Genomic DNA, 230,686 nt, shown 5'->3' on the forward strand with positions numbered 1-230,686 from the left:
TACCGGCAAAGCTTCTGTCTGCCTCTTTTGCGTTGTAGGACTGAAGGGCCTTCATCGGTTGGGCACCAGCCCTGCGGCTACATTGGCAGCAGGACAAGACCTTCAGAAACCGACCTGTTGCTCGTTCTTCCACGCGACAAATGGAAACCTTTTGGCCGATATACGGATGCCAACGATAAAGAACCTCAACTTCATCGTCGACATGGGCAGAATGAACGGGGCATGGGCATTACGAGAAAGAACTCACTCTTCGCCGGCAGCGACGGCAGGGGACGGACCTGGGCAACCATCGCGACGCTGCTGCAGACAGCGAAGATGAACAATATCGATCCGCTTGCCTGGCTCACTCAGACCCTCGAGCGCATTGCCAACGGCTGGCCGAGCAGCGAAATCGACGCGCTCATGCCGTGGAACTACGCCCGCTGAATGGCCTCAGCTTGCCGCTTACATCATCCGAGCCACCCTTTGAGGTTCTCGGCCGTGAATACCGGATCGGGGCCGGACACACTGACGCGGCCGGTTTCGGATGGTGCCGGCGCCGGATCATCGCCGCCGATCGGCAGATCGATCACGCCCCGCGCGATCCTTCAGCGCCGAAAGAGCATCCTTGTAGTCGCGGACGACGTAGTCTGTAAGCGGTGTCCCGTCCCCATCTTGAACGTCTGCATTGGGGAGGCTGGTGTCGCGTTACATGCCGCCGTCCATCCAGTTATTGCGCTGGCGGTAAAAGCCTCTAGTGTTCGACCGTCACGCCGCAAAGGGATACCCTTCCATGCCTACAATTGACGTCTTGATCGCATTTGCGGTCACCACAGCGCTGTTCGCCTTCATACCAGGACCTGCGATGCTATACGCGGCAGCACGTACTATGGCAGGCGGTCGACGTGCTGGCTTGATGGCAGTTTTGGGCATCAACATCGGGGCCTATGTGCATGTCATTGCCGCCGCTGCAGGATTGTCCGCGTTGTTCAACGCAGTCCCAGTGGCTTACACGATAGTCAAGCTGGTCGGCGCACTCTATCTTGTCTGGCTGGGTATCTCGCTCTTCCGCAGCAGAGAAACTGGCCCCGAACCTTCGACTGTCGCCATGCCGAAGTCGGCAAGAAAGGCTTTTTTCGAGAGCGTGGCAGTCGAGGTGTTAAATCCGAAGACCGCCATTTTCTTTCTGGCGTTTCTCCCCCAGTTCGTTGACGCCAATGCGAGCCTGCCGCTGTGGGCACAGCTCGCAATCTTGGGGGCAATCGTGAACACCATATTCACGTTCGCTGACGTTGTTTGCGTGTTCCTCGCTGGGCTGATCATAGAGAAGGTTAAGCAGTCGAGCCGTACACAGAAGCTGGTCCAGCGACTGGGTGGTACCATCCTTGTTGGCCTTGGTTTGCATGTCGCGTTGCAAAGAACCTGACGACCGTTCGCAGCATCCCATAGCTCGAAAGATTCCTGCGAGCACTTATTTGTGCAACGGGAAATTCCAAGGCAAGAGCTCATCGATCCGGCTCTGCTTGTGGCCATTTATGATAGCGGTGAGCGTCGTGGTCAAATAGGCCAGCGGATCGACAGCATTGAGTTTGCAAGTCTCGATGTGTTCCGGCGTGCAAACTTGACCCCCTTGGCGGGGTAATTGGAGTGAACCCCTCGGGCTGGACCTCGGGACTTCATGAGCCTTCTCCGATCGAGGCCCGTAGAGTGTATCAGTTTGTCCGTGTCCCGTGGTCCAGCCCGAGGGGTTCACTCCATAACCGGCTCATGTATGGATGCCCCCGTTCATGCAAGTTTTTCTTTGAGCGGTTTGAACGTGTGATTGGATGCGGTCATGTATCAGGCCTTTGATGCAGTCTGGAATTTACTGCTGGCCGGTATGGAGCTAAGCGGGGCTGGCGCAAATCAGTTCTACGAGCTCGTGGCTCACTGAGCCGGGTGCATTTCCAGCCCCTCTTTCCAATCTTTTGTCCTTACCATTCGCTGATCTCCTCACACGCCGACGATCCGATCTCGCTATATCGCTAGCTTTGCTTACGCGGTTGCGAGACCGGAATCTTTGTAATTCTCCTTCTTCGTCATCATCGCCCAGACGGATCGCGCCATCTTGTTGGCTAACGCAATAGCGACGAGCATACGTGGCTTGCGCGTCAACATACGTCCCAGCCATGAGCTCCCGGAGGGGGGCTTTCGGCATGCCCATCGGATCACCGTCATTGCGCCGATAATCAAAAGCCGTCGGATATCGCGCTGTCCCATCTTCGACGTCCGGCCAAGCACCTGCTTTCCACCGCTCGAATGTTGTTTAGGTACAAGCCCGAGCCATGCTGCAAAATCGCGCCCCTTCTGAAACGTCGTCATAGTTGGAGCAAAGGCCTCGATCGCTATGGCCGTGATCGGTCCTACGCCGGGCATTGACATCAGCCGAGCGGTATTATCCGATTGCTGAGCTTCAGATTTGAGTACCTTCTCCAAGTTGGAGATACGGGCAGTTAGAAGATCAATCTGCTCCAAATAAATCCGGGCAGTTTCCACAACCAGGAGCTCAAGGCCGCTATCATCGTCTTCTACGATCCCCCTCAACGCGGCCAAGCTTGCAAGCCCCTGCGGTGCGACGACCCCATGTTCTGCCAAGTGAGCACGAAGGGCGTTAATCAACTGCGTCCGCTGACGCACAAATAGATCGCGCGTCCGAAAGATCATGGAAGAAGCTTGCTGCTTCTCCGTCTTCGGCACGACAAACCTCATCGAGGGGCGGATGGCGGCCTCTACGATGGCTTCAGCATCTGCCGCGTCATTCTTCTGCCGTTTGACGAAAGGCTTCACATAAGCGGGTGGTAACAATCGAACTTCATGGCCAAGCTTCCCGATCTCACGAGCCCAGTAATGCGCAGTCGCACATGCTTCCATCGCAACGACACACCTCGGCAATTCCGAGAAGAAAGCCAAGACATGAACGCGAGATAGCTTCCTACGAAATACCAAACCGCCATCGGCGCTGGCAGCATGGAGCTGGAATACCCGCTTTGCAAGGTCAAGGCCTACAATGCTAACTTCCTTCATGGATGCTCTCTCCTCTGAGTGACGTTGTTGCAAACATCACTTTGGCACATCGCGATGCCATCGGGAGGGGGCATCCACTCCATCAGTTCTGCGTGGAAACCAACACACCAGGGGTTTCCCCTGGCGCACCTGCCGGTTTTCTCCGGACGCCGTGCGGCCGGCCAGAAAACCGCGCAGCGCATCGCCCATAGCTCTTGCGTACGCGTTGGGTGATGCGTAGGTGCGCTGTAAGCGTTGATACACGCTTGCGTTGATCGATTAAAAGGTCGTGTGGCGGAAGCTTGGGTCGGCTGTGAGCTATAGAACGGGATTCTGTAACTCACGGCTCTGGGGTCGCGGCCTTACTGTGTGATGAATATTGACAATATTTATCACGCTTCCCATAATTGAAGAGAGACGAAAGGATAGGCCCATGCCGTCAGGCAGCATTCACGTTAAGGTCAGCGGCGCGCTGCAAAACCACATCCAGCAACAGATCGGCGACGATGGCCTCTATGAGAATGCCAGCGAATACATCCGCGCGTTGATCCGCCGCGATTTACAGACCCGTGATGAGGCGTGGGAGGCGCTCCAGCGGGAACTCGCACCCGCCATGCGCGCCGATGACAGCGAATTCATCGCCGTTACCGCCGACGATGTAATCCGCCGCAACAAGCGCCGCTGAGCATGGCCGGATATCGCTTTTATCCGCGTGCCGACGCCGCACAGGACAGGATCTGGCGCGACACTTTGGCCGAATGGGGCGAGGCGCAGGCCGATACCTATATCCGGGGCCTGCATGCTCACTTGCAGCGCCTGTGCGACAACCGTCTTATCTGGCGACGGCTCCCGCAAAGGCTGGCGGTTCCCGCCGATGTGAAGCTCATGGCGTATTTCAGCCGCTACGAGCATCACTACGTCTTCTTCCGTGAACTTGGGAACGGCGACCTTGGTGTCATGAGCATCCTGCATGAAAGGATGGACATGGCGGTACGCCTAAAGGAAGACTTGGCGGCCCTGCATGCCAAGGGTAAAGATCAAGAATAACCGTCAAACCCATTCACTCCACAAGTGAGCGGGCTTACTTGGCCACCTTCTTCACTCGCCGCACGTTGATGGCCTTGGCACCCAGTGTGTTCTTGAGATGCACGGCGTAGTGCTTCTCGATCATTTCGACGCTCGTCCGGCAGTTCTTGGCGATCTGGTAGATATCCGCGCCTTCCAGCAGGCGCAGGCAGCTATAGGTGTGGCGAAGGCTGTAGGCCGAACGACGGTTGCCCTGGCGGTCGAATTTCAGCTCGCAATCAGCCAGCACCCGGTTGAACTGCTCCTTGTGATCCTGCGGGAAGACGAAAAGACCAAATCCTTGGTGCCGTGTCCGGCATCCGCGACGACGTGCGACACCTCGCCGCCCGCATCGACACCATGCACGAGTCCCAAACAAAGCAACGACCTTCTAGACGGGCGGCGGACCAACCACAAGTTGCCGCAAGACCGGCAAAGCAATCTATGTCGTCACCAATGAAGTTGATAGTATCCGCCTGAGCGTCGCCTGTGTACTTTGAGCGCGGCGGCCGTACCTCACTGCAACAGGGTCGGCGCATCCATAGACAAACTGTTCCTCACGGCTAGAGCCATTAACGGATCGTCATCGATCGGCGTTCGGGGTGCTACGCCGGCAAACCAGAAAGGTATCGACGACACTGTCGCCGGCGTCTGCGGTTCACTCGTCTGGACGCAGGCCTAATGCCTGGCTCACGATCAGAAGACTGTGGGACTGAGACAATCCACCTCAGGTACCCAGCACGCCCGGCGACGCCGGTCTACCACTACCGTTCATCAGTGAAAGTAACCCTCCCTTTCGAGCCAATCTTCGACGATCCATTCAATGACAGTCTCTGGCTTCGCCGGAGGATTTTGGTCGAGACAGAAATCTTCTATGGCGTCTCTGGCTCTTGGCGACAGCGAGATGTTGACCGTGCTTGCTAAAAGGGGCGCAGCCGCGTCGGGAGCTTCCTCCATGGGAAGCAAGCCCGCATCCATGCGTCCCGGTCCATGGCCGATCGGGATGCTCCACACATACCTAGCAAGTGTCTCTACAGCGGCGGCAGATCATGGAGTGGAGGATACCGTGCAATTGACCATAATTGAAACCACCAAGGACTTTCATGCCGATGACTATGGTCCTTGACGGGGAGGCTGTCGTGCTCGACGAGCAGGGGCGGTCTGACTTCGGCCTGTTGCAGAACTCACTTGGCGCCAGTGGAAAGCAAGGCGGCAAGCTTCCTTCGCGAAACTCGCTCCTCGATGCCTTCGATCTGCTTTACCTCGATGGACACGATCTACGGAACACGGAATACCGGGTGCGCCGGCATCTCCTGGAAGATGTCATTCCGCGAGAGGAGGGCGCGATCCGACTTTCGGAAGAGTTCGAAGAGGATCCGGATGCCCTGCTGGAGCACGCCTGCCGGCTTGGGCTGGAAGGCATCATGGCCAAGCATCTAGACAGGCCACATCGTTCCGGTCGCACTGGCGATTGGCTGAAGATCAAATGCGTTTAGAGCGACAGCTTTGTGATCATCGGCTATGAGCCATCGACGGCTTTACCTGGTGCTATCGCCAGTCTTCTCCTCGCGGCTCGGCACCGAGATGGCTACAAATACGTCGGCACCGTCGGGACCTGCTTCAAGCATGATCAGGCGAGAGCACTGAAGAAGCAACTCGACAAGGTCAAGACGCGCGTGCCGGTCGATCGCGTCCCGGGCAAGAACCTCGTCATGACCGGGCCTTCATATGTCGCGGAGATCGAATACCGAGCGTGGACGAATGATGGGAAGCTGCGGCATCCTTCGTTCAAGGGGCTGCGCGATCCCGACGATGCGGACAAACTTTACCGACTGCCGGACTTCGCCCCACAGGTTCTAGCATTTTCGCTGCGGCTGCTGTTCTTGCTGATTGGATGTAGCTGGGCGCTCACCCGAAACCGTATTCGCCATCTTCTGGCAATTCTGTCCGGCTTTGCCGACCGAGTTAGTTGTCGCATTCTTCGGCCGTTCGATCGCTTGCGAGCCCACTGGCCCACCTGAATTGGTTCCAGGCGTGTTCGTGGTGTCTGGCGTAAAAGTTCCGCCTTGCTGGGCTACAGCGGGAAGAGCAAGCCCAAGGCTCAACATCAAAGCAGTGATTATTCGGCTGGTCATTTTCCTCTCCTTTTGGCTCATCCAACCAAACGCATCGAGGAAGGTTCCCGCCGCTAATCCAGGCCACGCTTCAGCGCCTTCAGCATTGCAGCGAGCTCTGCATTCGCCCCATGGGCCAGCATTAGGTTATCGGCGACCTCGATAACCGCGCCGAGTACCTCGGTCTCGTTCCAGCCGGCCTTCATCGCAGCATCGACGAGCTCCTGAAGTGACAGCTCGATTGCCATCTGGCACAGAATCGGGCGGTTGTCGTCGCGAAGCGGAACCGTGGGAGGAGGGATGTCGAACATCACCTCGAAATAGAGTCGGTGAGACGGGAGGCAAGGACTGAGGGGCCACTTCCACTTAAGGATGAATCATGATTATCTCTGCCCGGGCATATTAGGGGGTAATCTTGAGAAATATTGTTGTACCGCTGGCGCTCGCGCTGGCTCTTTCGGCGTGTGCCAAACGGCCGGATGCGATCGTTCCCACTGACATTCCGATGGCGGCATACACGAACTATTCCTGCGAGCAACTCGCTCAGGAACTAATCAAGGAGCAGGCGACGCTATCAGCGGTTTCCAAGCAACAACACGATGCTGCCACTGGTGATGCGTTCGGCGTCTTCCTCATCGGCGTTCCGATGTCGTCCACCTTTGGCGGCGACAAGGAAGGTCAGGTATCGGTATCTAAGGGCAAGGTCCAGGCGATCCAGTCGGCCATGATGTCGAAGGGCTGCAATGCGCCCGCGCCGGCAAAGACGACTGGAAAATCCAAGCCTTGAATTGAAGGGCGTCGCGAGGGTGCTCGTAGGGCACAAGCTTAAACCTTAAGGGGACGGGGGACGGGTTCGCCCTCGCGACAGCCTATCAAACTGCTAAGCGACCGGTTCGTTCCTTTGGGGGGCAGCCGCCCGAACAAATCGGAGGGGGCAAGCTCCTTCCGATACTACGCTTTCTGAGCTGGTGTCGGCTCAGGGCACTCAAACCAGAACTCATACACAGGCTTGTGGAGGAGGTAGCCGCGCGTGATCTTGCAATTCGCGCGTCCGGTGTCATCCAAGTGCTTCCGCGCCGCGGCTTCAAGCTTTTGTTCCGGCGTCATCTGCCCTGCCATACCCATTGTGAAGCTCTGGGCCGTCCCCATGCCCAGGACGGTACCCATGCTGGGTGCCCACCTTCAGGGACTTGTCGGACGGATGATCATAGACGAGTGCGGCCCTTTTATTCGAAGTCACCACAGGCCAGCGCGATCACCACCGTCGTCCACACCAGACGCGCGCTGGCCGTTCATTACCCGACAACCCGCATGCCCATCGGCTCATACGGCACTTGAAAAAGCTTGGAACTTATCGGTCGTCCGCGTGTTCATCCGCCGCAATAGGAGTACCATAATGAAAAAGATCATCATCGCCACAGCCTTCGTTCTTGCAGCGTCAACCGCCGCCTTTGCGCAGTCGACCGCGGAAAAGACCGGTGCAAATTCGCTTATCGGCAGGGCGCCGTCGACAGAGGATTTCGTCATGCAGGTATCCGCCAGCGACATGTTCGAAATCGAGTCTAGCAAGCTTGCGGTGCAGAAAGGTGACGAGGCGACGAAGGCCTTTGCGCAGCAAATGATTACTGATCACGAAAAGACGAGCGCTGAGCTGAAGGCGCTGCTTTCCGGCGGCAAGGTAAAGGGAACTCCCGTCACAGCTCTGACTGAGGACCACAAGGAAGAGGTTGACGGCCTCGCCAAACTATCCGGCGCTGAGTTCAAGGAAGAGTATTTCGACGACCAAGTGGACGCCCACGAAGATGCTGTGGATCTGTTCAAGCGTTACGCTGAAGGTGGTGACAATGCCGAGCTGAAGGCGTGGGCCGCGAAAACCCTTCCGGCGCTCGAGCACCACTATAAGATGGCGCAGGACCTGGACAAGTAAACGTTGGCGCCCTTGTAGCTGCCAAAGGCGATTCTACATTCTAGACACGCTTTGCCAACGGTGACCACGGATGTACTGGCACTGGTGAGGTCGAGCGACGTGAGAAGGTCGGGGCGAAGAAAACGCGCCGACCTTTTGCTTTTCCAGAAGGATTTGCGCTTCGCGCTACCATCGCCCGCACCAGCGCGCTGGCCGTTTGGCTTAAAAAATTGGTTTTGCCTTCTTTCTGATACCGCGCGGAGGTAGGTGTTCTTGTTATCCCAAGAATTAGCGCTCGTTTGGTGCCGCGCACCACTTGCGCCGAGTAGCGGGTATCTTCAATATCAGCCAATTCGGGATGTCTTGCTGGGTTTTGCTATTGTTTTTATCGCTGCGTCGGAGACGTAAGGCCTGGAGGCGAGACACATGAGATATCGACGCTTGTAGCAAATTTTGTCTGGGGTAACATGAAAAGCGATCTCGAGGGTGAGTGGCCAAAGCGGTACAGCCTGTTGGATCGCGCTGCCCTGACATTTAAATCTTTCCTTGTCCGCGATTTTGGAACTAGGTTATACCAAGGGAAGTTCCTCGATGGCATAGCCGCACAACGCTTTGAGATATCAAATCGTGTCAGCAGAGCGGCGAGTCGTCATTCGTCTTAACAACCATACTGGCGTTCTTCGACCAGGTGACGGGGACGATTTCCTTCTCCGGGCTGACGATCAAGGTGAGCGAAGACCTCGTGCCAATCGTTGCCTTCTTGACGTCTGCTAGCGTTCTCGCCGCATCAAAATGGCTTCTGTAGATGATCTTCTAATCCAGCGGTACATTGCGACGCTCGGGCGACACTTGGGCATCCATAGCTTCCCAACTATGCTGATTGACAAGATGTCGGTAAATCTCTGGGGCGACGCATGATCCCCAAGTTTTTCGGAGAGCGGTCTCGTTGGGTCACAAGGCGACTATGGTGGGGCTTGTACTGCTGTGTTTCTTCATGATGGTTATCCTCTTATTTTATCCTTTTTTTTTGTGGGGAAGAGCATTTTCGATGTTTGGGCGAATCCAGTTAGCAGGGTTGCGAACCCGTTCCTGTCTATAGCATCGGGGACGCTGTTGCTCTTTTCGCTGAGCCTACCTGCACGCCAACAGAATTAGCATCAGCCCCAACATCTTCATGTAGAGCCCCGTCCGGCGATGCTGTTCTAATTGTTTCCGCACGATAAATACAAACCTGGAAGGATGTCGGGACCTTTGGCACGAAATGCGACAGCTCCTACGGCGGTATCTGGGCACGTTAAGTCCTGTTAACATATCCCAGATTCAATTGCGTGTAGTGGCGCCTGTAATAAAGCTTTCACTTGCGTGCATCTGACGGACATGTATCCCTAAAGGTGTAGGGTTGGAAGTGAAGGTCTGAGTCGGCTGGTGAAGCCTTTGGCGCCGGCAAATGTGTATGTCCTTCGGTGACCCCCCATAGATGGGTCTTTATCAGGCCATGGTACGGAAAGGCCTAGCTTTGTCGCGTAAGAAGGTCGCCCTGTTGTGGTCCCTCCCGTTCCTCATCTTCATTGCGGTGTGGATTACGCGTGGCTACCAAACATCCCCCGTGTACTTCCGACTGACAATCGAGGCGGAACAGGATGGTCGAGCCTTCACTTCGTCAGTGCTCTGGGGCGCGAAGTATTTCCTGAACTGCGAAGGGCCGCTGCCCCCGTGTTCGAGGGGTTGGCTTGATGCGAAGTTCGCCGGTGAAGCTTTGCGGGTAGGGACCGGGGCTGACGCGCTTTGGATTACGGTTTCAGAAAATATCAAACTCTGGGAGCCGGCTCGCTTCAGAAACCCCTCGCGACCACCAATGCTGCCGGTGACGGCATGGGGGCTCGATGAAGTGAATCCGAAGGCAGCAATTGAGCAGATTTCCAGAATCGCTCACGATCAAGCGCCCCGGCCGCTTGATGTACGCTTTCTTCCCAAGATCATTCGATTCAGAGACCGCCAAGATCCGCTGAGCGCTGAATCTGTTCCTGTGCCACCGCAGGGAGAGGTGAAGATCTTGGATGCCTCAATCAGTTTCACTGACGGTCCGATAACCTCCGGCATTTCCACTCAGCTTCCCTGGCTCGACCAGCCGAACCCCTTTTCCGGCTCCGAGAGCAAAGCCTCCCGCTCATCAGCAGCAACAGGAATTCAGATAACCGATTTCAGGAGAGATGAATTATGAGCACACCCACCGTCGCTACTGGCGTTAGCGGCGTACGATAGGCGATAGCATCAGCCCGGGCGCCTAAATCTACAGTCGCCTATAGCTAGAGCGAGCTATAGTTACAAGAAGTTGGCTTACAGCTTCGCGACAATTCTTTTTACATTTCAAGCATGACTTTTAGGAGCGCGACTTCATCACTAAAGTTCGGCAGCTTTATCCACTCGTTAACCATGTAAAAATTTAGGTTGCATCCATCCAAACCATAGATTTTTGCGCGAGGCATGATGCCAAGCTTGAGTGCCCTCTGAATCTTGCAGAACATTTTTTGGTGAAAGGTTATTTCATGACGTCGATCACTCCGGTTGGGAATGCAGCGGCATTAACAATTCTGAAAGCGATGGCGCAAACGAGCGCACCAGAGACATCATTGCCTGTCGCCCAAGCGCCCGGAATCTCCGATGGATCTGCATCTTCTCTGGCCGCCCTCGATGCCATTACCAGAATCATTTTGAACAGCGGGGGCACATTCAAGAGTACCGAGCAGGACGATCACATCCAGAGTGGCGCGAAGGCGACGATTGATGCCGGCGATGGCAACAACACGATCTGGGGAGGCTCAGATAGCCTGATTCAGACCGGAAAGGGTGACGACCAAATCCTGGTGAATTCCTCCAACAATGTCCGGTCCGGAGCGGGGAATGACGTGATCTGGGCGAATTCCAGCAACGATATCGATACGGGAGATGGCCACGATAGCGTTTTTAGTAACTCGGAAAACACGATCAGGAGCGGCGCTGGCGATGATGTGATTTCCTCAAATACAGGGAATTCAATCAACGCCGGTGGAGGTAACAACAAGATCTCTGCAAATGTTGATAACACGATCATTGCGGGGGCAGGGAACGATTTGATCCAGGCTTTCGGGCAGAACACCATCGATGCAGGTGACGGCGACAACATGATTTTCGGCGGCTTTGAAAACAATGTCCGCTCGGGAAGCGGCAAGGACTGGATCCAGAGCGGGCACTCCATTATCGACTCTGGCGGCGATGATCGCATCGAGGCCGAAAGCAGCTTGATTGAAGCTAAATGGCCAGGCCAGTAAAATACGCATTTTTCAAATAGCGGGCCGTCGGTTCGATTCCTTTCGTAAGCAAGCATTGAGACTGTCAAGCCCGAGCCATCGCTGTCATCTGCTTTCCCTGTTTCTGGTCATGCCAAAGCGCCGATGGGACTGCGTCTGTTGGAGACATCCAGTTCAGCTTTTGAGCGCCGCCTTCACCCGATCGGGCAGGAATGGGTAGTGCCGCAGCCGGACGCCGCCTGTCAGTCGGGCGACGGCATTGGCGATCGCGGGGCCGGTGGGCGGCAGTCCCGCCTGGCCGATGCCACCGAAGGGGCTTCCGGGCGTCGGCACGACGGCGACCTCGATTTCCGGCGCCTCTGACATGCGGATGACCCGGTAGGTGTCGAAATTCGCTTCCTGCACCTCGCCGTCGACGACGTTGATCTGCTCGAACAGCGCGTGGCCTGTCCCGCCGGTGATGCCGGCGATCATCATGGCCTCGATATGGAGCGGCTGGATCGCGACGCCGGGATCGATGGCGCACCAGACCTTATGCACCCGGATTTCGCCGGTCTCGCGATTGAGTGAGACCTCGGCGACCTGGGCGCAATGGGAGCCGAAGGCATCGGAGTAGGCAATGCCAAGCCCGCGGCCGTCGCGCGCTCGATCCCATTCCGCCATCCGGGCAACGGTCTCGACAACCTTTTGCGCCCGCGGCTGATCCCTCAGAAGCTCCAGCCGCAACGCGACAGGATCCATGCCTCTGGCAGCTGCGATCTCGTCGACAACACATTCGATCGCGAACCTCGTATAGCCGACACCCACTGCGAACCAAAATCCAATGGCGAGACCGTTGTCCTGACGCAGGTACTCTATCTGATGGGCCGGAACGGAATAGTTGAACTTCGCACCCTCGGTCACGACGTCGTCGTGACCGCCCGCTTCCGCGAAAACCGGAGGCAAGGTTCGTGCAAAGATCGAGTCCGCCACGATGCGGTGACGCCAGCCGACGATGTTCCCTTCCGCATCCAGCCCCACCTTGACGTGCTGGGTTTCGAGCGGCCGGAATTTGTCGTGGCGGATATCGTCCTCGCGACTCCAGATGACCTTGACAGGCCGCCCCTCCACCGCCTTGGCGAGCGACACTGCATCGATGATGAAGTCGGCTTCCGCCTTGCGTCCGAAGCCGCCGCCGAGCAGGGTCGTGTTGACCTTTACCTTGTCGGGCGTCGTGCCGATGACCGCCGCCGCGAAACCCTGCGTGCCCGTCGGCCCCTGGGTCGGCGCCCAGATCTCGATGCTGTCGCCGGTCACGAGCGCGGTGGCGTTCATCGGCTCCATGGTGGCATGGGCGACGTGGTCGCTCATATAGTCGACTTCTATCACCGTCGCGGCGCCGGCGATCGCGGCCTCGGCGTCACCATCAGTATGCGCGGCGACACCTTGTTGCCCGAGGTCGCGGCCGACGGCGCGGTATTCGTCGAGCAGCCGCTGGCTCGTGTAGTTGCGAACCCGCGATGTCGTGCTCCAGGTCACGTTGAGCAGGTCTTTCGCACGTCTCGTCGCTTCAACCGTCTCGCCGATGATGCCGACACCGTAGGACAATGGGACGATATGCGTGACGCCCGGCACGTTCCGTGCTGCGGCGTCATCGATGGTTTCCGGCCGCTCGTCCTGAACCGGTGCCCGCAGAACCGCCCCGTAAAGCATGTCCGCAAGCTGGACGTCGATGCCATACACGGCGGCACCATTGACCTTGGAGGGCACGTCGACACGCTGGATCGACCGGCTTCCGACATAGCGCCACTTGTCGCGGGGCTTGAGGTCAGCCTCCGTCGCCTGCGGCAGCGGATCCGGAAGCACGGCCCTGGCAGCGATCTCGCCATAGTCGAGCCCCCGATCCGAGGATGGGTGCACCACTCTGTGGGGTTCGGTCGTGAGTTCTCCCGCCGGCACGTTCAGCAGGCTAGCGGCGCCAGCCATGAGGATCAGGCGGGTCTGGGCGCCGGCCAGGCGAAGCAGCCCGTTATAGCCGCGCGTCGACTCGCTGCCGCCCGTGAGCTGGATTCCGTAGAAGCCGGGATTGCCGTAGGTTTCCGCATCGGAAGGAGCCTGCACGACCCGCACACGGTTCCAATCGGCATCCAGTTCCTCGGCGACGAGCAGCGGCAGCGTGGTCATGATCCCCTGGCCCATTTCGACGGCAGGCGCGATGATGCTGACGGTGCCGTTCGCTGCAATCGTGATCCAGGCATTGGGGCGGAAATCACCCGCGGCGGCGGTAGCCGGGGTGGCGCCGTAAGTGAGGTCGGGCAGACTTCCAAACGCGACGGCAATGCCCAGGCTGCCGGTCGTGACGAGGAAGCTGCGCCGCGACAGCGCGCGGCTTTGAGGCCGTTGAGTCAGAGTCATGGTTCAGCCCTCACTTGCTGCGCGCTGGATCGCGCTGATGATGCGAACATAGGTCCCGCAGCGGCAGATATTCCCATCCATGTGGTCGATGATCTGTTCGCGGGTCGGATTGGGCGTGGTCGCGAGAAGGGCGGCGGCCTGCATGATCTGTCCGGACTGGCAGTAACCGCATTGCGGCACCTGCTCGGCGATCCAGGCCTTCTGCAAGGGATGGCTGGAATCCCCTGACAGGCCCTCGATCGTGGTTACTTCCCTGCCGGCGACATCCTGCAGGAAGGTCTGGCAGGAGCGGGTAGGCTCGCCGTCGACATGGACGGTGCAGGCCCCGCATTGTGCGATCCCGCAGCCGAATTTGGTGCCGGTGAGCTTCAGATGTTCGCGGATCACCCAAAGAAGCGGTGTATCGGGTTCGGCGACGACATCGATTGCGCGCCCGTTCATGGTGAACGCTGTCATGGGTGCTTCTCCTGATCTTAATTGGCCGGCTGGCCTTCGAGGTATTGGATGATTGCCGCTCGCTGGCCTGCATTGGGGATGGCAACCGTCATCCGTGTGCCGCGGACCATGCGGCCCGGCGCAGTGAGAAAGGCCTCGAGGGATTGGCTGTCCCAGGTGATGCCGGAGGAACGCATCGCGTCCGAGTAGGTAGCGCCTTCGACGGTTCCGGCGGCCCGGCCGATCAAGCCCGACAGGTGCGGACCCGCCTTGTTCTGACCGGCCTCCATACTGTGGCAGGTCGCACAGCGCTGCTGAAACAGGCGAGCTCCGTCGATATCCTGAGCGGCAGCTGGAAGGTGACAGAGCAAGCTCAATATTGCGAGAAGGATCGCCGGCAGCGCCCGTCGCCTTCCTTCATCCTGGGCATCCTGTAGTCCTGGCATTCCATGGAATGGGGTAGACATCATTCATTGCCTCCATTGCTGTAGGCACGATAAAACAGTCTTCCCGATACGATCTATTCGGCTGCGTCTCGAATATCGTCGCGATCGTCCGGATCGGTTTTGAGCTGCCGAGGTGAGAGCAGCTTGTGCCGGCGGTGGAGATACTCTCTGGGGGTGCATCCCATGACGCGCTTGAAGGCGCTGGTGAAGGCGCTTTCGGATTCATAACCAAGGCTGGGTGCGATCGCGGATACGGGCTCACCGGTGCTTTCCAGCCGCTCGCCTGCAAGCAGCATTCTCCAGCGGGTAAGGTAGTCCATCGGCGTCTCGCCGGCCGTTTCCCGGAACCGCTGCGCGAAGACGGACCTGGACATTCCGGCCTGCCCGGCAAGATCCCGCAAGGTCCAGCGTCGTGCCGGATCGGAATGGATGGCCGAAAGTGCCTTGCTCAGGCGGGCGTCCTTCAGTGCAGCGAACCAGCCGGCTTCATGGCCTCCCTCATCCAGGTGCAAGCGCAGCGCCTGTACCAGCATCATATGGGCCAGATGCTGGGCGATCAGCGCTCCGCCTGGCCTACCCTCGCGAAGTTCTTCGCGCATCCTTGCCACCGACCAGCGCAGCGCCACCTGATCCACCTCTTTTCGGATGTGAACGATGGGCGGCATCATCTTGAGAAGTGCCCCAGCGTGGCGTCCGGCAACCGTGAACCGGCTGCCGACAAGAAGCAGGTCGCCGCCGCCGTTGACGGTCACCGTACCGCCGGGTTCCGCGGGAGGGAAAGCTGTCTTGGAATCAAGCGGCTGCAATGCCAGATCGCTTGCCAGTCGGAAGGGCCGGCCGCTCGCCAGCACAAAACAATCTCCCGCCTCGAGCCTGATCGGCTCCTCGATGCCTTCCACAGCAAGCCAACATGCACCAGCCTCGACGGCGTAGCATTTGATGATGTCATCGCGCAGCGCAAAGTGAAGAGACCAGTCGCCTGCGGCGCTGAACCCGGATGAGATGTAGCTGCGGGTTTTGAGCAGCGACAGAACTTCAGAAAGGGGATCCAAGGCGAAATCCGGACGATTGCGACGATAGTGCAGACTTTAAAGCGTGGATCGTGCGCAAGCAAGCCTCTAGCCTTGAAGGAAGTTCCATGGGCGACAAGGGGAGATCAAGACAATGCGGATTTTGGTGACAGGAGCTTCAGGCTTTGTTGGTTCGGCGGTGGTGACGGATTTGATCGCTGCCGGACACAAGGTCATTGGACTGGTCCGGTCGGCGGGCGCAGCCGGAATACTGGCCACGCTTGGAGCAGATGTCTTTGCCGCAGATTTGCGTGATCAGGAAAATCTGCGCGCAGCGATAGCGCGGGTGGATGCAGTGGTGCACACCGCGTTCAACCACGATTTCTCGCAATTCAGGGAAAGCTGCGAGGCGGATCGGTCCATCATCGAATTCTTCGGCACAGAACTCGCCGGTTCGCGAAGGCCGCTTGTCGTCACGTCTGCGATAGGCGTGCTGCCCGGAAATGGGCTTGTCACCGAGGCGACCGATCCGGTGCCGCCTTCGTCCGAAGGCGCCAATCCCCGTGCCGCTTCCGAGGTTGCGGCCGATGCAGTTGCCAATATGGGGGTTCCGGTGTCGGTCGTTCGCCTTCCGCCCACCGTTCACGGCGATGGAGATCATGCATTCATCCCCATACTCATCGGGACCGCTCGCAAAAACGGGCTTGTCGCCTATGTCGGCAATGGTGAGAACCGGTGGCCGGCCGTTCATCGTCTCGATGCGGCGCGGCTCTACCGGCTGGCAGTCGAGAAGGCAGCTCCTTATGCCCGATATCACGCGGTTGCCGAGGAAGGCGTCCCCTTCCGGCAGATAGCCACGTCGATCGGCGCGGGATTGGACCTCCCGGTCCAATCGATCGAGCCCGAAACAGCGGCTTCTCATTATGGCTGGTTCAGCCATTTTGCTGCGATGGATATTCAAGCATCCAGCGTCCAGACGCGTGTAAGCCTCGCGTGGGCTCCGAACGGTGAAAGCCTTTTGGAGGATCTGGCCGGGCCTGCCTATTTCGGCGCAGGCTAGTTTCGCCAACCCAGCAGTCGCGATCCGCTCGCAAGCAACAATCCGGTTATGTGGAAGAATCAACCTATGGTTAGATAGCAATCTGGACGTCTTCTATTCGGAAAGAAGAAATTCGGATTTGAAGGAAGATAAAGGAATCTGAACGCGCGCCCACGGCTTGTCGCAGGCGGATGCAATGACGAGGTTCCGGGGTTCGAGCTGTGGCGTGACGAGATATTCGCCTATGTCGCATATGAGGGATCTCGCCCCGTCGCCTGTGCAGGCGCGTGCGAGGTGGATGGTCACCTGTTTCTGGTCTTGGTGGCGACCAACCCTAATCGCCAGCGGCGTGGTTTCGGAGAGGCTGTCACGCTCGAGGCACTTTACGAGGCGATCCAATCTACCGGCATTGAACGCGTATGCCTCCAGACTACCGCTGCCGGAAAACCGGTGTATGAGAGGATAAGTCTCCGCCAGAACTTGTTACTTCAGCTGTTTCCGGGGGGGCGGCTAGGCAAGGTCCAAAACGCGCAGGCTGGGCTTGTCGGCAACATCCGGGCGTGACGAAGTTTTAGATGCCGCGGAGACGAAACCCGCGGCATCTACGGAGATGTCGGCTGGTTTCCTGCCGTCGCGCCAATATTCCCGGCTACCAATGTTGATGACGGATGTATTCGAGGAATGCTCGCATGGCTGCGCTCGCATGCCGCCGGCTCGGATAATACAGGTACCAGCTTGGCAGTTTTTTCTTCCAGCCGCCGAGCAGTTCGATAGTTCTTCCTTGCTCGATATCGTCACGGACATAATCATCGAACAGGTGAGCAATTCCCGAGCCTGCGAGTGCGGCCTGCCGCTCCTGATGCGCCGAACTCAGTGTCAACCTACCATTCGGAGTGATCTCCACCTCTTCGCCGTCCTTTTCAAATTTCCACGTCGCCATGGTTCCGCCGGGGAAACGGCGACGGATGCAGTCGTGCTGCAGGAGATCGTGCGGTGAAGCGGGTCGGCCGCGCCTGCGGAGATAATCAGGCGAGGCCACGATCGCATATTGCAAGGCGGGGCCCAGCGGCATGGCGATCATGTCCTGGGCGAGTTGGTTCCCGAAGCGCACACCTGCGTCGAAACCCTGCTGCACAATATCGATGATCGCGGCATCACTGACGATCTCGATATTGACGTCGGGATACATCTCCATGAACTCAAAGGCCAAGGGGCACAGAACGTGATCGGCGGCCGGACCCGGTGCATTGATGCGCACGGTGCCGGATGGGCGTTCGCGGAGCTGATTAAGGTCGTCGATCGCTGTCCTGATGTCGTGAAGAGCGGGCCCTAGCCGCCTAAGGAGCTGCTCGCCTGCTTCAGTCGGCGCGACGCTGCGTGTCGTTCGGTTCAGCAGCCGGATGCCCAGTGCTTCCTCGAGCACGCCGATCGATTGACTGATCGCGGACGACGAAACGCCCCTGCCGAGCGCAGCAGCTCTAAAGCCGCCACAGCGGACGACATCCTCAAAGATCTCCAAGTTATCCAGGCGCAGCGGTCGCATTGCAAAGTCCTGCTTATTAAGCTGATCCGTTTTGATTAGCTTATCCTCACGCCTGATCTGTGTCATCCGTAGAGTACATGTCGCGAGGCGGCGCTAATCGCACCTCTGCCGCCGATGCTGAAATCAAAAACAACACCTGCAAGCAGGTATGTTGAACGGGATAAAAATCATGGCTGAAATCACACTGAATCGCAGGAAGATCATGCTGACGGCTGCGTCAGCCGTGGCGGGACTGGCCTTGCCGGCCGGCGTGACCTTTGCGCAGGCTTCTCAAGCGGGGTCGCTCCCAAGCCAGGGCGGCAATGTCGGCCATTACCGCTTTCGGGTCGGCGACATCTCAGCGACCGTGTTGAGTGACGGGCTTATCGGCGGCCCTCCGCGTGTTTACGCCAGCGATGCGCCGGAGGCAGAACTGCAGGATGTTCTGACGCGCGCCTTCCTGCCGACCGACCGCATGACGCTCAATCTCAATACGCTGCTGATCGAGACGAATGGCAGGCGCATCCTCCTTGAGGCGGGAGCCGGTCAGACCATGGGTCCGCAAGGCGGCCGCATTTTCCAGAATCTGGCCGCCATCGGTCTGCGGCCCGAGGACATCGACGTCGTGGTGGTTTCACACACGCACCCGGACCATGTCGGCAACCTTCGAACCGCGGACGGTGGCAAGGCATTTCCGCGTGCGACCATCTTTGCGCCTCGGGCCGATTGGGACTTCTTCGTTCGTAACGATCCGGACCTTTCCTACATGCCGGTCCCCGAAGAGTTCCGCCGTAATTTCGCAGCCGCCATCAAACGAAGCGTCGAGCCAGTGGCGGACGGAATCGTGTTGTACGAAGCCGGCGCGGATATCGTCCCGGGTCTGACGACGCTTCCGGCATTTGGCCACACGCCCGGCATGGCAAACTTCCTTGTTCAGTCCGGGAACGATCAGCTGCTGCTGACCGCCGATCTCGCCTATCACCCGATCGTCAACGTCGACCGACCATGGATGCCGGGGCCGGATCGCGACAAGGAGACGGCACTCGCCTCCCGTCGACGCATCTTCGACATGGCGGCGGCGGACCGGCTCCTGGTCCTCGGCTTCCACTATCCGTTTCCGGGCCTTGGCCGAATGCTCAAGACAGACTCCGGCTATGCCTGGGTCCCGGTCAACTGGCAGTTCTGATAGGGTGAGGAACGGAGGCCCGCATTGACAACATCAAGACGTACACTTCTTTCGGGTTTTCTCGCCATGCCGCTCGTGCCGCTGACGGGAGCGATCGCCTTTGCCCAGGAGGCGCCGCGACTGCCGCTGACCCGTGCCTGTGCCGACGGAGACGAACCGACGCCGGCTCGCGAAGCAGGGCCGTTCTTCAAGCCGAACTCACCGCTGAAACGGGATCTCCATCTGGAGGCGCCTCGCGGCGAACGTATAACTGTCGCCGGTTATGTCTTCGATGATCGCTGCCGTCCCATGCCGCGCAGTCTTGTCGAGATCTGGCAAGCGGACGAAAACGGTGAGTACGATCGTTCGGGCTTCCGCCTGCGGGGACATCAGTTCGCCGACGGGCAGGGACGTTGGTGGTTCAACACCGTCGTGCCGGCGCTGTATCCGGGACGCACGCGACACTTCCATTTCAGGGTTCAGCAGCCGGGCGGAGATGTCCTGACGACGCAGCTCTTCTTTCCGGGCGAGCCGGGCAATGCGCGTGATCGGATCTTCGATGAGGCGCTGCTCATGACGATCAGCTCCGCGGACGACGGCCAGTTCGCGCGCTTCGATTTCGTGGTCTGATACACGGGTTTTTCAGCAGTGGTTCAGACGTTTGGTGGGCCAACGGGTGTCGCCTACCACTGCCAACCGCCAGCGATGCCGCTCGGAGGAATGTGGTTCGATCGCCCAACCGGCGGTGCGCTGTGTCGCGCACGGGGAAGCTTAAACAAAGGAGACTATTGCAGCAGAGACTGGTGCTGATCGCGCTCTGCCGAGGCCGCAAGCCGTTCCGAAATGTCGTCCAATCGCAGGAAGGCGTCGAGGAATTGGTTACCATCGTAATCCAATTGCAATCGCCATCTTCCCCATCGCGAGACCAAGGAGCGCGGCGAGCATCGACGCCGTGCTGCCGGGTGCATCAGGGGTTCGTAGACCAATGGATGCGACGATGTCGTTGAAGTGCTCGTCTATCAGGGGGAGTGACGACTTCAATTCTCTTTTAGCCAACTGCAACGGCGAATTCACCACGCTGGCCAAAGTGCCCCCATCCAGAACAACCTGATCATCATGTTCAAGTTCGCCCTCGGTTGCAGAACAATTCCGAAATATGGATGCCACCGCCGCCTCTAGAGTAGTTAGAATTTGCTGCGTCGTCGGTCCCGCGGCATTGACCACAACACGTTACGCGATAGTTTTGTGAAAGAACCGAGTCAGCCGGAATTGAGTTAATTCAAAGTCGAGCAGATGCAGATGGGTTATTCAGGTTTCGTTTAAGAGGACGGTGCGAAAGGGGAACGAGAGATGTCGAATACCGATGCGACACGGTCCGCCCCTGTGGAAAATCGCCTTTACGCCGATACGGTTGAACTCGTCTCCTTTTATGATGAGAGCTTTCATCTCACGGAGTGCTCGGCAAGGCATCGAAAAGCCTACGCCGTCGATTCGCTGGTGGACGCAACCCTGTGGCACGTCTACCCGGAGCTGCTGGCTGATGCGACAAAATCTGCGGTAGAATTCGTGCTTGCGAGCGGACTGCCTCGGACAGTCGAGATTGCGAATGTGAAAACGGGAGATGAACGCACGCTCATCATCTTCCGCAGCGCCGGCGGCATCGGCATCATCGAAGCGGAAAGCACCTCGAGCTTCCATAGAACCTACAGCCAGAGCGAAAAAGACCGCGCTCTTCTTCTGCACCAGGCAACCCACGACGTGTTGACCGGTTTACCAAACCGACGGCAATTCAGCGATCAGTTACGGGGCGCCCTTCCGGTCTCCGAGGGGAGCAAACTTGCTCTCATGCAAATCGACCTCGATGACTTCAAGCCTGTCAATGACACGTTGGGGCACGGCGCCGGCGATACCGTGCTGAAAATGGCGGCCGAGCGAATTAGAAGCGTGCTGGGAGACCAGGAATTCGCCTACCGGTTGGCCGGCGACGAATTCGCCGTCATCCAATGGAGAGCCAATCAGCCGAAAGAGGCCGAGCGCCTTGCCGAGGCGCTCGTCAGCGTCTTCAAGGAGCCGTTCACTGTCGGTGGCATCAACGTCTTCGTCGGCGCAAGCGTGGGAATTGCTGTTGCACCGACTGATGGGAATGAGTTCGAGCAACTGATGAAAGCGGCCGACATCGCACTCTATGCAGCCAAGAAAGATGGCCGGCACCGGGCGCGGACGTTCACGCGCGCCATGCTGATTGTTCTGGAACAACGGGAGATGTTGCGGCGCAGCTTGCGAACCGCCCTCACGGAAGGTCAGTTTTTCGTCCAATATCAGCCCCTGGTAACGCCGTCCTTCTCGATTGTTGGCTTCGAAGCACTATTGCGGTGGCGTCACCCAACGGTCGGCGTCATCCCGCCCAATGTCTTCATACCCATGGCTGAGATGGACGGACTGATGAGCGAAATCGGCCAATGGGCGCTTGAAACCGCCTGTCGCGAAGCCATGAAATGGCCGCCCCATTTTACGGTTGCCGTCAATCTCTCTCCGGCGGAATTTCTGCATGCGGGGCTTACGGATCGCATCGCGCAGACTCTGGATCTGGTCGGCATCCCCGCAGACCGGCTTGAACTCGAAATTACCGAATCCGTGCTCCTGGAACGGACGATAAACAATCTCGATACGCTCAACACCCTGAACATGCTGGGTGTGCAGATATCGCTAGACGATTTTGGCACCTATTACTCCTCGCTCAGCTATTTGAAGAATTTCCCCTTCGATACGATCAAGATCGACCAGTATTTTATCAAGGATCTCGAAAACGACGAGAAGAGCCAGACGATCGTCCGATCCATCATCGCCCTGGCCCACGGCCTTGGGATGAACGTCACCGCCGAGGGCGTGGAAACGGCCGAGCAGGCTGCTTGGCTCAGCAAGACGGGTTGCGACCGGCTGCAGGGATATTATCTGGGCCATCCCATGCCCGCCTCGACAATCGACGCGTTCCTGCACAAGTTCGCGTCGACCGTTCCTCTCGGGGAAACGCCGATATCCAGCCCCAACCCCGCCTTCGAACCCTGATGGTGCCAGCAGCAAATCGTGTGAAGAGCTTCAGGACCGAGGAGTAGATGAAAGGAGGAGAAGACATGCGTGCAGCCAGGAAGAAGCCTCAGGAAACGGGCTTCGCACCCCTGATCCAGTTCGAAATGGACATGGCAACCTTTCTGTCCGACTGGCAGCATTGCGATCAGCTGTCGACCTTTATGGCGAGGATGATCAGCCATAACCGCATGGACCCGATCCGCCACTCGAATTTCTTCTCCTTTGCTCTCAATGAGCTGCTGGAGGTGTCGTTTCGCGGCGGCTCTCCCGAAGGCAGGCTGGACTGCACGGTCTATCGACATGATTTGAAGGAACGTGTGAGGCTCAGTTTCAGATGCCCCCCCGGACAGCAGCAGTTCTATCGCGAGGCCATAGCGAAGACTCATCAAGAGGATGTGCTCGGGAGGTACTTGAGCGCCATTTCAATGGATCAGACACCAAACAGGGAGGTCATTCTTCTCGATCTGGCGATCAATTTCGACGCTGACTTGCATCTCGAGGAACATGCTCCGTCAGATATAACGTTCGTCGCCGACCTTCCGCTTGAAAGAGCCCTAAGTTGAACGCCATCGTCTTTTCAGCGCCATTCACTGCGGAGTTCGACGCCAACAACCAGGAGTTTTCACTGGCGGGCGTGATCCGGCCGCATTCGGTGGACGAGATCGCGGCAACCATTTCCATGCTGAAAAGCGCGATAGCTGATGTGCGAGGGGTCCTCCACATCAATTTGCGACGCCTCGTCCAAATGAATAACACCGCTTTCCAGGCCATTTCTCGCGTCGTTCTTGATGCCTGTCGGGCGAGGCCGGATCTCCGGTTCGTCGTGGTGACCTCAAGCGTCGTCGGCTGGACCGAGCGCATGTTCACGCACCTGAACAGGATCGAACCGCGGGTGACCGTGGAAGTTTATGATTCCAAATTCTATCCCGGCCAAAGCTTCGTGGAGGATACGAGCTTCATTCCGATATTGCGGACTCAAACCAAAATGACATGGCGCCATGAGCGCACAATCCTTCCCCGTCACGGCATGCGTCCGGGAATCGTGATGGCCGATATCTGTTGTGGCATCGGTGATTTCGCCATTCTTGTCAAAAAAGAGTTCCAGCCAACGCGCATCGTGGCGCTCGACCACTCGAAAGCAAGCCTTGACTATGCGCGCGACATGGCGGCCAGATTCGGCATTGCCGATGTCGAGTATACCTACGGCGACGCATCGGAAATGCTTCTCGAGGACAATCAGTTCGACTTGGTGACCTGCCGGCATTCGCTTCAGATATTCAATCGGCCGACGGCGCTTTTGAAGGAGCTTTATCGGATCTGCAAACCTGGCGGGCGGGTGTATATTACCAACGAAAAGAATTCGCACTGCCTCGGAGAACCCCGATCGCAGAGCATTCAGTGGACATATGATGAGGTTGCAAAGCTATTCAGCCACTTCGAAATGGATGTGGAATTTGGACCCAAGAGCCGTCGACATCTCGTCGATGCCGGCTTCGACGATATCCTGGTGGAATCCTTCATGGTTACAAATTTGGACGGAGATCCCCAGGACTTTGCCGACGTGATTGCGGCATGGGAACAGGTTTACGCAGGAGAAATGGCCGTAAAACGTGGCGATCCTCCCGAATTCATTGAACGGTTCCGCCAGGGGTTCAGGGATCACATCTTTGCCGCCCTTCACCCTAAGGGATACGCCGGCTGGCCAATCTGGGCGGCATCCGGACGTAAACCACTATGAGGACACCAAGCCAGCAGGTCGCACGGTTTGGATTGCGCTCGTTCCGCGCGAAATTCGTAATCGTCGTCGGAAGCGCGGTTCTCTTCGATTTGCTCGTAACGGGTGGACTAGCGCTTTGGAATGTGCGACGTCTCTCGCAAGACGCAACCGCCGAGGTCGGCCAGGGGCTGGAAGAGGCCAATCAGGGTTATATCCGTTCTTACGCGGAGACGACGGCCGAGCATGTCAATCTGCTCCTGAACCGCGTCCATTCCGACGTAAACACGCTGGCTGGCGTCCTTCAGGCGCAGATTGACGGCCCTCCGATGGCAACCCAGATCGGGGAGGCGGTGGCTCGCAGTGCTCCGGAAACGGTCGAGGTCGTTTACGACGCCAAAGGAGGATGGGCCCAGAACCTGCCCGGTCCGCCATCCGTCGTCAGTGTGTGGGGATATCTTCTCGGTTCCGATCATCTTCCGCTGCCCGAAGTGCAGAAGGATATCGAGAACAGCACGGTCCTCGACCTCATTGCACCAAGTCTGCTGGCAAATGGTCTGTCAAAGCTGCAGATGTATTACATCGGCCCCAAGGAACGACCGATCTTCCGCACGGCGCCTTACACGGATCAGGCCCAGACTTTTGACAAGCTCTATCCGGGCCATAACAGTGCGGAGTTCTGGACCTTCTTCTTTCCGGGGCTTTACGAGTCCTGGGAGCAATGGGCCAAGGATCCGAACCAGCGGCCGGTCAACGACGACATTACCCAGACGGCCCCTTATACGGATGCGATCACCGGCAAGCTCATCGTCAGCTTCTTCCAGCCACTCTGGTCTCGCGACCGCACGAAGGTCGCAGGCGCCGCCGGAACGGATATCACCCTCGACCAACTGGCAGAAATTGTCGAAAACGTCAAAGTCGCCGATAATGGCTTCGGCTTTCTCACCATGTCGGATGGCAATGTTGTTGCCATCAATCCCATCGGCGAGAAGATCATGGGCCTGCAGGCGTTGAGCGATACGGGCGGCGAAGGCGTGACGGGCCTCAGCCGCTCCCTCAGGCGCAGCATACAGCCGGAAATCGCGCAATTGCCACTGGGGGAAGATGGACTGTTGCGGCACATCCTCCTCGACGAAAACGGCGAGAAGGTTCCGTATCTCGTCGTCCTAAAACAGTTGCAGCCGACAAATCTCTGGGTCTCAGGCCCTGTCGGGCGTGAAGCCATGCTGCTCGGAATTATCGTGCCGGAACGCGAAATCTACGCCTCGCTGTTTGCCGCCCAGGCGGGGATTTCCAAGGCGACCAACCGGATCCTGATTTACCAGGTTCTTGCTCTTGCCGTATCCCTGTGCTTCGTCATCGGAGCGGTCTTCGCCATATCCAAGCGCATAACCAGAGGCATCAGCGCGCTCGCCGATGCCGCCAAACGCATTCAGGCTAAGGATTATTCTGTTCGAGTGGATATTCCGACGCATGATGAGGTCGGCGAAGCCGGACTAGCCTTCAACCGCATGGCGGAACAGATCAGTTTCCATACCGAAAACCTCGAACAGCTCGTTGACGACAGGACGAAGGAGATCGAAGAGGCGAACCTGCAGATTTCCGCCTTGAATCAGAAGTTGCGCAGCGAAAACCTGCGCCTTGGCGCGGAACTGGCCGTGGCGCGCCGAATCCAGATGATGGTGCTTCCAAAGGCCGGTGAGCTGGAAGAGATAACCGATCTGGAGATCACGGCCTACATGCGGCCGGCCGATGAGGTCGGGGGCGATTACTACGATGTCCTGAAGGACGGCGAGCGACTGAAGATCGGCATCGGCGACGTGACCGGGCATGGCCTCGAAAGCGGCGTCCTGATGCTGATGGTCCAGTCGATCGCACGGGCCTTGCAGGAGGCAGGCGACATGGATCCTTCGCAGTTCCTGAACAGCATGAACCGTGCGATTTACAAGAATCTTGTGAGGACCAGCACGAACAAGCACCTTTCCCTCGCCTTCCTGGATTACGACGGAAGGCGCCTCACGCTTTCGGGTCAACACGAGGAGTTGATCGTCGTGCGCAAGTTTGGAAAGGTGGAACGGATCGACACGCTCGATCTTGGCCTGCCGATTGGACTGGAACCGGACATTTCGCCGTTCGTGGCAACACGAGAAGTCACCTTCGATCGGGGCGACATGATTGTTCTTCATACGGATGGCGTGACCGAGGCAGAAAGCCCGGACGGCGAACTATTCGGGATCGAGCGGCTTTGCGAAAGCGCCGGCCGGCGCTACGGTTTGAGCGCGGAGGATGTGAAAAACGGGATCATCGACGACCTGATGGCCCATATCGGTACGCAGAAAATTCATGACGACATCACGCTTGTGGTCATGAGACACAGGTGATCGAATGACAACTTTATATGGGCTGGAAGATCTGGCAATCGGAACCGGCGAAAAAGTCACACGGCTTTGCCTCTTCGAGGGACCTCTGGAACTCGGTTGGAAGCACTGTGCCATCACATCCGATTTTGTCGCCGAATTCGTCGCATTGCGCTACCGTACATCCCGCAATCTTTATAAGGAGGTTCGGCACAATGTCGGTTATCTGACGAATGAGCTTATTGAGAACGCCGTGAAGTTCCGTGCAGCCGGCGAGGTCGTCGTGGAAGCTTCGGTCGACGACAATGTTTTCCGGGCAAAAGTCTCCAATCTTATCGATGAGGAGCCCGCCCTGCAGTTCCAGCACTTGCTGTCGGAAATCACGACTGGCGACCCAGGGGACCTTCTTATAAAGCGGATCGAGGCGAATGCGACCAGCACGACCGAAAACGGCTCGGGCCTTGGGCTTTTGACCCTCATGAGCGATTATGGCGCTCACTTTGCGTGGGTTTTCGGTGCCGAGGAGCCGGGCGGCAAGATCCCGCTCGAAACCTATGCATCTATCGCGGTTCCAGATGTCTCAAATTAACGGGCGGTTCAATATGGAAGTCACGGAAGACGAATATCGTGTCTGGTCAGAGGGTACGGAGATTTATTTTGACGGGTCCATGCGCTTGCCCAATACAGAGGCCTACGCGCCTATCTTTTCCCTCGTCATGAATATCATTGAAACCGAACCGGATCGCGTTACGGTGGATCTTACCGGGTTGCAGTTTCTCAATTCATCCGGGATCAACCTGCTCGCAAAACTTACGATCGAGGCGCGCAACAGGCCCAATATCCGATTAACAGTGCGCGGAAGCTCGGAATATCCCTGGCAGTCGAGGTCCCTTCCCAACCTGAAGAAACTGCATCCTGGCGTCGATCTCACGCTCAGTTGACTGAAGGAGCCGGCATCTGCGGGGCAACAAAGCCCGATTAACCTGCCAGCGCTAGCCAATCGCCGATCGTCGTCTCATGACTGCGTGTGGCAAAAGCAGCCGTGCTGGCCACATGGCCCGTCCCCATCGCCCTTCGGATTTCGCGAGGGCTAACTCCGAATTCATGGCTGAAAGCGCGTGTGAAATTAGCCGCCACGTCGAAGCCGGCAGCGTCTGCGATCTCGGCGATCGGCCTGTGATTGGTTCGATCGCTCAGCTCCGCATACGCTTGCTGAAGACGAAGTTTTCGAATGTAGTTTAGGACGCCTCCACTGGATTCGAACAGTTGGTAGAGGCGCGTGCGCGAGATGCCCAGTGCCTGGCACATGGTGTCGGGTGTCAGATTACCCGAGTGAAGGTTGAGATGAATATAGCGATGCGCCCGCTCCATCATCCCCATGTTGGTCTGCATCTGTTTTGCGTCCAGCTTCGTCGATGAAGTGACGCAAGCAATAACCATGTCCTTGACCGCCCGTATGACCCCCGGCACTTCCCCTGCCGTGAGGCTGCTAAGCTTTGCCTCCATTTCGTTGATATAAGTGACGAGCAAATCGGCGAGGCCGCCGGATAGGATGGTGTTGTTGGCCGCCTGCAGAAGGCTGGCATCATTCGCCAGCGATTCATAGGAGAAGAAGAGGAGTACGGCTGTAGAATCGGTTATCCGCCCGCGATAGGGATAACTGAGAGACCTGAAGAATATCTCCTCCGGGGCGGTCTCTGTGACGTGGCGGTCAACTTCGGTCCATGCTCGGCCGCTACGAAGAAGACCGAGATTCCAATGGTCGATCGGGCTCGATCGGAGCATGGCCTGGTCGCGGATATAGCTGTGCTCGGGCGTACGTTGCTGAACGACGAGCATATCGCCGAGCCGCCACCCGATCTGCTCGGCAAGGAAACCATCATCGGGAGACTTCCCATTCGGCAAATGCACCTCGACGAGCGGAGCCATATGTGCCCGCCACGCTTCGAATTGCTCCAGAAGAGGCAGATCCAGTGTCGAGAACCTCAGGGGGATCAGTGCGGGTGGAGCTTCGGGACGGTCTTCTTTCTGGGTAGCAGGCTCGCGCGGCCACCGCCGCCGCTCCAGATGGTCTGGCCACCCTTCTCCCTTTGCCGATTTGTTTGCAGATCCGAACTCTTCACTCATTCAAATCCTCCGGCTCACAAACCGAGCCCGGGCAGCCTGAAGTTAAGAACGGCAATCTCGGAGCGCCTGCCGAAAAGGGAGAAAATCCCGAAGTGCCACAGCTAAAAGTTATAATCCATATTACTTATTTAGAAAAAATGTACAGAGCGATAATTTTTAGGATGTGATGATAACGACAACTGTCCCGTTTGCTTGTATCTAAATAAAAAAGCAAGACCCCCGGAGAGATACCCGGAAATATCTAAATATTCACCTGTGCCAGCATCCAAGGCGAACGTCGTTGGATAGGTGAAACCGCGTCTTATTAAAAACAATCCGTCGAGTATGGAGGTAGTCGTGAACTATCTTGGTAACATTCGTGCCCAATCTTCTGCAGAAGCGATCTATAGGAGGCGTTCCTCACCGCAAAAACCCCAGAAATCAAAAAAGATTATTGTCGCCGGAGGCGCCGGTTTTCTGGGATCACATCTGTGCGAGACTCTTCTCCAGGCCGGTCATCAAGTCGTTTGCCTCGACAACTTCTCCACCGGTCTGAGACGCAATATAGACCATCTGGAGCGGTTTGACACGTTCAAGGTCATCGCGCACGACATAGTGCAACCGTTCGACCTGAAGGTCGACGAGATCTACAATCTCGCCTGCCCGGCATCGCCTCCGCATTATCAGCTCGACCCGATCCACACCACGAAAACCTGCGTATTGGGTTCGCTCAACCTGCTGGAACTGGCCTCACGCACTGGCGCACGCATTCTCCAGGCATCCACCTCGGAAGTCTACGGCGACCCGAACGTCCATCCCCAGATCGAAAGCTACTGGGGCAATGTTAATCCCTTCGGCCCGCGCTCCTGCTACGATGAGGGCAAGCGTTGCGCGGAGACTTTGTTCTTCGACTTTCACAAGAAGCTTCAGGTCGAGGTGAAGGTCGTTCGCATCTTCAACACATACGGCCCACGCATGCGTCCGGATGACGGCCGCGTCGTCTCCAACTTCATCGTCCAGGCTCTCACAGGGCAGGATATCACAATATACGGCGACGGTTCGCAGACCCGCTCGTTCTGCTTCGTCGACGATCTCGTTGACGGTTTCCTCCGCATGATGGCCTCGCCGCCGTCGTTGACGGGACCCGTCAATCTCGGCAATCCCGGGGAATTCACCATCGGGGAACTGGCCGAACAGGTGATTGGAATGACCGGTTCCCAGTCGAGAATCATCCATCATCCGCTGCCAACCGATGATCCCCGCCAGCGCCGCCCCGACATTTCGCTCGCCACGCAGGAGCTCGGCTGGCGCCCGCATGTGGATTTGGCGCAAGGCCTCGTACAGACGATCGACTATTTCGAGCGCCTTCTCGCTCGCACGACGCGCGAGCTTGCGGAGGCCATGTGATGACCACGCCACGGATCCTTGTCACGGGCGGGGCCGGTTATATCGGTAGCCACACCGCTAAGCTGCTCCGCTCGGAAGGGATCGAGCCGGTCGTCTACGACAACCTGACGACCGGAATCCGTACCTCGGTGCGCTGGGGGCCTTTCGTCGAAGGCGATGTCCTCGACCTGCAATGCCTGATCGAGACCATCGAGAAATATGTACCGGATGCCGTCATCCACTTCGCAGCGTCCGCCTATGTGGGCGAATCCGTGCAGAACCCGGCGAAGTACTACAACAACAACGTCTGTGGCGCGTTGTCACTTGTGGATGCCTGCCGACAGACCGGCCTGCAGAACATCATTTTCTCATCGAGTTGCGCGGTCTATGGGGTGCCCTCCGTACTGCCGATTGATGAGGCGACACCAAAGGCGCCGATAAACCCTTACGGCAGAACCAAGTTGATCGGCGAATATATGCTCGCCGATTATGCGGCGGCATTCGGCCTGCGTTACGTCGCCTTGCGCTATTTCAATGCCTGCGGAGCCGATCCCGAAGGAGAGCTCGGCGAATGGCATGTTCCGGAGACCCATCTCATCCCGCGGGCCCTGCTGGCAGCGGCCGGCAGAATTCCGCATCTGGAGATATTCGGCGACGATTATGATACGCCGGACGGAACCTGCATAAGGGACTATATCCACGTCGCCGACCTCGCGCAGGCACATCTGCTGGCCTTCAGGCATCTTGCCGGAGGTGGAGGCAACCTCGCTGTCAATCTTGGCTCCAGCCACGGTTTCTCCATCAGGGAGGTCCTGAAGGCGATTGAGGAAATTACCGGGAGCAAGGTCCCGGTCATGATGCATACGCGTCGGCAGGGCGATCCGCCGAGCCTCTATGCAGATGCCAGTCTCGCGCGCCGCACCCTGGGTTTCCAGCCACGATATTCCGATCTCGAAACCATCGTGCGTACGGCTGCCCCCTACTTCGGGCTGGAGGTGCGGTCGTGACGGAGCTGGCAACGACGAAAGTGCAGGACATCCCGAATGTCGCTCAGGAGCCGCTTCTCGTGCCGGTTCTGGCCGGGTCCCGCCGGGTGGAATATCTGGTCCTGGCCGGGCTCTGGGCCCTTGCCCTTCTCTACTTCTGGGCCTGGTGGCTGGAGCCGCGCCATCACAACGACGCTTTCGGCTCCGTGATCGTAAGCGTGGTGCTGATCTGGATCACCCTGCTGCCCGCCTATTTTATCGTCATCTTCTATCGGGCAACCAAACCAAACGGCCCCTTGCGCCTGCCGGCCGAAAGCCGGGTGGCCATGGTCGTGACCAAGGCGCCTTCTGAGCCGTTCTCCGTCGTCAGGAAAACCTTGCAGGCGATGCTAGCCCAGGATGTGCCGCACGATACATGGCTCGCCGACGAGGACCCATCCTCCGAAACGATCGCCTGGTGCCGCAGCCATGGTGTCTCCGTCTCGACCCGCAAAGGGCGAACCGATTACCACAGGGCCTCCTGGCCGCGACGCACGCGATGCAAAGAGGGCAATCTCGCCTTCTTCTACGACCACTATGGTTACGATCGTTATGATTTCGTCGCGCAGCTCGACGCCGACCACGTTCCCGAGCCCGGTTATCTTTTCCAAATGCTGCGCCCGTTCGCCGACCCGAAAGTCGGCTATGTCTCCGCACCCAGCATCTGCGACAAGAACGCGGCTGAAAGCTGGTCGGCTCGGGGAAGGCTCTACGCAGAAGCGAGTATGCACGGTTCGCTTCAAGCCGGCTATAATGCAGGGCTGGCGCCATTGTGCATAGGATCGCATTATGCGGTGCGCACGTCGGCGCTCAGACAGATCGGCGGCCTGGGGCCGGAACTGGCGGAAGATCATTCCACCACGTTGATGATGAATGCCGCCGGTTGGCGGGGCGTACATGCCCTTGACGCTATTGCCCATGGCGACGGGCCTGCCACGTTCAGCGACCTTGTGACACAGGAATTCCAGTGGTCGCGCAGCCTAGTCATGCTTCTTCTGCAGTATTCTCCCCGCCTCGTCGGCCGGTTGCCATTCAGGCTCAGGTTCCAATTCCTGTTCTCCCAGCTCTGGTATCCGCTTTTTGCTTTCTTCATGCTGCTGACGTTTGCAACGCCGATTGTCGCGCTCGTGCGCGGTGAAAGCTTCGTGGCTGTGTCCTATCCGGATTTCCTGCTGCATTTTGCAGGGCTCGCGATCACTCTCGTGGTGATGGCCTATCGCTGGCGGGCCAGCGGTTCGTTCCGCCCATACGACGCCAAGGTCCTGAACTGGGAATGCATGCTCTTTCTTTTGGCGCGCTGGCCATGGGCGGTTGCCGGCACGCTGGCGGCAATCCATGACTGGTTCACAGGATCCTTTGTTGATTTCCGGGTCACCCCAAAGGGGCGGTCCGAAGTCGATCCGCTGCCGCTGCGTGTCCTGGCGCCCTATGCCTTCCTTGCACTTGTCGCGGTGCTGCCGGCATTCGCCATCGCCGATGCCGGAGCGACGAAGGGGTTTTACCTCTTTACGATCCTGAATGCTGCGATCTATGCCCTGCTGCTGCTGGTCATCGTCATCAGGCATTCCCGCGAAAACAGGATTGCCACGCCCCCCCGATTTTATCGTCCCGCCATGGCGCTTGCGCTGTTGACGCTCGTCATCCTCCCCGGAGTTGCAACGACTATGCGTGGAAAAGACGGGGTTGAGGCGCTCGCCTGGGGGGGCAGCCTTCAATTCTTCACCGAACGCTACGGGGTCGCCGGGGCGGGCAGAGGTGGAGCCGCGCTACGCACGATCATCTTGAAGCCACGATGGGATTCCGTTCCGGCGGGAACTGAATTGAGAACGGATGCCGTTTATCCGGATTGGCGCTATCCGAGCCTGAAGGAGGAGGACAATGCATAACCTGTCGAAAGTAATAGCCTTGTCGTTAACCAGCCTGTTGTTGTCGGGATCTGTCCTTACGGCGATCATGCCGCGCAATCTTCCCGAAGCAGGACTACTTGCGTTTGCTGCGCCATCAGCCATGACAGCGGCGACACGGTCGATAAAGAGGCCGATCGTCACCCCTGATTCAATAACCTTCGGCGCCTATGACCCGCATGGCGACTTCGACGAACCGTCGAGTTCCTGGATCGAGCACCTCTTCCTGCCTTGGGAAGACGTCGACCTGTCCACGCTGACGCTCGCCGACGACTACGCGCAAGCACGCGGCCGTTCGCTGCTGATTTCAGTCGAGCCATGGTCCTGGTCGCCCGACTGGCGCTTGACGCCGCAGGAACTGCTGCAGGGCATTCTGAACGGTTCGCGGGACGAGTACATGGCTACCGTCTGCTCTGCCGCCGCGACATTGAAAAGCCCGGTCATCATCCGCTGGGCCCAGGAAATGGATGAGACAGACAACCAGTTCTCGTGGTCGCACTGGCAGAGCAACGACTATATAGCCGCCTACCGCCGGATGGTGCAGGTTTGCCGAACCCATCTGAAGACGGCCCAATATATGTGGTCACCAAAGGGCAATGAGGGCCTTGAGGCCTTTTATCCCGGGGATGACGTGGTCGATGTCATTGGCCTCTCGGTCTTTGGCTTTCAGCAGTACGATCGCTATACGACCGGGCGGGACCAGACGTTCTCTGAACGGCTGACGCCAGGATATGGCCGTGTCTCGCATTTTGGCAAGCCGATCATGGTCGCCGAACTCGGCTATGAAGGTGACGAGTCATACGTTCGTAACTGGGCCGAAAGCGTGACCAGACGGTATCCCGACTTTCCGGCCCTGACCGCAGTGGTCTACTTCAACGACCGCGAAGTCTATCCCTGGCCGAACGGCTTTGGCCGGCCGGATTGGCGGGTGGCACGCGAAACCACGAATTGAAGAAGGAACTCCGACATGCTGACATTTCCGAAAATGTTTCTGGCGTTCGCTTTAGCCGGTGGTTTTGCGACGGCGGCATCCGCTGCTGGGTCGTCCGGAGGCGCTAACGTGAAGGCCACTACCCCCCTGAACAATACAGAAATCTACAGGCTTTATGGCCAAAACTCGTGGATCTGGAAGGCTGGTGCGGGCCATTTTTCGGTGCGGGCGCGACGGTTCACAGCCTGGTCAAGGGAAGAAGGTCCTCCTTCCTATGGCGTCGGCCGATGGTTTATTACCAAGCCGGGCAAGCTCTGCTTCAATGCTCGTTGGTACGCCCAAAGCGGCTCGGCTCCGGCAATCACCTGCTTCAGCCATCGCAAGAAGGGAAACGTCATCTACCAGAAACGTGAACCTGACGGTCAGTGGTACATCTTCAGGAATGCGCCCGTGAACTCCTCCGACGAGTTCACCAAACTACGCTATGGCGACTATGTAGGCGCGCAATTGGGCAAGATCCAGGCGATCGTCGGCAAAGCCCCATAACCGGGCCGGGGGGGAGGGGAGTTGCGCGCCTGGCATCACTGTCGATTCGGTACAGCGTATTGACCTGATGCCGGCGCGCAACTCCTACCGCATGAAACAGCGCGACGTGCTTCCGAAACCGCTCGGCGTGCAGATATAGGGGGCACGACCGAGGTAGCTCGTCTGGATGATCTTTGCTTCTTTCTGCTTCACGATCGCTTGCCCGCGTTCGACAGGTTTTCTCGTCGGCACCGAATAGCCGACCTGCTTGACCGACAGCGGCGTCCGCTGACCCTGATCGGGTACGAACGAACATCCGGCAATGCCTGCCACAAGCAACGTTGCGACGGCGCAGCACAGCGTCTTCTTCGCGAAGGTCTCGGGCAAAAATTTGATTGGCAATGTCACGGCGAGTTCCCCTTTTTGATGACCCCGTGCCGATAACCCTACCTAAAAGGCTTTAATTAGGCGTTTCTGAAAAAGTGATAATCCACGGAATTCGTACAGCTTGATCGGCTGGCGCTTCATCCAAGTAAGACCTGCCGAAGCGGCTCAGGCCCTCTTCAAAACGCGGTCACTGGCTACGTATGTTATTACGTAACATTTCATTTGACGAACGTAATAACATTACCTAAGGAATCGCTTCCAGTTTTCGAGGACGCGATGAGCGATATCAGCCTGAAATTCAAACATCCGACGCCCGGCTATCAGAACCACGCGGCGCTCCGTCATCTTTGCGGGGCACTCGAGCATGGTTCGCTGACCGTGATCATGGGGCGAGACCAGGCGGGTATCGATCCATGAAGCTTGGCCGAAGTCACGAAGGAGGACGCCGAATATGGCGTTGCGGCCTGCGAAGTGGGGCTGAGCGGACAATTTTGATATCCAATCAGAAATGGAGAATGCGATGCGCATGATGAAGGCGCTTTTCCTAACGCTGACGCTCGGAGCGCCGATATCCGTCAGTTCCGCCTGCGCCGAAACGCTCAAGGTCGCGGGACCTTGGGAGATCGCCGGCATCGAACCGGCACAGACCGGCTATGTCTTCAGCCGGCTTCAGGTCGCCGAGACGCTTGTCACGACCGACAAGCAGGGCACGCTCGCCCCCGGCCTTGCGAAAAGATGGACGGTTTCCGATGACGGTTTGAACTGGTCCTTTGCGCTTCGCGACAACGCCGTTTTCCACGATGGGACGAAGGTCACCGCAGAGGCCGCCGTTGCCAGTCTTAGGCGGACGCTTGGAGGGGTAGGGGTCCTTTCTCAGGCTCCGATTGCCGAAATCGCAGGCGAGGGCGGCGAAATCCGCATCAAGCTGCACAAGCCGTTTTCTGCCTTGCCCGCCTATCTCGTGCATTTCAGCACCATCATCCTTGCTCCGTCTTCATTCGACGGTGCAGGCAAGATCACCGGCATCGTCGGGTCCGGGCCTTATCGGGTGAAGACACTCACCCCGCCGGCCCGGCTCGAACTGGAGAGCTCGGGCAGGTGGTGGGGTGGCGAGCCCGGCATTACGGAGGTGAGCTATCTCGCCGTGGGGCAGGGGGAAACCCGCGCCCTTATGGCCGAGAGCGGCGAGGCCGACCTCGTCTTCTCCATGCTCCCGGTCTCGGTCGATCGTCTGAAGGCCAATCCGAAGCTGGACGTCCAGATCGCCACGATCCCGCGCACCCGCATCCTCAAGGTCAATGCCGGGTCGCCCTTCTTCGATCAGATCGAGGAGCGGCAGGCGATCAGCGCCGCCATCGATCGGGTGGGGATCACCAAGGTTATCCTGCGCAATGCCGATCTGGCCGCCACCCAGCTTTTCCCGCCGGCGATGAAGGGCTGGAACATGCCTGGCGTCGAGCCGCTTACGCAGGATGTCGAAAAGGCGAAGGCGCTGCTGGCGGCAGTCGGCTGGACGCCGGGCAGGGACGGCATCCTCGAAAAGGATGGAAAGCGCTTCAGCGTCACCATGCTGACCTATTCCAGCTGGCCGGAACTGCCGCCGCTCGCAACAGCGCTTCAGGCTCAGCTTCGCCGGGTCGGCATCGACGTCAAGGTATCTGTGGGCAACAGTTCGGAAATCCCCGCGCGCCACAAGGATGGAACGCTGGAGATGGGGTTGATCTCACGCCTCTACTCGATCGTGCCCGATCCGGTGGGCACGCTTCTGCAGGACTATGGTCCGGGTGGAAGCGACTGGGGCGCTATGGGGTGGGACAACAAGGAGATGCAGGCTGTCGTCGAAAAGCTCGCCGCGACAAGCGATGCCTCTGTCCGCGCTCCCCTCGAGACACAAGCGGCCGAGATCCTGCAACAGGAACTGCCGAGCATCCCCGTCACTTGGTCGGAACTTGCCATCGTTTCCAGCAAGCGCATCACGGGCGTCGCGGTGGATCCGCTTGAGGTGAACTACGGCCTCTCCTCGATCCGTTGGGTAAAGTGACGGGCAGCGCGATGAAGAACTTCCTTGTCGCGCGCTTGCTGCAGGCCGGCATCGTCTCGGTCGCGGTCGGGGCCTTGTGCTTTATCCTGATGCGCGTCCTGCCGGGCGATGCGGCCATGCGCGTTGCGGCGGGCCGCTACGGGCCGGATGCAAGAATTGCCGATGCGGCGGAAAAGGTGCGCCTCGAACTTGGTCTCGACCGGCCGATCGCGATGCAGTTCCTGGAATGGCTTGGTAGCCTGGCGCGTTTCGACCTCGGCCATTCGCTGGTAACCGGCCGCGCCGTAGCCCACGAACTGCAGGTGCAGCTCGTTGCTTCCGTCTGGCTGGCGGCGGCGGCTCTCGTGCTGTCGCTGTTGATCGGTCCGATCGTCGGGCTCTTCGGCGGCCTCAAGCCGGGGGGAGCCGCGGATCGTCTCGGTCTCATGAGCGCCGTCATCTTTCGCGCCATTCCGCCTTTCGTGCTGGGGCTGATCCTGATGCTGGTCTTTTCCCGGCAGCTCGGTTGGCTGCCGCCGGCCGGCTTCGGCTCGCCGCGCGAGATCCTGCTTCCGGCATTGACCCTGGCGCTTGGGCTGGCGGCCATGTCGAGCCGGGTCACCCGCAACGCGGTCGCGGCCGTTGCCCGGGCACCCTATTTCGCCTTCGCGCGCTACAAAGGGCTTTCGGAACGCGTCGTCGTGCGCCGTCATGGGCTTCGGAACGCTGCCATTCCCGTCGTCTCGTATCTCGGCCTGCAGGCCATCTATCTGATCGAAGGGGTCGTGGTGGTGGAGTCGCTCTTTGCGTATCCGGGCATCGGGCATGCGCTGGTTCATGCGATCGTCGAGCGCGATATCCCGATGGTGCAGGGGACGGCGCTGATGATGGGGCTGATGTTCGTCGCGATCGGAGCGGCTGTGGACCTTCTCACCCTCTGGCTGGATCCGCGCACAGGGAAAACCGTATGAGCACCATCGGCAACATGACATCCACGAGAGCCAGAACGGGTGTCGGGACGGCGCGACTGGCCGGCGCCGGGCTGCTGATCCTGCTCGGCGGCTTCGCCCTTCTTGGCCCTCTGTTCATATCATCCGATCCGTCGACGCAGGATCTCGGGGCAAGCCTGGCCCCAATAGGCGGCGACTACCAGCTGGGTGCGGATCACTACGGGCGCAGTCTCCTGGCGCGTCTCGCCCACGGGGCACGCCTCTCCTTCGGCATGGCGTTTCTCACCATGCTGGCGGCGGCGGTGCCCGGCATCCTGCTTGGCCTTGCCGCGGCGTGGAAAGGCGGATGGACGGAACGCATGCTTGAGTTTGTGGCGACCGTGGTGCTGGCCTTGCCGGGGCTCATGCTGGTGCTGCTGCTGCTCGCCTTTTCCCCGGGCGATTACGGGCCGCTCTTCCTCGGGCTGTCGCTAACCCTATGGGTCGAGTTCTACCGCGTAACCAAGGCGACGACGCGGACGGTGCTTGCCCAGCCGCATATCGAAGCGGCGCGCATGCTTGGTTTCGGCTCCCGCTATATCCTCGTCCATTATGTGCTGCCGGTCATCGGGCCGATGATCGCCACGCTGTCTGCTTTCGCCATGGCGACCGCCATTATTGCCGTTTCAACGCTAAGCGCGATCAGCGTTGGGTTGCAGCCCCCGACGCCGGAACTGGGTAGCATGATCGTCGAGCTTCTCCCCTATTTCGCTGAAGCGCCCGTTCATGTGTTGCTTCCGGCCGTCCTGATCTTCCTGCTCGTACTTGGCCTGCAACTGCTCGCGCAAGGAGATCGGGCATGAACATATCCATCAATACCGACCTTTCCGTCTCCGACCTATCCGTGCATTCCCAGTCGGGTCCCATTGTTTCCGGTATATCGCTTGCCGTGGGTCGCGGTCGGCCCTTGACCCTGCTCGGAGAAAGCGGATCTGGAAAGTCCCTCGTTGCCCAGGCGATCATGGGCACCCTGCCAAATGAGTTGCGCGCTACAGGCCATATCCTCTTCGAGGGCGCGGAAATTCTTCGTGAGGCGCCGTCGGAGCGACGTCGCCGCTGGGGCCGCAGCATCAGCCTCCTGCCGCAGGAGCCGTGGTTGGCGCTCGATCCGACCATGCGCGTGGCGCCGCAGGTGGCCGAGGTCCATCGCTATGTGAAGGCAAAGTCGGTTGAAGACAGCGCAATAGCAGCCAGGAGCAATCTTTCCGATGTTTCCCTCCAGCAGGCAGCCGAGCTCTACCCGTTCCAGATGTCCGGCGGCATGGGCCAGCGGGCGGCGATTGCCATCGCGCATGCTGCGGATGCCGAGCTTCTGATCGCCGACGAGCCGACCAAGGGTCTTGATGCGGCGCTCAGGCGTTCGGTAACGGCCCGTCTGCTGTCGGAGGTAGAGGCAGGACGTCTGCTGCTGACGATCACCCACGACGTTGCCGTCGCTCGTGCCCTCGGCGGAACTATAGGCGTCATGCTGGACGGACGCCTCGTGGAGTACGGCGAGGCCCGGAAGTTGCTGGAGGCACCCGAGCATTCCTACACAAAAGCGCTGCTGGCTGCTGAACCGGCGCGATGGGAGCCGCGGAAACAGAAGAACGCGGGCGAGATGGTCGTTGCCGGGCGGGGACTGGAAAAGCGTTACGGCGACAAGACCTTGTTTTCCGGCCTCGATATCGAAGTCGCGGCCGGCGAGATCGTCTCCATCTTCGGCCCGAGCGGCTGCGGCAAGACGACCTTCGGCAACATCTTGCTGGGCCTCACCAAATCAGACGGGGGAAAGGTTCAACGCGGGCCTGGCCTTTCGCCATTACGCTTCCAGAAACTCTACCAGGACCCGCCGGCGGCATTCGCACCCCATCAAACCATCCGCAAGGGACTGAAGGATCTTGTCCGGCTGCACGGCAAGGGCTGGGCCGATGTCGAGGCGTTGGCAGGTCGCCTGCGTTTGCCCGATATCTTGCTCGACCGTCTGCCGGGACAGATTTCCGGGGGTGAGTTACAGCGCTTTGCGCTGCTGCGGGCGTTGATCCTCAACCCCGTTTTCCTGTTCGCGGACGAAGCGACATCCCGTCTCGATCCCGTCAGCCAGAAGGATGTGATCACATTCCTGCGGGAGATCGTGGAGGAAACCGGACTTGCCGTCCTGCTGGTGACCCACGATAGGGATGTTGCAGAGAAGATCTCGACGCGGATGATCGACCTTGGGGGCAGCGGGCTCTGTGATACATGAGGCGACGGCTCTTTGCCCGCTGCCTTGACGTGGCTTGCCGCTTTGCGGGAAAAGCTCTCATATCTATGAGAGCATCCGGCATTCCGTCACCTTGCGACAACCCCCAATGGCGATATCGAGCGCAGATCGGGATCCGGCAGGCCTGTGACTCTTGTCACCTTGGCACTGCTCATGCTGTAACCGTAATCAAGGACACGCACACCATCCATGATGAAGAGTTGCGCCTTGTCGAGGCCAGGCCTCAAAGAGCCGGTCACAGTGATGACCTCATATACGCGCGACATACGGAAAGGCTCGTCCGAAACCACGTGGACCAGTTGATTGGGCGGCGGCGGCGCGCTGTGGCTGCATGCGCCAGCCCACGGCACCAGCATGAACTCGTAGACGAGATCGCCGTCCTGATCAATCGGCAGGATGAAGCCCGTCAGCTCGACCATTCGGCCCTCGTCATGCCACGCGAGCGTTTCGCCTTGCGACCGGCTGATTGCCATGCCGGGCAACGGCATTGTCGCAGTCGACTGGTCGGAAGGTCGCAGGGCATTCCACTGAATGGGCTGCGCATCAGCAAGAACACTGGATGTCTGGCAGGCGAGGGCGGCGGCAAGCGCCACAGGTTTCAGGATGGAAAGAGGAAGCCTCATCTTTGTGTCTCCATGCCTCAGGGTCATATCATGGCCACGGGGCATGGCGATGGTATTTGCAACACCGCTCAGTCGTCAAAGCAAAAAGGTGGCGAACAGCTCCAGCAAGGCAAGCAGGTCTCAATAAGCCATGCGGCGCACATCACTCCGCATCGGCGGGGTTTTGGTCGCTGAACGCGCGCACCATGTTTTCGGCCGAGCTTTGGCTTGCGATCAGGCTGGACAATAGAATGCGCGCCTGGGCGGGGCGCAGCGTCTGGGAATGAACCGCGCCGGCCTTGGCCAGGTCGTGTCCACCGCCACCCCCGCCATAACCAGCGGTCAGAAGCCCCACAGGAACACGGCTCGAGATGACGATGGAAACGCCAAGCTCGGTGCAGTGCCTGACAGCGTCGACTATGCCGGGATTGGCGTTGCCGGAGCCAAGCGCCGCGAGCACGATGCCATGGGCGCCCGCTTCGACGCTTGCCCGGATATGGGCGGCATCGCAGCCGGGATAGATTGCGACGACATCGACGCGGATGCTGTCGACCGGCGCCGGCAGGTGCGGGCCTTCGGTGCAGGGAAACGAGCGGGCGGAGCGGAAAGCATCTGCCTCGTCGCTGCTATGCTTGAAGAGCCCCCAGGCGGACAGGACCCGGCCGCCGAAGGCTATGAGCACACCTCGTTCCGCATTCGCGGGATCCGCGGCGAGCCGGATGGCGGCTAAGAGATTTGCCGGGCCGTCCGCGTCGGGATGATCCGCCGTGAATTGCGCACCGGTGAAAATTACCGGTTTCTGCGTCGTCAGCTGCAGATGGACGAGGAGGGCGGTTTCTTCCATCGCGTCCGTGCCGTGCAGCACGACAATGCCTCCCACATCGGCATCGTCGAGTTCCGCCTTTACGGCATCGCTGATGCGCTGCATGTCGGACAAGGTCAGGCTGGCGGAATCCTTCGACATCAGGTCCACCGGACGCAGATGCGCATCGGCCTGCGGGAGGAGCGCCAGGAGATCCTCGCCGGAAAGCGTCGGGGTGCTTGCGCCGTTCGTGCCGCGCTTGCTTGCAATGGTGCCGCCGGTGGCGATAACCGCCACCAACGGCTTCGTCGCGCTCTTTTTCAACGCTCGTTCACTCACCGGCGATGCTGGGTGCAAGAGTGCGTTCTGCTGCAAGGCGGTTGATGCGATCACGCAAGAGATACCAACCGATGGCAAGTGCCGGTGCGATGAGCGCCAGCGACGCGATGGTCCAGGTCCCGACGGGATAGTCGAAAGCCATGAGCACCAGCACGCCGAAGAGGAAAAGAAGCGTCAGGATACCGGTATAGGGCGCACCGAACATGCGGAAATCCAGACGGACAAGCTCGCCCCGGCGGGAGAGGTGCCAGAGCTTCAGCTGGCAAAGCACGATGACACCCCAAGCGCAGATGATGCCGAGCGCCGAGAGGTTGAGGGCGATCTCGAAGGCGGCGGCCGGGATAATCGCGTTCAGTGCCACGCCGATCACCGTGACGACGGCGGTCACTGCGATGCCGCCATAAGGTACGCCCGCCTTGTTCATCTTCGCAAGAGCAGCCGGCGCCGACCCGGAAACGGCCATCGAGTGCAGGATGCGACCGGTGGAGTAGAGACCGGCATTGAGCGAGGAAAGCACGGCGGTCAGCACAACCAGGTTCATGATGATGTCTGCACCTTCGACGCCGATCGTCCCGAAGAAGGTGACGAAGGGGCTCTCGCCGGCTTTGTATGCCGTATAGGGCAGGAGCAGGGAGAGCAGCAGGACCGAGCCGACATAGAAGACGATCAAGCGGAAAACGACCGTGCGGATCGCGCCCGGCATGACCTTGCGAGGGTCCTCCGTTTCACCGGCGGTGGTGCCAATCAGCTCGATCGAGGCATAGGCGAAAACGACACCCTGAATGATGACGAAGGCCGGCAATATGCCGTTGGGGAAAAGGCCTCCGTTGTCGCTGATGATGCTGAAGCCGGCAGGATGACCGTCAATCGGCGTGCCGGAGACGACGAAATAGATGCCCACGACCAGGAAAGTCGCAAGAGCCAGGACCTTGATCAAGCTGAACCAGAATTCAAGTTCACCGAAGACCTTGACCGACAGGAGGTTCATCGCCAGCACGATCACCAGCGCAACGAGGGCGAACACCCATTGGTCGATGCCGCCGAGCCACGGCACATAGTGCTTGAAGAAATTCATGTAGAGCGCGACGGCGGTTACGTCCGCCACCGAGGTCATCGCCCAGTTCAGCCAGTACATCCAGCCGGTGACGAAGGCCGTCTTTTCCCCGTAGAACTCGCGGGCATAGGAGACGAAGGAACCCGAGCTCGGACGATGCATGATCAGCTCGCCGAGCGCACGCAGGACCAGGAACGCAAAGAAGCCGCAAAGGGCATAGACCAGGATGAGCGCGGGTCCGGCTTGGGCAAGGCGTCCGCCTGCCCCGAGAAAAAGACCGGTTCCGATCGCGCCTCCGATTGCGATCATCTGGATCTGGCGCGGCTTCAGCGCCTTATGATACCCGCTATCCTCTTCGATGAACACTTCGCGGTCGACAGCGGCGGCTTTGATGGCTTCCGTTGACATGGCTCCTCCCTATGAGCGTGCTTTCCCACGATCCCCGCAGCAGTAAAGGGATCGCCTCTCTAAGCTGTTTTACAGATCCTCGATTTCAATCTCTGCGTCTTGTGCAGACGTTGCTCGGCGATCTGTAGCCCTTCTTGCGACATTTGCGGAAATCTGTCAAACAGCTTTACAGATTTACCCGCAATCAGTCCAGGAGGAAAATGTGGCCGAGATGCGTATCGAATATGATCTGCTGGGAGCGAAGGAAGTACCGGCCGAGGTATATTGGGGCGTTCACACCGCGCGGGCGGTGGAGAATTTTCAGGTTACCGGCATGCCGATCGGGCGTTTTTCGCACCTCGTCCGCGGCCTGGCTTTTGTGAAGGAGGCCGCGGCGCTTGCCAATCATGAGCTTGGTCTTCTGGATCACAGGCGGCTCGAGGCCATTGCCCTTGCATGCCGCGAAATTCGCAATGGTGCGCTGCACGACCAGTTCGTGGTTGATGTCATTCAGGGCGGGGCAGGCACTTCGACCAACATGAACGTGAACGAGGTGATCGCCAATCGTGCGCTGGAACTACTCGGCCATCGCAAGGGCGACTACTCTCACCTGCATCCCAACGATCATGTCAATCTGAGCCAGTCGACCAACGACGCCTATCCGACGGCGGTCAATGTCGCGCTGATCGAGGCAATCGACGGCCTTTCGGCATCGATGGAGATCTTGCAGGCCTCGTTCGAGCGGAAGGCGTGCGAGTTTGACGGCATGCTCAAGATGGGGCGCACGCAGCTTCAGGACGCTGTCCCGATGACGCTCGGCCAGGAATTCCGCACCTTCGCCGTTATGCTCGGTGAGGACAGGGCACGTCTTCTGGAGTCCGCCAAGCTGCTCCACGAGATCAATCTCGGCGCGACCGCCATCGGCACGGGCCTGAACGCGCCCGCCGGATACGCCGCCTGCGCCTGCGCCCATCTCTCGCGTTTGACGGGGCGGCCACTGGTGACGGCAAGCGATCTGATCGAGGCGACCCAGGACCCCGGCGCCTTCGTTCACCTCTCCGGCGTGCTGAAGCGCGTCGCGGTCAAGCTGTCGAAGACGTGCAACGACCTGCGTCTGCTTTCATCCGGTCCAAGGGCGGGGATCGGAGAGATCAATCTGCCTCCCGTACAGGCGGGCTCGAGCATCATGCCCGGCAAGGTCAATCCGGTTATACCGGAAATGGTCAACCAAGTTGCCTTCGCCGTGATCGGCAACGACATCACCATCACCATGGCGGCCGAGGCGGGCCAGTTGCAACTGAATGCCTTCGAGCCGATCATTGTCCGTTCGCTTTCGGAGAGCATCAGCCATCTGAGCGCCGCCTGCCGTATCCTGGCCGAGCGCTGCGTCGACGGCATCAGCGCAAACCCGCAGATCATGGCGCGCCGCGTGGAACAATCGATCGGCCTGGCTACGGCGCTCAATCCGATTATCGGATATTATGCGGCCACCAAAGTCGCGCAGGAAGCACTCGCAACCGGGCGAACCGTCCCGCAGGTGGTGCTCGAACAGGGCCACCTGACGGCGGCGCAACTTGAGGAGGCGCTGAAGCCCGAGCATCTGGCAAACCTGTCGCCTGCAAGCCTTGCTGCCGAAGCATAGCGTGAGCACTTTTAAAAGATAGGAGATAGAGCGGCCTGTTACGGGGGGGCGCTCTATTGCAGTGGTTGTGCCGGATCGTTTCCGATGATCGTGGTGACGACCTGCTTGACCTCGCCGAGATGCGCTTCCATGGCTTCGCGCGCCCGCTCCTCCGAGCCCTCCCGGATCGCGTCGACGATCTGGCGATGCTCGATGTTCGACGCTACGCGACGCCCGGCCATGAGGTTGACCAGCTCGGACTGCTGCATCAGCGCGTCCCGGGCATCGGCGACAATCTTCGCGAAAACGGCATTTCCCGAAGCTTCGGCGATCGCACTATGGAACCCGGAATCCAGAAGTACCCATTGATGTGGGTCCGTCTGCCTATCCATCTCGTCACAGATGGCGAGCAGAGCCGCCAGCTGTTGCTCGCTGCGTCGCAAGGCAGCCCATCCAGCGGCCGGGCCTTCGATAAACGGGCGAGCCTCTATAAGATCGCGAGAAGAATAGCCGCCGTAGTTGAGATCGGGGTTGGGTGAGGCGGTCAGGACATAGGTGCCGCTGCCAGTGCGCGTCTGGGTGAGGCCAAGTGTCTGGAGCGAGCGCAGCGCCTCTCGGATAATGGGTCGGCTTACCCCATATCTGCCGGCCATCTGGGCTTCCGAGGGCAATCGGGTGCCGACGGCAAGCCGCCCTGACGTAATGGCTGAGCGGAGGTCTTCGAAGATGGCTTCCGCCGCGTTCTTCCGACTGATCGGACTTGTATCAGATAGCCAATCAGTCAAACCACTCATTGCCCAAAGCTTCCATCGATGCGCCAATTTGTCAAACTGCTCGGCAGCTTAGCACAGCTTTCATACTACCGGGAGGCCGACCCGAAGCCGGGTCGGCGGAATGGTCCCCCACTTTCCGTCCCCAGCGCATTGACAAAAAGCCGATAGGGATCTTTATTGCTCAGATGTCAGACCAATTTGAACGTCGTGGGCTAATCCCTCTGCTTCCCCCGATTGACAGGGCTCGCCAAGTCGGGGAGGCGCTGGCCGATTACGTGGAGAACGCCGATCTGAAGGCAGGCGACCGGTTGCCGGCCGAGCGGGAGCTGATGGCAGCCCTCGGCGTCGGTCGCTCGACGATCCGTGAGGCGATCCGTTGGTTTCAGGCGCTTGGCGTCGTCGAGTCCCGAAAGGGAAGTGGGAACTACCTCCTAAAGCCCATTTCGCGGCGCACGATCCATATGCCCCTGTCGCTCGATACCGCCAACCTGCGCGACGCGCTTTTGCAGACGCTGCAGGTACGCAGGGGGCTGGAATGCGAAGCGGGCATGGTTGCTGCGCGAATGCGGACGGAAGAAGACCTGAAGATCATCGAGGCGCGGCTGGAGGAGATGGAACGGGTCCACCACGCCAAGGGCGCGTCGGGGCCGGAAGATTTGGCGTTCCATCTCGCCATCTACGACGCTACCCACAATCCGCTCTTCCGTCAGCTGCTTGAACAGATGCGCGAAACGTTCGAGCGGTTCTGGAGCCACCCGTTCGAACGTTTCGATTTCGCGCGCCGGTCCTTCCCCTTTCATCGGACGCTGTTCAACGCGATCGTCGCGCAGGATGCCGAAGCCGCGCGCGGCGAGACACTGAAGATCCTCCAGATCGTCGAGGAAGATATCAAGGAAATGTCCAAATGAGTGAGGGCCTCGACCCATTCGAACTCGCTTCGCTGATCACCGCCCATGACGACGGCAATTTCGCAGAGGCGGTGGTTCCGCCGATCTTCCAGACCTCGCTCTTCACCTTCTCCGACTACGACGACATGATCTCCGCCTATCGCGGTGAGAAGGTGCGGCCGATCTACACGCGCGGCCTCAACCCAACCGTTCGCGCCTTCGAGGAAATGCTGGCGAAGCTCGAAGGGGCGGAAGACGCGCTCGGTTTTGCGAGCGGCATGTCGGCGATCTCGTCTGCTGTGCTGAGCTTTGTCGAACCGGGTGACCGGATCGTGGCGGTGAAGCACGTTTATCCCGACGCATTCCGGCTGTTCGGCACCATCCTTAAGCGGATGAGGATCGAAGTCACCTATGTCGACGGTCGCGACGAGGAGGCTGTCGCCAAAGCGCTACCGGGCGCCAAGGTCTTCTACATGGAAAGCCCGACGAGCTGGGTGATGGAAGCCCATGACGTCGGTTCGCTGGCGGCGCTCGCCAGGAAACATGGCGCAGTGTCGATGATCGACAACAGTTGGGCGAGCCCCTTCTTCCAGCGGCCGATAACTCTAGGGGTAGATCTCGTCATCCATTCGGCCTCGAAATATCTCGGCGGCCACAGCGATGTCGTCGCAGGCGTCGTTGCGGGGTCCAAGGAGATGATCGCCCGGCTGAAGGCCGAGGCCTATCCCTATCTCGGCGGCAAACTTTCGCCCTTCGACGCGTGGCTCCTGATCCGCGGGCTCAGGACGCTGCCGATCCGCATGAAGGCACATGAGGCTGCAGCCCTCACTATCGCCCGCCGCCTGCAGGAACTCGACGTGGTGGAAAAGGTCTGCCATCCGGGCTTGGCGAACCGGCTTCCGGCGGGGCTCAACGGCACGTCGGGCCTCTTCTCGTTCATCTTCCGCGACGGCGTCGATATCCGCGCTTTTGCCGACCACCTCAAATTCTTCAAGCTCGGCGTCAGCTGGGGCGGCCACGAAAGCCTGATCGTGCCAGGCGAAGTGGTCCTGCAACAGAAGGCCCAGCCGAATTCCGCGCATGCCTTCGGCATTCATGCGCGGTCCGTCCGTCTCCATGTCGGCCTCGAGGGAACCGAGGCGCTGTGGAGCGATCTTCAGGAGGCGATCGCCGTCGCCTCTTAAAGCATCAACCGATAACAACTGGGAGAACGACAATGAAGACGCTAATAACAACCGTACTTTTTGCCACGCTGATGGCCGGCAGCGCGCTGGCCGATACCACACTCAAGCTGGTCGAAGTCATCACCAGCCCGGAGCGCACCGAAACGCTGAAGTCGATTGTCGGGAAGTTTGAAGCCGCCAATCCCGGCACCAAGGTCGAGATCATCTCGCTGCCGTGGAACGAGGCCTTTCAGAAATTCGCGACCATGGTTTCCGCCGGCGACACGCCGGACGTGATGGAAATGCCCGATACCTGGCTGTCGCTCTACGCCAACAACGGAATGCTGGAGAGCCTCGAGCCCTATCTTGCGAAGTGGGAGCAGACCAAGGAACTGACGCCCCGGGCGCTCGAACTCGGCCGCGACGTCAAGAAGACCGCCTATATGCTGCCTTACGGCTTCTATCTACGTGCCATGTTCTACAACAAGAAGCTGCTCGAGCAGGCAGGCGTCAAGGAACCGCCGAAGACCATGGACGAGTTCACCAAGGCCTCCGAAGCCGTCTCCAAACTGCCTGGCAAATATGGCTACTGCATGCGCGGTGGCCCCGGCGGCCTGAACGGCTGGATGATCTTCGCCGCCTCGATGGCCGGCGACAACAAATATTTCAAGGAAGACGGTACCTCGACCATGAACAGCGAAGGCTGGGCCAAGGGCATCGAGTGGATGGTCGATCTCTACAAAAAGGGGTACGCACCGAAGGACAGCGTCAACTGGGGCTTCAACGAAGTCGTCGCCGGCTTCTATTCCGGCACCTGCGCCTTCCTCGATCAGGATCCGGACGCGCTGATCGCGATCGCCGAGCGCATGAAGAAGGAGGATTTTGGGGTCATCCCGCTGCCGAAAGGACCTGACGGCAAGTCCTTCCCGACCATCGGTTATGCCGGCTGGTCGATGTTCTCCACGACGAAAGACAAGGATCTGTCGTGGAAGCTGATCGCGACGCTGGAAGGTAAGGAAGGTAATCTCGAGTGGAACAAGAAGATCGGCGCCCTGCCGGCCTATACGTCCGCCGAACAGGACCCGTTCTACGCGGGCGACCAGTTCAAGGGCTGGTTTGAGGAACTTGCCGATCCGAACACGGTGCCGACGGTGATGCCGACCTATCTGGAAGAGTTTGCCTTCTTCAAGGATTCCTTGGCAATCAAGACCTCACAGCAGGCGCTTCTCGGCGACATCACCCCGAAGCAGCTTGCCGACCAGTGGGCTGAATATCTCACCAAGGCGCAGCAGAAGCATCTGGCGAAGAAGTAAGCGATCGGGCTCCGAACCCGAAGCCCCCTCATCCGCCTGCCGGCACCTTTTCCCCGATGGGGAGAAGGGAAGTTGCTGTAATGCCTCCGGTTCTCCTCTCCTCTAGGGGAGGGGGTGGCCGAGCGTTAGCGGAGGCCGGGTGAGGGGGCCGCAGGTTGTGCCACCAATTGAAGAACACACGGAAAGCCGACCATCGATGACCATCACCGCCGATACGCTTGGCAGGGACCACGACCGCAGGCCGTGGCTGACGCGGCTCGCGCATGCTTGCGAGCCCTATCTCTATAGCGCCCCGTCGCTGATCCTGATCGTTGTGGTCATGCTGGTGCCGCTGGTCATCGGCATTTCCTATGCGTTTCGGGATATCCAACTGCTCAATCCGTTTTCTGGAGGGTTTATCGGCCTTGAGCATTTTCGAGAACTTTCCAGGGACGCCGCCTTCTATGGCGCCTTGAGAAACACCGTGTGGTGGACAGGCGCTTCCGTCTTCTTGCAGTTTGTCTTCGGGCTTATCCTTGCCCTGCTGCTCGATAAGCCTTTTTGGGGGAGAGGCCTTGTCCAAGCGCTCGTATTCATTCCTTGGGCTGTGCCCTCATTCCTCGCCGGCCTGAATTGGGCGTGGCTTTTCAACCCGGTGATCGGACCGTTGCCGCATTGGCTGTTCGGGCTCGGCCTGATGTCGCAACCGGGCAACATCCTCTCCGACCCGCAGTATGCGATGTGGGGACCGATCGTTGCGAATGTCTGGTGGGGCATCCCGTTCTTCGCCATCACCCTGCTCGCCGCGCTGCAGGCGATCCCGCGCGATCTCTACGAGGCGGCGTCGATCGACGGGGCCAACTGGTTTCAGCGGTTCTTTTCGATCACCCTGCCGTTTCTCGCGCCGACGATTGCCATTACCGTGCTCTTGCGAACCGTCTGGATCTCAAATTTCGCCGACCTCATCGTCGTCATGACCGGCGGCGGTCCCGCCGACCGCACCCAGATCGTCGCCAGCTACATCTTCACCCAGGCCTTCAAGGCACTTGATTTCGGCTACGCGTCGGCGATCGCGCTGGTTCTGCTCGTGCTGCTGCTCGCCTATTCGATGCTGATCATCCTGCTGCGGCAGACCTTGCTGAACAAGGATTGAACCCATGAAACAGTCCCTTCTGCCGACTGTCGCGCATCGCATTGCGATCCTCTGCTACATCGCCTTTGCGCTCTTCCCGCTGTTCTGGCTGCTGAAAGTGTCGGTGACGCCAAACGATCTTCTTTATTCGGAAGGCGTGCGGATGTGGCCCTCGCGCACGACGTTCGATCATTATGGCTTCGTGCTCCGGCACAGCTCCTTTCCGACCTTCTTCAAGAACAGCCTGATCGTCTCGGGATCGACGGCCGTGGTCGTCACCGTCTGCGCATCGCTTTCCGGGTATGCTCTCTCCCGCTTCAGCTTCCGCGCGAAATACTGGATCGTCGCGCTGATGCTGCTGACCCAGATGTTTCCGCTGGTCATGCTGGTCGCGCCGATCTTCAAAATCCTCTCGCCGCTGGGCCTCACCAACAGCCTGACGGGGCTGGTATTCGTTTATTCGGCGTTCAACGTGCCCTTCGCCACGTTTCTGATGCAGTCCTTCTTCGACGGCATTCCGAAGGACCTGGAAGAGGCGGCGATGATCGACGGCGCAACCAAGTTCACGGCCTTCCGGCAGATCATCCTGCCGCTGACGCTGCCAGGCATCGCCGCGACGCTTGGTTTCGTCTTCACCGCCGCCTGGAGCGAGCTTCTCTTCGCGTTGATGTTGATCAACGGCAACGCTGCGGCCACCTTCCCGGTGGGTCTCCTGACCTTCGTTTCGAAATTCTCGGTCGACTTCGGCCAGATGATGGCAGCCGGCGTCCTCGCCCTCATCCCGGCCGGGCTCTTTTTCCTCCTCATCCAGCGTTACCTCGTCCAGGGTCTGACGGCCGGCGCGGTCAAGGGTTAGTCAAATGGCATCGATTGAGATCGAAAAACTCGAAAAATCCTACGGCCATGTCTCCGTGCTGCATGGCATCGACCTCGACATTCGCGACGGGGAATTCATCGTCCTGGTCGGCCCCTCGGGCTGCGGCAAGTCCACCTTGCTCAGGATGATTGCCGGACTGGAAGGCGTCAGCAAGGGTGAGATCCGCATCGCCGGAAACCGGGTTAACGACCTGCATCCGAAGGACCGCGACCTCGCCATGGTGTTCCAGTCCTATGCGCTTTATCCACATATGAACGTTGCCGGCAACATGAGCTACAGCCTGCGGCTCCGGAAAATGGCAAAGGAAAAGATCGGCGCGGCCGTTGCCGGCGCGGCGGCCAAGCTCGGGCTCGAATCGCTTCTGGAACGCCGCCCGAAGGCGCTTTCCGGCGGCCAGCGCCAGCGTGTCGCAATGGGCCGCGCCATCGTGCGCCAGCCGAAGGCTTTCCTGTTCGACGAACCGCTGTCCAACCTCGACGCCCGGCTGCGCGAGCAGATGCGGGCCGAGATCAAGAAGATGCATGCCGACCTGAAGGCGACATCAATCTACGTGACGCACGACCAGATCGAGGCGATGACGCTAGCGGACCGCATTGTCGCAATGCATGCCGGCGTGGTGCAGCAGGTTGGAAGCCCTCTCGATCTCTACGACCGGCCAGCCAATCTGTTCGTTGCGGGCTTCATCGGCTCGCCCGGGATGAATTTCCTCGACGTGACCTATTCAGGTGGGGCGTTGCGATTGAAGGATGGAAGCCAGATCGAGGCCAGCGTCCCCGGATCCACCCCGGAAGGAAGCAGTCTCACACTGGGCATCCGGCCGGAGCATGTGGTGATCACCAACGATGGAAGCGGCAGGCGCGCCCTTGTCGAGCTCATTGAGCCGACCGGATTCGGCATTATCCTGCATCTTTCGCTGCATGGCATAGCCTTCAAGGTCTTCACGCTGGATCGGCAGGCACTGGCTGTCACAGGTTCGATCATGGTGGCGTTCCCGGCTGAGCACATTCACCTGTTCGATGATGAGGGGAGGCGGATAGGTTAGCGTAGCGGCATTCAGTCGACGAGCGCTTGCGACATTTGTCGCGGACGGGAGGCGGACCCAGTGGGTTCGTTCGCCCAACGAAAGGGTCAGGCCGCCGTATGATCCGAGCCCGTTCGGGGACGAGCTGACACCGCGTAGATGCGGTCGATCACCTCGGCTACGTTAACAAGCCTTTCGCAGCCGGGATCATACCCTTCTCCAGCTGCCAGCTTTCGGACCCAGTCCGCTGCCGCTCGTCCGCCCCAATCGTCGGGAGGCCGGATGAGGACTTCGCGCGACGTCCCGTGGAAGCGTTGGACCATGAAATCGTAAAACGACCCTTCGACGTTGTGCATCGATATCCCGCCGCCGGTGCCGTAGAAGCTGGCTTCGATAATCGCCTCGCAGCCGGCCTGCAAACGCCATGAGCAGGCGAGGCGGATAACCGTTCCATTGTCGAGCGTCAGGCTCGCGACGCCGTAATCCTCGACCTGATGATCGTCTACGGCGATCGGCCGACCGCCGGCCATCAAGTGACCGGAGACTGATACAATAGTCGGGAAGTCCAGCGACCAGAGAGCCATGTCGGCCAGGTGGACGCCAAGATCCATCAAGCAGCCACCACCCGATAGGTTCTTATCGTAGAACCAAGGCTTGTCAGGCCCGTAGGCGTTATGGAACACGAGATCGGCTGCGAATATCTTGCCCAGTTCTTCTGTCCGTATGACTTCCCGGATCCGGTTCATGCTCGCGGTATGACGATAGGAGAGGTCGACCCCGAGCAAGCGGTTGGCCTCTCTTGCTCTATGCACGACGGCTGCGGCCTCCCTAGCTGTGCGTCCCAGCGGCTTTTGGCAGAAGACGGCGACGCAGGCCTCCAGCGCCTTGATCGACTGTGCCGCATGTTGTGCGCTTGGGGTGGCGATGACGATCCCGTCGATATCGCAGGTCAATAATTCATCCAGGCTCTCGGCCAGGATGGCGTCGGGTGCGAGCTTTTTTGCTTCTGCGGTCATCTCGGGCGACGGATCGGCGATCGCGACCGCTTCAGCGACGCCGGTATCGAGGATTGCCTGCATGCGATGTCGGCCGATCCAACCGACGCCGAGAAAGCCGAGCCGAACCGGTTTCGGAGAGACCGAGAGTGTTCTCTCAGCAAGCATTTCATTCATCGTACATCACCAGTGCCTTGAGGAAATTTTGCGGACGATCGCGGGTATCGTTCAGCGCCTGGTCGAGTTGGTCCAGACGGTAGGTATGTGTATAGAGGGACGAGGGGTCGAGCTGGCCGGTCGCGACGGCGTCGACCGCTTCGCGAATACCCTGAACATAAGTGGCCGGATCACGCTCATGCGCGTTGACGACATCCAGCCCGCGCCAGTTCCAGAGCTGCATGTTGACTTGCCGGGGCCCGTCCTGGTGGTACCCGGCTATGATCAGCCGGCCACGCTCCATCGCCAATTCGGCGGCAAGATCGAGCGGCCATTGCTTGCCGACGGCCTCGATAACGCGATCGCAGAAGCGCCCGTCGGTGAGTTTCCGCACGTCCTCGATGATGCGCCAGTGGTCGTCCATGGCGATCGTCTCGGCCGCTCCCATTCGTTCGGCTATTTCGAGCGAGAACGGTCGTCGCGAGATAGCGATCACCCGGGCGCCGGCCTTCGACGCGATCTGGGTCAGGAGCGCGCCCAAAAAACCGATACCGATGATCGCGATGGTTTGGCCGGCCGTTATTCCGCTGCGGCGGAAGATGTTCATTGCGCAACCGAGCGGTTCCCCGGGAAACGGTTTGCCGTTCAGCGCCGGCGGCAGAGGCACGACCATCGTCTCGTCAGCGATGTCATACGTGGCGTAGGCATGGTAGGATAGTGCCGCGACCCGGTCGCCCACCCCGACACTGTGAACATCTGATCCGACCGCATCGATATAACCCCAGCCCTCGTGACCGAGACCGCCGGGTTCTGTTGGAAAGGTCATCCAGTCAGGCCCTGCCCAAGGGCCGAGATTGGAAGCGCAGACCCCGCAGCCCTCCAGCCTGATTCTGACCTCATGAGGCCCCGGTTCAGGGAGTGATCGGGCTTCCACAGCGATCCTGCCGGGTCCAGTTAAAAGTGCGGCCTTCATCTCCTGCGGGCGCCGCATCGCCGTGCTATCCATGCAGATCTTATCCTTTTCCCACCGCCCGATCACCTCTCCATCCATCAGAACTAAAAGATGCGAGACAGAGTTCCGGAAGAAGTTGAAGAAGATGAAGTCATAGAAGATGATGCTTGCTTAATGATCTCTCTGCCGCTCGATCTCTTCCATGACCACCTCGGGCGGTACGTTCTGCTTCATCTCGTCGATTTCCTGTTGGTCGACTTCCGTTTCGATGCCGAGCTTGTCGGTGATAGCGGATACCATCGCGATCAATTTTGTCGTCTCGTGCTCGTTGAGAAGCGAGATCTGCAGGCTGAGGTCGGCGCGTCTGTCGTCTACGGCGGCCATGCGGTTCTGGCTGATCAGCACGAACGTAGAAATGAAGATCGCCTCGACCGAAGCCACCATCGCCAGGATGACAAGTGACGGGTCGAAAGCAGGCAGGACCGGCAGCCATCCCACATTCACAAGGATCCAGAGGCTGAAGACGATCGCGTGGAGGTACACAAAGAGCATGCTGCCGGCAAAATTTGTCATTGCCTCAGCGATCCGCTCCTGCAGCGACATTGTCCCCTGCTCGGCGGCGCGCCGCTGAATGAGTGCATTGATATTGCGGTCCAGAACGGCGGAGATCGGTTGCGCCATCCGAGGGCCATCGGAGGCGGGCGCCTGTTCCTTTTTTTGAGCGGTCACATCTCTATCCCGTCATGGCGTGTGAATTTCTGCCCTAACCGGAGACTCTGCTTACGGTTCCTGCCGCATCGGAAGATGTCATTGATGAAGTCATAGAACACAAAGATGTCATTGATGAAGGAACTTTTGTTCCTGACCGCTGTTCGGCCAGCATCAGAAGCTTTTTTCCATACATCTAGGAAGTACAATGGCGGCAATTCTTGTAACTGGTGGCTGCGGCTTTATCGGCCGTCATGTGGCCGAGGAACTTCTCGATAACGGATATGAGGTGCGTATCCTCGACGCGTTCATCGACCAAGTTCACGGTGATGGGGAAGCGTCGGTGCCTGATGCGGCGGAAGTCTTTCGCGGCGACGTTCGGGACAAGCCGGTGGTGGAGAAGGCCCTTGAGGGCGTGGAAGGCGTCATTCATCTCGCGGCGGAAGTTGGTGTAGGCCAATCCATGTACGAGATCGCCCGTTATGTTGGCGGCAACGACCTCGGGACCGCGGTTCTTCTGGAAGCTATGATCGGCCGTCCGATCAAGCGCATCGTCGTCGCCTCATCGATGAGCGTATATGGCGAAGGGCGATATCGCACCGAAGATGGACATCAGCTGGATCTCGTTCGCCGCAGGAGCGAGAGCATCAAGGCAGGGCAATGGAATCCGCGCAGCCCCATTGGCGAAGCCCTGATACCAGTCGCGACCGATGAGGAAAAGCCCGTCGATCTCGCATCGATCTATGCGCTGACAAAATACGCGCAGGAAAAGCAAGTGTTGATCTTCGGCGAAGCTTATGGCGTCGAGGCGGTAGCGCTTCGTTTGTTCAACGTCTTCGGTGCAGGGCAGGCTTTATCCAATCCCTATACCGGGGTGCTTGCCAATTTCGCTTCACGGCTCGCCAACGGCCAGCCGCCGATGATTTTCGAAGACGGCGAGCAGCGGCGCGATTTCGTTCATGTCCGTGACGTCGCGCGTGCGTTCCGGCTGGCTCTCCAAAAGCCGAATGCCGCGGGGCATGTCATCAATGTCGGCAGCGGCCAGGCCTATACCATCGCCGAGGTCGCAACGTTGCTGGCCGATGCCATGGATGTACCCCACATCCGGCCGGACATCATGAACAAGGCCCGCTCCGGCGACATCCGCAACTGCTTCGCCGATATTTCCAAGGCGCGTGAGCTTCTTGGTTTTGAGCCGGCGCATCGTTTGGAAAATTCGCTGAGGCCTTTTGCCGACTGGGTCCGAAATGCGGGCGCGATCGATCGCGGCGCCGAGATGAAGCGGCAGCTCGAAGAGCGGGGGCTGGTATCATGAGCGCCGCAGGTTCTTCGTCACCCCGCGCGGGCAACCATCGGTCCTATGGTTTCGTTGAATGGTTTCGCCCGGGTGAATTCGAGCGGACGGAGCAGATCCTTCCCGGGATCCTCGCAAGCGGAGCAAGCTATCTGCGCACCCATCTGTCCTGGGCGGAGTATCTCGCATCGGGTGGGGAGGAATGGTTTGACTGGCTACTCCCCAAGCTTGGCAAGGAGATCGATCTTCTGCCTTGTATTCATTATACGCCGCCTTCCCTCTCGCGGACAGGCCGCTCTTCCGGAGCTCCGTCCGATCTTAAATCCTATGCGGATTTCGTCGATCATGTGCTGACTCGATACGGAAAGCATTTCAGTCATATCGAACTTTGGAACGAGCCAAACAATCTGCTCGACTGGGATTGGCGCGAGGACAGCGACTTTCTGCTGTTTTGCGAAATGGTCGGAGGTGCAGCCTATTGGGCCAAACATCGGGGCTGGAAGCCCGTCCTCGGAGGACCTTGCCCATTCGATCCCTATTGGCTGAACCTGATGGGCGAGCGCGGTGTATTGGGTGTCGTTGACGCCGTTGGTTTCCATGGCTTCCCAGGTACCTGGGACAGCGAAAACGGCACTTGGGGCGGCTGGGACATGCATCTCGGCGAGATGCGCAAGATCCTCGATCGCTACAATCGGGATGCGGAGGTCTGGGTTACCGAGACAGGATATTCGACTTGGCGCAGCGACGAGATGGAGCAGGCCCGGCGTTTCACGAAAGCGCTCCACGTCCCGGCCGATCGCATGTACTGGTATTCCTGGTGTGACGTGCCCCCCAACGTACCCGTGCAGGAGGGGTTGTGGTTCGACCCCCGGCATTATCACCTCGGCGCGGTCACCCACGACTATCAGCCGAAACTGCTTGCCCGGCTGCTCATGGAAGGCGGCGTGTCGCGTATCGAGGAGGTGACGCAGCTTGCGACTCCGAATCTGACCGCTGGTGCGGCGCCTTTGGTCATTACTGGCGGCAGTGGTTTTATTGGTTCCAACATTGCCGATAGCTTCCTGCAGGAGGGCGAGGATGTGGTGATCCTCGACAATCTGGGCCGACCCGGCGTCGACCAGAATCTTGCCTGGCTTATGGATCGTCATGGCAAGCGCGTCCATCCGGTGCTCGCGGACGTGCGCGACCTGCGCGGAATCGAGGCCGCCTTCAGCGATGCCAAGGCGGTCTTTCATTTGGCCGCTCAGACCGCAGTCACCACGAGTCTTGCTCATCCGATCGACGATTTCGAGGCGAATGCGCGTGGCACGATCAATGTGCTTGAGGCCGTACGCAAGGCAGGCAGGAATGCCCCGGTAATCTTCGCGAGTACCAACAAGGTCTATGGTGCGCTGGAAGATCTGAAAATGGTGGAAGTGGAAGATCGCTATATTCCCATCCATGAGGATGTGCGGTCACATGGCATCGGCGAGGACAGACCTCTCGATTTCTGCACACCCTATGGCTGCTCGAAAGGTGTCGCGGACCAATATGTCCTCGACTATGCCAAGTCCTATTCGATCCCCACCGCCGTCTTGCGCATGAGCTGCATCTATGGGCCGCGCCAGTTCGGAACCGAGGACCAGGGCTGGGTGGCGCATTTCCTGATCCGCGCCCTGTCTGGTGAGCCGATCTCCATCTATGGCAACGGCAAGCAGGTTCGCGATATCCTGCATGTAGACGACGCGGTGGCAGCCTATCGCGCGGTCCTTTCCAACATCGAGAGGGTCAAGGGCGGGGTGTTCAACCTCGGCGGCGGCCCCCTCAACGCGGTCAGCATCGTCGCTGTTCTCAGCGAGATCGAGATACTGACTGGCCATTCCCTGGAAACCGGCTTCGGTGATTGGCGTGCTGGGGACCAGTATTACTTCGTCGCGGATACCCGCAAGCTGGAACAGGAACTCGGTTGGCAGGCTCGGATACGCTGGCAGAGCGGTTTGCGACATCTAGCGGAATGGTTGGCTGACAATCGCTTCGGGGGCCGGCCGCGCCTCCCGGAAAAGCGGAAGGTGCGGGCATGACGGCACAAGACGGACGGCCGGAACTCGGCCGAGTATTGATGACCGTCGATGCGGTTGGCGGGGTCTGGCGCTACGGGCTCGATCTGGCGTTGGGATTGCGGTCGAAAGGCGTCGAGACGGTGTTTGCCGCTTTCGGGCCACGACCATCATCCGAACAGGTGCGGGAGGCGGAGTCTATCGGCAGCTTCGTCTGGCTGGACGCCCCGCTCGACTGGCTGGTCGAAGATGAAGAGGCGTTGAAACAGGTTCCTCGCCTCCTCAACGATCTTATAGAACGAGAAAATATCGACCTCGTCCATCTCAATCTGCCCTCCCAGGCCGTGGGGCTGGAAACATCGGTGCCGGTGGTGGTGGTGTCGCATTCCTGTGTCGTCACGTGGTTTGGCGCAGTGCGCGGCCAGACGGTGCCTAACGAGTGGCAATGGCAGTTTCGACTGAATTATAAAGGCTTCGATCGCGCGGACGCCGTGCTTTCACCGAGCCATAGCCATGCGGCGATGCTGCGTCGGGCATATGGCCCGATCGACGGATTGCAGGTTGTCTACAATGCGAGCCGGGTCGAAGCGCGCTCACGGGACAAGGAGGATTTTGTCTTCGCCGCAGCCCGCTGGTGGGATGATGGAAAGAACGGCGTCATCCTGGACGCTGCAGCAGGTCAGATAAAATGGCCGCTGGTAATGGCGGGTGCGTGCCATGGACCTAATGGCCAGTATCTCCCCATTCGCAACGCTGTTCACCGCGGCGAGCTTGCCCACACGGATGCTATGGCGATGATGGCTCGGGCGGCAATCGTCGCATCTCCATCCGTTTACGAGCCCTTCGGCCTTGTTGCGCTGGAGGCGGCCAGAAGCGGAAGCGCTTTGGTGCTGGCGGATATACCCACCTACGGGGAACTCTGGGACGGAGCTGCCTTGTTTGCCGAACCCCGTGAACCGCGGGCATTTGTCGACGCCATCAATCGGCTTTCGCGCGACGTTTCCCTGCGAACAACACTTGCCGAAGAGGCGCTTGTCCGATCGGAAAAGTACAGTCTGGAGGCGCAGGCCGATGCGGTGATGGCGCTTTACTTACGCCTCCTTTCGGCGAACCGCCCAGCTCTTACCGCAGCGGAGTGATCATGAAGTTCATCTTTTATACCCATTCCCTGATTTCGGACTGGAATCATGGAAACGCTCATTTCCTCCGGGGCGTGATGCGCGATCTCATCCGCCGAGGGCATCGAGCATTCGCGCTCGAACCGGAAAACGCCTGGAGCCGCACCAGTCTGGTCGAAGATCAGGGGCCGATGGCGATCGAGAAATTCCATGAAAATTTCCCCGAACTTCAAACCTATGTCTACGGCAGCAATTTCGAGCACGAAGAGGCGATTGCCAATGCCGATGTCGTAATTGTCCACGAATGGACCGAACCGGCACTGGTGGAACGGATCGGAAGGGCTCGCCGCGACGGCGGCAAATTTACGCTGCTCTTCCACGATACGCATCACCGCGCGGTATCGGCCGAGGGGGATATAGCCGGCCTCAAACTCAGCGATTACGACGGCGTTCTAGCTTTTGGCGAAACCCTGCGCGAACGCTATCTCAAGGCCGGCTGGGGAAAGTCCGTCTTTACCTGGCACGAAGCTGCGGACGATACACTTTTCCGTCCCTTGCCGCAGATCGAAAAGGTCGGCGACCTGATCTGGATCGGCAACTGGGGCGACAACGAACGATCCGCCGAAATCATGGAATATCTCGTGCAACCGTCCCGGCGACTTGGCCTGAAGACGACGGTACGCGGCGTGCGCTATCCCGGCCATGCGCTGCAAGCGCTCGAAGAGGCAGGGATCGCTTATGGAGGCTGGATCGCCAATGCGGAGGCACCGCGTGCCTTTGCTCAAAACAAGGTGACGGTTCACATCCCTCGTCGACCTTATGTCGAAAACCTTCCCGGCATTCCGACCATCCGCGTCTTTGAGGCCCTGGCCTGTGGCATTCCGCTGATCTCTGCCTTTTGGAACGATGCCGAAAATCTCTTTCGGCCCGGCAGCGATTACCTCATCGCGCGCGACGGCGAAGAGATGATGCAACTGCTTCGCGACGTTTTATCCGACTCCGGCCTGTCCGCCTCGCTCGTGTCATCTGGACTCGAAACCATCCGCGCGCGCCACACCTGCCGCCATCGTGTCGATGAGCTGTTTTCCATATTGGCCGCATGCGGAACGCAGAGGGTGACCCAGAAGCTCGCTGTCAGGGAGGCCGCGGAATGAAGATTGCCTTTTATGGATCAAGCCTCGTATCCGCCTACTGGAATGGCGCTGCCACCTATTATCGCGGTCTATTGAGAGCCCTGGCGGCCAAAGGTTACGACATCACCTTCTATGAACCGGATGTCTTCGATCGCCAGAAGAACCGGGATATCGATCCACCGGAATGGTGCAGGGTGGTTGTCTACGAGGGCACGGTGGATGCCTTGAACGCGGTGACTGCCGAAGCTGCCGAGGCGGATATCGTCGTCAAGGCGAGCGGCGTCGGTTTCGAAGATGATCGCCTCCTTGAGAGGGTTCTCCAGAATGCACGCCAGACGGCCCTGAAAATATTCTGGGACGTTGATGCGCCGGCCACGCTTGCCGACTTGCGGGCCGCCCCGGATCAGCCGCTTCGCAAGGCCTTGATCGACATCGATCTTGTGCTCACCTATGGGGGCGGCGAACCCGTCGTGAACGCTTATCGCTCCATGGGCGCGGCAATTTGTGTGCCCATTTACAACGCTCTCGATCCCGAAACCCATCATCCGGCGCCACAGGATCCACGCTTTTCTGCCGATCTCGGTTTTCTCGGCAACCGCCTGCCGGACCGCGAGGCGCGGGTAGAGCAGTTTTTCTTCGAACCGGCTGCCCAACTCCCAGGTCAGACGTTCCTGCTTGGCGGCTCCGGCTGGGAAGGAAAGCCGAAGTCTTCGAACGTAAAATATATCGGGCACGTTTCCACCCGAGACCACAACGCCTTCAATGTCACGCCGAAGGCCGTTCTCAATATTTCTCGTGCCAGCATGGCGGAAAACGGGTTTTCGCCGGCAACGCGTGTTTTCGAGGCGGCTGGGGCGGGAGCTTGTCTGATTACCGATCATTGGGAAGGCATCGACTTGTTCCTCAAGCCTGAGGAGGAAATCCTGGTCGCACGCGACGGCCGCGACGTTGCCGATATTCTCTCCGGCCTCACGCAGGAAAGAGCAAAGACGATTGGTGAGAGGGCGCTTGCACGGGTACTTGCCGATCACACCTATGCCCATCGTGCCGAAGAGGTGGATGCGATCTTCCGCGCCCATGCCGGTGCCCGGATGGAGGCGGCTGAATGACAAAGCCATTGAACATCGTTTTCCTCGGTCTCTCGCTCTCCTCCTCCTGGGGCAATGGCCATGCCACGACCTTTCGCGCGCTGATCCGTGGATTGCAGGCGGGCGGGCACCGGGTGCTGTTCCTCGAACGGGACGTGCCCTGGTATGCCACAAGGCGCGACCTGCCGGATCCCGACTTCTGCGAACTCGCCTACTATTCCGATATTGCTGGAATGATCGGCTCCCATGCAGGCCGCCTTCATAATGCGGACGCGGTGATTATCGGCTCCTATGTGCCGGAAGGAGTGGCGGTCATTGATGCAGTCGCCGCATTGCAGCCCAAGCGGTTTTGCTTCTACGATATCGATACTCCCGTTACGCTCGCGAAGCTCGATCGAGGTGATGAGGAATATCTTGCCCGGCGGCAGATTCCCCTCTTCGATGCCTATTTCTCCTTCTCTGGAGGAGAGGTTCTTCCGCGTCTGGAACAGCGATATGGAGCAAGGAAGGCGGTAGCCCTCTACTGTTCTGTGGATGTTGAAAGGTATCATAATACCCAGGAGGCCTTCCGCTGGGATCTCGGTTATCTTGGTACATACAGCCCGGATCGCCAACCGACACTGGAGAGGCTTCTCATTGAACCGGCAAGGCGACTGCCGCGACTGCGGTTTGTGGTGGCTGGGCCGCAATATCCCCATGAGATCGACTGGCCGGCTAATGTCGAACGTATCGAGCACCTTCCGCCGAGCGAGCATGCGAGCTTCTACAGCCGGCAACGCTTCACGCTCAATGTCACCCGGTCGGACATGATTGCAGCCGGCTGGTCGCCGAGTGTCAGGCTTTTCGAGGCTGCCGCCTGCGGAACCCCGATCATTAGCGACCATTGGCGAGGACTTGATGAGCTTTTGCCTGACAGCGAAGCGATCATCGTCGCCAAGCGGACGGAGGATGCGGTCAAGGCGCTCACAGGATTGGATGAGGGGCACCGCCGGTCGCTAGCCAAAAACGCGAGGAGTGTGGTCGTGCAGAGCCATACCGGTATTGCCCGCGCCCGCGAACTTATAGCGGCGCTCGGAGATTGGCCTCAGCGAATGTCCCGAACAGAATCCACATTTCAGCCCGTTTCAGCTTGAGGAGATTGTAATGCTGCAAAGAACCGGAACCGGAAATGGTAAAACCGTTCTTGTCGCCGGAGGGGCCGGCTTTGTCGGTTCGCATCTCTGCGACGCCCTGCTTGCGCGCGGCGATCGGGTGATATGCGTCGACAGTTATATTACCGGTTCGAAAGACAATATCCGCCCGCTGATGAACCATCCCGGCTTTCGGCTGATCGAGAAGGATATCTGCGAATTCCACGAGATCGACGAGCCCTTGGATCAGATCTACAACCTCGCTTGCGCGGCCTCACCGCCCCAGTATCAAGCCGATCCCGTCCATACGATGATGACCTGCGTTGCGGGCACCGGAAACCTGCTGGCGCTTGCGGAACGGGATGGCGCTTCATTCCTGCAGGCTTCAACAAGCGAGGTTTACGGGGATCCGGTGGAACATCCCCAGCGTGAGGACTACCGCGGCAATGTCAATTGCATCGGCCCTCGCGCCTGCTACGACGAAGGCAAACGGGCGGCCGAGGCCCTTTGCTTCGACATGCTCCGGGCGGAAAGGGTCGATGTTCGCGTCGCCAGGATTTTCAACACCTACGGACCGCGCATGCAGCCGAACGACGGTCGCATCATCTCCAACCTTCTCGTCCAGGCGATTTCGGGTAAGCCGCTTACCATCTACGGCACCGGCGAGCAGACCCGCTCATTTTGTTACGTCAGCGATCTTGTCACGGGTTTGATGGCGTTGATGGATGTCGATCCGAATCCCGGCATGCCGGTCAATCTCGGCAATCCGGGCGAATTCACCATCAACGAACTTGCCGAGATGGTGATGGCAATCGCGCCCACCATGGCCAAGCCGGCTTATAAACCTTTGCCCGCGGATGATCCGCAACGGCGTCGCCCGGACATTTTACGCGCCAAGGAACTCCTAGGATGGGAGCCAAAGGTCCCTCTTTCGGAAGGGCTGCGGCACACCGCGGACTGGTTCACGGTCGTGCTTGGAACTGGTGCCGGAAAACCGTCCTGGCAGGCCGTTCGGCAATCATCTGCTTACGAAATGGATGTGAGGGCTTAAGGGTGGAGGCAAGAAAGAGCAGGGAGAACCACAGCCTGCAACGCGAGATCGCCGAGCTCGGTCCCTGGTTTCACAACATGCGGATTCAAGGCGTCGAGACCGCACCGAACCACTTTCTCGGGGATTATCCGGCCTTCAAGTGGAAAAATTTCCAGCACGCCCTTCCAGACGATCTGGAAGGGCGCAGCGTTCTCGATATCGGCTGCAATGCCGGATTTTATTCGCTGGAAATGAAACGACGAAATGCCGGCCGCGTGCTGGGCATCGACTCCGATCCTCACTATCTCCGCCAGGCCCACTTTGCTGCCGAACATAGCGGGCTCGATGTCGAGTTCCGGCAGATGTCGATCTATGAAGTCGGCAAATTGAACGAAAACTTCGACCTGGTGATTTTCATGGGGGTGCTCTACCACCTTCGCCATCCGCTCCTGGCGCTTGACCTGCTTTACGAACACGTCGTTGGAGATCTGATGCTTTTTCAGTGTCTTCAGCGGGGGGACGAACGCATCCCCGATCTCCAGGAAGACTATGATTTTTCGGAATGGGCCGTCTTCGATCGCCCGGACTATCCGAAGCTCTTTTTCATCGAAGAACGCTACGCCTCCGACCCGACCAACTGGTTCATTCCCAACAAGGCCGCAACGGAGGCAATGCTTCGTAGTTCGGGCTTCGTTATTGAGGCCAATCCGGAACGCGAAGTTTACCTCTGCCGGCGCGGTGAGAGGCATTATATGGTCGGACCTCCCCCTCAAACTTAGGGGCATCGGGGAGGATCCTGATATCGAAAGGAGCGGCTTCAGGCATCTTTTGTGCTGGCGAATGCACGCCGGCAGGCGATCTCGCAATTCGTTAGTTATGGTGGCCTGATGGATAGCTGTCCGCCTGTGGGGGCGGGGAGGCTTGCCTGTTCAGTATGCCGAGCGCCATTGCGGCCCTTCGCTTGGCCCGATAGCGGTTGAACTGCTGATCTGCGAGAACCCCGGCGAGAATCACCGTTCCCATTACCGCGAAGTTCAGCGAGGAGGGGATGCCTAAAAGATTGACGAGGTTCTGCAATTCCTGAAGCAGGACCGCCCCCAACACGACGCCGATGATCGAGCCTTCTCCGCCACGAAGCGAGAAGCCGCCGAGGACGGCGGCGGCAATTGCGTAGAGTTCGTAGAAGTTGCCATGTGACGAGGGCTGCACCGATCTGGTGAACATGGCGAAGTAAACCGCAGCAACGGCGGTCAGCACCGCGCAGATCACATAGGCGGTCGTGATAACGAAACCGGTGCGGATGCCAGAGTAGCGCGCTGCGTCCTCATTCTTGCCCACAGCCTGCAAATGTCGGCCAAAGACCGAGCGATGAAGCAGGAACCAACAGATTATGCCGATGACTATCATGGCATAAAAGGAGTGTGGAACTCCAAAAGTGCGCCCGATCGTCAGCCATTCCAGCGCGGGGTACCTGGTGCCGAAGGGAAAGCCGGCAGTGGCTTCTCCTGTGTAGCCGCGCGCGGCGCCGCGATAGATCAGCAGGCCGCACAGCGTCACGACGAAGGGTTGCATCTTGAGCTTGGTGATTAGCAGCCCATGAGCCAGCCCAAGAAGCGTTCCGATCACGAGGACGGCAAGGATTGCCACCGGCCACGGGACGCCGAACTTTCCCACCATGTCGACAAACAGGACGCCGAGCAGTGCTATCATCGAGCCGACCGAGAGGTCGATACCACCGGTCATGATGACAAAGCCTTGCCCGATGGCGAAGAGGCCGAACAGACCGATGAGGTTTGCCGTATTGCCCAGATTGATCGGCGAGAGGAATAGCGGATTTCGCAGATAAACGACCGCTCCTACAATTATGATCAGGACTGCCAATCCCAAGTCTTTTTTATGCATCGGTCTGTTTCCTAGTTTGCGCCGACAGCGAGCTTGAGAATATTGTGTTCGGAGAATTCCGGCCGCGATAGCGATCCGGCGATTTCCCCTTCTCGCAATACGACTATACGGTCCGACACGCCGATCACCTCTTCCATGTCGCTGGAGATCATCAGGACGCCGACGCCGGCGTTGGTCAGAGCACGCATGAGCCTGTAGATCTCCGCCTTGGAGGCGACATCGATGCCGCGGGTGGGCTCGTCAAAAATGACCAGCGCCGGTCGCATCGAAAGCCATTTGCCCAGCACAACCTTTTGCTGATTGCCGCCAGAGAGTTCCGCGGTTCTGCGCATGACATCGGTGGTTCTGATTCCGAGTTTTATACGCTGATCCTCGGCACGCGCCTTGACCGCGCTCTGCGAAACCAAGCCGTTGCGCGACACGGCTGCGAGATCGGCGAGGCAGATATTTTCACAGATTGCCGCTTCGAGCACGAGGCCCGTCCGTTTCCGATCCTCCGGCACGAGATAGACGCCGGCCTGGATGGCGTCATGCGGCGACGCGGCCCTGAACGGCTTGCCCGCCAGCGTGATCTGGCCCTCGACAATGGCGTCGATGCCGAAAATGGCTTCGCCCAATTCTGTCCGTCCCGCGCCCACCAGTCCGGCCATTCCCAGAATTTCGCCATCGTGGATATCGAAGTCGACAAGGGCCCGTGGTCTCGCGCGGGTTCTAACGGCCTTTAAGGACAGGATGGGCCTGCCGGCAGGGCGTGACGGCGGCGAATACAGGGAATGAAGGTCGCGCCCGATCATCATGCGGATCATGGCATCATGATGGATCTCCGTCCTGTAGAGTTCACCGGCGGCCTTGCCGTCGCGCAGAGCGAAGACGCGGTCGGCGCATTCCTCGATCTCGCTCAGGCGGTGCGATATGTAGATGACCGCGATGCCCTCGGCCTTGAGGCTGGCAACGACGCTCATCAGCGTTTTCGTTTCCGACAAGGTGAGCGACGAGGTTGGTTCATCCATGATGATGATGCGCGCCTTGATGGAGAGCGCCTTGGCGATCTCGAGCAATTGCCGCTCGGCGAGTGACAGAGCAGCGACCGGGGTGTCGGCCTCGAACGTGGCACCGACGCGCCTTAAAAGCGGTTCGGCTGCGGCACGCATGGCCTTTACATCCAGCAGTCTGAGGAAACCTTTACGTATTTCGCGGCCCAGAAACATGTTGGCGGCCACGTCGAGATTGTCGAATACGTTGAGCTCCTGATGTACGAACGCGATCCCCGCGGACTGGGACTCAGTCACCGAAAATCCGTCGCATCGCACATCATCGATAATGATATGACCCGAGCTGGGCTGGACGACACCCCCAAGAATCTTCATCAGCGTGGATTTGCCGGCTCCATTCTCTCCGATCAGAGCCAGCACTTCGCCGGCCATGACCGTGATGGACACATTGCAGAGCGCCACGACGCCGGTATAGGCCTTGGAAATGTTCTCGAGCACCAACAGGGGGCGCTTCGGATCCTCTTTAGTCATCATAAGTCGTGGCCATCTGATTTTGCAGCAACAGTGATGCTTCGGCCCGTTGAGCGGATATACGAAGTGACAAGCGCACACCGGGCCCGGCGAGGCCCGAGCCCGATGCCGCAGCGCCGACCGGGAAGAGTTTTACCCGCCAATGCGCTCTTTGAGTTCCTTCTCGAAGGCATCGACATTGGATGCTTTGATGACTTTCGTCGGAACGATTATAAGGCCGTCCGCAGGAATACCCGATTTGTCCCCTTCGAGATATTTCGCCATCAGATGCATGCCCTGATAGCCCCACTGGTAGGGGTCCTGTACGACGGTGCCGGCGAAGCTGCCTTCGCGGACCGCCCCGAGGGTAACCGGATCCTCATCGAATGCGATGACCTTGATCGCCCCGAGTTTGCCCGCAGCCTGGAGAGCCTCGTAAATCTTGGGAGGGTTATAAGAATAAAACCCCACCATGCAGGTGATGTTTGGGTTTGCGGCAAGCACGTCATCGACGTTCGACCGGGCTCGAGCAAAATCCACGTCGTCTCCGCGCACGTCAACGAGCTCGATCCCGGATCCTTCGACGGCCTTGCGGAACCCGGCGATACGTTCGACTGCATTGTCCGCTCCCAGGAACCCGACAAAACCCGTACATTTTCCGCCTTCGGGCATCGCAGCAACGGCGATTTCGCCGGCCTGAACACCTGCCTGGGTGTTGGAAGAGCCGAGATAGGCGATGCGCTTGCTGTTGGGCGCATCGCTGTCGGTGGTAAACAGGGGCACCTGCGCTGCAATGCGGTTGAATGCGTCGATGGAATTCTTCGGATCAGCCGAAGATATCATAATTGCATCGGTACCGGCAGCGACAAGATCATCCATCAGGGCGTTCTGCAGGGCAGCGGTACCCTGGGCCGGGTAGCGGAACTGCAGTTCGTAGCCCGGCAATTCCGCTTGAGCCTTCTTGACCCCGGCTTCGGCGAGTTTCCAGAAGTCGGAGGCCGCGTTCACGACGAAAGCCAACTGGGGTTTGTCTTGAGCGACAGCGGGGCCAGCCAGACCGGAAGCCAGCATGGCAAGCGAGACGGCAAGTTTCAGTTTCATTGTCCATCCTCCCATTTTTGGGAGCACAGACACGACCCTGCTCCCCAACGTTTCTGAATGCCCTCGAACAGTCGTTCGCCGCGGGCGGTACATATCCTTGGCTTGGGCGTTGCCTGGACGGTCACATGCGGACCGACCCGGAGCCGGCGAGGGATATTACTTGGCGCGCATGTGCTACCCTGGGTACCAGACACGGCGCGGATCATCGGGCGCTCGGGAATAAGCCCAGGCGCGTTGGATAAGGAGTTCGGCATCGACAACAGGGTGCCAGCCGAGCAGCATCCTTGCCTTGGTATTGTCGAGCCAGTTGCTGTGATAGGGGGTCGAAATTTCCACAGCCGGCAAGCCGTGCGAGGTCTTCAGTTGGGCCGCGACGCCGGCGTAATCCACCGGTACATCCATCGCGATGTTGAAGAGTTCGCCATCGGCGGACGGGTTGTCCAAGGCCAGAAGAATCGCGCTGACGAGATCGCTGACATGGATGAAATTGCGTTTGAGTGAGGCGCCGCCTGCATCGCGAAGCAAAGGAATGGCGCCGGTCTCGACATGGCGGGCGATCTCCTCCTGCGGCAGGAGCTCACTCCACGCAGGCCCGCCGAACTGGTCCCGAAAGCTCAAGACATGGCGGAAATCGTCCTTCTCCATGATCCAGGGTGCCCGAAGGCAGCAGGCATTGATGCCGTACTGGATGCGGTACTGCTCAAGCATGACCTCCTCGATCACTTTGGTAAGCGCATAGCAACCCGGATAGGCCCGGCGAGGGGAATTCTCGGTAATGGGAGCATCGTAAGGGTGGAAAATGTGCCCCACGGAGCAATCTCCGCCGATCAGAACGAACTGCTTCGCGGTCTTCGAGGCCCGAAAGGCCTCCAGCAGGTTGAAGAGGCCTTTGACGCCGACGTCGATCGCAAGATCGGGCGATTCCTTGACGGCTGCCATGTGCAACACATGAGTTACGCCATCCAGGGCGGCGTAAACCGTCTGCGCATTCGCCAATGAACCACGCACGACCTCAACCGCCGGATGTTCGATGACGCGATTGTTGCAGAGCGCACGCAGGGACCAGCCGGAAAACTTTTCGGCGACCAGAAATCCCGGCAGGAAACTGCTTCCCACCTTTCCCGTTAGTCCAGTGATCAGAAGTTTCAATTTACTTCCCCTAAAATCCCATGCGCACGCTCAAACGAGGATATAGCTCCGCAACCTTCGCGGGCCGTCACGGTGCCGAAGCGCCGTGACGGGATCGCATCGGGACTACCCTATGGGGCTACTTGGCGCAGAAGCCCGGTTCTTCGCGCGTGCAGACATCCAGGCCGGTGTAGATCGTGTCTTCCACGGCCTCCCCCTTGATCAACCGGATCATGACCTCGGGAGCGCGCTGGCCCATTTCGAAGGGACGCTGACCCACCTGGGCATGGCTTCGGCCATCTTTGAAGGCCTGTACCTGCGGTGGCAGGGTGTCGCCTGCCACGATGATCAGGTCATTGCTTTTCAGGCGATCCATCACCTGGTCGGTGACCTGCGCATAGGCCTGCGGCGCAAACTGCGCCCATCCTCCGATCAGTATAAAGGCATCGAGATCGGGGTTGGAGGTGAAGACATCGGCCATCTGCTGATTGGCAAGGTCGATCTGATCATTCGTGAAAACCGGGCAGCTTTGGATTTCGCTCCAGCCGCCTTGCCCGGACAGGCGATCGACCCCTTTGGAGCCTGCGATGGTATCTCGAAAACCGGCTGCGCGGGCATTGATGTTATCGGCGCCGACGTTGCCCAACTGCAGACAAACCGTTCCGCCCTTCGGCTTAAGCCGCTTGGCCTGCTCGGCCATCTTCACGCCCATCAGGTAATTGTCGGTTCCAAGATATGCGGCGCGCAGCTTACGGTCCGCCTCCGAGAGGTCGGCATCGACCGTCATGACCGGCATCTTCGGCCCAATCTCCTTGAGCCGGTTGGCCATGGCCGACGCATTGGATGGGGAAATGGCGAGTGCGGCAACGCCTTTGGCGATAAGGTCATCAACGAGCTGCACCTGTCCGGCCTCGTCGGCACTGGATGCCGGACCCGTATACAGGCATTCGTATTCTGAATTGGGATTGTTCTTCGCCCAGTCCTTGCAACCCAGGTTGATCTGTTCGAAGAACGGATTGTCCAGTCCCTTGACGACGATAGCCAAGGTCTTTTTGTCCTGCGCCTCTGCTGCGCCGGCGGCCAGGACAAGGGCAGCCGCCAAAACCTGATTTACGTACCTCAAAGCAGTGCACTCCTCCGTTTGGGTTTCATCCGGCGCGGCCAAGCACAAGTCTGTCCAAGCGCTCGCCAGAACTGTCTGCCGCCCTGACCCTCCCATTGCGGCACACATCTGCGGTGCGAACCGAAGCCGGTTCGGACCAAGTTCGATGATCTACTCTATTGCGAATTTGATCATATTATGTGCTAATAACAGCACTCAATTAGCGAAGCCGTCAAGCGGGAATTTAGCAGGCGTCGCAGCCAGGGCCGCGGAAATGCAACAAGACTGGCTGCCGCTGCCAAGGCATGAATCGCGCTCCCTGATCGGTTCTCATCCGAAGAGGGGCGGAAAGGGAGGCATATGAGCGCGCTGAGACTTGAGGGAGTGAGCAAGCATTTTGGGGCAATCCATGCATTGAGCGACGTGTCGCTTTCCGTCGAGCCGGGAGAAGTCATCGGCCTGATGGGCGACAACGGGGCTGGCAAGTCCACTTTGGTGAAGGTCATAGCCGGAAATTTTGCGCCGAGCTCCGGCGAGATCTTCATCTCCGGCAGCAAAGCCGAGTTTCATAGGCCGTTGGATGCCCAGCGCGCCGGAATCGAGGTGGTTTATCAGGACCTCGCCATTTGCGACAACCTGTCGGCGGCCGCGAACGTGTTTTTGGGACGCGAACTGACCAAGCAGCTCGGCCCGCTCCGCATCCTTGACTACGCGCAGATGCGCATCAAGGCCGGAGAACTGTTCGCTCGCCTCAAGTCCGAGACGAGGCCTCGCGATCTGGTCAGGCGCATGTCCGGCGGCCAACGGCAGGCCGTGGCCATTGCCCGCGCGCTTCTCAGCGATGCGAAGATCATCCTTATGGATGAGCCCACGGCCGCGATTTCCGTGCGGCAGGTTGCGGAGGTGCTCAATCTCATACGCTATCTAAGCGACCATGGCATTGCGGTGGTGCTGGTCAGCCATCGCATGCCGGATGTATTTCAGGTGGCGGACAAAATCGCAGTGCTGCGCCGCGGCCGTCTGGTGGCCCACAAAAAGTCCGGTGATTCCTCGCCCGAGGAGATTACCGGTCTCATCACCGGTGCAATCGAGTTCGCATGAACGATCAGGGGAAGAGAAATTCAATGTCGACAGCAAATTCACTGGCTGACGTCATCGACCAGTCCGAGCATCGCGGTCTGCGATCGCGCCTCATCAGCCACCAGACATTCTGGGTCTTCATGGCTGCGATACTGGCCTGCCTGGCACTGTCGGTGCTGACTGATACATTCGCGACCGAGCGGAATCTGTTCAATGTCTCGCGCAACTTCGCATTCGTCGGCATCATTGCGCTCGGGATGACCGCGGTGATCGCTTCGGGAGGCATAGATCTGTCGGTTGGGTCGACCGTCGTGCTCTCGTCCATGACCGTAGCCGTTTTGATGTCGGCGGGCATGCCGTTCTGGATCGGCGTCCCGGCGGCGCTGGCCGTCGCAATCCTGGTGGGGGTGGTCAATGGAGGGCTGATCGCTTACGCCGGCATGCCCTCCTTCGTGGTCACGCTGGGGATGCTGTCCGTGGCGCGATCTCTCGCCATGGTATTGTCCAACAACAAGATGATCTACCAGTTCGGCCCGGATCACGCTCTGCTGCTGGCGCTGGGGGGCGGCTCCACCATGGGTTTGCCCAACCCGCTTATCGCCCTGGTCGTTCTGGCGGCAATCACGGGTTTCCTTTTCAGATGGACCCGCTGGGGGCAACACCTCTTCGCTATGGGAGGAAATGAAAATGCGGCCAAGCTTACGGGCATTCCGGTCAAGCAATTGAAGGTTTCGGTCTATGTGTTTTCAGCACTGACAGCCGGGATTACCGGCGTGCTGGAAGTTGGCTGGCTGGGCGGTGTCACGACCAATCTTGGTCAGGGTATGGAACTTTCCGTTATCGCGGCCGCCGTCATCGGCGGGGCCAATCTGGCCGGCGGGATAGGCACGGCCTTTGGTGCGCTCGTGGGGGCGCTCCTCATCGAGGTGATCCGAAACAGTTTGATATTGCTGGGAATCAGCACCTTCTGGCAAGGCGCCTTCGTCGGTTCGTTTATCGTCATTGCGGTGGCCTTCGACCGCTTTCGCAGCATCCGCCAATCGGGCTGATGCAAGCATCCCGCCGCACGGGCGGGTGTCGTCAAGCGATCACTGCGCTGCCACGCTGGATTCGATATCGTCGAAGCGGCGCTTAGCCGTGGACCCTCGCGCAATCAGCTCACATTCAACCTTTATGCGGCTGGGAGTAGTGTGCAGGCCGCCGGCCGCGTCGATAAGCAGTTCTGCAGCCGTCCGTCCCATCTCATAGAGCGGAAGGACAAGGGTCGACAGGGGAGGGTGCGTATACTGCGCGATATCGCGATCGTCGAAGCCGATAACGGCGACATCGTCCGGGACTTTGGCGCCCAATTGCTTGAGCGCGTCAAAACAACCGACCGCCATCATATCGTTGGCGCAGAAGATGGCATCGGGCGGGTTGTCCAACGCCATCAGTTCCAGCGTCATCTCGTAGCCGGCCGAGGGCTCCCAGTTGCCCGGGCGCACCAGCGCAGGATCGTAGGCGATATCGTTACTGGCCAATGCCTGCTTGTAACCCTTGAGACGATCACGCGCGGCATCCACTCCCTGCTGGCCATTGATGAAACCGATCCGCCGACGCCCCGACAAAAGCAGGTGCTCGGTAGCGCTGCGGCCGCCCAAGAGATCGCCGGGTAGAACGGAGTGATGTTCGCGATGCTCGTCATAGCAATTCACGAGGACGATGGGCAGGTCGGCAATGGCTGCGGGAATCTGCACGAGCCTGGTCAGGATCGTGCCGTAGATCAGACCAAGGATGGGCAACTTCCTCAGGTTCGCAACGATACTGGTCTCAACATCGGCGTCGCCGTGGCTGACTGCCATCAGGACGTTGATGCCGTATTCAAGGGCCTTGTCCCGGGCGCCTTCGAAGGCCAGCGACATCCAGGGATCCGTTGAGGTTTCGTCGGCGACGAAGACGATCGTGGATCGCCCGCCCGGCGCCGTCTTGGTTCCGCGGCGCACGAAACGATAACCAAGCGTTTGCGCCGCTTCCAGCACGCGGCTCCGCGTGGCGTCGGCAAGCCGGGCACCTTTCGATCCACTGAGAACCAATGAGACGGTGGCTTGGGAGACCCCCGCCGCGGCAGCAACATCCATCATGGTGGGGCGCCCCACGCTTACTCGCTTCTTAGACTTCGACATAAATGGTCATTCCCCCGATAGGCCTATGGCTCTTACATACATCCGCTTTGATAATATCACACCGAAAATGGATCGATTTTGCAAATGCATATTGCTGATATTAGCAAATAAAATCTTGTGGAATCCGAAGGTGTGGGAACGGGAATATTTTCGAGCTTCATCGCTTGGCGATTTCCTGGTTCTGGCGGGTTGATGCAATTCGATCAGAAGCTTTTTGCGTCGGAGATCCGGCGGGTCACCGTGAATGCCTTGCCGAGATCCGGGTGCAGTTCCATTCCGAGGCCCGGGCCGGGCGGTACGGTGATCATGCCGTTCTTCACCTCCGGGAGCGCGGTGACGAGGTCGCGATACCAAGTGCGGTAAAAGGCGCGCACGCTTTCCTGGATGAGCGCGTTCGGTGCGTTTAGCGAAAGATGCGTCGAGGCGCAGAGCAGCACAGGTCCAGTGCAGTCATGCGGGGCGATCGGCAGGTGCCAGGCCTCCGCCATCGAGGCGATCTTGCGCGCTTCGGAAATGCCGCCGCACCAGCCGATATCAAGCATCACGACACCGGCCGCGCCGGTTTCCAGAAGATCGCGGAAAGCCCAGCGGGAGCCGAGCGTCTCTGACGCCGAGATCGGAGCGGGCGAAACCTCGACATAGCGGTTCAGGTCCGAGAGACTGTCCATCTTGATCGGGTCTTCATGCCAGAACGTCTGGTAGGGCGCCAGCGCCTTGGCGATCTGCATGGCAGGCAGGAGCTGCCACATCGAGTGGAATTCGACCATGATGTCCATCTTGTCGCCGACGGCTCTGCGGATCTTCTCGAACGGCTCAAGCGCAGACTTCAGATCCGGCAAGGAGATGTATTGGCCGCGGGTCTTTTCGGCCGCCGGATCGAAAGGCCAGATCTTCATGGCCGTAATGCCTTCTTCCAGCAGCGATTCCGCCAGCTCGTCGGCGCGATAGAGAAAGCCGTTCAGGTCGTCGTAGCTCGTTCCGGCGGTGAGGCCGTAATTGCTGGTCTGCTGTCCTGTATTGCGCTTGACATATTCCGTGCCGGCGCAGGTGTTGTAGGTGCGGATCTCGCTCCGGGTGAAGCCGCCGAGAAGCTGGGCGATCGGCAGGTTGGTCGCCTTGCCGAAAATATCCCAGAGCGCGATGTCGAAAGCCGAGTTGCCGCGCACTTCCGCGCCGGAGGAGCGGAAACCGATGTAACCGACGAGGTCTTGCGCAAGCAGGTCGATCTGTAACGGATTACGGCCGATGACGCGCGGCGCGATGAATTCATGCACATGCGCCTCGACGGCCTGAACGCCATAGAAGGTCTCGCCAAGACCAGTAATCCCTTCATCGGTGTGGACCAGAATCCAGAGAAGGTTTTCGCGTTCGTCAATGCGAACGGTTTCGATGCTGGTGATTTTCATGATGTTTTCCGTGAACGTGGATTGCAGGTGGCGGGACAAAAAGGGGAGCTTGATCTTCAATCTATCTGCTGCGATCGGTTTTGCGAAATCCAAGGCTTCAGCCGGCACCCGATTATTCCGTCAGGCTGACGCCGTCATATCGTCGTTGCTGCCGGGCTTGATGGCATTTATGAAGGCCTCGGCGGTCCAGGACAGCGGTGTTCCGGGAAGGATGATGATCCCATAATCTGAGACCTTGTCCGGCAGGAACGGGCGCATGGCGACTGCGTCGCTGCGGAAATACTCGGCGATCAACGATGGCACGATCGCGATACCGAGCCCCTGGGCGGCGCAGGCGCAGGCGGTTTCAACCGAATGGACTTCAAGGCTGCAGCGATAGCTCGGAACCATGCGGCGCAGTTCGTGCTCCAACTCGTTGCGGTTGATCCTTTGCCGGCCAAGCAGGATCAGGTCGTTTCGGGCAAGATCGTTGACATCGATCGCTTCTTTTGCCGCAAGCGGGTGGCCGGCGGGCATGACGCAGGTCGTGCCGCTCACAAAGAGCGGTCGGGCGTCGAAAGAGTGCTGTTCGACCGGCAGGCGCACGAAGCCGAGGTCGGCTGTGCGGTTGTAGACCATGCGCTCGATCGCGTCGTACGGACCGCTCAGGATCTCCACCGTCACACGTGGATGATCCGCCTTGAAACGCGCGACGATGGGCGGCAGCATGGTGGTCGAAAGGCTGTGGGGGAAGGCAACGCGCACAAGCGCCTCGCCGAAGGCGCCGGAAATCACGTCGCCGACCTTGGTTCGGAGCCGAGCGACGCTTTGAGCCACGTCGTCCACCTCGTTCACCAGGAGCCGGGCCTCCGGGCGCGGGATGAGCCTGCCCTTGTCGCGCAGGAAGAGTTCACGGCCGATCTCTTCTTCCAACGAGGCGAGCTGACGGCTGATGGCCGATTGCGACAGGCCGAGCTGGGCTGCAGCCGCCATGGTCGAGCCGGTATCCATGATCGTCTTGAAGATTTCGAGCTGCTTGAAATTCATGATCCGATCCTATGGGCAACGGACCGCCGAACACAAGCGGAGACAGCCAGGCACGTCTGCCTCGCGCGCAAAACGCATAGGCTCATGCATTCCACTCATAATATTGCGCATCTCTCCGGCGCCGTTATCGTGATCGTCAACAAACAGAAAAAGGGAACATTTTTCCATGGGAATTCTCTGTCCTTGGGGGATGAAGGGTAAGCGGGAGCGTACGTCATGACGGTCTTCGTCATCCGCCGCTTCCTGCAGAGCATTGCTGTCTTGGTCGTGACCGCGGTCATCGTCTTTCTAGGCATCTATGCGATCGGCGACCCTGCGGAAATGTTGATCTCGCCGGATGCGAGCCAGGCCGAACGCGCCCAGGTGGTTGCGTCGCTCGGCCTCGACAAGCCGCTTTGGGAACAGTTCTTCACCTTTACCTGGAACGCGTTGCACGGCGATCTCGGCCGCTCTTTCGTCTTTAACCGCCCGTCGATCGCGCTGATCTTCGAGCGCCTGCCGGCGACGCTGGAGCTGACGCTGACCGGCCTCGTCTTCGCGATCCTGCTCGGTATTCCGCTCGGCCTGCTTTCGGGCCTGAAGCCGAACAGCGCCACAGACGAAGTGATCATGACCGGCTCGATCTTCGGCTTTTCGCTGCCGAGCTTCTGGCAAGGCATGATGCTGATCATGATCTTTTCCGTCTGGCTCGGCTGGCTGCCCTCCACGGGCCGTGGCCAGGTGGGGGAGTTTCTCGGTCTCCATTCCAGCCTCTTCACGCTGGATGGCCTGAAGCACCTCATCCTGCCGGCGATCAATCTCTCTCTGTTCAAGCTATCGCTGGTGATCCGTCTGACGCGCACCGGGGTGCGCGAGACCATGCCGCTCGATTTCGTGAAATTCGCTCGCGCCAAGGGGATTTCCGAGCGCCGCATCGTGTTCGTGCACGTGTTCAAGAACATCCTCATCCCGCTGATCACCGTGATCGGTCTTGAACTCGGCAGCATGCTGGCGTTTGCCGTCGTCACCGAAACGATCTTCGCATGGCCGGGCATCGGCAAGCTGCTGATCGATTCGATCATGCGGCTCGACCGGCCGGTGGTGGTCGCCTACCTGCTGGTCATCGTCAGTCTGTTCATCTTCATCAATTTCGTGGTCGACGTGCTTTATTCGCTGGTCGATCCGCGCGTTCGCCTGGGAGATGCATCATGAGCGCCACTGCTCTTTTCCGCGAGGACATGCTGCTTGGCCGTCTGATCATGGGTATCGGCCGCAGTCCGAAAGCCGTTATTGCCGCCGTGGTCTGCGTCATCCTGCTGTTTGCCGCGATCGCCGGGCCCTATCTCACGCCACAGGACCCCTACGACCTCGCGGCTCTCGATATCCTCGATTCCAAGTTGCCGCCGGGCTCGCAAAGCATCGACGGCCTGACCTACTGGCTCGGCACCGACGGCCAGGGTCGCGACATGTTTTCCGCCATGATCTACGGCCTGCGCACCAGCCTCGGCGTCGGCGTGTTCTCCGGCATCGTGGCGCTGGTGGTCGGCACGGTGCTCGGGTTGACCGCCGCCTATTTCGGCGGACGTATCGATGCACTGATCATGCGCGTCGTCGACCTGATGCTCGGCTTCCCGACGATTCTGGTGGCGCTGATGTTGTTGGCGCTTTTGGGGCAGGGGCTGTGGAAGGTGATCTTCGCGCTGATCCTTGTGCAGTGGGCGACATTTGCCCGTGCCGTCCGGAGTGCGGCACTGGTCGAGAAAAACAAGGATTATGTCGAGGCGGCCGTCACGCTCGGCATCTCGACGCCGCGCATTCTGATCGGCCATCTCCTGCCGAACTGTCTGCCGCCGCTGATCGTCATCGGCATGCTGCAGGTGGCGAATGCAATCTCGGCGGAAGCGACGCTTTCTTTTCTCGGCATCGGCCTGCCGATCACCGAACCCTCCCTCGGACTGCTGATCGCCAACGGCTACCAGCTGCTGATGTCCGGCGAATACTGGATCAGCGTCTACCCCGGCGTGCTTCTCCTCATCCTCGTCTTCTCGATCAACATCGTCGGAGACAGGTTGCGTGAAGTGCTCAATCCTCGGCTGGGCGAAAGGTGAGCATCCTATGACAAGTATTGGTCCCCCAGTTCTCGAAGTCCGAAACGTTTCCACCCATTTCATGACCCGCCGCGGAGCTCTGAAAGCTGTCGATGACGTCAGCTTCACGGTCGGCCAGCGCGAAATCGTCGGGCTGGTCGGCGAATCCGGCTCGGGCAAGTCGATTACCGGCTTTTCGATCCTCGGCCTCGTCGATCCGCCGGGCCGTGTCGTGTCCGGGCAGATCCTGTTCAACGGAGAGGACCTGTTGAAGATGTCGCCGTCTGCGATGCGGACGATCCGGGGTAAACGCATCGCGATGATCTTTCAGGATCCGATGATGACGCTCAACCCGGTTCTCTCGGTCGGCACGCAGATGATCGAGACGGTGCAGGCCCATGACAAGGTTTCGCGTGCGGAGGCGCGTGCCCGGTCCCGCGATGCGCTCGGTCTGGTCGGCATTCCTTCGCCGGAGGAGCGGCTCGACGCTTACCCGCACCAGTTCTCGGGAGGCATGCGCCAGCGCGTAGCAATCGCAATTGCGCTGTTGCACCGGCCCGACCTGATCATCGCCGATGAGCCGACGACGGCGCTCGACGTGACGATCCAGTCGCAGATCCTGTTCGAGATCAAGCGGCTCGCCGCCGAGTTCGGCATGGCGCTGATCTGGATCAGCCACGACCTCGGCGTGGTGGCGGCGCTCGCTGATCGCCTCATGGTCATGTATGCGGGCAGGATCGTCGAGGCGGGGAAGGTGGACGGCGTGCTTTCCGAGCCGCGCCACCCCTACACCTCCGGCCTGCTCAGCGCCATTCCCGCCGCGGTGCCGCGCGGCGAGCCGCTTCGTCCTATCCCCGGCTTTGCCCCCTCGCCGCTCTCGCGTCCCTCCGGCTGTGCCTTCCGCGACCGCTGTGTCCGGGCCACCGACATCTGCGTCACCGAACCGATGCTCGAAATCGCCGCCGGTCGTGAGTTCCGCTGCTTCCACCCGTATCTCTGGAGCGCCGCATGACAAGTTCGATCAGGCAAACCGTGCCGCTCGTAGAAGCCGTCAACGTCAGCCGACGCTTTTCGCGCAAGCTCGACTATGCCGAAAAGATCGCCAATCTTTTCGGGGCCGGACTGGAGGAGAAGACCGTTCACGCGGTCGACAAGGTGAACCTCGCCGTCTATCCCGGTGAAGTCGTTGGCCTCGTCGGCGAGTCCGGCTGCGGCAAGTCGACCCTCGGCCGCGTGATGGCCGGAATCATGCCGGCAAGCGAAGGCGAGGTGCGCTGGAAAGGCAAGCCGCTGGCGGCGCTTCAGGGCGAGGAGAGGCGCGTCATGCGGCTTTCCGCCCAGATGATTTTCCAGGACCCGATGTCGACCCTCAATCCGCGCAAGCGGGTGATCGACCTGATCGGCGAAGCGCCCAAGGTGCATGGCATCGTCAAGGGCCGCGACGTTCGTGACTATGTCGCTTCGCTTGTCGAGCGTGTCGGCCTCGATGCCTCCTATCTCGACCGTTACCCGCACCAGTTCTCCGGCGGCCAGCGGCAGCGCATCGGCATTGCCCGGGCGCTGGCAGTGAAACCAAGGCTGCTCGTCTGCGATGAATCCGTTGCGGCACTCGATGTCTCGATCCAGGCGCAGATTCTTAACCTTTTCATGGACCTCAAACGTGAATTCGGCCTCACCTACCTCTTCATCAGCCATGATCTCGGCGTGGTGAAGCACATCTGCGACCGGGTGGTCGTGATGTATCTCGGTCGCGTGGTCGAAAGCGCGACGCCGGATGAACTCTTCGACAATCCGAAACACCCCTATACCCAGGCGCTGATCCGCGAACTGCCGAGCGTCACGGATCGCCGCCGTGTCTTCACACCGATCAAGGGTGAGATCCCGTCGCCGCTCCATCCGCCGCCGGGATGCCATTTCCATCCGCGCTGTCCCATGGCTTTCGTTCGCTGCCATGCGGACCGGCCGGCTCTGAAGGAAAACGCCGACGGCCATGTCAGCGCCTGCCACCTGAACGATCTCGCCGCCCATCAGGCAACAAATGCGACGGCCGAACCGGCCATCTAACAAGGAAGGGAACAGATAGAATGAAACCGATGAAATTTCTCCTGGCCGGGATTGCCGCCTCGGTCATCGCGCTCGGCTCGGCCCAGGCCGCTGACCTCGTGCTCGGCAGCGCCACCGAGCCGTCGGCGATCGACCCGCAGTTTTCGCGCACCGGCAACAACCAGAACATCGCCATGCAGGTCTTCGACCGCCTGGTGCAGACCGACCCGACAATCAACGTGGAGCCGGCGCTGGCGGTCTCGTGGACGAACATCGATCCGCTGACCTGGCATGTGAAGCTGCGCGAAGGCGTCAAGTTCCATGATGGCAATCCGCTGACCGCCGAAGACGTGATCTTTTCGCTGACCCGCGCCGGAAATATCCCGAACAGCCCGGCACCTTTTTCCGGCAATGTCGGGGCGATCGACAGCATGAAGGCGCTGGACGACCTGACCATCGAATTCAAGACGAAAAAGCCCACTCCGGACTTCATCGAGCAGATCGGTTTTGTCTACATCGTCGAGAAGAAGGTCGCAGAAGGCGCGTCGATCGAGGACTTCAACAGCGGCAAGGCAGCGATCGGTACAGGAGCCTACAAATTTAAGTCCTGGACGCCGGGCGACAACCTGGTTCTGACCCGCAATGACGGCTTCTGGGGCAAGAAGCAGGACTTCGACAATGTCACGATCAAGTTCATCTCGAACGATGCGTCCCGCGTTGCAGCGCTCCGCTCCGGCGCAGTCGATCTGATCGATGCGGTGCCGCCGGGCGATGTGAAGACGCTCCAGGGTATTTCCGGCCTCAAGGTTTTCTCCACTGCATCGGCCCGGATAATCTACCTTGCGCTCGACAGCGCCCGCGACAAGAGCCCCTTCATCACCGACAAGGAAGGCAAGCCGCTCGACAAGAACCCGCTGAAGGACGTGAAGGTGCGCCAGGCACTTTCGAAACTCGTCAACCGTCAGCTGATTATCGACCGTATTCTCGATGGTTCGGCAGAACCTGCAGGCCAGCTCGTGCCCAACGGCGTGGCTGGAAACGACCCATCCATCGAGGCACCTGCCTTCAATGCGGACGAGGCCAAGAAGCTGCTGGCCGATGCCGGCTACAAGAATGGCTTCGGCATCACCCTCCACACCTCCAACGACCGCTTTCCGGGCGACGCAGAGGTCGCTCAGGCGCTCGGCCAGATGTTCGCCCGTGGCGGCCTGAAAGTGAACGGGGTCGTCGCTCAGCCCTATAACGTCTATACCAAGGGGGCTGGGGCCGGCGAATTCTCCGCCTTCATCTTCTCGCTTGGCAACTCGACGCCGACGTCTGCCACCGGCCTTCGCAATCTGCTGATGACGGCCAACAAGGATGCCGGCACGGGTTCGTTCAACCGTACCAAGTATTCCAACCCGGCTTTCGACGAGGCGATGCGCGTCGCGACTGCCGAGTTCGATGCAGAGAAGCGCGTGGAGCTTCTGCAGAAGGCGACCAAGCTGGTGTTTGCTGACGTACCGGTCATTCCGCTTTACTGGCAGAAGGTTCATTGGGCCGGCAAGGCAAACCTTTCCTACGTTGCCAATATGACGGAAGACACGAGCGCAACGCTCGCCGGTCTCGCCAAATGAGGCCCTCTACAAAGGAGAGGGCGGGTGATCCACAGAGGCCGAAACCCTCTCTGCCGTCATCCTCGGGCTTGTCCCGAGGATCTGCAAACGGTTGATTTTTGACGTGGTTGGATCCTCGGGACAAACCCGAGGATGGCGTGAAGTACGGGGTACAGGTTTGTCATCAACCCGGTGCCTCCCAATATTTTCGAGGATACGGATATGGATACCCTGACGCCATCGCGCTTCGAGGTGATTGCCGACGACGTGATTGTCGAACGCGATGTGATGGTGACGATGCGCGATGGCGTGAGGCTCGCGACGGACGTCTACCTGCCGGCCAAGGACGGCAAGGCGATCGATAGCCGGCTGCCGGCAATCATGGAGCGCACGCCCTATGGCAAGACGGAGCGCTCGCGTTCCGAGATCGAAGTCGGCATGGCGACGCCGATGAAGCGCGAGGAAGTCGCCCTATATTTTGTGCGGGCCGGCTATGCGGTGATCTATCAGGATTGCCGAGGCCGCTACAATTCCGAAGGCGAGTTCAGCAAGTATATTTCCGAAGCCGCCGACGGCTACGACACCGCTGGCTGGCTGGTGGAACAGCCCTGGTCGAATGGCAAGTTCGGAACGATGGGTCTTTCTTACGCGGCACATACGCAGGCAGCACTCGCCTGCCTCAACCCGTCGGGCCTCGCCTGCATGGTCATGGATTCGGGTGGGTTTTCGAACGCCTATCAATGCGGTATCCGCCAGGGCGGCGCATTCGAGCTGAAGCAGGCGACCTGGGCCTACAATCAGGCGATCGGCGAGGGCAATGAACTGGCCCGTGCGGCAATCGAGGCGGAGGACATCCACGCATGGTTTTCCGCAATGCCCTGGAGCGAAGGCGTTTCGCCGGTGCGGTGGATGCCGGAATACGAAGACTACCTGCTGGAGCAGTGGCGAAACGGCACGTTCGACGAAAGCTGGCGCCGTGTCGGGCTTTACATGGAAGGTTTCTATGAGACTTTTCCGGAAATACCCATCGTGCTGATGTCGAGCTGGTACGACGCTTATGTGAAGTCGACGCTCGACAATTATCGGGGTCTCTCCGGCAAGGATAGCCGGCCGCTGCAGCTGATCATGGGGCCGTGGCTGCATGGCAACCGCAATTCCACCTTTGCCGGCGACACGTCCTTTGGGCCGGCGGCACCGCTTGGGGGCAATGTAACGGAAAGTTGGCTCTCCTTCCGGCGCGACTGGTTCGATCGATGGATGAAGAGCAAGGAAAACCAAGTTGCAGCGGCGCCGGTTGTCCGCCTCTTCGTCATGGGCGGAGGATCGGGCAAGCGCAACGCTGAGGGACGGCTCGACCATGGGGGATACTGGATCGAGGCGAGCGACTGGCCGCTGCCGGAAACGGAATTCAAGTCGTATTACATCCATGAGAACGGCTCGCTTTCCACCGACATGCCGCAGACGGGCGCCGCACCATTCGCCTATGACTTCGATCCGAAGAACCCTGTTCCGACGATCGGCGGTTCGCTGACGAGCGGTCAACCGATCTTCGAGGGCGGCGGCTTTGACCAGCGCGAGGGGGAAAGGTTCTTCGGCTCCCGGCATCCCGGATTGCCATTGGCGGCGCGGGCCGATGTCTTGTCGTTCGAGACCGCTCCGCTTGAGGACGAGATTGCCGTGGTAGGGCCGATCGTTGTTGAACTTCATGTGTCGTCGGATGCCCCCGACACCGATTTCACCGCAAAGCTGATCGATGTCTATCCACCGAGCAAGGACTATCCGACCGGTTATGCGCTCAATATCACCGATGGGGTCATCCGCTGCCGGTATCGCAATTCCTGGGAAAAGCCGGAGCCGATCGCGGCGGGAGAGGTTTTCAAAGTGCTCATCGAGCCTTTTGCGACTGCCAACCACTTTGCCAAGGGGCATCGCATCCGGCTGGATATCTCCTCGTCCAACTTCCCGAAATATGACGTCAATCCGAACAGTTTTGCGCCGGAAGGCAGAGGCCGCACGACCCGGATCGCACGAAACAGCGTATTTTGCGATGCTGCAAGACCCTCTTCAATCCGCCTTCCGATCGTAAGCCGCGCGGCTTTGAAACCACTGGCAAAGTGAGCGGAACATGCTTTCCGTCGGTGTCACGGGCCAGATCCTCATCCATGGTCCGCTCGATCTCTCAGGTCGAGGACAGGCTGAGGTGCGGGACTTTCTCAAGACGGATGTCGCCTTCGGAAATCTGGAAGCGACGGTTGAGGCGATGGGCGCTTGGCCGACGAAAACGAAGACGCTGCATCTGGCCTCTCCCGCGGCGTTGAGTTCGCTGCGCAGCCTCGGTTTCCATGCGGTGACGCATGCCAACAACCATGCCTTCGATCTTGGCCCGCCCGGAATCCTTGCGACGCGCTCGGCTGCAAATGCTGCCGGCTTGCGGCTTGCCGGGAGCGGTGCGAATATCGACGAGGCAGCAGCGCCAGTGGTAGTCGGCGATCCGGATCGGTCGCTGGCGGTCTTTTCCGTCGACCTCGGGCCGCAGCCGGACATCAATTACGCCTCCGCCGACCGTGCCGGCATCGCACCGCTGCGGGTCAGGCGGTCGGTGACGATGCCACTGGCCGACTTTGCGGTGCTAGCACGGATTGTGACGGCGCTTGGCGACGATGCACGCGAGGCTGCCCGCGCCTCTGTCGGTTACCGTTCCGGGCTTTGCGAAGGGGTAGAAGTCTTTGGCACGCCGGTCACCGCGGGTGATGAGATCAAGGCTGTCTGGGCGGCGGACGAGGGAGACATGCAACGCCTTATAGCTGGCATGGCAATCGCCAAATCCAACGGCTGCTGCATTGCCGTGGCAATTCATGGCCACCACTGGGATGCGGCCTGGTCCCAAACCCCGCCCTGGCTGCTCGACCTTTTTCGCGGCCTGATTGATGAGGGGGCGGATCTGATCCTCGGTACGGGCGCACCGGTCATGCAGCCCATACACTTTCATCGTGGCCGCGCCATCATTCCGGGGCTCGGTAACTTCGTATTTCACACCCGGCGAGCGGAGAGCTATCGGCAAAGGGATGTTGATGTATGGCGCAGCGCGGCAATCCGGCTGGAGCTTTCTGCCAACGGTGAATGCCAGCGGCTGGAAATCCTGCCGATTGCGGTCGGCCGCCCCGCGGATGGCGGGTTAGCGAGAGCGCCCGAACCTCTCGAAGGTGCGGAAGCCCAGGAGATTGCGAATATTGCTTGTCGAGAGATTTCTCCCGCCGACTATCATCGGATAAAGCCTCTCAAGGCTTGAGCGACAGATCCAGAACACGGCCTTCGAACAGGCGGTCACGTGAACCTTCCAGGTGCTTTCGCATGAGGTCACGCGCGTCCTCGGCGCGACCCTCGCTGACGGCCTGAAAGATTTCCTGATGTTCCTCGTAAACCTGCTGCAGGCCAGGGCGTGCGCCCATCAAAGAAAGACCGTGCAGATGCATGCCGACAGCGATATGTGCCTTCAACGCCTCCATCGAGGCGGTATAGAAATGATTGTTCGCGGCCTGTGTAACTGCCCTGTGGAAGTTGAAGTCCGCCTCCACTCTGTGCAGCTGGTGGCTTGTCGCCTCCCGCAATTCGGCAAGTGCTTCGGCAATCCTGTCGATTGCTGCTTTGTCTCGCCGCTGCGCCGCAAAATAGGCGGCGGCCGGCTCGATGGTCAGGCGAAATTCATAACACCGTTGGATATCGGCGATCGATTTGACCGGGGAGTAGGCGAGCTGGGCTGTGTTGGACGCCTGGGCGCTGACGAAGGTGCCCGCCCCCTGACGCGAATAGATCATCCCCTGGTCGCGTAACCGGCTCAACGCATCGCGCACGACAGGTCTCGACACTCCGAGCAGCGCGGCAAGTTCATGTTCGCCGGGAAGCCTGGAGTCCGGCGCATAGTTTCCGGTGCGGATACGATCGAGGAGCTGGTCGACGACCCGATCCACAAGTTTGACCGACCGGGCCCGGTCCGGTTTCCCCTGTGCCACTGGCCGCGCCTGTTTGCTCAATCCTTCAGCCAATCGATCTGCCATTTGGTCCCATCATAAGCTCCGCCTTGTTTCAGGTGGATTTGCAAGCGCTTTTATCAGAGTTTCCGGCGATCCGAACCCCCCCGATTTGACCGCCAATCGTATCGGCCGGCCGTCCTGCAGAACCAGTTCGCACCATGGAAAACCCGGCTCGATCTCACCTTTCGGCGACAGCACGCCAACGCCCAAAGCGCGCAAAAGCGCATGGGCCGTGTCGCCGCCGCCGGCTACGATTGTATCGGCCTTCGTTCGTTCGACGATGTTGCCGACCTGTCGGGCGAAACGGACGGCGACCGCAGCAGCGTCTTCGATGATCTCGCCGCAGCAGCGGATCAGAACCGGCAGAGCCACTTCAGGTGGTACAGAAAGAACGCCGCCCGGAGCGTCGAGCACCCCGTTCAGCCGCCCGCAGGCCTCCAGGGCCTTCATCTGCTCAATAGTGATGGGGTCGCGCGAGCCGATTGCAAACAGGGTGGCTGCGGTGGGGGAAAAAAGGCTGGTATCAGGACGGCTCCGGCAAAGCCTGCGCGCCAGAGCAAGGCCGAGGCCACGCGCTCCCACGAGTAGGGTCTTGCCGTCGAGTTGGGCGACGATCCGGTCGAGATCAGCGTCGGTTTCGGCATCGGCGATGTAGAGTTCCACGCCGGGACCCATAAAGAGCGGCAGGATTGGCAATGGCGTCTCCACGCCACGACCGACGACCGAACCCCCGTGTGTAAACCGATGTTGATCGGGGACGGCAGGAGCTACGACGAGCTTGTCATAACCAAGGACATCGGCGATCGCCTCGCTTTCAATGGCGACATGTCCTTTAAGGCGAGAATCGATCTTCTTGAAGACAAAGGAGGGGCTCGCCGCGGTGATCGTCTTGGCGGCTCGACGCACGGTCTGCTCCGCCTGTGGAGCCGGCATGGCCCTTGATGCAGTATTGACGACCAGGACATCCGGTGCGTCCCTGAGCGCTGCCGATATATTTTCCACGTCGACTGCCACGGAGACAGTCAATCCCGCTCCGATGAACGGCGTGCCGGTATCAAGCGCGCCCGTCAGATCATCGGCGATGATTGCGACTTCCAGGCCCATTATGCTGAACTCGGGTTGACGGCATGGCAGGCAACCAGATGGCCGGGACGGGCTGCCTTCCATTCCGGGACGATCTTGGTACAAACGTCTGCTGCGATCGGGCAGCGTGTATGAAACCGGCAGCCGGACGGAGGATCGAGAGGACTTGGAACGTCGCCTTCCAGGATCTGGCGCTTTCGATTGCGTTCCCTCAGCGGGTCAGCTTCCGGCACAGCCGACAACAGCGCTTTCGTGTAGGGATGAAGCGGCGTCTCGAAGAGCGCGTCGCGCGGCGCCAGTTCCGCCAGACGGCCGAGATACATGACCCCGACCCGGGTCGAGATATGACGCACGACCGCTAGATCGTGGGCGATGAAAAGATAGGTGAGTCCGTACTTTTCCTGCAGGTCGAGCAGGAGGTTGATGATTTGTGCCTGGATCGAAACGTCCAACGCCGAGATCGCTTCGTCGCAGACGATGAATTTTGGCTGGCAAGCCAATGCTCTGGCAATCACGACGCGCTGTCGCTGGCCGCCGGAAAGCTCGTGCGGGTAACGCGAGGCGAAACGGGACGGCAGGCCGACATCCTGGAGAAGTGCGGCGATCTTGTCATTCAGTTCCGTCTTGGCCGCAAGTTTGTGAAAAAGCATCGGTTCGCCGATGGCTTCGCCGACAGTCATGCGTGGATTGAGGGTCGAATAGGGGTCCTGGAAAACGATCTGCAAATCACGGCGGAAGGGTCGCATGCGCTTGTCATCGAGCAGGGTCAGGTCCTGACCTTTGTAGATCACCCGTCCCCCGCTGGCGCGATGCAGGTTCAAGATGGTGAAGCCAGTCGTTGATTTTCCGCAGCCGGACTCGCCGACGAGGCTCAGCGTTTCCCCTTGTTGGATGTCGAGGCTGACGTCATCGAGTGCGTGGACAGTCGCCGTCCTTTCGCCAAAGGCGCCGAGACGCACGTGAAAATGCTTTACGAGGTTTTCGACCTTGAGCAGGGGTTCGACATTCATCATGCGGCCTTCAGGGCTTTCTGGACGGCGAAGCAGGCGGCGCGATGGCTGCCCTCAGAGGAAATGGGTTCCAGTTTGGGCACATCTCTACGACAGATATCCATGGCGAGTGGACAGCGCGGCGCGAAAGGGCAGCCGGAAGGGCGCCGCCCCGGTTCAGGCGGTGTACCGCCGATTGAGCTCAACCGCGCCGCCGGCGAATCTGACAGCGTCGGGATCGAGGCCAGCAGGCCGCGTGTATAGGGATGACTCGGATTGGCAAAAAGCGCGTCGACCGGTGCATCCTCAACCACGGTGCCGGCATAAAGCACCACAACGCGGTCGGCGAGGCCGGCGATCAAGGCCAAATCATGAGTAATCCAAACGACGGACATGCCGAGTTTGGAGCGAAGTTGCTTCACAAGATCGACGATCTGGGCCTGGATCGTCACGTCGAGCGCCGTCGTTGGCTCGTCGGCGATCAGCAGCTTTGGCTCGCAGGCCAGGCCGATCGCGATCATCACCCGCTGCCGCATGCCGCCTGAGAGTTCGTGCGGATAGGCGTTCAGGCGTTCCTGTGGGCCTGGAATACCGACGAGCCGCAGAAGTTCGACAGCCCTTTTGCGGGCATCCTGGCGAGACATGCCGCGATGATAAAGGAGCGGTTCGCAGATCTGGTCGCCCACCCTCATGACCGGATTGAGGGATGTCATCGGATCCTGGAAGACGAAACCGATGTCGCCGCCTCGCACCTTGCGCAGCGCCCGCGCCGACATCTTCTGCAGGTCTTGCCCATCGAAATCGGCAGAACCACTCGTCACTTTGATCTTGTTGGGGAGGAGCCGCATGAGGCTGAGCATGGTGAGGCTCTTGCCACAACCGGATTCGCCGACGACGCCGAGCGTCTCGCCTTTCGTGACATGAAGGTCGATTCCGTCCACTACCACGGCCGGACCGCGGCGGCCGTCGATTTCCACGGTCAGGCCCTTCACGTCGAGCAGTCTTTCTTTGGTGTCCTGAGCTGTCACTTCGTACCTCGCGGGTTGAGAGCATCGTTCAGGCCATCGCCGAGAAAGGAGAAGGCGACGGAGGCAAGGCCGAGCACGGCGGCGGGGGCGGCAAGCAGGTGAGGATGATGTTGCCAGACCCGCAGTCCATCGGAGATCATGTTGCCCCAACTCGGCGTCGGCGGGTTCACACCGACGCCGAGGAAGGAAAAGGCGCTTTCCAGGACCATGGCGGTGCCGAGGCCGGCGCTGACCGAGACGATCAGCGGTCCGAGCGCATTCGGCACGACATAGCGCATCATGATGATGCGGTTCGACAGCCCGAGCGCCATGGCAGCAGTGATGTAGGGCCGGCTTCGGATCGACAGCACCTGGGCGCGGACGAGGCGCGCGTAAGGCGGCCAGGAGATCATCGCCATCGAGCCGAAAACGAGGAAGAAATCGATCCAGATCGTTTCCCGATAGAAGGGATTGAGCGTCGCCATGTATTGGGCTTCCATCCAACGTGCGATCGGCGTCTTCAGCGATGCGTTGATGACCACGACGAGCAGCAGGTTCGGCACCGACATGGTCATGTCCGTCAGCCACATGATGACACGGTCATAGGGGTCGCCGAAGAAACCGGCGACAGCGCCCAAGGTCGTGCCGATCAAAAGCGCGATTGCCGTGACGACGATGGCGACCAGGAAGGCAGTTCGGGTGCCATAGACGACACGGCTGAAGACATCGCGGCCGAGGTCGTCGGTGCCGAAAAGATGAGCGAGCGAAGGTGCCTGGTTGCGGGCCTGTAGGTCCTGGCTCAGGAAGTCATGGGGTGTGAGATAGGGACCGAAAATTGCCACGAAGGCCAGCAGCACGACAATGCCGAGGCCAAAGATCGCCAGCTTGTTGCGTTTCAGCCGGTGCCAGGCATCGCGCCAGAGGTTGACCGGCCGATCCTCCTCGCAGACGGCGGGATTGGTTTCAACGAGCGTCATCGTCAGCGGCTCCTTTTGGAATCGTTGGCGCGCGGGTCAAGCAGCGGATAGAGGATGTCGACCAGCAGGTTGGAGATCATCACCAGAAAGGATCCGATCAAGGTGACCGCCAGAATCACCGGATAGTCCGAATTGATCAGCGCCTGCACGGTGAGGCGTCCAAGACCGGGCAGGCCGAAAACGAGCTCCACGAAGATCGCCCCATTGACGATGGTGATCATGATAAGGCCGAGCTGGGTCACGACCGGCGTCAGCACCGGCCGAAGGATGTGGCGCAACGCCACCATCATCTCCGGCACGCCCTTGGCACGTGCGGTCCGCACGAAATCCTCCGACAGCACTTCGATGACTGCAGCGCGCGTCTGGCGGATGATGAGCGCGATCGGCTGGAAGGAGAGCACGAAAAGCGGCAGGAGGATGCGCATGTCAAACACGCCGCCCCAGCCATAAGGCACTTTCGCGCCCGGGAAGAGGACGATGAGGGCCACCATCAACAGCGGCCCTGCGACATAGGCAGGGATTGCCCACAGGAAGAGCGCAGATCCCAGAATGGCGTAATCGGTCCGGGTATTCTGGTTGAGCGCAGCAATCATGCCAAGCGGGATCGCGACGACTGCGGTCAGGACGATGGAACAGAGGGCAAGCTGGAAGGAAACCGGCGCAGCAGCCTTCACCAGCGCCCAGACCGAGCGGCCAGAGGTGAGGGAGTTGCCGAACTTTCCCTGCAGGAGGTTCCACACATAGTAGCCGAACTGCTCGATAAAGGGCTTGTTGAGGCCGGCGCTCTCGCGGATTGCCTCGATACGTTGAGGATTATAGGCGACGTCGCCCGGTGCGCGCAGGAAGATGAGTTTGATGGGATCGCCGGCACCATAAAAGGCGAGCGCATAGACCGCCAGCATGACCAGCAGGACCGATGGGATCCAGATTGCAAATCGTGTCGCAACGTAACGCAGCATCGCCGAGTTTCCCTCCCGCATGGGCCGGTCGCCGGCAAAGGCTTCCTGACGCTTTCATGCCGTCTTTCCGCAGCCTCCAGATGTGTGCGGAACAAGTTTGAATTTCCGATTTGCCGCAGGAAAACGATGCGCGAACTGAATACTGCGCATCGCATTCCTGCCGGGTCGGGATCAGCCCTTCGGGCCTTTCCGGGTTGCCTCAGGCGATGGTTATTTCCCAGGGCCGTGCAACCTGCCAGTCAAGGTTTTTGTCGATACCCTTGACCTCCTTGGTGGCCCAGCGCGACATGGCTTGAGCATACCAGGGAATGAAGGCCCAGTCTTCGCGGAAAGCCTTCTGTGCCTCCTGCGCAAGCGCGATGCGCTTCGGATCGTCGGCCGCCTTGGTCGAGGCCTCGGCCAGTGCCGCATCGACCTTGGGGTTCTTGTAGCCTCCAAGCTTGTTCTGCGCGTTGGAAGAGGTGGAGGCGATTGAACCCTGCAGGTAGGAGACGGCATCCGGAACACGGGTGCCGACATCGTCACGGAAGATCTGCACGGCATTCTGATCGGGGCCGGCATAGGCATCCTGCTGCGGCTTCATGTCAACGGCCGTGATGCCGAGGTTCTGGCGCCACTGTTCGGCTATGAATTGCGCCGCCGCCTCGATGGCCGGCCCGGAGACGCCGACAAAGAGGAGTTTCGGCAGGCGCTCGGGACCGCCATATTTCGATTCCGACAACAGCTTTTTGGCAGCGGCTGGATCGAACGGATAAGGTTCGAAACCGGAATTGTCCGCCCCCGGCACTGAATTGATCACCTGGTCCGTCTTCTTGTGAGGACCGTCGGGATACGACGCCTTAAAGAGGCCATCGCGGTCGACAGCCATGATCAGCGCCTGGCGCACCTTCGGGTCGTCCATCGGCGCGCGGGACGTATTGAACCAGAAATGCTGGCTTGTCGGGATCAATGGACCGGCGGAAAATTCAGCCCCCAGATCCTGTACGATCGTTGAGGTAATGAGCTCGGTATGGGCGTTGAACTCCCCCGACTTGATCAGGGAGGTTGCGGTGATGTTGTCTTCGATGGAGGAGATCTCGATGCGCGCAAGCTTCGGCTTCGGTCCGAAGAAATGCTCATTGGGCTCAAAAGCAAGCTTGCCGGCGTCGAGATCGATTTCCACGAGTTTGAACGGTCCGGAATAGACGGCATCCTGGTCGGGCATGTACCAATCCTGGATCTCCTCGCCGTCACTGCCGCGCGATTGCGACGCCTTGGTAATGGGCGCGATATGGTTTGCAACGCGCATGAAGAATATGGGGTCGGCTTCCGAAAGCGTCACGACGACTGTCCCGGCGTCGGGAGTGGCCACGCCGGAAAGCTCGGTGGCTTTGCCATTGCTGACTTCACCATAACCTGCGACCTTGCTCAACACCTGATCGGCCCGCTGGTTTTTGGTGTTCGGCATGGCCGAGACGTTCCAGGACCCTTTGACATCCTCAGATGTGATCTTGCTGCCGTCGGAGAAGGAGGCCTTCGGATCGATCTTGAAAGTCCAGACCTTACCGCCCTGAGACGGGGTCCAGCTTGTGAAGACATAGGGATGAATCCCGCCCTTCTCATCGAAATACATCGGCGATGCCCACCAGATGGAATTCCAGCGATAGGGAACGCCGCCGCCGCGCAGCGGAGACCAATCCTGGTTGAAAGCCGGATTTGCGACCTTGAGGATCTGCCCTTCCTGTGCGATCACAATACGGGCGCTGCCGGCGAACACCGATGCCGCGATGGTCGCCCCCAAACCAAGCTTCAATGCATCCCGCCGGGACACTTGCGCTGAATGTGCCGGACCCGCTGCTGCTTTCGTCATCCCTACCTCCCAATAGAATGCCCGGCCGTTCCTCCTGGCCGTTGATGACGTACACTCCCGCGATATTGTAAATATGTCAATAATTTTCTGATGGTTTTGCCGTCGAATTTGGAAATGCCAGAAAAACTTCTTTTAATTCAAAGTTTTGTTGGAAAACAAACGAGCTCAAGGTGGTTTGTTTGTTGACAACTGCCAGGGTTTCGAGGGAGAAAACGGGAAAGACGCGGGCGTTGTCCCTGCTGGATACGCGGTTGCCGCGATGGGAGGAGAACATGTTAAACAAGCAGGTCGTAAGAGGCGTGTTCTGTGCGGCCGCGACGCCACTGAATGGCGATGGTTCACCGGACCTCGCGTTGTTCTCGAGCCATTGCAGGCAGCTGCTCTCCGAGGGCTGCCACGGCATAGCTCTGCTTGGTACGACGGGGGAGGCGAACTCCTTCTCCATTGCCGAACGTCGAGCGATCCTTGAAGCCGCCATTGCCGCTGGCATCGAACCGGGCACATTGATGCCCGGCACCGGACTGGTTTGTCTGGCGGACACGGTCGAATTGACCCTGCATGCCTTATCCTGCGGCGTCAGTACGGTCGTCATGCTGCCTCCGTTTTATTATAAGGGCGTAAGCGACGATGGCTTGTTTGCGGCCTATGCGCAGATCATCGAGAAGATCGGCGACCCCAGGCTTCGCGTCATTCTTTACAATATCCCCCAGGTCTCGGGGGTGCCGCTCTCCCTGGCACTTTTGAAGCGCCTCGTTGAGGCTTTTCCGCAGGTGGTTGTAGGGATCAAGGATTCCTCTGGCGATCTGACCAACATGCAGGCAATTTCCGTAGCCCTTCCGGATTTTTCCGTCTTGGCTGGTGCCGATCCGCTCATGTTGCCATTGCTGAAATCGGGGGGGGCGGGTTGCATTACCGCCACTTCCAATCTGGTGGCCGGCTCGCTACGGGTCGTTTACGACCAGTTCGCGGATATAGCCAAGACCGAGGAGGTTGAGGCTGCCCAGGCTCGCATCAATGCCTATCGGTCGCTTTCCAATTCCTATGTCCAGATTCCAACCATCAAGGCGATGGTCGGTTTGAAGCGAAACGAAAGCGCCTGGCGTCGCACCCGCGCCCCGTTGATGCCGTTGACCGATGCCGAGCTCTCCGAGCTTTCCGCCCATTATTCAAGACTTCCGTGAACCTTGGACGTGCCATGACCACGACAGCTCTCGACCCCGCAGAAGTCCCAGCTCTGATGACCGGAAGATTGGCCCCAAGCGATAGCGTCGCCGATCGTGCTGACGCATATCTGCCTTCCCCATGCGTTCAGAACCATGCCGCCAATTTGGCCTTTCTTGCCGATGGGACGCTTACCTGTGTCTGGTTTGGCGGCACGATGGAAGGGATGGGCGATATCTCCGTTTACATGTCGAGGCTTTTGCCCGGAGCAGCCGCATGGTCGAAACCCGAAAAACTGAGCGACGATCCCTTGCGGTCGGAGCAGAATCCCTTGCTGTTTCAATCCCCCGACGGGACGATATGGCTGCTTTATACGTCGCAGACATCCGGGAATCAGGATGGAGCAGTTGTCAAGAAACGCGTCTCCACGGATGGCGGACTCACGTTCTCCGCGCCCGACATTCTCTGTGAGATCCCGGGCACATTCATACGCCAGCCACTCGTCGTCAACGGTGACGGCGCGTGGCTGTTGCCGGTCTTCCGTTGCCTGAGCGAGGCGGGGCGCCGGTGGACCGGCGATATCGACAGGGCCGCGGTGCTGGTTTCCAAGGATCGCGGTAGCAGCTGGGATATGGCGGAAGTGCCCGGAAGCCTCGGCGCAGTCCATATGAACATCGTCCCGTTGAGCGGCGGCGACATGGTGGCCTTTTATCGCAACCGCTTCGCCACGCAGGTATTGCGGAGCCATTCAGACGACGGTGGGCTCACCTGGAGCGCTCCGGAACCGACAGAGCTTCCTAACAACAATTCGTCCATCCAGGCCGCAAGACTGAATGATAGAAGAATTGCAATGGTTTACAATCACAGCAATGCGCAAACATCGGATGCGCGCCGCCATTCGCTTTATGACGAGATCGAAGGTTCTGAAGATGCGGGGGCGATCCCGGCAACCGCTGTTGCAGATCGCAAGGGCGCAGTCTGGGGCGTGCCGCGTGCGCCCCTGAGCCTGGCGATGTCGAGCGACGGCGGCAGGACGTTTGCGGTGCGCTTCGACCTCGACACGGGGGACGGCCACTGTCTGAGCAACAATTCGACGGACATGCTGAACCGCGAGTTCTCCTATCCTTCCATCGTTGAGGGCCCCGATGGTGCTCTTCATATCGCCTACACCTATTTCCGCCGCGCAATCAAATACGTCCGCCTGGAGCCATCGTTCTTCAAGGAATGACAAGTTCGGAGGCGGACCACCGGCAGTCGACGTGTGCTGAGGTCGCGTTTTGGTGCCGTTATGAAGGGACGCTTCGCCAAAAATCTCATTGCTGCTTGTCAAGTTTACGCGACACGGATAACAACTTTACATATATTGGCGGAAGTCATTCACTGCACCGCTGGAGGAGGGTAAGCCGATGAGCATGTTGAGCACGCCGATCTCGATGATCCGACCGCCCGTGATCGAATTCGGAATCGGGACGGCGGAGCGTCTTGGCGCTTGGGCCGGTGCGCGGGGGTGCAGGCGTATCCTTGTCGTTTCGGACGCTTTCAACGCGCCGCGTATCGCCTTGCTTGGTCTCCCGGGTAAGGTGAGTGTATTCGGCGAGGTTCGTGCCGAGCCAGATACCGGCGATCTTGAGCGCGTGCTGGCTGCGGCAGATGCGGCGGACGCTGATCTTATCATCGGTTTCGGCGGTGGAAGCGCCATGGATCTGGCCAAACTCGCCGCCGCGCTTGCGGGTTCGGGGCAAAAGCTGTCAGATGTGGTGGGTGCCGGCAAGATCGCGGCGCCAGGAAGGGCGGCTTTGGCGCAGGTGCCGACGACCGCCGGCACCGGAAGCGAGGCAGGCATTCGGGCCCTCGTTACCGACCCCAGCACGAAGAGCAAGCTGGCGGTCGAGAGCATCCACATGCTGGCGGATATCGCCGTCATCGACCCGGCGCTGACGTTCACGGTGCCGCCGGCGATAACCGCCGCGACAGGTGTCGACGCCATGGCGCATTGCGTCGAGGCTTTTACGAACCGAAAGTCGCATCCCGCGGTCGATCTCTATGCGATCGAGGGCGTGCGTCTGGTCGGCCGTTATCTGGCCCGCGCGGTCGCCGACGGCCAGGATGCCGAAGCGCGCGCCGGGCTGGCGCTTGCCTCGCTTTACGGAGGATACTGCCTCGGGCCGGTCAATACTGCCGCGGGCCACGCGCTCGCCTATCCGCTCGGAACGCGCTGGCATATGGCCCATGGCGCAGCCAATGCATTGATTTTCCCGCATGTTCTCGCCTTCAATACGCCGGCCGTCCCGGAAAAGACCGCAGCCGTGCTCGAGGCTCTTGGACTTTCCCAATCCGGCACGGTGGGCTCCGTCTACGAGGCGGCACATGCTTTCTGCGCTTCGCTCGGCATCGAGATGAAGCTGTCGAAGGTCGGCGTGCCGCAGGCGGATCTGGGCGCCATGGCTGACGATGCCTTTGCCATTCGTCGCCTGCTCGACAACAATCCCCGTGAGATGTCGCGCGCCGATATATTGGCGATCTACGAGGCGGCTTATTGAACGGCACGAAATGGAAAGGCATCCGGAAATGAGCAAGGACACGCGTATCGCGATCACGCTGGGCGACCCGGCAGGCGTCGGGCCGGAGGTGATCGTCAAGGCTCTCAATGCCTTGCCGGAAGCGGAGCGGAGAAGTTTCACCGTCGTCGGTTCCGAAGAAGCCTTGCGGCGGGCAAACAGTGCTTGCGGCACTTCGCTGTTGTTTTCGCCAACGCCGAAGGACGGCGCGATTCTTGTGGACGAAGTGCCGATAGAGGGCAGGCTGCCGCAGATCGGCAAGGTGGATGCTGCTGCCGGCGACGCTTCAGTCCGCTACATCCGCCGGGCAGTCGAATTGGCGCTGTCAGGCGCCGTTGACTGCATCGTGACGGCTCCGATCAACAAGGAGGCGATGAACCTCGCCGGCCATCACTACGATGGCCATACCGGGCTGCTGGCGCACCTTACCGGATCGAAGAGTTCGTTCATGCTGCTCGCCTCCGAACGTCTCAACACCATTCATGTCTCCACCCACGTTTCCTTGCGTGGCGCGATCGAACGCGCCAAGACCGAACGCGTTCTAGCGACGATCATGGCCGGCCATCAGCATTTCCTGCGCATCGGCAAGGCGCCCCGTATCGCAGTTGCAGGCCTCAACCCGCATTGCGGCGAAAACGGACTTTTCGGTACCGAAGACACCGAGTTCCTGGCCCCAGCCGTCGAGCAGGCCCGTGCAAAGGGCATTGACGTGGTGGGACCCATCTCGGCCGATACGGTCTTTGCGCGTGCCTATAACGGTGCCTTTGATCTTGTCGTCGCTCAGTATCACGACCAGGGCCACATACCGATCAAGCTGGTCGCTTTCGACAGCGCGGTGAACGTTTCGCTCGGCCTTCCGATCGATCGCGTCTCCGTCGACCACGGCACCGCCTTCGACATCGCCGGAACCGGAAAGGCGAACCATGTCAACATGCTGTCGGCGATTTCCTATGCTCGGCTGATCGCCGGAGCCCATGCCTGACGGCACTCTGCGGCCTCGCTGGCTGGCAATCTGAAATGTGAGCCCTTGCGATCGAAGGCATTTCGGCCCAAGATGAAAATATTGGGGGTTCATATGCATCTAACCGAACGTCAGTCGAAAATCGTAGCACTGGCCAAGTCCGCCGGGCGGGTGCTTGTCGAGGAACTGGCGGGCGAATTCCAGGTGACGCCGCAAACGATCCGCAAGGATCTCAACGATCTTTGCGCGGCGCAGCTTCTGACGCGTATCCACGGCGGGGCCACCTTCCCGCGCGGAACGGAGAACGTGCGCTATGATGCGCGCCGCCAGATCGCCGCTGCCGAAAAGCAGGCGATCGGTATCGCCGCGGCCGGGCTCATTCCCGACAATGCCTCCCTCTTCATCAATATAGGTACGACGACGGAGGCCGTCGGGGAAGCTCTGGATCACCATCAGGAATTGATGGTGATCACCAATAACATAAATGTTGCCAATCGCTTACGCCTACTTGACGACATCGAAGTGGTGATCACCGGCGGCGTCGTGCGCCAATCCGATGGCGGTATCGTCGGAGAAGCGGCAGTTGATTTCATTCGTCAGTTCAAGGTGGATTTCGCGGTGATCGGAGCTTCGGCGATCGATTCGGATGGCGCCCTTCTGGACTACGATTTCCGGGAGGTGAAGGTAGCGCAGGCCATCATCGCCAACGCGCGTCATGTCATCCTGGTCGCGGACTCGACGAAATTCGAGCGCACAGCTCCTGTGCGCATCGCACAAATTTCCCAGGTTCATACCTTTATCACCGATCAATGCGACTCTCCTTCAATCCGCGATATCTGCCAACAGAGTGGTGTTACCATCATTGAGACGGCGAAAGAAAACCAATAATCTTTTGGTGCATTTGACATTCGTTTGACATTCGGAAAATTTCGTTCTTAATGGAATGGCTTTCGAAAAAGTCGAGGCGCTCCTTGGTGGCGACTCGAAGTGGGGGAGAATGAGCGAGATTATCCACGATATCTTCGTGATCGGCGGCGGCATCAACGGGTGCGGCATAGCCCGCGACGCCGTTGGGCGCGGCTATTCGGTCGCGCTTGCGGAAATGGATGACTTTGCCTCCGGGACGTCTTCGGGAGCCACCAAACTCATCCACGGCGGTTTGAGATATCTCGAGCATTACGAATTTCGGCTGGTGCGCGAATCGCTGATGGAGCGCGAGGTGCTTTGGGCGATGGCGCCGCATATCATCTGGCCGATGCGTTTCGTCCTTCCCTATCACAAGGGCGGGATAAGGCCGGCCTGGCTCATTCGCATGGGCCTCTTTCTTTACGATCACCTGGGCGGGCGCAAGCGGTTGCCTCCGACGGCTGTCCTCGACATGCGGACCGATCCGGCAGGCAAGCCCCTCAAGGCGCTCTTCACCAAGGCTTTCGAATATTCCGACGGCTGGGTGGACGATGCCCGCATGGTCGTTCTCAACGCGCGTGATGCGGCTGACCGTGGCGCGCTTATCCTGCCGCGCACGAAGGTCGTGGCTGCCAGGCGCGAGAACTCGATCTGGACCGTCGACACCGTCGATGTCGTCTCGGGCCGGACGCAATCGCATCAGACGCGCATGCTCATCAATGCCGCAGGCCCCTGGGTCGATGACGTGATACGCTCCGCCTTCGGTCAGAATGCGGCCCACAACGTCCGCCTCGTCCAGGGCAGCCATATTGTGGTGCGGAAGAAATTCGAAGATCCGAGAGCCTATTTCTTTCAGAATCCCGACAACCGCATCATCTTCGCCATACCCTATGAGGATGATTTCACGCTGATCGGCACGACCGACCGTGATTACCATGGCGACCCCAAGGACGTACACATTTCCGAGGAGGAGACGGAATATCTGTGCAAGGCGGCCAGTGAATATTTTCGCGAGCCCGTCACGTCGGGTGATATCGTGTGGACCTATTCGGCCGTGCGCCCGCTTTTCGACGACGGTGCCTCGAAGGCCCAGGAAGCCACCCGTGATTATGTGCTGAAGCTCGACCTGGAGAACGGCGCGCCCTTGCTCAATGTGTTCGGCGGCAAGCTGACCACCTATCGGCGCCTGTCGGAACATGCATTGGAGAAGATCGGTGAGGCTATTGGAACCAAGGGACAGTCCTGGACCGCCGATAGCCGTCTTCCAGGTGGTGATTTTGCCGTCGACGCCTATGAGGCCGAGGTCAAACGGCTTATGCAGCGCCACGCATTCCTGAGCGAAGGGCATGCCCGCCGCCTGGTGCGCCGTTACGGAACGAAGGCGCAGGTCATCCTTGATGGCGTGAATGGTGCCGAGGGGCTTGGCCGTCATTTCGGCAGCAATCTTTATGAAGTGGAAGTGCGCTATCTCGTCGATCAAGAATGGGCGATGACGGCGCAGGATGTACTCTGGCGCAGGACCAAGGAAGGACTGCGTCTTACCGAACAAGAAGCGAAATCTTTGGAGGAGTACATGGCTGCCATACCGGCAAGAATGGTCGGTTAGGCAGGCATGTGGTCCCCGTTGCGAGGAGGCACGGGAGCCTGAATGCTGGAATTGCGAAACGTGGCCAAGATGGTGGCGGGAGATTATCATATCTACCCGACCGATCTTGCCTTTGAACGAGGCACGCTCAATGTCCTGCTCGGGCCGACGCTGGCGGGCAAGACATCGCTGATGCGATTGATGGCCGGCCTCGACCGGCCGACGAGCGGCTCGGTCTTCTTCGACGGCGCCGATGTCACAGGCGTGCGCGTGCAAGAGCGCAACGTGGCAATGGTCTATCAGCAGTTCATCAACTATCCGGCTCTGACCGTCTACGAAAACATAGCCTCGCCACTGCGCATCGCGGGCAAGGATTCCGCATCGATCGACAAGGCCGTGCGCCAGGCGGCGGAACTCCTGAAGCTCACGCCCTATCTCGATCGTACGCCTCTCAATCTTTCCGGTGGGCAGCAGCAGCGAACTGCACTGGCTCGTGCGCTCGTCAAAAATGCCAGCCTCGTCCTGATGGACGAGCCGCTTGCCAACCTCGATTACAAGCTTCGCGAGGAATTGCGCGAGGAGTTGCCGAAGATCTTTGCCCAGTCGGGAGCCGTTTTCGTCTACGCTACGACTGAGCCCTCGGAGGCGCTCCTGCTCGGCGGCAATACGGCGACACTTTCCGAGGGACGGGTGACGCAGTTCGGAAAGACGATAGACGTCTATCGCAGGCCCGCGGATCTCGTGACCGCCAAGACATTTGCCGATCCACCGCTCAATTTCATCGACGTGATCAAGTCCGGCGCCGTCTTTCGCCACCAGGATGTCGACCGCTTGCCCGTCCCTTCACATCTGTCCGAAATCCCGGACGGAGCGATGACGGTGGCCTTTCATCCTCATCATCTGGGACTTACCCGGCAAACGGAGGATGCCGCACCATTGAAGGCGGTCACGCAGATCTCCGAAATCACCGGTTCGGAGAGTTTCGTGCATCTGGATTATAATGGCGCGCGCTGGATCATGCTGGCGGCGGGCATTCACGAGATCGATCCGGATACGCAAGTCGACCTTTTCCTCGACACGCGTCACCTGATGGCCTTTGGCAGCGACGGCCGGGCCATTGCCGTCAATGCCGTGGCCTAGGCGGGAGGAAAACTATGGCTCGCATCACACTCGATCATATTCGCCACGCTTACGGTTCCGCTCCGAAGTCTCCAAAGGACTATGCGCTGCGCGAAGTTCACCACGAATGGAATGACGGCGGCGCCTATGCGCTGCTTGGGCCATCCGGCTGTGGCAAGACAACCCTGTTGAACATCATTTCCGGACTGCTTCAACCGTCCGAGGGACGCATTCTGTTCGACGGCAAGGATGTGACATATCTGTCAACCCAGGCCCGCAATATAGCGCAGGTTTTCCAGTTCCCGGTCATCTATGACACGATGACGGTCTACGACAACCTGGCCTTCCCTTTGCGCAACCGTGCAGTGCCCGAGGCGGAAGTCGATCGGCGCGTTCGCGAGATGCTGGAGATCATCGATCTTTCGGGATGGGCAAAGCGCAAGGCCCAGGGATTGACCGCCGACCAGAAGCAGAAGATTTCGCTCGGCCGGGGTCTCGTCCGAAATGACGTCAATGCTATCCTGTTCGATGAACCGCTCACTGTCATCGACCCGCATATGAAATGGGTGCTGCGCTCGCAGTTGAAACGGCTGCACAAGCAATTCGGTTTCACCATGGTCTACGTCACGCACGACCAGACGGAGGCGCTGACCTTCGCCGACAAGGTGGTGGTCATGTATGACGGCCAGATTGTCCAGATCGGAACGCCTGCCGAGCTTTTCGAGCGTCCGACCCACACGTTCGTCGGCTATTTCATTGGCTCTCCGGGCATGAACGTCATGCCGGCACGCATCGAAGGCTCGACCGTCGTCGTCGGGGGCGAGACGATCGCTCTTGATTATTCCCCGCAGATCAATGCCGGCGACCGCGCCGAGCTTGGCATTCGCCCGGAATTCATTCGCATTGGCCGGGAGGGCATGCCGGTTGCGGTGAACCGTATCGAAGACATCGGGCGTCGAAGGATCGTCCGGGCGGATTTCCAGGGCCAGCGGATCGCCATCGTCGCATCCGAGGATGCCGAGATTCCGGCAGAGCCGCGCATCACCTTCGATCCCGCAGCCATCAATATCTACGCCAATTCCTGGCGCGTCGGCAGGGAGGCCTGAACTCATGCAAAAGACATGGAACAATAAAGCGTGGTTTCTGGTCCTGCCGGTTCTCGTGCTTGTCGCCTTTTCAGCGGTCATCCCGCTGATGACGGTGGTGAACTACTCGGTACAGGACACGTTCGGCAATAACGAGTTCTTCTGGGCCGGCACCGACTGGTTCCTGGAGATTTTGCATTCCGATCGCTTTTGGGAGGCACTGCAGCGCAACCTGTTCTTCTCCTTCGTCATTCTCGCCCTGCAGATACCGCTCGGAATTTTCATCGCGCTCAACATGCCCAAAAGCGGCATTGGCGTGCCGGTCTGCCTTGTGCTGATGGCGCTGCCGCTGCTCATTCCCTGGAACGTCGTCGGTACCATCTGGCAGGTCTTTGGCCGTGTCGACATCGGCTTGCTGGGCTATACGTTGCGGGCCCTGGGTGTTGATTACAACTACGTCCGCGATCCTCTCGACGCGTGGATCACGATCATCGTCATGGATGTCTGGCACTGGACCAGCCTCGTCGTGCTGCTCTGCTATGCCGGTCTCGTTTCCATTCCCGACGCTTATTACCAGGCGGCCAAGATCGACGGTGCGTCGCGCTGGTCGGTATTTCGTTACATCCAGCTTCCGAAGATGAAACGCGTACTGCTCATCGCTGTACTGCTGCGCTTCATGGACAGTTTCATGATCTATACCGAACCGTTTGTCGTGACCGGTGGTGGTCCTGGCAATTCGACCACCTTCCTTTCGATTGACCTGGTCAAGATGGCTGTCGGGCAATTCGACCTCGGACCGGCGGCCGCCATGTCGATCATCTACTTCCTCATTATCCTGCTGCTCTCATGGATCTTCTATACCGTGATGACCAGCAGCGACGCGAACGGTTGAGGGGAGAGCGCCAATGGCCGAGACAACCAAATTTAAGCCTGCCGGAAACCTCTCCTGGCTCGTATCGACCCTTTACATCCTCTTCCTGCTTTTGCCGATCTACTGGCTCATCAATATGAGCTTCAAGGAAAACGCGGAAATCACCGGTGCCTTTTCGCTCTGGCCGCAAAATCCGACGCTTAGAAACTACAGCGTGATCTTTACCGATCCGTCCTGGTACAACGGATATATCAATTCCATCATCTATGTCGTGCTGAACACGATAATCTCGGTATCGGCCGCGCTGCCGGCTGCCTATGCGTTTTCCCGCTACCGTTTTCTGGGCGACAAGCACCTTTTCTTCTGGCTGCTGACGAACCGCATGGCTCCGCCGGCAGTCTTCGCCTTGCCGTTCTTCCAGCTCTATTCGGCTTTCGGTTTGATCGATACACACATTGCGGTCGCTCTCGCCCATTGCCTGTTCAACGTGCCGCTGGCGGTGTGGATCCTGGAAGGGTTCATGTCGGGCGTGCCGAAGGAGATCGACGAGACGGCCTATATCGACGGCTATTCCTTCCCGCGGTTCTTCGTGAAGATATTCATGCCGTTGATCGCGTCGGGGATCGGCGTTGCCGCCTTCTTCTGCTTCATGTTCTCCTGGGTCGAGCTCCTGCTCGCTCGCACGCTGACGACAACTGCCGCAAAGCCGATCTCCGCCATCATGACCCGCACGGTTTCGGCCGCCGGCATGGACTGGGGGGTGCTGGCCGCGGCAGGCGTTCTGACCATCGTTCCGGGAGCGCTGGTGATCTATTTTGTCCGCAACTACATCGCCAAGGGCTTTGCGCTCGGCCGCGTTTGAGGAGGAGAATTACCTATGACCTTTTCCTGGATGGCCTGGACGCTGCCGACGGCGCTGTTTTTCCTGTCGATCCTCGCGCTTTTGATCGGCATGAGCGTTTGGGAATATTTCGCTCCAGGCGGTTCGCCGCGCGTAGGGATTCTCCGCTTCGAGACGACTCGTGGAGACCGGCTGTTCATTTCGCTGCTCGGGGCGGCATTCATTCATCTCGCATGGTTGGGACTGATTGGTCCCAACCTGTGGTGGGCTCTTGCCATAGCCGTGGTTTACGCAATCGGCGTTTTCCGCTTTGTCTGAGGCAAGCTGATACGGTGTCCGGATGTACCGGCCATCTTCTAACTGAACGTGCACTCGCAAACTCTGGGAGGATATCATGCGACGGCATCTTATGACGACAACAGCGGCAATGCTGCTGGCAATGACGGGTTCGGCTTTCGCGGGCATGAACGAAGCCAAACAGTTTCTGGGCAAGGAAATCGGCGACATGTCGACGCTTTCCAGCGCCGAGCAAGAAAAGGAAATGCAGTGGTTTATCGATGCGGCGAAGCCTTTCGCCGGCATGGACATCAAGGTGGTTTCGGAAACGATCACCACACATGAATACGAATCCAAGGTGCTGGCGCCGGCTTTCACGGCCATCACCGGCATCAAGATCACCCACGACCTGATCGGCGAAGGCGACGTGGTTGAAAAGCTGCAGACGCAGATGCAGTCGGGCGAAAACATCTATGACGCCTACATCAACGACTCCGACCTGATTGGCACCCATTGGCGCTATCAGCAGGCGCGCAGCCTGACCGACTTCATGGCGAAGGAAGGCAAGGACGTCACCAACCCCAACCTCGACATCGACGATTTCATCGGCAAGTCCTTCACCACTGCACCGGACGGCAAGCTCTATCAGCTTCCGGACCAGCAGTTCGCCAACCTCTACTTCTTCCGCTACGACTGGTTCAACGACGAGAAGAACAAGGCGGACTTCAAGGCCAAGTACGGCTATGATCTCGGTGTGCCGGTCAACTGGTCGGCCTACGAAGATATTGCCGAGTTCTTCACCGGCCGCGAGATCGACGGCAAGAAAGTCTATGGCCATATGGACTACGGCAAGAAGGACCCATCGCTCGGCTGGCGATTCACCGACGCCTGGCTCTCTATGGCCGGCAACGGCGACAAGGGCATCCCGAACGGCAAGCCGGTCGACGAGTGGGGTATCAAGGTCGATGAGAAGTCGCGTCCGGTCGGCTCTTGCGTCGCACGCGGCGGCGACACCAATGGTCCTGCGGCCGTCTACTCGATCCAGAAGTACCTCGATTGGATGAAGGCCTATGCGCCGGCGGCTGCCCAGGGCATGACCTTCTCTGAATCCGGTCCGGTGCCGTCGCAGGGCGAAATCGCCCAGCAGATGTTCACCTATACGGCCTTTACCGCGGACTTCGTGAAGGAAGGCCTGCCGGTCGTGAACAAGGACGGCACGCCGAAGTGGCGGTTCGCTCCGTCACCGCATGGCGTTTACTGGAAGGACGGCATGAAACTCGGCTATCAGGATGCCGGTTCCTGGACGCTGATGAAATCCACGCCCGACGACCGCGCCAAGGCCGCCTGGCTCTATGCGCAGTTCGTTACATCGAAGACTGTCGACGTGAAGAAGAGCCATGTTGGCCTTACCTTCATCCGCCAGTCGACACTCGACCACAAGTCCTTCACCGACCGTGCGCCAAAGCTCGGCGGCCTGATCGAGTTCTACCGCTCGCCGGCGCGCCTGCAATGGTCGCCGACCGGTACAAACGTTCCTGACTATCCGAAGCTTGCCCAGCTGTGGTGGCAGGCGATCGGCGACGCGTCCTCCGGCGCCAAGACCGCTCAGGAAGCAATGGACTCGCTTTGTGCCGAACAGGAGAAGGTTCTGCAGCGTCTCGAACGCGCCGGCGTTCAAGGCGATGCGGGTCCGAAGCTCGCCGAAGAGCATGACCTCGAATATTGGAACAAGGATGCCGTGGCGAAGGGTAACCTCGCACCGCAGCTGAAGGTTGCAAACGAGAAAGAGAAGCCTCTGACGGTCAACTATGACGAACTCGTCAAGAGCTGGGCGAAAGCAACCAAGTAGAGGCAGCTTTCAGATCCGTCGCGAAATTGTCCTTCCCGGTCGCCCGGGAAGGACAATTTGTTTTGTCTGAAAGAGGAGACGCAATCTCGCGGAACGGTCCTCGGTGTCGTGAAAACGACGAATTGCTTGATCAATTCTGATAGCTATGCTTCGATTGTCTCAACTGGCATTGGCGCTTGCACTCGGCAGGCCCTTGTTTTCTAGCCCGGGAATTGGATGTCTGGATCATTTAATGCTGTTCCGCTGCAGCGTCGCACTGCGGCGGATGCGTTCCCGCTGAAGCAGAGCATTGTCAGCATTGCTGTGATCAGCGGTATCGTCAATATCCTGGCCCTGACCTCGCCGTTGTTTATGCTTCAGGTCTATGACAGGGTGCTTGCAAGCGGCAGCGTCCCGACGCTGATCGGTCTTGCCGTGCTTGCGACCGGCCTTTACGCCTTTCAATCCATGCTCGACGTCATCCGGGCTCGGGTGCTCCTGCGGATAGGAGAGGGCTTCGATCTGCGGCTCTCAGGCCGGGTCCACGACGCCGTGACCCGCTTGCCTTTGCTGACCCGCATGCCGGGCGACGGTCTGCAGCCCTTGCGCGACCTCGACAATGTCCGCGGCTTTCTCTCAGGCAATGGCCCGACGGCCTTTTTCGACCTGCCCTGGATGCCGCTCTACCTGGCGATCTGCTTTCTTTTTCACTTCTGGATTGGCGTCACGGCCCTTGCAGGCGCAATCATCCTCGTATGCCTGACCTTGCTCACCAATGGTCTGTCAAAAAAGGCGATACGTGATGCCATATCCTCGAATATGGCCCGTAACGGCCTCTTGGAGGCTGCCCGTCGCAACGCCGAAGTGGTGCAGGCGATGGGGATTGGTCGGCGGATTGCCGCGCGCTGGCAACTGGCCAATGCGGACTATCTGGCCGCCAACCGCAAGGCAGGCGATGTCGCCGGTGGATTTGGCAGCATTTCCAGGTCGTTGAGGATGGTGCTGCAATCGGCCATTCTTGCCGTGGGTGCCTATCTTGTCATTACGCAGCAGGCGACCGGCGGTGTGATGATCGCCAGTTCGATCATGATGGGTCGTGCGCTTGCGCCCGTCGATCTCGCCATAGCAAGCTGGAAGCCCTTCCTGATGGCGCGGCAGAGCTGGACGAGGCTGAAGGATCTTCTGGCGAAGGTTCCGGAAACTGCTTCGATGACGGCGCTGCCGGTTCCGGAAAAGGAGTTGCGCGTGGAGGGCGTGACCGTCATGCCTCCGGGCGAGAGAAAGCCGACCGTGGCGGGACTGGGCTTTGCAGTTGCTGCTGGGAGCGCATTGGGAATCATCGGCCCCTCGGGCTCGGGCAAATCAACGCTGGCGCGCGTGCTCGTGGGGGCATGGGTCCCTGCCGGCGGCAAGGTCCGGCTGGACGGCGCAAGCCTCGATCAGTGGGATGTCGAAGCTCTCGGACGTCACATCGGCTACCTACCTCAGGGCGTGGAGCTGTTCGACGGCACGATCGCGGAGAATATCTCCCGGTTCGAGGATGACGCCGATGCGCAGGCCGTGGTCGCCGCCGCTAAGGCCGCGGGAGCCCATGAGCTTATCTTGCGTTTCGATCAAGGTTATGAGACGCGGATTGGCGAGGCGGGGTCGGCGCTTTCGGCCGGACAGCGCCAGCGTATCGGACTTGCCAGGGCGCTTTACCGCGATCCCTTCCTCGTCGTTCTTGACGAGCCCAACGCGAACCTGGACGCCGAGGGCGAAGCCGCAGTGATCAGGGCTATCGCCTCGGTTCGCCAGAGAAGGGGCATTGCGATCGTGGTCGCGCATCGTCCAAGCGCCATTGGTGCGGTTGATCTGGTGCTGATGATGGAGGCTGGCCGCCAGAAAGCTTTCGGACCGAGGGACGAAGTGCTGTCGCAGGTTCTCAAGGCCACGCCGGTGTCGCCGCCCGCAAACGCGGGCTTTCCCGCAACTGGTGCCGCCGTGACGCCGCTGCGTGTGGTTGCAAGTCCTTTCCGCCCCGCCGCGAGCGATGAAAGCAAGACTGGATCTGAAAATGGTTCGGAGGAATCCGATGTCAAACGTTGATCGCCTGACCGGCGAGGTCACGGGTTCCATTCGACGGCATATGGCGGTTGGCCTGTTTACCAGCGTGTTGATGGTAGGTGGCGCAGGCGCCTGGGCTGCCGTGACGAATTTGTCCGGTGCGGTGGTCGCTTCAGGACATTTCGTGGTCAACTCCTATGTGAAGAAAGTCCAGCATCCCAAAGGCGGGGTCGTGGGCGAAATTCTCATTCGCGAGGGGGACGAAGTCGCCGCGGGTCAGATTGTCATGCGGCTCGATGCGACGCAGACGCGTGCGAACCTCGCAATCGTCACAAAACGGCTGGACGAACTGTCCGCCAGAATGGCGCGGCTGGAAGCCGAGCGCGACGATCTTGATACGATCATATTTCCCGATCCGCTGACGACGCGAAGCAACGATCCGAATGTCGCCTCGGCGATGCGGAGCGAGACGCGCTTGTTCGAATTCAGGAAGCAATCGAGGGAAGGAAAGAAAGCGCAGCTTCGCGAACGCATCGCCCAGTTCGAACATGAGATCGAAGGGTTGAAGGCGCAGGAAGCAGCCTACCAGCAAGGGATCGAGGTATTGAACAAGGAAATCGCCTCCCTGGGCGGTCTGCGCGAGCAGGGTATCGTATCGGATCAGCGCTTGAACAGCTTGAGAACACAGGTCGCGACTTTCGGGGGCGAACGGGGAGAGAAGGTTGCCTATCAGGCACAGGCAGCGGGCCGCATCACCGAAACAAGGCTTCAGATTCTCCAGGTCGATCAGGATCTGAAGGCGGAAGTCGGACGCGAACTGAGGGAGGTACAGGCCCAGGTCGGCGAGTATATCGAGCGAAAGATTGCCGCCGAGGACGAATTGAAGCGCGTGGACATCATTGCACCGCAATCCGGCATCGTCCATCAGCTTGCCGCGCATACGATTGGCGGGGTCATTTCACCGGCCGATCCGGTCATGCTGATCGTCCCGGAAGGCGACGATCTGGCATTGGAGGTGCAGATTGCGCCGAAGGACATCGATCAGATCCAGCTTGGCCAGAAGGCGGTCCTGCGGATGTCCGCCTTCAACCAGCGGACGACCCCCGAACTGATAGCCCATGTCAGCCGGATTGCCGCCGACCTGACCACGGATGAGCGGAATGGGTTGTCCTTCTATCTGGTGCGTCTCTCTGTTACGGCGGAGGAAATGAAGAAACTCAGGGACCTTTCGCTCGTTCCCGGGATGCCGGCCGAGGCGTTGATCCAGACTGAAGACCGCACCGCTCTTTCCTATCTGCTCAAGCCGCTCTCAGACCAGATCAATCGGGCCTTTCGTGAAGAGTGACGGGGACGACAAAGAGCTCGGCGTTCAACTTGCATAAGGTCTCTGCGAAGTATCAGACGAGTGTCGGGAAGCGTTAAGCGGTGCGGATGTGAAAGCGAAGATCGGATTGAAAGATGTCGCGCTCGACGCAGGCGTATCCCTCAGCACTGCCTCGCATGTCTTGAACGGCACTGCCCCCATTTCCGTCGAGGTGCGGGATCGCGTGCTGAATTCCGCCCAGCGGCTGGGTTATCTCGAGAAACGGAAAAGCCGCGCGACGATCGCAACATTGAGGACAATCCTTTTGGCTGTGACCAGCGATGCGGCGCCGCGCAGCGATCTCAATCTGGTCAGCTGGACGATGCTCAATGGTTTGCGCCAGGAATGCGAGCGGCGCAGCATTCGCTTCGTGCCGTTGGTCAGTGCCAGCAACCGGATCGACCCGGCGGAGGTGCGTCGATCGGCTGAGGCGGAGAAGGTGGATGGCATCGTCGTTCTCAACGACGATCGGCCCGAACTTATCCGCAGTCTGGCGGCGCTTCAGACGCCGCTCGTCATCCTGAACGGCGAGGATCCCTCCATGCTGGTGGATACGGTGACGGGGGAGAATCGGTTCGGAGCTCGTCAGGGGGCGGAACATCTCCTTTCACTCAGGCACCGGCGGATCATGCACTTGACCTGGAAAGGGCGGACGACCATTCGGCGGCGATATGACGGGTATACCGATGCACTGCTTGCCGCAGGTATTCCCATTTCGCCGGACATGGTCATCGAGGCGGAGGGATTCGAGCCGGTTCAGGGCGAAAAAGCCATTGCGAGAATTTTGGCCGAAGACCGCGATCTGCGCGGTGCCACGGCGATCTTCTGCGCAGCCGATAACCTTGCTCTTGGCTGTCTGAAAGCGCTTTCCGACGCAGGCATTCGAGTGCCTGAGGATGTTTCGGTCCTGGGCTTCGACAATATTATCCTTGGCGAATTCAGCTCGCCGCCGCTTTCGACCGTTCAGTTGCCGAGTGATCGCCTTGGTGCCGCTGCACTCGGGTTGCTGGAGCAGCGGCTGCTGGCCAATGATCCTCTACGCCCCGCTCACCGCCTGGAACTCGGCTGCCGCCTGGTGTTGCGGGGCAGCGTTCAGCCCCTCCGCCGCTGAAGTCACTTCATTCCCGTGCCGGCGATGCCGGTGGTGATGTATTTCTGCAGAAAGAGGAAGACGGCAGTTACCGGCAGCAGGCTGAGAAACGTCATGGCGAGAATATAGTGCCATTGCACTGAGAACTCTCCCTGAAAGGCGTTGAGCCCCACCTGCAGGGTAAAGTTTTCCCGACTGCTCAAGACGATCAGAGGCCAGAGGAAGTCGTTCCATCGCCAGAGGACCGAGAATATCGCAAGAACCGCAAGTGCTGGGGCCGTAAGCGGCAGGATTATGCGCCAGAAGATACGGAACTCGGTTGCGGCGTCGACGCGTGCGGCTTCGATCAGCTCGTCCGGAATGGTCAGCATGTATTGACGCAACAGGAAGACGCCGGTCGGCGAGGCAATTGTGGGAATGATAATCCCCCACAGACTGTCGACGAGGCCGACTCCCACGACGACCAGATAGGCCGGTACCATGACGACCGTCAGCGGGATCATCAGTGTCGAGATGATCAGCACGAAGATCGCGTTCTTGCCGCGGAAACGGTATTTGGACAGCGCAAAGGCCGCCATAGCGTTGACGATCAACGTCAGAAGGGTCGCGACAAAGGTAACAAAGACCGAGTTTTTCAAGAAGGTCAGGAAGTCGAACCTGGTCAGGGGATCGGTGTAGTTTTCAGTCGCTGCGGTCAGTTTCTGGATGGGCGACATCGTCCTGACGTCGACGCTCACAGGTGCTTCCGGCGACTGCGGATCGACCATTTGCGCTTTGAGGCCGATGCGACGGACCATCGCCATCTCGCGCGTCTTGCCGTCTATGGTGACCGTCCAGAGGCTCAGCGGCTTGTCGTATCCCGGGACGTTCATTTCTACGGCGGTGCGCGGCAGCAGGGTAGGCGGAAAACGGGTGATTTCAGCAGCCGGTTTAAGGGAAGACAAACCCGCCCATGCGACCGGAACAAGAACGGCGAGGGTGCCGGCGATCAGCCAGAGCCAGGACAGGATGTCGGTAATCCCGATACGTCCGGGCCGACGGGTGCGGGTGAGAAAGCCGACCGGATTGAAGCCATGCGACATGATCAGGACTCCATCTTGCGGCCGAGCCGCAGCTGAACGAGTGTTAGAGCCAGAAGCACAAGTCCCATCAGCACCGAGGCTGCCGAAGCAAGGCCGAACAGACGAAGATCGCTGCCAAAGGCCATCTGGTAAATGTATTGCACGACGAAGCTGTTGGCCGTGCCGGGTCCGCCGCCATTCGTCAAGACCCAGGCTTCGTCGAAGATCTGCACGGAACGGATCATCAGCAGGATAAGCACGACCAGGAGGTTTGGCCCGAGAAGCGGAAGGGTGATGCGCAGGAGTGTGCGTCGCGGCGAGGCGGCGTCGATTGCTGCTGCTTCGTAGAGATCTTTCGGTATCGCCTGCAACCCGGCAAGGAGGATGAGCGTATAGAAGCCCATATGGAACCAGACGGAGACTACCACAACGAAGAAGCGCGACCAGCCAACGTCGAGAAGGAAGATTTCCGGTGGTACGCCGAGCATCTGCAGAAAGGCGTTGAGCAAGCCGTTGCGGTCCAAAAACCACTTCCAGATCAAGCCGATTACCACGGGTGACAACAGAACCGGATAAAAGAAGATCGCTCGAAAAAAGCCGCGCGCAGCAATGGCGCGATTGAGAATCAACGCGGTGATCAACGCCGCCATCAAGGTCGCCGCGACGTTGAAGGCGACGAACCAGAGGGTATTCCATATCGCTGTCCAGAAGAGGGACTCGCGGCAACTGCCGGGGCGCAGATAATCTTCACACGCAAGAAGCTGGCGGAAGTTGTCGAAGCCGACAAAGGGGCGATCGGAGACGAAGAGTTCCGTACCGCCCGTAAAGGCATATCCGGCGGCAATGGCGATCGGCAGGAAAGTGAAAATGCCGAAAAGGATCAGATTGGGAGCGAGGAAAAGATACGGCATCCGCTTTCGCCCCATAAGACCTTCCAAGGCGTTGACCGGAGCCTCGATGATCCCCATCAACAACTCGCCGAACCGTCCGATCATGTCTCTTCCCTTAAGCAACTGCATGGGATTCATCCCGCTGTTTGGCTCTACGCGGGATTGCCAGACCTGTTCCGGGATCAAAGACGTGCAGCCGCTCGGGTAGCGGCGCGATCCTTAGTCTGGAACCTGGGGCCGGCGAGAAATGCCCCGCTTGATGGATGATGATCTGATCACTTTGGCCCTCAAGCGTCCCATAGACATAGGTTTCGGTTCCAAGGCTTTCGTAATACTGGACCACGAAAGGCAAGCCGTCTTTCTCGTTGACCGAAAAATGCGCCGGCCGCACACCCGCCAGAACCGGCTTCCCGATCATCGAGGCGTTGGGCTCGATCCCCGCCGACCAGGTGGTGCCGTGGCCCATATCCAACGTCATGCACCCATCATGCATGCCGATGACGGTTCCCTTCAGCATGTTCATGCGAGGCGAACCCAGGAAACCGGCGACGAACAGGTTCTTCGGCCCCTCGAAAAGTTCGAGTGGTGTCCCGACTTGCTCGATCCGCCCGCTGTTCAGCACGACGATCTGGTCGGCCATGGTCATGGCTTCGACCTGGTCATGGGTGACGTAGATCATCGTGGTCTTGATGTCCCGATGCAGCTTGGTGATCTCCGCACGGGTCTGGACGCGCAAGGCGGCATCCAGGTTGGAGAGGGGCTCGTCGAACAGGAAGATGTCGGGGTTGCGCACGATCGCCCGCCCGATCGCGACCCTCTGGCGTTGACCGCCGGAAAGCTGCCTTGGTTTTCTGTCCAGATAAGGTTCGATGGCCAGCATGCGGGCGGCTTCGTTGATGCGGACCTCGATCTCGTCGCGCTTGAATTTCAGATTTTCAAGGCCGAAGGCGAGGTTCTTGCGCACGCTCATATGCGGATAAAGTGCATAGGACTGGAACACCATGGCGATCTTGCGCTCCGCAGGCGACAGGTGGACGACATCGCGCCCACTGATCTCGATCTCTCCTGCCGTGATGTCTTCCAGACCGGCTATGATCCTCAGGAGCGTTGACTTTCCGCAGCCCGACGGACCGACGAATACGACAAATTTGCCTTCGTCGATTGACAGGTTGATATCGTGCAGGACCGTGAGCGCGCCGAACGATTTACTGATATTGGTAAGCTTTAGATTTCCCATTTCCTGCTCCCGTCAGGTTCAGCGCGCCTTGTAAACGACTGGCTCTTCACTCCAGCCGATTGGCAGCGGCTCAGGTCGGTCGACCTGCATGTCGTCGATTGTTATTCCTTCAACGCCGGCGGCAAAGAGCACCGGCATTCCTCCCGGATAATCGACCATTCCGATCACGCGCCCGTCTGCCCCTTTGGTCCAGGCGTTCGCCCGGCCCGCCGCATCGGTGCTGGGCGCCAGATCGGCATTGGTCGGCCTCAGATCGTAGCAGAGGGCCGTACCGAGAGGCCCCATTTCTTGTTGGAGCCTGAGGCGTGACAGCTTCACATCCGTAATTCGGGCCTCCGAAGTCGAGACAAGCGTCATGGCGCCCTGCATGCTGCCTGAAAGATCCTCGACGATGAGATTCGAGACCTGTCCCGCTTGTCGCTCGGGCACTCGATCGACGACTGTTACAGTCAGGGCTTCGCCCGAACCCCAGAAGCCGTCGAGCGTCTCATGGCAATCGACCGCAATGCGGTGGAAGCGGACATTGGCGATCCGGCCGCCATCGCGGGAGAACAGCCCCAAGGCGCGGTTGGAACTTTGGACACGGCAGTCCTCGAAAAGAATATCGGAGAAGTCGCCGTAGGACTCCGTGCCGATCTTCAAAGCACAGCTGAAACTTTCGACGAGGCAGCGGCGCACGTGGATGTCAATGCACTCTCCGATCGCTCGACCGTCCGGGCGGGCGCTGGTTTTGAGGCATATGCCATCGTCTGCGGTGGAAATCACGCAGTCTTCAATGAGTGCATGGCGACAGGCGTCGAGAACGATGCCGTCAGTATTGGGAAGCCGTCTATTGTTGGATACCGTCAGACGCCTGACATGGACATCCACGCAATTTACCAGGTGCACCGTCCACATCGGGGAATTGCGAATTTCCAGTTCTTCGAGCCGGACACCTCGGCAATTTTCGAAGACCACGACACGCGGCCGCAATGGCGCTGGAATGAACGTGCCCATGTCGGGATCGTCGCCGGCGATGAAGCATTCACCGGCTGCTTCAATCCGGCCGGGGCCGGTCAAGCTGATATCGGTAGCGTCCTTTGCGACAATGATACCGCGATCCGATTTTTCGGCAATCACCGAAACGGTCGTCCCGCCATAGGCGTCATAGGAGGGGATCGGGCGCAGGATCGCATCATTCGCCAAATGAAGCTCCACCCCGGACTTCAGCCGCAGGCCGCGGGTCATGTGGACCCCTGCACCCAATTCGACGCAGCCACCGCTACTATCGAAAGCCTGATCGATCGCAGCCTGGATGCAGTCGGTCTGATCCTGATCGGAGGCATCAATGAGAAGGGCGGGGCGCCTTGTCATTCTTGCTCCTCGCCTTCGAGGAGCACTTCGGTCAACAACAGCATCGTGAGTGCCTGGCCGTAAGGGGTCGGCAGGTTTGGAATACGGCGATAGAATTCCAGGTTGTGCCCCATGGGTGTGCCGTCGGAAACGCCCTGCACAACGCCCTCGTTGTCGATATGAGCAAGGACGGCCGCCAACGCGTTTTCGGCATGTCGGCGGTCGGCCGCCGGCAGAATCCCCGCTTCGATACCGCGCAGGATTCCATAGGCAATACCGGCGGTTGCTGAAGTCTCCACCGGCGAGGTCGGGTCATCCAGGAGTGTATGGAACATGCCATCGGGCCGCTGGAGTTTCTTCAGCGATCGTACCTGGCTGGCCAGAACATTTGCCAGGAAACGCTTGTCCTTGCTGTTCAGCTCGGGAACCAGCTTGAAGAGCTCCGGAATGGCGACGGTAATCCAGGCGTTGCCGCGTGCCCAGAAGGCCCTGGCAAAATTGTGCCGGCCGTTAAAGGTCCAGCCGTGATACCAAAGCCCGGTCACCGGATCCGAAAGATAGCGGGCGTGAACCATGAACTGATAAACGGCTTCGTCTACCCAGTCAGGCCGACCCATGACGACGCCCGCTCTCGCCAGGAAGAGACAGGCCATGAACAATGTATCGTCCCACAGCTCGCCGTCGTTCGACCGCTCCTTTACGACATGCTGAAACCCCCCATCCTCGGTCTTTGGCAATGCGTGGACGAGCCAGTCCGCCCAATCCTCAACGAGGCCGCGAAATTCCGGCCTGTCGACATGCTCGATCAGGATGGCGAGGGGAAGCATCGGGGCCGTACTGTTGATCTGTCGTGGCGGCAGGCCGCGCGCGATCTGCCGCGCATACCAGTCTACGAGATCGTCTATGGCGAGCCGGTCATTGGCGGCAGAGGCGCGCCGTAGGAAACCATAGAGACCGACGCCGACTTCCCAATCCCATTCATCGAACTGGATACCGCCGGCATCCGCACCGACCAGACCTTCCTTTATGCCCTTGAGGCGGCTGAAAGCTTTCGCAACCAGATCGATCTTGTTCCTGAGAACGGGCTTGGTGAGGGGCATCGCATCCATAGGCTCAAAAGGTCCTTTACGCATAGAACGGGTGGTCGATCTGGTTTTCGGCCGCGCTGTCATAGGTGATGATCGGCTGGGGCTGGTCGTGGACGAAGGGTCGCGGCTGATTGCCGACGGTAAAATCACCGGAATAGGAAAGCACCAGCGCGGCGCGGCCGGGGGGCGTCAGGGAGAGCGTTCTGCTTGACCCATCGAATCTGACCTCCGTCCCCTTGATCTGTTCGCAAAACCGCTGAAATGCCGCAGCATCGCCGGAGCCGATTATGGCTGCCCAACCTGCGACGGAGCCTGGCGAACGCAGTTCCCTGCTCGCCGTAGGACCCTGTTCGATCAGTTGAAGTCCGTTTGTCCCATGAAGGGCCGCAAAACCTGTGCCGGCGCGCACCAATAACCATCCGTTGTCGACAATGACTTCATCAAGCCCATCGCGTCCAAGATAGGCGTGGGTCCACGGCAGGCGGGAGCCCCTCGTATCGGCAATCAGCAAGGCCACATCGCGATACTGCATGACGCGGGGGAGGATCCCGTTTCCGGCCCAATATGAAGGACGTTGGGTTCCCCATGGATCATCCTCTCCCGGATGATTGATCCAAAGCCGCGCCATCGGGTGGCCCGAAAGGCGAATGTCGAGCACGTGCTGCTGATGCCCCTTTCGACCGGTTTTGTGATCGACGACGGTGGAAAGCTGGGAGGAAGGGGTCTTGAACAAGACGAGCTTTGCAGGTTCGAGACCCTGGCTATACCGCGCCTCGATGCTGCGTGTGCCCTGGAGTTGTGCGTATTGGGCAAGATCGCGAGGGGGCCTATAGGAGCCAGCACAAAACATCGGCAGCGACGCAACGCCCCCATTCAGCCAACCTTCGCCAAAAGCGACCCTTGCAAAGGGAGCAAGTTCCGTCAGAGGCCCGGCGCGCAACTCCTTGTCATAGGCGCGCCCCTGCGAGCCGGCCGGCACTCCTGCCAGCGTATGAAGCGCAATCATGCGGAAGATGAGGTCCAGCTGACCGCGTGCTCTCGCGGCAATCTCAGGCTCGGCCCATCGCTCGAGGGCAAGCAGGCCGATGAAGTCGACCGGATAATATGCGGCCGAATTCCATTCCGCCAAACCGTCGGCTTCGACGCTGTCAAACCAGCGATGGAGGCGGGTGGTCGCCAGTTCGGCTTGTTGCCGGCCGGTCCGGCCGGATGCGGAAAACACGGTGTCCGGCAACAGCTGGCCAGCGATCAATTGGCTGGTGTGGAAACAAAGGACGTGGTTCTCACTCCAAAACCACATGACGTCGTTACCCGGCTCGTCCACCCAATAACGGTAAGCAGCAATGGATGTCCGAATCTTCGCCGCGGTCGATGACGGCAGCATCTGTTCGTAGGCAGCGAGAAGCCAGAGGAGGGGAACCATGGAGAAATCGGAGCAGTCCTCCCGCCGCTCGATGCTGGCGAGGGTGGCGTCGATGATCCGCTCCATGGCCTTCTCGTCGACCTCGCCAGATGCGGCCATTGCCAAAACGCGACCTATGCGGTCTGCCCCGTGACGGGCGCTGAAGGCGAGTGCCTCCTGTTTTCGTTGCGCAAGCGAGGGAGCGGCTTTCGGCGGCATAAGGTTGCCGATGAATGCCGCATCGATCTGGCGATCGACGATGGCTGTGCCGGAGCCGATCTTTACTCTGACGCCGTGATAGCCGTCCGGCAGGTCCGTGACGGTCTCGGCGAGGAGGGTGGACTGATGGGCAGGCAGGGTGAGATCGACGCTGGCGAGAATGGATCGGTCATGGCCGTGGCTATAGACCTCCAGATGGACCGGCACATCGAAATCGGGCGGGTTGTCGAAGATGATCTCAAGCGGTTGATTGACGAAGACATCTGCAGACGGCCGGATGCTGCGGGCAAGCGGCTCGAGCTGCCTTGCTGCGCCCCGGTCGACCACCGAGGGAAGGGCGATATCGAGGGGGCTGTCGCCACGCAATTCGAGCTCGAAGAACCAGATCGTGTCGCGTTCCGCAAGATCTTCGGTCAGAACCAGGATGTCGTTGCTGCCGGCTTTCAACACCAGCACGATATTGGTTTCGCTTTCCGTATTGCGCAGGAAGGGCTCGAAGCGCACCTGCTCTCTGCCGTTCACCCAGATCCTTACGCCACCGCATGTGCGCAGCCGCATGCTGACCTCTTGCGGCTGATCGGCAAGGAAGGTGCCGCGCAACCAGCGGCTTACATGGGTCGGCACATGCCAGAAGCCAGTAAATTCGACCCGTCGATTGGCGCCTGGAAGGCTGAGGGCCGCCGGCTGCCAATGCAAGCGTGGTTCGATGTGGCGTCCGACCATTTCCGCCCAGAAAGCTTTACGACAGGGCAGATCCCCGACATCCACGAAGCCATTGATGAATTTGTATCCGACACGATCTTCGCCCGGAGCAGCCTGACCCGGGAAGTAAGCCTCCGACACTTCCGACAGAATCCAGGCAGTGACCGTTTCGCCGGGTGAAACGCGATAAACGGGACGAGCCGGATGCCCGCTGTCAGATAAACCGTCCTCCACGGTCTTCTCCTATAATGAAAATATTTGCATTTATTTCTCGAAGGGCCACGGTTCTGATGCGACCTTCCTGAATTTGAGCAAAACAGCTTGACGTTTCCCTTGTCAAGCGTCAAAAATTAGAAATTCGAATACGGGATCTGATTGAGAATATCCCGGTCGGACGAAAATATTTTCATTGGGAGGATGAAATGCTGAAATTCCTATCGCAAGTCAGTGCCCTGGTAATTGCGACCTTCGCCTTGACGGAAGCGGCCTTTGCCGAGAGCAAAACGATCACCTTCTTGTTCACCGATGACGACCAAAGCTATGTCGAGCGGATGGCGGCGCTGAGCAAGGAATTCGAAAGCGCGCATCCGGACGTGAAAGTAAACTTCGTATCGTCAGGATATGATGCCGTGTCAAAGCAGCTGCCGGTTCAATTGGCAGCCGGAAAGGGGCCCGACATTGCCAAGATAACCGATTGGCAATTGGCGCCCTATTATCTCGACATGCGCCCATACATGAAGGATGCGGATTCTTACGCCAAGCTGCACGGCGCCAGCCTCGATCAGTTGCGGCTGCCGAACATCAACGATCCGAAATCCATCAACGGATACGTGGCGTCTCAGACGCTGAACCTGCCTTTCGTCAACAAGACGCTGTTCGAACAGGCGGGAGAACCACTACCAGGCCCCAAGGCTACGCTGAAGGAGATCGTCGAAGCATCCGCACGCGTGGCGAAAGCGACTGGGGCGCAGATTCCCTTCACCATGGACCGGTCCGGTCACCGTTTTTCCGGCGGGGCCTATTCCTACGGTTCCACCTATATCAAGGACGGCAAGTTCAGCTTTCCGGATGCGGCAGCAAAGAAATACATCGCCGACCTCTTTTCCTGGACACAGGACGGCAGCTTTCCGAAGGAAATGTGGGGCGCTGCCGGGGGATCCCAGTACAAGAACATGGGCGATGAATTCGTCAACGGCAATGTCGTGACCTATCTGGCGGGTAACTGGATGGTCAATCCGTTCCAGAAGAAGATCGGCGACGCCTTCCAGTGGACTGCGATCAATGCCCCGTGCGGTGACGCCGGTTGTTATGCCATGCCTGGCGCAACGGCAATCGTCGGCTTCAAGCGGACTGAGCATCCGGAAGCGGTTGCGCAGTTCATCGAGTTTCTTGGCTCTGAAAAGGTCCAGCGCGAAATCGCCGAAAGCTATGTGATCCTCACCGGCGCTGAGATCAAGGATCCGCAATACAAGATTTCCAGCGACGACGCGAAAGCTACCATGGCTGTTTTTCTGGACAACAAGAAGAACGTTCCCCAGGCGGCGCGCGAGTTTGAACGCATCAAAGGCGGCACAGCCATCTACCAGACGATCGTGCAGCGGATGAGCCAGCTCATCGTCGGGGAATTGAGTCTCGAGGACACCTATAAGAACCTTGAGGCAGACGTTGCCAAGATCAACGAGTCGCTTGCTGTCAAGTGACTCGGCGGAGGTGTCGGGTACCGATCACAGCCCGACACCTCATTCCATCTGCAGAGATCCTCCCGGAGATGGGCGGGGCGCGAATGCCCCGCTCATTTCTTTTATATTGCTGCAAAACGACCGGCAGTAGCGGCGTGCCACCCGCGCACTGCCGTTTTCCGAGTTCTGCCAGATTTCGATTAAGCCTATTTCAGGCTCTTCATGTCCACCATGTCCATGTCCGTGAAAGACTGGTTGTCTCCTGCCATGCTCCAGATGAAGGCGTAGGCGGAGGTGCCGGAGCCGCAATGGATGGACCAGGGCGGCGAGAGCACCGCCTGTTCGCTGCGGACAATCAGATGGCCCGTAGCTTCCGGTCGCCCCATCAGATGCACGACAAAGGCATTTTCCGGCAGATCGAAATAGAGATAGGCCTCCATGCGCCGATCATGAAGGTGCGCAGGCATCGTGTTCCACACACTCCCGGTCTCCAGTCGCGTAAGACCCATCAGAAGCTGGCACGTCGGCAATACCTTTGGATGGATATACTGGTAGAGCTTGCGCTTGTTGGACGTGGCGCTGTCGCCGAGATTGTTTTCGATCGCGTCGTTCTTGGTGACGATGCGGGAAGGGAACCGGGAATGGGCGGGGGCACTGTTGATATAGAATTTGGCGGGTGCCGTTGGGTCGACGCTTTCAAAAGTGATTTCGCGTGTTCCCTGGCCGAGGTAAAGCCCGTCCATCGGCTGCAGTTCGTAGGTCGTGCCGTCGGCGACGACGCGGCCCGCGCCACCGATATTGATCAGCCCGAGTTCGCGACGCTCCAGGAGGTGTTCCGAACCGACAATTTTTGCCAGGTCGTCACCCACGACCAGAGGGACGTTTGTCGGCATTGCACCCGCCACCAGCATACGGTCATAATGGGTATAAACGGCCTCGAGCGTTCCCGCCGAAAAAAGGCTTTCGATCAGAAAGTTTTCCCTGAGTTCCGCACCGGTCATGCGTTCAGATTGTGAGTAGTGAACGGCATGGCGCGTTTGAATGGTGGTGGTCATGTTCTTCCTTTCGTGTCGCAAGCAGAATGTTGTGCGCCGAAATTTCTTGTGTCGGACATCTCTTTGGGATCAGGGCGAACGCCTATTGCTCGAGTTTGAACGCGGGTATGGGTGAACCTTCTGATCGGAAAAGCTGTTCCAGTTCCCCGAGATCGGGGCATGCCGGCGGAGTCTGCAATGCCATTGCGGTATCGGCATCGAGAGGCAATGCCATCGCCGCGGTGGCCAGCACTGTCGTACCGGCTGTGATCTCGCCCTGCAACTGCGGCAGCAGCGTTTTGGCGTGGATGAGGTTGGTATTTGCAATCGGGGTCATTGCAAAGCCAGCGCGTTTCGGCCCGGGCGAAAGATCGATGATGGCGCTGATATCGCTCTGGCCATGCCAAATGGCGCGGCCGTCCGATTGTTCTGGCCGATCGCGATTAAAATCGGCCCGCTCGATCGCGAAGCCGCCCTCGACGGCGCGCAGTCGCCGCGGCGTCGCGATCCGGTGGATGCGAATATGCCAGGGATTGGCAGGGAGAAGCCAGGTTTCCACCGCGACGTCGGGCCAAGGCCGCCAGCGCGAGTAAAGTCGGTCGCCGGCGATCAGCGCCTCTTCCAATGTTTCTCGCATCCGGAAATGGACGCCGTCGTCGGAGAGGCCGAGCATTCCATCGAAGCTTGCGGCCGAAAAGTTCCGGTCGTCGGCTTCGATGTTGAAGGCATAACGCGTGGAATAGATGAATTTCGAATATTTCTCATTTGCGCCGCGCATCTTGTCATGCTGTTGGCCGGACGACAAAATCACCACATTGCCGGGTGTGTGCATGGCCACCATGCCCGGTTCCTTTAAGGGAACGGGCTCTGCAAACTCCGGCATGGGCGCTTCTTCAGCAACCCAGAACGGATGATCTTCGGGTAGCGCCAACGGCAGGAAGAACTTGAGCGCCCAGTAGGGAGAGCCGGCCGAATTGTAGCTTTCGCTCATAAGCAGGTTGGGATAGCCGTAGCCGATGGAAAGAACGCCATCGCGCTCGGCGATCGGCATTCTCGACCACCAGCGGATATGGCGCATGTAGTAGCCCTTGATCTCCGGCCATGGCAGCGCCTCGACATCGGCGAACGCCAGAGCGCCCCAAAAGCCGCCCGCTGCGAACCGGTAGGTCTGGCTGCGACCGAAGGCGAGCGCGGCGCCATCCGGCCCAAACCAGTGGCGGATATCTCCGGCAAAAGTCCGGACGCGCGTCCTGAAGCGATCTTTGCGCGCGTCGTCGCCTTTCGCCAGCACCGTATAGATCAGGCCGTAGAAATGCATGGCGAAGGGAATGTAGTGATCAACCCGCCGCACCGGCCCATCCCGATACCAACCTTGCCCGATATCAAATGCCTCGAGCTCATCAAGATAGGTCTCGGTTTTCGTTCGATCGAAATCGATGCCGACCCGCTCGAGCCCAAGGTCGATCAGCACCCGGAAGAACTTCCAGTTGTTGTCGACGAATTCGAGGTCTCGGGCACGCAGGAGATAGGCTGCCACGGTTTGCTGCGCGGTCTCGTCCAACGGGCTCCAGATATATTCGGGTACCAGTGCCAGGGCAAAGCTGATGGCAGCCAGTTCCACCAGTCTCTGATTGCGGTCGGCAAGGTCCCCCCAATATTCGGGGTGGCCGGGATCCGTCCCGTTTGCGAGACCGCGCCGATAGAGATCCCAGTGCGGGAAATCACCGCCTCCGGCGACAAAGGGCACGATACCCCAAAGCGGGCGGGCAAAACCCTCGAGATCAGCTGCCGCCCGATCGAATATCGCGCCCGCCGCATTGAGGCGCACGCGTGCGCCTCCTTCCGAAAAGTAGGGTAGGAGTGGCTTGAAAAGGTCAATGACGGCCCGTGAAACGTCGTCGCGGCTCTTTAAAGGGTTGCCAAAAAGCGGATTGGATTGGGCGGGATTGTAAATCAAAATCAAAATCCGGGAAGTTTCAGGAAAATGGCCGCAGGCGAGGAACTGCCCGCGGCCATGGACAGGGGCAAAAATTACTTGATCGCCTTCACGCCGTCGGTCATCTCCTTCAGGCCATCATCGATCGAGATATTATCCGTCATGATGGAGTCATGGGCGCGATTAAGTACCACCTCGATCTTGGCTGCATTGGGGTTCACCGCCATTTCGAGGTACGACTTCCCGGCCTTCAGCGCCGCCTTGCTTGCTTCGTCCTGTGGGAAACCGGGAAGCGCGGCGATCTTTGCCCCCACGTCGTCGGTACGCTGGGCCGGAATGGTGCCTGTATCGGCGACGATCTTTGCGCCTTCCGGACCGCTTGCAAACTTGATGAAGTCGAGCGCTGCCTGCTTATGGTCGGAATTGGTGTTGACGGCGAGACCGGCAATCTGCGCCGCGGTCGTGCCGGCGGCGACGCCGTCCGGATGCGGGAACTTGACGATACCCCAGTTCTTGCTTTTCGATTCACCGGATTTGACCTTGGCGATCTGGGTTCCAATGAACCAGGTCCCCATCGGCAGCATGCCGATCGTGCCGTTGAAGAACAAAGCCGAGTAGTGCGTGTTCGATGTCTTCAACGAAGCATAAGAGGGGATGGCGCCTTCTTTTTGAAGCGCAAGTGCCCGCTCATACCATGGCTTGAGGAAGGCATATTCTCCGTCCACCAGCGTCTGCTTGCCGTCGAGAATGCCGGGAAGCTGAACCGTCGAGCGCCAGGTATGCAGAAGCGCGCCGTAGGTCTTGTTAGCGCCCATGCCGCCTGTGAGCTTCGTGGCGATCTGGTCGAACTGGGCCCAGGTCATGTCGTTGGTCGGATAGGCAACGCCGGCCTTATCGAAAATATCCTTGTTATAATAGACGACCCAGAAATCGGAGCGGAAGGGCAGGGCATAGATCTTGCCGTCGATCGTCAGTTCCTCGATCAACCCGCCGAAGGGTGCCGTGTCGATCTTCTGTTCTTTCATGAAGCCGCTGAGATCGCTGATCGAACCGGCCCGCACGAGGTTGGCGTAACCCGGCACGTCCTTGACCGTGACGATGTCGATATCCTTCGAACCGCCGGTCAGCTGCGTCGAAATCATTTGCTGATAGTCTTGCGAGCCGAGGTCGACCGGCTCGAACTTCACGTTTGGATGTTTTGCCTGATAGGCCTCGATCAGAGGCTTGTAATAGGCGACCTTGTCCCAATCCCATAGCGCCCATTTGAGCGTTACGGCCTCGCCTGACTGGGCGAATGCCGCCCCGGCGGTGGTGACGGCCAAGGCCATACCTGCCAGAGCGCCTGTTATCGATCTCCCGAAGTTATCCAAATACATTCCGTTTCTCCTTCCCTGAAGTGTTTCTGGATTTCATGTGTTGCCTGGCGTCATGCGCACGCGGTTCGTTTTGCTGCTGATTTGCGATGGGCAGGGTTAGGACCGTGATCAGTGTCCGATGGACGCCGAATGCGACGGCGAACATTGCGAGCGAAAAATTGAGGGTTGCCGGCATGAAGACCGACACCGGATAAAAAACGACATGCGCCAGCCAGAGCACGGCCACAAAGGCAAGTGAGACAAGCGCCGGAAGCGGACGGATGATGGTTGCGGTGGATGCAAGGCGCAGCAGCGTCAAGGGCGGCAGGTCGCGCATGACCATCAGCATAACCAGGTGGCAGGCCAGCACTGCAATCAAAGCCGTGACGACGAGGCTGACGGCGAGCGGTGCGGCCATCGCCAGGGTTTCTCTCGCAGCCGCAGCGTAGGTGACGGTGGCATAAATTCCAATGCCGAGGGCGACGGTAAAACCGACACCCCAGAGCGTGGCGCGCCAGAAGTATCGGAGGAAGGCTTCGGTGAAATCCCGCAGAAGATAGGTGTTGCGATCTTCGACGAAGGCGACACAGATCCGCGCCATGGCGACGAGTGCGGCGGGGAGGGTCACAATGAACATCGCCGCGAGGACAAACAGGATGTTCAGCTTGACCATCTCCCACCATTCGCGTGCGAAGATTTCTGCGAACAAGGCAAGCCCGGTCTTCTTCGGCGCATCCTTGGAAATGCCCCGGCCTTCCTTGATCCACATATCCCGCAACCACTGCATGGCCTTCTCCCGCAGGCGCCTCAGTACAAGATCGAGCGTTCCGTTTGCTTGTCGAAGAGCTGTACATTGGTCATGTCGGCCACCAGCGCGACCTCGTCACCGATATTCGCCTTGAACCGCGGCGAAACCCGCGCGATCAGATTTCGTCCGCCTGTCGTCATGTTTAGATGCACCTCGGATCCCATCGGCTCGGCGAGATCAAGGACGGCCTTGAAGGTCGCCAGATTTTCCGCCGGGATATCGGCAGGCGCCAATTCATGGAAATTTTCCGGGCGAATGCCGAGCACCAGTTCCTGCCCTTCGTAAGGCGCAATGCGGACCTTGTCGAAATGGGCCGGCAACGGCAGCTCTCGGCCGTCGAAGATCGCGACGAAGCTTTCCCCACGGCGCTGGATGACGCAGGGCAACATGTTCATCTGCGGCGCCCCGATGAAGCCTGCGACAAACATATTGACTGGACGGTCATAGAGGTTTTGTGGGGTATCGACCTGCTGGATATGCCCGTCCTTCATGACCACAATTCGATCCGCCATGGTCATGGCCTCGATCTGGTCGTGGGTGACATAGATGAAGGTGGCATCGAGCCGTTTGTGCAGCTTGGTGATCTCTGCGCGCATGGTGCCGCGCAGCTTTGCATCGAGGTTGGAGAGCGGTTCGTCTAAGAGAAAGACTTCCGGATTGCGCACCATGGCGCGGCCGAGCGCCACGCGCTGGCGCTGTCCACCCGAAAGAGCCTTCGGCTTGCGGTTGAGAAGGTGCGTGATATCGAGGATTTTCGCGGCCTCCTGCACCTTGGTATCGATGATTTCGCGGGAAGCCTTTCGCAACTGCAGACCGAAAGCCATGTTTTTGTAGACCGTCATATGCGGGTAAAGCGCATAGTTCTGGAAAACCATCGCAATGTCGCGGTCCTTGGAAGGAACGTCGTTCATCAGGTCGTTGCCAATTTTCAGTTCACCTCCCGAGATTTCTTCGAGACCGGCAATCATCCGCAGCGTGGTCGACTTCCCGCAGCCTGACGGGCCGACGAGGATGATGAATTCCTTGTCTGCTATCTCAAGGTCGATGTCGTGGACGACGGTCAGCGCACCGTAGGTCTTGTTCAGTTTCTTGAGCGAAATGCTGGCCATCAGATCCTCACCAGTAGGAGGACCAGGTGCGCGAAAGGCGCATCAGGGCCTCCATGTAATAGTAGTCGCCCCAGGAAACGCATTCGTCGACACCTTCGCCGCGACAGGTGTTGAAGGGCGATTTCTTGGAATAGGTGCCGTGCAGGACCAGGCCGTTGGACATGGCGGGATCCTTGACCGCATAGCCATCCGCCAGGCTCTTGATCATCCGACGGGCGAGCTCACGGTAACGCGCGGCATCCTCCCGCGGGACGAGGTCGGCCATCTCCAGCAGGCCGCAGGCGTTGATCGAAGCGGACGAGCTGTCGCGAGGTTCGCCGTCTTTGTCCGAGAAGGTCAGATCCCAATAGGGGACCATGTCCGTCGGCAAGCGGTTCAGATAGAAGGCAAGAAGCCGCTCGAAGGCTTCGCGATATTCGGGAAGCGGCTCGTAGCGATAGGAAAAGGCCATGCCGGCTATGCCCCAGGCCTGACCCCGCGCCCAGGCGCTCTCGTCGCTGTAGCCCTGTTTGGTGACGCCGCGCACTGGCGCGCCGGTGACCGGATCCATGTAAAATGTGTGATAGGTGGAGTCATCGGGGCGAACGGAATTGGCGAGCGTCGTGCGCGCATGCACCAGCGCCACCTCCCGATATTTCGGATCACCGGATTCTGCACTTGCCCAGTAAAGCAGCGGCAGGTTGAGCAGGCAGTCGATGATGTACCGATATTCTTCCGCGACGCCCTTGCGGCCCCAGGCTTGAATGAACTGGCCGATCGGCTGGAAGCGCTCGATCAACTGGTCGGCGGCAAGCAGGGCGGCCTTCCGACCGTCCTTGTCCCCCACCAGCTTCCAGGCTGCGACGCAGGATGGGGAATAGAGAAATCCCATGTCGTGATGGTCGGTCTCGATGCGGTTCACGATCCGATGTAGGAAGCTCTGGACCTGAATTTGTGCTGCGTATTGGAAGATCTTGTCGCCCGTGTGCTCGTAGGCGAGCCAGATTTCTCCCGGCCAGAAACCGGCTGTCCACTGATCGTTGGAAACGGCCGGATAGATATTGTCGACGCTGGAGTGGTTTTGCGAGGCATAGGTGAATTTTGGCAGATTTCGCCTGACCTGCTCTACGGCGATATCGAGGGCGTTTCTTACCTCGATATCGGTAATCGGCTGCGGGGCGAAGGAAGGGATGGCGTTCATGGACTTAACCCTTGAGGCCCGACGAGGCGACGCCCTCGACGAAGAAGCGCTGCAGAGACAGGAAAACGATGAGGACGGGAATGAGCGCGACGACGGAGGCCGCCATGATCAGCCCGTATTCGGCCGAATACTGGGCGATGAACATTCGCAGGCCGATCTGGATGGTCTTCAACTCCGTCTTGGTCAGATAGATCATCGGTCCCAGGAAGTCGTTCCAGGTGGTGACGAAGGTGAAAATTGTGAGCGTCGACAGCGCCGGCTTCGAAAGGGGCAGCATGATGCGTGCCCAGATCTGATACTCGTTCATGCCGTCGATCCTGGCAGCCTCGCACAGCTCGGTCGGAATGGACATGTAGAATTGCCGCATCAGGAAAACGCCGAAGGCGGTGAAAGCCTGAAGGCAGATCAGCGCGAGATGGGTGTTGTTGAGCCCGAATTCCCGCATCAGCAGGAACTGCGGCACCATGTAGACCTGCCAGGGCATGGCGATAGTGGCGATATAACCGAGAAACAGCGTGTTCTTGTAAGGAAACTCGAGCTTGGCAAAGGCGTAGGCAGCAAAGCTCGATGTAAGAAGCTGAAGGAGCGTGACGATGATCGTCAGCTTAGAGGTGTTGTAGATGAAGAGCGCCAGCGGGATCTTCGTCCAGATGTCCACATAGTTCTGCCATTGCGGCTCGGATGGAATCCATTCGACGGGGAAGACGAAAACGTCGCGGCTCAGCTTCAACGAGGCTGACAGCATCCACGCGAAAGGCATGAGCATGACCGCGGTGATAACGATGGCGGTGGCATAAATGACAACGGTCTTCACGGCTATCTTGCGTCCGGCAATCCGCATGGCGGTCAGTCCTCCCTCTGGCGGCGGAACTGGACGACAGTAACGGCGAGCACCAGGAAGAACAGCACCAGGGCGATCATGCTGGAATAGCCGAGATCCCAGGAGATGAAGGCTTCGTTGTAGATGTGATAGACAAGGACGAGCGTCGATGTGCCGGGACCGCCCTGGGTGATCATGTAGACCTGATCGAAGGCCTTGAAGGACTGGATCGTCAGCATGACGGTCACGAAGAACGTGGTCGGCGCAAGCTGCGGCACCGTGACATAGATGAATTTCTGCCAGGCGTTGGCGCCGTCCAGATCCGCTGCCTCGTAGAGCTCCGAGTTGATGCCCTGCAGGCCGGCAAGATAGATGACCATGTAATAGCCCATGCTCTTCCAGATGCCGAAGAGGATCACCGTCACCATCGCCCAATGACGGTCGGCCGCCCAACCGGGCATGTCCTTCGGATCGAGGCCCAGGGTATAGAGGATCATGTTGACCGGCCCCATTTCGGGGTTGAAGATCATGTTCCAGACAACTGCGACGGCGACCAGCGAAGCGACATAGGGAAAGAACATCGCCGTGCGGAAGAAGTCCCGTCCGAAGATCTTCTGATTGAGCAGGATCGCAAGGCCGAGCGCGCAGGCGAGCGTGGCCGGTACCGATACCACCGTATAGATGATCGTGTTCCAGAATGCTGCGATGAACGCCTTGTCCTCAAAAAGCCGCCAGAAATTGTCGAGGCCAGCAAAGGTGATCGCGTTGGAACCGTCCCAGTGCATGAAGGCCAGTGCGAAGGCGAAAAGGATCGGGCCGAGCGTAAAGACGGCAAAACCGATAAAATTCGGCGCGATAAAGGAATAGGCGACGAGCGCATTCTGAAGTTTGCGGCGCCGCCTGGACAAGACCTTGATCCTGTTTCGAGGAACTGCCGGTGCCCGGCCCGTCGCGGACGCCGTATTTGAAATGGACACCGATCATCTCCTCCAGGCCGATCGACCGCGGCGCAGAGCCGCAAGAGTTCAATCCGCATTCGTGAAAACGGGCGCCTCGGTGCGCTCGCTCCTGCCTCCTGATCCACCACATAGCATATCTTCCGGAGTGGTCAAACAACTTATGAATAAATCATACGAATTTTGTGGAACAGCATAAATACGTATGATAGGTGGAGGCTCCAAGCCAGCCTCAAGGAGTTGCGGAGGAGACACGTGTTCAGCGAGGTGGTAGCAAAGCTGCCGGACATTCTGTTCGATTTTTCGCCGGGCGCGCTCCAAAGGGACCGCCCAGCCTGGGCCGCTGTGCCGGCCCCCATTAGTGACGCGGTTCTCCTCGACGCAAAGAAAACGCTTCAGCAAACATGGCCGCTTATCCGGGCTTCCGACTATCGCGAATATGTCGAGACCGGCAACCGCTCACGCTTTGAGGACCTCTACTTCACCCGGCGCAGGATGCTGAACAACCTGGTGCTTGGGGAGCTGCTTGAAGGCAAGGGGCGTTTTCTTGCCGGAATTGTCGACGGCATCTTCCTGATCGCGGAAGAAGGCGGTTGGCAGTTGCCTGCGCACAATTCCTATGAGCGGGGCGGGTCCCGATCCTTGCTCCCTGACGTGTCGAAACCGGTCATCGATCTTTTTGCCGCGGAAACCTCGGCGCAGCTGGCAACCGTGGTTGCCTTGATGAGAGACGAACTGGACGCGGTCAGTCCGCAGATCGTTTCGCGTATTGAGCGCGAAGTCGAAATCCGCATCTTTGAACCCTATCTCGGCAGACATTTCTGGTGGATGGGGCGCGACGATGAAAGGATGAACAACTGGACGGCCTGGATAACTCAAAACATCCTTCTGTCCGTCTTTTGCCTTCGCACAGACCAGATATTGCGCCGGAGGGTGGTGGAGAAGGCGCTTGGCAGCCTGGATGCCTTTTTGAAGGATTATGCCGAGGATGGGGCCTGTGAGGAGGGCGTCGTTTACTATCGGCATGCCGCACTGTGTCTGCAAGGGGCGATGACCATTCTTGATTCCGCGGCGCCGGGCGTGGTCAGGCCGCTCTGGGGCAAGCAGAAAATCCGCAACATGGCGGAATACATTTTAAACATGCATGCCGCAGGCAGCTATTACTTCAACTTTGCAGATTCCTCCGCGGTCGTAGAGCCCTGCAGCGTGCGGGAATATCTGTTCGGAAAAGCGGTCGGGTCGGAAACATTGATGTCCTTCGCTGCTGCCGACAGGGCGAGGGCCGAAAATCAACATCTGCCGCAGGAATGGAACCTCTGGTACCGGGTGCAGGAGCTGCTCCTTGGCCCGGCGGTTCCCCGCAAGGATCAGCGCCAGCCGGGGCGAGATATCCTCTATCCGGGCATCGGGCTCTTCATCGCGAGAGACGAGCGTTACGCGCTTGCGGTGAAGGGTGGCCACAATGGCGAAAGTCATAATCACAACGATGTCGGAAGCGTGACCCTTTACAAGGACGGCCGGCCGTTCCTGATCGATGTCGGGGTCGAAACTTATACCGCCAAGACGTTCTCTCCGAAGCGCTACGATATCTGGACGATGCAGTCGGCATTTCACAACTTGCCGACATTTGGGGAGGTCATGCAATCCGATGGACAAGAGTTTGCTGCGCGAGACCTTGTGACTGAATTCAGCTCTGTCGAAGCTCGCATATCGCTCGACATCGCCGGAGCCTATCCGGGCGAGGCGCGCGTGCGAAGTTACCAACGCACAGTTTCGCTTCTGCGAGGTCGGCATGTCGAAATCCTCGATGTTTTTGATGGCGATGTCCCGGCAGTTCTGTCGCTGATGACATCTATCGAACCGCAGATATCGCCCGGACTAATCGATCTGCCATCCTTGGGCCGGATTGAGGTCGAAGGCGCGGGGGCGATCGATGTCGAGCCCATCGAAATAAGTGACGCGCGGCTGAGGATCTCATGGCCCCCCATGATCTACCGCCTGCTTGTCCCCCTTGCAGACAAACGCCTGACCCTACGGATCGTCTGAGGAGGACGAGAATGGAACTGACGTTGAAAATCGTTAGCGTCGAGGGGACCGTCCTGGCATCTTCGACAGGGGAGCAGGAGGTTTTCCTGGTCTACCGTCAAAATTACCAGGAAGGCGATCAGATCATTGTCGAAGCGTCCGAACCAGGGCATGTCATCTTGGCACTCGATGACGCGATCGGTAGTGCCACGGTTTATCTCTTGGGCTCTTTATTTGCTCTCAAGATCCCCTTCGGCGCCAGGCGGGCATCCCACTCGCCAAAGGCTTTCCAAGGCGACATCCATCGCCTTTATGTGCGCAAGGCCCGACAGGACGAGATCGCGCATCGGCGGAACCTCGCCTTAAACCCCTTCGACGACCACGCCAACACAACCCTGTTTCCGCATGTGGAAGCCAATGTCGAGACCCGGGGGGAGGCGGCATTCGCCGCGCGCAATGCAATCGACGGCGAGAAAGCCAACGATGGTCACGGCTTCTGGCCCTATACGAGCTGGGGAATCGATCGTAATCCGCAAGCTGCGCTGACCGTGGAGTTCGGGCGACCGATCCAGATCGACGAGGTCGTGCTCTACTTGAGGGCGGACTTTCCGCACGATTCCTGGTGGGAGAGGGTGAGCATCACCCTTTCCGGAGGAGAGACGTTTTGTTTTCCCTTGAAAAAAACGGGCATGGCTCAATCGCTCCGGATAGAGCCGCGGACCGTTGACTGGGTAAGGCTGCACAGCCTGATAAAGGCGGATGATCCGTCACCATTTCCGGCGCTCACGCAGATCGAAGTCTGGGGGCGGGAAGCCCGTTACGTTCAATCCCAGTCAGGAGCGAAATTCGGCTGATCCGTTCTCGATCTCGTCTAGCCGACGGTCGTCCGCAAAGCCTTCAGCAGGTCGCGGTATCTAAGCTGACTTCCTCGCAAATGGTCGCGCATGGCGTTGCGAGCAGCCTCTTCATTCCTGTCGGAGATGGCCATGATGATCGCCTCATGCTCCTTGTGGATCAGCCGTCTGTAGGCCGTTTGTTCAGCCGAGCGCGATTCTGCAACCACTTTCGACTGAGGTATGACCGCAGAGCCGTGCGATTCCAGAAACTGGCGGAACAGGGGGTTGTTTGTGGCATCGGCGATGGCGAAGTGAAGGGCAAGATCCGCTTCGCGGATCGACCTGTCATTCTCGATGCAATCGAGAATGTTGCGGTGGCAGGCGAACATTGCCTCCTCCTGGGCCGGTGAGCGGCGCATGGCTGCCAACCCTGCGGCTTCGATTTCGAGCGGAGTTCGGATCTCCAGCACCTCCAGATCGGAGGAGACGCGCGCCTTGTCGATCTTTCGATTGGCTCCTCCGGGGCCACCATCGGGAGGCAGGACGAATATCCCTGCTCCCTGGCGTACTTCGACAAGTCCATCGGAACGCAGGACGGCTACGGCTTCGCGAATAACGGTTCGGCTGACGCCGTGGGCCTCGGTCAGTTCGATTTCGCTCGGCAGCTTAGCGCCCGGCTCATATTGCCCGCTCAGAATCGCCTGGCGAAGGATTTCGCCGACCTGCGAGACCAGCGATCCAGGCCCCCTGCTGCGATCCTTTGCTTGTATAGCCACGCTTTGATCCTTCATTTTGAGCGCCTGGAGCCCATTCGGTGAAGCTGAACCCTGGGTCCAGGATTCATCACACATGTATGACAAATATGGATCGCTTTCAACGGAAGAGTGCGGTTGGCAGCCGTCAAGAACGGTTCAGTGTCTTGCCGGCGCGCCGATTGAAGATGAACGCCAGTGCGGCACTAGCGCATAGCGCTGCACCCACAGCGATCACCAGGTGGTAGTCTGAAATGGTATTGGCCTCACCGCCGGAGGAAAGAAGGCCAAGCAGGCCGCCCGCCAGCGCGAAGGAGAGTGCGGACGCGACCGGGCGCGAGACGGCGGCGATCGCAGTTGCGTGACCGGCTTGTTCGGGGGCCGTATCCGCGACTGTAAGCACGGCGTGACCTGTGAAATAGACCGAGCGGACGAGACCGTTGATGAAAAGCAGCGCCATGATCAAAAGGGCGGGCGTAGACGGAAGAAGCGTTGCTTTGACGGCGATGCCGACGCCGGAAAGCAGCGCGGAGAGGATCATTATTCGCAGAAAACCCATTTGTTTGAACAGGGGCGCCACGATGAATTTCGCAGCGAGCGCGCCAATCGCACCGGAAAAGACGAGAAGACCGGCTTCAAACGCGTTCATGCCGAACCCCAGCTGGAGCATGAGCGCCGTCAGATAGGGAAGGGCCGCACAGCCCATCAGCATCAAGCTTGTGCCGATGGTCGTCGCCCGGAAGGTAGGCTCGCGGAATACGGACATATCGAGGACCGCATCGGTCCTTTTCCTGGCGTGTCGCAGATATCCGAATCCCGTTAGTCCCCCAAGGGCAATCGTGGCGAGCGTAACCCCGACGGGAAGGATCGGCATGCTGATCAGAGAAGCGCCGAACACGAGGCCTGAAAGGCTGATGGCGAGAAGTACGAAGCCTTTGAAATCCAAGCTGCGGGTGGGCAGGCGGACAGGTTCGGGCATGAAGCGCGAGATCAGCACGATTCCCGCCACGGCGAGGGGAAGATTGACGAGGAAAATCCACTGCCAGGCAACGAAGGTCGTCAGGAAGCCTCCGAGCGGTGGGCCTAGCATGGGGGCGATCGTGGGCGGGATCGTCAACCACGATGTCGCCCGAACCAGGTCTTCGCCGGGCGTCACTCTGAAAAGGGCGAGCCTGGCAACCGGCGCCATGAAAGCCGCACCGATCCCCTCGACGAACCGGGCGAGGACAAAGCTTGGAAGGGACTGGGATGCCGCACAGCCGATCGAACCGAGGATAAACAGCGCCATTGACGTGCGCAGGACCGTCCGGCACCCGATCCTATCGGCCAGCCATGCGCTCAAAGGCACGAAAATCGCCATCGCGACATAATAGGCGGCAAAGGAGAGTTTCAGAGCGGCTGCAGTGGTGCCGATATCTGCCGCGATCGCCGGAAGCGAGGTCGATACGACGGTAGCGTCCATGCTTTCCATGAACAGAGCTACCGACAGGATGAGCGGCGTGCGAGACAATCGGGAGACCAGCTACATGCGATGATCCCTTTTGGCTTGCCGGCTATGTGTCGTCAAGTCGGATGACGATTTATGGATTGATATGATGAATTCAATCCGGCATTTCTCTGCCGTTCTCTGCAGCCTGGGCTTACGGTATCCTTGACATTACCAAGGAAAAATCCTCCGTACCGGCGGAGGAGCCCGTAGCGGGCGCTTTAAATGGTTTGTGCCGGCTGCAGCTTATCGGCGGGACATAGGTGCATGTCGCGGGCCTGCCAATTCGTCTTTGATAGCGGTCAGCTGATCAATGGGAGCAGGCCGGCCGACATGAAACCCCTGGACGTGGTCGATGCGGAATTTCTGCATCAAAGCCAGCTGCTCTTCCGTCTCCACGCCTTCGACAAGGATTTTCGGGCCCCGGTTGCGGATGAGGCCGATTATATCCTGCAGCATTGCCCTGCCTCGCGGGGAGGCGCTGTCGTGCAGGAAGGAGCGGTCGATCTTGACCGTGTCGAAATCTATGAGCCGCAACCACGACAGGCCGGCAAATCCCGTTCCGAAATCGTCCAGCCAGATATTGATGCCCAGGGTTTTCAAGTCGCTGATGCACCGCAAAATATCCGAATGTATTTCCATTTCGAGACCTTCGGTAATCTCGAAAGCGAGCCTGGTACCGTTAACTCCCGTCTCGTAGAGGATTGCCGCGACGCTTGCCGCAAAGCCCGGAGTCTTGAGCTGGATCGGCGAAACGTTGACGCTGGCGATGTGGACGTGGTTCGGAGCCAGGAGATCCCGGCAGACGGTTCGAATGAGCCATCGACCAAGTTCGATAATGATGCCGGTCCGCTCTGCAATCGGAATGAACAGGCTTGGCGGGACCATGTCGCCGTCGAGCGTCTTCAGCCGCATGAGGGCCTCTACCGCGTCGCGTTCGCCGGACTTGAGGTCCACAATGGGCTGATAGACGAGCGACACCAGGTTCTGGTCGATAGCGATCTTGAGCAAGGCCGCGATGTTCTCGGTCTCGTCGCTGTTGTTTGGGTCGTCGGGATCAAACAGGCGGACGCAATTGCGGCCGCTGGCCTTGGCGCTGTAGAGCGCCCTGTCGGCTTCATGAATGATCTTTTCCAGCTTTGCTCCGGTCTGGTCCCTGGTGAAAGCCGTACCCACACTCACGGTGACGATCGATGTGCCGTCGCGACGCTCCCTGTGGGGGAGGCCAAGCTCTTCGACCGTCAGGCGGATTTTCTCCGCCAGTTCGGCCAGCTGCTCTTTCCGGTCAATCGGTGCAAGAACAATGAATTCCTCGCCGCCATAACGGCCGATTGAGCCGCCGAAGGGCGCTATTGCCTCCTTGATCGCGGTGGCGACCTGGATCAGGCAACGATCACCTTCCTGATGGCCATAGCCGTCGTTGTATTTTTTGAAGAAGTCGACATCGGCGAGGATAGCGGTAAAGCCGCGGCCCTTTGCCTGCCATTCATTCCAATACTGCCTCAGCCTGTGATCGACGGCCCGGCGGTTTTCCAGTCCAGTCAGGTAGTCGGTATTGGACATGCGCAGCAGCGCCTCGCCCCGGTCGGTCGCTTCTTTCTGCTGGATCTTGGCTTCAAGCGCGTTCAGGAAAACGTGGTACCGCTCGAGGTTCAGCTTCCAGTTCACGTAAGACGTGAAGACGAAGCAGGAGACGTAGAAGGTGCCGAAGGCAAGCGCATAGATGTCAGTCGGCCAGAAGGTCGAAAGGGTCAGGAAGAAAGTTACCAAGACAGCGCTGGACGCTGCGACTGACAACCCGAAACGGAAGCTGAAGAACAGATTCGCGCCCATCATGAAAATGGCGCCGAAGATCATGTAATAAGACAAACTATCCGTATAGATCGTCTGCACGGCCGGGATCGCCCATATCGCATATCCCATGACGAGCGCCAGAGCGCTTGTTCGGTCGAGCCATTTGATGCCGAGATCAAGGCGGAACTGGGCTTCAAGCAGCACAAGCGCAATACCCCCGACCACCAGCCGGGCCGTGATTGTCTGGACGGCGACGTCGGGGATGAGCAATATGTCGGTGGCCGAGAAGAGCACATAGATGATAACGGCGATCCACAGGCCGTGTCGCGTGGCGATCCGTCGCTCCGCTTCGGCGTCGCTCTCATAAAGTCTGCGAAGCTCGTGCACCGACGGCCTCTGCAACTTCTTTTGCAGATCGATTTCCACCGCATCGGCAAACGTGTGCTTCATGCACTGTTCCATCCGCTCGCATTTCCATTTCACGAGGGGACTGGCCGCCTCGCCTGCCCCAGGCTCTCTTGGCTCGTGCGGTCGCTGATCCCTTCTGGGATCAAAGAAACGACGAGACGTGGTTTCAGCCACCAAAATGAGGGGGTGCTGTTAAATCTTGTTAAATTTAACCCGAAATCCCCGCCGTTAATCTTATTTCGTGAATGTGATAGTTAACCAGAAGTTTCCAGCTATGATAAAAATCATCGGGACGACTAGAACGCGACAATGCGCAACGGCCCGACCAGTCGAATCCTTTTGTAACTGGAGTATTTTCGCGTGACGCAAATGAAGATTGAATTTGACGGTCATAGTCTTATCACCCCCGCAGCCATCGCTAATGAACTTGTGGCACCCAAGAGCGAACAGTTCGAGGAGCAACTGGCTGTTGCAAAAGCTGAAATGGCGCTGATGCTGGAACTGACCCGCCAACAGTTCGAACGGGGCGACGATCCCGTTAAGATTGCGGACAAAGTAACTAACTCGCTTCATGAAAGCCGGCACAAACTGGATCCGCGCGTCTGGCAAGAACTGGTTCCCTTCGTCCAGAACCATCCCGTTGCCTCATTTTTTCTGCAGGATCCTCTGACGCGCTGGTCCTACGACAAGCCACGAGGCTATTCCGGAGACGCAAGGCTCCTGGATTTCATCTATAGGCATGAAAGTGTCGCCGAGGATGTGGCAAAGGCATCGAAGCTCGGCCAGGCCTTGTTCGAATATACGAGCACGGCACCGTCGTCGCTTGCCAACTGGGACCGCCGTGACATTCTTGCACGCCATGTCGATGAGGTGGCCGATGCCCGCGGACCTGAAACGGAAGTGTTGAGCGTCGCCGCCGGTCACCTGCGCGAATGCGAACATTCCGTAGCCCTGCGTGAGACGCGGCTGAAGCGCTGGGTCGCACTCGATCAGGATCCTTTGAGCGTCGGGACGATCGCCAGGGACTATCAGGGAACGGCCGTCGAGGCGATCGATGGCTCGGTACGCCAGATATTGACCGGCCGCCTGCGACCGGGGCAGTTCGACCTGGTCTATGCTTCGGGCCTCTACGACTATCTCGTCGACAAGGTCGCCATCAAGCTGACTCAGCGTTGCCTGGAAATGCTGAAACCAAACGGCGTTTTCCTGTTTGCCAATTACTCCTATCCAATCCAGGTCGACGGCTATCTCGAAACCTTCATGAACTGGGCTCTGCTTCTGCGTTCGGAGGCGGACATGTGGAACATCATCCACGCCAGCACCGAGGGCCAGGATTTCGAGGCGAGCGTATTCTTCGGCAAGAACCGCAACATCGTTTACGGCGTGTTGAAGAAGCGTTCCTGAGCCCTGCGGTCCGCGTTGGCCTAACCTGCCCATCGTCTGCGGCAGGGTCGGAGAGGTCATTTATCAGAGATATCACCCCGGCAGTTGCGCGTGCTTCGCCGGGGTGATGATATTTTGCAACTGATGCACCGTCCGCAGAGCTTGGAGTGTCAGGTAAGGTCAAAAGCGCTTTATGTAAGGCCTGCCTTCCTTTACCACCAATCCCTACGAACCTGTTGGCGATCAGACTATCGGCACAGGAAACGCTTTCTACGTCTGAGGTGCATCTGAATGAACGTTTCATCCGCGATGGCGCTCAAAACCGCCAATCTGGCCGGTCCGCTCGTGATGCTGCTCGGCATGCTGATGTTTGCATTGAACGATGCGATGGGAAAATGGCTGGTCTTAAGCTACGGTCTTGGTCAGGTCATCCTGATCCGCAGTCTGGCGGCGCTTCTCATTCTCGTGCCCATGGTCTGGAAGGCGGGTCTAGGCAATCTTCTGACGGTAGAGCGGCCGGGCATGCAGTTTGCCCGGGTGTTCTTTTCCACCGCAGAGGTTTTTTGCTTCTACTACGCCGTGATGTATCTGCCGCTGGCCGACGTGATGACTTATTGGCTGGCCGCCCCGATCTATGTCGCGGCGGCGTCGCCATTCCTGCTTGGCGAGACGGTCGGCTGGCGGCGCTGGACGGCGATCGCGGTCGGTTTCGTCGGCGTCATCATCACTCTGGAACCTTCGAGCGCCATGTTCACCATGCCGGCGGTCATCTCGATCATCGGCAGCGGTGCCTTCGCCTTCATGTTGATTTCCGGTCGTTTCCTGCGCGGCACGCCGGACAGCGCGCTGGTCTTCTTCCAGGTGGCCGGCGCCGGTCTTGCCGGTCTGGTCGCCGCCCCGTTCGACTGGTCTCCGATTGCCTCAAGTCGGGACCTCGTCCTGCTTGGGCTGCTCGGTATTGTCGCCATGGCCGCCCATATGCTGGTCAACCGGGCGCTCAAGATGTCCGATGCAGCGACCGTTGCGCCACTGCAATATACCTTGCTGCTCTGGGCAGTGATCTTTGGTTGGATGTTCTTCGGCGATCTTCCGCGTTTCGGGATGTTGATCGGCGCCGCGTTGATCGTTGCGTCGGGTCTTTTCATCTTCATTCGCGAACAGGCGCTCAAGAAGCGCGAGAAGGTGCTCCCATCCATTCCGGAATGAAAAAGCCTGCGGGGCGAACCGCAGGCTTTCAATTTTTAAGAAGTGCTCGGCTTACTTTCCGCGGATTGTCTTTAGTTCCGCGAGAATGCCATCGACAACGTCGGCGCCGATCGTCGCCTTGTGCTTTTCATAAACGATCATGGACTTTTCGCGGATGCGCTGCTGCTCTTCCGGAGAAAGCGTGTTGACCGCAACGCCCGCCGCCTTGATCTTTTCCAGCGATTTCTTGTTGAGATCCTGGATGACCTTTCGCTCTTCGTCGCGACCCACGACAGCGCAATCGCGCAGGGCTTTCTGTTCGTCCGGCGTATAGGTGTTGAAGATCGCCTTGGAGAAGAGGAACAGGAACGGCGTGTAGGCGTGGTTCGTCTCGGTCACGTATTTCTGGACTTCGAAGAACTTCGAGGTGTCGATCGTCACATAGGGATTTTCCTGTGCGTCGATTGCCTTCGTTTCGAGTGCGGAGAACACCTCGCCAAATGCCATCGGCGTAGCGTTGGCGCCAAGGTTCTGGAAGGTGTCGAGGAAGACATTGTTCTGCATGACGCGAACCTTCATGCCGGACAGGTCTTCCCACTTGTTGACCGGACGAACGGAGTTCGAGAGGTTGCGGAAGCCATTTTCCCAGTAGGCCAGGTTAACGAGGCCAGCGGCATCGAGCTTCTGGTTCATCATCTCGCCGAACTTGCCGTCGAGCACCTTGTAGGCTTCTTCAGGATTGGCAAACAGGAATGGCAGGTCGAACACGCCGAGGGCCGGGATGATGCCGACGAGCGGCGAGGACGATGTGACGACAGCTTCCTGAACGCCCGAGCGCAGGGCCTGGGTTGCCTGAAGGTCGCCGCCGAGCGCTCCGCCCCAGAATGCGGTGAGCTTGAGCTTGCCGCCCGACTTTTCGTCCAGGCAGGCCTGCATGGCCTTGATGCCGTTGCCGACCGGATGGTCCGCATTGATGCCGTTCGAGACGCGGATATTGCGCGAATTGAACTCAGCGAAAGCGGGTGCCGCGGCGGAAAGACCGAAGGCAATCGCGGTTGTAGCAAGGAGCAGTTTTCTCATTTTGTCCTCCCATTGGACGGTTGAAGGTGGGTTGGATTTACATCGGTCAGCGCAGCCAGCGCGCTGGCGCGATGACGATTTCGGGGAAAAGCACCAGAACAAGGAGCACGATGGTCTGAGCGAGCAGGAATGGCCAAACGCCGGCCGTCACTTTTCCAAGCGGAATGCGGGCAACACCGCTGACGACGTTCAAGACGACGCCGACCGGCGGTGTGATGAGCCCGATACAATTATTCATGATGAACAGGACGCCGAAATAGACCGGATCAATCCCGGCCTGCTTGACGATCGGCATCAGCACCGGCGTCAGGATCAGGATGGTCGGCGTCAGATCGAGGGCGGTGCCGACGATCAGGACCAGGATCATGATGGCGAGCATCAAAATCTTCGGCCGATCGATGAGCGGCTCGATATACGCCGTGATTTCGGCGGGGATGTTTGCAGCGGTGATGAGCCATGCCGATACGAGCGCCGCGCAGACCAGGAACATGATGACGGACGTCGTTTTGGCAGCCTGCAGGATGACGCGCGGCAGTTCACGGGGCTTGAGCTCGCGGTAGATCACCATGCCGACAAACAGAGCATAAGCAGCGGCGATGACCGCTGCTTCGGTCGGCGTTACCACGCCGGCCTTGATGCCGCCGAGGATGATGACGGGCATGCCGAGCGCCCAGGCGGCGCGGCCGGTCGCCCGCAAACGTTCGCTCATCGGCGCTTTGGGAAGCGCCTGCACATTGTCCCTGCGAACCACGATCAGCCAGGTGACGATCAGTGAAAGTCCCATCAGGATTCCCGGTACGATCCCGGCCATGAACAGCTGGGTGATCGAAACGTTTGCCGCGACGCCGAAGACGATGAAGGCCATGGATGGCGGGATTACCGGCGCGATAATACCACCTGCGGCGATCAGGCCGCCGGAGCGGGGAACGTTGTAGCCGGCTTTGGCCATCATCGGAATGAGAATGGCGGCAAGCGCTGCGGTATCGGCAGCGGCGGAACCGGAAATACTTGCCATGATGAGTGCCGCGACGATCGCCACGATGCCGAGCCCGCCGCGGATATGCCCGACGCAGGCGATCGCAAAATCGATGATACGGCGCGACAAACCGCCGGAATTCATCAGTTCACCGGCGAGAATGAAAAACGGAATGGCCAGCAGCGTGAACGTATCGGCGCCGGCGATCATGTTCTGGGCGATGATCTGGGTATTGAACATACCCATATACCACATGAGGACAACGCCGCAGAACATCAGCGAGAAAGCGACAGGCACACCGATCGCCATGGCGCCGAGGAGCGAGCCTACGAAGACAAAAAGGGTCATCAGGTACGCTCCGCCATCTGCTCGAGTGTCAGATTTTCGCCGGCGAAGGCCGAGATTTCATCGTCGGTTACGCGGCCCGTCAACAGACGCACGAGGCGTTCAAGGGCAATGATCGTGCAGCCTGCGCCGGTAAAGAAGCCGATGCCATAGACCCATGCCATGGAAAGGCCGGTGACGGGGGCCATCATGCTGGCATTGATCGGAAGCTGGTTCCATGTGCCCCAGAAGAAAATGGCCGAGCACAGGATGATGATGAGATTGCTGAGGATCATGCAGATGATGCGGCCCGCGCGGCCGAAAAGGGCCACCAGGGTTTCGACACCGAGGTGACCATATTCCCTGAAGGTGACGACTGCTCCGATGAATGTCAGCCAGACGAAGAAATATCGCGACATTTCATCCGAAATATTCAGCCCGGAGTTAAACGCATAGCGAAGCACCACGTTGACGAACACCATCAGCGCCATCCCCGACAGCAGGATGATCAGCAGAAATTCCAGGAATTTGTAAAAAAGATCGATTGCCTTTTGCATCGCTTCTTCCCCTTTCGCTCAGACGAGGCCTCTGCTTGCGAGGTTCTTCATCAGCGCCGCCAGCCCGAACGTCCATTCAGGGCAATTGTTGCTATGCTCAACCCAGTTAACCAGGTGCCCGAGTTTCGGCGTCGATATCTCCACCCGATCACCGATCTCATGGGTAAATCCGAGGCCTGCGCCGCGCCGGTCTTTGACCGGCGCAAACATCGTCCCGAGGAAGAAGAGAACGCCATCCGGATATTGATGATTGCGGTTGAGCAATTGCGACACGAGATTTTCCGGTGTCCGGCTGATCGCTTTCATCGCGCTGACGCCGGTCATCACAAACCCGTCGGGGCCTTCGACAGAGAGCGATATCTCCGCCGACTTGACGTCGTCGATAGTAAAGCTGTCATCAAACAGGCGGATGAAGGGGCCGATTGCGCAGGAGGCATTGTTGTCCTTCGCCTTGCTGAGGAGCAGCGCGGAGCGTCCTTCGAAGTCGCGAAGGTTGACGTCGTTGCCAAGCGTTGCGCCGATGATCTTGCCCTTGGACGTGACCGCGAGCACCACTTCCGGCTCCGGATTATTCCAATCGGACTTGGGATGAATTCCGATCAGCGCGCCGCATCCGACAGAGGACATGGGCTGCGCCTTCGTGAAGATCTCCGCATCGGGGCCAATTCCCACTTCAAGGTACTGCGACCACAGGCCCATGTCCTGCAGGAGAGATTTCACCTCTGCGGCCTTTTCGGAACCTGCGGCAAGGCCGCGTAGATTGTCGCCCAATACCGGAGCAAGCCTGCCGCGAATGTCTTGAGCGCGCTGAGGGTCGCCTTTGGCCTGTTCTTCTATGACGCGTTCCAGCATGCTGTCTGCGAACGTAACGCCTGCCGCTTTGATCGCCTGCAGGTCCGCTGGGGCCAGCAGTTCGCCTGCCGTCCCATCCAGGAAGGAGGTGAGCGGGCCAAGGTCGGCAAAACGGCTGGTCTCGCGCAGCGCCGCTGCAAGGTCATCGATCTCGAGAAGGCCCGATAGGGTCGGCGCCAAGACTGAAAGATCCAACAGACGTCCGGATGCCAAGAGGACCGGGCAAGGCCCCCCCAATTTCTGTGACCAGACGCGCCCGATCAGCAGTGCCGAAGAGGCGTCCTGCGGCAAGATTGTTTCCGGAGCAAGCGTCCGCTTAGCCTCCATCGGGGATCCTCCTCAAACTCATGAACCCAAGCCTCCACCTGGTGGACCTATTGTCAGGATGTCTGACAACAAATGTTTGTCGCTTTTAGTGTGACTCTGCCACCCTGTCCAGCGGGGTGCTATCGATGTGTAAAAAATCTAGATCGATCTAACCTCTTGGTACGGGCTCTCTAGAGCATTTCGAGTTTGAGGCCAAGTCGTGAAGCTGCGCCATAGAGGTGTCGGCGCATTGCCTCTTTTGCCTTCGCTGGGTCACGTGTCGCGATCGCATCGCGAATTGCGACGTGCTCGGCAATCGTCACCTCGACGATTTCTTCCAAAACGGCTGCAGCGCGTGCCGCGTTGATCGCCAGATGGGTCCGCTCAGCAATGAAGGTGATGAATTGAAGGAAATATTCATTGCGGGTAGCGGACGCGACAAAGCGGTGAAATGCGAGATCGGCAACGATGCCCTGGTCCGTCCATTTCTCCGCGCCATTCATCTGAGCCAGCGCTTCGTCGAGCTTGGCAAGATCCGGCAGAGTATGATGAACAGCCGCAAGGGCAGCGGCCTCGACTTCCAAGGCCAATCGCAGTTGAAACAGACTGCGAAAGCTGTCGCGATCTGCCAGATCGTCCTGCTCGATCCGCAGGGACTGGCGACGGTCGATCTCCGTTGCAAATGCCCCGACGCCTTGCCTCGTTTCGACCAGGCCCTCGTTTCGGAGCTGTGCGATGGCTTCGCGTATCACCGACCGGCTAACGCCGAACGTCTTCGCCAGCAAATGCTCTGTCGGCAGCTTATGTCCCGGCGCTATGCGGCCCTCGCTGATCTCCCGCCCGATCTGTACCGCGATGCGGGCCGGCAAATGTTCATTGCGCCTGATCTGACTGAAGTCTGCCACTGCCACGATAATCGCCCTCTTTCCGAACTGTCGTCTACGACTCGGCTTGGAAATTCAACTGTGATCCGGGATTCATCAAGAGATCGGGATCGATGGCGCGCTTGATAGCTGTCAGAAGCCTTCTGTGGGTTTCCGGGAGCCGCGCGTCGAAATCGCCTCGTTTGAGGCGGCCGATCCCGTGTTCTGCACTGATACTGCCGTGGTAGCGATCGACCACGGCGTTGAGGACGTTCTTCGATCGGTAGATGCGCGTCGCTCGCTCGTCCGGTGAAAGGCCTCCAGGCGGCAGGACGTTCAGATGGACATTGCCGTCGCCGACATGTCCGTAGGAAACGCAGAGGCAATCGGACAATTCCTGTTCGATCGCCTTTTCGGCGTCATGGACAAAGGAGGCGAGCTGCGAGAGCGGAACGGAGATGTCGCTGCGCATATGAGCGCCCCGTTTGGCCTGCCCCTCGTTCATGCCCTCACGGATCAGCCAGAGGTTTCGGGCCTGGCTCTGCGACGCTGCGATCGTGCCGTCCAGCACCATCCCGTCCGACATGACGCCCTCCAAGAAACGCTGCATCAGGTCGTCCACATCAACGAGGCCGGAGCCGGAGATTTCCATCAATACATAGGCCGGATACTCATCACTGATGGGAATCGGCAAATCGGGCATGGCTTCCCGAGCCAGGGTGAAAGCCAGCGGCGGCATGAACTCGAACGCCGACATCAGGTCGCAGCATTCGCGCCTTGCGCGCCGATACAAGCCGATTGCGTCTTCCAGTGAGGCAAGGCCGAGGAGGGCAGTGGCCACCTGATCCGGATAGGGCGTCAGCTTGACCGATACTGCCGTGATAATCCCGAGCGTCCCCTCCGCGCCGACAAAAAGCTGCTTGAGATCTATGCCGCGGTTGTCCTTGCGCAGAGTGGACAATCCGTCAAAAACGGTGCCGTCGGGCAGAACGACTTCAAGCCCGAGAACGAGTTCGCGGGTCATCCCATATCGTAAAACATTGATACCGCCGGCATTGGTGGAGACATTGCCTCCGATCCGGCAACTTCCCTGAGCGCCGAGCGCCAGCGGGAAGAACATGCCCTTTTCGGAAATGGCCTCCTTCACGTCCCAGAGAATGCAACCCGCCTCGACGGTTGCGGAAAAATCCTCTGCATCGATCTTGCGGATACGGTTCATGCGTTCAAGGGTGAGGACGACCTGATGATCGGGAGCATCGGGGAGGGCACCTAGAACGAGCCCGGTATTTCCGCCCTGCGGAACGATCGCCAGCCCAAGCTGGCGGCAGGCCCTGACGGCAGCCGCTACGTCTTCGGTAGAGCGGGGCCGCAAGACAGCGACCGCCCCGCTCGTCACGTCCCCGTGCCAGTCGCGACAGTAGCGGATCATTGCGTCCACGTCAGTCAGAACAAGATCGTCCCCCAACATGGATTGCAGTGCCAGGCGGTGCTCTGCCACCAGCTCGATTTCCGCAACTGTCATTCTGTCCTCCTTGGGTCGCCCGTCCATTTTCCGCCCCAACCGGCAATTATCCGGGGAGCGTCGCAACTCTCTTGTTTTCAAACGAAGCATATAAGGTTATCAGACAACCGTACAAGATATTTTTAGAGCTGTCGGCCGCTCTCTGCGGCTGCGGCGGAAATGGGAGGTTTCGTTGCATATCTTGATTATCGGTGCGGCCGGCATGGTAGGACGCAAACTGACGGCGCGCCTGGTCGCTGAAGGTGGCATCAAGGGCCGGTCCCTGGAAAAGCTGACATTGGTCGATGTGATCAAGCCGGAAACACCGCAGGAATTTGCGGGTGTCGTTGTGGCGCGCGAGGCTGACTTGTCGACGCAAGGTGAGGCGGAGAAACTGATCCAATCACGACCGGATGTGATCTTCCATCTCGCAGCGATCGTCTCGGCGGAAGCCGAACTCGATTTCGACAAGGGCTACCGCGTCAATCTTGATGGCACGCGTTATCTCTTTGATGCAATCCGCATCGCACACGATCAGGATGGCTACCGGCCGCGCGTGGTCTTCACCTCATCGATCGCCGTCGTCGGAGCGCCACTGCCTTATCCCATTCCCGATGATTTTCATCTGACGCCATTGACCAGCTACGGTACCCAGAAGGCCATTTCAGAACTGCTCCTGTCCGATTATACGCGACGCGGGTTCTTCGACGGCATCGGCATCCGCCTTCCAACCGTGTGCATTCGACCGGGAAAGCCAAACAAGGCCGCCTCCGGTTTCTTCTCCAATATCTTGCGCGAGCCGTTGATCGGTCAGGAGGCCGTTCTGCCGGTTTCGGAAGATGTCCGCCATTGGCACACCTCCCCGCGATCGGCAGTGGGATATTTGATCCATGCAGCCAACCTCGATCTCGAGACGGTGGGCCCGCGTCGCAATCTGTCGATGCCGGGTGTCAGCGCCACTGTCGGCGAACAGATCGAAGCATTGCGCCGGGTTGCGGGAGATAGAGCAGTGCGGCTCATCCGCCGCGTGCCCGACGAGATGATCATGAAGATGGTCTCGGGCTGGGCTCCGGGCTTCGAGGCGAAGCGTGCCACGGAACTCGGCTTTACGGCGGAAAAGAATTTTGACGAGATCATCAGGGTCCATATTGAAGACGAGCTTGGAGGCTCCCTATGACGGAAGCTGTCGAGAGGTCGGCAGGCGGCACAAGGATCGCCTTCCTGGGTACCGGCTTGATGGGCGCGCCAATGGCGCGCCGGCTCGCTAGAGCGGGATATCGTCTCACCGTATGGAACCGCGATCCCGTCAAGGCGAGGGCGCTGGAGCCGGAGGGCGCGCAGATCGCAGCCTCACCGGCAGAAGCCGTAGAGGGAGCGGACATCGTGTTCACCATGCTCACCGACGGGGCCGTCGTCGGTGAGGTCCTGTTCGGTTCAGGATGCGCGCAGGCGATGCGCAAGGGTGCGGTCGTCGTCGACACGAGTTCGATTGCCCCGCCTGCCGCAAAGGACCATGCCGCACGGCTTGCAGCCTTCGGTATTCATCATATCGATGCACCTGTCTCGGGCGGGGTCGTCGGAGCCGAGGCCGGGACATTGGCGATTATGGCGGGCGGTGAGGCAGAGGTTATATCGGCTTTGGCGGATGTCTTCGCAGTGCTCGGACGCGTCACTCATGTCGGACCGACTGGGGCGGGTCAGATCTGCAAGCTCGCCAACCAGCAGATCGTCGCCGTGACCATCGGCGCGGTGGCTGAAGCCATGATCCTGGTGGAGGCGGGCGGTGCTTCCCGCGAGGCTTTCCGCGACGCCATCCGCGGCGGCTTTGCCGAGAGCAGGATCCTAGAACTCCATGGCGGACGGATGGTGCGCCGCGATTTCGAGCCGGGAGGATCTTCCCGCAATCAACTGAAGGACCTCAACGCCGTGATCGCCATGGCGCAGTCCCTGTCGTTGACGCTGCCGCTGACGGAAAAGGTTCGTGAGGAATTTACGCAGTTCGTTGCCGAAGGCGGCGCCGAACGGGACCACAGCGCACTTCTCCTTCATCTCGAAAAGCTCAATGCAGGAGATAAGGCTCGGTAAGCCGGTAACGGTACTTCGCCTCCGTCCACCTTGACGATCCGTCTCGCCGGACGCTGCTGAATCGCTGTTCAACCAAGTTCAAGGGTGGTGATCCCAAAGACACCGGCCATCCGGACCGCGGGGACTGGGCCGCGATACATACGGGCCGTGGTAAAACCACGTGTGAAACCATGGCTCGCGAGTTCGGCGTCGAAACCGGCCTGTGACGCTGGGAGATCGATATGCACGGTCTGCCCGTCTGTTTCGACGGCACAGGCCTCGAGGAGCGATTTTGCGTCGACCTCTGTTTCGGCAAACAGCGGCCCGATTTTATAGCCATCATGGCATTGGCGGCAAACTGCATAACCGCGGAGGCCGCCCTCACTGAGAACGGCTTTGGCAAGGCGCGGCGGTTGAAGCCATTCGGCCAGGAACGCAGGACGTTCAGAAGGAAAGAAGCGACGGTCGTAGTCGCGGACCGCCGGCTGAAGGTCAGCGCTGATCGAAACCACGTCTTTGGACAGTCTTCCGTCAATCCTGCCGCTCCAGCGGAATGTTTCGTAGACCGCTTCGAAACCCATTCCGCGGTAATTCGCCTGTTGCTCAGCCACTCCGTCGAGGCCAATGGTGCGGCCGTTCAGATGCGCCATGCCGGCGTCCCAGACCCGACGTCCGTAACCTTTGCCCCGGAAATTCTTTTGAGCGATATAGAGGCCTATAAATCCGAAGTCCGTACCGTATCGGACTGCGGAAATACCGGCGACCATGTTGCCATCGACAAAACAGCCGATAAAGCCCTGCGGATCGGCGGCATAGAAAGCCGGAGCGTCGGCAAGCCCCGGATTCCAGCCCTCCGCACGCGCCCAGTCGATGAGCATCTCTGTCTCTGGCAGAGTAAGCGAGCGGATGACTGGATCATTGGTCATGAGGCGGCGAGTTTGCCCGGAGCGAAGGCTTCAAGCAAGCCTTTATAGGGTTTGGCAATCGGTGAGGCGTAGGCGCCGCGTTTGGCGGTGGAAAGGCCAAGCGATACCAAGGCCTCCGCCTGTTTGACGGCGGCTGCGACACCGTCCACCACCGGGACGGCAAATTCCGCTCCAAGCTTCGCAGCGAGGTCGGCCATGCCGGCGCAGCCGAGCACGATTGCTTCCGCCTTGTCGTCGCGCAGCGCCGACGCGATCTCGTTTCGCAGCCGGTCTCGGGCATTCGAATTTGGGTCTTCCAGCGACAGGACCGGGATGTCGGCTGCCCGCACCTTGCAGCGGCCCGCCATGCCGTAGCGATGAACCAGATGCTCGAGCGGCAGGCGGGAGCGCTCCATCGTGGTGACGATCGTGAAGCGCTGGGCGATGAAGGCGGTGGTGGCAAGAGCCGCTTCGCAGATGCCGATCACCGGTATGTTCGCAAGTGCGCGTGCGGCGTCGAGACCTGTGTCGTCGAAACACGCGATGATCGCCGCCTGGGCTCCTGACCTTTCACCCTTTGCTATTTCCATCAGCAGGCCGGGTACGGCGAAGGCTTCGTCATAATAGCCTTCGATCGATACGGGTCCCATCGACGATGTGACGGCGTCGACCTTGGTGCCGGCATTGGCTGCGCGCATTGCCGCGTCGGCAATCGTCGCCGTCATGCTGGCCGTGGTGTTGGGATTGACGACGAGAATACGCATGAATTTCAAGACCGCTGGCGACGCCGGTTGAGATGGACGATCAGGCCGAGAGTGCCGGCAATGACGAGGAAGGAGAAGATGGTGGTAACCGTACCGAGCGCATAGAGCACGGGAGTGGTGACATTTGTGGTCATCCCGTAGATCTCGAGCGGCAGGGTGTTGAAGGTACCCCCCGTCATCAGAGTGCGGGCGAATTCGTCATAGGAAAGAGTAAAGCCAAACAGACCGACGCCGATGAGGCTCGGCGCGATCATCGGCAGCAGGACGTGGCGGAACGTCTGCCAGGACGTGGCGCCAAGATCGCGCGCGGCTTCCTCATAGGCAGGGGAAAACCGGTTGAAGACGGCAAACATGATCAGCACGCCGAAAGGCAAAGTCCAGGTGAGATGCGCGCCGAAGGCCGAGGAAAACCACGAGGGTTGCAGGCCGATCTGTTGAAAGAGCACGCCAATGCCGAGCGAGATGATGATCGACGGGACGACAAGGCTTGCTACGGCGAGATAGAAAAGGGCAGTCGCGCCGATGAAACCGCGTCGGAAAGCGAGGCCGGCCAGCAGCGACACGACGACGGTGACGATCATGACCATGAGTCCCAACAGCAGCGAGCGCCGGAAGGAGCCTCCGAAGTCGCCGACGGCCTGGGTCTCGAAGAGATTGGCGAACCAATGCACCGAAAGGCCGTTGAGCGGGAACGTGAGGCCGCCGTTAGGGCCTTGAAAAGACAGGATCAGGATCGCCGAGAGCGGCCCGTAGAGGAACAGGACGAAGACTGCGAAGAAGATCGCGAGGATGTAGAATTCACGGCCGCGTTTGTCGCTGTGCATCTTAGAGTTCCTTGCGGATGTCGACGACGCGCAGAATCGCTGCGACCATCAGGAGGACAATGGCGAGCAGCACGACGGCGTTCGCCGCCGCAGCCGGGTATTGAAGCAGGGACATCTGATTTTTCATCATGAGGGCGACGGAAGCGCTCTGCCCCCCCGACATGACCTGCACGGTCGAAAAATCTGCCATCACCAGCGTCACTACGAAAATCGTTCCGATCGCCATGCCGGGTTTGGCGAGTGGGAGAATGACGTTGGTGAGCGTCTGCCAGCTTGACGCTCCGGCATCTCGGGCAGCTTCCACCAGCGATTTGTCGATACGCATCAGCGTATTGAAGATCGGCGTCACCATGAACAGCGTGTAGAGATGCACCATCGCGAGCACGACGGCGAAATCCGAATAGAGCAGCCACTCGACAGGTTCCGACACAATGCCCGCACTGATCAGGGTTGAGTTGACCAGGCCGTTTCGGCCGAGCACCGGAATCCATGAGATCATGCGGATGATGTTCGACGTCAGGAAGGGTACAGTGCAGACAAGGAAGAGCACCATCTGCATAGCGGTAGTGCGAATGTGGAAAGCGAGAAAGTAGGCAACCCAGAAGCCGATGAAGAGGGTTATGAGCCATACGAGAAAAGCGAATTTTAATGTGTTGAGATAGGTCTTCCACGTGACCCAGGAACCGAGGGTCTCCGCGTAGTTGAAGGTAACGAAATCGGGATACATCTGGGCGAAGTCGTAGTCCCAGAAACTGACGATACCGATCATCAGGATCGGCACGGCCAGAAAACTGCCGAGGATCAGCGTCAGCGGTGCCGCCTGCAGATAGGAGATCAGTGATGGCGGCAGGCGGAAGCTTCGTGGCTTCACGCCCTCGGCCTTGGCCGATTCGGAGGTTGTGATCGTCGCCATGGTCCGGGTTTCTCCTGTGGGCTTGCCCCTCATCTGCCCTGTCGGGCGCCTTCTCCCCGTTGAGACGGGGAGAAGGAACTTATGGCACCGTCGGTGCGCTGTCAGGCTGCGATGAATTCGTTCCAGCGGCGGACCATATAGCGGTCCTCATCCATGACGGAGTTCCAGCAGGCGACTTTGCCCATGCGCTCCTCGAACGAACCGCCGTCACGCACGGCACCGGCCTTTTCCATGACCTTGCCGTCCGGAGCGACGATATCGCCCTGGGCGGGCTTGCCCTCGACCCAGAAACCCCACTCGTCCGCAGACATGTGCTGCTTGGCAGTTTCCATGGCGGCGGAATAGTAGCCCTGACGGTTGAGATAGGCTCCGACCCAGCCCGACGTGTACCAGTTGATGTATTCGTAGGCGGCGTCGAGCTTGGCGCCGGAGAGATGGGCGGCAAGACCAAGCCCGCCACCCCAGGAACGATAGCCTTCCTTGAGCGGCTGGTATTTGCATGCGATGCCTTTGGAACGAACCGCGGCGACGGCCGGCGACCACATCGACTGGATAACGACCTCGCCGGAAGCCATCAGGTTGACGCTTTCGTCGAAGCTCTTCCAGAAGGCGCGGAACTGGCCGGCTTGCTTGGCCTTGATCAGGAAGTCGATCGTCTTGTCGATTTCTTCCTTTGTCATGTTGCCCTTGTCGGCATATTTGATGTTGTCCATGGCTTCCATGATCATCGCGGCGTCCATAATGCCGATCGACGGAATGTTGAGGATCGAAGTCTTGCCCTTGAACTTCGGGTCCATAATATCTGCCCAGGTCGAAATTTCGCGGCCGACGAGATCCGGGCGAATGCCGAGCGTGTCGGCATTGTAGATGGTCGGCATCATGGTGAACCACTGGGTTTCACCCTTGGCGAAGGTCTTGGTGCCAGGTTTTTCAACGAAACCGACGGTATGGGGCGCGGTGCCCTGGGCGATGACGCTGTCCGGCTTCAGCTTCCCGGTTTTGAAGAGCGGTACGACCTTGTCGTAATATTTAAGCTTCTTGACATCCATCGGCTGGATGACGCCTGCCGGGTAGACCTTTTTCAGGATCCAGTATTCGATATCGGCGATATCGTAGGAGTTCGGCTGGGTGACGGCGCGCTGAGCGGCAGCGTCTGAGTCGGTGGCCGTCATCTCCAGCGTGATGCCGAGGTCGGCCTTGCACTTTTCGGCGATCGCGTTGAGGTTCGAAACACCGGTACCGAACTGGCGAAGGGTGATTGGGTTCTGCGCCCAGATGGTCGGGAAGCCGGTGATGGCGCCGGAGCCGGCAGCAAGACCGGCTGCCGCGGATGCCGTTTTTAGGAGCGATCTGCGCGAGATGCCCTTTCTTTTCTTGTTCTCAGTCATTGCCTGTTCTCCTCTGGTTGAGATTTATTGTTGAGGTTAGTGTTTGAGGTGGCCGAGGACGATTGCGTCCTCACGATTCCAAGACAGCGGGATTGCTTCCCCGACCTTGACCGGGTTGGCGAAAAAGGCGGCGTCGCTGACGATCGCGGTGAAGTCCTCCACACCGGCACCGCTGACGGAGAGTTTTACCGAGGAGCCGCGATACTCGATATTCGAGATCGAGCCCGTGAACCCCAAGCCCTTTTCTGACGGTTCCGCGATGCGGACACGATCTGTGCGAATGGCGATGTCTGCGGTTTCTCTCGACATACTGTTCTCGCCGGTGGCCAGGAATTCTCCACCGGTCTCCGGCACTGAAAGCGCCACCGTGTCTTCCGTGCTTTTCGTCACCCGGCCGGAGATGACGTTATGATCCCCCATGAAGCGAGCCACGAAAGCGGTCGCCGGGCGCTCGAACACCGTGCGCGGATGTGCGGCTTGCTCGATTCGGCCGTCATTCATCACGACGATGAGATCGGCGAGCGCCATCGCCTCCTCCTGGCTGTGCGTCACATGAACAAAGGTGATGCCGAGCGAAGTCTGGAGCTTCTTCAGTTCCGCGCGCATGCGGATCTTCAGGAACGGGTCGAGTGCCGAGAGCGGCTCGTCAAGCAGCAGGGCTTCCGGATCGGTGATCAACGCGCGGGCAAGCGCCACACGCTGCTGCTGGCCGCCGGAAAGCTGCGCCGGCCGACGTGTCGCATAGGCTTCGAGCTGCATCAGCCGCAGCATATCCATTGCCTTGGCGCGCCGTTCGTCTTTGCCGACGCCTTTCATCTTCAGGCTGAAGGCAACATTGTCGATAAGATCGAGATGGGGAAAGAGCGCGTAAGACTGAAACATCATCGCCGTGCCCCGTTTGGCGGGCGGGAGATCGGTGACCACGCTGTTTCCGAGGCGAATGTCGCCGGACGAGATGCCTTCATGTCCTGCGATCATGCGAAGCGTCGAAGTCTTGCCGCAGCCGGAGGGACCCAACAGGCAGCAATAGGTTCCTGCCGGGATCTTCAGGCTGATCGATTCCACGGCAGTCGTTGTGCCATAGATCTTCGAGACAGATATGATGTCGATTTCGGCAGCTTTGCTCATCCGGCGCTCCTTGCATCGGTCCTTGCAATGCATCCGCCGTGCCAAATGACTAACTCGCTTGAATCATTAGGTTTAGCTTCGAAAGCGGGGCCGGTCAGGAAAGGGATGCGTAAAAATCAGGCGATTGTTTTCGATCCTTGGCCAAATCGTATGCAATCTTGGGCACACTTTGAGAACAACAGTGCTGGCAATTTGTACCCGCTCGCGCTACAAGGCTCAGGCAGTGGGTTGTGTCATGAATATCAGCGAAAACATCACCTTTCCGGAAGCCTCCCAGGAAGACCGTTCGCTCGCGATCCGCGAGGCGCTCCGCAACGCGATTATCGACCGACGCCTCGCGCCGGGAACCAAGCTGTCGGAGAGTGAAGTGGGTGCGCTCTTTTCCGTGAGCCGCACGGTGGTCCGCGCCGCGCTGCAGATGCTTGGATTTGAAGGTCTGGTCCGGATCGAGCGCAATCGAGGCGCGTTTGTCTCCAATCCTTCTCCGGACGAGGCGCGACAGATCTTTGCCTCACGTCGCCTGATCGAGCCCGGTATCATCGCAGCCGCGGTCGAACGCATCACGGCCGCTGACATAAAACAGTTTCGTGGGCAGCTTGAAGAGGAGCAGCGACATATTAATGAGCGCGGCCCTTCTGCCAGGCGGGCGGAGATCAAGGCGTCGGGAGACTTCCATCTGATGCTCGCCTCCGTTGCAGGCAATGTCATCCTGCAGAAATTCATGGACGAACTGGTAGGCCGCTCGTCGCTGGTGATCGCACTCTACGGTCGCTCCGGGATATCGAGCTGCGGTCATAGCGAACATCTGGCCATACTCGATGCCTTGGAAAAAGGCGACGGAGCCCGGGCATCCCGGTTGATGCTGCACCACATCGACCATATCGAAGCCGATCTTGATCTGCAGCTCAAGCAGGGCTTCGCGTTGAAGGACGCCTTGGCGCTGACCTGATGGGCTTGTTACTCCCGGATGATGCGTGACTGGGGCTGTTACCAACCGTTACACAATCGCACCAATTTTCACAGAGCTAGCATTCCGGTGTTACTTGAGAAGGGTCAATTCCTCCGTGGAAAGAACGGAGACGAGACCAGTGTTTCTCAGCAGCTATGCGAACGACCATCAGGTTGCCAAGGCCACACCCTTCAAGGCGGCGGGAAACTTGCACGAGCTTTTCTCGAGCCAGCCCAAGGAGCATCTGGAGACAAGTCAGGCCGTATTTTTCGAGGGAGACGACGCAAAACATGTCTTCGAAGTTGCCGAAGGCACGTTGAGACTATTTCGTATCCTTTCCGACGGACGGCGGGTTATTACCGGTTTCCTCTATGCCGGCGATATTGTCGGCGTTTCGCTCAAGAGCAAATATCTCTACGGCGCCGAGGCGATTGGACCAGCATCTGTGCGGCGGCTCTCTCGCAAGGTTTTTGAAGAGGCCGTTGCGGATTCCGACGCGTTGCGCCCCGAGGTTTTCTCGCGCGTCTGCGACGAGATGGCGGCGGTACAGGATCAGTTGGTGCTGCTGTCCAGCAAGACGGCCGAAGAGCGGCTCTGCACTTTCCTGCTGAGACATCTGCAGCGTTCGTTGGCGGAGGGTAGTCGCGATGCGCTTATCGAACTGCCGATGACGCGCCAGGACATGGCCGACTATCTCGGCCTCACGATCGAGACGGTGTCGCGGACAATTACCAAGCTCATCGGCAAAGGCGTGTTGACAGTCGCAAACCCAGCTGCGCGTCACTCCATCAGGATCGAAAAGCCGGCAAAGCTGGCTCAGCTTTCCGGAGACGACGAAGCGAACCCGCTGGTGTTCCAGGACCTGGCTTGCCATCGAGACCGTTTGCATCACTGATTGTGGGTTGCGTCATGGGAAGTGATGAGGGCAAGGAGACCGGGATAGAAGGGCTTCTCAACACGGTAACGCACGTCCTCAATGGCGCGAACATCATCATCCAAGACGAAGACGGAAGGATCATTCGGTGGACGAGCGGTTGCGAGCGCCTCTATGGCTGGACGTCAACCGAAGCCGTCGGTCAGGTTGCTCAGGACATGCTTGCGACGCGGTTCCCGCTGCCGCAGGATGAGATCCGCCGCCGTATCGGTCTCCATCACACCTGGGAAGGCGAACTCGTCCAACGTCGCAAGGACGGCCAGACGATTATCGTCGCAACGCGATGGGTTGCGGTCAATTCGTTCGATCACGCTCCCGCCATCATCATCCAGACTATCAACGACATCACTGAAATGACCAAGGCGCAGAACGATCTGGCGGCGCGCGAGGCGCATCTAAGATCGATCTTGGAAACGGTGCCCGAAGCAATGCTGGTGATTGACGAGACGGGCATCGTCACCTCTTTCAGCGCAGCCGCTGAACGTCTTTTTGGCTATTTTGCAAAGGAGGTCGTGGGACGGTCCGTCAACATGCTGATGCCTGCCTCCGAGGGCAGGGCGCATGATGGTCATCTTGCTCGGTATCTCAAAACCGGAGAGCGCCGCATCATCGGTTACGGAAGGGTCGTCATGGGGCAACGCAAGGACGGCTCGGTCTTTCCCATGGAGCTTTCGGTGGGCGAAGCCGTCGTTGACGGAAAGCGCATCTTTACAGGTTTCATTCGCGACCTGACCAGCCGACACAGGATAGAAGCCGAGCTGCGACAAGCGCAGAAGATGGAGGCGATCGGACAGCTTACCGGCGGCCTGGCGCACGACTTCAATAACCTTCTTGCCGTCGTCAGCGGCAATCTGGAAATGCTGGAAGGCAAGATTTCGGACGAGAGGCTGCGCCGTTTGCTTCTTGAGGCGCAGGAGGCAACGCAGGACGGAGCCAGGCTCACCGGGCAGCTTCTGGCGTTTGGCCGCCGCCAGCCCCTCAACCCGCAACTGGCAGAGATAGGAACCCTCATTACCGGGTTTTCCAATCTCCTGCTTCGGGCGATCGGTGAGACCATAGAATTACGGGTGGTTGCTCACGGGGCTTCCCACCACGCGCTGGTCGATGGGCCGCAACTCCAAAATGCATTGCTTAATCTTGCACTGAACGCTCGCGACGCCATGCCTCGCGGAGGCCGCCTGACGATAGAAATTTCGCACGCGACGCGAGGCGGCGGTCGTCCATCAGCGGGTCTGGCCGAACAGCAGCGGGATTATGTGCTGGTTTCTGTCAGCGATACCGGCACGGGAATGACCGCAGATGTGAGGGAGAAGGCTTTCGAGCCGTTCTTCACGACCAAGGGTGTTGGCTCGGGCACCGGGCTTGGACTTTCGATGGTCTATGGTTTCGCCAAGCAATCCGGCGGCGATATCGAAATCGACAGCGAGCCTGGCCAGGGTACCTGCGTAAAGATTTTCCTACCGGCTGCGACGCATCAGTGGTCGATTGCGGCTCCCCACAAAATGTTGACCCTTGCAATGCAAAGTGCGGAAAAGGCACCTTCCCTGCCGATGTGAGCCCCAAGTCGGTGACATTCGACGTGCCATTCGTGATTTAACTCCCGTCCGAAATGCGTTCCATCGCCTGTGTGATGGGCCGCTGCCCGCCGTCGCCAGTGCGCTGCGGGAAGAGTTTTTCAGGTCAACGCGCAGGCACGATGCAACCTGTTGCCTCCAGAACAGTTAACTGTGGAACATTATGGAGGATGAGATGAAAAAGGCATTGATCATCGCATGCGTCGGGTTGGCTCTGGGTTCATGCACTGCCACCGAACGAGGTGCTGGCGTTGGCGCGGCAACCGGCGCAGTTATTGGCGGCGTGGCGACCGGCAACGTGCGCGGAGCAGCAGTTGGTGCGGCGGTAGGGGGAGTGTCCGGGGCATTGATCGGCAGCGTGGCTGATCAACCGGGCCGCTGCTACTATCGCGACCGCTACGGGAACCGATATATCGACCGGTGCTAAGCACCATTTATCGAGAGCTGGTTAGGCGCCGGACCTGGGTTGCGGCGCCTAGCCATCCTTTGGTCGGCGCTTTCGGCACTATGCGAGGATGGTAGGTCTCAGGTCCGGTCCCGCGAGTCTTCTTCCAGGATCCGCCAGGCTGCACCATCAAGGTCTTCATATTGCCCGCTTTTAAGCGACCACAGGAAGGCAAACAGTCCGAGCCCTCCAAGAAAAAGCGCAATTGGAATGAGGAAGATGAGCATGTTCATGCGAGTCGAGCCTCTCCGGTTTGTCTTGCGTCGTGCCCTGTTGCCGTGGCGATATGACGGTTCGGATGCCCGGTACGGTTTAGTCGCAACGCGTTGGCGATGACGATGATCGAGGATGTCGACATGGCAATTGCTGCTATCAAGGGCGTGGCATAACCGGCAAGCGCGATCGGCACCGCGATGATGTTGTAACCGATGGCGAGCGCGAAATTCTGCCGGATCAACCTTCCTGCTTGTCGGGAGACGTCAATCGCCAGCGGCACGGCTTCCAGGCTTTCGTGCATGAAGACGAAGTCGGCGGCCTGGCGGCCGATGTCCGCCGCGGTGGCCGGAGCGATCGAAACATGCGCGGCAGCCAAGGCCGGAGCATCGTTGATGCCATCGCCGACCATCAGGACTTTGTGACCTTGTTCGGCGAGGGAGACGCAGAATTCCGCCTTTGCTTTGGGAGCCAGTTCTGCGGCCCATCGAGTAATGCCGAGCCGGCTGGCGAGGCTGCTGACCGAACCTTGACGGTCGCCCGAAAGGATCCCGCTTGAGAGCCCTTGTGCCGCAAGCTCGTCGATCGCCGCCCGCGAGTCCGGACGCAACTCATCCTCGAACAGGAAGCGGGCCAATTCTCTTCCATCGCAGGAAAGGATCACCTCGAGCGTCGAAGAAGCCGCCGATGTGTCAACTCCGTTATCGCCGCAGGCGAAGCGTCGGTTGCCGAGGCGGTACAGCCCTTGGGGCGAGCGGGCCTCCAGACCCTGGCCGGGAATTTCGACGACGTCATCGAAAACTGGCACCGGCCCTGAAGCAATGCCGGAAAGGGCTTTGGAAAGAGGGTGGCGGGAATGGGCAGCAAGCCCGGCGGCAACGGCCAGATGAGCTGCCGTTGCCGACCCGAGGTTTACAAGCTGGGGTTTGCCGAGAGTAAGGGTGCCGGTCTTGTCGAATGCCACCGTATCGACCTCGGCGAGCCGCTCCATAGCCGAACCGTCTTTGACCATAATGCCGTTTTTGAACAACCGGCCGGCGGCCACGACCTGAACGACGGGGACCGCCAGACCAAGCGCGCATGGGCAGGTGATGATGAGCACCGCGATGGCGATCAGCATCGCCTGCTTCCAGTCCCCTCCGAAAAAGCCCCAGCCGAGAAATGCCAGAAGTGCCAGAAGATGGACTGCCGGCGAATAGATCTGCGCGGCGCGATCTGCGATCCGCCGGTAGCGAGCCCGACCGCCCTCTGCCGCTTCCATCAATGCGATGATCTCGGAGAGGAATGATTGCCGTGCGGAGGCAGTCGCCACTAGCACGAGCGAGCCGGTGAGGCTGAGCATCCCCGCCTGGAGCGCGTCGCCGGCCCTGACCGCACGGGGAGCGCTTTCGCCATTGACGATCGAGACGTCCATGTCGCTCGCGCCGCTTTCGACGACTCCATCGACGGGTACCCGTTCGCCCATCGCAATAGCGACGCGCTCGCCGGGCGCGATATCCTCGACGGCGCGATATTCGCGACTGCCGTCTTTCCCGATGATCATTGCGCCCCTGGGCGAAAGCCTGGCAAGCCCGCTGATGGCGGAGCGGGCCCGATCGCGCATGATGTGATCGAGGGTGCGCCCGATCAGCAGGAAGAACAACAGCGAGACCGTGGCATCGAACCAGGCGTGTTGCCCGTGATGGATCGTTTCCCAAACCGAGACCGCGTAGGACAGGGTGATGGCCAGCGCGATCGGCACGTCCATATTGGTGCGGCCGCGGCGAAGCGCCCGCCAGGCTGACTGATAGAAGAATCGGCCGCCGTAGATCAGCGCCGGGGCGGCGATCATCGCCGATATCCAGTGAAACAGGTCGCGGGTCGAGGCGTCGGCACCGGACCATACCGAGACTGAAAGCAGCATGATATTGGCAGCGGCGAAGCCCGAGAGAGCGACTGCGCGGATCAACTCGCGCTGCAGCGTTTCGCCGCTGTCTTCGCCATCGGAGAAGAGGTGGGTATCATAACCGGTGGCGTCGGCAATCGCCTTTACGAGCGACGAAGGGTCGGTGGGTTCACTTCCAACCATTTCCTTCCAGATGATCGAGACGCGTTTTGTGGAAAGGTTGACGCGGGCGCGTTCTACCGCCGGCAAGGCTTTCAGGGTGGTTTCGATTGCCGTGATGCATGTACCGCAATGGACCTGGGGTACGCTGAGCTCGGTCTGGCGCAACCCGGGCCCGACGATACGGCTCGAAAGAGCCAATTCTTCCGATGAGGGCAGCTGGCCTGTGATGGAACCTTCGGTACCCGGCGCGCAGCAGCTCATTTCCCCCCTCCCAAGACCGAAATGCGTTCCGCTTCATGCAGGATCCGTTTGCCGTTCCTGGTGGCGCTCGCGTCGACGATCCACTGGCCGGGCAGGAGCGGGTGGCTGGTGGTGAAGATACCCTTTGCCACCGGCGTGAGACGGAGTTCGAAATCCTGATGCTCGCCAACCGGCCGCTTGAACTTGAGCGTGAGTTCGTCGGCCAGGATCGGACCGTCGGCGGGATGGGAAACCTCGTAGCGGATAGTGCTGCCGTTGATGAGAAGCTTTCCGGTGACGCCGCTCGCCGTCAAAATGCGAGCCTCGGCGGCCTTTCCGTTGAACTCCTGGCTTGCAATATAGGTATTTTGCGCGACCAGGCCGCTCCAGCTGCGCGTGGCATTGTAGGCCATATAGAAGTTGACCGAGATGATGGTACCGAAGAAGAGCACCATGATGCCCAGCATGTGCCATCCTGTGAAGACGAAGGTTTTTGCTCGGGAAGCGTTCATTTCTTGGCTCCAGGAGTGTTGAAGACTGCGGCGTAGCTGTCTTGCTCGTGGCTGGACCGGTCTTCGGCGATGAAGCGGAAGTCGTTGGTTTGCGCGGATATGGCTTCTTTGGGGAGGGTAACGAAGACCTTCAACGCGAGTGTCTTATCGGGCTCGACCTGGACAGCAAAGAGGCGGCCGGGAACATCGGTGATCCCGGTAATCTTCATGGTCGCTTCCGGTAGCCCCTCCATGGAAACCATGATAGTGCGCGGTTCAGGGATCATGTTGAGAAGGCGGATCGTGTATCCGTTGCGGATCGACCCGTCCGACTCCAGAACGAATTGCGGGTTGCGGTCATGCAGGACGTTGACCTCCAGTCGGTCGCGCGAAAGCAGGGCAAAAACCAGACCGAGGCCCACGGCCGACCAGACGCCAAAGTAGAGCAGGGTGCGCGGACGGAAGATAACTCTCCAGTTGAAGTGGCGTATCTTGTCGATGAAGGTACCGTCGGCGTTGCGGACGCGTGACGGGTCGATCGACGTCGTGCCGCTATTTGTCGCCAGAGCCATGTTGCTTTCATATTCTTCGAGCGTGGCATAGGCGATGAGACCGCGCGGCTTGCCGATCTTGTCCATGACGGTGTCGCATGCGTCGATACAGAGTGCGCAGGTGATACAGGCAAGCTGCTGGCCGTCTCGGATGTCGATCCCCATGGGACAGACGGCGACGCAGGCATTGCAGTCGACGCAATCGCCCACGGCTTGTCCAGCCGCAGCGGCTTTTTTGGCGTGCCGGCTGCGAGGTTCACCCCGCCAATCATTGTAGGTGACCACGAGCGAGCTTTCATCCAGCATCGCCCCTTGGATGCGCGGCCATGGGCACATGTAGATGCAGACCTGCTCGCGCATCAGGCCGCCAAGCACATAGGTTGTGGCCGTCAGGATGGCGACGGTCGAGTAGGCAATGGCGGCAGCCTGGCCGGTCACGAACTCGAAGGCGAGCGACGGAGCGTCGGCAAAATAGAATATCCAGGCGCCGCCGGTTGCCACCGCGATCGCAATCCAGGTTGCATGTTTTGCGACACGCTTCCAAAGCTTGTCGAAGCTCCAGGGCGCTGCGTCCAATTTTATACGGGCATTGCGATCGCCCTCGATGAAACCTTCGACAGCCAGGAAGAGATCGACCCAGACCGTCTGCGGACAGGCATAACCGCACCAGGCCCTGCCGACAGCCGAAGTCAGCAGGAAAAGTCCGAAGCCAGCCATCACTAAAAGGCCGGCAACGAAGAAAAATTCCTGGGGCCAAATCTCGATGAAGAAGAAATAAAAGCGCCTATTGGCCAGATCGATGAGAACCGCCTGGTCGGGGGCAAAGGGACCACGATCCCAGCGGACCCAGGGCGTCAGATAATAGATGCCGAGGGTGATCAGCATGACAATCCATTTGAAGCGCCGAAACCGTCCCTCGGCCTTCTTCGGAAAGATCTTCTTGCGCTTCTCGTACAACGGCTGGCGCGGTGCGCCCGGCGGATGCACGGGTTGCGCATCGATCCGTTCAACCGTCTGATCATTCGAGCCGAGAGCGGGGGAAGTATAGAGGTTCATGGGACTGGTCCTTTGTCCCATCTTGTTTGGCATTGGCGAGCGCCGACTACATTGACTTACGTCAAGAGTACGGGATCGGTTGGTGCGACAAAACGGCCGCCCGCTGTCTAAAGCGGGCGGCCGCATGTCGTGGGGGAAGGGTACATCACCGTGTGGCGGCGATGGCTTGCCTTACTCGCCGCCGCCCAGCGAATGGACGTAGACGGCGAGCTGCTTGACCGTGGCGTCCCCGAGACGGGTCGCCCATGCGGGCATCACGCCATGCCGAGGCGACTGGATCTGTTTGGCGATCTCGGTTTCGTCCCGCACCTTGAGCCAGATAGCATCGCCGAGATTGGGGGCACCCATGTCGCGATTGCCTTCGGCCTTTTCGCCGTGGCAGGAGATACAGTTGTCGGCAAAGAGCTGCTTGCCCGCGTCGACAAGCGACGGGTCACGCGGCGTGCCGGTCAGGCTGACTACATAAGAAGATACCTGACGGACCTCTTCCGGCTTCAACATGTCCGCAAATGCCGGCATTTCCGAAACGCGGGTCTCCGGATCAACGCTGTCCCGGATACCGTGAGCGATCGACTGATAGATGGCGTTGACATCGCCGCCCCAGAGCCATTCGTCGTCGTTGAGGTTCGGATAACCTTGGCCGCCCGAAGCACCGGTGCCATGGCAGGGTGTGCAGTTGACGCGGAACGCGGCGGCTCCGCCGGCAGTCGCGAACTGGCTGAGCTGCTGGTCGGCGAGGATCTCGTCGAGAGACGAGCTCGAGATCTTTTCGACGATGCCACCCGTCGCAATCCTTGCACCTTCGACATCCGCGGCCAGATCGGCGCGGCTGGAATATCCGAGGGCACCTCTTGTCGCATCGCTGACCATTGGCCAGGCTGGATAGAGGATGGTGTAGCCGAGCGCCCAGACGATGGTGGCGTAGAAGGTCCACACCCACCAGCGCGGCATTGGGTTGTTCAGCTCGCGGATGCCGTCCCATTCATGGCCGGTGGTTTCGACGCCGCTGATTTCATCGATATGCTTGTCCGCCATCTTTTAATCCTCCTTCAGAGGGATTTGCGCGGCTTCTTTGGCCTGGGCCTTGGCGCCCGGACGCAGGGTGAATAAAACGACGCCCAGGAAGAACAGGGCCATGCCCAGGAGTCCCCAGCTGTCGGCGAATTGACGGAGCGCGGTGTAGGCTTCCATTTTGCTTCTCCTCAGCGATAGCCGGCGGCGTCGTCATAGGTCGAGAAGTCGACCAGCGTGCCGAGCATCTGCAGATAGGCGACGAGCGCGTCCATCTCGGTCAGGTTCTGGGCGTCGCCGTCGAAATCACCGATCTTGGCCTTCGGGTAGCGTTGAAGAAGACCCGAAGTGTCGGAGTTCGGATCGGCCTGGGCGGCGAGGTCCGTCTTTGCGCTGGCAATCATCTCGTCCGAATACGGCACTCCGACCGCGCGGTTGGCCTTGAGCTCCATGCTGACGTCGGTGACTTTGAGCGGCGTCTCCTTCAGGAAGGCATAGCTCGGCATCACCGATTCCGGCACCACGTCGCGCGGCTCGATCAGGTGTTGGACATGCCATTCGTTGGAATAGCGGTCTCCCACGCGCGCGAGGTCGGGGCCAGTTCGTTTCGAGCCCCATTGGAAGGAATGGTCATACATGGATTCCGCCGCCAGGCTGTAGTGGCCGTAGCGCTCCACCTCATCCCGGAAGGGCCGGATCATCTGGCTGTGACAGACATAGCAGCCTTCGCGAATATAGATGCTGCGGCCGGCGAGTTCGAGCGGTGAATAAGGCCGCATGCCTTCCACTTTCTCGATGGTGTTTTCGAGATAGAAGAGCGGCGCGATTTCAACGATACCGCCGATGGAAACGACGACCAGCGAACCGACCAGCAGCAGCGTGGCGTTGCGTTCAATGAATTGATGTTTTTCTAGAAGACCCATGGGTCGGTTCCTTTATTCAGCCGGCTGCAGGGCGGGTGCGGCGCCTGGCACCGTCTCCTGCCGTTCGTAGCCAAGGATTGTCATCGTGACGTTGAATGCCATGAGGAGCGCCCCGGTGAGGAACATGGCGCCGCCGACTGCACGAAGGACGTAGTAGGGGAACATCGCTGCCACCGACTCTGCGAAGGAATAGACGAGGAAACCCTGGTCGTCGTATTCGCGCCACATCAGGCCTTGCTGCACACCTGCAACCCACATGACGGCGGCGTAGACGACGATGCCGAGCGTGGCGAGCCAGAAGTGCCAGTTGACGAGCTGCAGGCTATAGAGCCGCCGGCGGTTCCAGAGCTTCGGCGTGAGGTAGTAGATAGCGCCGAAGGTGATCATGCCGTTCCAGCCAAGGGCGCCCGAATGGACGTGACCGATGGTCCAGTCGGTATAGTGGCTGAGCGAGTTGACAGCCTTCACCGACATCATCGGGCCTTCGAATGTCGCCATTCCGTAGAACGCGATCGCCATGACCATCATGCGGACGATGGGGTCGGTGCGGATCTTGTCCCAGGCGCCGGACAGCGTCATCAGGCCGTTGATCATGCCGCCCCAGGAGGGCATCCACAGCATGACGGAGAAGACCATCCCGAGCGTCTGAGCCCAGTCGGGAAGCGCCGTATAGTGCAGATGGTGCGGACCGGCCCAGATATACATGAAGATCAAGGCCCAGAAGTGGATGATCGACAAGCGGTAGGAATAAACCGGGCGGTTAACCTGTTTGGGCACGAAGTAATACATCATGCCGAGGAAGCCCGACGTCAGGAAGAAGCCGACGGCGTTGTGGCCGTACCACCACTGGGTCAGTGCGTCCTGAACGCCCGCGAAAGCGGAGTAGCTCTTGACGCCGAGGAAGGAAACCGGGATCGCAAGGTTGTTCACCACATGCAGCATCGCGATCGTCACGATGAAGGAGAGGTAGAACCAGTTTGCCACATAGATATGGGGCTCTTTGCGCTTCAGGATGGTACCCAGGAAGACCAGGAGATAAGCGACCCAGACGACCGTGAGCCACAGGTCGACATACCATTCCGGTTCGGCATATTCCCGGCTTTGGCTGATGCCCAGCAGATAGCCGGTTGCCGCCATGACGATGAAGAGCTGATAACCCCAGAAGACGAACCAGGCGAGGTTGCCGCCGAAAAGCCGAGCGCGACAGGTGCGCTGTACCACATAGAAGGAAGTGGCGATCAGCGCGTTGCCGCCGAATGCGAAGATGACGGCCGAGGTATGGAGCGGGCGGACGCGGCCGAAGTTGAACCAAGGCTCGATGTTCAGATCGGGAAAGGCGAGCTGCAGTGCAACGACGACGCCGACGAGGAAGCCCACGACGCCCCAGAAGACGGTCGCGATGGTACCGTATTTGATGACTTCATCGAAATACTCGGACTGGACCGAGCTCTTCGAGGTTTGCCCCGCGGGCGCGAAGGAGATCTTGCGGAGCATGACGACCGTGCTGACGAGCAGCACGAAAAACAGGACCCACATATGGGCGGCGAACAGGCTGTCATAGGCGAAGGCGGCTCCAAGCAGAGCTAGAAAGGTGCCGACGGCCAGAAGAATCGTTTCGGAGACGTAATTCATGGTCTTGAGCCTCGCAACGCGAATCCGCGGTGCTGGTTGAGAGATTGCTGACCATCATCTGCTGACACACAGCTTGAAGAGACGCTTTGATTTGCGTCAACATCCTGCTCGAACGCAGGTGTGAGGCGATTTCGCAGACCTGGCCTGCCGCCGAGGATGGAATGGAGATGAAATTCTGCCTGAGGTAGGTAAAAGCGGCGTCTAGCGCGGATATCTTTGTCGCACTGGTCTATTAAAGCGCGGGAGCATCATATTATGATGCAGCATATCTTATAATATGTCTTGGGAAACCTTACCCTCGGCGCATCATGGCGCGATATCGCAATTGGCTTCCACGGAGATGGGTGCGCATCCTCTCCCGTGCAGCAGAATCGTTTCCGTCGGCGATGGCTTGGGCGATGTCGGCATGTTCGCTTTGGATCTGCGACAGATATTCCCGAGACATTTCCGCATCGTCTTCCTGGAGAAGAGAGCGCGGGATCATCTGCCGGCCAATCGATTCCAGGAGGTCGCGAAAGCGGGGGTTGTTGGTCGAATCGGCAATTGCCATATGAAAGGCCCGGTCGCTGTCGACGGTCGATGAACCGGCTGCGATCTGTCGGTTCATCATATCCAGACACTCGAAAATATGCTCTTGCTGTGCCGGCGAGGATCGGCTCGCAGCGAGGCCCGCAGCCTCGATTTCGATTGCAGCGCGCACTTCAAGCATCTCGATGATGGACGAGACCCGGTGAATGTCGACGCCGTGAAACGCCTTTTGCGGTCCGGTGTGAGGGGCAAGAACAAAAACGCCGACACCATGGCGCACTTCCACAAGTCCGTCGGCGCGAAGAGACGCAATTGCCTCCCGGATGACAGTTCTGCTGACCTTGTACTGGTCTGTCAGGCCGCTTTCACTCGCAAGCTTGTCTCCCGGTTTCAGCTCACCCATAGTGATCGCGTTTCGCAGCTGCTCTCCAATGGCTTCGACCAGATTGCGTCCCTTGCGCTCGCGGAGTTGCAAAGCGGTGTTGTCGGTTCGTTTCAAGGTAGATTGCTCCCGAGCATGCCATGTCTTCCTGTTGAGATAGTCGGATGGACCAGCCCCCTTTTGTCAAGCGCCGAGAAAGAAATCCGTTGACGGCCCTCGAGGCTCTTATAGTATAACATAGGGTATGAGATATGATAACATGAGAGATGACGGCATCGCAGCCGATCTCTCGGGGAGGGGCGGATGCTCAAGAAACTTCTTTTAACTGGCGCAGCGGGCGGCGTTGGGCGGGCAATACGGCCGATGCTGGGAGAGCTTGCCGAACACGTGGTCGTCTCCGATATCAGCGAGATAAGCGATGTCGGCGGGAGAGAGACCTTCATCCGCTGCGACCTTGCCGATGCGGCGCAGGTGGCGGAAATGCTGGACGGCGTTGATGGTATTATCCACCTGGGCGGCGTCTCGGTCGAACGCAAGTTCGATCTGATACTGCAGGGAAACATCCTTGGCCTCTATAATCTCTACGAGGCGGCCCGCCGCAATGGTAAGCCCCGTATCGTATTTGCAAGCTCGAACCACGTCGTCGGCTATTACCGGCGTGACGAGCGGCTGGACAGCACGGTCGTCCCCAGGCCGGATTCTCTCTACGGCGTCTCGAAGGTCTTCGGAGAGGCCATTGCCAGCCTCTATTTCGACAAGTTCGGCCAGGAGACGCTGTCGGTGCGTATCGGGTCTTGCTTCGAAAAGCCGATGAATACCCGAATGCTAGCAACCTGGCTCAGCCACAGGGATTTCGTCTCGCTTTGCGGCCGTGCTTTCGACACGCCCCGGCTCGGTCATACGGTGGTTTACGGTGCGTCGGCCAATGACGAGCAATGGTGGGACAACCGCAATGCGGCTTTCCTTGGCTGGAAGCCGCAGGACAGCTCGGCAAAGTGGCGAGTGGAAGTAGAAGCGGCGGCCGGCAAGGAAGATCCGGCAAATCCCGCGGTCATCTATCAAGGCGGTCCGTTTACGTCCGCGGGTCATCCGGACGATGAATGACGGCGATCCGCGGGCTGCCGTTTGACGTGCGTGCCGCGGGTGAAAGAAGCTCCCCAACCGGCAGGAGACGGCGGCAAGCGTGGTTCGCCTGCCGTTTCCTCCGATACCCCAGACTTGCAGCCCGCGCGGCTAGATCTTCACGATCGCCCCTTGCTTGGCGGAGCGAAGTGCCGCGTCGGCAAGTTGCAGTGCAATCAGCCCGTCTTCGGCCGAGGGAGAAGGTGCCGTTCCGTTTTCCAGACTGTCGATAAACGCGGAGATCTCCGCCGCGTAAGCGGCGGTGTAACGGGTCATGAAGAAGTCGTGGAGCGGCGGGCGCGTGTAGCCGCCCTTGTTGGCGACCTCGATCGACACCGGGCGCTGATTTTCCGCGGATACCGAACCCAAAGAGCCATGGACCTCAATGCGTTGGTCGTAACCATAGCTGGCGCGACGGGAATTGGAGATAAGGCATTGGCGCCCGCTCGCTGTCGTCAGGATGAGGCTAGCGCTATCGTAGTCGCCCAGTTCGCCGATTTTCGGATCGACCAGAACCGCGCCGGCAGCGATGACGGAGACAATCTCTTGGCCGAGCAGAAAACGCGCCATATCGAAATCGTGGATGGTCATGTCGCGGAAAATGCCGCCTGAAACCTTGATATATTCCGCCGGCGGCGGACCCGGGTCGCGGCTGGTGATTGTCACCATTTCGACTTTGCCGATTCGGCCTTCATCGATTGCCTGACGTACCGCGCGGAAATGCGGATCGAACCGGCGATTGAAACCGAGCATCACCTTCGCGCCGCTCTTGCGGACGGTCTCAAGGCAGGCTCTGGCGCGGTCGACATCGAGGTCGATCGGCTTTTCGCAGAAGATCGCTTTGCCGGCCTTTGCAAAGCGTTCGATAAGATCTGCATGAGTGTTGGTCGGCGTGCAGATGATGACCGCGTCGATGTCTCGATCCGCCTCGATGTCTTCAATGCTGCTGACCCTGCAGCCGGCACTGTCGGCGATTGCCTGGGCGGCTTCAGTCACTGCATCGACCACCGCCACCAGCCTGGCGCGCTTGTCCTCGGCGATTGCCCGGGCATGCACCTTCCCGATGCGTCCTGCGCCCAAAAGCGCCAGCTTGGTGACCATGGTCGTTCTCCCACAAAATCGGTCGCGTCTGTGGCCCTCTACGATCTCTGTTCCGCTGATGCTGGGAAAAGCGAATTCGTGGTCGCGAGGATCCATTCTCGATTTGGAATATATTTTCTATTCTGCTAGATGTTGATCCACCTTATGTCAAGCGCGCGATTGGAGGCACAGAAGTATGAATGAAGGGGCCGGTCCGACCACCATCAAGGCCTTCGAGGAGCGGCTGCTGGAAGTAGCGGAACGCCTTCCGAAGCGGCTGCGGCAGTGCGCCGAATATGTGGCGGCGAACAAGGACCGGATTGCTGTCTCGACGGTGGCCGAGATGGCGGAGGGTGCCGGGGTACAACCGTCTGCATTCATGCGGTTCTGCCAGATCATGGGTTTCTCCGGCTTTTCGGAAATGCAGAAGCTCTTTCGCGAGTCTTTCGTCGGGGGCTGGCCGGATTACACGACGCGCCTTCAGCACCTGCGCGAAAAAGCGGAGGGAAGCCCCTCGGCGCTGCTGGCGGAGTTCGTCGAGGCGGGACGCATGTCGCTCGAAAATCTCTTCAAGACGATCGAGCCGCAGAGCCTCGAGCAGGCGGTACAGGTGCTGGCCGACGCGCAGATGATTCACATCATCGGATTGCGACGCTCATTTCCGGTGGCCAGCTATATGGCCTATGCCTTCGAGAAGATGGACGTACCGGCCATGCTCCACAGCGCCGTCGGAAGGCTCGATAACCGCAATGCCATCCGTCCCGGTGATGTGCTGCTTGCCATCACCTTTTCTCCCTACTCGGCGGAAACGATTGAACTCGTGGAGGCGGCGCAGGCACGAGGTGTTCCGGTTGTCGCTTTGACGGATACGATCGTCAGCCCCCTCCGCAAATATGAAGCCATCACCCTGTCGGTTTCCGAGGTGGACTTTGGCGCCTTCCGCTCGCTGTCCGCTACTCTCTGTCTTGCCATTGCTTTGTCCGTGGCGGTGGGCACGCGGCGTTCTTCCTGAATATTCGTGTTGAAATTCTACAAAATAGAATTTATAGTCCATATAGACGACGGAGGAATGATGCGCCGGTAGATGCGCCATTCGAAATGGCTGGCGGAGTGCAACAGCTTCGCAGCCGGCAGGGAGGAAAATTTGACGTCACTCGATCTCATCACGATCGGCAGGTCATCCGTCGACCTCTACGGCGCTCAAGTCGGGGGGCGTCTGGAAGACATGGGCTCTTTCAATAAGTATATCGGCGGCTCACCCACCAACATAGCCGCAGGCGCAGCGCGGCTTGGTCTGAAAAGCGCACTGATTACCCGCGTCGGCGCCGAGCATATGGGCCGGTTCATTCGCGAGCAATTGGTACGCGAAGGTGTCGACGTAAGGGGCGTGAAGACGGATCCGGAGCGCCTGACTGCGCTGGTCCTGCTCGGCATTCGCGACCAGAATCAGTTCCCCCTGATCTTCTATCGCGAGAACTGCGCCGATATGGCTCTTTGCGAGGATGACATCGATCCGGCACTGATCGCCGATGCCCGCTGCGTCTGCGTGACGGGCACGCATCTGTCCCATCCGCGTACGGAAGCCGCTGTGCTGAAGGCGCTGACCCTCGCACGGAAAAACGGTGCCCGCACAGCGCTCGATATTGATTATCGTCCTAATCTATGGGGCCTTGCGGGTCATGAGGCGGGAGAAAGCCGATTTATCGAGTCCGAGAAAGTGACCGCAAAACTGCAGTCCACATTGCGCCTGTTCGATCTGATCGTCGGCACCGAAGAGGAATTCCACATCGCGGGCGGCTCCACGGATACGCTCGAGGCGTTGAAGGCCGTGCGTAAGGTTTCCAATGCCGCTTTGGTGTGCAAGCGCGGTCCGATGGGCGCTGTGGTGTTCGAGGGAGACGTGCCCGACAGCCTGGAGCGGGGCCAGACCGGGGAAGGCTTCCCGATCGAAGTGTTTAACGTGCTCGGCGCCGGTGACGGATTTATGGCTGGTTTGTTGAAAGGGTGGCTGACGGACGAGGATTGGCCGACAGCCCTGAAATATGCCAATGCCTGCGGCGCCTTTGCCGTGTCGCGGCATGGCTGCACTCCGGCCTATCCCAGTTGGGAAGAGCTGCAATATTTCTTCAAGACCGGAATTCGCGAAAAGGCTCTGCGCAAGGATGCGGCCCTCGAACAGGTGCATTGGTCGACCAACCGCAAGGGCGACTGGTCGACCATGCGGGTCTTCGCCTTCGATCATCGCATGCAGCTCGAGGCAATGGCCGAGGAGGCGGGCGCGCCGGCCGACAGGATTGGTGCTTTCAAGCTGCTTTGCCTGGATGCCGCAAAGAGGGTCGCCGGCAACGACACCGGTTATGGCCTTCTTTGCGACGGCCGGCTTGGCCGCGATGCACTTTATGCCGCCGCTGGAACAGGCCTCTGGATCGGTCGCCCCGCAGAATGGCCCGGCTCCCGCCCGCTGACGCTCGAGCCGGAACTCGGCCTGGATTGCGGCGGGCTTGGGGAATGGCCCCTCGATCAGGTGGTCAAGGTTCTCTGTTTCTATCATCCGGACGATACAGCGGAGCTGCGGGCCGAACAGGAGGTGACTGTGAAGCGCCTGTTCGAGGCGGCACGCCGCAACCGCCTGGAAATGCTCCTGGAGGTCATTCCTTCCAAGGTCGGATCGTCGAATGACGAGACGGTCGGGAAGATCATCGATCGTTTTTACGAGATCGGCGTCTATCCCGACTGGTGGAAGCTGGAGCCGATGAAGAGCGAAGCGGCCTGGGCCAATGCCTGCGCGGCTGTGCAGCGAAACGATCCTTATACGCGCGGGATCGTGGTTTTGGGGCTCGATGCTCCGCAGGCGGAGTTGCAGGACAGTTTCCGCCTTGCTGCCCGCTTCGACCTCGTCAAGGGTTTTGCCGTAGGCAGGACGATTTTCGGGGAGGCGGCGCGCAATTGGCTGGCGGGCCGTATTTCGGACGATGAAGCCGTGGAGGATATGGCAGGGCGCTATCGCAGCCTGTGCCAAATCTGGGATGAGGCACGCGCCAGAACGGGAGAAGCGGCGTGAAGACAGTACGTTTGACGGCGGCACAGGCGCTGGTGCGCTATCTGGCCAACCAGCTGAATGAGGATGGCGAGACCTATATCGCAGGAGTATGGGCGATCTTCGGCCACGGCAATGTTGCCGGCATTGGTGAAGCGCTCTATGGCATTCGCGAGGAACTGCCGACCTATCGCGGCCAGAATGAGCAATCCATGGCTCATGCCGCGATTGCCTATGCCAAGCAGCTGCGCCGCCGCCGCGCCATGGCGGTGACATCCTCCATTGGCCCCGGCGCGACGAACATGGTGACGGCAGCCGCCCTTGCCCATGTCAACCGCCTGCCGGTGCTGCTGATCCCGGGCGATATCTTTGCCAACCGCGGCCCGGATCCGGTCTTGCAGCAGATCGAGGATTTCGGCGACGGCACGGTATCCGCCAACGATTGCTTCAAACCCGTCAGCCGCTATTTCGATCGGATCATGCGGCCGGAACAGCTTCTGACTGCACTGCCGCGTGCCATGCGCACCATGACGGATCCCGCCGATTGCGGTCCGGTGACGCTTGCCTTCTGCCAGGATGTGCAGGCCGAGGCCTTTGATTATCCGGTAGCTTTCTTTGAAAAAAAGGTTTGGCGCACCCGCCGGCCGGAACCCGATCGGAATGAATTCGAGGCGGCAGTGGCAGCCCTGAAGGCAGCCAAGAACCCGGTGATCGTGGCCGGCGGCGGCGTGCATTTCGCCGGCGCGACCGAAACGCTGACGGGTTTCGTGGAAAAGCACCGGATCCCTGTGGTGGAAACGCAGGCAGGCAAGTCGGCACTTGCCTGGGATCATGATCTGAATTTCGGGCCAGTCGGCGTAACCGGGGCGGAAAGCGCCAACTCGGTTTCGGAGAATGCCGATCTGGTGATCGGAATCGGGACGCGCTTTCAAGATTTTACCACCGGATCCTGGGCGCTGTTCAAAAACCCAGACCGCAAGATCCTTGCGTTGAACGTTCAGGCTTATGACAGCTCCAAGCACGATGCGATGCCCCTTGTGGCGGATGCGAAGATTGGGCTCGAGAAACTTTCGGCTGCTCTTGGCGATCACCGTTATGCTGCTCCGGATGCTTCACTGAAGACGGGCTGGTTCGCCAAGGCCGATGCGGCAACCGCGGCTCCCAAGGACGCCAACACGCTGCCGACGGACATGCAGGTGATCGGCGCCGTACAGCGGACCTCGCGCGACAATACGGTGGTGATGTGCGCGGCCGGCACGATGCCGGGTGGGTTGCATCAGTTGTGGAAGGCCAAGCTGCCACTCTCCTACCATATGGAATACGGGTTCTCCTGCATGGGTTACGAGATCGCGGGTGGCCTCGGCATCAAGATGGCGGAACCGGATCGCGATGTAATCGTCATGGTCGGCGACGGCTCCTACATGATGATGAATTCGGAGCTCGCGACAGCTGTTGCCATGGGCGCGAAGATCACCGTCGTGATCACCGATAACCGCGGTTACGGCTGTATCAACCGGCTTCAAGTCAGTGCCGGTGGCGCAGAATTCAACAATCTCTATGCCCACACGAATGTAAATCCGATTGCCATCGATTTTGCCGCGCATGCGGCGGCAATGGGTGCTGATGCGCGCAAGGTTTCATCGATCGCCGATCTGGAAGCGGCCCTCAATGCCGCCCGCGATGCCACCGTTCCAACTGTGATCGTCATCGATACCGATCCTTATCCGGCGCTCGATGCCGGTGGTTATTGGTGGGATGTGGCCGTCCCGGAAGTCTCGCCACGGGAAGAAGTCAAAAAGGCTCGGGTAGCCTACGAAGCCGCGCTCAAGGAAAGAAGCTAGTCATGATCCTCTACGGAACCAATCCAATCGCCTGGTCGAATGACGACGACCGTTCCCTCGGCGCTCATATCAGCCTGGAGCAATGCCTAGACGAGACGGCCAGGATCGGCTTCGACGGGATCGAAAAAGGCCACAAATTTCCGCAGCAGCCGGAAGCGTTGAAGGCGGTTCTCGAACCGCGCGGGTTGCGGTTCGTTTCGGGATGGCACTCGCTGAATTTGCTGACGAACTCCATCGAGGAGGAAAAGGCTGCGATGCAGCCGCCGCTCGACCTTCTGAAGGCGATGGGCTCAAGCGTCATCATTGTCTGCGAGACCTCCAATGCCATTCACGGTAATGACAGCGTGGCGCTGGTGGATCGCCCGAAACTCGCCGATGCCGACTGGGCAAAATTCGGCGCCGGCGTCGAGGCACTGGCGGAATTTGCCGCCGGGCAGGGGATCGCGCTCGTCTACCACCATCATATGGGTACCATCGTCGAGAGCGAGGATGAGATCGACAAGCTGATGGCAAATACCGGGCCGCACGCCAAACTGCTGCTCGATACGGGCCATTGCCTGTTCGGCGGCGGGAATCCGGAAGCGGTCGCTAGAAAATACATGAACCGAGTCGGTCATATCCACGCGAAGAATGTGCGGCCGGACATCGCCCGGCAGGTAGGCGAGGAGAAGTTGTCGTTCCTTGAGGGCGTACGCCGTGGCGTATTCACCGTACCCGGAGACAAGGAGGGAGGCGTGGATTTCCAGCCTGTCCTGAAGATTGCAGCGGAACATGGTTACGAAGGGTGGCTTGTGATCGAAGCCGAGCAGGATCCTGATGTCAGAAATCCTTTTGAATATCAGAGCCTCGGCTTGTCTTCGCTGAAAGCGATTGCGAAGGCGGCAGGCCTCGACAAGGCGGAGGCTGTGGCATGAGCAATCTGCTGCGCAAGCCGAAAGGTCGGGGCGGCAAGGTGCATGACGTCACGCCGAAGGACGCCGGTTGGGGATATGTCGGCTTCGGGCTCTACAGGCTCAAACCCGGCGAAACGGTCGGCGAGGAAACCGGAGAGACCGAAGTCATTCTTGTCCTGGTTCAGGGCAAGGCACGCGTCAGCGGGGGAGGCAAGGACTTCGGCGAGCTTGGCGATCGCATGAACGTTTTCGAGCGCAAGCCGCCTCACTGCGTTTATATTCCCGCAGGCGCCAAATGGAATGCGACCGCAAGCACCGATTGCGAACTCGCCGTCTGCACGGCACCCGCCAAACCGGGGCGTGAGGCTGCACAGATCGGGCCGCAGGGCCTGTCGCTCAATACGCGCGGCAAGGATGCCAATACACGCTATATCTATCCGATCGCGATGGAAGAGCGGGATGTTGCCGACAGCCTGCTGGTCACGGAAGTCTTCACGCCATCGGGAAACTGGTCCTCCTATCCGCCGCATCGACACGACGAAGACAATTTTCCAGACATGACTTATCTGGAGGAGACCTATTATCATCGGTTGAATCCGGCGCAGGGTTTTGGCTTCCAGCGGGTTTTCACCGAGGATGGCTCACTTGACGAAACCATGGCGGTTGAAGATGGGGACCTGGTCCTGGTGCCGAAGGGCCACCATCCCTGCGGTGCGCCCTATGGGTACGACATGTATTACCTGAACGTCATGGCGGGCCCGATCCGTAAATGGCGCTTCAAGAACCATCCTGATCACGATTGGATTTTTAGGCGCGACAATCCCTGACGCCTTCGTCCAGTCAGGTCACCAGCTAAGAAGGAGAATAGAATGGCTGGCTTGGGCGTCGGGCTGATAGGCACCGGCTATATGGGCAAATGTCACGCGCTCGCCTGGAATTCCGTGGCAAGCGTCTTTGGCGATGTGGATCGGCCCAGGCTTGTGGCGCTTGCCGAAGTCGACGCCGAACTCGCCGCACGCAAGGCGCGCGATCTCGGATTTGCCCACGCCACAAGCAATTGGCGCGATCTTCTGGCCGATCCGGATGTGGATGTGATCTCCGTCACGACGCCGAATGCCTTTCACGCCGAAATGGCCATAGCCGCGCTCGAGGCCGGCAAACACGTCTGGTGCGAAAAACCCATGGCGCCTCTGCTGGGCGATGCCGAGCGCATGCAGGCGGCCGCCGGACGGTCAGGCAAGATCGCTGCCATGGGCTACAACTACATCCAGAATCCGATGATCCGACAAATCAAGGGGCTGATCGAGCAAGGCGCCATCGGTGCCGTCAATCATGTGCGCGTTGAAATGGACGAGGATTTCATGGCCGACCCGCAGGCGCTCTTCTACTGGAAGAGTGAGGCGGCGTCCGGTTACGGCGCACTGGACGATTTCGCGGTGCATCCTTTGTCACTGCTTTTTACGCTCTTCGGCCATGTCGAGGCAGTCGTCACCGACATGGTCAAGCCTTACGCGGAAAGGCCGCTGCCGGACGGAGGAACTCGCCCGGTGGAAAACCACGATCTGGCGAGTGTCCTTTTCCGGTTGGAAGGGGGTATTTCAGGGGTGCTGATGGCGAACCGTTCCGCCTGGGGACGCAAAGGCCGTATCGCGTTGCAAATCTTCGGGTCGCAAGGCTCTATCCTGTTCGACCAGGAGCGGATGAACGAATTCGAACTGTACCAGAATTCCGGCGACAAGACGCAACAGGGCTTCCGGAAGATCCTGGCTGCACCGGATCATCACCCCTATGATCGCTTTATCCCGGCCCCGGGTCATGGCCTCGGTTTTAATGATCTGAAGATCATCGAGTGCCACGAATTGATCTCGGCCATCAACGGCAAGCCGGCGCATCTCATCAGCTTCGGGGATGGTCTTCAAATCGAGCGCTCCGTCCACGCCATGGCCCGTTCATTTGCGGAGCGACGTTGGGTGTCGGTGGAAGCCTGACGGCTCGCTGGCCAGTTATTCTGCTCAGTGGTTCTCCTCTAAAAAGAAAAAGGCGGCCGAAGCCGCCCAGATGTGCCTGATGGAGGACGCTCAAGCCTTGGCCCGCTTCTTCTGGCGATAAACGTCAGCAACGACTGCGGCGACAATGATCATGCCCTTGACGATTTCCTGGTAATAGGCGTCGACCCGCAGGAAGGTGAAGCCCGAGGTCATCACGCCGAGGATTACGGTTCCGATCACTGTCCCGGTGATACGGCCTGCACCTCCTGAAAGAGAGGTGCCGCCGATAACGGCTGCGGCGATGGCATCGAGTTCGTACATGACGCCCATGCCGGCCTGGGCGGTCTGCGCCCGGGCTGCGGTGACTACCCCGGCAAGGCCTGCCAGCATGCCCGCAATTGCATAGACCTTGATGAGATGGGCTTCGACATTGATGCCCGAGACGCGCGCAGCCTGTGTATTGGCGCCGATCGCGTAGGTGAATTTCCCATAGCGGGTATAGCGCAGTGCCACGTGGAAGATGAGGGCGACGGCCAGGAATACGACCACCGGCCAGATGCCCGTGCCGATGAAGGTGAAGCTGTCGCTGAGACCTGAGACGGGTTGCCCCTTGGTGTACCACTTTGACAGACCCCGGGCCGTTACCATCATTCCGAGGGTAGCGATGAACGGCGGGATCTTTGTCTTGGCGATGAGTTGTCCATTGATGTATCCGGCAAGCATGCCGGCTAAGACCCCGACCCCGATCGGGACGAAAAACGGCATGTCGGTCAGGCTTGGATAGAGGGCTCGGGGCCAGGTGGAGGCTTGGGCAAAACTTGCCGACAGCATGGCTGTCAGGCCGACGACCGATCCGGATGAAAGGTCGATCCCGCCGGTGATGATGACCTGCGTGACGCCGACAGAGATGATGCCGATCACGGAGACCTGCAAGATCATGATCGTCAGGCGCTGCTGGTTGAACAGGAAACTCTGGCCGATCAGAAGCCAGCCGAGTATTTCGTAAATGAGTGCAATGCCGATCAGCACCAGAAAGATATTGGCCTCCGGTGGCATGCGTCGGTTCCGGCGGCGTGCCGGCGTTGCCTTGAGACTGCCTTTGGCCGCAGCGTCAGTCGTCATTTTATCCTCCCTCAGGTCTTGGGCACGTCAACGCGACGCAAGATCCATGACCTTGACTTGTGTTGCTTCTGCTCGATCGAGGAAGCCCGTGACCCGGCCTTCATGCATGACCATTATGCGGTCGCTCATCCCCAGGACCTCCGGCATTTCCGACGAGATCATGATGACCGCGACGCCTTTTCGGGCCATTTCGCAAACGAGCCGGTGAATCTCGGCCTTGGCTCCGACATCGATTCCGCGCGTGGGTTCATCCAGAATAAGGATCCGCGGATCGGTCAGCATCCAGCGCCCGATCAGCACCTTTTGCTGGTTGCCGCCGGACAGGTTCTCGACGCGCTCGGCAAGGCTTGGCGTCTTGATCCTCAACTTGCGGCACATGTCCTCGCAGACGTCGCTCAGTTCCGCCTCCTGAACAAAGCCTTTGCTCACGAACTTGTCCTGGAGGACGGCAATCTGCATGTTTTCAAGCACGTCGAGGATCAACAGACAGCCTGTGTCCTTGCGGTCCTCGGTCAGGAAAGCCATTCGGTGGCGGATGGCCGTGGTGGGACTATCGATGACAACCGCCTGGCCATCAATTTCGATTGTGCCGGAGGTCGCGGGCGTCACGCCGAACAGTGTCTCTGCCACGTTTGACCGGCCCGAGCCGACCAGGCCTGCGACCCCGAGAATTTCACCGGCGCGCACGTCGAATGAAACGTCGTGGAATACGCCCTTCAGGTTGAGGTTCTTTACCGACAAGACGGTATCGCCAATCGGCACATCCTCCTTGGGAAACATTTGAGTAATTTCGCGGCCGACCATCATCCGGATGATGTCGTCGCGGGTGACTTCGGTCGAAGCATGCGTGCCGATATATCTGCCGTCACGGAATACGGAGAACTCGTCTGCGATCTCGAAGAGCTCGTTCATCTTGTGGGTGATGTAGACGATCCCGATCCCTTGTGTGCGCAGGTCGCGGATGATCTGGAAGAGATGGTCCACTTCGCGCTCGGTGAGTGCCGAGGTCGGTTCGTCCATGATAAGGACATCCGATTCGTAGGAGACGGCTTTGGCGATTTCCACCATTTGCCGATTGGCGACGGAGAGGTCGCCGACCCTGGCCTCAGGATCTATCTGGATGTTCAGCCGGCTGAAGAGTTCTTCGGTGCGCCGGTACATTTCGCCATGATCGATAAGGCCGAAGCGGTTGAGCGGTTCGCGGCGGATCCAGATATTTTCCGCCACTGTCATATAGGCCATCAGGTTCAGCTCCTGATGGATCATGGCGATGCCGTTTTCCAGGGCGTCGAGGGGCGATCGCAGCCGTATTTCCGCGCCTCTCAGCCTTACGGTGCCCTTGTCGGGCTGATAAATGCCCGCCAGAACCTTCATCAACGTGGACTTGCCCGCACCGTTCTCGCCCATCAGCGCGTGCACGGTGCCGCGTCTCAGTCGGAACGAAACATCATCGAGGGCGACGACGCCGGGAAATTCCTTGCGCACGTCTTCTGCCGTCAGCAGGAATTCCGCATTGGGAATCGCGCCGCTCTTGCGCACGGCAGCCATGGTCGATGGGCTTACGACCATTCCAATCTCCTGTGGAGCGAGAAAAGGGGGATGCGGCGGATCTTCCGCCGCATCCGGAAAACGTCGCTTAATTCTTGGCGACGAAGTCTTTTACGTTGGCAGGGGTGACGAGCTGGAAGGGAATGTAGACCTTCTTTTCGACCTTCTCTCCCTTGACGAGCTTCAAGGCAGCATCGAGGGCGCCTTTGCCCTGTCCGGCTGCATCTTGAAACACCGTGACATCGAGATCGCCGGCCTGCATGGCGGCAAGTGCATCCTGCGTGGCGTCCACTCCAGCGACGACCACTTTCTTCATGTCCTTGCCTGCGGCTTTCAAAGCTTGGATCGCGCCGATCGCCATTTCGTCGTTGTTGGAAATGACTGCATCGAATTCCAGGCCGCTGGAAAGCCAGTTGGTCATCAAGTCCGCCCCCTGGGTGCGCTGCCAATTGGCGGTTTGCTCCTCGACGATCTTGATGCCCTTGCATTCGTCGGTCGCGACAACGTCATGCACGTCCTTCGTCCGCATGCGGGCTGCCTGGTTGGACAGTTCTCCCATCATGATCACGGCAGTGCCCTTTCCGCCCAGGAGCCTGCAGACCTCCTTGGTCTCCAGCGTGCCAGACTCCATTTCATTGGAGGCAACGAAGGCCTGCTTTTCCGGCAGGCTGTCGACGTTGACAGGCTCTCGATTGACGTAGATGAGCGGTATCTTGGCTTCCGCCGCCAGTTTCGACATGGCGGTCGTCGCGTCGGTATCGACCGGGTTGACGATAATCGCGTCAACGCCGGCGGCGATGAAATTCTGGATCTGACTCTGCTGCTTGGCGACGTCGTTCTGGGCGTCTTCCACCTGCAGCGTCACACCTTTCAGCGTCTTTGCATAATCCTGCATCCCGTTGCGCAGCACCGTCAGGAAATTGTCGTCGAACAGCGCCATCGATACGCCGACCGTCTCGGCATGTGCAGCGGTACTTAACAGCAAAGACAGCGTCGCACCGAAAATGAGCTTCTTCATGTGGTCTCCTCCTCTATTGGTTTCCGGCGTCACCCGATCTTACCGGAACTGGCCTCCCGACCGAGTAATCTCATCCCCGCTCCCGACGTGGATGCGCCGCGGAATGATTCAGCCACGGCTCGGATGTTACGGATAATTTATTCCATTTTTTGAGCGAGCCGTCAACGGCGCTCATCGCAGAAATTCTCAATGGCAGCAAAAATCGCTTAATTTCTGGAGAAAATGCGGATGAGGAGCAAGATCAATGGCAGAATTTTTGTTCTAAAGAGGCCACCGACCGTGCTCCACGGTTTCGGTGGTATTTGGTGAGAACACTGCTTGATAAGGACAGCCGCCGCAGGGATTTCCCGCGTCTTGAAGTCGGGTCGTTGCGGCAATCGGGTCACTCCCTTGCTCAAATTCCGAGTGGGGCTTAAAGCAGATATTCGAGTGCTTTCGGGAATGATGCAGATGACCACCAGCAGTTACTTTTCAGCCGTGGGCGGCTTGCCGCCGCAGACGCAAACTCTGTCCAGCAAGGCCGTCTTCACCACCGCTTATGCGGTGATACCCAAGACGGTCATGAGCGATATCGTCACAAGCCTGCTGCCGCACTGGAGCGGTACGCGCGCCTGGATCCTGTCGCGTCCGTTGAGTGGTTTTGCCGAGACCTTTGCGCAGTACATAATGGAAGTGCAGCCGGGCGGCGGCAGCGAGCGACCCGAACCGGACGCGCGCGCGCAGGCCGGCATCTTCGTCGTGGCGGGCGAGATGACGATCGAGCTCGATGGTGCATCACATAACTTGAGATCGGGGTCTTTCGCCTATCTGCCCGCCGGTAGACACTGGGCCTTGAAGAACAACAGCGCCGCGGCGGTTCGTTTCCACTGGATTCGCAAGGCGTTCAAGGTGGTGGAGGGGCTCGAGCCGCCGCCGCCGGTTTTTACCCACGAAGACGAATGCGCGTTGGACCCGATGCCGGATACGGATGGCAAATGGGCGACAACCCGTTTCATCGATCCATCCGATATCCGCTATGACATGCATATCAATATCGTCACCTTCGAGCCGGGCGCCATCATTCCTTTCATGGAAACCCATATCATGGAGCATGGGCTTTATGTGTTGGAAGGCAAGGCGGTCTACCGACTGAATCAGGACTGGGTCGAGGTGGAAGCGGGTGACTATATGTGGCTTCGCTCCTTCTGCCCGCAGGCATGTTACGCCGGGGGGCCAGGTCGCTTCCGCTATCTGCTCTACAAGGATGTGAACCGGCATCCCGAGCTTTGAAGAGTCTGGGTCGTCTTTCGCCAATTGAGCGATTTTTGATGCAGCCGTTCGGCTGCTTTGTATTCCCGCGCTCCCCGTAGTCCTTTCGAGGCAATTCTAACCCCACGCCTCGCTGCGTTGCCCGCTGGGTAGCGCCTGTGAGAATGGGGAGGCTCGCCTTCAAATCAGAAAGGGCACGACGCGTGGCATCGATTCCTACGTTGCCATTGACACCGCTCGCGTCTTCGTTATTCTGTTATAAAAGTCGATATAACATAATAGTGGAACATAAGATCGGGAGACTGTGATGAAACTGAAACTTGCATTCCTTCTGGCGACGGCCCTCGTCGCCGTACCCAGCTTGTCCTTGGCGCAGCAAAAAGGTGGTGTCATCAATGTGGCGACGATCGGCGAGCCGCCGACGCTTGATCCGATGGCCTCGACGGCCGACCTTGTGGGAATCGTGACGCAACACATCTTCGAGACCCTCTATACCTTCGACAAGGGCTGGAAGGTTACGCCACTCCTGGCCGAGAGCCTCCCGGAGATCAGCGCCGACGGGAAGACCTACACGATCAAGCTGCGCACCGGCATCAAGTTCCACGATGGAAGCGACATGACCTCGGAAGATGTGATCGCTTCACTCGGCCGTTGGACCAAGACTGCCTCGCGCGGCAAGCAGGCCGCCGGCTTCATCGAAACCCTGGCAGCGACCGGCCCGGACGCCGTCACCATCAAGCTGAAGCAACCTTATGCGCCGCTTGTTTCGCTGCTTGCCTTCAACAACTCTGCGGCGATTATCATCCCGGCCGAGAAGCAGGCGGAGCCGATGACGGAGTTTGTCGGCACCGGTCCTTATATGCTGAAGGAGCGCAAGGCCGACCAATATATCCAGCTAGCGCGTTTCGACGGCTACAAGCCTCGCTCTGGCGCGAGCGATGGTTATGGCGGCGCCCGCCACCAATATCTCGACGAGATCCGTTTCGTGCCGGTGCCCGATCCGAACACGCGCGTCGAGGCTGCCGTCTCGGGCCAATACGATTATGTCGATTCCATTCCTGTGGAATCCTTCGACAAGATCAAATCCTCTTCCGCTTCTGCGCCTGTTTTGCTCAAGCCGTTCGGCTATCCGGTGTTCGTCTTCAACACCAAGGAAGGCCTGGCCTCGAAGCTGGAACTGCGCAAGGCCGTCACTCAAGCTCTCAGCATGGAGGACATGCTGGCGGCGGCATTTGGCAGCAAGGATTTTTATGCCCTGGACGGTGCCTTTTATCCCGCCAACTATGGGTGGCATAGCGAAACGGGAGTCGAGGGCAACTATAATGTTGCCAATCCGGAAGCCGCTGCGGAGGTTCTGAAGGCTGCGGGCTATAACGGCGAGCCGCTTCGCATCCTGACAAGCCGCCAATATGAATTCCACTACAAGATGGCGCAGGTTGCTGCCGAATATCTGAAGCTCGCCGGCTTCAAGGTCGACATGCAGGTCGTGGACTGGGCGACATTGACCCAGAGGCGCACGGACCCCAAGCTGTGGGACATCTATATCACCCACAGCCCCTTCCTGCCGGAGCCGGCCCTGATCGGCGCGCTTTCGACCAGTTCGCCCGGCTGGTGGGACACGCCCGCCCGCAAGGCTGCAGTCGATGCTTTCACCTCCGAGGCAGACGAGGCAAAACGCGTGAAGCTTTGGGCAAATGTCCAGAAGACGATCTACGATGAACTCCCGCTTATCAAAATCGGCGACTTCAATGCGGTAGCGGCGAAGTCGAAGAAGCTTGAAGGCGTCGAACCGGCTCCCTGGCCGTATTTCTGGAACGCGTCCATCACGAAGTAGGCACGAGGAGGGTGGATGCCAGGCCAAGGCCGGCATCCACCACTCGTCCTGTCCGGCTGCGGACACGGGAACCTTTACCATGATACGTTACATCCTACAGCGCCTGGCCGGCATGATCGTCGTGATGTTCCTGGTCGTAACGATCGTCTTCGTGATCGTGCGTGTTACGCCGGGCGACCCTGCAGCCGTGATGCTCGGCCCGGACGCGACCCCGCAGGACATCGCGGAATTGAGGACAAGGCTCGGTCTCGACCAGTCCATCGTGGTCCAGTATGTCTTTTATGTCGGGCAACTTCTGAAAGGTGATCTCGGCCAGTCCATATTCCTCAACATGCCGGTTGGCGCCGCGCTCATGGATCGCGCCGAACCGACTTTCTTCCTGACGATCTTCTCGCTGGCGATCGCGAGCGTCATCGCTCTGCCCGTCGGCATCTATGCCGCCTATCGGCGCGGCTCTTTCGTGGATCAGGCGGCCACTACCGTGGCGATGCTCGCCGCCAGCATTCCGAGCTTCTGGCTAGGGCTCATCCTCATGCAGTTCTTTGCCGTCAGGCTGAATATCTTTCCGGTCTCCGGATATGGCGGTCCGGGCGCGGGTTTCCTGGAGAGGATGTACCATCTCACGTTACCGGCACTGGCGCTGGGCGTGGTTTCCTCGGCGCTGATCTTGCGGTTCACCCGCGCTTCCATGCTCGACGTTTTCAGTGACGACTATGTCCGTACTGCCCGTGCCAAAGGCTTGTCGGAGCGGCGTGTGGTGCTGAAGCACGCGCTGAAAAACGCGCTCATTCCGATCCTGACCGTCATCGGATTGACGGCGGCCGTGCTGATTTCCGGCGCGGTAGTGACGGAAACCGTGTTCGGGCTGCCGGGTGTCGGCAACCTTGTCGTATCCGCCGTGCTTCGCCGCGACTACCCCGTCATCCAGGGGGCATTGCTCGTCATCGCTGGCCTTTATGTCCTCATCAATTTTGCAATCGATATGCTCTATCTTCTGATCGATCCGAGGGTGCGCTACTGATGGCCGATGTCGCGACCACCAATTCGGCGCCGGCCCTCGGCGAAAAGTCACGGTTCCTTCGCCGCTTGCTGAAGCGCAAGACGGTCGCCATCGGCCTTGTTGTGCTGACGGTCTTCGTTCTGCTTGCGGTTCTTGCGCCCTGGGTTGCGCCCTTTTCGCCCTCCAAGCTTTCGATCGTCAACCGCCTGAAGCCGCCGGGCGAGCTCTACTGGTTCGGCACCGACGAGTTCGGTCGCGATATCTTTTCGCGCACCATTCATGCGGGGCGGCTATCGCTCTTGGTTGGATTTGCCGTCGTCGTGCTTTCCGCGGCGATCGGGGTGACGCTCGGTCTGCTTGCCGGTTTCTTCCAGAAACTCGACACGCCGATCGCGCGGCTGATCGACGCGATGATGGCCTTTCCGGACATCTTGCTGGCGATTGCACTCGTGGCAGCCCTTGGCCCATCGCTGGTGACGGTCATTCTCGCGCTTGCCATCGTCTACGCCCCGCGTCTCGCCCGCGTTGTCCGCGCCTCGACATTGGTCATACGCGAACTGCCCTATGTGGAAGCAGCCAAGGCACTCGGGATTTCGACCTTCCACATCATGACACGGCATGTGCTGCGCAACCTCGTGTCGCCGATCCTGGTTCAGGGAACCTTCCTGTTTGCCAGCGCCATGCTTGCCGAGGCGGGCCTTTCCTTCCTCGGACTCGGCGTTAGCCCCGAAATCCCCACTTGGGGAACGATGATTTCCGCCGGCCGCCAATATATCGGCCAAGCCGACTGGATGACCTATTTCCCGGGCCTCGCCATCATCCTGTGCGTGTTGTCGCTGCAAATGGTGGGCGACGGCCTCAGAGACATGCTCGATCCCAGACTTCGAAAGGACCTCTAAATGACCGGTGAAAAAGCGGAAAAACCGCTCCTCCTCACCAATGTAAAGCCGATGGCCTTCGGCGATGTGATGCCTGCCGACGCGACGGATATTCTTGTTGGCAAGGATGGCAAGATTTCCGCGATCGGCCCCTCGCTCGCCGCACCTGCGGATGCGATCCGCATAGATGGCAAAGGCGCCTGGATTTCGCCGGGCTGGGTGGATCTGCACGTGCATATCTGGCACGGCGGCACCGACATTTCGATCCGGCCGTCCGAATGTGGCGCCGAGCGCGGCGTGACGACGCTGGTCGATGCGGGATCGGCCGGCGAAGCCAATTTCCACGGCTTTCGCGAATACATCATCGAGCCCTCTAGGGAGCGCATCAAAGCCTTCCTGAACCTCGGCTCGATCGGTCTCGTCGCCTGCAACCGCGTTCCGGAACTGCGCGACATCAAGGACATCGACCTTGATAGGATTCTGGAATGTTATGCGGAAAACAGCGAGCATATCGTTGGCATCAAGGTGCGCGCCAGCCATGTCATTACCGGCTCCTGGGGTGTTACGCCCGTCAAGCTCGGCAAGAAGATCGCCAAGATCCTCAAGGTTCCGATGATGGTGCATGTCGGTGAACCGCCGGCGCTCTATGACGAAGTACTGGAAATCCTGGGTCCGGGAGACGTCGTCACCCACTGCTTCAACGGCAAGGCCGGTTCGAGCATTATGGAGGACGAGGATCTTTTCAATCTCGCCGAACGCTGCGCCTCCGAAGGAATTCGACTGGACATCGGCCATGGCGGCGCGTCCTTCTCCTTCAAGGTCGCGGAAGCGGCGATCCAGCGCGGACTGCTGCCCTTCTCGATTTCGACGGACCTGCATGGTCATTCGATGAATTTCCCGGTCTGGGATCTGGCGACCACCATGTCGAAGCTCCTGTCGGTCGGCATGCCCTTCGAAAAGGTTGTCGAAGCCGTGACCCATGCGCCCGCGTCCGTCATCAAGCTCTCAATGGAAAACCGGCTTTCGGTCGGGGAACGGGCCGATTTCACCATCTTTGATCTCGTCGATGCCGATCTGGAAGCGACCGATTCCAATGGCGACGTCTCGCGCCTCCAGAAACTGTTTGAGCCGCGATACGCCGTCATCGGTGCGGAGGCTATCGCCGCCAGTCGCTACATCCCGCGGGCTCGCAAGCTCGTTCGCCACAGCCACGGCTACTCGTGGCGGTGAGCGATCAATACAAAATTGCATGACAGGAGTTCGCGTGAACACGTCCCCAGCAAAGGCCGCCTCCGCGGCGCAATCGCCGTATGAGCGCCTGGCTCAACTCGGCATCCAGCTTCCGCCGTCGCCGCCGCCGATCGCCAATTTCGTGACGCATGTGCAGGAAGGCAATCTGCTCTATCTCTCCGGCCAGGGACCTCGCGAAGCAAATGGCCATCTCTATTCCGGCAAGGTCGGTGCCGACGTGGATGTGGAGCTCGCCTATCAGCATGCCCGGTTGGTCGGCATCAACCTGCTTGCCGTCATGCATGAGGCGCTCGGCGATCTGTCGCGGGTGAAACGTGTGGTCAAATTGCTCGGCATGGTCAACGCCGTGCCGGATTTCGAAGATCACCCGAGCGTCATCAACGGCTGCTCAGACCTGCTCATCACCGTCTTCGGCGAAGCCGGCCAGCATGCCCGTTCCGCCGTCGGTTTCGGTTCGCTTCCCAATAACATCACCGTCGAGATCGAAGCGATCGTCGCATTGCGCGATTAGGAGCAGCGGTCAATGGTTTCGCCAGCCCATCAGCTTCTCGATCCGCTCAGCCGAGGCGCGAACCTGCTCCGTGTAATGGTTCTCGTCGGAAAAGACCTTCTGCTCAGGCAGCACGATCGAGATGGTTGCGATGCACTGACCATCCCTGTCGCAGATCGGCGAGGCAATGCAGGCCACGGCATAATCGGATTCCGCGACCTGGATCGAAAGGCGCTCCCTGAATGCCTTGCCGGCCGAGTCGGCGAGCGTAAGGGCATCCACTTCGGCACGACCGGTGGGCGAGGTGCGCGCGCATCGCTTGAAAAGCTCGATCCGCTCCGCCTCGGGCAAATGCCCGACGAGCAGGCGGCCGGAAGCGGTCCAGTTCAAGGGAACGCGCGTGCCGACGCGGGAGGCCACCTGAAAATGGCTGGGGCCATCGGCCATGGCAAGCACCAGCATATAGTCGCCGTCGCGGCCGCAGACCTGCACGGTTTCTCCCGCCTGGCGGCAGAGATCGTGCATTTCGTGTGTCGCGACGCTCATGAAATCAAGCGAGCGGGCGTAAGCCAGTCCGTAATGGTAAAGCCGAGCCCCGAGCCAGATCGTGCCGTCGAGATTGCGTGCCAGCATGTTCTTTTCAACAAGATCGTCAATGATCACGTAGACGGTGGAAAGCGGCGCCTTGATCGCCTTGGCGATCGCGTAAGCCCCCGCCGGCGCCCCCGTTTCGTAGAGGTGGTCGATGACCTGCAGCGCCCGATCTATGCCGCTGACGCGCGAACGACGGCTGCTCTTGACGTCATTGGCATCCTCGGTGGCGACCGCGTCTTCGGGGATAGCTGCGGATGAAGTCTTTGCGTCCAATTCAACAGTCCTCTTCTCGATTTGAGAGGCTATTACATTACTATGGCATAACTGTCGATGACAAATCGCAGCCTGCCGCTACTTTGGAGAGATAGAATGTCCGATGATATCCGCGCCCAGATCGGTCTGCGTCCGGTGATCAATGTGTCCGGCACAATGACAAGCCTCGGTGCGTCGATCGTGGTGCCGCAGGCGATCGACGCGATGGCGGCGATCCTGCCGCAATTCGTGGAGATCAACGACCTGCAGCGGAAGGCAAGCGCGGTGATATCCCGATTGACGGGCGGGGAGGCGGGGTTCGTCACGGCTTCCTGCTCGTCGGGTATCAGCCTGGCGGTGGCAGGTTGCATCACCGGCAGCAATCTGCTCGCTATTGAGAGACTTCCGGATGTCACGCCTGAAAAGAACGAAGTCATCGTTCAGATGGGGCACGTGGTGAGCTACGGAGCGCCGGTGGACCAGGCGATCCGGCTGGCCGGCGGCAAGGTGGTGCTGATCGGACAGGCGACCTCAACGCACCGTTTTCATATGGAAAACGCCATCAACGAAAAGACGGCCGCCGCTGTTTATGTCGTCTCCCACCACGTCGTCGACTACGGTTTGCTGCATTTGAGCGAATTCGTCGAAATTGCCCATGCCAGAGGTGTGCCGGTCATTGTCGATGCGGCTTCCGAATATGATCTCAAGCTGTTCCTCGCCCAAGGTGCCGATGTGGTTCTCTATTCGGGCCATAAATTCCTGGGAGGCCCGACCTCCGGCATCGTGGCCGGCACGAAGGAGCATGTCCGCCATGCGTTCTTGCAGAATATGGGCATCGGTCGCGGCATGAAGGTCGGCAAGGAAAGCATCTACGGCGTGATGGCCGCGCTGGAGGCTTGGGAGACGCGAGATCATGCCGGAATCCGAGAGCGGGAGACCAGCTATCTTAACCTTTGGAAGGAGACTCTGAGTGGGCGCCCGGGGGTAACGGCTTTGATCGAACCGGACCCCACCAACAACCCGCTCGACCGCATGCGGGTGATCATTTCTCCGCCGGAGGCGCATATAACCGCTTGGGACCTCGCGGCTGCCCTCCGCAACGGCAGCCCGCCGATCATCGTGCGCGATCATGAGGTGGAGCATCATTATTTCTACCTCGACCCCTGCAATCTGCATCCCGGTCAGGAGGTCATCGTCGCGAGCCGTCTGAAGGAGGAGCTCGACAAGGCCAGGGCTTCAAATGAAGTCATAGCCACACCGATCGAGAACCTGAGCCGCCATCGTTTCGACGGCTTGCTCAACTGGCCCGACTAATCGCGCCGACGGAAGGAAAGAGGGAAACGACGATGAACGCTGCGGAAGCAATAATCATGGAAGCCGTCGAACCGGTTCTGTCCGTCGAGAACCTGACCACATCATTTCTGGTCGACGGCGAATGGAACTCGGTCGTACGCGATGTCTCGTTTTCCGTCGCACCTGGTGAAACCGTAGCGATCGTCGGTGAGTCAGGCTCGGGAAAAAGCGTAACGTCGCTTTCGATCATGCGGCTTCTGCAGGCGGACACCAGCCGCATCGATGGCAGGATCATGTTCGGTGGGCGTGACCTCCTTACGCTGCCTGAAAAGGACATGCGCCGGGTCCGCGGCAACGACATTTCGATGATCTTTCAGGAACCGATGACGAGCCTTAATCCGCTTTTTACGGTGGGAGACCAAATTTCCGAGGCGCTATTGTGCCATAAGGCCCTGTCGGCGGGGGAGGCGAAGGCGGAGACAATTCGGCTCCTGGAAAAAGTCCGCATTCCCTCGGCGGCCTCCCGTTTCGACGAATATCCGCACCGGCTTTCCGGAGGCATGCGCCAGCGGGTCATGATCGCTATGGCCTTGGCGTCGAAGCCGAGATTGCTTATCGCCGACGAACCGACCACAGCGCTCGATGTAACGATCCAGGGCCAGATCCTCGACCTCATCAAGATACTTCAGGAAGAGGAGGGCACCTCCGTCCTGTTCATCACGCACGACATGGGCGTGGTGGCAGAGATCGCCGACCGCACCGTCGTCATGTATCGCGGCGAGCAGGTGGAAACGGGCAAGACGACCGATATCTTTCATCGTGGCCGGCACCCTTACACGCGTGCGCTTCTGTCCGCCGTGCCGGTGCTTGGGTCGATGCGGGGCTTCGATCGGCCGCTGCGCTTTCCGGTCGTTAATATGGAAACGGGTGAATCGAATGTTCCGGCCGAGGTGCCCGATACGGTTGCGAAGGATAAGCCGATCCTCCAAGTAAAGAACCTCACCAAGCGCTTCGACATTCATTCCGGCCTGTTTGGCCGCCTGAGCGGTAGAGTCCATGCCGTCGAAAACGTGTCTTTTGATCTTTTTGCAGGGGAGACCTTGTCGCTGGTGGGCGAATCTGGCTGCGGCAAGTCCACCACCGGCCGTGCCATCATGCGGTTGATCGAACCGGATTCGGGCTCGGTGATGGTCGAAGACCGCGATGTGCTCTCGCTCGACAAGCGCCAAATGCGCGAGATGCGCAAGTCCGTGCAGATGATCTTCCAAGACCCTTTCGCTTCCCTCAATCCGCGCATGACCGTCGGCCAGGCGATCGCGGAACCCTATCTCGAACACAAAATGGGCTCGGCACGGGATGCGAAACAGGTCGTCTCCGAGATGCTGCGCAAGGTCGGCCTGACACCCGACATGGCGAGCCGCTATCCCCATGAGTTCTCGGGTGGGCAGCGCCAGCGCATCTGTATCGCGCGGGCTCTGGCGCTGGAACCGAAGGTTATCATCGCCGATGAGAGTGTCTCTGCCCTCGACGTCTCGATCAAGGCGCAGGTCATCAATTTGATGTTGGACCTTCAGGAGAGCCTTAATCTGGCCTTCCTGTTCATCTCCCACGACATGGCCGTGGTGGAGCGTGTCAGTCATCGGGTGGCGGTGATGTATCTCGGAGAAATCGTTGAGATCGGACCGCGCGAAACTGTGTTCGGCAACCCACAGCACGACTATACCAGGAAGCTGATAGCGGCCGTCCCCGTTCCGGACCCGGATCGCCGCAGTGAAAGACGGATGCCGGCGAGCGAGGAGCTGAAAAGCCCGATCAGACCGCCTGACTTTGTCGTTGCGCCGCGCGCCTATCGCGAGGTCTCACCGGGACATTTTGTTGCTGCCGCTTGAGGTGCTCGTTCAAGCTCGCAAGTTCAGGCTGCAGCGGGCAGCGCAGATGCTGCGAAATCGGCGCAAGCCGTTTTCTAGGCGCCCTGTGAATGCGCTGCAGAGATTGTCGACAGGAACTGCCTTGTTCTTTCCCGCTGTGGCGCGTTGAAGAGAGCCTGCGCATTGCCGGCTTCGACAATACGGCCCGCTTCCAGGAAGACGACGTCGCGGGCGATCCTGGAGGCAAGCCGGAGATCATGGGTGGCCATGACCATCGTCGTTCCCTCGCGAGCAAGTTTGGCCAGCACTTCGACGACTTCCGCGGCAAGCTCCGGATCGAGCGCCGACGTCGGTTCGTCGCAGAGCAGGACACGGGGCGAGGGCGCCAGGGCACGTGCGATCGCGACGCGTTGCTGCTGCCCGCCGGAAAGTGTCGCGGGCCAAGCCTCGGCCTTGTGCGCCATTCCCACTTTCTCGAGGAGTTCCATGGCACGCGCCTGCGCCTTCTGGCGGGGCCATCTAAGAACTGTCGTCAATCCCTCCATGACGTTCTCGATCGCGGTGCGGTGCGGAAACAGCTGGAAATTCTGGAAAACCATGCCGGTCTGGCCGCGGATCATCCGGATGTCGTTCCAGCCGATTTTTTTATCCGGTGAAAATGAGAGTTCTGCCTCGCCCAGGCGGATCGTGCCGGCACTCGGGATCTCGAGCAGGTTGATGCAGCGCAAAAGCGTGCTTTTGCCGCCGCCGGATGGCCCCACCAACGCGGTGACGCTGCCTTCGGGAATGTCGATGCTGATATCACTGAGGATAACAGCAGCGCCGAAGCGTTTTTCGAGGTTCGAAAGCTTGATCATGCATTCGCCTCCAACATGCCGCCGTAACGAGCGAAACGCCGCTCGAGCCTTACCTGCAGGGCCGAGAGGAACGAACTCAGTACAAGATAGATCATTGCGGCTTCGATGTAGAGGATGAGGGGTTCATAGGTGGTCGCGACGATCCTTTGTGCCGCCTGAAAGAGTTCCGGAACGGTGATGGCGGCGGCAAGGGACGTGTCTTTCACAAGCGAAATGAAAGTGTTGGATAGGGGCGGGACGGCAACGCGCGCTGCCTGGGGAAGAATGGTGCGGGTCATCGCCTGGCGCCAGCTCATACCGATCGAATAGGCAGCTTCCCATTGACCTTTCGGGACTGAAGAGATCACCGCGCGAATAATCTCGGAACTGTATGCGCCGATATTGAGCGTGAAGCCGATCAAGGCTGCCGGGAAGGCATCGAGCAGAATGCCCATGCTCGGCAATCCATAGAAGATGACGAAGAGCTGCACCAGAAGCGGCGTGCCGCGAATGACCCAGACATAGAAACGCGCGACCATCGCAAGCGGCAGCGGGGCAAACAGGCGTGCGATAGCAGTCATCAATCCGAGGACAAGACCGAAAAGGAAGGATAACAGGGTCAAGGGAATGGTGAATTTGATACCGGCCCAAAGCAGGGTCGGCAGCGAATCTGCCATCAATTGGAGCCAGTGTGGCACGGTGATCCTCGTAAAATGAGACGTCCGGCATTTCGCCGGACGTCGGGTCTTCAGTCCAAATCGGGCTTGAGCGCCTTATTTGGAGACGTCTTGCCCAAAATATTTCTGGGCGATCTTCTCATAGGTCCCATCGGCCTTGATATCCGCGAGAGCCTTGTTGATGGCCTGCAGCAATTCCGGTTCGCCCTTGCGGATGATAATCCCGGAATATTCCGCGTTGTTCTGCTCGGCGGCGATCTTGACGGGCGCATCCGGCTTTTGCTTTTTGAAGTCGAGGAAGGACAGGCTGTCGTTGATCGTCGCATCGGCCCGTCGGGTCAGCACCAGTTGGATAGACTGGTCAAACCCTTCGGTTCCGACAAGTTCGGCGCCGGACTGTTCTGCCAGTTTGCCGAAATTGCTTGTCAGGGACTGGGCGGCTTTTTTGCCCTTGAGATCGGCAAAGCCTTTGATCTCGTCATTGTCCTGGCGAACGATCAGAACGGCTTTCGACGCGATGTAAGGATCGGAAAAGTCGTATTTCTGCTTCCGCGCCTCAGTAATTCCGACCTGATTGATCACGGTATCGTACCGCTTGGCGTCGAGGCCGGCGATCAGGCCATCCCATTTGCCTTCGATGAATTCGGCTTTGACGCCAAGCTTGGCCGCGATTGCTTCGCCGATCTCGACGTCGAAGCCGACGAGCTTGCCGGAAGCATCGTGAAAGGTGAAAGGCGCATAAGTGCCTTCGGTGCCGATCTTCAAGGTGCCGGCCGATTTGACCGCGGCCAGATTTTCGCCAGCACTTGCGGGGGCGAGCGCAGTTACCTGAAGAAACATTGCGGCTGCTATAGCTTTCAACCAATTCATCTCGTCATCCTTTCGAGCGGGGCACTGGCGCATCAATTACAGAAAACGTCCGCGTTTGAGGCCGAACAAAACTGCAAAGAAATCGAGCAAATGCGAATATTTTTCTCATTCGCTGGCGGTACCCGTCGGCCGACGCGCCGCCCTGACGGTTGTCAAAGCCGCTCGATTTTAAACGCCCGCACGACGATTTCCTTCTGGGCGAAGTCCTTCTCAAGCCGCTTGCGATATTGAGCCCACCAGTCCTGCTCAAGTTCGGCAGCCATGATTTCCGCCGTCACGATCAGGTCTTTTTCGACGTCACCGGATTCCTGCCAGAGACCTTCGGCCGGAGCGCTTCGGTAAAATGTCATTCCCCCAAACTTGGCAGTCAACTGCTGTTTGACCGTGTCGAACTGGTGCAGCCTCATGCGATCGGCCGGAGCGGTCAGCGGCAGGAGGATCTGAACGAGGTACATTTCAGGCTCTGGCCGCCGCCACAGGTTTGGAAATCAGCCCGCACCTTGTCGCCTGCTCGACCTCACGAGATTTGAAGCTTCGCGCCGTCATCTCGTGAGGCCCCAGAAATAGCCAAGCAGCGCCGCAATGCCCACCGAGGCAAAGGGACGCTCGCGGATCCGTCTTTCCGCATCTTCTTTGAGAGATGACACACCCGCTTTTGCGAGACGTCCCGATGCGCTGCCGACCTCAAGAAGCGATTCCCGCATCCGGGATATCTCGGAGCGCATCGCGTGAAGCTCTTCCAGCGTCCAGGTATCCGGATTGTTGCCGTCGCGTCTATCGATGGCGTCGAGCGCCTCGTCGACCCGTGGAGCCTCCGTCAGCAACAAATCATTTCTGCGTACGACCGAAGCCTTGCTGCTTTGCCTTATGTCCTCTGCCGAAGAAGTCGAGGGGCCTCCTGTGGCGGCAGTACTGGTGACTGTCGACATGGGGTCGGAACCCGGAAAGGTATCCTCAAGCGCCTTGTCCAGTTCACCCTTGCTCTCGTTTGAGAGTTGCCGAGCTTGTTCCTTCTTCATAGATTCAACGGCTGGCGAAATTTTCGAATTATCTGGCATGGTGCGCTCCTTGGTTGCCAGATAAATTCGCCTCGTCGTCCCTTGTTCCGCCTTTCATTGCCGAGGATCGGAAATCTTTCCTCCCGCCTGCTTCAGGCCGCAAAGCGAAAGCAGGGGCGAATAACGGTGACAAGGGTAAAGGGCGGACCGCTACGCGTTTCCAGAGCGGACGCTGAATATCGTTGGCCGAACGCCGCATCTAGAGCCGAGTGATATGCGAGGGAGACCTGGCTTGTTTGCCGGGGCTCCCCTTGTCGATCAGGCTGCGACGGGTTCTGCCGGTGCCTTTGCACCTGTCATGAAAGCGACCGCATCCGACATTGTGTATTCCTTCGGATTGATGACGGTCAGCCGTTTGCCGAGGCGATGGATGTGGATGCGGTCGGCAACTTCGAAGACATGCGGCATATTGTGGGAAATCAGCACGATCGGCAGACCGCGCGACCGGACGTCGAGGATAAGTTCGAGGACCTTGCGGCTTTCCTTTACCCCAAGTGCAGCGGTTGGCTCATCCATGATGACAACCTTGGAGCCAAAGGCCGCGGCCCGCGCGACGGCGACACCTTGCCGTTGACCGCCCGACAGCGTTTCGACCGCCTGGTTGATGTTCTGGATCGTCATCAACCCCAACTCGGAAAGTTTGTCGCGCGCCCGCTTTTCCATCGCCGGACGATCGAGCATGCGAAACCAGCTGCCGAGAACGCCGGGTTTGCGGATTTCGCGGCCGAGGAACATGTTGTCGGCGATTGAAAGGGCCGGAGAGAGCGCGAGGTTCTGGTAGACCGTTTCGATGCCGGCTTCACGCGCTTCCATCGGCGACTTGAACTGGACCTGCTGGCCCTCAAGCCTGATTTCCCCTTCGTCCGGCGTGACCGCGCCGGATATGGCCTTGATCAACGATGACTTTCCGGCGCCGTTGTCGCCGATTACGGCAAGAATTTCGCCCGGGTAGAGATCGAAATCAGCATAGTCGAGTGCGGTGACCCGTCCGTAACGCTTGACGAGGCCGCGAGCCGAAAGAATGGGTTCGATTGCCATGTTACACCGACACCTTTCTGATCCACTGGTCGACCGCAACGGCGGCGATGATGAGAACACCGGTCAAAAGAACCTTCCACTGCGGATCGGCTCCGAGCATATTCAATCCCATCGAGACCACGCCGACGATCATTGCGCCAAACAAGGTGCCCAGGATGGAGCCACGCCCGCCGAAGAGGGAGATACCGCCGATCACAGTCGCGGTGATCGCCTGAAGGTTATAGTCGGTGACCGCAGCCGACGGCGAGATGGATCCATTGCGGCCGATAGATACCCAGGCCGCGAAGGCCGCGATCACGCCGGAGATCGTATAGACCGCGAGAAGGACACGTTTGGTCTGGATACCGGAAAGCTTTGCCGCTTCGGGGTCATCGCCAACGGCATAGACATGCCTGCCCCAGGCCGTGTGATTGAGAATATACCAGAGCGCCAGAACAAGCAGGACCATGGCAATGACGCCCAGCGTCAGTACGGCGGTACCAAGTCTGAAACTGACAGCGAATAGATGCAGCAGAGGAGCCTGGGCGTCGACATCGGCATCGCGAATGGTTTCATTTGCCGAATAGATGAAGTTCGTCGCCATGACGATACTCCAGGTGCCGAGCGTCACGATAAACGGCGGCAGCTTCATAAAGGCGACGAGGAAGCCGTTCAGCAGGCCGCAAAGCCCTCCGGTCCCCATGCCGATCGCAATCGCGATGGGAGTGGGAATTCCGTAGGTGATTGCGCAATTGCCCATGATAACGGCGGAAAAAACCATGATGACGCCGATCGAGAGATCGATGCCGGCCGTCAGAATGACGAGCGTCTGCGCAGCCCCGAGAATGCCGACGATGGCAATCTGCTGGAGAATGAGCGTCAGCGTATAGGACGAGAAGAACCGCCCGCCGATCGTCAAGCCGAAGATGATGATTGCCAGCACCAGGACGATCAGCGGCACTGCCGCAGGCGTCGAATGCAGAAAGTGCTGTGCTCGTTTGAGAAACGAAATGTCGCTGTGCTCGAAAGAGGCGACGTTCTTGTCGCTCTCGTCAAGAACTCGTTCGAATTCCTGTGCTTCAGTCATGTTTCCTCCTCGGCCTACGCGCCGGGCGCGCAGAAGCTCTACCCTTCACCCCGCTCTTCCGTCGGTCGGATAACGGCCATCGTCGGTTCAAAGCGGCCGGGGATCAAGTCCCCGGCCGGGTTGCCTATAGTATGCGGGTTAGCCCCAGCACTTGGCCGTGCCTTCCTTGGTGTCGATCGACTTGACACCGGACACAGGCTTGTCGGTCACCAGCGAGACGCCGGTATCGAAGAAGGACTTGCCTTCAGTCGGCTTCGGCTTTTCCTTGGTGTCGGCGAACTTCTTGATCGCTTCGATGCCGAGGGAGGCCATCAGCAGCGGATACTGCTGCGAGGTGGCGCCGATAACGCCTTCCTTGACCGACTTGACGCCGGGGCAACCGCCGTCGACCGAGACGATCAGGACGTTCTTTTCCATGCCGACCGCCTTGAGAGCCTGGTAGGCACCCACGGCTGCCGGTTCATTGATCGTGTGAATGACGTTGATGCTCGGATCCTTCTGGAGAAGGTTTTCCATCGCCTTGCGGCCGCCTTCTTCGTTGCCGTTGGTCACGTCATGACCGACGATCCGCGGATCGTTTTCGTCGCCGATCTTGTTCGGGTCCTTGGGATCGATACCGAAGCCCATCATGAAGCCCTGGTCGCGCAAAACGTCGACGGTCGGCTGCGACGGCGTCAGGTCGAGAAAGCCCACCTTGGCCTCCTTGGCCTTGTCGCCGAGCGTTTCCTTGGCCCACTGGCCAATGAGCTTGCCGGCGAGCAGATTGTCGGTTGCGAAGGTTGCGTCTGCGGCATCAGCTGGATCGAGCGGGGTGTCGAGCGCGATCACGAGGAGGCCTGCGTCACGCGCTTTCTTCACCGAGGAGACGATACCCTTGGTATCGGAAGCGGTGATCAGGATGCCCTTGGCGCCATCGGCGATGCAGCTTTCGATAGCGGCCACCTGGCTTTCGCTGTCGCCATCGATCTTGCCTGCATAGGATTTCAGGGTAACGCCGAGTTCCTTGGCCTTAGCGGTGGCGCCTTCCTTCATCTTGACGAAGAAGGGATTGGTGTCGGTCTTGGTGATCAGGCAGGCGGAAACATCAGCCGCATGAGCAGGTGCAGAAAAGGCTACGCCGAGGGCAAGTGCGCCGAATGCGGCGGAAAGTACGGATTTCTTCATGGTCTCCTCCCAGAGTTAACGCTGTCCGTCACGCGGACCGATGAGCGGCGCAGGCGCCAAGTTTGACAGGGTGTCTCCTCCAGCCCGTCCTGCACTCTTACATCGACAATTAAGAACAAATAAAAAGGACCTGTCAATAATTAATTCCGATTGAATTATTTATCCACCGTGCGATAGTCCGCAGCGGAGGAGATTCACGGCCCGGGAATTCCGGGGGTGCGACAACCAGAAATTTTGATCAATGTCCGCGCGGATATTTCGAAATCTGAGGTAATTCGCGGTGGCCGATGATCTGGGAGGAAAGCCGATGACGGTTTCAGATGGCGCGGGTCAGGTCCAAGCGCTGCCGGGCAACCTTACCGGCGGCGCCAACCAGGTGCGTGTCAGAGCCTATAATGAAAGGCTGGTTCTTTCATTGGTGCGTCTGAACGGCTCGATGTCCAAGGCCGACATCACCAGGCGGAGCGGGTTGTCGGCGCAGACCGTTTCCGTGATCATGCGGTCTTTGGAAAAGGACGGGCTGCTTTTGCGCGGAGAGCCGGTACGCGGTCGGGTAGGCCAGCCCTCGGTGCCGATGCGGCTCAACCCTGATGCCGTCTATTCCTTCGGAGTGAAGATCGGCCGCCGCAGCGCCGACCTGGTGCTCATGGACTTCATGGGCAAAATAAGACGGCAGTATCATGAGACCTATGCCTATCCGCAGCCGGCGAAAATCCTGGACATCATCATTTCGGGTATCGAGCGTATCGAATCGCAGATGGACGAGGCAGAGCGTGGCCGCATCGCCGGAATCGGCGTCGCCGCGCCATTCGAGCTATGGAACTGGGCAGACGAGGTAGGCGCTCCGGAGGGGGCGATGGACGTCTGGCGCAGCTTCGATCTGCAGGGCGAAATTGCCAGCCGTGTACGGCACGCCGTTTACCTGCAAAACGACGCGACAAGCGCTTGTGGTGCAGAACTCGTCTTCGGCGTCGGCCCGGCCTATCCGGATTTCGTGTACTTTTTTATCGGGTCGTTTATCGGCGGCGGTATCGTTCTCAATTCTGCGATTTTTTCCGGCCGTACCGGAACGGCGGGTGCGGTCGGGCCCTTGCCCGTTCGCGGCAAGGCGGGCGAAACGCGCCAGCTGCTTGATATCGCCTCTATTTTCGTACTGGAAAACCTCTTGCATGAACGAGGCATCGATCCGCAGCCGCTCTGGTATTCTGCGGACGGCTGGGTCGATTTTGGAGAACCTCTGGATCTTTGGATTCAGCAGACGGCGGACGCGCTGGCGCAGGCGATCATAGCGGCAGCCTCGATCATCGATTTTGGCGCAGCGGTAATCGATGGCGGTTTCCCCGGCTGGGTCCGCAAACGGATTGTCAGCGCCACTATAGATGCGGTTGGCAGACTGGACCTACAGGGCGTGATCATTCCGGATATCGTCGAAGGCAAAGTCGGCTCGCAGGCAAGGGCGATCGGCGGAGCCAGCCTGCCGATCTTTGCCAAATATCTCACCGACCAGAGCGTTTTGTTCAAGGAAGTGAGCGGCGCGCCGTCACTGTAAATCCGCTTGCGAGATCACGGAAGCCCATATGTTCTGTGGGATAGCGCGCGTTCGATACCGCGCAGTTCGGCAAGCCCTTTCAGCCGGCCGATGGCAGGATAGCCCGGCTGGGCGCCGCGCTTGAGGTCATCGAGAATTTCCTGTCCGTGGTCCGGGCGCATCGGTATCTGGTGATCGGAGCGGCCTTGCGCCTTGCGGCGCTTCTCTTCGGCGAGCAGTTCGGCGATGACCGCGACCATGTCCGTATCACCCTCAAGATGTTCGTCTTCGAAAAACGAGCAGCGGGTGCCTTCCTCTTCGCGATGAACGTTGCGCAGGTGGACGAAGTGAATGCGCGGCGCGAGACGCCTCACCATCGCGGGTAAGTCATTGGAGGCTCGCGCGCCAAGCGAACCCGTGCAGAAAGTCACCCCATTTGCCGGGCTATCGACAGCCGCCAGCATATGAAGGTAGTCCTCTTCACTGGAGAGAATGCGTGGCAAGCCGAGCAATGCCCACGGTGGGTCGTCCGGATGCGCACAGATATTGATACCGACACGCTCGGCCACCGGCGTGACTTCCGACAGGAAGTCGACGAGATGTTGCTGCAGTTTTTCGCGTGTGATGCCGGAATAGGTCTGCAAAAGCTCGAGCAGTTGCGGCAGCGTATAGCCGTCTGCCGAGCCAGGAAGCCCTGCGCCGATGTTCTTCGAGAGTGCCGTGCGCCGCTCGTCGGGCATTTGCGCAAATCGGACTGCTGCCTTTTCCCGAATGGCCTCCTCGTAGTCTTCGGCAGCGCCGGGGCGCTTCAGGAGATGAAGGTCGAAGGCGACAAAATCGATGAGGTCGAAGCGCATGGCCTTGGCGCCGTGGCGTGCCGTCCAGCGCAAATCCGTGCGGGTCCAGTCGAGCACCGGCATGAAGTTATAGCACACAGTGCGGATGCCCGAGGCCGACAGACGCCTGAGCGTCTCCTGCCAGTTTGCGATATGACTGCGCCAGTCGCCGGTCTGGGTCTTGATGCTTTCGGAGATAGGGACGCTCTCGACCACATCCCAGACCAGGCCTCCGGCTCTGATTTCATCATGACGCTTGCCAATCTCCTCCATCGGCCAGACTTCGCCGGTCGGAATGTGATGAAGTGCACTGACAATCCCCTGTGCCCCGGCCTGGGCGGCGTCCTCTACGCCTACCTTGTCGATCGGACCGAACCACCGCCATGTATGTCTCATCGGAATGTCCTCGGAGGGCCTTTTCAGGCCAGAAATGTAAGTTGCACCTTGCAGGCGGTGGAACGGTCCCCGGCCTGTTCGAAGGCGGCGAGCGCTTGGGTAATCGGGAAAGTGTGGGAGATGATCGGCCGCACGTCGATCCTGCGGCTGGAAATGAGATCGACGGCAGTCGAAAATTCCCTATCGAACCGTTGAGAGCCGATCCAACGCAATTCCTTGCCGACAAGCGCATTGAGAGGAACAACTGTATCACCGGTAACGCCCACCTGAACGATCAAGCCACGAGGCTTGACCGTGGCGATTGCACTCCGAATCGCCGGCGCCGCAGCCGAGCATTCGAAGGCTATGTCGAACTGTCCCTTGTCCTTTTCGTAGACGGTCAGTTCCGCTAGGTTTTTCATGACATTGATGGTGCTGCTGGCGCCCATGGCAGACGCGCGCTCCAGGGCCGCATCCAGGAGATCGGTCACGACGATCTCTGTAGCGCCGGCCTGACGCGCCGCCGCTACGACCAGTGCTCCGATTGGCCCGGCGCCAGTCACGAGCACTCTCTTCCCGGATAAGTCTCCCGCCTGCGTGACCGCGTGGAGGCAGACCGCAAGGGGTTCGGCGCAGGCAGCCTCGCCAGCGCTCACGATCTTGCCCGCGGGATGGCATTGGAGAGCCGGCACGACCAGATAGTCGCGGAACATGCCCTGCGCATGGGGAAGACGCATGGCGCTCCCCATGAACTGCATCTCGAGGCAGTGGATCGGCAGCCCCTCTTTGCAGAAGCGACAATGCCCGCAGGGTCGACTTGGATTGACCGATACCAGGGCGCCGACTTCAACGCCGGAAACACCCGGCCCCAGGGTCTCCACATATCCCGCCGCCTCGTGCCCGGGGATGATCGGTTCTCGCACCCGGACAGGGCCGAAGCCGCCATCCTGGTAATAGTGGAGATCGGAGCCGCAGATGCCGCCTGCCGCCATCCTCAACAAGACTTCGCCTTCGCGAGGAGCCGGAAACGGCCCCTCTTCGATGCGTAGATCGCGTTCGCCATACAGCCGTGCGAAACGTGTCCGCATGTCAGTTCCTCAATTGCCGCGGATAAGGCCGAATTCCGTCGGCAGCCAGAGCGTGATCGCCGGAACGAAGGTGATCAGGATGAGTGCGATGAACAACGGCACGAGCCAAGGCAGGATCGCCATCGTCGTACGCTCCACCGACAGTTTGGCAACGCGCGACAACACGAAAAGCACCATGCCAAGCGGTGGGTGCAGGAGCCCGATCATCAGGTTGAGCGTCATGATCAGACCGAAATGCACCGGATCTATGTCGAACTGGAGTACCAGAGGAAGCAGGATCGGCACCAGAATGGTGATTGCAGCGATCGTGTCGAGGAAACAGCCCACGAAAAGCATCAGGAGGTTGACGAGGATCAGGAAAACCCACTTGTTGTCGGTGATTGTCAGGATCGCGCCGGAGAGCATTTGAGCCGCTTGGCTGACCGTCAGGAGCCAGGCGAAAATTGACGCGGCCGTGACGATGAACAAAACCGAGGCGGTCGTCTCGATGGTATCAAATGTGGCGCGAGCCAAAGTGGACAGCGTCATGGTTCGATAACGCACGAGGCCGAGGAACAGTGACCACAGAACCGCTGCAACCGCCGCTTCCGTTGGCGTAAACCAGCCCATGGTCATGCCGCCGATCAGGATAACCGGCGTCATCAGCGCCAGAACGGCCGAAAAGTCGAAATACCAGTCAAGGGCAAGCAGAACGACCAGCGCGATGCCGACCGCCAGATTCATCGAGAGGCCTGCAGACATCAGCAGGTAGATCAGCAGTGGGACAGCGAAGACAATTACGACTTCCAGGGATGCCGATCCGAGCTGGCGAAGATTGAAAGGCGTGTCGGAACCCCAGCTTTTGATATAAGCGAAGATGGCGACTGTGATCATCATCAGCAGTGTCATGACGACGCCCGGCACGATGCCTGCCATGAACAAGGCGCCGATCGAGACATTCGCCATCATTCCATAGATGACGAAGGGCAGCGACGGCGGGAAGATCGGTCCGAGCGTTGCCGAAGCGGCTGTTACGCCGACCGCCGCCTCCACCGGATAGCCGTGATCCTTCATCGCCTTGATTTCGATGGTGCCGATGCCGGCCGCATCGGCGAGTGCCGTGCCGGACATGCCGGAGAAGATGACCGAACCGATGATATTCACCTGCGCCAGGCCGCCTCTCATCCAGCCGACGAGAGCAACGGCAAAGGAGTAGATGCGTCCGGTGACGCCGGCGGAATTCATCAGGTTCCCGGCGAGGATGAAAAAGGGAACGGCGAGCAGGGGGAAACTTTCCACGCCGGCAATCATTCGCTGCGCAGCGATGATGTCGGGGGCAACGCCGTGGAGAACAAGGTAGAGGACCGAGGCTACCGCCATGGAGATGGCGACGGGCACGCCTACGAGCATCAAAACGAGGAAGGAACCAACGAGCAGCAACATGGCGATCAGTCCTCGAGCTTCTGGAACATTTCAGGCCGTTCGAGAACGGAATAGCCGCGGCGCAGATTGCCGACGAAAACCTGGATGGAGCGGATGAGCATAAGAGCGAAGCCTGCCAGGACGCTGTAAAAGACGATGTTCCGGGGCAGGTCGATCGTCACCATGCGCTCATGGGCGACAATCTCCACATAGCGCCACATCAGCCAGCAGGCATAGGCGAAGAAGGCGATACGAACGAGATCGACAAAGATCGATAAAACCCGCGCAAATGCTGCGGGAAGATAATGATAGAGCACGTCCACCTGAATATGGCGCGAGACGCGCACGCACATCGCCGATCCGAGGAAGACAACGCCGATCAGGCAGTTGATCGCGATCTCTTCGGTCCAGGCATAGGAATCGTTGAGGACATAGCGAGTGAAGAACTGCAGGAATACGCAGCCCGTCATCAGCCAGAAGACGATGAGCGTCAGCCAATCTTCAAAGCCATAGTCGGCGGCATGCGCCGTTGGTGCGGTATCTTCGAAAGTGTGGGCGATCTCTTCTGCAGTAATCGGGCTATGGATTTCTTTTGACATTGTGGAATCCGGCAATGGCGGGAAAAGGCCGGCCCTACGATCCGCAAGGCCGGCGGCATCACTTGTTATTTGATGGCGCGGATGGCTTCCCAGTCTTCTTTTTTGTAACCGAAGTCTTCCATCTTGGCCTTTTCCATTACGGTCTTTTCGAAGTCCGCCTTGTCGACTTCGGTAACCGCAATGCCCATGCCCTTGAACTTGGCGACCAGTGCCTTTTCGCGTTCGTCGATGATCTTGGTGCCGCGTTCAGCGGCCTCCGCCATGACTTCGGAAAAGATCTTCTTGTCTTCGTCGGACAGGCTCGCCCACCGGCTCTTGGACACGACCGTATTGAGGTGGTCGACGATGTGGCCTGTCAGAACGATGTTCTTCTGCACCTCATAGAACTTCTTGGCCTCGATGGTCGTCAGCGGATTTTCCTGAGCTTCCACCGTACCGTTCTGCAGCGCGAGATAGACTTCCGCAAAGGCGATCGGCGTTGTGTTAGCGCCACAGGCGCGCGGCATGGCGAGATAGGCCGGAACATCCGGAACGCGGATCTTCAGCCCCTTCATGTCGGCGCATTTGGCAATCGGCTTGTTAGACGTGGTGTGGCGCGTCCCATAGTAGGTGACCGCGGTGATATGGTTGCCGGACGCCTTTTCGTATCCCTCGGCAAGGCGCTTGAAGACGTCGCTCTTCGTATAGGTGATCAGATGGGCGGGATCGCGGAAGATATAGGGGAAATAGGTGACGCCGATCGGCGGATATTCACGGGCTGCAAAGCTCGAGCCGGAGATGATCATGTCGACCGTCCCGAGCTTGAGGCCCTGGTTGATATCGGCTTCCTTGCCCAGCTGCGAGGCCGGGAAGACGTCGATCTTGTAGCGGCCATTGGTTCGCTTGTTGATCTCTGCCGCCGCCCAGACGGATTCCGTATGGAAAGGCTCCGAGGTTTCGTAGACATGTGCCCATTTCAGCACCGTCTGCGCCTGTGCGGTCAAGGCCGACGCCAGAATGGCGGCGGTGGCACCTAAGATTGCGGTTAGTTTGAACTTCATTTCTTATCCTCCCAGTTGAAGTCAAATGATGTTGTCACGTTAGCGCGCTGCAGCCGGCCCCCGTTTGGCGAGCGAGGTCTTGTCCTGCTCCTCCGCAAAACTCTGCGACAATCTCTGCTGTGACAGTTCAAGATGGTTTCGCATGGCTGCGCGGGCGCCCTCGGGATCGCCGGCTGCGATCGCATTCCGGATCGCTCGGTGCTCTTCAAGCGCGCTATGCCACGTGTCCCGGTTCTCGAAATAGCCTGCGAGCTTTTCGAAATAGGGCGTCATGCGCATGTCATGGATTTCACCCACGAACCGCTCCAGCGTCGCGTTCGAGACGATGGAGGCCACGGCCGTATGGAAACCGCGATCCAAGGCAAGTGCGGTCGGCCGATCGTCCAATGCATCCGACATAGCACGCAGGTTTTGATCGAGGGCGGCAATGTGGTCAGGCCGGGCTGCGCGTGCTGCTTCTTCCGCGATAGCACATTCAACGATCGAACGCGCCCTGAGCAACTCGAAAGGGCCTTCGATATTTTCGGACGGGATGGGGTTGGGCGGCGCCTGTCGGCGGCAGACATAGACGCCCGAACCCATGCGGATGTTTACGAAGCCTTCCACTTCGAGCACAATCAGGGCTTCCCGGACCGTCGGACGCGAAACGCGCAACATTTCCGCAAGCTCCCGCTCGGCAGGCAGCCGGTCTCCGACAGCAAATTGGCCCCGCTCGATAAGCGTGCGCATTTGATCCGCGGCCTGCCTGTAGAGGCGGCGCGGTGCGATGACCGAAAACATTCAGGTCCTCCCTGGGCGCTCGAGCTCCTCCCGCGCGCCACTGGTCAACTGGCCTTACCAGTCTTTCCGTTTTATATACCCGGTCCGAAAAATGTCAACGGTATGCATAGAACAATATGCACGAAGCTTTGAGCGGTGCTGATATCCGCTATATGCCTGTCTTCGATGGCATCGCTTGGTAGCCGCGGCGTAGTTTTCGGCGCAAAATAAGGGCGAGCTGACGCTCTGCTTCCTGGCGGGAGCCGAAAAGCTGGATGCAAAAACGCCCCTTGGTGCCGATGCGGCCCCAGTGACGGGTGAGGGCACTACCGTGGAAGAGGTCGGCATCCACATTCAGTGCATAAAAGCGATGCATGTTACGGGAGGCATCGCAACGGGTGAGAAGCAGCGGTTCGTCAGTCATGGGAGCAGAATCGCAACTCGCGATTCAGCCGTCCAACGACTTGATTGAATCGATCGCGGCGGATCGATTCATGATCGTGATGGATCAGTGCAAGACTGGGCGCAGAGAACGGGCAATGCTCTTCAGAGGAGCAAGGAAGCGCGCCGCCATTTCGGTCGCTGCGACGCTTGCCGCTGGAGCGCCGATGTTCAGGGCGGCAACGACGCGCCCTCGATCGTTCTCCAGCGGTACTGCGATCGAGCAGAGGCCGAGCTCCAATTCCTGGTCGATCACTGCAAAACCCTGCGCCCTGACCCGAGCGATCTCTTCCATCAACTGATCGGGGTCGGTCTTGGTATGCGGTGTGAAGGCCTTGAGGGTGGTCCGGTTGAGCAACTGGCGCGCTTCCTCGTCGGGACGCGCCGCGAGCAACACCCGCCCCATTGAAGCACAATAGGCCGGAAGACGGCTGCCGGGCATCAGGTTGATCGACATGACGCGCTGCTGGGAAGCACGCGCGATATAGACCACTTCCGTTCCGTCCAGCACGCTCGCCGATGCGCTCTGATGAACTTCCTCGGCCAGCCTGTCCAAAAAAGGCTGGACGATTTGAGGTAGTGGGGTCGCCGACAGATAGGCATGCCCCAGCCTCAGGATCTTGGGCGTCAACGCAAAGAACTTTCCATCGTAATCTGCGTAACCGAGCTCGGAGAGCGTCAGCAGACAACGTCTCGCCGTGGCACGGTCAAGCCCCGTCAGCTTCGAAACGTCCGCGATCGAAAGACGCGGCTGGGTTTGCCCGAAAGCTTCGATCACGCGTAGGCCCTTCGCAAAGCCGCCGATGAAATCTGTTTCCCGCATAATTGAATCCCTGCCGTGCCTCCCTTTCCATTTAGCCGATTATTTTTCGACTGTCTCAAGCCGACTTCAACGCACTTCGAGGTCGCTGCGGCCAAGATAACCTAGCTTTTTTACGGGCGTTTTATAGAGTGACAGCGTCAGGAGGCTGCAAAAGCGGTTACAATAGTTGTTCGATATTTCTTGCCGCCCGCCCAGCCTCCGTTTTGACAATCGTTGTCGGATGGGAGGCGGCTATGCCTGATGATCGTGAGGCGGTCCTGGTGCGGATAACGGGCATGGTGCAAGGGGTCGGTTACCGTGTCTGGACACGCAACGAAGCAATGAAGCTAGGTCTGACAGGCTGGGTTCGCAACGAAACGGATGGGTCTGTAGCCGCTTTGATTTCAGGATCCGGCAGTGCGATCTCGACCATGATCGAACGCTTCAGGCTCGGGCCTTCCGGGGCCTCAGTCTCCCGTATTGAGACGCAGCGGACTGAACTGGCGGAGACACCGAGCGGATTCCTCATCACCGGTTGACAGCGAGCGTCTGTCTGCGCTGCCGGCGGGTATTCGGGCGAGGCGGTGCACCTGGAAATTGGCAATCGACCAGTTGTCCGTCTCATCTGTGCGATATATGAACAAACATCAAATATCGCACAATCATGTTGACCTCTGGCCCCTCCCAGACCTTAATGCGGCATCTCAGATCCATGGGAGAGAGACCAAGATGGACAAAACAGTCGGGAGCCTGGCGGAAGCCGTTTCCGAAATCCATGACGGCGCGACCGTCATGATCGGTGGTTTCGGCGGTTCCGGCGCGCCGATAGAGCTCATTCACGCCTTGATAGACAAGAGGCCGAAGAACCTCACCGTGGTCAACAACAATGCCGGCAACGGGCGGATCGGCATTGCGGCAATGATCGACGCGGGCATGGTCAGGAAGATGATCTGCTCGTTTCCCAAATCGTCCGATCCGCGCGCTTTCACGGGTAAGTATCTTGCCGGCGAGATCGAGCTCGAACTGGTGCCGCAAGGTACGCTCGCCGAACGCATTCGCGCCGGCGGCGCAGGTATTCCGGCCTTCTATACGCCGACCGCTTACGGGACCGAGCTTGCCCAAGGCAAGGTAATCGCCGAATTTGACGGTCGACATTACGTACAGGAGCGCTGGCTGAAGGCTGATTTCGCGATCGTCAAGGGGCATTTCGGCGACACCTACGGCAACCTGACCTACAACAAGGCCGCCCGCAACTTCAATCCGCTGATGTGTATGGCGGCTGCCAAGACGATCGTGCAGGTCTCGAAGATAGTGCAGGCTGGCGAAATCGATCCCGAGCATGTGGTCACGCCCGGCATCTTCGTGGATCGGGTCGTCGAGGTGGAAAATCCCCAGCAAGAAGAAGAACTCATTCGAGCCGGAGTGGTCTACCTATGACCGTCGATACAAGCCGTATCAATACACGGGAAGATATCAAGCTTTCCAACGCCCAGATCGCCTGGCGTGCAGCTCAGGATATTGCCGATGGTGCCTATGTCAATCTCGGGATCGGTTTCCCGGAAATGGTGGCCCGTTACCAGCCGCCGGGGCGGCAGGCGATCTTCCATACGGAGAACGGTATCCTGAATTTCGGCGAAGCGCCCGCCGCCGGTCAGGAAGACTGGGACCTCATCAATGCAGGGAAAAAGGCGGTAACGCTGAAACCGGGCGCAGCTTTCTTCCATCATGCCGATAGTTTCGCCATGGTGCGCGGCGGCCATCTCGACGTTGCAATTCTCGGCGCTCTCCAGGTCGCTCAGAACGGGGACCTTGCCAATTGGCGGGTCGGTTCAAAGGGGGTGCCAGCCGTCGGTGGGGCCATGGATCTTGTCCATGGCGCAAAGCAGGTGTCGGTGATCACCGAACATGTCACAAAAAACGGTGAGCCGAAGCTGGTCGAAAAATGTACGTTCCCTCTAACCGGGGTTGCCTGCATAACCCGTGTCTACACGAGCCATGCCGTCGTCGACGTGGTAGGCGGCCATTTCGTCCTGCGCGAAAAGCTAGCCGGCATGACCGTGGACGAATTGCAGGCAATGACCGGCGCACAGCTTCATATCGAGGGGCCTGTAGGCGATCTCGTCGTGCCTGAACTCTAGGAAGAGATGATGACTGAAGCGTTTATCTGCGACTATATCCGCACTCCCATTGGCCGCTTCGGTGGCTCGCTTTCCTCCGTCCGTGCTGACGATCTTGCCGCTATCCCACTGAAGAGCCTGATGGAGCGCAATGGTTCGGTCGACTGGGAGGCTGTCAGCGACGTGATTTACGGCTGCGCCAATCAGGCGGGTGAAGACAACCGCAATGTTGCCCGAATGGCGGTTCTGCTCGCCGGACTGCCGGTTTCGTTGACCGGGACGACGATGAACAGACTATGCGGCTCAGGCATGGATGCCGTGATCACTGCTGCCCGCGCTATCAAGGCGGGCGAGGCGGAATTGATGATTGCCGGCGGGGTGGAAAGCATGAGCCGGGCCCCCTTCGTGATGCCGAAGGCGGAGACTGCCTTTTCCCGCAATGCCGAGATTTACGACACGACGATCGGCTGGCGCTTCGTCAACCCGTTGATGAAGAAGCAGTATGGCGTCGATTCCATGCCGGAGACCGGCGACAATGTGGCAATCGATTACAAGATTTCCCGCGAGGACCAGGACGCATTTGCAGTGCGTTCGCAGGCGAAAGCGGCTGCCGCGCAGGAAAACGGGCGCCTGAGCAAGGAAATTACCCCAGTCACTGTACCGCAGAGAAAAGGTGACCCGGTTGTCGTCGGCAAGGACGAACATCCGCGTACGACCTCGATCGAGGCGCTCGCCAGACTGAAACCGGTCAACAAGATCGAGGGCGGCACGGTGACTGCGGGCAACGCGTCCGGCGTCAATGACGGGGCGGCAGCGCTGATTATCGCTTCGGAAGCCGCAGCGAGGAAATATGGCCTCACGCCGATCGCGCGGATCATGGGTGGTGCGACCGCCGGCGTTCCCCCTCGCGTCATGGGGATCGGACCGGCACCTGCAACGCAGAAGCTTTGCGCGCTCTTGAAGCTGACACCGAAAGATTTCGACGTGATCGAGTTGAACGAGGCCTTCGCGAGCCAGGGAATTGCTGTTCTGCGCGAACTCGGGCTTGCGGAGGATGCTGATCATATCAACCCCAATGGCGGCGCGATTGCCCTTGGTCATCCGCTTGGCATGTCGGGCGCCCGCATTTCCGGTACGGCCGCGCTGGAACTGTCCATCCGCAAGGGCAGATACGCCTTGGCCACGATGTGCATCGGCGTCGGGCAGGGAATTGCCGTAGCGCTGGAGCGAGCCTGATTTTTTGGATTTCCCTTCCCGAAAGGGAGGGGAGGAACGTCCCTAAGCCTTGGCGAGAAGCGGAGGCTCGACCGCATCGATGTCAGGCGGGCTGAAACAGCTCGACCAGATTTCCCGAGGGATCGACCGCCAGAATCTGCGAGCCTCCCGGCCCCGTCACGATGTCGTTGCGGAAATTGACTCCGGCTGCAGTAAGCCGCGCCACCTCCTGGGCGAGATCGCCGACGACGAGATGAATGCGGTTCCAGCCTCCGGGACGTGGCAATTCCCCGTCCGGCATAGGCCGCCCCGCTGAACTTGTCCGGCCACTGAGCAAGAGCCGTAATGCACCCAGCTTCACGTCGGCAAAGGCCGGCGGATGAGCGGTAAGCAGCGTGAACCCGAAACTCTCCGTGTACCACCGTACGGAGGCTTCCACATCATCGACCATATATCTGACATTCACCAATGCCTCTGACATTCCGGCCTCCTCGCGTCTTTGGGTGGGGTGCATCCTCAATTGGACGGTTTAGCCTCATAGAAGGCTCTTACATTCGTCGCGAAACTCTGTCGGGAATCGGGACGCGTGTAAAACATATGGCCGCCCCGATATAGCTGAAGCTCCGTCCTGCCTGCCGCAAGCGCTGGCGGAAGGTGGTCGATGACATAGCGACTGGCGCCATAAGGCGTCAGCGCGTCGCTGTAACCGTGGGCGATCATCAACCGGAAAGTGGAGATGGTCGAGAGCAAATCGCGAATATCGGTTGAGGCGCTGGCGAGAGTGCGGCTATCTCCCCTTTGCCCGCCGTTCCATTCCCAGCGGCGGTTCACCTCCTCGTTCAGAAGACTGTAGGTCATGTCGCTCGCAAAGCCCAGTTCATTACGCGCATAGGCGGCGAATGCAGAGCCGTAGGCACGCGTATAACCATCCAGTATCGGATCGTCATTACGGCTGTAGACGTCTTCAGGATAGGCATCAGGTACCGCGTAAGATGCGTCATAAGGGCTGACGATCCGGCTTTCGCCTGCCATCTGCTTGGCATAGATGTCACCGACGAAGCCGCGTGTGCGGGCAATGGCCTCCTTCGAAATGCCGGTAAGCTCCGCAACCCGGCTATAAAGGGAATCCGCAGCCGGCCCGGTGGGAAAGGGGCCCGCGAGCGAAGCAAGATAGTCATGCATCGCAAACCGTTCGACTTCGATCAGCCTGTCCGGGGTAAAGGCGTTTTTTCGCTCGAGCTCGGCTGCCGCAAGCGAGGGAAGCTGCAGCGCCGCGCTTAAGGGGTCGTCCGAATTGGCGAGGAAACGACCTTCGATCATCGGCGACAGCATGATGATGCCGGAGGTCAGTATCCCTTGCGTATTCTTCAGCGAAACAGCCACCTTGGCGGCACGAAAGCCTCCATAGCTTTCGCCCAGCAGGTATTTCGGCGCTTCGAGCCTATTGTTCTTCTGGACATAGAGAGCAATGACTTTGGCTAAACTGTCGGCGTCTTGGCGAACGCCGTAAAAGCTTTTTGCGGCGTCGTCGCTGGCGGGGCGGCTCCAGCCGGTACCGACTGGGTCGATCAGCACCAGATCGGTAAATGCAAGCCAGCTTTCCGGATTGTCCTTGAGGGCGGGCGTTGTGCCGTTGTCGCCGGTCTCACCGAATTCGAGGATCCGCGGGCCGACGAGACCCAGATGGAGATAGGCGGAAGACGCGCCGGGACCGCCATTGAACACGAAGGTGAGCGGGCGGTCCGAGGTGCCGTTCTTGGCGACATAGGCGGTGTAGAAGATCTTTGCGGAACGGGTGCCGTCCTGACTAAAGAGATCAAGTGTACCGGCCGTTGTGGTATATGGGACCTCTCCGGAACGCCCCTTGAACAGGAGTTCCTTCGTTGCGTCAGCCGGGATCAAACTGAATATACCGCCGGCGGCGCCTTGTTCCGTCGAGTGGCTAGGTTGGCGGGGATCATCCGCGTTCGGCTGCTGTTGTGCAGAAACCGGCGAACAAAGAGCCAGAAGCACGACGATGGGCGCAACGAGATGGTGAAACTGCAAAACGGAATCCTCCTGGCCAGCCCAGCCTTATCTAGGGTCTCTTGTCGATCCGTAAAACTCAACTCCTTTTGATTGGCCGATGGAGGGGAACACTGATCTTGAAACGGAAACATTTTTTCCTCATATTGATCCACAAGATGTCAAATTTTGAAAGGAATGCGCTCAATGTCTGCCCATGCCTTTGAAGTCGGGGCGGCGTCCTTTGGTGCTCCGCAATCTTCATTCCTTTCGCCGCGGCGGGTGTCTGATCTGCTGGGCGTCAGTCACGCCGAGTTGGCAAAGTTGATCGGTGTCGCCCGCAACACTCTGACGGCCAAGAGCGGAGCCCGTAAGGTGGATGCTGCGTTGAGCCCCGTTGTCCGCATTCTCGCGATGGCGAGCGAGATGGCGGGAGACGAAAACCGCGCGGCGATCTGGTTCAAGCATCAGCCCATCCCGGGATGGGCCGGCAAGACCGCCTATGACCTGGTGGGCGAGGGCAAGGCGGACAAGGTTCTCGCCTATCTGGAAGCGGTGCGTTCCGGCGTCTATGCCTGACGCCGGTTCTGCCCCTTTGGTGCTGTGGCGGGCTTATGTGCCGCGCTGGGCCCATGCACCGCTTTCCGGGGAGGGAGCGGCGCGTTTTGGCGGGCGCTGGAATCCCGTCGGAGCGCCGGCCATCTACGCTGCGCTCGAACTGTCGACTGCATGGGCCGAATACAATCAGGGGTTCGTCCAGCACCCGGCCCTGATCGCTCAACTGCGGCTAGAGGGCGCGCGATTGGCCGACCTCAACAATTCCGAAACCCTGGCGGAATTCGATATCGAAGAGACCATACATCGATGCGAATGGCGGGCCGACCTGGATGCCGGGCGGCTGCCGGCGACCCACGCCCTCAGGGGAAGGTTGATGGGATTGGGGTTTGACGGCGTCGTCTATCCGTCCTTCATGTCGCCCGGGGGCACCTGCGTCGCGCTTTGGCGCTGGAACGGTGCGGGACTTCCCAAAATCGAGGTCATCGATCCGGAAGGGCGTTTGCCGAAAGGGCCAGCTTCCTGGCTGTAGCCCAGCACCGCGAGCAAACGTCCATCCTGCGGTGTGACAGATGCCTCATCCTGATCCTAAACCGGTGGCTGGAGTCGGATGCATGCTCAACCTTAGCATTCAAAGTTTAGGATAATGTAATATTTTGGGATGAATGATGCGTCGAAACAAAAGCGGCGGACATGCAGCAGGACAATCGGATCAAATCGCACGTCACATTCGTGCTCACATTGTTGACGGCATTGGCTGCGGTTCTCATCGCAGGCTTTGCCTGGCTTGCATCGACAAAGGTCGACGACATCGCCATGGAGCGGCAGAAGGACTTCGTCAAGCAAGGCCTTGATGAGCAGGTGAGGGCCGTGGCGCGGGAGTTGGAAAGCGTCACCACCTGGGATGATGCCGTGCTTTTCGCCCCCACCGGGCCGCGCGAATGGGTTTCCTACAATCTCGGCATTTGGATGCATCAATATTTCGGCCATGACCGGACCTATGTGTTCAATCCGCAGGACGAACTGGCTTATGTTGTGCGGGACGGCAAGGATATCCCGGTTCCCACATTCCTCAATGATGCCGAGTCGGTGACCGCGCTGAGGGACGCCATTCGTCTAGTCCTGCGCAAGCGGGCCAGCCAGGAAGATGTTGCTCAACCGGAAATCGCCGAAATTTTCGAGACCAAGATCGTCAACATCGACGGCCATCCCGCCGTTGTCAGCGCAAGACCGATCGTACCGAGTTCGGAGAAAGTGTCCCTGGCTCCTGGGCAGGAATATGTCACCGTTGCCGTAAAATTCCTCGACAGCGCCGTCGTTGGTGAGATCGGCCGCTATGCACGGCTCGACAAATTGCACTATGCAAGCGCGTCGCCACCGTCCCTGGCGGCGGTTCCGATCGTCTCGACGGCGGGGCAACCGCTCGGATACCTTGTCTGGGAGCCGATCCGTCCGGGCATGATGCTGATTGAACAGATCGCGCCTGCCGGTCTTGCCGGCGCCGTCGTGGCAATGGGCGTGGTGATCTTCCTTGGTCGGGGTTTGCACAAGACTTCCGTCGATCTATCGGAAAGCCGGCTCGCGTTGATGCGCCACCGGGACGAGCTGGAGGAGACGGTCAAGCTCCGGACAATGGAAATCGAACGGCAGCGGGAAGAGCTTGACCGGCTTTTGGCCCAGGAACGTCACGTGAATGCCCTGCAGCGCCAGTTCGTGGCAATGGCCTCCCATGAGTTTCGCACCCCGCTTGCCGTCATCGATGCCGCGGCACAGCGCCTATCCCGCGCCAAGGCCAGCAGCAAACCCGATTATGTCGCCGAAAAAGCGGCCCAGATACGCTCGGCAGTCTTGCGTATGGTTGATCTTATGGAAAGCATATTGTCTGCGGGCAGACTGGAAACCGGAAAGGCAGAGATCAAGTTGGAGCGGTTTTCGCTAACGGACTTGATTGAGAGCTGTTGCGAACGCCAAGCCGAGATCCGTAAATCGCACGTCTTTCACCGGGATCTGGTTAAATTGCCAGAGACGGTTCTTGCCGATCGCGCCGCAATCGAGCAGGTCATTACAAACCTTCTGTCCAATGCCACCAAATATGCTCCGCAGGCACCGGACATTCATATTACTGCCTGGTTGCAAGACCGGATGGCGGTCGTGTCGATTGCCGATGGCGGCATCGGCATGGATGCCGAGGACCTGCCCAAGCTCTTCCAGCCATACTATCGAGCCCGTAGCGCGAGCGGTATCGCGGGCACCGGCATCGGTCTCAATATCGTCAAGCAGATTATCGACCTTCATGGCGGCTCCGTTTCCGTTGAAAGCTCTCTTGGTAAGGGAACGACGTTCACCGTTGCGCTTCCAACCGACGGACCTCTCGCCAATCTTGTCAAACAGGCAGCATAAGGAATGCCCCAATGATGACCGTACTTTGCATCGATGACGAAGCTGACATTCGCCAGCTGATCGTCGAGGAACTGACCGATGCCGGGTTCAAGACCCTGGAGGCTGCCAATGGGCAGGAAGGGCTTGAGGTCATCTTGTCCCACTGGCCGGATATCGTCATCTGCGACATCTCCATGCCGATCATGGATGGGCAGCAACTGCTTGCCGAAATTCAAGTCAATCACCCCGAGCTTTCCAACATTCCCTTCATCCTGCTGACTGCCCTGACGGACAAGGAAAACGTGCTGACGGGCCTGCGTGCCGGAGCGGCGGACTACCTGACCAAGCCGATTGATTTCGACCTGCTCCTGGCCAAGCTCGCCGGCTGCGTCACGCGTATCGAAAATGACAGGGCGGTTGGTCGAGCCCTTTGAAGACGTCAGGTCAGGTAGCGTTTCTCATGTCCGGGCGCAGGTGGCTCGGTAACGGGTCAGGATTCAGACGCTTGCGGCCGCGCCGCATTCGTCATTCCGGCTTTGTTGCCTCATCGCGCTCGCGCAGATTGCGGGCGATCAGACGACAGAGATCGCGGAACTCCTCGTATGTCTCTTGCGGAAGAAAGGAAAAGATCTCGCGCTCGATTGCATCGGCCGCGATATCGCATGCCTCGACCAGCCGCTTGCCCTCCGCAGTCAGACTCATTCGGAGAATCCGGCGGTTGGCCGGATCCTCCTTGCGGACAATGAGTTTGCGGCGCTGTAGGCCCGCAATCAGTTCGTTCATCGTCTGCGGCGTGACGAAGAAGCGGCGGGAGAGATCGGCCGAGGAGAGGCCGTCTCGAGCGCCAATGACACTGAGGACTGTGTACTGGATTGGAGTTATCTGCAGTGAGGCGAGCCCCAATTCGAGCCGGCTCCGCACTGCGTGGCTCGTCTGATTGAGGAAATAGACAGCGCGAGGATGCTGCATCCTCCATTCCGTGGAAGTTGCGTTCTTGGACTGCAGATCTTCAGCCATCACTGGGCGGTGATCCTTCTTGCTGAAATGGTTATTTAAGCGGGGTAGCGGAGAAACGGAGAGGGCACAAGCAGGTTCCGCGGATTGGCGACGTGAGGATCGGCTGAAACCTTCCTCCTCGGGGAACGTTGTCCGCGGAATTTCCACTTGGAGGAACTCTTTTGGACATCATCCGCATTCTCCTTGCTTTCATCCTTCCACCGCTCGGCGTGTTTCTGCAGGTGGGTCTGGGTCTGCACTTTTGGTTGAACATCCTGCTGACCCTGCTTGGCTGGCTGCCCGGCATCGTGCATGCGCTCTGGGTGATCCTAAAGAAGTGACGCTCAGATCCTCGCTTTGAGCCTGCGGCGGGTGTCGCTCGGACTTTCACGATAATGGGCGCGGTAGCAGCGTGAAAAAGCCGAGGCGGAATTGAAACCGGTTGCGGCGGCGATGTCTGCAAAAGTAGCTCGAGTTTCGATAACCTTCCGGCGAGCGGCATTGAGTCTCAGCGCAAGATAATGTTCACTCGGTGCAACCCCCATCGTGCCGCGGAAAATGTCCTGCAAATGGCGGGAGCTCACGCCCGCCCGCCTCGCCAGCCGGGATAGGGGAAGCGGGGCCTCGACCGTTTCCTCCATCAGCCTGATGGCGGCTTGCACGCGGCTATCGATGATCCGCATGTTGCCGATCGCCGGCATCTGAAGGAGGTCGCCGCGGGTGCGTTCCTGCTCATAGATGAAGAGACGCGACACTTCGAGCGCTAGCGAATAGCCATGTGAGCGCCGGATCAACTCCAGCATCAGATCCAATGTTGGCAGCGACCCGCCGGTGGTGATGCGTTTGCCGTCGATAACGAAGCGTTCCCGGATCATGTTCACCTGTGGATAGGCGGCCGAAAAATCTTCGAAGTCTTCCCAATGCGTGGTGGCGGAAAAACCGTCGAGCAAGCTGGTGTCCGCCAGAACGAAGGAGCCCGCTTCAATACCGGCGATCAAGGAGCGATGGCGTGCCGTTTGCGAGAGCAGGAATTTTAGCTCGCGCGTGGTGCTTTTTTTCCAGCTGTAGCTTGAGAGCACAAAGAGCGGGTCCGTCTCGCGCGCAGGACGGAAAGGAGCTGAGACGGGGATGGGTATGCCGGCCTTCGTTTCGATAGGACGACCATCCGGCGAGAAAAGCTTCCAGCGATAAAGCTCGCGGCCGGTAATACGGTTGGCGGCACGAAGAGGTTCGATGACCGAGGCCACGAGGATCAGGTTCGTCTCCGGCAGCACGAGAATATCGAAATGCTGCTCGTCGGCAAATGGCCCGCCCTCTGGCAACGTCGCACTCTGGTAAGCCATTATTCCTACGCATCCCGGCCATGAATATCTTCAGTGAGCGGAAGCGGCATGTTGGTGTCCCGCTTCCGCTTTCCGGAAGCTGCCACAGGTTGCAGTTTAAAAAAACCGCAAAGGCAATTGATCGGCTGCAGGTTCGGGCTGCTCACTCCCGATCGGTGTCGGATCTCAGTCCCGAACTGAGGACGGGTCTCCGCACCGGCCCTGTCAATGCAGGCAGATAGCTCCACAAGAAGAGCGCCCAGCCCGCCATCCAGCACCCGGCCGACGAGATAATGGGATCGACAATTCCATGGGCAAGCGATGCCCCGAATATTCTGAGAAGGCTCGACAGGCAGATAAGCGAGAAAGCGGCCGCCATTACTGGACTGAGAACGAGTTGACGACCCTTACGGACCATGGCGGTCCGCATCATGATGGACATGATCATGGTACCCATGGCGCCCATGGTGACGGCATGGACCGCGTCTTTCAGTGGAAACCAGTGCGGGTTGAGCAGGGATGAGCCGGTGAGCAGCAAGGCGACCGGCGTCCACATCCACGCGATATGCAGCATGAGCAATGCCGGATAACGAAAGGCCTTGTAACCGCACCACCCTGCAGTCCGCGCAGACAGAAGCAATGCCGCCACGACGAAAAGAGAACCTGCCACGGTATTATGATTCACCGTGCCGAGATAGGCAGCGCCCAGAACGGTGAGGATTGCTGCGCGTGAAAGCCAGGGCCAGTCCCATCCGAACGCCATATCGCCGGTCTGTTGGACCCAATGGCGCGTGAATGCGGGCACGGCCCGGCCGCCCACGATGATGATGATCATGGCGAACAGAAAGGGATTGCCGGTCATTTCTTCCAGATGCACCCACGAGCCTCCGCCTGAAAAGGAGAGCGCGGCAGCCGTTCCAAGCGCGGCCGTTGCGAAGACGGCCCACAGCCGGCCCAAGGCTGCGGCCAAGAGGAGATAATATCCAAGGATCAGGGCCAGACTGAAGAAATAGATGCTGCCTCCGAGCGCGCGGGCCGGAGAGGGCATGACGTCGAAAGCAGCGACGACGCGTGCAGCAATCCAGAGGGTGGTGACGAGCTTCGAAATCGGCGGCGGAATCGGCCCCCGTTTTGCCCAGGCAGGTAGCGCGGTCAGCAGATAACCACCCACTGCCGCACCACCCATCCCGAACAATAGTTCGTTCTGGTGCCAGCTTGCCCGATCCGGCAAGAGACTTTCTGGAAGCAACCAGACGCCGGGTGTGATGAATGCCCAAAGACCGGCCAGAAAGAACAGCGGACGGTGCGGTGCGTCCCACAAGGAGCGCCAGACGGACTCCGAAGAGCGGGTGGTCAATCCGCCAACTCTGCCTTCTCGAAACGAGGAAAGAGCACGGCGTTTTCGAGATGCATGTGCGTGACGAGATCGTCGGTAAATTTTCGCAGCCCGGTATAGAGAGCCGTCCAGGAGCCGCAGGCGCCGGCCGGCAGGGAGAGCCCGTGCGTCACATGCTCGATGGCCTTCAGATGCTCCATTTCGTCATCGTGCTCATGCCGCATCTCGGCTATCGGATGCCCGATAGACGGGCTGCCGCCCCGTTGCATCATCGGGAAAAGTATCTGCTCTTCCCGCGCCATATGAGCATCGAGATCGTCCCGAAGCGTGGCCAGAGCGTCAGCAAGTCCGACCGGCGCCGAAGGATGGCTTCCGTGGACCCGCTCGACCTTCTGGGCAAGCGGGATGAGCCAGGCGAGTTCTTCCCGGTGGGTGGCGTGATACCGGCTCAGAAGGTGAGAGATGAGTTCCTTCGTTTCGGACGGCGCGTCGCGCCCGGCAGCTTGCGCCAGCGCTTTAAGATCGGCCAGCAGAGCTTCGGGTGCCAGGCCCGCATCTTGCGCCGCTTCGCCGAGAGGTACGTTGCCACCGCAGCAGAAGCTGATGTCATGGCGGCGGAAGAGCTCTGCAGCGCCCGGCAGCGTTGCGGCAATTGAACTGACGGTCTGGTCCAGTGCGAGGTCGGTCATCTTGTCCTCCTGAGGTTGATCGAGTTGGGTCTTTCGTCTTTCACGGTCGCGGATCGACTGTTCCTTCAATGGTCATGACGATTGCCGTCGAGCCCCAGCGACGCCCACAGGGCGTCGACCCTGTCGGCCACCTCGGAAGGCATGGTCAGCACCTCGCCCCATGCCCGCTCGGTTTCGGCGCCGATCTTGCTCGTCGCATCCAGGCCCAGCTTGCCGCCAAGTCCGGGCTGCGGGGAGGCAAAGTCGAGGTAATCAATCGGTGTTCTATCTACGACGAGGAGATCACGGCTGGCGTCGAAGCGCGTCGAAAGCGCCCAGACGACGTCCGGCCAGCTTCTGACATTGATATCGGGATCCACTGCGATGATGAGCTTGGTGTAGCTGAACTGCGGTAGGATCGACCACAATCCCATCATGATCCGCCTTGCCTGACCCGGATATCGCTTGTTGATCGAGACGACGATGGCGCGATAGGAACACGCTTCCGGGGGAAGCCAGAGGTCGACAATCTCCGGGAACTGCCCCTTGATCAGCGGCAGAAAGAGATCGTTCATGGCCTCGCCGAGCCGTGAGGGTTCGTCCGGCGGTCGGCCGGTATAGGTCGAGAGGTAGATCGGCTGGTGACGCATGGTGATGGCCGACAGGCTAAGCACGGGGAACGGCTCGACGGCGTTGTAATATCCGGTATGGTCTCCGTAGGGGCCCTCTTCGGCGGCCTCGGTCGCAGAGACCGTGCCTTCCAGCACGATTTCGGCTTGCGCGGGAACGGGAAGGGGAACCGTCAGCCCGGTTGTCGTTTCCTGCCGTCTGCCTTTCAGGACACCCGCAAAACTGAGTTCGCTCATCCCGTCGGGAAGGGGCATGACGGCGGCAAGGATCGTCGCAGGGTCGGCTCCGATCGCGACGGCTACCGGCATGTCGCGGCCGAGCGCTTGCCACATGCGATGATGCCGGGCGCCGCCTCGATTTGCCAGCCAGCGTACGATCAGGCGGTTTCGGCCGAGCTTCTGCATGCGGTAAATGCCGACGTTGAGATCGCTCGGGTCGTCCGGCGCGTGAGTGATGACCAGCGGCCAGGTGATGAGGGGAGCCGGCTCCCCCGGCCAGCAAGATTGAATCGGCAGCCGGTCGAGGTCGATCTCACGTCCTTGCCAGACAAGCTGCTGGCAGAGGGCGCGAGAAACCGGACGCGCGTTCATGGACAAGGCGGCCCTCAAATGAGGCAGTTTTTGCCAGGCGTCACGCATTGATTTCGGCGGCTTCGGTTCACGCAGTTCGGCGAGGAAGGCGGCAAGTTGAGGAAGCCCTCCGGCCTCAAGGCCCAGGCCCCATTCGATCCGTTCGCGGGTGCCGAAGAGATTTGCCAGAAGCGGGATGGTCTGCGTTGTTCCCGACGCGTCGACGGGTTGTTCGAACAGGAGCGCAGGCCCGTGGTCCGCAAGCACCCGCCGGTGGATTTCGGTAATTTCGTGAACCAGGGAAACGGGGCGGGCTATCCGTTTGAGACTGCCGCGCTTTTCCAGGAAGCTGACGAAATCCTGAAGGCTTGCGTGGCGACGAGGAGTGACATCTGCTTTCATGCGCGAGATGTGCCGGGCTGCAGACAATATGTCTTTGCGCTGGCGCAAGTTACGGAACCGTCGATGCGCTAGTCTCAGTCATAGTTGCCTCGCCTTCTGCGGCGGCGAGAATAGGTGCAGACCTTGGGTTGACGAGTTCGGACGATGATCCATCTTAGAGCAAGAGATGGCCCCAGAGGAGGTGAGCGTGCCTGATCTTCCCCTTCAGCAACACGAGGAGCTGCCCCGGAGCCGGTGGAGGGAGTTACTCACTTTCCTTGTGCTGGCATTCGGCATCTGGCCCATCGTGGCTGTAGGAGTGGTGGGCGGCTACGGCTTTCTCGTTTGGATGTACCAGATTATCACCGGTCCGCCCGGACCTCCCGGTCATTGAGGTGTTCTGATGTCTGCGGCGTCATTTTCCCTGCGAAAGACCGATACCGGCAGGGTGGCTGTCTCGCCCACCTCCTTGCGTAATGCGGCGCGCGGCTTTGCAACCGATGTTGGGCTTGCCGGCCGATGTCCCTCCTTGATCGCTGGCAAACAAGCTGGCGGGCGCCGTGCCTGCGTCCGCAGGCTTCAGACAAATACGGCCTTGAGCAAGCGCCGAAGGATGACGCATGCCTGAAAAAGCGAACCGCCACTACATCTCCAGCGCCGTCATCGTCGTGAGGCCTGAAGCCGAAGAACGCGTCGTGCGGGATTTAATGGCGATGGAGAGGGTGGAAGTTCACGCCATCCAGGGCGGCAAGATCGTTGTCGTCATCGAGGGCGCCAGCAGCGGCGAGCTCGGTGCGTCTCTCGCGGCAATATCTGCAATCGACGGGGTGGTGGCCGCCAATATGGTGTTCGAACACTCCGAAAACGTGGAGGCAATGTCTGATGATCGGAGAATTGACGCGGCGTGACCTTATCAAGGCGCATGCGGCGGGGATAGCGGCCGCGACTGCCGGGATCGCGCTTCCGGCCGGCGCCCAGCCGGTACCTGGCGGGGTAGAGTCGCTGGAGATCAAGTGGTCGAAGGCCCCATGTCGGTTCTGCGGCACGGGTTGCGGGGTCATGGTCGGCGTCAAGGAAGGCCAGGTCGTCGCCACCCACGGCGACATGCAGGCCGAAGTCAACCGTGGCCTGAATTGCATCAAGGGCTACTTCCTCTCCAAGATCATGTATGGTGAAGACCGCCTGAAGACGCCGCTTCTGAGGAAGCGAAACGGCAAATATGCCAAGGATGGCGAATTCGAGCCTGTAAGCTGGGACGAAGCCTTCGATGTGATGGCCGATCAGTGCAAGAAGGTGCTGAAGGAGAAGGGGCCGACAGCAGTCGGAATGTTCGGCTCCGGACAATGGACGATCTTCGAGGGCTATGCTGCAACCAAGTTGATGCGCGCCGGCTTCCGTTCGAACAATCTCGATCCCAACGCCCGCCATTGTATGGCGTCGGCTGCCTACGCCTTCATGCGCACCTTCGGCATGGATGAGCCGATGGGCTGTTACGACGACTTCGAAAATGCGGATGCCTTCGTGCTCTGGGGCTCGAATATGGCGGAGATGCATCCGATCCTCTGGACGCGCCTTGCGGACAGGCGGCTCGGACATCAGCACGTCAAGGTTGCCGTCCTGTCGACCTTCACTCACCGCAGCATGGATCTTGCCGATATTCCCGTCATCTTCACGCCCGGGACCGATCTCGCCATCCTGAACTATATCGCTAACCACATCATCACCAGCGGCAAGGTCAACGAGGAATTTGTCAGGAACCATACGACCTTCATGAAAGGCGTGACCAATATCGGCTACGGCCTGCGGCCGGAAGATCCGCTGGAGCTCAAGGCGGCCAATGCGGCCAACCCCGCCAACATGGAGCCGACCGACTTCGAATCCTTCAAAAAGTTCGTCTCCGACTACACCCTTGAAAAAGTGGCAGACCTGACGGGCGCGGACCCGGGGTTTTTGCAGCAGCTTGCGGACCTCTACGCAGACCCGAACCGGAAGGTGATGTCGCTCTGGACAATGGGCTTCAACCAGCACGTCCGCGGCGTCTGGGCAAACCAGATGCTCTACAATCTCCATCTTCTCACGGGCAAGATTTCCGAACCCGGGAATAGTCCGTTCTCCCTCACCGGGCAGCCATCGGCCTGCGGTACTGCGCGTGAGGTCGGTACTTTCGCGCATCGGTTGCCGGCCGACATGACGGTAACCAATCCTGAACACCGCCACCATGCGGAGGAAATCTGGAAGCTGCCGGAAGGCCTTCTTCCGGATAAACCCGGCTACCATGCCGTGCAGCAGGACCGCATGCTCAAGGATGGGAAGCTCAGCTTTTATTGGGTGCAGGTCAACAACAACGTTCAGGCTGCACCGAACACGAAGAACGAGACCTATCAGGGCTACCGTAATCCGGACAACTTCATCGTGGTGTCCGACGCATACCCGACGATCACCGCCATGTCGGCGGATCTGATCCTGCCTGCGGCGATGTGGGTCGAGAAGGAAGGAGCCTACGGTAACGCCGAGCGCCGCACCCATGTCTGGCATCAGCTTGTTCAGGCACCGGGTGAAGCGCGGTCGGATCTCTGGCAGTTGGTGGAATTCTCAAAGCGCTTCACCACGGATGAGGTCTGGCCGGCGGAAATGCTGGACAAACATCCCGATTACCGTGGCAAGACATTGTTCGAGGTATTGTTCAAGAACGGGCAGGTAGACCAGTTCCCGCTCAGCGAGGTGGACAAGTCGTACCCGAACAACGAAGCCTATGCATTCGACTTCTACATCCAGAAGGGGCTGTTCGAGGAATACGCGTCCTTCGGGCGGGGTCATGGCCATGATCTGGCGCCCTATGACCGATATCATCAGGAGCGCGGCCTGCGCTGGCCGGTGGTGAACGGCCAGGAGACCAAGTGGCGTTATCGCGAAGGTTACGATCCCTATGTCAAAGCCGGGGAGGGCGTAAAATTCTACGGTCGTCCGGACGGCAGGGCCGTCATTCTCGCGGTTCCCTACGAGCCTCCGGCTGAATCTCCCGATAACGAGTACGATTTCTGGTTGGTGACGGGTCGCGTCTTGGAACATTGGCATTCCGGTTCGATGACCATGCGCGTACCGGAACTGTACAAGGCATTCCCTGGCGCCCGATGTTTCATGAACGCCGATGATGCCAGGAAACGTGGTTTCAATCAGGGAATGGAAGTCAGGATCGTTTCCCGAAGGGGTGAAATCCGGTCGCGTGTGGAAACCCGCGGGCGAAACCGCATGCCGCCGGGCGTGATCTTCGTGCCATGGTTCGACGCCAGTCAGTTGATCAACAAGGTCACCCTAGACGCTACCGATCCCATCTCGAAACAGACGGACTACAAGAAATGCGCTGTGAAGATTCTCCCCGTCGCATAATCCTCCGTTCCTTTTTGGCCGCCCTTGCCGTCTTTGCTGCAGTGTTCTCAACGAATCTCGCAGTCGCTCAAATGGTTCGGGAATTGTCGGGACCACCTGGCGGGATGGACATGGTTCCCGCAAAGCCGATGCCGAAATGGAACGTGGACGACGTCCGCAAAATGCGGGCCTACCCGGACCAGCCGCCGGTCATTCCCCATTCGATCGAAGGTTACCAGCTTTCCGTCAATACCAATCGCTGTCTTTCCTGCCACAAGCGGGAATTCACCGAGGGCGCAGGCGCCCCGATGATCAGCGTCACCCATTACATGACCCGCGAGGGGCAGATGCTCGCGGACGTCTCCCCACGGCGCTATTTCTGCACCGCCTGCCATGTGCCTCAAGCGGAGGTGCAGCCGCTTGTCGGCAATACGTTCCGCGACATGAGCGAAATGGGCGTCGAGCATCTGGGAGGAAAGTAGCTTGATTGCACGCATCAAAAGGCTGGCCGCCTGGGTCTGGAAAATTCTCAGTACACCCGCGGCTACTCTGAGTTTGGCATTCCTGACGCTTGGCGGTTTCGTGGGAGGGGTGGTTTTCTGGGGAGCTTTCAATACGGCCCTGGAACTTACGAATACGGAGCAATTCTGCACCGGATGCCACGAAATGCGGGCCAATGTTTACGAGGAGATGACGCGCACGGTGCATTTTTCGAATCGGTCCGGCGTGCGCGCTTCCTGCCCGGATTGCCACGTGCCGCACGAATGGACAGATAAGATTGCCCGCAAAATGCAGGCCTCGAAGGAGGTATGGGGCAAGATTTTCGGTACGATCAACACCCGCCAGAAATTTCTCGATGAACGGCTGCGTCTGGCGCAGCACGAATGGCATCGGCTCAAGGCGAATGACAGCCTGGAATGCCGTAATTGCCATTCATCCGTGGCGATGGATCTCTCCAAGCAGACCCAGCGCGCCGCTGACATCCACACTCGCTATCTCCTGAGTGGCAAGGCGACTTGCATCGACTGCCACAAGGGAATCGCGCATGAATTACCCAACATGCAGGGTGTGGATCCGGGCTGGCATATGCCGGACGAGCTGGAGGGCGACGTGCTGCCGAGCGCCAATGCCGTCGATGAACTGAGGAAGGTGATGGCCAAGGCGCATTCGAGCGAAGAAAAGAGCTTGCCCTGACCTACGGCTTGATCTCGACTTCGCCTTCGAGCTTCATGATCTCGAAATCGCTGATGATGACGTCGATCCTGACGGTCCAGATACCCGCCACGGGCAGGACCAGACCTGTAACACTCCAGGTGTTGCCTTGCTGCCTGTCGGCCTTGCGTCTGATTGGTTCGATTCCTGCCGTCGGATTTGAAAACACGAAGGACACTTCCTGAGGATCGAGGGGGGAAAAATCCTCTTTCATGATTATTGCGGCTGCCGTTACCGGGCCGGCATTTCCAGGGGTGACCTCCATTTCCGCCATTCCCTTTGTGGAGTGAATATGGACAACCGCAGGCTCGGACACCTCCAGGATCAGCGAGCGCGGCGGCGGCGTGAAGCGCCAGGTGGCAGCAACGCCAAGTATGAGAAGCACAACGAGGCTTTCGGCCACTATCGAACGTATGAGCAGCGTGATGGCAGCTGTCTCGCCGCGTTCCGCCCGGTTCGTCAGCCTCCACCTGTTGATGCAGGCTAGGGCGAAGAGCAGGATGAGAAAGCCGAGCTTGATGAGAAGAACCCATCCATAGCTTGTGGTGACGAGCGCCTCGATCTTCAGAACCTGTATATAGGTCAATATCAGGCCAGCAATGAGCAGCACGGCGACAGAAAGCGGAATGAAGTTCGAGAAGCGGCGGAGCGCGATTGCGGCGTCGGAGCCGCCTCTTCTGAACTCGGCTGCGAGAGGGAGCAGGGCGCCGACCCAGGTGGATATTGCCGCCACATGGAGGAAAACGGCCGGTCGCATGATCCATTGCGGCTCAGCAGCGCTGGCGTGCCCGCTCAGGCTCAGGGCAACGGCTGCCGTGAACAGTGCCGAGAGCGAGATCCACCGCGCACTCCGGCTTGGACCGCTTGCAAGCGCGAGCCCCGAAAGCGCGAGCGCCGCAAACATGAAGACAACAGTCCGTCCGAAGCTTGTTGCAAAACCCGCTTTCCAGACTTCCGGGTCAAGGATCCGTTGGAGCGGTTCGCCAACGGTGTCCAATCCCTGAAATCCGGCGGAGAGCAATGTGCCGGCCAGGCCTAGGCAGAGAGCGGCAACCGTGAAGTTCAATGCGTTTCTGGATTCTTGAACAAACCAGGAGGCGGCTAAGGTCCCCCCGATCCCGAAAAGGAGACCGATATAGAGACCGACCTTGCCACTCCAGAGACCCGCCCGCACGGACCAATCCACAATGTCTCCAGTCCGAGGAGAAGCCCCGCCCGGATGCCCGATCGAAAAAATAACCGAGCCTCCGATCGGATGACCATCCTGGGAGACGACCCGCCAGGACAACACATGGGTGCCGTTCGAAAGGTCCGCCGGCGGAACGACCTCGACCAGTTTGTCCTTGACGATGAAGGCTTCAAGAACGACCGGTCTGCCGTCGGGCAAGGTCAATTTCAGGCTGGTCGGTGAGACGGGTTCGCTGAACGTCAGCCTTATGACCGCGGGTGATACAGCCATGACCGAGCCATCGCGTGGCGAGGTCGCATTCAAGGAAGCGTGGGCGGATGCCGTCGCCGCGAGGCCCAGCCATAGCAGCATCGCCAGAGCAATTTGCCGCAGAATGCTGAATGGAAGGAATTTCGTTCGAAGCGACGTCATCGTCAATGTCATGCCCAGGTGTCAGTTGCTCAGTCTTTGCAAAAGCTTGACGCCTGGTGCGGGCATTTCCAGATCAGATGCCTTCTGGCCTTCCGCCGGAACGTCGATCCAGCGCTCCTTCAGCCCTTCCGGGCATTCCTGAACCACTGGAAAATACAAGGTGCCGCCAGCCGTGAGGTCGGCTGCGATCGTGCCTCGAACGACAAATTCGTCGTATTCATCGTCACCGAGATTGCCGCCGCTCCAGACAACTTCCTTGACCCCCTCGCTTACCAGCGTTCCGTGATTGTCGTAGGCCTTGGTATAGGCGCCTTTGACCTTCTCAAGCTTCCAGCCTGCTTTGGGCTGCGGCTTGACAGCGTAAAACCCTTCCGGAAGCTGAACCCGCACGACGTTTGTCGGCTTGCCTTCGCAGCCGTGGGGTACCCGCAGCACTGCCTTATAGGTCGTTCCTACCGGGGTTTCTTTTCCCTCAAGAGTGACGTGCGAAAATGCTGCGGTGCTGGTGAGCATGGTAACAGCAGCGGTAACAATGATCTTCTTCAACATAGAATTCTCCATGGATGCCGACAGCGGTCGGCCGATGACAAGCCGGCGGCCGGTGGCGCTTGGCGTGTATTGTTGGTCTGAGTGAATACGGAAATGGACGGCCGGGCGGTCCGGCTGGATTGTCATCTAGGCGAGGACATCCCGAGGCGGAACTTGCTTGACCGAAGGACTAAATGTCGAGTGGCGGACCTCGTGGCCTTCCCGGTTCCGTTTCCGGTCGCTTCACAAATCCCGCTTCAGCGTCGATGCGAATCTTTGTCGCAACAACAGGCAGCCGGTTCACCAGGAAATTGCCTGGAGCCGGTGCCGCAAAAAGTGAGGTGAACGTGCTGCATGCCTGGGTGCAGCATTGGAGGGCCTGAGAGTGATCCCTGTCGCCGTTATCGGCCGGGCCTTCCACATGCGTGATGCAAAGAGGATTGCCGAATTCATCGTATAGGGGCGCGGCAAGCGCGGTCCCCATGCCGAGAGACGCTAGCAGCATCTGCACAACGAGTGCATGCGCCGCGATGAACGCGGTTATCATGCTCCATTTATGCGGTCTGCGGTTTTTCACGGTAGCGTCTTCGCCTGCAGGGTGCCATCGATCTGCCGCTGCTTAGTTGCATGCATCAGTCAGGTTTGTCTATGCGCTCTTCCGCCACAGCGCTCTTTGATAGGCATCAACTGCGAGGCGAATTGTTGAGGTGCTGGCTTGTCGCATCGGCGACCGGCAGCAACACAAGCGGTCAATGCACCCGCTCGCATTGTGAGCCGTACCACGGCAATCATGGTCACCGACAATGTATGGAACGGCACCGATTGTGCAAAGCATTGTTCGCTTTTCCGACACGTAATGGACGGGACGAAAAAGGAGGGAAGCATGCCGCTCGAGATGAACCGCGACGTTTTCATCACCTGCGCCGTCACCGGCGCCGGCGATACGGTGAGCAAGTCCGCCCACGTTCCAATCACCCCGAAACAGATCGCGGAATCCGCAATCGACGCCGCCAAAGCCGGAGCGGCGGTTGTCCATTGCCATGTTCGGAACCCGGAAACGGGTGCTGCGGCCCGCAACAGGGAACTTTACAAGGAAGTGACCGATCGCATCCGTTCAGCGGATATCGACGTAGTGCTGAACCTCACCGCCGGCATGGGCGGCGACCTGGTGTTCGGCAATGTCGAAGCGCCTTTCCCGGTCAATCCGAATGGTACTGACATGGCCGGCGCCACCGAGCGTGTCGCGCATGTCGCCGAATGCCTGCCGGAGATCTGCACGCTCGATTGCGGCACGATGAACTTTTCCCTCGGCGACTACGTGATGACCAACACGCCCTCCATGCTGCGCGAGATGGCGCGGCAGATGACAGCACTCGGCGTGCGCCCCGAGATCGAGGCCTTCGATACCGGCCATCTCTGGTTCGCCAAACAGCTCGTGGAAGAAGGGCTGATCGAGGATCCCGTCTTGATCCAGCTCTGCATGGGCATTCCCTGGGGCGCGCCGGACGACCTCAACACCTTCATGGCCATGGTCAACAACGTGCCGAAACATTGGACGTTTTCTGCCTTCTCGATCGGCCGCAATGCGCTCGCCTATCCGGCCGCCGCCGTTCTCGCCGGCGGCAATGTACGCGTCGGTCTGGAGGACAACCTTTATGCCGGCAAGGGGCAGTTGGCGACCAACGCACAGCTCGTCGAGAAGGCCGTCGGCGTGATCGAGGGCATGGGCGCCAGGATCATCGGCCCAGCTGCCGTGCGTGAAAAACTCAAGCTGACAAAACGGTGATCGCCATGAGCAAGATAGAAAAAGCGGGCTGCATCGGCGGCGGCGTCATCGGCGGAGCCTGGGCCGCCCGTTTCGTGCTCGCCGGCATAGACGTCAACATGTTCGACCCGCATCCGGAGGCTGAACGCATTGTCGGCGAAGTGCTCGCCAATGCCGAACGCGCCTATGCCATGCTCACCATGGCGCCGTTGCCGCCGCAAGGGAAAATTACTTTCTGCCAGACGGTCGAAGAGGCCGTAAGAGGCGCCGACTGGATTCAGGAAAGCGTGCCTGAGCGGCTGGAACTGAAGCGCAACGTCATCACTCAGATCGACGCGGCCGCTGACCCCAAGGCGCTGATAGGCTCCTCGACCTCCGGCCTGATGCCGACCGATCTCCAGCGCGACATGAAATATCCGGAGCGCATGTTCGTCGCCCATCCCTACAACCCCGTCTATCTGCTGCCGCTCGCCGAATTGGTCGGCGGTCAAAAGACCGCCGCCGAAACGTTGAAGGCGGCACAGGAAAAGCTCGCCCCGATCGGCATGAAGGGCGTCATCATCAAAAAGGAGATCGAGGCATTCGTCGGCGATCGCCTGCTGGAAGCTGTCTGGCGTGAAGGACTGTGGTTGATCCACGACGACATCTGCGACACGGAAACGCTGGACGACGTGATCCGCTATTCCTTCGGCATGCGCTGGGCGCAGATGGGCATGTTCGAGACCTATCGCATTGCCGGCGGCGAGGCCGGCATGCGGCATTTCCTGGCACAGTTCGGCCCATGCCTTTCCTGGCCTTGGACGAAGCTCACCGATGTCGTCGATCTCGATGATGCGCTGGTGGACAAGATCGCGGCCCAATCCGACGCCCAATCCGGCGCCCGTGGTATTCGCGACTTGGAACGCATCCGCGACGAAAACCTCGTCGGCATCATGCAGGCGCTGAAGAGCGGGGATGCAGGGCGCGGTTGGGGCGCTGGCAAAATCCTCGCCGAATTTGAAAAACATCTCTGGAAAAATTCGCCGAAACCTGCGGCCAAGCTCAACAAGGAGCCGCTCGACCTCCTGCAGATCAAGGTTCATCCGTCCTGGATCGACTACAATGGTCACATGACCGAGTTCCGTTACGCGCAATGCTTCGCCGATGCCAGCGACGCGCTGCTCCGCCTGATCGGCGTCGATATGGATTACGTCGCGGTCGGCAATAGCTATTACACGGTGGAGACCCACACGCGGCTGCTTGACGAAGCCAAGCTCGGCGATCTCCTCAAGGTCACCGCACAGATATTGCCCTCATCCGATGGCAAGAAGCTGCAGAGCTTTATGTCTCTCAGCCGCGCCTCGGATGGCGTGCTGCTTGCGACCTGCGAACACCTGATGCTGCATGTCGCCTCGGCCGAGGGCAAGGCCGTGGCGCCGGGGGCGGAGGTGATGGGCAGGCTGCAGCCGCTGATCGATGCGCATGCGGATTTACCCGCGCCGGAAGGGGCTGGGCGGTTCGTGGGGCAGAAGCGCTGATCGGAAGCCGGCGACGGGAGGGAATATATGAATTTCGGATTGAACGACGAGCAGGAGATGATTGTCAAAACCGTCCGCGATTTCGTCGAGACGGAAATCTACCCGTACGAAAACGAGGTGGAGCGCAC

General features: G+C 59.3%; 214 protein-coding genes and 3 pseudogenes (1 of these 217 cut by a window edge). 112 read left to right on the forward strand and 105 right to left on the reverse strand.

All coding sequences use genetic code 11. The features are described 5' to 3' along the window. Positions 1-228: 228 nt before the first annotated feature. Positions 229-426, forward strand: a pseudogene (locus EDE09_RS09895) (transposase domain-containing protein); the annotation flags it as partial. Positions 427-449: 23 nt separating this feature from the next. Here the strand turns inward: EDE09_RS09895 and EDE09_RS28835 are convergent. After that, positions 450-572: a hypothetical protein gene (locus tag EDE09_RS28835; RefSeq protein ID WP_281033648.1), complete on the reverse strand. Its 123-nt coding sequence runs from the start codon at positions 570-572 to the stop codon at positions 450-452. 200 nt (positions 573-772) lie between these two features. Here EDE09_RS28835 and EDE09_RS09900 point away from each other — a divergent pair, with 200 nt between their 5' ends. After that, the gene (locus EDE09_RS09900; protein ID WP_105375162.1) at positions 773-1,405 is read left to right on the forward strand and encodes a LysE family translocator; all 633 of its coding nucleotides are present in this window, start codon (positions 773-775) and stop codon (positions 1,403-1,405) included. Positions 1,406-1,450: 45 nt separating this feature from the next. Here EDE09_RS09900 and EDE09_RS09905 read toward each other — a convergent pair. Together EDE09_RS09905 and EDE09_RS09910 are read right to left on the reverse strand one after the other, a co-directional pair. After that, a pseudogene (locus tag EDE09_RS09905) lies at positions 1,451-1,582 on the reverse strand (transposase domain-containing protein); the annotation flags it as partial. A gap of 431 nt (positions 1,583-2,013) precedes the next feature. Then, positions 2,014-3,042, reverse strand: coding sequence for an IS110 family transposase (locus EDE09_RS09910; protein ID WP_132410116.1), 1,029 nt, complete (start codon positions 3,040-3,042; stop codon positions 2,014-2,016). 412 nt (positions 3,043-3,454) lie between these two features. On the opposite strand from EDE09_RS09910, the gene EDE09_RS09915 reads away from it, so the two are divergent. Then, positions 3,455-3,706, forward strand: coding sequence for a transcriptional regulator (locus tag EDE09_RS09915; RefSeq protein ID WP_105371303.1), 252 nt, complete (start codon positions 3,455-3,457; stop codon positions 3,704-3,706). A gap of 2 nt (positions 3,707-3,708) precedes the next feature. Then, positions 3,709-4,068: a type II toxin-antitoxin system RelE/ParE family toxin gene (locus tag EDE09_RS09920; RefSeq protein WP_105371302.1), complete on the forward strand. Its 360-nt coding sequence runs from the start codon at positions 3,709-3,711 to the stop codon at positions 4,066-4,068. A 34-nt stretch (positions 4,069-4,102) separates the two neighbouring features. On the opposite strand, the gene EDE09_RS09925 is transcribed toward EDE09_RS09920, so the two are convergent. Further along, positions 4,103-4,336: a hypothetical protein gene (locus tag EDE09_RS09925; RefSeq protein ID WP_245422792.1), complete on the reverse strand. Its 234-nt coding sequence runs from the start codon at positions 4,334-4,336 to the stop codon at positions 4,103-4,105. An 859-nt stretch (positions 4,337-5,195) separates the two neighbouring features. Here EDE09_RS09925 and EDE09_RS28620 point away from each other — a divergent pair. Both EDE09_RS28620 and EDE09_RS28625 read left to right on the forward strand, forming a co-directional pair. Then, a complete protein-coding gene (locus tag EDE09_RS28620; protein ID WP_245505108.1) occupies positions 5,196-5,582 on the forward strand; it encodes a hypothetical protein in 387 nt (128 codons plus the stop codon). Between the two features lie 12 nt (positions 5,583-5,594). After that, a complete protein-coding gene (locus tag EDE09_RS28625) occupies positions 5,595-6,107 on the forward strand; it encodes a hypothetical protein (RefSeq protein WP_245422790.1) in 513 nt (170 codons plus the stop codon). A 167-nt stretch (positions 6,108-6,274) separates the two neighbouring features. On the opposite strand, the gene EDE09_RS28130 is transcribed toward EDE09_RS28625, so the two are convergent. Then, complete coding sequence (locus tag EDE09_RS28130; protein WP_105371300.1) at positions 6,275-6,511, reverse strand: hypothetical protein; 237 nt, start codon at positions 6,509-6,511, stop codon at positions 6,275-6,277. 104 nt (positions 6,512-6,615) lie between these two features. On the opposite strand from EDE09_RS28130, the gene EDE09_RS09935 reads away from it, so the two are divergent. Next, positions 6,616-6,987: a hypothetical protein gene (locus EDE09_RS09935; protein ID WP_105371299.1), complete on the forward strand. Its 372-nt coding sequence runs from the start codon at positions 6,616-6,618 to the stop codon at positions 6,985-6,987. 609 nt (positions 6,988-7,596) lie between these two features. Next, complete coding sequence (locus EDE09_RS09940) at positions 7,597-8,127, forward strand: DUF4142 domain-containing protein (protein WP_105371297.1); 531 nt, start codon at positions 7,597-7,599, stop codon at positions 8,125-8,127. 40 nt (positions 8,128-8,167) lie between these two features. On the opposite strand, the gene EDE09_RS09945 is transcribed toward EDE09_RS09940, so the two are convergent. After that, positions 8,168-8,458, reverse strand: coding sequence for a hypothetical protein (locus EDE09_RS09945; RefSeq protein ID WP_132410118.1), 291 nt, complete (start codon positions 8,456-8,458; stop codon positions 8,168-8,170). A gap of 1,164 nt (positions 8,459-9,622) precedes the next feature. On the opposite strand from EDE09_RS09945, the gene EDE09_RS09950 reads away from it, so the two are divergent. Next, on the forward strand, positions 9,623-10,327 hold the full coding sequence (locus EDE09_RS09950) for a hypothetical protein (RefSeq protein WP_165924152.1): 705 nt from the start codon (positions 9,623-9,625) through the stop codon (positions 10,325-10,327). Between the two features lie 325 nt (positions 10,328-10,652). Further along, on the forward strand, positions 10,653-11,414 hold the full coding sequence (locus EDE09_RS09955) for a hypothetical protein (protein ID WP_132410120.1): 762 nt from the start codon (positions 10,653-10,655) through the stop codon (positions 11,412-11,414). Positions 11,415-11,567: 153 nt separating this feature from the next. Here the strand turns inward: EDE09_RS09955 and EDE09_RS09960 are convergent, their stop codons facing one another. Genes EDE09_RS09960 through EDE09_RS09975 form a run of 4 tightly spaced genes read right to left on the reverse strand, consistent with a single transcriptional unit; the run spans position 11,568 to position 15,720 of the window. Further along, the gene (locus EDE09_RS09960; protein WP_132410122.1) at positions 11,568-13,787 is read right to left on the reverse strand and encodes a molybdopterin cofactor-binding domain-containing protein; all 2,220 of its coding nucleotides are present in this window, start codon (positions 13,785-13,787) and stop codon (positions 11,568-11,570) included. Between the two features lie 3 nt (positions 13,788-13,790). Further along, on the reverse strand, positions 13,791-14,243 hold the full coding sequence (locus tag EDE09_RS09965; RefSeq protein ID WP_105371293.1) for a (2Fe-2S)-binding protein: 453 nt from the start codon (positions 14,241-14,243) through the stop codon (positions 13,791-13,793). Positions 14,244-14,260: 17 nt separating this feature from the next. Beyond that, a complete protein-coding gene (locus tag EDE09_RS09970) occupies positions 14,261-14,692 on the reverse strand; it encodes a c-type cytochrome (RefSeq protein WP_245422789.1) in 432 nt (143 codons plus the stop codon). 50 nt (positions 14,693-14,742) lie between these two features. Beyond that, entirely contained in the window at positions 14,743-15,720 is a 978-nt protein-coding gene (locus tag EDE09_RS09975; RefSeq protein ID WP_105371291.1) for an AraC family transcriptional regulator, read from the reverse strand. Positions 15,721-15,832: 112 nt separating this feature from the next. Here EDE09_RS09975 and EDE09_RS09980 point away from each other — a divergent pair, with 112 nt between their 5' ends. Next, positions 15,833-16,738, forward strand: coding sequence for an SDR family oxidoreductase (locus EDE09_RS09980; protein ID WP_105371290.1), 906 nt, complete (start codon positions 15,833-15,835; stop codon positions 16,736-16,738). Positions 16,739-17,366: 628 nt separating this feature from the next. On the opposite strand, the gene EDE09_RS09990 is transcribed toward EDE09_RS09980, so the two are convergent. Continuing rightward, on the reverse strand, positions 17,367-18,326 hold the full coding sequence (locus EDE09_RS09990; protein ID WP_165924153.1) for a LysR family transcriptional regulator: 960 nt from the start codon (positions 18,324-18,326) through the stop codon (positions 17,367-17,369). Between the two features lie 136 nt (positions 18,327-18,462). Here EDE09_RS09990 and EDE09_RS09995 point away from each other — a divergent pair, with 136 nt between their 5' ends. Together EDE09_RS09995 and EDE09_RS10000 are read left to right on the forward strand one after the other, a co-directional pair. Beyond that, entirely contained in the window at positions 18,463-19,425 is a 963-nt protein-coding gene (locus EDE09_RS09995) for an MBL fold metallo-hydrolase (RefSeq protein WP_105371338.1), read from the forward strand. A 24-nt stretch (positions 19,426-19,449) separates the two neighbouring features. Continuing rightward, complete coding sequence (locus EDE09_RS10000; RefSeq protein ID WP_105371287.1) at positions 19,450-20,034, forward strand: intradiol ring-cleavage dioxygenase; 585 nt, start codon at positions 19,450-19,452, stop codon at positions 20,032-20,034. Positions 20,035-20,283: 249 nt separating this feature from the next. Here the strand turns inward: EDE09_RS10000 and EDE09_RS10005 are convergent, their stop codons facing one another. Further along, positions 20,284-20,571 (reverse strand): hypothetical protein, encoded by a 288-nt coding sequence (locus EDE09_RS10005; protein WP_132410124.1) that lies wholly within the window; start codon positions 20,569-20,571, stop codon positions 20,284-20,286. A 183-nt stretch (positions 20,572-20,754) separates the two neighbouring features. On the opposite strand from EDE09_RS10005, the gene EDE09_RS10010 reads away from it, so the two are divergent. The 6 genes from EDE09_RS10010 (at position 20,755) to EDE09_RS10035 (ending at position 27,503) form a co-directional block, all read left to right on the forward strand. After that, entirely contained in the window at positions 20,755-22,470 is a 1,716-nt protein-coding gene (locus EDE09_RS10010; RefSeq protein ID WP_132410126.1) for an EAL domain-containing protein, read from the forward strand. A 65-nt stretch (positions 22,471-22,535) separates the two neighbouring features. Further along, the gene (locus EDE09_RS10015) at positions 22,536-23,054 is read left to right on the forward strand and encodes a ubiquinone biosynthesis methyltransferase UbiE (RefSeq protein WP_132410128.1); all 519 of its coding nucleotides are present in this window, start codon (positions 22,536-22,538) and stop codon (positions 23,052-23,054) included. After that, positions 23,051-24,229 carry a class I SAM-dependent methyltransferase gene (locus tag EDE09_RS10020; protein WP_132410130.1) on the forward strand — a complete coding sequence of 393 codons (1,179 nt, stop codon included), beginning with the start codon at positions 23,051-23,053 and terminating at the stop codon, positions 24,227-24,229. Before EDE09_RS10015 ends, EDE09_RS10020 begins: the two co-directional genes overlap by 4 nt. After that, complete coding sequence (locus tag EDE09_RS10025; protein WP_132410132.1) at positions 24,226-26,586, forward strand: SpoIIE family protein phosphatase; 2,361 nt, start codon at positions 24,226-24,228, stop codon at positions 26,584-26,586. Before EDE09_RS10020 ends, EDE09_RS10025 begins: the two co-directional genes overlap by 4 nt. Positions 26,587-26,590: 4 nt before the next feature. Continuing rightward, positions 26,591-27,151, forward strand: a complete 561-nt coding sequence (locus tag EDE09_RS10030; protein WP_132410134.1) for an ATP-binding protein — start codon at positions 26,591-26,593, stop codon at positions 27,149-27,151. 13 nt (positions 27,152-27,164) lie between these two features. Next, positions 27,165-27,503, forward strand: a complete 339-nt coding sequence (locus tag EDE09_RS10035) for a hypothetical protein (RefSeq protein ID WP_112797559.1) — start codon at positions 27,165-27,167, stop codon at positions 27,501-27,503. Positions 27,504-27,540: 37 nt separating this feature from the next. Here the strand turns inward: EDE09_RS10035 and EDE09_RS10040 are convergent, their stop codons facing one another. Beyond that, a complete protein-coding gene (locus EDE09_RS10040; RefSeq protein ID WP_132410136.1) occupies positions 27,541-28,689 on the reverse strand; it encodes an AraC family transcriptional regulator in 1,149 nt (382 codons plus the stop codon). A gap of 381 nt (positions 28,690-29,070) precedes the next feature. On the opposite strand from EDE09_RS10040, the gene EDE09_RS10045 reads away from it, so the two are divergent. Genes EDE09_RS10045 through EDE09_RS10065 form a run of 5 tightly spaced genes read left to right on the forward strand, consistent with a single transcriptional unit; the run spans position 29,071 to position 34,460 of the window. Then, positions 29,071-30,075 carry a UDP-glucuronic acid decarboxylase family protein gene (locus EDE09_RS10045; RefSeq protein WP_245505119.1) on the forward strand — a complete coding sequence of 335 codons (1,005 nt, stop codon included), beginning with the start codon at positions 29,071-29,073 and terminating at the stop codon, positions 30,073-30,075. Next, the gene (galE, locus tag EDE09_RS10050) at positions 30,075-31,061 is read left to right on the forward strand and encodes a UDP-glucose 4-epimerase GalE (RefSeq protein ID WP_132410140.1); all 987 of its coding nucleotides are present in this window, start codon (positions 30,075-30,077) and stop codon (positions 31,059-31,061) included. The genes EDE09_RS10045 and galE overlap by 1 nt, the downstream gene beginning before the upstream one ends. Further along, positions 31,058-32,965 (forward strand): glycosyltransferase family 2 protein, encoded by a 1,908-nt coding sequence (locus EDE09_RS10055; protein ID WP_132410142.1) that lies wholly within the window; start codon positions 31,058-31,060, stop codon positions 32,963-32,965. The genes galE and EDE09_RS10055 overlap by 4 nt, the downstream gene beginning before the upstream one ends. Further along, on the forward strand, positions 32,958-33,935 hold the full coding sequence (locus tag EDE09_RS10060) for a glycoside hydrolase family 26 protein (protein WP_132410144.1): 978 nt from the start codon (positions 32,958-32,960) through the stop codon (positions 33,933-33,935). Before EDE09_RS10055 ends, EDE09_RS10060 begins: the two co-directional genes overlap by 8 nt. Before the next feature lie 15 nt (positions 33,936-33,950). Continuing rightward, positions 33,951-34,460, forward strand: coding sequence for a DUF995 domain-containing protein (locus EDE09_RS10065; protein WP_105371275.1), 510 nt, complete (start codon positions 33,951-33,953; stop codon positions 34,458-34,460). 84 nt (positions 34,461-34,544) lie between these two features. Here the strand turns inward: EDE09_RS10065 and EDE09_RS10070 are convergent, their stop codons facing one another. Continuing rightward, positions 34,545-34,847: a hypothetical protein gene (locus tag EDE09_RS10070; protein ID WP_105371274.1), complete on the reverse strand. Its 303-nt coding sequence runs from the start codon at positions 34,845-34,847 to the stop codon at positions 34,545-34,547. A gap of 255 nt (positions 34,848-35,102) precedes the next feature. On the opposite strand from EDE09_RS10070, the gene EDE09_RS28135 reads away from it, so the two are divergent. The 5 genes from EDE09_RS28135 to EDE09_RS10090 all read left to right on the forward strand — a co-directional run bounded on the left by EDE09_RS28135 (position 35,103) and on the right by EDE09_RS10090 (position 40,059). Then, entirely contained in the window at positions 35,103-35,243 is a 141-nt protein-coding gene (locus tag EDE09_RS28135) for a hypothetical protein (protein WP_165924154.1), read from the forward strand. Between the two features lie 103 nt (positions 35,244-35,346). Beyond that, positions 35,347-36,867 (forward strand): ABC transporter substrate-binding protein, encoded by a 1,521-nt coding sequence (locus EDE09_RS10075; protein ID WP_132410146.1) that lies wholly within the window; start codon positions 35,347-35,349, stop codon positions 36,865-36,867. Positions 36,868-36,878: 11 nt separating this feature from the next. Continuing rightward, complete coding sequence (locus EDE09_RS10080; protein ID WP_132410148.1) at positions 36,879-37,817, forward strand: ABC transporter permease; 939 nt, start codon at positions 36,879-36,881, stop codon at positions 37,815-37,817. Further along, positions 37,814-38,638 carry an ABC transporter permease gene (locus tag EDE09_RS10085; RefSeq protein WP_132410150.1) on the forward strand — a complete coding sequence of 275 codons (825 nt, stop codon included), beginning with the start codon at positions 37,814-37,816 and terminating at the stop codon, positions 38,636-38,638. The genes EDE09_RS10080 and EDE09_RS10085 overlap by 4 nt, the downstream gene beginning before the upstream one ends. Continuing rightward, entirely contained in the window at positions 38,635-40,059 is a 1,425-nt protein-coding gene (locus EDE09_RS10090; protein ID WP_132410152.1) for an ATP-binding cassette domain-containing protein, read from the forward strand. Before EDE09_RS10085 ends, EDE09_RS10090 begins: the two co-directional genes overlap by 4 nt. Positions 40,060-40,145: 86 nt before the next feature. On the opposite strand, the gene EDE09_RS10095 is transcribed toward EDE09_RS10090, so the two are convergent. The 3 genes from EDE09_RS10095 to EDE09_RS10105 form a co-directional block, all read right to left on the reverse strand. Next, positions 40,146-40,700 (reverse strand): DUF3299 domain-containing protein, encoded by a 555-nt coding sequence (locus EDE09_RS10095; RefSeq protein WP_132410154.1) that lies wholly within the window; start codon positions 40,698-40,700, stop codon positions 40,146-40,148. 142 nt (positions 40,701-40,842) lie between these two features. Continuing rightward, on the reverse strand, positions 40,843-41,778 hold the full coding sequence (locus tag EDE09_RS10100; RefSeq protein WP_245505109.1) for an asparaginase: 936 nt from the start codon (positions 41,776-41,778) through the stop codon (positions 40,843-40,845). Positions 41,779-41,812: 34 nt separating this feature from the next. Next, on the reverse strand, positions 41,813-43,282 hold the full coding sequence (locus EDE09_RS10105) for an amino acid permease (protein WP_132410158.1): 1,470 nt from the start codon (positions 43,280-43,282) through the stop codon (positions 41,813-41,815). A 211-nt stretch (positions 43,283-43,493) separates the two neighbouring features. Between EDE09_RS10105 and EDE09_RS10110 the strand changes: the two genes are divergently transcribed. Beyond that, positions 43,494-44,903 (forward strand): aspartate ammonia-lyase, encoded by a 1,410-nt coding sequence (locus EDE09_RS10110; RefSeq protein ID WP_132410419.1) that lies wholly within the window; start codon positions 43,494-43,496, stop codon positions 44,901-44,903. A 53-nt stretch (positions 44,904-44,956) separates the two neighbouring features. Here the strand turns inward: EDE09_RS10110 and EDE09_RS10115 are convergent, their stop codons facing one another. Beyond that, entirely contained in the window at positions 44,957-45,676 is a 720-nt protein-coding gene (locus EDE09_RS10115; protein ID WP_132410160.1) for a FadR/GntR family transcriptional regulator, read from the reverse strand. Between the two features lie 164 nt (positions 45,677-45,840). Here EDE09_RS10115 and EDE09_RS10120 point away from each other — a divergent pair, with 164 nt between their 5' ends. The 6 genes from EDE09_RS10120 (at position 45,841) to ugpC (EDE09_RS10145) (ending at position 52,048) form a co-directional block, all read left to right on the forward strand. Then, complete coding sequence (locus EDE09_RS10120; protein ID WP_132410162.1) at positions 45,841-46,563, forward strand: FadR/GntR family transcriptional regulator; 723 nt, start codon at positions 45,841-45,843, stop codon at positions 46,561-46,563. Next, complete coding sequence (locus EDE09_RS10125) at positions 46,560-47,726, forward strand: PLP-dependent transferase (RefSeq protein WP_132410164.1); 1,167 nt, start codon at positions 46,560-46,562, stop codon at positions 47,724-47,726. The genes EDE09_RS10120 and EDE09_RS10125 overlap by 4 nt, the downstream gene beginning before the upstream one ends. Positions 47,727-47,758: 32 nt before the next feature. Further along, positions 47,759-49,018, forward strand: a complete 1,260-nt coding sequence (locus EDE09_RS10130) for a sugar ABC transporter substrate-binding protein (protein ID WP_105371265.1) — start codon at positions 47,759-47,761, stop codon at positions 49,016-49,018. A gap of 196 nt (positions 49,019-49,214) precedes the next feature. Next, the gene (locus EDE09_RS10135; protein WP_132410166.1) at positions 49,215-50,150 is read left to right on the forward strand and encodes a sugar ABC transporter permease; all 936 of its coding nucleotides are present in this window, start codon (positions 49,215-49,217) and stop codon (positions 50,148-50,150) included. Between the two features lie 4 nt (positions 50,151-50,154). Continuing rightward, positions 50,155-50,985 carry a carbohydrate ABC transporter permease gene (locus tag EDE09_RS10140; RefSeq protein WP_132410168.1) on the forward strand — a complete coding sequence of 277 codons (831 nt, stop codon included), beginning with the start codon at positions 50,155-50,157 and terminating at the stop codon, positions 50,983-50,985. Between the two features lie 4 nt (positions 50,986-50,989). Beyond that, positions 50,990-52,048: a sn-glycerol-3-phosphate ABC transporter ATP-binding protein UgpC gene (gene ugpC, locus EDE09_RS10145; RefSeq protein ID WP_132410170.1), complete on the forward strand. Its 1,059-nt coding sequence runs from the start codon at positions 50,990-50,992 to the stop codon at positions 52,046-52,048. An 86-nt stretch (positions 52,049-52,134) separates the two neighbouring features. Here ugpC (EDE09_RS10145) and EDE09_RS10150 read toward each other — a convergent pair whose 3' ends face one another. The 3 genes from EDE09_RS10150 to EDE09_RS10160 form a co-directional block, all read right to left on the reverse strand. Next, complete coding sequence (locus tag EDE09_RS10150) at positions 52,135-53,199, reverse strand: Gfo/Idh/MocA family oxidoreductase (RefSeq protein ID WP_132410172.1); 1,065 nt, start codon at positions 53,197-53,199, stop codon at positions 52,135-52,137. Beyond that, entirely contained in the window at positions 53,192-54,184 is a 993-nt protein-coding gene (locus tag EDE09_RS10155; RefSeq protein ID WP_207914829.1) for a zinc-binding dehydrogenase, read from the reverse strand. The genes EDE09_RS10150 and EDE09_RS10155 overlap by 8 nt, the downstream gene beginning before the upstream one ends. Before the next feature lie 117 nt (positions 54,185-54,301). Continuing rightward, positions 54,302-54,811 (reverse strand): DUF1003 domain-containing protein, encoded by a 510-nt coding sequence (locus EDE09_RS10160; protein WP_132410423.1) that lies wholly within the window; start codon positions 54,809-54,811, stop codon positions 54,302-54,304. A 235-nt stretch (positions 54,812-55,046) separates the two neighbouring features. Between EDE09_RS10160 and EDE09_RS10165 the strand changes: the two genes are divergently transcribed. The 8 genes from EDE09_RS10165 to EDE09_RS10200 are packed head-to-tail and all read left to right on the forward strand — an operon-like array spanning position 55,047 to position 64,446. Further along, the gene (locus EDE09_RS10165; RefSeq protein ID WP_132410174.1) at positions 55,047-56,153 is read left to right on the forward strand and encodes an NAD-dependent epimerase/dehydratase family protein; all 1,107 of its coding nucleotides are present in this window, start codon (positions 55,047-55,049) and stop codon (positions 56,151-56,153) included. Next, positions 56,150-58,192 carry an NAD-dependent epimerase/dehydratase family protein gene (locus EDE09_RS10170; RefSeq protein ID WP_132410176.1) on the forward strand — a complete coding sequence of 681 codons (2,043 nt, stop codon included), beginning with the start codon at positions 56,150-56,152 and terminating at the stop codon, positions 58,190-58,192. Before EDE09_RS10165 ends, EDE09_RS10170 begins: the two co-directional genes overlap by 4 nt. After that, positions 58,189-59,307 carry a glycosyltransferase family 4 protein gene (locus tag EDE09_RS10175; protein ID WP_245505110.1) on the forward strand — a complete coding sequence of 373 codons (1,119 nt, stop codon included), beginning with the start codon at positions 58,189-58,191 and terminating at the stop codon, positions 59,305-59,307. Before EDE09_RS10170 ends, EDE09_RS10175 begins: the two co-directional genes overlap by 4 nt. 2 nt (positions 59,308-59,309) lie before the next feature. After that, positions 59,310-60,440: a glycosyltransferase gene (locus EDE09_RS10180; RefSeq protein WP_132410178.1), complete on the forward strand. Its 1,131-nt coding sequence runs from the start codon at positions 59,310-59,312 to the stop codon at positions 60,438-60,440. Beyond that, entirely contained in the window at positions 60,437-61,528 is a 1,092-nt protein-coding gene (locus EDE09_RS10185) for a glycosyltransferase (protein ID WP_132410180.1), read from the forward strand. The genes EDE09_RS10180 and EDE09_RS10185 overlap by 4 nt, the downstream gene beginning before the upstream one ends. Continuing rightward, complete coding sequence (locus tag EDE09_RS10190; RefSeq protein ID WP_132410182.1) at positions 61,525-62,640, forward strand: glycosyltransferase; 1,116 nt, start codon at positions 61,525-61,527, stop codon at positions 62,638-62,640. The genes EDE09_RS10185 and EDE09_RS10190 overlap by 4 nt, the downstream gene beginning before the upstream one ends. Positions 62,641-62,650: 10 nt before the next feature. Continuing rightward, a complete protein-coding gene (locus EDE09_RS10195) occupies positions 62,651-63,688 on the forward strand; it encodes a UDP-glucuronic acid decarboxylase family protein (RefSeq protein WP_132410184.1) in 1,038 nt (345 codons plus the stop codon). A gap of 2 nt (positions 63,689-63,690) precedes the next feature. Beyond that, the gene (locus EDE09_RS10200; protein ID WP_165924151.1) at positions 63,691-64,446 is read left to right on the forward strand and encodes a TIGR04290 family methyltransferase; all 756 of its coding nucleotides are present in this window, start codon (positions 63,691-63,693) and stop codon (positions 64,444-64,446) included. A gap of 91 nt (positions 64,447-64,537) precedes the next feature. Here the strand turns inward: EDE09_RS10200 and EDE09_RS10205 are convergent, their stop codons facing one another. From EDE09_RS10205 to EDE09_RS10225, 5 genes are all read right to left on the reverse strand, one after another. Then, entirely contained in the window at positions 64,538-65,569 is a 1,032-nt protein-coding gene (locus EDE09_RS10205; protein ID WP_132410188.1) for an ABC transporter permease, read from the reverse strand. A gap of 11 nt (positions 65,570-65,580) precedes the next feature. Beyond that, positions 65,581-67,095, reverse strand: a complete 1,515-nt coding sequence (locus EDE09_RS10210; protein ID WP_245505111.1) for a sugar ABC transporter ATP-binding protein — start codon at positions 67,093-67,095, stop codon at positions 65,581-65,583. A gap of 129 nt (positions 67,096-67,224) precedes the next feature. Further along, complete coding sequence (locus tag EDE09_RS10215; RefSeq protein ID WP_112797615.1) at positions 67,225-68,172, reverse strand: sugar-binding protein; 948 nt, start codon at positions 68,170-68,172, stop codon at positions 67,225-67,227. 174 nt (positions 68,173-68,346) lie between these two features. Then, positions 68,347-69,321, reverse strand: coding sequence for an NAD(P)-dependent oxidoreductase (locus EDE09_RS10220; protein WP_132410190.1), 975 nt, complete (start codon positions 69,319-69,321; stop codon positions 68,347-68,349). A gap of 118 nt (positions 69,322-69,439) precedes the next feature. Further along, the gene (locus EDE09_RS10225) at positions 69,440-70,423 is read right to left on the reverse strand and encodes a sugar-binding protein (RefSeq protein WP_245505112.1); all 984 of its coding nucleotides are present in this window, start codon (positions 70,421-70,423) and stop codon (positions 69,440-69,442) included. 339 nt (positions 70,424-70,762) lie between these two features. Between EDE09_RS10225 and EDE09_RS10230 the strand changes: the two genes are divergently transcribed. Together EDE09_RS10230 and EDE09_RS10235 are read left to right on the forward strand one after the other, a co-directional pair. Next, on the forward strand, positions 70,763-71,503 hold the full coding sequence (locus tag EDE09_RS10230) for an ATP-binding cassette domain-containing protein (RefSeq protein ID WP_132410192.1): 741 nt from the start codon (positions 70,763-70,765) through the stop codon (positions 71,501-71,503). Positions 71,504-71,526: 23 nt separating this feature from the next. Then, a complete protein-coding gene (locus EDE09_RS10235; protein WP_132410194.1) occupies positions 71,527-72,531 on the forward strand; it encodes an ABC transporter permease in 1,005 nt (334 codons plus the stop codon). 39 nt (positions 72,532-72,570) lie between these two features. On the opposite strand, the gene EDE09_RS10240 is transcribed toward EDE09_RS10235, so the two are convergent. The 3 genes from EDE09_RS10240 to EDE09_RS10250 all read right to left on the reverse strand — a co-directional run bounded on the left by EDE09_RS10240 (position 72,571) and on the right by EDE09_RS10250 (position 76,076). After that, positions 72,571-73,644, reverse strand: coding sequence for a LacI family DNA-binding transcriptional regulator (locus tag EDE09_RS10240; protein ID WP_348631312.1), 1,074 nt, complete (start codon positions 73,642-73,644; stop codon positions 72,571-72,573). 203 nt (positions 73,645-73,847) lie between these two features. Continuing rightward, entirely contained in the window at positions 73,848-75,050 is a 1,203-nt protein-coding gene (locus tag EDE09_RS10245) for a mandelate racemase/muconate lactonizing enzyme family protein (RefSeq protein WP_132410196.1), read from the reverse strand. 120 nt (positions 75,051-75,170) lie between these two features. After that, on the reverse strand, positions 75,171-76,076 hold the full coding sequence (locus tag EDE09_RS10250) for a LysR family transcriptional regulator (protein ID WP_132410198.1): 906 nt from the start codon (positions 76,074-76,076) through the stop codon (positions 75,171-75,173). Positions 76,077-76,292: 216 nt separating this feature from the next. Here EDE09_RS10250 and EDE09_RS10255 point away from each other — a divergent pair, with 216 nt between their 5' ends. From EDE09_RS10255 to EDE09_RS10285, 7 genes are all read left to right on the forward strand, one after another. After that, entirely contained in the window at positions 76,293-77,267 is a 975-nt protein-coding gene (locus EDE09_RS10255) for an ABC transporter permease (protein ID WP_132410200.1), read from the forward strand. Continuing rightward, positions 77,264-78,163, forward strand: coding sequence for an ABC transporter permease (locus EDE09_RS10260; protein ID WP_132410202.1), 900 nt, complete (start codon positions 77,264-77,266; stop codon positions 78,161-78,163). Before EDE09_RS10255 ends, EDE09_RS10260 begins: the two co-directional genes overlap by 4 nt. A 7-nt stretch (positions 78,164-78,170) precedes the next feature. After that, entirely contained in the window at positions 78,171-79,154 is a 984-nt protein-coding gene (locus EDE09_RS10265; RefSeq protein ID WP_207914830.1) for an ABC transporter ATP-binding protein, read from the forward strand. Then, positions 79,151-80,206, forward strand: a complete 1,056-nt coding sequence (locus tag EDE09_RS10270) for an ABC transporter ATP-binding protein (RefSeq protein ID WP_132410204.1) — start codon at positions 79,151-79,153, stop codon at positions 80,204-80,206. The genes EDE09_RS10265 and EDE09_RS10270 overlap by 4 nt, the downstream gene beginning before the upstream one ends. A 29-nt stretch (positions 80,207-80,235) precedes the next feature. Continuing rightward, positions 80,236-81,801 carry an ABC transporter substrate-binding protein gene (locus tag EDE09_RS10275; RefSeq protein ID WP_245505113.1) on the forward strand — a complete coding sequence of 522 codons (1,566 nt, stop codon included), beginning with the start codon at positions 80,236-80,238 and terminating at the stop codon, positions 81,799-81,801. Between the two features lie 201 nt (positions 81,802-82,002). Continuing rightward, a complete protein-coding gene (locus EDE09_RS10280; protein WP_245505114.1) occupies positions 82,003-83,898 on the forward strand; it encodes a CocE/NonD family hydrolase in 1,896 nt (631 codons plus the stop codon). Between the two features lie 7 nt (positions 83,899-83,905). Beyond that, positions 83,906-85,069, forward strand: coding sequence for a CapA family protein (locus EDE09_RS10285; RefSeq protein ID WP_132410208.1), 1,164 nt, complete (start codon positions 83,906-83,908; stop codon positions 85,067-85,069). Here EDE09_RS10285 and EDE09_RS10290 read toward each other — a convergent pair. The 7 genes from EDE09_RS10290 to EDE09_RS10320 all read right to left on the reverse strand — a co-directional run bounded on the left by EDE09_RS10290 (position 85,059) and on the right by EDE09_RS10320 (position 92,675). Then, a complete protein-coding gene (locus tag EDE09_RS10290) occupies positions 85,059-85,835 on the reverse strand; it encodes a FadR/GntR family transcriptional regulator (protein ID WP_162712284.1) in 777 nt (258 codons plus the stop codon). The two genes, EDE09_RS10285 and EDE09_RS10290, sit on opposite strands and share 11 nt — an antisense overlap. A 9-nt stretch (positions 85,836-85,844) precedes the next feature. Beyond that, positions 85,845-86,915, reverse strand: coding sequence for a four-carbon acid sugar kinase family protein (locus tag EDE09_RS10295; RefSeq protein ID WP_132410210.1), 1,071 nt, complete (start codon positions 86,913-86,915; stop codon positions 85,845-85,847). Then, positions 86,915-87,904 carry an oligopeptide/dipeptide ABC transporter ATP-binding protein gene (locus EDE09_RS10300; protein WP_112797646.1) on the reverse strand — a complete coding sequence of 330 codons (990 nt, stop codon included), beginning with the start codon at positions 87,902-87,904 and terminating at the stop codon, positions 86,915-86,917. The genes EDE09_RS10295 and EDE09_RS10300 overlap by 1 nt, the downstream gene beginning before the upstream one ends. After that, positions 87,904-88,911, reverse strand: coding sequence for an ABC transporter ATP-binding protein (locus tag EDE09_RS10305; protein ID WP_132410212.1), 1,008 nt, complete (start codon positions 88,909-88,911; stop codon positions 87,904-87,906). The genes EDE09_RS10300 and EDE09_RS10305 overlap by 1 nt, the downstream gene beginning before the upstream one ends. After that, positions 88,908-89,867 carry an ABC transporter permease gene (locus EDE09_RS10310; RefSeq protein ID WP_132410214.1) on the reverse strand — a complete coding sequence of 320 codons (960 nt, stop codon included), beginning with the start codon at positions 89,865-89,867 and terminating at the stop codon, positions 88,908-88,910. The genes EDE09_RS10305 and EDE09_RS10310 overlap by 4 nt, the downstream gene beginning before the upstream one ends. 2 nt (positions 89,868-89,869) lie before the next feature. Further along, positions 89,870-90,826 (reverse strand): ABC transporter permease, encoded by a 957-nt coding sequence (locus EDE09_RS10315; RefSeq protein ID WP_105371235.1) that lies wholly within the window; start codon positions 90,824-90,826, stop codon positions 89,870-89,872. A 199-nt stretch (positions 90,827-91,025) separates the two neighbouring features. Next, positions 91,026-92,675: an ABC transporter substrate-binding protein gene (locus tag EDE09_RS10320; protein WP_112797652.1), complete on the reverse strand. Its 1,650-nt coding sequence runs from the start codon at positions 92,673-92,675 to the stop codon at positions 91,026-91,028. 272 nt (positions 92,676-92,947) lie between these two features. On the opposite strand from EDE09_RS10320, the gene EDE09_RS10325 reads away from it, so the two are divergent. The 15 genes from EDE09_RS10325 to EDE09_RS10395 all read left to right on the forward strand — a co-directional run bounded on the left by EDE09_RS10325 (position 92,948) and on the right by EDE09_RS10395 (position 110,386). Further along, a complete protein-coding gene (locus tag EDE09_RS10325; RefSeq protein ID WP_112797657.1) occupies positions 92,948-93,856 on the forward strand; it encodes a dihydrodipicolinate synthase family protein in 909 nt (302 codons plus the stop codon). A gap of 14 nt (positions 93,857-93,870) precedes the next feature. Beyond that, positions 93,871-95,064 carry an exo-alpha-sialidase gene (locus EDE09_RS10330; RefSeq protein WP_132410216.1) on the forward strand — a complete coding sequence of 398 codons (1,194 nt, stop codon included), beginning with the start codon at positions 93,871-93,873 and terminating at the stop codon, positions 95,062-95,064. Positions 95,065-95,242: 178 nt separating this feature from the next. Next, a complete protein-coding gene (locus EDE09_RS10335) occupies positions 95,243-96,376 on the forward strand; it encodes an iron-containing alcohol dehydrogenase (protein ID WP_132410218.1) in 1,134 nt (377 codons plus the stop codon). A 28-nt stretch (positions 96,377-96,404) separates the two neighbouring features. Next, positions 96,405-97,376, forward strand: coding sequence for a 4-hydroxythreonine-4-phosphate dehydrogenase PdxA (gene pdxA / locus EDE09_RS10340; protein WP_132410220.1), 972 nt, complete (start codon positions 96,405-96,407; stop codon positions 97,374-97,376). Between the two features lie 93 nt (positions 97,377-97,469). Next, positions 97,470-98,243: a DeoR/GlpR family DNA-binding transcription regulator gene (locus tag EDE09_RS10345; protein WP_105371230.1), complete on the forward strand. Its 774-nt coding sequence runs from the start codon at positions 97,470-97,472 to the stop codon at positions 98,241-98,243. A 109-nt stretch (positions 98,244-98,352) separates the two neighbouring features. Next, entirely contained in the window at positions 98,353-99,867 is a 1,515-nt protein-coding gene (glpD, locus tag EDE09_RS10350) for a glycerol-3-phosphate dehydrogenase (RefSeq protein WP_132410222.1), read from the forward strand. A 42-nt stretch (positions 99,868-99,909) separates the two neighbouring features. Further along, entirely contained in the window at positions 99,910-100,986 is a 1,077-nt protein-coding gene (locus EDE09_RS10355) for an ABC transporter ATP-binding protein (protein WP_112797667.1), read from the forward strand. Between the two features lie 14 nt (positions 100,987-101,000). Further along, positions 101,001-102,071: an ABC transporter ATP-binding protein gene (locus EDE09_RS10360; protein WP_132410224.1), complete on the forward strand. Its 1,071-nt coding sequence runs from the start codon at positions 101,001-101,003 to the stop codon at positions 102,069-102,071. Positions 102,072-102,075: 4 nt separating this feature from the next. Further along, complete coding sequence (locus EDE09_RS10365; protein ID WP_105371227.1) at positions 102,076-102,942, forward strand: sugar ABC transporter permease; 867 nt, start codon at positions 102,076-102,078, stop codon at positions 102,940-102,942. Between the two features lie 13 nt (positions 102,943-102,955). Continuing rightward, a complete protein-coding gene (locus tag EDE09_RS10370) occupies positions 102,956-103,783 on the forward strand; it encodes a carbohydrate ABC transporter permease (RefSeq protein ID WP_132410226.1) in 828 nt (275 codons plus the stop codon). A gap of 15 nt (positions 103,784-103,798) precedes the next feature. After that, entirely contained in the window at positions 103,799-104,080 is a 282-nt protein-coding gene (locus EDE09_RS10375; protein ID WP_105371225.1) for a DUF2160 domain-containing protein, read from the forward strand. Positions 104,081-104,156: 76 nt separating this feature from the next. After that, the gene (locus tag EDE09_RS10380; RefSeq protein WP_132410228.1) at positions 104,157-105,887 is read left to right on the forward strand and encodes an ABC transporter substrate-binding protein; all 1,731 of its coding nucleotides are present in this window, start codon (positions 104,157-104,159) and stop codon (positions 105,885-105,887) included. A gap of 216 nt (positions 105,888-106,103) precedes the next feature. Then, positions 106,104-107,954, forward strand: a complete 1,851-nt coding sequence (locus EDE09_RS10385) for a type I secretion system permease/ATPase (RefSeq protein WP_132410230.1) — start codon at positions 106,104-106,106, stop codon at positions 107,952-107,954. Then, positions 107,941-109,257 carry an HlyD family type I secretion periplasmic adaptor subunit gene (locus EDE09_RS10390; RefSeq protein WP_132410232.1) on the forward strand — a complete coding sequence of 439 codons (1,317 nt, stop codon included), beginning with the start codon at positions 107,941-107,943 and terminating at the stop codon, positions 109,255-109,257. The genes EDE09_RS10385 and EDE09_RS10390 overlap by 14 nt, the downstream gene beginning before the upstream one ends. Before the next feature lie 88 nt (positions 109,258-109,345). Next, entirely contained in the window at positions 109,346-110,386 is a 1,041-nt protein-coding gene (locus EDE09_RS10395) for a LacI family DNA-binding transcriptional regulator (protein ID WP_112797677.1), read from the forward strand. Positions 110,387-110,388: 2 nt separating this feature from the next. Here the strand turns inward: EDE09_RS10395 and EDE09_RS10400 are convergent, their stop codons facing one another. From EDE09_RS10400 to EDE09_RS10425, 6 genes are read right to left on the reverse strand one after another with little or no spacing between them, the layout of a single operon-like run. After that, positions 110,389-111,447: a carbohydrate ABC transporter permease gene (locus EDE09_RS10400; RefSeq protein WP_112797680.1), complete on the reverse strand. Its 1,059-nt coding sequence runs from the start codon at positions 111,445-111,447 to the stop codon at positions 110,389-110,391. Positions 111,448-111,449: 2 nt separating this feature from the next. Continuing rightward, the gene (locus EDE09_RS10405; protein WP_132410234.1) at positions 111,450-112,445 is read right to left on the reverse strand and encodes a sugar ABC transporter permease; all 996 of its coding nucleotides are present in this window, start codon (positions 112,443-112,445) and stop codon (positions 111,450-111,452) included. After that, positions 112,432-113,553, reverse strand: a complete 1,122-nt coding sequence (ugpC, locus tag EDE09_RS10410) for a sn-glycerol-3-phosphate ABC transporter ATP-binding protein UgpC (protein WP_132410236.1) — start codon at positions 113,551-113,553, stop codon at positions 112,432-112,434. The genes EDE09_RS10405 and ugpC (EDE09_RS10410) overlap by 14 nt, the downstream gene beginning before the upstream one ends. A gap of 18 nt (positions 113,554-113,571) precedes the next feature. Next, on the reverse strand, positions 113,572-114,906 hold the full coding sequence (locus EDE09_RS10415; protein ID WP_132410238.1) for a glycoside hydrolase family 28 protein: 1,335 nt from the start codon (positions 114,904-114,906) through the stop codon (positions 113,572-113,574). Continuing rightward, positions 114,903-115,994 carry a glycoside hydrolase family 88 protein gene (locus tag EDE09_RS10420; RefSeq protein ID WP_132410240.1) on the reverse strand — a complete coding sequence of 364 codons (1,092 nt, stop codon included), beginning with the start codon at positions 115,992-115,994 and terminating at the stop codon, positions 114,903-114,905. Before EDE09_RS10420 ends, EDE09_RS10415 begins: the two co-directional genes overlap by 4 nt. A gap of 16 nt (positions 115,995-116,010) precedes the next feature. After that, the gene (locus tag EDE09_RS10425; protein WP_132410242.1) at positions 116,011-118,530 is read right to left on the reverse strand and encodes a hypothetical protein; all 2,520 of its coding nucleotides are present in this window, start codon (positions 118,528-118,530) and stop codon (positions 116,011-116,013) included. 188 nt (positions 118,531-118,718) lie between these two features. On the opposite strand from EDE09_RS10425, the gene EDE09_RS10430 reads away from it, so the two are divergent. Then, positions 118,719-119,996, forward strand: coding sequence for an ABC transporter substrate-binding protein (locus tag EDE09_RS10430; protein WP_132410244.1), 1,278 nt, complete (start codon positions 118,719-118,721; stop codon positions 119,994-119,996). Positions 119,997-120,181: 185 nt separating this feature from the next. On the opposite strand, the gene kduI is transcribed toward EDE09_RS10430, so the two are convergent. The 8 genes from kduI to EDE09_RS10470 form a co-directional block, all read right to left on the reverse strand. Next, entirely contained in the window at positions 120,182-121,030 is an 849-nt protein-coding gene (gene kduI / locus EDE09_RS10435) for a 5-dehydro-4-deoxy-D-glucuronate isomerase (RefSeq protein ID WP_112797692.1), read from the reverse strand. 82 nt (positions 121,031-121,112) lie between these two features. Further along, positions 121,113-122,966 (reverse strand): DUF2264 domain-containing protein, encoded by a 1,854-nt coding sequence (locus EDE09_RS10440; protein ID WP_132410246.1) that lies wholly within the window; start codon positions 122,964-122,966, stop codon positions 121,113-121,115. A 74-nt stretch (positions 122,967-123,040) separates the two neighbouring features. Beyond that, a complete protein-coding gene (locus EDE09_RS10445) occupies positions 123,041-124,321 on the reverse strand; it encodes a sugar ABC transporter substrate-binding protein (protein ID WP_132410248.1) in 1,281 nt (426 codons plus the stop codon). Further along, positions 124,308-125,087, reverse strand: coding sequence for a YesL family protein (locus EDE09_RS10450; protein ID WP_132410250.1), 780 nt, complete (start codon positions 125,085-125,087; stop codon positions 124,308-124,310). Before EDE09_RS10450 ends, EDE09_RS10445 begins: the two co-directional genes overlap by 14 nt. Positions 125,088-125,107: 20 nt before the next feature. Continuing rightward, the gene (locus EDE09_RS10455; RefSeq protein WP_132410252.1) at positions 125,108-126,217 is read right to left on the reverse strand and encodes an ABC transporter ATP-binding protein; all 1,110 of its coding nucleotides are present in this window, start codon (positions 126,215-126,217) and stop codon (positions 125,108-125,110) included. 7 nt (positions 126,218-126,224) lie between these two features. After that, the gene (locus tag EDE09_RS10460; protein ID WP_132410254.1) at positions 126,225-127,397 is read right to left on the reverse strand and encodes a glycoside hydrolase family 88 protein; all 1,173 of its coding nucleotides are present in this window, start codon (positions 127,395-127,397) and stop codon (positions 126,225-126,227) included. Positions 127,398-127,401: 4 nt separating this feature from the next. After that, a complete protein-coding gene (locus EDE09_RS10465) occupies positions 127,402-128,238 on the reverse strand; it encodes a carbohydrate ABC transporter permease (RefSeq protein WP_112797703.1) in 837 nt (278 codons plus the stop codon). A gap of 5 nt (positions 128,239-128,243) precedes the next feature. Beyond that, a complete protein-coding gene (locus tag EDE09_RS10470; protein WP_132410256.1) occupies positions 128,244-129,194 on the reverse strand; it encodes a sugar ABC transporter permease in 951 nt (316 codons plus the stop codon). Between the two features lie 234 nt (positions 129,195-129,428). Between EDE09_RS10470 and EDE09_RS10475 the strand changes: the two genes are divergently transcribed. Together EDE09_RS10475 and EDE09_RS10480 are read left to right on the forward strand one after the other, a co-directional pair. After that, positions 129,429-131,219, forward strand: a complete 1,791-nt coding sequence (locus EDE09_RS10475; protein WP_132410258.1) for a heparinase II/III family protein — start codon at positions 129,429-129,431, stop codon at positions 131,217-131,219. 11 nt (positions 131,220-131,230) lie between these two features. After that, complete coding sequence (locus EDE09_RS10480; RefSeq protein WP_132410260.1) at positions 131,231-132,052, forward strand: carbohydrate-binding protein; 822 nt, start codon at positions 131,231-131,233, stop codon at positions 132,050-132,052. Positions 132,053-132,069: 17 nt separating this feature from the next. Here EDE09_RS10480 and EDE09_RS10485 read toward each other — a convergent pair whose 3' ends face one another. From EDE09_RS10485 to EDE09_RS10495, 3 genes are all read right to left on the reverse strand, one after another. Then, the gene (locus EDE09_RS10485; protein WP_205839311.1) at positions 132,070-132,825 is read right to left on the reverse strand and encodes a FadR/GntR family transcriptional regulator; all 756 of its coding nucleotides are present in this window, start codon (positions 132,823-132,825) and stop codon (positions 132,070-132,072) included. Positions 132,826-132,934: 109 nt separating this feature from the next. Next, complete coding sequence (locus EDE09_RS10490) at positions 132,935-134,296, reverse strand: MFS transporter (protein ID WP_132410262.1); 1,362 nt, start codon at positions 134,294-134,296, stop codon at positions 132,935-132,937. Between the two features lie 222 nt (positions 134,297-134,518). Further along, entirely contained in the window at positions 134,519-136,516 is a 1,998-nt protein-coding gene (locus EDE09_RS10495; protein WP_132410264.1) for an EAL domain-containing protein, read from the reverse strand. Between the two features lie 318 nt (positions 136,517-136,834). Here EDE09_RS10495 and EDE09_RS10500 point away from each other — a divergent pair, with 318 nt between their 5' ends. After that, on the forward strand, positions 136,835-137,878 hold the full coding sequence (locus EDE09_RS10500) for a class I SAM-dependent methyltransferase (RefSeq protein ID WP_112797714.1): 1,044 nt from the start codon (positions 136,835-136,837) through the stop codon (positions 137,876-137,878). Between the two features lie 270 nt (positions 137,879-138,148). Beyond that, the gene (locus tag EDE09_RS10505; RefSeq protein ID WP_245505115.1) at positions 138,149-139,063 is read left to right on the forward strand and encodes a DMT family transporter; all 915 of its coding nucleotides are present in this window, start codon (positions 138,149-138,151) and stop codon (positions 139,061-139,063) included. 51 nt (positions 139,064-139,114) lie between these two features. Here the strand turns inward: EDE09_RS10505 and EDE09_RS10510 are convergent, their stop codons facing one another. The 6 genes from EDE09_RS10510 to EDE09_RS10535 all read right to left on the reverse strand — a co-directional run bounded on the left by EDE09_RS10510 (position 139,115) and on the right by EDE09_RS10535 (position 145,522). Then, complete coding sequence (locus EDE09_RS10510) at positions 139,115-140,122, reverse strand: TRAP transporter substrate-binding protein (protein ID WP_105371203.1); 1,008 nt, start codon at positions 140,120-140,122, stop codon at positions 139,115-139,117. A gap of 46 nt (positions 140,123-140,168) precedes the next feature. Next, the gene (locus EDE09_RS10515; RefSeq protein ID WP_132410266.1) at positions 140,169-141,446 is read right to left on the reverse strand and encodes a TRAP transporter large permease subunit; all 1,278 of its coding nucleotides are present in this window, start codon (positions 141,444-141,446) and stop codon (positions 140,169-140,171) included. Further along, complete coding sequence (locus EDE09_RS10520) at positions 141,446-141,979, reverse strand: TRAP transporter small permease (RefSeq protein WP_105371201.1); 534 nt, start codon at positions 141,977-141,979, stop codon at positions 141,446-141,448. Before EDE09_RS10520 ends, EDE09_RS10515 begins: the two co-directional genes overlap by 1 nt. An 18-nt stretch (positions 141,980-141,997) precedes the next feature. Further along, positions 141,998-143,158, reverse strand: coding sequence for a fumarylacetoacetate hydrolase family protein (locus EDE09_RS10525; protein ID WP_132410268.1), 1,161 nt, complete (start codon positions 143,156-143,158; stop codon positions 141,998-142,000). Positions 143,159-143,328: 170 nt separating this feature from the next. Beyond that, positions 143,329-144,048, reverse strand: coding sequence for a FadR/GntR family transcriptional regulator (locus tag EDE09_RS10530; RefSeq protein WP_132410270.1), 720 nt, complete (start codon positions 144,046-144,048; stop codon positions 143,329-143,331). A gap of 28 nt (positions 144,049-144,076) precedes the next feature. Next, on the reverse strand, positions 144,077-145,522 hold the full coding sequence (locus EDE09_RS10535; protein WP_132410272.1) for an FAD-binding oxidoreductase: 1,446 nt from the start codon (positions 145,520-145,522) through the stop codon (positions 144,077-144,079). A gap of 172 nt (positions 145,523-145,694) precedes the next feature. Here EDE09_RS10535 and denD point away from each other — a divergent pair, with 172 nt between their 5' ends. Beyond that, on the forward strand, positions 145,695-146,678 hold the full coding sequence (gene denD / locus EDE09_RS10540) for a D-erythronate dehydrogenase (protein WP_132410274.1): 984 nt from the start codon (positions 145,695-145,697) through the stop codon (positions 146,676-146,678). After that, the gene (locus EDE09_RS10545) at positions 146,675-147,586 is read left to right on the forward strand and encodes an NAD(P)-dependent oxidoreductase (RefSeq protein ID WP_132410276.1); all 912 of its coding nucleotides are present in this window, start codon (positions 146,675-146,677) and stop codon (positions 147,584-147,586) included. Before denD ends, EDE09_RS10545 begins: the two co-directional genes overlap by 4 nt. Positions 147,587-147,654: 68 nt before the next feature. Here EDE09_RS10545 and EDE09_RS10550 read toward each other — a convergent pair whose 3' ends face one another. From EDE09_RS10550 to EDE09_RS10575, 6 genes are all read right to left on the reverse strand, one after another. Continuing rightward, on the reverse strand, positions 147,655-148,491 hold the full coding sequence (locus tag EDE09_RS10550; RefSeq protein WP_112797728.1) for a GNAT family N-acetyltransferase: 837 nt from the start codon (positions 148,489-148,491) through the stop codon (positions 147,655-147,657). Further along, entirely contained in the window at positions 148,488-149,234 is a 747-nt protein-coding gene (locus EDE09_RS10555; RefSeq protein ID WP_132410278.1) for an aspartate/glutamate racemase family protein, read from the reverse strand. Before EDE09_RS10555 ends, EDE09_RS10550 begins: the two co-directional genes overlap by 4 nt. Before the next feature lie 5 nt (positions 149,235-149,239). Beyond that, the gene (locus tag EDE09_RS10560) at positions 149,240-150,058 is read right to left on the reverse strand and encodes an ABC transporter permease (RefSeq protein WP_132410280.1); all 819 of its coding nucleotides are present in this window, start codon (positions 150,056-150,058) and stop codon (positions 149,240-149,242) included. A 1-nt stretch (position 150,059) separates the two neighbouring features. Then, the gene (locus EDE09_RS10565; protein ID WP_112797733.1) at positions 150,060-150,971 is read right to left on the reverse strand and encodes an ABC transporter permease; all 912 of its coding nucleotides are present in this window, start codon (positions 150,969-150,971) and stop codon (positions 150,060-150,062) included. A gap of 101 nt (positions 150,972-151,072) precedes the next feature. Next, positions 151,073-152,359 carry a PotD/PotF family extracellular solute-binding protein gene (locus EDE09_RS10570; protein ID WP_132410282.1) on the reverse strand — a complete coding sequence of 429 codons (1,287 nt, stop codon included), beginning with the start codon at positions 152,357-152,359 and terminating at the stop codon, positions 151,073-151,075. A 36-nt stretch (positions 152,360-152,395) separates the two neighbouring features. Beyond that, entirely contained in the window at positions 152,396-153,487 is a 1,092-nt protein-coding gene (locus EDE09_RS10575; RefSeq protein WP_132410284.1) for an ABC transporter ATP-binding protein, read from the reverse strand. Between the two features lie 235 nt (positions 153,488-153,722). On the opposite strand from EDE09_RS10575, the gene EDE09_RS10580 reads away from it, so the two are divergent. The 4 genes and pseudogenes from EDE09_RS10580 (at position 153,723) to EDE09_RS10595 (ending at position 157,371) form a co-directional block, all read left to right on the forward strand. Continuing rightward, positions 153,723-154,436: a GntR family transcriptional regulator gene (locus EDE09_RS10580; RefSeq protein ID WP_132410286.1), complete on the forward strand. Its 714-nt coding sequence runs from the start codon at positions 153,723-153,725 to the stop codon at positions 154,434-154,436. Positions 154,437-154,575: 139 nt separating this feature from the next. Further along, entirely contained in the window at positions 154,576-155,331 is a 756-nt protein-coding gene (locus tag EDE09_RS10585; RefSeq protein WP_112797739.1) for a helix-turn-helix domain-containing protein, read from the forward strand. A gap of 44 nt (positions 155,332-155,375) precedes the next feature. Further along, a pseudogene (locus EDE09_RS10590) lies at positions 155,376-156,839 on the forward strand (PAS domain S-box protein); the annotation flags it as partial. A gap of 280 nt (positions 156,840-157,119) precedes the next feature. After that, positions 157,120-157,371: a glycine zipper domain-containing protein gene (locus EDE09_RS10595; RefSeq protein WP_105371186.1), complete on the forward strand. Its 252-nt coding sequence runs from the start codon at positions 157,120-157,122 to the stop codon at positions 157,369-157,371. 98 nt (positions 157,372-157,469) lie between these two features. Here the strand turns inward: EDE09_RS10595 and ccoS are convergent, their stop codons facing one another. From ccoS to EDE09_RS10640, 9 genes are all read right to left on the reverse strand, one after another. After that, positions 157,470-157,622: a cbb3-type cytochrome oxidase assembly protein CcoS gene (gene ccoS / locus EDE09_RS10600; protein WP_105371185.1), complete on the reverse strand. Its 153-nt coding sequence runs from the start codon at positions 157,620-157,622 to the stop codon at positions 157,470-157,472. Then, positions 157,619-159,910: a cation-translocating P-type ATPase gene (locus tag EDE09_RS10605; RefSeq protein ID WP_132410290.1), complete on the reverse strand. Its 2,292-nt coding sequence runs from the start codon at positions 159,908-159,910 to the stop codon at positions 157,619-157,621. Before EDE09_RS10605 ends, ccoS begins: the two co-directional genes overlap by 4 nt. Continuing rightward, a complete protein-coding gene (locus EDE09_RS10610; protein WP_132410292.1) occupies positions 159,907-160,401 on the reverse strand; it encodes a FixH family protein in 495 nt (164 codons plus the stop codon). Before EDE09_RS10610 ends, EDE09_RS10605 begins: the two co-directional genes overlap by 4 nt. Then, positions 160,398-161,987 carry a cytochrome c oxidase accessory protein CcoG gene (gene ccoG / locus EDE09_RS10615; protein WP_132410294.1) on the reverse strand — a complete coding sequence of 530 codons (1,590 nt, stop codon included), beginning with the start codon at positions 161,985-161,987 and terminating at the stop codon, positions 160,398-160,400. The genes EDE09_RS10610 and ccoG overlap by 4 nt, the downstream gene beginning before the upstream one ends. A 171-nt stretch (positions 161,988-162,158) precedes the next feature. Beyond that, positions 162,159-163,022: a cytochrome-c oxidase, cbb3-type subunit III gene (ccoP, locus tag EDE09_RS10620; RefSeq protein ID WP_132410296.1), complete on the reverse strand. Its 864-nt coding sequence runs from the start codon at positions 163,020-163,022 to the stop codon at positions 162,159-162,161. 3 nt (positions 163,023-163,025) lie between these two features. After that, the gene (locus EDE09_RS10625) at positions 163,026-163,178 is read right to left on the reverse strand and encodes a cbb3-type cytochrome c oxidase subunit 3 (RefSeq protein ID WP_112797753.1); all 153 of its coding nucleotides are present in this window, start codon (positions 163,176-163,178) and stop codon (positions 163,026-163,028) included. Between the two features lie 11 nt (positions 163,179-163,189). Beyond that, positions 163,190-163,921, reverse strand: a complete 732-nt coding sequence (ccoO, locus tag EDE09_RS10630) for a cytochrome-c oxidase, cbb3-type subunit II (RefSeq protein WP_132410299.1) — start codon at positions 163,919-163,921, stop codon at positions 163,190-163,192. A gap of 12 nt (positions 163,922-163,933) precedes the next feature. After that, a complete protein-coding gene (ccoN, locus tag EDE09_RS10635) occupies positions 163,934-165,553 on the reverse strand; it encodes a cytochrome-c oxidase, cbb3-type subunit I (protein WP_105371178.1) in 1,620 nt (539 codons plus the stop codon). Positions 165,554-165,845: 292 nt separating this feature from the next. After that, on the reverse strand, positions 165,846-166,580 hold the full coding sequence (locus EDE09_RS10640) for a FadR/GntR family transcriptional regulator (RefSeq protein ID WP_132410301.1): 735 nt from the start codon (positions 166,578-166,580) through the stop codon (positions 165,846-165,848). 186 nt (positions 166,581-166,766) lie between these two features. Between EDE09_RS10640 and EDE09_RS10645 the strand changes: the two genes are divergently transcribed. Continuing rightward, entirely contained in the window at positions 166,767-167,567 is an 801-nt protein-coding gene (locus tag EDE09_RS10645; protein ID WP_132410303.1) for an NAD(P)-dependent oxidoreductase, read from the forward strand. A 129-nt stretch (positions 167,568-167,696) separates the two neighbouring features. Here EDE09_RS10645 and iolG read toward each other — a convergent pair whose 3' ends face one another. Beyond that, positions 167,697-168,686: an inositol 2-dehydrogenase gene (iolG, locus tag EDE09_RS10650; protein ID WP_132410305.1), complete on the reverse strand. Its 990-nt coding sequence runs from the start codon at positions 168,684-168,686 to the stop codon at positions 167,697-167,699. A 175-nt stretch (positions 168,687-168,861) separates the two neighbouring features. Between iolG and EDE09_RS10655 the strand changes: the two genes are divergently transcribed. From EDE09_RS10655 to EDE09_RS10680, 6 genes are all read left to right on the forward strand, one after another. Then, the gene (locus tag EDE09_RS10655; protein WP_132410307.1) at positions 168,862-169,677 is read left to right on the forward strand and encodes a MurR/RpiR family transcriptional regulator; all 816 of its coding nucleotides are present in this window, start codon (positions 168,862-168,864) and stop codon (positions 169,675-169,677) included. Positions 169,678-169,809: 132 nt separating this feature from the next. Next, complete coding sequence (gene iolC, locus EDE09_RS10660) at positions 169,810-171,726, forward strand: 5-dehydro-2-deoxygluconokinase (protein ID WP_165924155.1); 1,917 nt, start codon at positions 169,810-169,812, stop codon at positions 171,724-171,726. Continuing rightward, positions 171,723-173,543 (forward strand): 3D-(3,5/4)-trihydroxycyclohexane-1,2-dione acylhydrolase (decyclizing), encoded by a 1,821-nt coding sequence (iolD, locus tag EDE09_RS10665; protein ID WP_132410311.1) that lies wholly within the window; start codon positions 171,723-171,725, stop codon positions 173,541-173,543. Before iolC ends, iolD begins: the two co-directional genes overlap by 4 nt. Positions 173,544-173,545: 2 nt before the next feature. After that, positions 173,546-174,457 carry a myo-inosose-2 dehydratase gene (iolE, locus tag EDE09_RS10670; RefSeq protein ID WP_132410313.1) on the forward strand — a complete coding sequence of 304 codons (912 nt, stop codon included), beginning with the start codon at positions 173,546-173,548 and terminating at the stop codon, positions 174,455-174,457. Continuing rightward, positions 174,454-175,263, forward strand: a complete 810-nt coding sequence (gene iolB, locus EDE09_RS10675) for a 5-deoxy-glucuronate isomerase (RefSeq protein ID WP_132410315.1) — start codon at positions 174,454-174,456, stop codon at positions 175,261-175,263. The genes iolE and iolB overlap by 4 nt, the downstream gene beginning before the upstream one ends. 42 nt (positions 175,264-175,305) lie before the next feature. Beyond that, complete coding sequence (locus EDE09_RS10680) at positions 175,306-176,424, forward strand: Gfo/Idh/MocA family oxidoreductase (protein WP_132410317.1); 1,119 nt, start codon at positions 175,306-175,308, stop codon at positions 176,422-176,424. Between the two features lie 90 nt (positions 176,425-176,514). Here EDE09_RS10680 and EDE09_RS10685 read toward each other — a convergent pair whose 3' ends face one another. The 3 genes from EDE09_RS10685 to EDE09_RS10695 all read right to left on the reverse strand — a co-directional run bounded on the left by EDE09_RS10685 (position 176,515) and on the right by EDE09_RS10695 (position 180,112). Next, the gene (locus EDE09_RS10685; protein ID WP_132410319.1) at positions 176,515-177,546 is read right to left on the reverse strand and encodes an ABC transporter permease; all 1,032 of its coding nucleotides are present in this window, start codon (positions 177,544-177,546) and stop codon (positions 176,515-176,517) included. A 27-nt stretch (positions 177,547-177,573) separates the two neighbouring features. Next, positions 177,574-179,115, reverse strand: coding sequence for a sugar ABC transporter ATP-binding protein (locus EDE09_RS10690; RefSeq protein WP_132410321.1), 1,542 nt, complete (start codon positions 179,113-179,115; stop codon positions 177,574-177,576). A gap of 67 nt (positions 179,116-179,182) precedes the next feature. Then, positions 179,183-180,112 (reverse strand): sugar ABC transporter substrate-binding protein, encoded by a 930-nt coding sequence (locus EDE09_RS10695; RefSeq protein WP_132410323.1) that lies wholly within the window; start codon positions 180,110-180,112, stop codon positions 179,183-179,185. Positions 180,113-180,562: 450 nt separating this feature from the next. On the opposite strand from EDE09_RS10695, the gene EDE09_RS10700 reads away from it, so the two are divergent. From EDE09_RS10700 to EDE09_RS10725, 6 genes are all read left to right on the forward strand, one after another. Next, positions 180,563-181,381 (forward strand): bifunctional allantoicase/(S)-ureidoglycine aminohydrolase, encoded by an 819-nt coding sequence (locus tag EDE09_RS10700; protein WP_112798019.1) that lies wholly within the window; start codon positions 180,563-180,565, stop codon positions 181,379-181,381. Between the two features lie 286 nt (positions 181,382-181,667). Beyond that, positions 181,668-183,194: an ABC transporter substrate-binding protein gene (locus EDE09_RS10705; protein ID WP_132410325.1), complete on the forward strand. Its 1,527-nt coding sequence runs from the start codon at positions 181,668-181,670 to the stop codon at positions 183,192-183,194. 79 nt (positions 183,195-183,273) lie between these two features. Beyond that, positions 183,274-184,215 carry an ABC transporter permease gene (locus EDE09_RS10710; RefSeq protein WP_162712288.1) on the forward strand — a complete coding sequence of 314 codons (942 nt, stop codon included), beginning with the start codon at positions 183,274-183,276 and terminating at the stop codon, positions 184,213-184,215. After that, positions 184,215-185,093: an ABC transporter permease gene (locus EDE09_RS10715; RefSeq protein WP_132410327.1), complete on the forward strand. Its 879-nt coding sequence runs from the start codon at positions 184,215-184,217 to the stop codon at positions 185,091-185,093. The genes EDE09_RS10710 and EDE09_RS10715 overlap by 1 nt, the downstream gene beginning before the upstream one ends. Further along, positions 185,094-186,302 carry an amidohydrolase/deacetylase family metallohydrolase gene (locus EDE09_RS10720; RefSeq protein WP_132410329.1) on the forward strand — a complete coding sequence of 403 codons (1,209 nt, stop codon included), beginning with the start codon at positions 185,094-185,096 and terminating at the stop codon, positions 186,300-186,302. Positions 186,303-186,321: 19 nt separating this feature from the next. Continuing rightward, positions 186,322-186,834, forward strand: coding sequence for a RidA family protein (locus EDE09_RS10725; protein ID WP_132410331.1), 513 nt, complete (start codon positions 186,322-186,324; stop codon positions 186,832-186,834). Positions 186,835-186,843: 9 nt separating this feature from the next. On the opposite strand, the gene EDE09_RS10730 is transcribed toward EDE09_RS10725, so the two are convergent. After that, positions 186,844-187,653, reverse strand: coding sequence for an IclR family transcriptional regulator (locus EDE09_RS10730; RefSeq protein ID WP_245505121.1), 810 nt, complete (start codon positions 187,651-187,653; stop codon positions 186,844-186,846). Positions 187,654-187,776: 123 nt separating this feature from the next. Between EDE09_RS10730 and EDE09_RS10735 the strand changes: the two genes are divergently transcribed. Together EDE09_RS10735 and EDE09_RS10740 are read left to right on the forward strand one after the other, a co-directional pair. Next, complete coding sequence (locus EDE09_RS10735) at positions 187,777-188,973, forward strand: aminotransferase class V-fold PLP-dependent enzyme (RefSeq protein ID WP_132410335.1); 1,197 nt, start codon at positions 187,777-187,779, stop codon at positions 188,971-188,973. Between the two features lie 32 nt (positions 188,974-189,005). Beyond that, entirely contained in the window at positions 189,006-190,841 is a 1,836-nt protein-coding gene (locus EDE09_RS10740) for an ABC transporter ATP-binding protein (protein ID WP_132410337.1), read from the forward strand. A gap of 74 nt (positions 190,842-190,915) precedes the next feature. Here EDE09_RS10740 and EDE09_RS10745 read toward each other — a convergent pair whose 3' ends face one another. From EDE09_RS10745 to EDE09_RS10780, 8 genes are all read right to left on the reverse strand, one after another. Further along, positions 190,916-191,677: an amino acid ABC transporter ATP-binding protein gene (locus EDE09_RS10745; protein ID WP_132410339.1), complete on the reverse strand. Its 762-nt coding sequence runs from the start codon at positions 191,675-191,677 to the stop codon at positions 190,916-190,918. Further along, positions 191,674-192,354: an amino acid ABC transporter permease gene (locus EDE09_RS10750; protein WP_132410341.1), complete on the reverse strand. Its 681-nt coding sequence runs from the start codon at positions 192,352-192,354 to the stop codon at positions 191,674-191,676. The genes EDE09_RS10745 and EDE09_RS10750 overlap by 4 nt, the downstream gene beginning before the upstream one ends. 75 nt (positions 192,355-192,429) lie before the next feature. Next, positions 192,430-193,203, reverse strand: coding sequence for an amino acid ABC transporter substrate-binding protein (locus EDE09_RS10755; RefSeq protein WP_132410343.1), 774 nt, complete (start codon positions 193,201-193,203; stop codon positions 192,430-192,432). Positions 193,204-193,355: 152 nt separating this feature from the next. After that, positions 193,356-193,658 carry a hypothetical protein gene (locus EDE09_RS10760; protein ID WP_132410345.1) on the reverse strand — a complete coding sequence of 101 codons (303 nt, stop codon included), beginning with the start codon at positions 193,656-193,658 and terminating at the stop codon, positions 193,356-193,358. A gap of 87 nt (positions 193,659-193,745) precedes the next feature. Further along, complete coding sequence (locus EDE09_RS10765) at positions 193,746-194,261, reverse strand: hypothetical protein (RefSeq protein WP_132410347.1); 516 nt, start codon at positions 194,259-194,261, stop codon at positions 193,746-193,748. Positions 194,262-194,519: 258 nt separating this feature from the next. Then, positions 194,520-195,299 (reverse strand): ATP-binding cassette domain-containing protein, encoded by a 780-nt coding sequence (locus EDE09_RS10770; RefSeq protein ID WP_105371154.1) that lies wholly within the window; start codon positions 195,297-195,299, stop codon positions 194,520-194,522. A 1-nt stretch (position 195,300) separates the two neighbouring features. Continuing rightward, complete coding sequence (locus EDE09_RS10775) at positions 195,301-196,365, reverse strand: ABC transporter permease (protein WP_112797807.1); 1,065 nt, start codon at positions 196,363-196,365, stop codon at positions 195,301-195,303. A 138-nt stretch (positions 196,366-196,503) separates the two neighbouring features. Continuing rightward, entirely contained in the window at positions 196,504-197,529 is a 1,026-nt protein-coding gene (locus EDE09_RS10780) for a sugar ABC transporter substrate-binding protein (RefSeq protein WP_105371152.1), read from the reverse strand. A gap of 307 nt (positions 197,530-197,836) precedes the next feature. Between EDE09_RS10780 and EDE09_RS10785 the strand changes: the two genes are divergently transcribed. Next, on the forward strand, positions 197,837-199,078 hold the full coding sequence (locus EDE09_RS10785; RefSeq protein WP_112797811.1) for an ROK family transcriptional regulator: 1,242 nt from the start codon (positions 197,837-197,839) through the stop codon (positions 199,076-199,078). A 14-nt stretch (positions 199,079-199,092) separates the two neighbouring features. Here the strand turns inward: EDE09_RS10785 and uxuA are convergent, their stop codons facing one another. The 8 genes from uxuA to EDE09_RS10825 form a co-directional block, all read right to left on the reverse strand. Then, positions 199,093-200,289 carry a mannonate dehydratase gene (uxuA, locus tag EDE09_RS10790; protein ID WP_132410349.1) on the reverse strand — a complete coding sequence of 399 codons (1,197 nt, stop codon included), beginning with the start codon at positions 200,287-200,289 and terminating at the stop codon, positions 199,093-199,095. Between the two features lie 23 nt (positions 200,290-200,312). Next, on the reverse strand, positions 200,313-201,356 hold the full coding sequence (locus EDE09_RS10795) for an L-idonate 5-dehydrogenase (protein ID WP_112797815.1): 1,044 nt from the start codon (positions 201,354-201,356) through the stop codon (positions 200,313-200,315). Positions 201,357-201,365: 9 nt separating this feature from the next. Further along, positions 201,366-202,778: a TRAP transporter large permease gene (locus EDE09_RS10800; RefSeq protein WP_132410351.1), complete on the reverse strand. Its 1,413-nt coding sequence runs from the start codon at positions 202,776-202,778 to the stop codon at positions 201,366-201,368. 5 nt (positions 202,779-202,783) lie between these two features. Further along, entirely contained in the window at positions 202,784-203,356 is a 573-nt protein-coding gene (locus EDE09_RS10805; RefSeq protein WP_112797819.1) for a TRAP transporter small permease, read from the reverse strand. 65 nt (positions 203,357-203,421) lie between these two features. Continuing rightward, positions 203,422-204,396 (reverse strand): sialic acid TRAP transporter substrate-binding protein SiaP, encoded by a 975-nt coding sequence (locus EDE09_RS10810; RefSeq protein WP_132410353.1) that lies wholly within the window; start codon positions 204,394-204,396, stop codon positions 203,422-203,424. A 39-nt stretch (positions 204,397-204,435) separates the two neighbouring features. Beyond that, on the reverse strand, positions 204,436-205,176 hold the full coding sequence (locus EDE09_RS10815; protein ID WP_112797823.1) for a FadR/GntR family transcriptional regulator: 741 nt from the start codon (positions 205,174-205,176) through the stop codon (positions 204,436-204,438). 148 nt (positions 205,177-205,324) lie between these two features. Next, positions 205,325-205,579 (reverse strand): WGR domain-containing protein, encoded by a 255-nt coding sequence (locus tag EDE09_RS10820; RefSeq protein WP_112797825.1) that lies wholly within the window; start codon positions 205,577-205,579, stop codon positions 205,325-205,327. A gap of 84 nt (positions 205,580-205,663) precedes the next feature. Next, positions 205,664-206,419 (reverse strand): IclR family transcriptional regulator, encoded by a 756-nt coding sequence (locus EDE09_RS10825; protein WP_112797827.1) that lies wholly within the window; start codon positions 206,417-206,419, stop codon positions 205,664-205,666. Positions 206,420-206,652: 233 nt separating this feature from the next. Between EDE09_RS10825 and EDE09_RS10830 the strand changes: the two genes are divergently transcribed. The 4 genes from EDE09_RS10830 to pcaF all read left to right on the forward strand — a co-directional run bounded on the left by EDE09_RS10830 (position 206,653) and on the right by pcaF (position 209,751). After that, on the forward strand, positions 206,653-206,937 hold the full coding sequence (locus tag EDE09_RS10830) for an acylphosphatase (protein WP_112797829.1): 285 nt from the start codon (positions 206,653-206,655) through the stop codon (positions 206,935-206,937). Positions 206,938-207,127: 190 nt separating this feature from the next. Next, a complete protein-coding gene (locus EDE09_RS10835) occupies positions 207,128-207,835 on the forward strand; it encodes a 3-oxoacid CoA-transferase subunit A (protein WP_132410355.1) in 708 nt (235 codons plus the stop codon). Then, complete coding sequence (locus tag EDE09_RS10840) at positions 207,832-208,536, forward strand: CoA transferase subunit B (protein WP_132410357.1); 705 nt, start codon at positions 207,832-207,834, stop codon at positions 208,534-208,536. The genes EDE09_RS10835 and EDE09_RS10840 overlap by 4 nt, the downstream gene beginning before the upstream one ends. A gap of 9 nt (positions 208,537-208,545) precedes the next feature. Next, positions 208,546-209,751 carry a 3-oxoadipyl-CoA thiolase gene (gene pcaF, locus EDE09_RS10845; protein WP_132410359.1) on the forward strand — a complete coding sequence of 402 codons (1,206 nt, stop codon included), beginning with the start codon at positions 208,546-208,548 and terminating at the stop codon, positions 209,749-209,751. 82 nt (positions 209,752-209,833) lie between these two features. Here pcaF and EDE09_RS10850 read toward each other — a convergent pair whose 3' ends face one another. Beyond that, positions 209,834-210,211 (reverse strand): VOC family protein, encoded by a 378-nt coding sequence (locus EDE09_RS10850; RefSeq protein ID WP_132410361.1) that lies wholly within the window; start codon positions 210,209-210,211, stop codon positions 209,834-209,836. Positions 210,212-210,246: 35 nt separating this feature from the next. Further along, positions 210,247-211,776 (reverse strand): carboxypeptidase, encoded by a 1,530-nt coding sequence (locus EDE09_RS10855; protein ID WP_245505116.1) that lies wholly within the window; start codon positions 211,774-211,776, stop codon positions 210,247-210,249. Between the two features lie 165 nt (positions 211,777-211,941). On the opposite strand from EDE09_RS10855, the gene EDE09_RS10860 reads away from it, so the two are divergent. The 4 genes from EDE09_RS10860 to EDE09_RS10875 all read left to right on the forward strand — a co-directional run bounded on the left by EDE09_RS10860 (position 211,942) and on the right by EDE09_RS10875 (position 215,102). Beyond that, positions 211,942-212,313 (forward strand): antitoxin Xre/MbcA/ParS toxin-binding domain-containing protein, encoded by a 372-nt coding sequence (locus tag EDE09_RS10860; RefSeq protein ID WP_112797837.1) that lies wholly within the window; start codon positions 211,942-211,944, stop codon positions 212,311-212,313. Beyond that, entirely contained in the window at positions 212,306-212,821 is a 516-nt protein-coding gene (locus tag EDE09_RS10865) for an RES domain-containing protein (protein ID WP_105371137.1), read from the forward strand. The genes EDE09_RS10860 and EDE09_RS10865 overlap by 8 nt, the downstream gene beginning before the upstream one ends. A 161-nt stretch (positions 212,822-212,982) precedes the next feature. Continuing rightward, positions 212,983-214,689, forward strand: coding sequence for an ATP-binding protein (locus tag EDE09_RS10870; protein WP_105371136.1), 1,707 nt, complete (start codon positions 212,983-212,985; stop codon positions 214,687-214,689). Positions 214,690-214,700: 11 nt separating this feature from the next. Further along, entirely contained in the window at positions 214,701-215,102 is a 402-nt protein-coding gene (locus tag EDE09_RS10875; protein WP_105371135.1) for a response regulator, read from the forward strand. A 91-nt stretch (positions 215,103-215,193) separates the two neighbouring features. Here the strand turns inward: EDE09_RS10875 and EDE09_RS10880 are convergent, their stop codons facing one another. After that, positions 215,194-215,685: a MarR family transcriptional regulator gene (locus EDE09_RS10880; protein WP_132410363.1), complete on the reverse strand. Its 492-nt coding sequence runs from the start codon at positions 215,683-215,685 to the stop codon at positions 215,194-215,196. A gap of 161 nt (positions 215,686-215,846) precedes the next feature. Between EDE09_RS10880 and EDE09_RS10885 the strand changes: the two genes are divergently transcribed. Beyond that, a complete protein-coding gene (locus EDE09_RS10885) occupies positions 215,847-216,005 on the forward strand; it encodes a YqaE/Pmp3 family membrane protein (protein WP_105371133.1) in 159 nt (52 codons plus the stop codon). 3 nt (positions 216,006-216,008) lie between these two features. Here the strand turns inward: EDE09_RS10885 and EDE09_RS10890 are convergent, their stop codons facing one another. The 4 genes from EDE09_RS10890 to EDE09_RS10905 all read right to left on the reverse strand — a co-directional run bounded on the left by EDE09_RS10890 (position 216,009) and on the right by EDE09_RS10905 (position 220,591). Continuing rightward, positions 216,009-217,007 carry a GlxA family transcriptional regulator gene (locus EDE09_RS10890; protein ID WP_112797839.1) on the reverse strand — a complete coding sequence of 333 codons (999 nt, stop codon included), beginning with the start codon at positions 217,005-217,007 and terminating at the stop codon, positions 216,009-216,011. Positions 217,008-217,149: 142 nt separating this feature from the next. Further along, a complete protein-coding gene (locus tag EDE09_RS10895) occupies positions 217,150-218,343 on the reverse strand; it encodes an NnrS family protein (RefSeq protein ID WP_132410365.1) in 1,194 nt (397 codons plus the stop codon). Continuing rightward, positions 218,340-219,011, reverse strand: a complete 672-nt coding sequence (gene ric, locus EDE09_RS10900) for an iron-sulfur cluster repair di-iron protein (protein WP_132410367.1) — start codon at positions 219,009-219,011, stop codon at positions 218,340-218,342. The genes EDE09_RS10895 and ric overlap by 4 nt, the downstream gene beginning before the upstream one ends. Positions 219,012-219,076: 65 nt before the next feature. After that, positions 219,077-220,591: a UbiD family decarboxylase gene (locus EDE09_RS10905; protein ID WP_132410369.1), complete on the reverse strand. Its 1,515-nt coding sequence runs from the start codon at positions 220,589-220,591 to the stop codon at positions 219,077-219,079. A gap of 166 nt (positions 220,592-220,757) precedes the next feature. On the opposite strand from EDE09_RS10905, the gene napE reads away from it, so the two are divergent. The 5 genes from napE to EDE09_RS10930 all read left to right on the forward strand — a co-directional run bounded on the left by napE (position 220,758) and on the right by EDE09_RS10930 (position 225,130). After that, a complete protein-coding gene (napE, locus tag EDE09_RS10910) occupies positions 220,758-220,964 on the forward strand; it encodes a periplasmic nitrate reductase, NapE protein (RefSeq protein WP_105371128.1) in 207 nt (68 codons plus the stop codon). 226 nt (positions 220,965-221,190) lie between these two features. Beyond that, entirely contained in the window at positions 221,191-221,478 is a 288-nt protein-coding gene (locus tag EDE09_RS10915; protein ID WP_105371126.1) for a chaperone NapD, read from the forward strand. Next, positions 221,453-223,957, forward strand: a complete 2,505-nt coding sequence (gene napA, locus EDE09_RS10920; RefSeq protein ID WP_112797849.1) for a periplasmic nitrate reductase subunit alpha — start codon at positions 221,453-221,455, stop codon at positions 223,955-223,957. Before EDE09_RS10915 ends, napA begins: the two co-directional genes overlap by 26 nt. Continuing rightward, positions 223,927-224,418, forward strand: a complete 492-nt coding sequence (locus tag EDE09_RS10925) for a nitrate reductase cytochrome c-type subunit (RefSeq protein ID WP_105371124.1) — start codon at positions 223,927-223,929, stop codon at positions 224,416-224,418. The genes napA and EDE09_RS10925 overlap by 31 nt, the downstream gene beginning before the upstream one ends. Before the next feature lie 4 nt (positions 224,419-224,422). After that, a complete protein-coding gene (locus EDE09_RS10930; RefSeq protein ID WP_132410437.1) occupies positions 224,423-225,130 on the forward strand; it encodes a NapC/NirT family cytochrome c in 708 nt (235 codons plus the stop codon). Between the two features lies 1 nt (position 225,131). Here the strand turns inward: EDE09_RS10930 and EDE09_RS10935 are convergent, their stop codons facing one another. From EDE09_RS10935 to EDE09_RS10945, 3 genes are all read right to left on the reverse strand, one after another. Then, positions 225,132-226,760: a copper resistance CopC/CopD family protein gene (locus EDE09_RS10935; RefSeq protein ID WP_348631313.1), complete on the reverse strand. Its 1,629-nt coding sequence runs from the start codon at positions 226,758-226,760 to the stop codon at positions 225,132-225,134. 9 nt (positions 226,761-226,769) lie between these two features. After that, on the reverse strand, positions 226,770-227,297 hold the full coding sequence (locus EDE09_RS10940; RefSeq protein WP_112797851.1) for a YcnI family protein: 528 nt from the start codon (positions 227,295-227,297) through the stop codon (positions 226,770-226,772). A gap of 169 nt (positions 227,298-227,466) precedes the next feature. After that, positions 227,467-227,823, reverse strand: coding sequence for a hypothetical protein (locus tag EDE09_RS10945; RefSeq protein WP_112797853.1), 357 nt, complete (start codon positions 227,821-227,823; stop codon positions 227,467-227,469). Between the two features lie 336 nt (positions 227,824-228,159). On the opposite strand from EDE09_RS10945, the gene EDE09_RS10950 reads away from it, so the two are divergent. The 3 genes in view from EDE09_RS10950 to EDE09_RS10960 are tightly spaced (at most 27 nt apart) and all read left to right on the forward strand, a layout consistent with a single transcriptional unit that may run on beyond the window. Further along, positions 228,160-229,062 carry a 3-keto-5-aminohexanoate cleavage protein gene (locus EDE09_RS10950; protein WP_112798028.1) on the forward strand — a complete coding sequence of 301 codons (903 nt, stop codon included), beginning with the start codon at positions 228,160-228,162 and terminating at the stop codon, positions 229,060-229,062. Between the two features lie 5 nt (positions 229,063-229,067). Continuing rightward, on the forward strand, positions 229,068-230,558 hold the full coding sequence (locus EDE09_RS10955; protein ID WP_132410373.1) for a carnitine 3-dehydrogenase: 1,491 nt from the start codon (positions 229,068-229,070) through the stop codon (positions 230,556-230,558). A 27-nt stretch (positions 230,559-230,585) separates the two neighbouring features. Further along, positions 230,586-230,686 carry the 5' end (the start) of an acyl-CoA dehydrogenase family protein gene (locus tag EDE09_RS10960; protein WP_132410375.1) on the forward strand. 1,060 nt of this gene lie beyond the right edge of the window, so only the first 101 of its 1,161 coding nucleotides appear in the window; it begins with the start codon at positions 230,586-230,588; its stop codon lies off the right edge, out of view.

The sequence above is a fragment of the Neorhizobium sp. S3-V5DH genome (genome assembly GCF_004343065.1).
GTDB classification, from domain to species: Bacteria; Pseudomonadota; Alphaproteobacteria; order Rhizobiales; family Rhizobiaceae; genus Neorhizobium; species Neorhizobium huautlense.

Coding starts and splice junctions, on each gene's coding strand:
- EDE09_RS09900 (WP_105375162.1), top strand. CDS start 773: ATGCCTACAATTGACGTCTTGATCGCATTTGCGGTCACCACAGCGCTG.
- EDE09_RS09910 (WP_132410116.1), bottom strand. CDS start 3,042: ATGAAGGAAGTTAGCATTGTAGGCCTTGACCTTGCAAAGCGGGTATTC.
- EDE09_RS09915 (WP_105371303.1), top strand. CDS start 3,455: ATGCCGTCAGGCAGCATTCACGTTAAGGTCAGCGGCGCGCTGCAAAAC.
- EDE09_RS09920 (WP_105371302.1), top strand. CDS start 3,709: ATGGCCGGATATCGCTTTTATCCGCGTGCCGACGCCGCACAGGACAGG.
- EDE09_RS28620 (WP_245505108.1), top strand. CDS start 5,196: ATGACTATGGTCCTTGACGGGGAGGCTGTCGTGCTCGACGAGCAGGGG.
- EDE09_RS28130 (WP_105371300.1), bottom strand. CDS start 6,511: ATGTTCGACATCCCTCCTCCCACGGTTCCGCTTCGCGACGACAACCGC.
- EDE09_RS09940 (WP_105371297.1), top strand. CDS start 7,597: ATGAAAAAGATCATCATCGCCACAGCCTTCGTTCTTGCAGCGTCAACC.
- EDE09_RS09955 (WP_132410120.1), top strand. CDS start 10,653: ATGACGTCGATCACTCCGGTTGGGAATGCAGCGGCATTAACAATTCTG.
- EDE09_RS09960 (WP_132410122.1), bottom strand. CDS start 13,787: ATGACTCTGACTCAACGGCCTCAAAGCCGCGCGCTGTCGCGGCGCAGC.
- EDE09_RS09965 (WP_105371293.1), bottom strand. CDS start 14,243: ATGACAGCGTTCACCATGAACGGGCGCGCAATCGATGTCGTCGCCGAA.
- EDE09_RS09970 (WP_245422789.1), bottom strand. CDS start 14,692: ATGATGTCTACCCCATTCCATGGAATGCCAGGACTACAGGATGCCCAG.
- EDE09_RS09980 (WP_105371290.1), top strand. CDS start 15,833: ATGCGGATTTTGGTGACAGGAGCTTCAGGCTTTGTTGGTTCGGCGGTG.
- EDE09_RS09990 (WP_165924153.1), bottom strand. CDS start 18,326: ATGACACAGATCAGGCGTGAGGATAAGCTAATCAAAACGGATCAGCTT.
- EDE09_RS09995 (WP_105371338.1), top strand. CDS start 18,463: ATGCTGACGGCTGCGTCAGCCGTGGCGGGACTGGCCTTGCCGGCCGGC.
- EDE09_RS10010 (WP_132410126.1), top strand. CDS start 20,755: ATGTCGAATACCGATGCGACACGGTCCGCCCCTGTGGAAAATCGCCTT.
- EDE09_RS10015 (WP_132410128.1), top strand. CDS start 22,536: ATGCGTGCAGCCAGGAAGAAGCCTCAGGAAACGGGCTTCGCACCCCTG.
- EDE09_RS10025 (WP_132410132.1), top strand. CDS start 24,226: ATGAGGACACCAAGCCAGCAGGTCGCACGGTTTGGATTGCGCTCGTTC.
- EDE09_RS10030 (WP_132410134.1), top strand. CDS start 26,591: ATGACAACTTTATATGGGCTGGAAGATCTGGCAATCGGAACCGGCGAA.
- EDE09_RS10035 (WP_112797559.1), top strand. CDS start 27,165: ATGGAAGTCACGGAAGACGAATATCGTGTCTGGTCAGAGGGTACGGAG.
- EDE09_RS10040 (WP_132410136.1), bottom strand. CDS start 28,689: ATGAGTGAAGAGTTCGGATCTGCAAACAAATCGGCAAAGGGAGAAGGG.
- galE (WP_132410140.1), top strand. CDS start 30,075: ATGACCACGCCACGGATCCTTGTCACGGGCGGGGCCGGTTATATCGGT.
- EDE09_RS10060 (WP_132410144.1), top strand. CDS start 32,958: ATGCATAACCTGTCGAAAGTAATAGCCTTGTCGTTAACCAGCCTGTTG.
- EDE09_RS10065 (WP_105371275.1), top strand. CDS start 33,951: ATGCTGACATTTCCGAAAATGTTTCTGGCGTTCGCTTTAGCCGGTGGT.
- EDE09_RS28135 (WP_165924154.1), top strand. CDS start 35,103: ATGAGCGATATCAGCCTGAAATTCAAACATCCGACGCCCGGCTATCAG.
- EDE09_RS10075 (WP_132410146.1), top strand. CDS start 35,347: ATGCGCATGATGAAGGCGCTTTTCCTAACGCTGACGCTCGGAGCGCCG.
- EDE09_RS10080 (WP_132410148.1), top strand. CDS start 36,879: ATGAAGAACTTCCTTGTCGCGCGCTTGCTGCAGGCCGGCATCGTCTCG.
- EDE09_RS10085 (WP_132410150.1), top strand. CDS start 37,814: ATGAGCACCATCGGCAACATGACATCCACGAGAGCCAGAACGGGTGTC.
- EDE09_RS10090 (WP_132410152.1), top strand. CDS start 38,635: ATGAACATATCCATCAATACCGACCTTTCCGTCTCCGACCTATCCGTG.
- EDE09_RS10095 (WP_132410154.1), bottom strand. CDS start 40,700: ATGAGGCTTCCTCTTTCCATCCTGAAACCTGTGGCGCTTGCCGCCGCC.
- EDE09_RS10105 (WP_132410158.1), bottom strand. CDS start 43,282: ATGTCAACGGAAGCCATCAAAGCCGCCGCTGTCGACCGCGAAGTGTTC.
- EDE09_RS10110 (WP_132410419.1), top strand. CDS start 43,494: ATGCGTATCGAATATGATCTGCTGGGAGCGAAGGAAGTACCGGCCGAG.
- EDE09_RS10115 (WP_132410160.1), bottom strand. CDS start 45,676: ATGAGTGGTTTGACTGATTGGCTATCTGATACAAGTCCGATCAGTCGG.
- EDE09_RS10120 (WP_132410162.1), top strand. CDS start 45,841: ATGTCAGACCAATTTGAACGTCGTGGGCTAATCCCTCTGCTTCCCCCG.
- EDE09_RS10125 (WP_132410164.1), top strand. CDS start 46,560: ATGAGTGAGGGCCTCGACCCATTCGAACTCGCTTCGCTGATCACCGCC.
- EDE09_RS10130 (WP_105371265.1), top strand. CDS start 47,759: ATGAAGACGCTAATAACAACCGTACTTTTTGCCACGCTGATGGCCGGC.
- EDE09_RS10135 (WP_132410166.1), top strand. CDS start 49,215: ATGACCATCACCGCCGATACGCTTGGCAGGGACCACGACCGCAGGCCG.
- EDE09_RS10140 (WP_132410168.1), top strand. CDS start 50,155: ATGAAACAGTCCCTTCTGCCGACTGTCGCGCATCGCATTGCGATCCTC.
- ugpC (WP_132410170.1), top strand. CDS start 50,990: ATGGCATCGATTGAGATCGAAAAACTCGAAAAATCCTACGGCCATGTC.
- EDE09_RS10150 (WP_132410172.1), bottom strand. CDS start 53,199: ATGAATGAAATGCTTGCTGAGAGAACACTCTCGGTCTCTCCGAAACCG.
- EDE09_RS10155 (WP_207914829.1), bottom strand. CDS start 54,184: ATGGATAGCACGGCGATGCGGCGCCCGCAGGAGATGAAGGCCGCACTT.
- EDE09_RS10160 (WP_132410423.1), bottom strand. CDS start 54,811: ATGGCGCAACCGATCTCCGCCGTTCTGGACCGCAATATCAATGCACTC.
- EDE09_RS10165 (WP_132410174.1), top strand. CDS start 55,047: ATGGCGGCAATTCTTGTAACTGGTGGCTGCGGCTTTATCGGCCGTCAT.
- EDE09_RS10170 (WP_132410176.1), top strand. CDS start 56,150: ATGAGCGCCGCAGGTTCTTCGTCACCCCGCGCGGGCAACCATCGGTCC.
- EDE09_RS10175 (WP_245505110.1), top strand. CDS start 58,189: ATGACGGCACAAGACGGACGGCCGGAACTCGGCCGAGTATTGATGACC.
- EDE09_RS10180 (WP_132410178.1), top strand. CDS start 59,310: ATGAAGTTCATCTTTTATACCCATTCCCTGATTTCGGACTGGAATCAT.
- EDE09_RS10185 (WP_132410180.1), top strand. CDS start 60,437: ATGAAGATTGCCTTTTATGGATCAAGCCTCGTATCCGCCTACTGGAAT.
- EDE09_RS10190 (WP_132410182.1), top strand. CDS start 61,525: ATGACAAAGCCATTGAACATCGTTTTCCTCGGTCTCTCGCTCTCCTCC.
- EDE09_RS10195 (WP_132410184.1), top strand. CDS start 62,651: ATGCTGCAAAGAACCGGAACCGGAAATGGTAAAACCGTTCTTGTCGCC.
- EDE09_RS10205 (WP_132410188.1), bottom strand. CDS start 65,569: ATGCATAAAAAAGACTTGGGATTGGCAGTCCTGATCATAATTGTAGGA.
- EDE09_RS10210 (WP_245505111.1), bottom strand. CDS start 67,095: ATGATGACTAAAGAGGATCCGAAGCGCCCCCTGTTGGTGCTCGAGAAC.
- EDE09_RS10215 (WP_112797615.1), bottom strand. CDS start 68,172: ATGAAACTGAAACTTGCCGTCTCGCTTGCCATGCTGGCTTCCGGTCTG.
- EDE09_RS10230 (WP_132410192.1), top strand. CDS start 70,763: ATGAGCGCGCTGAGACTTGAGGGAGTGAGCAAGCATTTTGGGGCAATC.
- EDE09_RS10235 (WP_132410194.1), top strand. CDS start 71,527: ATGTCGACAGCAAATTCACTGGCTGACGTCATCGACCAGTCCGAGCAT.
- EDE09_RS10240 (WP_348631312.1), bottom strand. CDS start 73,644: ATGTCGAAGTCTAAGAAGCGAGTAAGCGTGGGGCGCCCCACCATGATG.
- EDE09_RS10245 (WP_132410196.1), bottom strand. CDS start 75,050: ATGAAAATCACCAGCATCGAAACCGTTCGCATTGACGAACGCGAAAAC.
- EDE09_RS10250 (WP_132410198.1), bottom strand. CDS start 76,076: ATGAATTTCAAGCAGCTCGAAATCTTCAAGACGATCATGGATACCGGC.
- EDE09_RS10255 (WP_132410200.1), top strand. CDS start 76,293: ATGACGGTCTTCGTCATCCGCCGCTTCCTGCAGAGCATTGCTGTCTTG.
- EDE09_RS10260 (WP_132410202.1), top strand. CDS start 77,264: ATGAGCGCCACTGCTCTTTTCCGCGAGGACATGCTGCTTGGCCGTCTG.
- EDE09_RS10265 (WP_207914830.1), top strand. CDS start 78,171: ATGACAAGTATTGGTCCCCCAGTTCTCGAAGTCCGAAACGTTTCCACC.
- EDE09_RS10270 (WP_132410204.1), top strand. CDS start 79,151: ATGACAAGTTCGATCAGGCAAACCGTGCCGCTCGTAGAAGCCGTCAAC.
- EDE09_RS10275 (WP_245505113.1), top strand. CDS start 80,236: ATGAAATTTCTCCTGGCCGGGATTGCCGCCTCGGTCATCGCGCTCGGC.
- EDE09_RS10280 (WP_245505114.1), top strand. CDS start 82,003: ATGGATACCCTGACGCCATCGCGCTTCGAGGTGATTGCCGACGACGTG.
- EDE09_RS10285 (WP_132410208.1), top strand. CDS start 83,906: ATGCTTTCCGTCGGTGTCACGGGCCAGATCCTCATCCATGGTCCGCTC.
- EDE09_RS10290 (WP_162712284.1), bottom strand. CDS start 85,835: ATGGCAGATCGATTGGCTGAAGGATTGAGCAAACAGGCGCGGCCAGTG.
- EDE09_RS10295 (WP_132410210.1), bottom strand. CDS start 86,915: ATGGGCCTGGAAGTCGCAATCATCGCCGATGATCTGACGGGCGCGCTT.
- EDE09_RS10300 (WP_112797646.1), bottom strand. CDS start 87,904: ATGAATGTCGAACCCCTGCTCAAGGTCGAAAACCTCGTAAAGCATTTT.
- EDE09_RS10310 (WP_132410214.1), bottom strand. CDS start 89,867: ATGACGCTCGTTGAAACCAATCCCGCCGTCTGCGAGGAGGATCGGCCG.
- EDE09_RS10315 (WP_105371235.1), bottom strand. CDS start 90,826: ATGCTGCGTTACGTTGCGACACGATTTGCAATCTGGATCCCATCGGTC.
- EDE09_RS10320 (WP_112797652.1), bottom strand. CDS start 92,675: ATGACGAAAGCAGCAGCGGGTCCGGCACATTCAGCGCAAGTGTCCCGG.
- EDE09_RS10325 (WP_112797657.1), top strand. CDS start 92,948: ATGTTAAACAAGCAGGTCGTAAGAGGCGTGTTCTGTGCGGCCGCGACG.
- EDE09_RS10330 (WP_132410216.1), top strand. CDS start 93,871: ATGACCACGACAGCTCTCGACCCCGCAGAAGTCCCAGCTCTGATGACC.
- EDE09_RS10335 (WP_132410218.1), top strand. CDS start 95,243: ATGAGCATGTTGAGCACGCCGATCTCGATGATCCGACCGCCCGTGATC.
- pdxA (WP_132410220.1), top strand. CDS start 96,405: ATGAGCAAGGACACGCGTATCGCGATCACGCTGGGCGACCCGGCAGGC.
- EDE09_RS10345 (WP_105371230.1), top strand. CDS start 97,470: ATGCATCTAACCGAACGTCAGTCGAAAATCGTAGCACTGGCCAAGTCC.
- glpD (WP_132410222.1), top strand. CDS start 98,353: ATGAGCGAGATTATCCACGATATCTTCGTGATCGGCGGCGGCATCAAC.
- EDE09_RS10355 (WP_112797667.1), top strand. CDS start 99,910: ATGCTGGAATTGCGAAACGTGGCCAAGATGGTGGCGGGAGATTATCAT.
- EDE09_RS10360 (WP_132410224.1), top strand. CDS start 101,001: ATGGCTCGCATCACACTCGATCATATTCGCCACGCTTACGGTTCCGCT.
- EDE09_RS10365 (WP_105371227.1), top strand. CDS start 102,076: ATGCAAAAGACATGGAACAATAAAGCGTGGTTTCTGGTCCTGCCGGTT.
- EDE09_RS10370 (WP_132410226.1), top strand. CDS start 102,956: ATGGCCGAGACAACCAAATTTAAGCCTGCCGGAAACCTCTCCTGGCTC.
- EDE09_RS10375 (WP_105371225.1), top strand. CDS start 103,799: ATGACCTTTTCCTGGATGGCCTGGACGCTGCCGACGGCGCTGTTTTTC.
- EDE09_RS10380 (WP_132410228.1), top strand. CDS start 104,157: ATGCGACGGCATCTTATGACGACAACAGCGGCAATGCTGCTGGCAATG.
- EDE09_RS10385 (WP_132410230.1), top strand. CDS start 106,104: ATGTCTGGATCATTTAATGCTGTTCCGCTGCAGCGTCGCACTGCGGCG.
- EDE09_RS10390 (WP_132410232.1), top strand. CDS start 107,941: ATGTCAAACGTTGATCGCCTGACCGGCGAGGTCACGGGTTCCATTCGA.
- EDE09_RS10400 (WP_112797680.1), bottom strand. CDS start 111,447: ATGTCGCATGGCTTCAATCCGGTCGGCTTTCTCACCCGCACCCGTCGG.
- EDE09_RS10405 (WP_132410234.1), bottom strand. CDS start 112,445: ATGCAGTTGCTTAAGGGAAGAGACATGATCGGACGGTTCGGCGAGTTG.
- ugpC (WP_132410236.1), bottom strand. CDS start 113,553: ATGGGAAATCTAAAGCTTACCAATATCAGTAAATCGTTCGGCGCGCTC.
- EDE09_RS10415 (WP_132410238.1), bottom strand. CDS start 114,906: ATGACAAGGCGCCCCGCCCTTCTCATTGATGCCTCCGATCAGGATCAG.
- EDE09_RS10420 (WP_132410240.1), bottom strand. CDS start 115,994: ATGGATGCGATGCCCCTCACCAAGCCCGTTCTCAGGAACAAGATCGAT.
- EDE09_RS10430 (WP_132410244.1), top strand. CDS start 118,719: ATGCTGAAATTCCTATCGCAAGTCAGTGCCCTGGTAATTGCGACCTTC.
- kduI (WP_112797692.1), bottom strand. CDS start 121,030: ATGACCACCACCATTCAAACGCGCCATGCCGTTCACTACTCACAATCT.
- EDE09_RS10445 (WP_132410248.1), bottom strand. CDS start 124,321: ATGTATTTGGATAACTTCGGGAGATCGATAACAGGCGCTCTGGCAGGT.
- EDE09_RS10450 (WP_132410250.1), bottom strand. CDS start 125,087: ATGCAGTGGTTGCGGGATATGTGGATCAAGGAAGGCCGGGGCATTTCC.
- EDE09_RS10455 (WP_132410252.1), bottom strand. CDS start 126,217: ATGGCCAGCATTTCGCTCAAGAAACTGAACAAGACCTACGGTGCGCTG.
- EDE09_RS10460 (WP_132410254.1), bottom strand. CDS start 127,397: ATGAACGCCATCCCTTCCTTCGCCCCGCAGCCGATTACCGATATCGAG.
- EDE09_RS10465 (WP_112797703.1), bottom strand. CDS start 128,238: ATGCGGATTGCCGGACGCAAGATAGCCGTGAAGACCGTTGTCATTTAT.
- EDE09_RS10480 (WP_132410260.1), top strand. CDS start 131,231: ATGGAACTGACGTTGAAAATCGTTAGCGTCGAGGGGACCGTCCTGGCA.
- EDE09_RS10485 (WP_205839311.1), bottom strand. CDS start 132,825: ATGAAGGATCAAAGCGTGGCTATACAAGCAAAGGATCGCAGCAGGGGG.
- EDE09_RS10495 (WP_132410264.1), bottom strand. CDS start 136,516: ATGAAGCACACGTTTGCCGATGCGGTGGAAATCGATCTGCAAAAGAAG.
- EDE09_RS10505 (WP_245505115.1), top strand. CDS start 138,149: ATGAACGTTTCATCCGCGATGGCGCTCAAAACCGCCAATCTGGCCGGT.
- EDE09_RS10510 (WP_105371203.1), bottom strand. CDS start 140,122: ATGAGAAAACTGCTCCTTGCTACAACCGCGATTGCCTTCGGTCTTTCC.
- EDE09_RS10515 (WP_132410266.1), bottom strand. CDS start 141,446: ATGACCCTTTTTGTCTTCGTAGGCTCGCTCCTCGGCGCCATGGCGATC.
- EDE09_RS10520 (WP_105371201.1), bottom strand. CDS start 141,979: ATGCAAAAGGCAATCGATCTTTTTTACAAATTCCTGGAATTTCTGCTG.
- EDE09_RS10525 (WP_132410268.1), bottom strand. CDS start 143,158: ATGGAGGCTAAGCGGACGCTTGCTCCGGAAACAATCTTGCCGCAGGAC.
- EDE09_RS10535 (WP_132410272.1), bottom strand. CDS start 145,522: ATGACAGTTGCGGAAATCGAGCTGGTGGCAGAGCACCGCCTGGCACTG.
- EDE09_RS10545 (WP_132410276.1), top strand. CDS start 146,675: ATGACGGAAGCTGTCGAGAGGTCGGCAGGCGGCACAAGGATCGCCTTC.
- EDE09_RS10550 (WP_112797728.1), bottom strand. CDS start 148,491: ATGACCAATGATCCAGTCATCCGCTCGCTTACTCTGCCAGAGACAGAG.
- EDE09_RS10555 (WP_132410278.1), bottom strand. CDS start 149,234: ATGCGTATTCTCGTCGTCAATCCCAACACCACGGCCAGCATGACGGCG.
- EDE09_RS10560 (WP_132410280.1), bottom strand. CDS start 150,058: ATGCACAGCGACAAACGCGGCCGTGAATTCTACATCCTCGCGATCTTC.
- EDE09_RS10565 (WP_112797733.1), bottom strand. CDS start 150,971: ATGGCGACGATCACAACCTCCGAATCGGCCAAGGCCGAGGGCGTGAAG.
- EDE09_RS10570 (WP_132410282.1), bottom strand. CDS start 152,359: ATGACTGAGAACAAGAAAAGAAAGGGCATCTCGCGCAGATCGCTCCTA.
- EDE09_RS10575 (WP_132410284.1), bottom strand. CDS start 153,487: ATGAGCAAAGCTGCCGAAATCGACATCATATCTGTCTCGAAGATCTAT.
- EDE09_RS10580 (WP_132410286.1), top strand. CDS start 153,723: ATGAATATCAGCGAAAACATCACCTTTCCGGAAGCCTCCCAGGAAGAC.
- EDE09_RS10595 (WP_105371186.1), top strand. CDS start 157,120: ATGAAAAAGGCATTGATCATCGCATGCGTCGGGTTGGCTCTGGGTTCA.
- ccoS (WP_105371185.1), bottom strand. CDS start 157,622: ATGAACATGCTCATCTTCCTCATTCCAATTGCGCTTTTTCTTGGAGGG.
- EDE09_RS10605 (WP_132410290.1), bottom strand. CDS start 159,910: ATGAGCTGCTGCGCGCCGGGTACCGAAGGTTCCATCACAGGCCAGCTG.
- EDE09_RS10610 (WP_132410292.1), bottom strand. CDS start 160,401: ATGAACGCTTCCCGAGCAAAAACCTTCGTCTTCACAGGATGGCACATG.
- ccoG (WP_132410294.1), bottom strand. CDS start 161,987: ATGAACCTCTATACTTCCCCCGCTCTCGGCTCGAATGATCAGACGGTT.
- ccoP (WP_132410296.1), bottom strand. CDS start 163,022: ATGGCGGACAAGCATATCGATGAAATCAGCGGCGTCGAAACCACCGGC.
- EDE09_RS10625 (WP_112797753.1), bottom strand. CDS start 163,178: ATGGAAGCCTACACCGCGCTCCGTCAATTCGCCGACAGCTGGGGACTC.
- ccoO (WP_132410299.1), bottom strand. CDS start 163,921: ATGGGTCTTCTAGAAAAACATCAATTCATTGAACGCAACGCCACGCTG.
- ccoN (WP_105371178.1), bottom strand. CDS start 165,553: ATGAATTACGTCTCCGAAACGATTCTTCTGGCCGTCGGCACCTTTCTA.
- EDE09_RS10645 (WP_132410303.1), top strand. CDS start 166,767: ATGCTCAAGAAACTTCTTTTAACTGGCGCAGCGGGCGGCGTTGGGCGG.
- iolG (WP_132410305.1), bottom strand. CDS start 168,686: ATGGTCACCAAGCTGGCGCTTTTGGGCGCAGGACGCATCGGGAAGGTG.
- EDE09_RS10655 (WP_132410307.1), top strand. CDS start 168,862: ATGAATGAAGGGGCCGGTCCGACCACCATCAAGGCCTTCGAGGAGCGG.
- iolE (WP_132410313.1), top strand. CDS start 173,546: ATGATCCTCTACGGAACCAATCCAATCGCCTGGTCGAATGACGACGAC.
- iolB (WP_132410315.1), top strand. CDS start 174,454: ATGAGCAATCTGCTGCGCAAGCCGAAAGGTCGGGGCGGCAAGGTGCAT.
- EDE09_RS10680 (WP_132410317.1), top strand. CDS start 175,306: ATGGCTGGCTTGGGCGTCGGGCTGATAGGCACCGGCTATATGGGCAAA.
- EDE09_RS10685 (WP_132410319.1), bottom strand. CDS start 177,546: ATGACGACTGACGCTGCGGCCAAAGGCAGTCTCAAGGCAACGCCGGCA.
- EDE09_RS10690 (WP_132410321.1), bottom strand. CDS start 179,115: ATGGTCGTAAGCCCATCGACCATGGCTGCCGTGCGCAAGAGCGGCGCG.
- EDE09_RS10695 (WP_132410323.1), bottom strand. CDS start 180,112: ATGAAGAAGCTCATTTTCGGTGCGACGCTGTCTTTGCTGTTAAGTACC.
- EDE09_RS10700 (WP_112798019.1), top strand. CDS start 180,563: ATGACCACCAGCAGTTACTTTTCAGCCGTGGGCGGCTTGCCGCCGCAG.
- EDE09_RS10705 (WP_132410325.1), top strand. CDS start 181,668: ATGAAACTGAAACTTGCATTCCTTCTGGCGACGGCCCTCGTCGCCGTA.
- EDE09_RS10710 (WP_162712288.1), top strand. CDS start 183,274: ATGATACGTTACATCCTACAGCGCCTGGCCGGCATGATCGTCGTGATG.
- EDE09_RS10715 (WP_132410327.1), top strand. CDS start 184,215: ATGGCCGATGTCGCGACCACCAATTCGGCGCCGGCCCTCGGCGAAAAG.
- EDE09_RS10720 (WP_132410329.1), top strand. CDS start 185,094: ATGACCGGTGAAAAAGCGGAAAAACCGCTCCTCCTCACCAATGTAAAG.
- EDE09_RS10725 (WP_132410331.1), top strand. CDS start 186,322: ATGACAGGAGTTCGCGTGAACACGTCCCCAGCAAAGGCCGCCTCCGCG.
- EDE09_RS10735 (WP_132410335.1), top strand. CDS start 187,777: ATGTCCGATGATATCCGCGCCCAGATCGGTCTGCGTCCGGTGATCAAT.
- EDE09_RS10740 (WP_132410337.1), top strand. CDS start 189,006: ATGAACGCTGCGGAAGCAATAATCATGGAAGCCGTCGAACCGGTTCTG.
- EDE09_RS10745 (WP_132410339.1), bottom strand. CDS start 191,677: ATGATCAAGCTTTCGAACCTCGAAAAACGCTTCGGCGCTGCTGTTATC.
- EDE09_RS10755 (WP_132410343.1), bottom strand. CDS start 193,203: ATGAATTGGTTGAAAGCTATAGCAGCCGCAATGTTTCTTCAGGTAACT.
- EDE09_RS10760 (WP_132410345.1), bottom strand. CDS start 193,658: ATGTACCTCGTTCAGATCCTCCTGCCGCTGACCGCTCCGGCCGATCGC.
- EDE09_RS10765 (WP_132410347.1), bottom strand. CDS start 194,261: ATGCCAGATAATTCGAAAATTTCGCCAGCCGTTGAATCTATGAAGAAG.
- EDE09_RS10770 (WP_105371154.1), bottom strand. CDS start 195,299: ATGGCAATCGAACCCATTCTTTCGGCTCGCGGCCTCGTCAAGCGTTAC.
- EDE09_RS10775 (WP_112797807.1), bottom strand. CDS start 196,365: ATGACTGAAGCACAGGAATTCGAACGAGTTCTTGACGAGAGCGACAAG.
- EDE09_RS10780 (WP_105371152.1), bottom strand. CDS start 197,529: ATGAAGAAATCCGTACTTTCCGCCGCATTCGGCGCACTTGCCCTCGGC.
- EDE09_RS10785 (WP_112797811.1), top strand. CDS start 197,837: ATGACGGTTTCAGATGGCGCGGGTCAGGTCCAAGCGCTGCCGGGCAAC.
- uxuA (WP_132410349.1), bottom strand. CDS start 200,289: ATGAGACATACATGGCGGTGGTTCGGTCCGATCGACAAGGTAGGCGTA.
- EDE09_RS10795 (WP_112797815.1), bottom strand. CDS start 201,356: ATGCGGACACGTTTCGCACGGCTGTATGGCGAACGCGATCTACGCATC.
- EDE09_RS10800 (WP_132410351.1), bottom strand. CDS start 202,778: ATGTTGCTGCTCGTTGGTTCCTTCCTCGTTTTGATGCTCGTAGGCGTG.
- EDE09_RS10805 (WP_112797819.1), bottom strand. CDS start 203,356: ATGTCAAAAGAAATCCATAGCCCGATTACTGCAGAAGAGATCGCCCAC.
- EDE09_RS10810 (WP_132410353.1), bottom strand. CDS start 204,396: ATGAAGTTCAAACTAACCGCAATCTTAGGTGCCACCGCCGCCATTCTG.
- EDE09_RS10815 (WP_112797823.1), bottom strand. CDS start 205,176: ATGTTTTCGGTCATCGCACCGCGCCGCCTCTACAGGCAGGCCGCGGAT.
- EDE09_RS10820 (WP_112797825.1), bottom strand. CDS start 205,579: ATGACTGACGAACCGCTGCTTCTCACCCGTTGCGATGCCTCCCGTAAC.
- EDE09_RS10825 (WP_112797827.1), bottom strand. CDS start 206,419: ATGCGGGAAACAGATTTCATCGGCGGCTTTGCGAAGGGCCTACGCGTG.
- EDE09_RS10830 (WP_112797829.1), top strand. CDS start 206,653: ATGCCTGATGATCGTGAGGCGGTCCTGGTGCGGATAACGGGCATGGTG.
- EDE09_RS10835 (WP_132410355.1), top strand. CDS start 207,128: ATGGACAAAACAGTCGGGAGCCTGGCGGAAGCCGTTTCCGAAATCCAT.
- EDE09_RS10840 (WP_132410357.1), top strand. CDS start 207,832: ATGACCGTCGATACAAGCCGTATCAATACACGGGAAGATATCAAGCTT.
- pcaF (WP_132410359.1), top strand. CDS start 208,546: ATGACTGAAGCGTTTATCTGCGACTATATCCGCACTCCCATTGGCCGC.
- EDE09_RS10850 (WP_132410361.1), bottom strand. CDS start 210,211: ATGTCAGAGGCATTGGTGAATGTCAGATATATGGTCGATGATGTGGAA.
- EDE09_RS10860 (WP_112797837.1), top strand. CDS start 211,942: ATGTCTGCCCATGCCTTTGAAGTCGGGGCGGCGTCCTTTGGTGCTCCG.
- EDE09_RS10865 (WP_105371137.1), top strand. CDS start 212,306: ATGCCTGACGCCGGTTCTGCCCCTTTGGTGCTGTGGCGGGCTTATGTG.
- EDE09_RS10870 (WP_105371136.1), top strand. CDS start 212,983: ATGCAGCAGGACAATCGGATCAAATCGCACGTCACATTCGTGCTCACA.
- EDE09_RS10875 (WP_105371135.1), top strand. CDS start 214,701: ATGATGACCGTACTTTGCATCGATGACGAAGCTGACATTCGCCAGCTG.
- EDE09_RS10880 (WP_132410363.1), bottom strand. CDS start 215,685: ATGGCTGAAGATCTGCAGTCCAAGAACGCAACTTCCACGGAATGGAGG.
- EDE09_RS10890 (WP_112797839.1), bottom strand. CDS start 217,007: ATGGCTTACCAGAGTGCGACGTTGCCAGAGGGCGGGCCATTTGCCGAC.
- ric (WP_132410367.1), bottom strand. CDS start 219,011: ATGACCGACCTCGCACTGGACCAGACCGTCAGTTCAATTGCCGCAACG.
- EDE09_RS10905 (WP_132410369.1), bottom strand. CDS start 220,591: ATGAAAGCAGATGTCACTCCTCGTCGCCACGCAAGCCTTCAGGATTTC.
- napE (WP_105371128.1), top strand. CDS start 220,758: ATGGCCCCAGAGGAGGTGAGCGTGCCTGATCTTCCCCTTCAGCAACAC.
- EDE09_RS10915 (WP_105371126.1), top strand. CDS start 221,191: ATGCCTGAAAAAGCGAACCGCCACTACATCTCCAGCGCCGTCATCGTC.
- napA (WP_112797849.1), top strand. CDS start 221,453: ATGATCGGAGAATTGACGCGGCGTGACCTTATCAAGGCGCATGCGGCG.
- EDE09_RS10925 (WP_105371124.1), top strand. CDS start 223,927: ATGCGCTGTGAAGATTCTCCCCGTCGCATAATCCTCCGTTCCTTTTTG.
- EDE09_RS10935 (WP_348631313.1), bottom strand. CDS start 226,760: ATGACATTGACGATGACGTCGCTTCGAACGAAATTCCTTCCATTCAGC.
- EDE09_RS10940 (WP_112797851.1), bottom strand. CDS start 227,297: ATGTTGAAGAAGATCATTGTTACCGCTGCTGTTACCATGCTCACCAGC.
- EDE09_RS10945 (WP_112797853.1), bottom strand. CDS start 227,823: ATGATAACCGCGTTCATCGCGGCGCATGCACTCGTTGTGCAGATGCTG.
- EDE09_RS10950 (WP_112798028.1), top strand. CDS start 228,160: ATGCCGCTCGAGATGAACCGCGACGTTTTCATCACCTGCGCCGTCACC.
- EDE09_RS10955 (WP_132410373.1), top strand. CDS start 229,068: ATGAGCAAGATAGAAAAAGCGGGCTGCATCGGCGGCGGCGTCATCGGC.